Annotated in this window: 201 protein-coding genes, 5 tRNA genes and 2 riboswitches (1 of these 208 cut by a window edge); of the genes, 151 read left to right on the top strand and 55 right to left on the bottom strand. The window is 71.9% G+C overall.

Annotated elements, in window-relative coordinates:
- Together PV364_RS12190 and glgX are read right to left on the bottom strand one after the other, a co-directional pair.
- Positions 1-613, bottom strand: the 5' portion of a protein-coding gene (locus PV364_RS12190) for an MFS transporter (protein WP_401978949.1). The gene continues 659 nt to the left of window position 1, outside the view; only the first 613 of its 1,272 coding nucleotides appear in the window; its start codon is at positions 611-613; its stop codon lies off the left edge, out of view.
- Between the two features lie 63 nt (positions 614-676).
- Positions 677-2,953 carry a glycogen debranching protein GlgX gene (glgX, locus tag PV364_RS12185; protein ID WP_319659893.1) on the bottom strand — a complete coding sequence of 759 codons (2,277 nt, stop codon included), beginning with the start codon at positions 2,951-2,953 and terminating at the stop codon, positions 677-679.
- A 251-nt stretch (positions 2,954-3,204) separates the two neighbouring features.
- Here glgX and PV364_RS12180 point away from each other — a divergent pair, with 251 nt between their 5' ends.
- The 5 genes from PV364_RS12180 (at position 3,205) to PV364_RS12160 (ending at position 8,316) form a co-directional block, all read left to right on the top strand.
- Positions 3,205-4,350 (top strand): Ig-like domain-containing protein, encoded by a 1,146-nt coding sequence (locus PV364_RS12180; RefSeq protein WP_401978968.1) that lies wholly within the window; start codon positions 3,205-3,207, stop codon positions 4,348-4,350.
- Positions 4,351-4,551: 201 nt separating this feature from the next.
- Positions 4,552-5,736 (top strand): Ig-like domain-containing protein, encoded by a 1,185-nt coding sequence (locus tag PV364_RS12175; protein ID WP_401978966.1) that lies wholly within the window; start codon positions 4,552-4,554, stop codon positions 5,734-5,736.
- A gap of 67 nt (positions 5,737-5,803) precedes the next feature.
- Positions 5,804-6,571 carry an enoyl-CoA hydratase/isomerase family protein gene (locus PV364_RS12170; protein ID WP_319659890.1) on the top strand — a complete coding sequence of 256 codons (768 nt, stop codon included), beginning with the start codon at positions 5,804-5,806 and terminating at the stop codon, positions 6,569-6,571.
- A gap of 254 nt (positions 6,572-6,825) precedes the next feature.
- On the top strand, positions 6,826-7,320 hold the full coding sequence (locus tag PV364_RS12165; RefSeq protein WP_401978946.1) for an ATP-binding protein: 495 nt from the start codon (positions 6,826-6,828) through the stop codon (positions 7,318-7,320).
- A 312-nt stretch (positions 7,321-7,632) separates the two neighbouring features.
- The gene (locus PV364_RS12160; RefSeq protein ID WP_319659889.1) at positions 7,633-8,316 is read left to right on the top strand and encodes a hypothetical protein; all 684 of its coding nucleotides are present in this window, start codon (positions 7,633-7,635) and stop codon (positions 8,314-8,316) included.
- 116 nt (positions 8,317-8,432) lie between these two features.
- Here the strand turns inward: PV364_RS12160 and PV364_RS12155 are convergent, their stop codons facing one another.
- The gene (locus PV364_RS12155) at positions 8,433-10,076 is read right to left on the bottom strand and encodes an FAD-dependent monooxygenase (RefSeq protein ID WP_319659888.1); all 1,644 of its coding nucleotides are present in this window, start codon (positions 10,074-10,076) and stop codon (positions 8,433-8,435) included.
- A gap of 139 nt (positions 10,077-10,215) precedes the next feature.
- Here PV364_RS12155 and PV364_RS12150 point away from each other — a divergent pair, with 139 nt between their 5' ends.
- The 10 genes from PV364_RS12150 (at position 10,216) to PV364_RS12105 (ending at position 19,106) form a co-directional block, all read left to right on the top strand.
- Positions 10,216-11,328 (top strand): SchA/CurD-like domain-containing protein, encoded by a 1,113-nt coding sequence (locus PV364_RS12150; RefSeq protein WP_319659887.1) that lies wholly within the window; start codon positions 10,216-10,218, stop codon positions 11,326-11,328.
- 85 nt (positions 11,329-11,413) lie between these two features.
- On the top strand, positions 11,414-11,896 hold the full coding sequence (locus PV364_RS12145) for a cupin domain-containing protein (protein ID WP_319659886.1): 483 nt from the start codon (positions 11,414-11,416) through the stop codon (positions 11,894-11,896).
- A complete protein-coding gene (locus tag PV364_RS12140; protein ID WP_319659885.1) occupies positions 11,893-13,161 on the top strand; it encodes a beta-ketoacyl-[acyl-carrier-protein] synthase family protein in 1,269 nt (422 codons plus the stop codon). The genes PV364_RS12145 and PV364_RS12140 overlap by 4 nt, the downstream gene beginning before the upstream one ends.
- Positions 13,158-14,378 (top strand): ketosynthase chain-length factor, encoded by a 1,221-nt coding sequence (locus PV364_RS12135; protein ID WP_319659884.1) that lies wholly within the window; start codon positions 13,158-13,160, stop codon positions 14,376-14,378. The genes PV364_RS12140 and PV364_RS12135 overlap by 4 nt, the downstream gene beginning before the upstream one ends.
- 32 nt (positions 14,379-14,410) lie before the next feature.
- On the top strand, positions 14,411-14,668 hold the full coding sequence (locus PV364_RS12130) for an acyl carrier protein (RefSeq protein ID WP_319659883.1): 258 nt from the start codon (positions 14,411-14,413) through the stop codon (positions 14,666-14,668).
- Positions 14,669-14,671: 3 nt separating this feature from the next.
- Positions 14,672-15,139: an SRPBCC family protein gene (locus tag PV364_RS12125; protein WP_319659882.1), complete on the top strand. Its 468-nt coding sequence runs from the start codon at positions 14,672-14,674 to the stop codon at positions 15,137-15,139.
- Positions 15,136-15,468, top strand: coding sequence for a TcmI family type II polyketide cyclase (locus tag PV364_RS12120; protein ID WP_319659881.1), 333 nt, complete (start codon positions 15,136-15,138; stop codon positions 15,466-15,468). The genes PV364_RS12125 and PV364_RS12120 overlap by 4 nt, the downstream gene beginning before the upstream one ends.
- Position 15,469: 1 nt before the next feature.
- Entirely contained in the window at positions 15,470-17,167 is a 1,698-nt protein-coding gene (locus PV364_RS12115; protein ID WP_319659880.1) for an acetyl-CoA carboxylase carboxyltransferase subunit alpha/beta, read from the top strand.
- Entirely contained in the window at positions 17,164-17,754 is a 591-nt protein-coding gene (locus PV364_RS12110) for an acetyl-CoA carboxylase biotin carboxyl carrier protein (RefSeq protein ID WP_319659878.1), read from the top strand. Before PV364_RS12115 ends, PV364_RS12110 begins: the two co-directional genes overlap by 4 nt.
- A 5-nt stretch (positions 17,755-17,759) precedes the next feature.
- A complete protein-coding gene (locus PV364_RS12105) occupies positions 17,760-19,106 on the top strand; it encodes an acetyl-CoA carboxylase biotin carboxylase subunit (protein ID WP_319659877.1) in 1,347 nt (448 codons plus the stop codon).
- A gap of 7 nt (positions 19,107-19,113) precedes the next feature.
- Here the strand turns inward: PV364_RS12105 and PV364_RS12100 are convergent, their stop codons facing one another.
- On the bottom strand, positions 19,114-20,172 hold the full coding sequence (locus PV364_RS12100; RefSeq protein ID WP_319659876.1) for a methyltransferase: 1,059 nt from the start codon (positions 20,170-20,172) through the stop codon (positions 19,114-19,116).
- Between the two features lie 2 nt (positions 20,173-20,174).
- Complete coding sequence (locus PV364_RS12095) at positions 20,175-21,242, bottom strand: nitrous oxide reductase family maturation protein NosD (RefSeq protein ID WP_319659875.1); 1,068 nt, start codon at positions 21,240-21,242, stop codon at positions 20,175-20,177.
- A gap of 606 nt (positions 21,243-21,848) precedes the next feature.
- On the opposite strand from PV364_RS12095, the gene PV364_RS12090 reads away from it, so the two are divergent.
- Complete coding sequence (locus PV364_RS12090) at positions 21,849-22,406, top strand: sigma-70 family RNA polymerase sigma factor (RefSeq protein WP_319659874.1); 558 nt, start codon at positions 21,849-21,851, stop codon at positions 22,404-22,406.
- A complete protein-coding gene (locus PV364_RS12085; protein WP_319659873.1) occupies positions 22,403-23,101 on the top strand; it encodes a zf-HC2 domain-containing protein in 699 nt (232 codons plus the stop codon). Before PV364_RS12090 ends, PV364_RS12085 begins: the two co-directional genes overlap by 4 nt.
- A 263-nt stretch (positions 23,102-23,364) precedes the next feature.
- Here PV364_RS12085 and PV364_RS12080 read toward each other — a convergent pair whose 3' ends face one another.
- On the bottom strand, positions 23,365-23,814 hold the full coding sequence (locus tag PV364_RS12080) for a MarR family winged helix-turn-helix transcriptional regulator (RefSeq protein ID WP_319659872.1): 450 nt from the start codon (positions 23,812-23,814) through the stop codon (positions 23,365-23,367).
- Positions 23,815-23,882: 68 nt separating this feature from the next.
- Here PV364_RS12080 and PV364_RS12075 point away from each other — a divergent pair, with 68 nt between their 5' ends.
- On the top strand, positions 23,883-24,977 hold the full coding sequence (locus PV364_RS12075; RefSeq protein WP_319659871.1) for an ABC transporter permease: 1,095 nt from the start codon (positions 23,883-23,885) through the stop codon (positions 24,975-24,977).
- A gap of 97 nt (positions 24,978-25,074) precedes the next feature.
- Positions 25,075-25,845, top strand: coding sequence for a hypothetical protein (locus PV364_RS12070; protein ID WP_319659870.1), 771 nt, complete (start codon positions 25,075-25,077; stop codon positions 25,843-25,845).
- Positions 25,846-25,855: 10 nt separating this feature from the next.
- Here the strand turns inward: PV364_RS12070 and PV364_RS12065 are convergent, their stop codons facing one another.
- The 3 genes from PV364_RS12065 to PV364_RS12055 all read right to left on the bottom strand — a co-directional run bounded on the left by PV364_RS12065 (position 25,856) and on the right by PV364_RS12055 (position 29,796).
- A complete protein-coding gene (locus PV364_RS12065) occupies positions 25,856-26,860 on the bottom strand; it encodes a LacI family DNA-binding transcriptional regulator (protein ID WP_319659869.1) in 1,005 nt (334 codons plus the stop codon).
- Positions 26,861-26,969: 109 nt separating this feature from the next.
- Positions 26,970-28,070, bottom strand: coding sequence for a hypothetical protein (locus PV364_RS12060; protein WP_319659868.1), 1,101 nt, complete (start codon positions 28,068-28,070; stop codon positions 26,970-26,972).
- A gap of 76 nt (positions 28,071-28,146) precedes the next feature.
- Positions 28,147-29,796, bottom strand: coding sequence for a M48 family metallopeptidase (locus PV364_RS12055; protein ID WP_319659867.1), 1,650 nt, complete (start codon positions 29,794-29,796; stop codon positions 28,147-28,149).
- A 566-nt stretch (positions 29,797-30,362) separates the two neighbouring features.
- Between PV364_RS12055 and PV364_RS12050 the strand changes: the two genes are divergently transcribed.
- Positions 30,363-37,337, top strand: coding sequence for a glycoside hydrolase domain-containing protein (locus PV364_RS12050; RefSeq protein WP_319659866.1), 6,975 nt, complete (start codon positions 30,363-30,365; stop codon positions 37,335-37,337).
- Between the two features lie 827 nt (positions 37,338-38,164).
- Here PV364_RS12050 and PV364_RS12045 read toward each other — a convergent pair.
- The 4 genes from PV364_RS12045 to gcvT all read right to left on the bottom strand — a co-directional run bounded on the left by PV364_RS12045 (position 38,165) and on the right by gcvT (position 42,622).
- Positions 38,165-39,547: an L-serine ammonia-lyase gene (locus PV364_RS12045; protein ID WP_319659865.1), complete on the bottom strand. Its 1,383-nt coding sequence runs from the start codon at positions 39,545-39,547 to the stop codon at positions 38,165-38,167.
- Positions 39,548-39,702: 155 nt separating this feature from the next.
- Positions 39,703-40,974, bottom strand: a complete 1,272-nt coding sequence (glyA, locus tag PV364_RS12040) for a serine hydroxymethyltransferase (protein WP_319659864.1) — start codon at positions 40,972-40,974, stop codon at positions 39,703-39,705.
- Positions 40,975-41,041: 67 nt separating this feature from the next.
- Positions 41,042-41,422: a glycine cleavage system protein GcvH gene (gene gcvH / locus PV364_RS12035; RefSeq protein ID WP_319659863.1), complete on the bottom strand. Its 381-nt coding sequence runs from the start codon at positions 41,420-41,422 to the stop codon at positions 41,042-41,044.
- Between the two features lie 87 nt (positions 41,423-41,509).
- Complete coding sequence (gene gcvT / locus PV364_RS12030; RefSeq protein WP_319659861.1) at positions 41,510-42,622, bottom strand: glycine cleavage system aminomethyltransferase GcvT; 1,113 nt, start codon at positions 42,620-42,622, stop codon at positions 41,510-41,512.
- Positions 42,623-42,806: 184 nt separating this feature from the next.
- Positions 42,807-42,909: riboswitch (glycine riboswitch) on the bottom strand.
- Between the two features lie 172 nt (positions 42,910-43,081).
- Between gcvT and PV364_RS12025 the strand changes: the two genes are divergently transcribed.
- Positions 43,082-43,774: an AAA family ATPase gene (locus tag PV364_RS12025; RefSeq protein WP_319659859.1), complete on the top strand. Its 693-nt coding sequence runs from the start codon at positions 43,082-43,084 to the stop codon at positions 43,772-43,774.
- A 48-nt stretch (positions 43,775-43,822) separates the two neighbouring features.
- On the opposite strand, the gene PV364_RS12020 is transcribed toward PV364_RS12025, so the two are convergent.
- Positions 43,823-44,554, bottom strand: a complete 732-nt coding sequence (locus tag PV364_RS12020; protein WP_319659857.1) for a hypothetical protein — start codon at positions 44,552-44,554, stop codon at positions 43,823-43,825.
- A gap of 184 nt (positions 44,555-44,738) precedes the next feature.
- On the opposite strand from PV364_RS12020, the gene PV364_RS12015 reads away from it, so the two are divergent.
- Positions 44,739-45,530, top strand: a complete 792-nt coding sequence (locus tag PV364_RS12015; RefSeq protein ID WP_401978919.1) for an enhanced serine sensitivity protein SseB — start codon at positions 44,739-44,741, stop codon at positions 45,528-45,530.
- 54 nt (positions 45,531-45,584) lie between these two features.
- A complete protein-coding gene (locus tag PV364_RS12010; RefSeq protein ID WP_319659855.1) occupies positions 45,585-46,364 on the top strand; it encodes an enhanced serine sensitivity protein SseB C-terminal domain-containing protein in 780 nt (259 codons plus the stop codon).
- A 45-nt stretch (positions 46,365-46,409) separates the two neighbouring features.
- On the opposite strand, the gene PV364_RS12005 is transcribed toward PV364_RS12010, so the two are convergent.
- The gene (locus PV364_RS12005; RefSeq protein WP_319659853.1) at positions 46,410-47,921 is read right to left on the bottom strand and encodes a DUF885 family protein; all 1,512 of its coding nucleotides are present in this window, start codon (positions 47,919-47,921) and stop codon (positions 46,410-46,412) included.
- Positions 47,922-48,245: 324 nt separating this feature from the next.
- Between PV364_RS12005 and PV364_RS12000 the strand changes: the two genes are divergently transcribed.
- The 21 genes from PV364_RS12000 to PV364_RS11900 all read left to right on the top strand — a co-directional run bounded on the left by PV364_RS12000 (position 48,246) and on the right by PV364_RS11900 (position 74,999).
- A complete protein-coding gene (locus PV364_RS12000; RefSeq protein ID WP_319659851.1) occupies positions 48,246-49,238 on the top strand; it encodes an ABC transporter permease in 993 nt (330 codons plus the stop codon).
- Positions 49,239-49,343: 105 nt separating this feature from the next.
- Positions 49,344-51,116, top strand: coding sequence for an ABC transporter substrate-binding protein (locus PV364_RS11995; RefSeq protein ID WP_319659849.1), 1,773 nt, complete (start codon positions 49,344-49,346; stop codon positions 51,114-51,116).
- Between the two features lie 107 nt (positions 51,117-51,223).
- Positions 51,224-52,222: an ABC transporter permease gene (locus PV364_RS11990; protein WP_319659847.1), complete on the top strand. Its 999-nt coding sequence runs from the start codon at positions 51,224-51,226 to the stop codon at positions 52,220-52,222.
- Positions 52,219-53,334, top strand: a complete 1,116-nt coding sequence (locus tag PV364_RS11985) for an ABC transporter ATP-binding protein (RefSeq protein WP_319659845.1) — start codon at positions 52,219-52,221, stop codon at positions 53,332-53,334. The genes PV364_RS11990 and PV364_RS11985 overlap by 4 nt, the downstream gene beginning before the upstream one ends.
- Before the next feature lie 11 nt (positions 53,335-53,345).
- Complete coding sequence (locus PV364_RS11980; protein ID WP_319659843.1) at positions 53,346-54,407, top strand: dipeptide ABC transporter ATP-binding protein; 1,062 nt, start codon at positions 53,346-53,348, stop codon at positions 54,405-54,407.
- A gap of 26 nt (positions 54,408-54,433) precedes the next feature.
- Positions 54,434-55,102 (top strand): trimeric intracellular cation channel family protein, encoded by a 669-nt coding sequence (locus PV364_RS11975; protein ID WP_319659841.1) that lies wholly within the window; start codon positions 54,434-54,436, stop codon positions 55,100-55,102.
- A gap of 110 nt (positions 55,103-55,212) precedes the next feature.
- Positions 55,213-56,382 (top strand): cysteine desulfurase family protein, encoded by a 1,170-nt coding sequence (locus PV364_RS11970; protein ID WP_319659839.1) that lies wholly within the window; start codon positions 55,213-55,215, stop codon positions 56,380-56,382.
- A 24-nt stretch (positions 56,383-56,406) separates the two neighbouring features.
- The gene (gene mnmA, locus PV364_RS11965; RefSeq protein WP_319659837.1) at positions 56,407-57,570 is read left to right on the top strand and encodes a tRNA 2-thiouridine(34) synthase MnmA; all 1,164 of its coding nucleotides are present in this window, start codon (positions 56,407-56,409) and stop codon (positions 57,568-57,570) included.
- Positions 57,571-57,686: 116 nt separating this feature from the next.
- Positions 57,687-58,226, top strand: coding sequence for a TIGR00730 family Rossman fold protein (locus tag PV364_RS11960; RefSeq protein WP_319659835.1), 540 nt, complete (start codon positions 57,687-57,689; stop codon positions 58,224-58,226).
- A 25-nt stretch (positions 58,227-58,251) separates the two neighbouring features.
- Positions 58,252-58,941 (top strand): SDR family oxidoreductase, encoded by a 690-nt coding sequence (locus PV364_RS11955; RefSeq protein WP_319659833.1) that lies wholly within the window; start codon positions 58,252-58,254, stop codon positions 58,939-58,941.
- A 3-nt stretch (positions 58,942-58,944) separates the two neighbouring features.
- On the top strand, positions 58,945-59,973 hold the full coding sequence (locus PV364_RS11950; RefSeq protein WP_319659831.1) for a methionine synthase: 1,029 nt from the start codon (positions 58,945-58,947) through the stop codon (positions 59,971-59,973).
- A gap of 7 nt (positions 59,974-59,980) precedes the next feature.
- On the top strand, positions 59,981-62,209 hold the full coding sequence (gene ligA, locus PV364_RS11945) for an NAD-dependent DNA ligase LigA (RefSeq protein WP_319659829.1): 2,229 nt from the start codon (positions 59,981-59,983) through the stop codon (positions 62,207-62,209).
- Between the two features lie 213 nt (positions 62,210-62,422).
- Complete coding sequence (locus tag PV364_RS11940) at positions 62,423-64,531, top strand: bifunctional diguanylate cyclase/phosphodiesterase (protein WP_319659827.1); 2,109 nt, start codon at positions 62,423-62,425, stop codon at positions 64,529-64,531.
- A 205-nt stretch (positions 64,532-64,736) separates the two neighbouring features.
- Positions 64,737-65,033 (top strand): Asp-tRNA(Asn)/Glu-tRNA(Gln) amidotransferase subunit GatC, encoded by a 297-nt coding sequence (gatC, locus tag PV364_RS11935; RefSeq protein ID WP_319659825.1) that lies wholly within the window; start codon positions 64,737-64,739, stop codon positions 65,031-65,033.
- A gap of 5 nt (positions 65,034-65,038) precedes the next feature.
- Positions 65,039-66,532, top strand: coding sequence for an Asp-tRNA(Asn)/Glu-tRNA(Gln) amidotransferase subunit GatA (gene gatA / locus PV364_RS11930; RefSeq protein ID WP_319659823.1), 1,494 nt, complete (start codon positions 65,039-65,041; stop codon positions 66,530-66,532).
- Between the two features lie 88 nt (positions 66,533-66,620).
- Positions 66,621-66,860 (top strand): hypothetical protein, encoded by a 240-nt coding sequence (locus PV364_RS11925; protein WP_319659821.1) that lies wholly within the window; start codon positions 66,621-66,623, stop codon positions 66,858-66,860.
- A 24-nt stretch (positions 66,861-66,884) separates the two neighbouring features.
- Complete coding sequence (gene gatB, locus PV364_RS11920; RefSeq protein ID WP_319659819.1) at positions 66,885-68,393, top strand: Asp-tRNA(Asn)/Glu-tRNA(Gln) amidotransferase subunit GatB; 1,509 nt, start codon at positions 66,885-66,887, stop codon at positions 68,391-68,393.
- A gap of 255 nt (positions 68,394-68,648) precedes the next feature.
- Positions 68,649-70,853: an MMPL family transporter gene (locus PV364_RS11915; protein ID WP_319659816.1), complete on the top strand. Its 2,205-nt coding sequence runs from the start codon at positions 68,649-68,651 to the stop codon at positions 70,851-70,853.
- 17 nt (positions 70,854-70,870) lie between these two features.
- Positions 70,871-71,533 (top strand): hypothetical protein, encoded by a 663-nt coding sequence (locus PV364_RS11910; protein WP_319659814.1) that lies wholly within the window; start codon positions 70,871-70,873, stop codon positions 71,531-71,533.
- A gap of 116 nt (positions 71,534-71,649) precedes the next feature.
- Positions 71,650-71,901 carry a hypothetical protein gene (locus PV364_RS11905; protein WP_319659813.1) on the top strand — a complete coding sequence of 84 codons (252 nt, stop codon included), beginning with the start codon at positions 71,650-71,652 and terminating at the stop codon, positions 71,899-71,901.
- A 50-nt stretch (positions 71,902-71,951) separates the two neighbouring features.
- On the top strand, positions 71,952-74,999 hold the full coding sequence (locus tag PV364_RS11900) for an AAA family ATPase (protein ID WP_401978965.1): 3,048 nt from the start codon (positions 71,952-71,954) through the stop codon (positions 74,997-74,999).
- 159 nt (positions 75,000-75,158) lie between these two features.
- Here the strand turns inward: PV364_RS11900 and PV364_RS11895 are convergent, their stop codons facing one another.
- Both PV364_RS11895 and PV364_RS11890 read right to left on the bottom strand, forming a co-directional pair.
- Positions 75,159-76,367: a PQQ-dependent sugar dehydrogenase gene (locus PV364_RS11895; RefSeq protein WP_415924546.1), complete on the bottom strand. Its 1,209-nt coding sequence runs from the start codon at positions 76,365-76,367 to the stop codon at positions 75,159-75,161.
- Between the two features lie 70 nt (positions 76,368-76,437).
- Positions 76,438-77,430, bottom strand: a complete 993-nt coding sequence (locus tag PV364_RS11890; RefSeq protein ID WP_319659810.1) for an aldo/keto reductase — start codon at positions 77,428-77,430, stop codon at positions 76,438-76,440.
- Between the two features lie 56 nt (positions 77,431-77,486).
- On the opposite strand from PV364_RS11890, the gene PV364_RS11885 reads away from it, so the two are divergent.
- From PV364_RS11885 to serA, 6 genes are all read left to right on the top strand, one after another.
- Positions 77,487-78,440: a 2-hydroxyacid dehydrogenase gene (locus PV364_RS11885; protein ID WP_319659809.1), complete on the top strand. Its 954-nt coding sequence runs from the start codon at positions 77,487-77,489 to the stop codon at positions 78,438-78,440.
- A 282-nt stretch (positions 78,441-78,722) separates the two neighbouring features.
- Positions 78,723-81,545: an EAL domain-containing protein gene (locus PV364_RS11880; RefSeq protein ID WP_319659808.1), complete on the top strand. Its 2,823-nt coding sequence runs from the start codon at positions 78,723-78,725 to the stop codon at positions 81,543-81,545.
- A gap of 212 nt (positions 81,546-81,757) precedes the next feature.
- On the top strand, positions 81,758-83,635 hold the full coding sequence (locus PV364_RS11875; protein ID WP_319659807.1) for an acetolactate synthase large subunit: 1,878 nt from the start codon (positions 81,758-81,760) through the stop codon (positions 83,633-83,635).
- Positions 83,636-83,667: 32 nt separating this feature from the next.
- The gene (gene ilvN / locus PV364_RS11870; RefSeq protein ID WP_319659806.1) at positions 83,668-84,195 is read left to right on the top strand and encodes an acetolactate synthase small subunit; all 528 of its coding nucleotides are present in this window, start codon (positions 83,668-83,670) and stop codon (positions 84,193-84,195) included.
- 76 nt (positions 84,196-84,271) lie between these two features.
- Positions 84,272-85,270 (top strand): ketol-acid reductoisomerase, encoded by a 999-nt coding sequence (gene ilvC, locus PV364_RS11865; protein WP_319659805.1) that lies wholly within the window; start codon positions 84,272-84,274, stop codon positions 85,268-85,270.
- Between the two features lie 249 nt (positions 85,271-85,519).
- Positions 85,520-87,109, top strand: coding sequence for a phosphoglycerate dehydrogenase (gene serA / locus PV364_RS11860; RefSeq protein WP_319659803.1), 1,590 nt, complete (start codon positions 85,520-85,522; stop codon positions 87,107-87,109).
- On the opposite strand, the gene PV364_RS11855 is transcribed toward serA, so the two are convergent.
- Together PV364_RS11855 and PV364_RS11850 are read right to left on the bottom strand one after the other, a co-directional pair.
- Positions 87,093-88,403 (bottom strand): glycosyltransferase 87 family protein, encoded by a 1,311-nt coding sequence (locus PV364_RS11855; RefSeq protein WP_319659801.1) that lies wholly within the window; start codon positions 88,401-88,403, stop codon positions 87,093-87,095. The two genes, serA and PV364_RS11855, sit on opposite strands and share 17 nt — an antisense overlap.
- A 130-nt stretch (positions 88,404-88,533) precedes the next feature.
- A complete protein-coding gene (locus tag PV364_RS11850) occupies positions 88,534-89,733 on the bottom strand; it encodes a PucR family transcriptional regulator (RefSeq protein WP_319659800.1) in 1,200 nt (399 codons plus the stop codon).
- Between the two features lie 125 nt (positions 89,734-89,858).
- Between PV364_RS11850 and PV364_RS11845 the strand changes: the two genes are divergently transcribed.
- The 11 genes from PV364_RS11845 to PV364_RS11795 all read left to right on the top strand — a co-directional run bounded on the left by PV364_RS11845 (position 89,859) and on the right by PV364_RS11795 (position 103,072).
- A complete protein-coding gene (locus tag PV364_RS11845; RefSeq protein ID WP_319659799.1) occupies positions 89,859-90,788 on the top strand; it encodes a proline dehydrogenase family protein in 930 nt (309 codons plus the stop codon).
- A 38-nt stretch (positions 90,789-90,826) separates the two neighbouring features.
- Positions 90,827-92,467 carry an L-glutamate gamma-semialdehyde dehydrogenase gene (pruA, locus tag PV364_RS11840; protein WP_319659798.1) on the top strand — a complete coding sequence of 547 codons (1,641 nt, stop codon included), beginning with the start codon at positions 90,827-90,829 and terminating at the stop codon, positions 92,465-92,467.
- Positions 92,468-93,068: 601 nt separating this feature from the next.
- Complete coding sequence (locus tag PV364_RS11835; protein WP_319659797.1) at positions 93,069-94,106, top strand: 3-isopropylmalate dehydrogenase; 1,038 nt, start codon at positions 93,069-93,071, stop codon at positions 94,104-94,106.
- A gap of 206 nt (positions 94,107-94,312) precedes the next feature.
- Positions 94,313-95,404, top strand: coding sequence for a branched-chain amino acid aminotransferase (locus tag PV364_RS11830; RefSeq protein ID WP_319659796.1), 1,092 nt, complete (start codon positions 94,313-94,315; stop codon positions 95,402-95,404).
- Positions 95,405-95,683: 279 nt separating this feature from the next.
- On the top strand, positions 95,684-96,367 hold the full coding sequence (gene ureA, locus PV364_RS11825; RefSeq protein ID WP_319659795.1) for an urease subunit gamma: 684 nt from the start codon (positions 95,684-95,686) through the stop codon (positions 96,365-96,367).
- Positions 96,364-98,052 carry an urease subunit alpha gene (locus PV364_RS11820; protein WP_319659794.1) on the top strand — a complete coding sequence of 563 codons (1,689 nt, stop codon included), beginning with the start codon at positions 96,364-96,366 and terminating at the stop codon, positions 98,050-98,052. The genes ureA and PV364_RS11820 overlap by 4 nt, the downstream gene beginning before the upstream one ends.
- A gap of 14 nt (positions 98,053-98,066) precedes the next feature.
- Complete coding sequence (locus tag PV364_RS11815) at positions 98,067-99,101, top strand: agmatine deiminase family protein (RefSeq protein ID WP_319659793.1); 1,035 nt, start codon at positions 98,067-98,069, stop codon at positions 99,099-99,101.
- 25 nt (positions 99,102-99,126) lie between these two features.
- Positions 99,127-99,732, top strand: coding sequence for a TetR/AcrR family transcriptional regulator (locus PV364_RS11810; protein ID WP_319659792.1), 606 nt, complete (start codon positions 99,127-99,129; stop codon positions 99,730-99,732).
- A 285-nt stretch (positions 99,733-100,017) separates the two neighbouring features.
- A complete protein-coding gene (gene cimA, locus PV364_RS11805; protein WP_319659791.1) occupies positions 100,018-101,619 on the top strand; it encodes a citramalate synthase in 1,602 nt (533 codons plus the stop codon).
- A gap of 429 nt (positions 101,620-102,048) precedes the next feature.
- On the top strand, positions 102,049-102,384 hold the full coding sequence (locus PV364_RS11800; protein ID WP_319659790.1) for a hypothetical protein: 336 nt from the start codon (positions 102,049-102,051) through the stop codon (positions 102,382-102,384).
- A 181-nt stretch (positions 102,385-102,565) separates the two neighbouring features.
- Complete coding sequence (locus PV364_RS11795) at positions 102,566-103,072, top strand: hypothetical protein (protein ID WP_319659789.1); 507 nt, start codon at positions 102,566-102,568, stop codon at positions 103,070-103,072.
- 37 nt (positions 103,073-103,109) lie between these two features.
- Here the strand turns inward: PV364_RS11795 and PV364_RS11790 are convergent, their stop codons facing one another.
- Positions 103,110-103,943, bottom strand: a complete 834-nt coding sequence (locus PV364_RS11790) for an MOSC domain-containing protein (RefSeq protein WP_319659788.1) — start codon at positions 103,941-103,943, stop codon at positions 103,110-103,112.
- A 261-nt stretch (positions 103,944-104,204) separates the two neighbouring features.
- Here PV364_RS11790 and PV364_RS11785 point away from each other — a divergent pair, with 261 nt between their 5' ends.
- From PV364_RS11785 to PV364_RS11770, 4 genes are all read left to right on the top strand, one after another.
- The gene (locus PV364_RS11785; protein ID WP_319659787.1) at positions 104,205-105,275 is read left to right on the top strand and encodes a CoA ester lyase; all 1,071 of its coding nucleotides are present in this window, start codon (positions 104,205-104,207) and stop codon (positions 105,273-105,275) included.
- Positions 105,272-106,144, top strand: a complete 873-nt coding sequence (locus PV364_RS11780; protein ID WP_319659786.1) for a CoA ester lyase — start codon at positions 105,272-105,274, stop codon at positions 106,142-106,144. The genes PV364_RS11785 and PV364_RS11780 overlap by 4 nt, the downstream gene beginning before the upstream one ends.
- A 167-nt stretch (positions 106,145-106,311) precedes the next feature.
- On the top strand, positions 106,312-107,934 hold the full coding sequence (locus tag PV364_RS11775) for an acyl-CoA carboxylase subunit beta (RefSeq protein WP_319659785.1): 1,623 nt from the start codon (positions 106,312-106,314) through the stop codon (positions 107,932-107,934).
- Between the two features lie 14 nt (positions 107,935-107,948).
- On the top strand, positions 107,949-108,167 hold the full coding sequence (locus PV364_RS11770; RefSeq protein WP_319659784.1) for an acyl-CoA carboxylase epsilon subunit: 219 nt from the start codon (positions 107,949-107,951) through the stop codon (positions 108,165-108,167).
- A gap of 80 nt (positions 108,168-108,247) precedes the next feature.
- Here the strand turns inward: PV364_RS11770 and PV364_RS11765 are convergent, their stop codons facing one another.
- From PV364_RS11765 to PV364_RS11710, 12 genes are all read right to left on the bottom strand, one after another.
- A complete protein-coding gene (locus tag PV364_RS11765; protein WP_319659783.1) occupies positions 108,248-109,906 on the bottom strand; it encodes a hypothetical protein in 1,659 nt (552 codons plus the stop codon).
- Positions 109,903-110,700 carry a nucleic acid/nucleotide deaminase domain-containing protein gene (locus PV364_RS11760; protein WP_319659782.1) on the bottom strand — a complete coding sequence of 266 codons (798 nt, stop codon included), beginning with the start codon at positions 110,698-110,700 and terminating at the stop codon, positions 109,903-109,905. The genes PV364_RS11765 and PV364_RS11760 overlap by 4 nt, the downstream gene beginning before the upstream one ends.
- Positions 110,697-111,275 carry an SUKH-4 family immunity protein gene (locus PV364_RS11755; RefSeq protein WP_319659781.1) on the bottom strand — a complete coding sequence of 193 codons (579 nt, stop codon included), beginning with the start codon at positions 111,273-111,275 and terminating at the stop codon, positions 110,697-110,699. Before PV364_RS11755 ends, PV364_RS11760 begins: the two co-directional genes overlap by 4 nt.
- Positions 111,276-111,323: 48 nt before the next feature.
- Positions 111,324-113,048, bottom strand: a complete 1,725-nt coding sequence (locus PV364_RS11750) for a nucleic acid/nucleotide deaminase domain-containing protein (RefSeq protein ID WP_319659780.1) — start codon at positions 113,046-113,048, stop codon at positions 111,324-111,326.
- 156 nt (positions 113,049-113,204) lie between these two features.
- Positions 113,205-113,783, bottom strand: coding sequence for an ATP/GTP-binding protein (locus PV364_RS11745; protein WP_319659779.1), 579 nt, complete (start codon positions 113,781-113,783; stop codon positions 113,205-113,207).
- Positions 113,764-114,327: a DUF742 domain-containing protein gene (locus PV364_RS11740; RefSeq protein ID WP_319659778.1), complete on the bottom strand. Its 564-nt coding sequence runs from the start codon at positions 114,325-114,327 to the stop codon at positions 113,764-113,766. The genes PV364_RS11745 and PV364_RS11740 overlap by 20 nt, the downstream gene beginning before the upstream one ends.
- A 71-nt stretch (positions 114,328-114,398) precedes the next feature.
- A complete protein-coding gene (locus PV364_RS11735; protein ID WP_018562059.1) occupies positions 114,399-114,812 on the bottom strand; it encodes a roadblock/LC7 domain-containing protein in 414 nt (137 codons plus the stop codon).
- 9 nt (positions 114,813-114,821) lie between these two features.
- A complete protein-coding gene (locus PV364_RS11730) occupies positions 114,822-117,923 on the bottom strand; it encodes a nitrate- and nitrite sensing domain-containing protein (RefSeq protein WP_401977812.1) in 3,102 nt (1,033 codons plus the stop codon).
- Between the two features lie 456 nt (positions 117,924-118,379).
- Positions 118,380-118,988: a GTP-binding protein gene (locus PV364_RS11725; protein WP_319659776.1), complete on the bottom strand. Its 609-nt coding sequence runs from the start codon at positions 118,986-118,988 to the stop codon at positions 118,380-118,382.
- The gene (locus PV364_RS11720) at positions 118,969-119,376 is read right to left on the bottom strand and encodes a DUF742 domain-containing protein (RefSeq protein WP_319659775.1); all 408 of its coding nucleotides are present in this window, start codon (positions 119,374-119,376) and stop codon (positions 118,969-118,971) included. The genes PV364_RS11725 and PV364_RS11720 overlap by 20 nt, the downstream gene beginning before the upstream one ends.
- 70 nt (positions 119,377-119,446) lie before the next feature.
- Positions 119,447-119,860 (bottom strand): roadblock/LC7 domain-containing protein, encoded by a 414-nt coding sequence (locus tag PV364_RS11715; protein WP_319660047.1) that lies wholly within the window; start codon positions 119,858-119,860, stop codon positions 119,447-119,449.
- Between the two features lie 9 nt (positions 119,861-119,869).
- Positions 119,870-123,403, bottom strand: a complete 3,534-nt coding sequence (locus tag PV364_RS11710; protein WP_319659774.1) for a nitrate- and nitrite sensing domain-containing protein — start codon at positions 123,401-123,403, stop codon at positions 119,870-119,872.
- A 562-nt stretch (positions 123,404-123,965) separates the two neighbouring features.
- Here PV364_RS11710 and PV364_RS11705 point away from each other — a divergent pair.
- From PV364_RS11705 to PV364_RS11660, 10 genes are all read left to right on the top strand, one after another.
- Positions 123,966-124,166, top strand: coding sequence for a hypothetical protein (locus PV364_RS11705; RefSeq protein ID WP_319659773.1), 201 nt, complete (start codon positions 123,966-123,968; stop codon positions 124,164-124,166).
- A gap of 85 nt (positions 124,167-124,251) precedes the next feature.
- On the top strand, positions 124,252-125,043 hold the full coding sequence (locus PV364_RS11700; RefSeq protein WP_319659772.1) for a fumarylacetoacetate hydrolase family protein: 792 nt from the start codon (positions 124,252-124,254) through the stop codon (positions 125,041-125,043).
- Positions 125,036-126,520: a glutamate--tRNA ligase gene (gene gltX, locus PV364_RS11695; RefSeq protein ID WP_319659771.1), complete on the top strand. Its 1,485-nt coding sequence runs from the start codon at positions 125,036-125,038 to the stop codon at positions 126,518-126,520. The genes PV364_RS11700 and gltX overlap by 8 nt, the downstream gene beginning before the upstream one ends.
- Positions 126,521-126,585: 65 nt before the next feature.
- Positions 126,586-127,515, top strand: coding sequence for a pseudouridine synthase (locus tag PV364_RS11690; protein WP_319659770.1), 930 nt, complete (start codon positions 126,586-126,588; stop codon positions 127,513-127,515).
- Between the two features lie 23 nt (positions 127,516-127,538).
- Positions 127,539-128,261 carry an HAD family hydrolase gene (locus tag PV364_RS11685; protein WP_319659769.1) on the top strand — a complete coding sequence of 241 codons (723 nt, stop codon included), beginning with the start codon at positions 127,539-127,541 and terminating at the stop codon, positions 128,259-128,261.
- Between the two features lie 85 nt (positions 128,262-128,346).
- A tRNA-Gln gene (locus tag PV364_RS11680) sits at positions 128,347-128,418 on the top strand.
- A 17-nt stretch (positions 128,419-128,435) separates the two neighbouring features.
- A tRNA-Glu gene (locus PV364_RS11675) sits at positions 128,436-128,508 on the top strand.
- A 27-nt stretch (positions 128,509-128,535) separates the two neighbouring features.
- Positions 128,536-128,608: transfer RNA gene (locus PV364_RS11670), tRNA-Glu, on the top strand.
- A gap of 12 nt (positions 128,609-128,620) precedes the next feature.
- Positions 128,621-128,692 (top strand) — tRNA-Gln (locus PV364_RS11665).
- Between the two features lie 16 nt (positions 128,693-128,708).
- Positions 128,709-128,781, top strand: a tRNA-Glu gene (locus PV364_RS11660).
- Positions 128,782-128,881: 100 nt separating this feature from the next.
- On the opposite strand, the gene PV364_RS11655 is transcribed toward PV364_RS11660, so the two are convergent.
- On the bottom strand, positions 128,882-129,526 hold the full coding sequence (locus tag PV364_RS11655) for a MerR family transcriptional regulator (protein ID WP_319659768.1): 645 nt from the start codon (positions 129,524-129,526) through the stop codon (positions 128,882-128,884).
- A gap of 132 nt (positions 129,527-129,658) precedes the next feature.
- Here PV364_RS11655 and PV364_RS11650 point away from each other — a divergent pair, with 132 nt between their 5' ends.
- On the top strand, positions 129,659-130,150 hold the full coding sequence (locus PV364_RS11650) for a DUF4188 domain-containing protein (RefSeq protein ID WP_319659767.1): 492 nt from the start codon (positions 129,659-129,661) through the stop codon (positions 130,148-130,150).
- Positions 130,151-130,175: 25 nt separating this feature from the next.
- Here the strand turns inward: PV364_RS11650 and ndgR are convergent, their stop codons facing one another.
- Complete coding sequence (gene ndgR, locus PV364_RS11645) at positions 130,176-130,892, bottom strand: IclR family transcriptional regulator NdgR (protein ID WP_319659766.1); 717 nt, start codon at positions 130,890-130,892, stop codon at positions 130,176-130,178.
- 160 nt (positions 130,893-131,052) lie between these two features.
- On the opposite strand from ndgR, the gene leuC reads away from it, so the two are divergent.
- From leuC to PV364_RS11625, 4 genes are all read left to right on the top strand, one after another.
- Entirely contained in the window at positions 131,053-132,474 is a 1,422-nt protein-coding gene (leuC, locus tag PV364_RS11640) for a 3-isopropylmalate dehydratase large subunit (RefSeq protein WP_319659765.1), read from the top strand.
- A 5-nt stretch (positions 132,475-132,479) separates the two neighbouring features.
- The gene (gene leuD, locus PV364_RS11635) at positions 132,480-133,073 is read left to right on the top strand and encodes a 3-isopropylmalate dehydratase small subunit (protein WP_319659764.1); all 594 of its coding nucleotides are present in this window, start codon (positions 132,480-132,482) and stop codon (positions 133,071-133,073) included.
- A 110-nt stretch (positions 133,074-133,183) separates the two neighbouring features.
- Complete coding sequence (locus tag PV364_RS11630; protein WP_319659763.1) at positions 133,184-133,417, top strand: hypothetical protein; 234 nt, start codon at positions 133,184-133,186, stop codon at positions 133,415-133,417.
- A 123-nt stretch (positions 133,418-133,540) separates the two neighbouring features.
- Complete coding sequence (locus PV364_RS11625) at positions 133,541-134,146, top strand: HU family DNA-binding protein (protein ID WP_319659762.1); 606 nt, start codon at positions 133,541-133,543, stop codon at positions 134,144-134,146.
- Positions 134,147-134,249: 103 nt separating this feature from the next.
- Here PV364_RS11625 and PV364_RS11620 read toward each other — a convergent pair whose 3' ends face one another.
- Together PV364_RS11620 and cofC are read right to left on the bottom strand one after the other, a co-directional pair.
- Positions 134,250-134,468 carry a hypothetical protein gene (locus PV364_RS11620; RefSeq protein WP_319659761.1) on the bottom strand — a complete coding sequence of 73 codons (219 nt, stop codon included), beginning with the start codon at positions 134,466-134,468 and terminating at the stop codon, positions 134,250-134,252.
- A 48-nt stretch (positions 134,469-134,516) separates the two neighbouring features.
- Positions 134,517-135,179, bottom strand: coding sequence for a 2-phospho-L-lactate guanylyltransferase (gene cofC, locus PV364_RS11615; RefSeq protein WP_319659760.1), 663 nt, complete (start codon positions 135,177-135,179; stop codon positions 134,517-134,519).
- Positions 135,180-135,355: 176 nt separating this feature from the next.
- Between cofC and PV364_RS11610 the strand changes: the two genes are divergently transcribed.
- The 3 genes from PV364_RS11610 to PV364_RS11600 are packed head-to-tail and all read left to right on the top strand — an operon-like array spanning position 135,356 to position 138,243.
- Positions 135,356-136,081, top strand: coding sequence for a lysophospholipid acyltransferase family protein (locus PV364_RS11610; protein WP_319659759.1), 726 nt, complete (start codon positions 135,356-135,358; stop codon positions 136,079-136,081).
- A complete protein-coding gene (locus PV364_RS11605) occupies positions 136,078-137,079 on the top strand; it encodes an NAD(P)H-dependent glycerol-3-phosphate dehydrogenase (RefSeq protein ID WP_319659758.1) in 1,002 nt (333 codons plus the stop codon). Before PV364_RS11610 ends, PV364_RS11605 begins: the two co-directional genes overlap by 4 nt.
- 27 nt (positions 137,080-137,106) lie before the next feature.
- A complete protein-coding gene (locus tag PV364_RS11600) occupies positions 137,107-138,243 on the top strand; it encodes a D-alanine--D-alanine ligase family protein (protein ID WP_319659757.1) in 1,137 nt (378 codons plus the stop codon).
- A 19-nt stretch (positions 138,244-138,262) separates the two neighbouring features.
- Here the strand turns inward: PV364_RS11600 and PV364_RS11595 are convergent, their stop codons facing one another.
- Together PV364_RS11595 and PV364_RS11590 are read right to left on the bottom strand one after the other, a co-directional pair.
- The gene (locus PV364_RS11595) at positions 138,263-138,727 is read right to left on the bottom strand and encodes a DUF3515 domain-containing protein (RefSeq protein ID WP_319659756.1); all 465 of its coding nucleotides are present in this window, start codon (positions 138,725-138,727) and stop codon (positions 138,263-138,265) included.
- A gap of 53 nt (positions 138,728-138,780) precedes the next feature.
- Positions 138,781-139,014, bottom strand: a complete 234-nt coding sequence (locus PV364_RS11590; RefSeq protein ID WP_319659755.1) for an Lrp/AsnC family transcriptional regulator — start codon at positions 139,012-139,014, stop codon at positions 138,781-138,783.
- Between the two features lie 161 nt (positions 139,015-139,175).
- On the opposite strand from PV364_RS11590, the gene PV364_RS11585 reads away from it, so the two are divergent.
- Both PV364_RS11585 and thiD read left to right on the top strand, forming a co-directional pair.
- Positions 139,176-140,135, top strand: coding sequence for a thiamine-phosphate kinase (locus PV364_RS11585; protein ID WP_319659754.1), 960 nt, complete (start codon positions 139,176-139,178; stop codon positions 140,133-140,135).
- A gap of 22 nt (positions 140,136-140,157) precedes the next feature.
- Positions 140,158-140,949, top strand: a complete 792-nt coding sequence (gene thiD / locus PV364_RS11580; RefSeq protein WP_319659753.1) for a bifunctional hydroxymethylpyrimidine kinase/phosphomethylpyrimidine kinase — start codon at positions 140,158-140,160, stop codon at positions 140,947-140,949.
- Positions 140,950-141,047: 98 nt separating this feature from the next.
- Here the strand turns inward: thiD and rpmB are convergent, their stop codons facing one another.
- Positions 141,048-141,233 (bottom strand): 50S ribosomal protein L28, encoded by a 186-nt coding sequence (rpmB, locus tag PV364_RS11575; RefSeq protein ID WP_014628431.1) that lies wholly within the window; start codon positions 141,231-141,233, stop codon positions 141,048-141,050.
- A gap of 279 nt (positions 141,234-141,512) precedes the next feature.
- Between rpmB and PV364_RS11570 the strand changes: the two genes are divergently transcribed.
- The 11 genes from PV364_RS11570 to PV364_RS11520 all read left to right on the top strand — a co-directional run bounded on the left by PV364_RS11570 (position 141,513) and on the right by PV364_RS11520 (position 153,092).
- The gene (locus PV364_RS11570) at positions 141,513-143,168 is read left to right on the top strand and encodes a DAK2 domain-containing protein (RefSeq protein WP_319659752.1); all 1,656 of its coding nucleotides are present in this window, start codon (positions 141,513-141,515) and stop codon (positions 143,166-143,168) included.
- Between the two features lie 538 nt (positions 143,169-143,706).
- The gene (gene recG / locus PV364_RS11565; protein ID WP_319659751.1) at positions 143,707-145,896 is read left to right on the top strand and encodes an ATP-dependent DNA helicase RecG; all 2,190 of its coding nucleotides are present in this window, start codon (positions 143,707-143,709) and stop codon (positions 145,894-145,896) included.
- A 95-nt stretch (positions 145,897-145,991) separates the two neighbouring features.
- Positions 145,992-146,525, top strand: a complete 534-nt coding sequence (locus PV364_RS11560) for a hypothetical protein (RefSeq protein WP_319659750.1) — start codon at positions 145,992-145,994, stop codon at positions 146,523-146,525.
- Between the two features lie 69 nt (positions 146,526-146,594).
- Complete coding sequence (gene rsmD, locus PV364_RS11555; protein WP_319659749.1) at positions 146,595-147,176, top strand: 16S rRNA (guanine(966)-N(2))-methyltransferase RsmD; 582 nt, start codon at positions 146,595-146,597, stop codon at positions 147,174-147,176.
- A gap of 35 nt (positions 147,177-147,211) precedes the next feature.
- Positions 147,212-147,691: a pantetheine-phosphate adenylyltransferase gene (coaD, locus tag PV364_RS11550; RefSeq protein ID WP_319660046.1), complete on the top strand. Its 480-nt coding sequence runs from the start codon at positions 147,212-147,214 to the stop codon at positions 147,689-147,691.
- Positions 147,692-147,701: 10 nt separating this feature from the next.
- Positions 147,702-148,784, top strand: a complete 1,083-nt coding sequence (locus PV364_RS11545) for an ATP synthase F0 subunit B (protein WP_319659748.1) — start codon at positions 147,702-147,704, stop codon at positions 148,782-148,784.
- Between the two features lie 92 nt (positions 148,785-148,876).
- Positions 148,877-149,503: a DUF177 domain-containing protein gene (locus PV364_RS11540; RefSeq protein WP_319659747.1), complete on the top strand. Its 627-nt coding sequence runs from the start codon at positions 148,877-148,879 to the stop codon at positions 149,501-149,503.
- 2 nt (positions 149,504-149,505) lie between these two features.
- A complete protein-coding gene (rpmF, locus tag PV364_RS11535; RefSeq protein WP_026251550.1) occupies positions 149,506-149,679 on the top strand; it encodes a 50S ribosomal protein L32 in 174 nt (57 codons plus the stop codon).
- 19 nt (positions 149,680-149,698) lie between these two features.
- Entirely contained in the window at positions 149,699-150,445 is a 747-nt protein-coding gene (gene rnc, locus PV364_RS11530; protein ID WP_319659746.1) for a ribonuclease III, read from the top strand.
- Between the two features lie 86 nt (positions 150,446-150,531).
- Positions 150,532-151,413: a bifunctional DNA-formamidopyrimidine glycosylase/DNA-(apurinic or apyrimidinic site) lyase gene (gene mutM / locus PV364_RS11525; RefSeq protein WP_319659745.1), complete on the top strand. Its 882-nt coding sequence runs from the start codon at positions 150,532-150,534 to the stop codon at positions 151,411-151,413.
- Positions 151,414-152,279: 866 nt separating this feature from the next.
- Complete coding sequence (locus PV364_RS11520) at positions 152,280-153,092, top strand: hypothetical protein (RefSeq protein WP_319659744.1); 813 nt, start codon at positions 152,280-152,282, stop codon at positions 153,090-153,092.
- 390 nt (positions 153,093-153,482) lie between these two features.
- On the opposite strand, the gene PV364_RS11515 is transcribed toward PV364_RS11520, so the two are convergent.
- Positions 153,483-154,376 carry a CAP domain-containing protein gene (locus PV364_RS11515; protein WP_319659743.1) on the bottom strand — a complete coding sequence of 298 codons (894 nt, stop codon included), beginning with the start codon at positions 154,374-154,376 and terminating at the stop codon, positions 153,483-153,485.
- A gap of 127 nt (positions 154,377-154,503) precedes the next feature.
- Between PV364_RS11515 and PV364_RS11510 the strand changes: the two genes are divergently transcribed.
- The 6 genes from PV364_RS11510 to ftsY all read left to right on the top strand — a co-directional run bounded on the left by PV364_RS11510 (position 154,504) and on the right by ftsY (position 162,148).
- The gene (locus PV364_RS11510; RefSeq protein ID WP_319659742.1) at positions 154,504-154,785 is read left to right on the top strand and encodes an acylphosphatase; all 282 of its coding nucleotides are present in this window, start codon (positions 154,504-154,506) and stop codon (positions 154,783-154,785) included.
- A 66-nt stretch (positions 154,786-154,851) separates the two neighbouring features.
- The gene (locus PV364_RS11505) at positions 154,852-155,040 is read left to right on the top strand and encodes a hypothetical protein (protein WP_319659741.1); all 189 of its coding nucleotides are present in this window, start codon (positions 154,852-154,854) and stop codon (positions 155,038-155,040) included.
- Positions 155,041-155,207: 167 nt separating this feature from the next.
- On the top strand, positions 155,208-155,396 hold the full coding sequence (locus PV364_RS11500; protein ID WP_319659739.1) for a hypothetical protein: 189 nt from the start codon (positions 155,208-155,210) through the stop codon (positions 155,394-155,396).
- Between the two features lie 175 nt (positions 155,397-155,571).
- Positions 155,572-159,129 carry a chromosome segregation protein SMC gene (gene smc / locus PV364_RS11495; protein ID WP_319659738.1) on the top strand — a complete coding sequence of 1,186 codons (3,558 nt, stop codon included), beginning with the start codon at positions 155,572-155,574 and terminating at the stop codon, positions 159,127-159,129.
- Between the two features lie 170 nt (positions 159,130-159,299).
- Positions 159,300-160,760: a sugar porter family MFS transporter gene (locus tag PV364_RS11490; protein ID WP_401977743.1), complete on the top strand. Its 1,461-nt coding sequence runs from the start codon at positions 159,300-159,302 to the stop codon at positions 160,758-160,760.
- Positions 160,761-160,921: 161 nt separating this feature from the next.
- Entirely contained in the window at positions 160,922-162,148 is a 1,227-nt protein-coding gene (gene ftsY, locus PV364_RS11485) for a signal recognition particle-docking protein FtsY (RefSeq protein WP_319659736.1), read from the top strand.
- A 97-nt stretch (positions 162,149-162,245) separates the two neighbouring features.
- Here the strand turns inward: ftsY and PV364_RS11480 are convergent, their stop codons facing one another.
- Positions 162,246-162,920 carry a bifunctional DNA primase/polymerase gene (locus tag PV364_RS11480; protein ID WP_319659735.1) on the bottom strand — a complete coding sequence of 225 codons (675 nt, stop codon included), beginning with the start codon at positions 162,918-162,920 and terminating at the stop codon, positions 162,246-162,248.
- Between the two features lie 293 nt (positions 162,921-163,213).
- Here PV364_RS11480 and PV364_RS11475 point away from each other — a divergent pair, with 293 nt between their 5' ends.
- The 7 genes from PV364_RS11475 (at position 163,214) to ftsH (ending at position 173,424) form a co-directional block, all read left to right on the top strand.
- On the top strand, positions 163,214-164,677 hold the full coding sequence (locus tag PV364_RS11475) for a hypothetical protein (RefSeq protein ID WP_319659733.1): 1,464 nt from the start codon (positions 163,214-163,216) through the stop codon (positions 164,675-164,677).
- 319 nt (positions 164,678-164,996) lie between these two features.
- Entirely contained in the window at positions 164,997-166,358 is a 1,362-nt protein-coding gene (locus tag PV364_RS11470; RefSeq protein WP_319659732.1) for an ammonium transporter, read from the top strand.
- Positions 166,355-166,693, top strand: coding sequence for a P-II family nitrogen regulator (locus tag PV364_RS11465; protein WP_319659731.1), 339 nt, complete (start codon positions 166,355-166,357; stop codon positions 166,691-166,693). Before PV364_RS11470 ends, PV364_RS11465 begins: the two co-directional genes overlap by 4 nt.
- Positions 166,694-166,754: 61 nt before the next feature.
- Positions 166,755-169,232: a [protein-PII] uridylyltransferase gene (locus tag PV364_RS11460; protein WP_319659730.1), complete on the top strand. Its 2,478-nt coding sequence runs from the start codon at positions 166,755-166,757 to the stop codon at positions 169,230-169,232.
- A gap of 84 nt (positions 169,233-169,316) precedes the next feature.
- On the top strand, positions 169,317-170,849 hold the full coding sequence (ffh, locus tag PV364_RS11455; protein WP_319659729.1) for a signal recognition particle protein: 1,533 nt from the start codon (positions 169,317-169,319) through the stop codon (positions 170,847-170,849).
- Positions 170,850-170,922: 73 nt separating this feature from the next.
- Positions 170,923-171,438, top strand: coding sequence for a GNAT family protein (locus PV364_RS11450; protein ID WP_319659728.1), 516 nt, complete (start codon positions 170,923-170,925; stop codon positions 171,436-171,438).
- A gap of 36 nt (positions 171,439-171,474) precedes the next feature.
- A complete protein-coding gene (ftsH, locus tag PV364_RS11445; RefSeq protein ID WP_319659727.1) occupies positions 171,475-173,424 on the top strand; it encodes an ATP-dependent zinc metalloprotease FtsH in 1,950 nt (649 codons plus the stop codon).
- 122 nt (positions 173,425-173,546) lie between these two features.
- Here ftsH and PV364_RS11440 read toward each other — a convergent pair whose 3' ends face one another.
- On the bottom strand, positions 173,547-174,377 hold the full coding sequence (locus PV364_RS11440; RefSeq protein ID WP_319659726.1) for a methyltransferase domain-containing protein: 831 nt from the start codon (positions 174,375-174,377) through the stop codon (positions 173,547-173,549).
- 226 nt (positions 174,378-174,603) lie between these two features.
- Here PV364_RS11440 and proS point away from each other — a divergent pair, with 226 nt between their 5' ends.
- The 18 genes from proS (at position 174,604) to PV364_RS11350 (ending at position 188,887) form a co-directional block, all read left to right on the top strand.
- Complete coding sequence (gene proS / locus PV364_RS11435) at positions 174,604-176,016, top strand: proline--tRNA ligase (protein WP_319659725.1); 1,413 nt, start codon at positions 174,604-174,606, stop codon at positions 176,014-176,016.
- Between the two features lie 190 nt (positions 176,017-176,206).
- Positions 176,207-176,797 (top strand): hypothetical protein, encoded by a 591-nt coding sequence (locus PV364_RS11430; protein WP_319659724.1) that lies wholly within the window; start codon positions 176,207-176,209, stop codon positions 176,795-176,797.
- A 220-nt stretch (positions 176,798-177,017) separates the two neighbouring features.
- Positions 177,018-177,449 carry a 30S ribosomal protein S16 gene (gene rpsP / locus PV364_RS11425; RefSeq protein WP_319659723.1) on the top strand — a complete coding sequence of 144 codons (432 nt, stop codon included), beginning with the start codon at positions 177,018-177,020 and terminating at the stop codon, positions 177,447-177,449.
- Positions 177,450-177,451: 2 nt separating this feature from the next.
- The gene (locus PV364_RS11420; RefSeq protein ID WP_319659722.1) at positions 177,452-177,691 is read left to right on the top strand and encodes an RNA-binding protein; all 240 of its coding nucleotides are present in this window, start codon (positions 177,452-177,454) and stop codon (positions 177,689-177,691) included.
- Between the two features lie 91 nt (positions 177,692-177,782).
- Positions 177,783-178,355, top strand: a complete 573-nt coding sequence (gene rimM / locus PV364_RS11415; protein ID WP_319659721.1) for a ribosome maturation factor RimM — start codon at positions 177,783-177,785, stop codon at positions 178,353-178,355.
- On the top strand, positions 178,355-179,164 hold the full coding sequence (gene trmD, locus PV364_RS11410; RefSeq protein WP_319659720.1) for a tRNA (guanosine(37)-N1)-methyltransferase TrmD: 810 nt from the start codon (positions 178,355-178,357) through the stop codon (positions 179,162-179,164). Before rimM ends, trmD begins: the two co-directional genes overlap by 1 nt.
- Before the next feature lie 133 nt (positions 179,165-179,297).
- Complete coding sequence (rplS, locus tag PV364_RS11405; RefSeq protein ID WP_319659719.1) at positions 179,298-179,648, top strand: 50S ribosomal protein L19; 351 nt, start codon at positions 179,298-179,300, stop codon at positions 179,646-179,648.
- A gap of 42 nt (positions 179,649-179,690) precedes the next feature.
- Positions 179,691-180,329, top strand: coding sequence for a signal peptidase I (gene lepB / locus PV364_RS11400; RefSeq protein WP_319659718.1), 639 nt, complete (start codon positions 179,691-179,693; stop codon positions 180,327-180,329).
- Positions 180,322-181,458, top strand: coding sequence for a signal peptidase I (gene lepB / locus PV364_RS11395; protein WP_319659717.1), 1,137 nt, complete (start codon positions 180,322-180,324; stop codon positions 181,456-181,458). Before lepB (PV364_RS11400) ends, lepB (PV364_RS11395) begins: the two co-directional genes overlap by 8 nt.
- A complete protein-coding gene (lepB, locus tag PV364_RS11390) occupies positions 181,385-182,254 on the top strand; it encodes a signal peptidase I (RefSeq protein ID WP_319659716.1) in 870 nt (289 codons plus the stop codon). Before lepB (PV364_RS11395) ends, lepB (PV364_RS11390) begins: the two co-directional genes overlap by 74 nt.
- A gap of 43 nt (positions 182,255-182,297) precedes the next feature.
- The gene (lepB, locus tag PV364_RS11385) at positions 182,298-183,071 is read left to right on the top strand and encodes a signal peptidase I (protein WP_319659715.1); all 774 of its coding nucleotides are present in this window, start codon (positions 182,298-182,300) and stop codon (positions 183,069-183,071) included.
- Between the two features lie 2 nt (positions 183,072-183,073).
- Positions 183,074-183,556, top strand: coding sequence for an NUDIX hydrolase (locus tag PV364_RS11380; RefSeq protein WP_319659714.1), 483 nt, complete (start codon positions 183,074-183,076; stop codon positions 183,554-183,556).
- Positions 183,557-183,595: 39 nt separating this feature from the next.
- The gene (locus PV364_RS11375) at positions 183,596-183,922 is read left to right on the top strand and encodes a DUF2469 domain-containing protein (protein ID WP_018562949.1); all 327 of its coding nucleotides are present in this window, start codon (positions 183,596-183,598) and stop codon (positions 183,920-183,922) included.
- Positions 183,923-184,031: 109 nt separating this feature from the next.
- A complete protein-coding gene (locus tag PV364_RS11370) occupies positions 184,032-184,406 on the top strand; it encodes a YraN family protein (RefSeq protein ID WP_319659712.1) in 375 nt (124 codons plus the stop codon).
- Positions 184,406-186,031 (top strand): YifB family Mg chelatase-like AAA ATPase, encoded by a 1,626-nt coding sequence (locus PV364_RS11365; protein ID WP_319659711.1) that lies wholly within the window; start codon positions 184,406-184,408, stop codon positions 186,029-186,031. Before PV364_RS11370 ends, PV364_RS11365 begins: the two co-directional genes overlap by 1 nt.
- Positions 186,031-187,263, top strand: coding sequence for a DNA-processing protein DprA (gene dprA, locus PV364_RS11360; protein ID WP_319659710.1), 1,233 nt, complete (start codon positions 186,031-186,033; stop codon positions 187,261-187,263). The genes PV364_RS11365 and dprA overlap by 1 nt, the downstream gene beginning before the upstream one ends.
- A gap of 150 nt (positions 187,264-187,413) precedes the next feature.
- Complete coding sequence (gene whiG / locus PV364_RS11355; RefSeq protein ID WP_319659709.1) at positions 187,414-188,250, top strand: RNA polymerase sigma factor WhiG; 837 nt, start codon at positions 187,414-187,416, stop codon at positions 188,248-188,250.
- A gap of 79 nt (positions 188,251-188,329) precedes the next feature.
- Positions 188,330-188,887: a helix-turn-helix domain-containing protein gene (locus PV364_RS11350; protein WP_319660045.1), complete on the top strand. Its 558-nt coding sequence runs from the start codon at positions 188,330-188,332 to the stop codon at positions 188,885-188,887.
- Here the strand turns inward: PV364_RS11350 and PV364_RS11345 are convergent.
- Positions 188,856-189,521, bottom strand: coding sequence for a M23 family metallopeptidase (locus PV364_RS11345; RefSeq protein WP_319659708.1), 666 nt, complete (start codon positions 189,519-189,521; stop codon positions 188,856-188,858). The two genes, PV364_RS11350 and PV364_RS11345, sit on opposite strands and share 32 nt — an antisense overlap.
- A gap of 288 nt (positions 189,522-189,809) precedes the next feature.
- Between PV364_RS11345 and rpsB the strand changes: the two genes are divergently transcribed.
- The 7 genes from rpsB to PV364_RS11310 all read left to right on the top strand — a co-directional run bounded on the left by rpsB (position 189,810) and on the right by PV364_RS11310 (position 195,439).
- Complete coding sequence (gene rpsB, locus PV364_RS11340) at positions 189,810-190,736, top strand: 30S ribosomal protein S2 (protein WP_319659707.1); 927 nt, start codon at positions 189,810-189,812, stop codon at positions 190,734-190,736.
- Between the two features lie 115 nt (positions 190,737-190,851).
- Complete coding sequence (gene tsf / locus PV364_RS11335) at positions 190,852-191,688, top strand: translation elongation factor Ts (RefSeq protein WP_319659706.1); 837 nt, start codon at positions 190,852-190,854, stop codon at positions 191,686-191,688.
- A 164-nt stretch (positions 191,689-191,852) separates the two neighbouring features.
- Positions 191,853-192,623: a UMP kinase gene (pyrH, locus tag PV364_RS11330; protein ID WP_319659705.1), complete on the top strand. Its 771-nt coding sequence runs from the start codon at positions 191,853-191,855 to the stop codon at positions 192,621-192,623.
- 142 nt (positions 192,624-192,765) lie between these two features.
- The gene (frr, locus tag PV364_RS11325; protein WP_319660044.1) at positions 192,766-193,323 is read left to right on the top strand and encodes a ribosome recycling factor; all 558 of its coding nucleotides are present in this window, start codon (positions 192,766-192,768) and stop codon (positions 193,321-193,323) included.
- 233 nt (positions 193,324-193,556) lie between these two features.
- Positions 193,557-194,477: a phosphatidate cytidylyltransferase gene (locus tag PV364_RS11320; RefSeq protein ID WP_415924543.1), complete on the top strand. Its 921-nt coding sequence runs from the start codon at positions 193,557-193,559 to the stop codon at positions 194,475-194,477.
- Between the two features lie 83 nt (positions 194,478-194,560).
- On the top strand, positions 194,561-195,028 hold the full coding sequence (locus tag PV364_RS11315; protein WP_319659703.1) for a nuclear transport factor 2 family protein: 468 nt from the start codon (positions 194,561-194,563) through the stop codon (positions 195,026-195,028).
- Between the two features lie 87 nt (positions 195,029-195,115).
- Entirely contained in the window at positions 195,116-195,439 is a 324-nt protein-coding gene (locus PV364_RS11310) for a DUF6233 domain-containing protein (protein ID WP_319659702.1), read from the top strand.
- A gap of 492 nt (positions 195,440-195,931) precedes the next feature.
- Here the strand turns inward: PV364_RS11310 and PV364_RS11305 are convergent, their stop codons facing one another.
- Both PV364_RS11305 and PV364_RS11300 read right to left on the bottom strand, forming a co-directional pair.
- Positions 195,932-197,197: an APC family permease gene (locus PV364_RS11305; protein WP_319659701.1), complete on the bottom strand. Its 1,266-nt coding sequence runs from the start codon at positions 197,195-197,197 to the stop codon at positions 195,932-195,934.
- 146 nt (positions 197,198-197,343) lie between these two features.
- Entirely contained in the window at positions 197,344-197,997 is a 654-nt protein-coding gene (locus PV364_RS11300) for an HAD family hydrolase (protein ID WP_319659700.1), read from the bottom strand.
- 331 nt (positions 197,998-198,328) lie between these two features.
- Here PV364_RS11300 and PV364_RS11295 point away from each other — a divergent pair, with 331 nt between their 5' ends.
- The 5 genes from PV364_RS11295 to PV364_RS11275 all read left to right on the top strand — a co-directional run bounded on the left by PV364_RS11295 (position 198,329) and on the right by PV364_RS11275 (position 204,594).
- The gene (locus PV364_RS11295) at positions 198,329-199,306 is read left to right on the top strand and encodes a GNAT family N-acetyltransferase (RefSeq protein WP_319659699.1); all 978 of its coding nucleotides are present in this window, start codon (positions 198,329-198,331) and stop codon (positions 199,304-199,306) included.
- A 213-nt stretch (positions 199,307-199,519) separates the two neighbouring features.
- A complete protein-coding gene (gene rlmN, locus PV364_RS11290; protein WP_319659698.1) occupies positions 199,520-200,626 on the top strand; it encodes a 23S rRNA (adenine(2503)-C(2))-methyltransferase RlmN in 1,107 nt (368 codons plus the stop codon).
- A 73-nt stretch (positions 200,627-200,699) separates the two neighbouring features.
- Positions 200,700-200,804, top strand: a riboswitch (TPP riboswitch).
- The gene (locus PV364_RS11285) at positions 200,796-201,875 is read left to right on the top strand and encodes a thiamine ABC transporter substrate-binding protein (RefSeq protein WP_319659697.1); all 1,080 of its coding nucleotides are present in this window, start codon (positions 200,796-200,798) and stop codon (positions 201,873-201,875) included. (Overlaps the previous riboswitch by 9 nt.)
- 59 nt (positions 201,876-201,934) lie before the next feature.
- Complete coding sequence (locus PV364_RS11280; RefSeq protein WP_319660043.1) at positions 201,935-203,566, top strand: iron ABC transporter permease; 1,632 nt, start codon at positions 201,935-201,937, stop codon at positions 203,564-203,566.
- Entirely contained in the window at positions 203,566-204,594 is a 1,029-nt protein-coding gene (locus tag PV364_RS11275; RefSeq protein ID WP_319659696.1) for an ABC transporter ATP-binding protein, read from the top strand. The genes PV364_RS11280 and PV364_RS11275 overlap by 1 nt, the downstream gene beginning before the upstream one ends.
- A gap of 178 nt (positions 204,595-204,772) precedes the next feature.
- Here the strand turns inward: PV364_RS11275 and PV364_RS11270 are convergent, their stop codons facing one another.
- The 5 genes from PV364_RS11270 to PV364_RS11250 all read right to left on the bottom strand — a co-directional run bounded on the left by PV364_RS11270 (position 204,773) and on the right by PV364_RS11250 (position 209,966).
- On the bottom strand, positions 204,773-205,900 hold the full coding sequence (locus PV364_RS11270; RefSeq protein WP_415924542.1) for an LOG family protein: 1,128 nt from the start codon (positions 205,898-205,900) through the stop codon (positions 204,773-204,775).
- Between the two features lie 130 nt (positions 205,901-206,030).
- A complete protein-coding gene (locus PV364_RS11265; protein ID WP_319659694.1) occupies positions 206,031-207,185 on the bottom strand; it encodes a hypothetical protein in 1,155 nt (384 codons plus the stop codon).
- Positions 207,167-207,892 carry an ABC transporter ATP-binding protein gene (locus tag PV364_RS11260; RefSeq protein WP_319659693.1) on the bottom strand — a complete coding sequence of 242 codons (726 nt, stop codon included), beginning with the start codon at positions 207,890-207,892 and terminating at the stop codon, positions 207,167-207,169. Before PV364_RS11260 ends, PV364_RS11265 begins: the two co-directional genes overlap by 19 nt.
- Before the next feature lie 221 nt (positions 207,893-208,113).
- Entirely contained in the window at positions 208,114-209,475 is a 1,362-nt protein-coding gene (locus PV364_RS11255) for an aspartate aminotransferase family protein (protein ID WP_319659692.1), read from the bottom strand.
- Positions 209,476-209,477: 2 nt separating this feature from the next.
- Positions 209,478-209,966: an Lrp/AsnC family transcriptional regulator gene (locus PV364_RS11250; RefSeq protein WP_319659691.1), complete on the bottom strand. Its 489-nt coding sequence runs from the start codon at positions 209,964-209,966 to the stop codon at positions 209,478-209,480.
- A gap of 178 nt (positions 209,967-210,144) precedes the next feature.
- Between PV364_RS11250 and PV364_RS11245 the strand changes: the two genes are divergently transcribed.
- Together PV364_RS11245 and PV364_RS11240 are read left to right on the top strand one after the other, a co-directional pair.
- The gene (locus PV364_RS11245; protein ID WP_319659690.1) at positions 210,145-211,596 is read left to right on the top strand and encodes a gamma-aminobutyraldehyde dehydrogenase; all 1,452 of its coding nucleotides are present in this window, start codon (positions 210,145-210,147) and stop codon (positions 211,594-211,596) included.
- A gap of 84 nt (positions 211,597-211,680) precedes the next feature.
- Positions 211,681-212,205, top strand: coding sequence for a hypothetical protein (locus PV364_RS11240; RefSeq protein WP_319659689.1), 525 nt, complete (start codon positions 211,681-211,683; stop codon positions 212,203-212,205).
- A gap of 28 nt (positions 212,206-212,233) precedes the next feature.
- On the opposite strand, the gene PV364_RS11235 is transcribed toward PV364_RS11240, so the two are convergent.
- Both PV364_RS11235 and PV364_RS11230 read right to left on the bottom strand, forming a co-directional pair.
- Positions 212,234-212,917, bottom strand: a complete 684-nt coding sequence (locus tag PV364_RS11235; protein ID WP_319659688.1) for a glycerophosphodiester phosphodiesterase — start codon at positions 212,915-212,917, stop codon at positions 212,234-212,236.
- Positions 212,905-213,939, bottom strand: a complete 1,035-nt coding sequence (locus PV364_RS11230; RefSeq protein WP_319659687.1) for an adenosine deaminase — start codon at positions 213,937-213,939, stop codon at positions 212,905-212,907. Before PV364_RS11230 ends, PV364_RS11235 begins: the two co-directional genes overlap by 13 nt.
- Positions 213,940-214,052: 113 nt before the next feature.
- Here PV364_RS11230 and PV364_RS11225 point away from each other — a divergent pair, with 113 nt between their 5' ends.
- Positions 214,053-215,648: a hypothetical protein gene (locus PV364_RS11225; protein ID WP_319659686.1), complete on the top strand. Its 1,596-nt coding sequence runs from the start codon at positions 214,053-214,055 to the stop codon at positions 215,646-215,648.
- Position 215,649: 1 nt separating this feature from the next.
- On the opposite strand, the gene PV364_RS11220 is transcribed toward PV364_RS11225, so the two are convergent.
- Complete coding sequence (locus PV364_RS11220) at positions 215,650-217,347, bottom strand: PucR family transcriptional regulator (protein ID WP_319659685.1); 1,698 nt, start codon at positions 217,345-217,347, stop codon at positions 215,650-215,652.
- Positions 217,348-217,659: 312 nt separating this feature from the next.
- On the opposite strand from PV364_RS11220, the gene PV364_RS11215 reads away from it, so the two are divergent.
- From PV364_RS11215 to PV364_RS11175, 9 genes are all read left to right on the top strand, one after another.
- Complete coding sequence (locus PV364_RS11215) at positions 217,660-219,177, top strand: gamma-aminobutyraldehyde dehydrogenase (protein WP_319659684.1); 1,518 nt, start codon at positions 217,660-217,662, stop codon at positions 219,175-219,177.
- A gap of 81 nt (positions 219,178-219,258) precedes the next feature.
- Entirely contained in the window at positions 219,259-220,488 is a 1,230-nt protein-coding gene (locus PV364_RS11210; RefSeq protein WP_319659683.1) for a spermidine/putrescine ABC transporter substrate-binding protein, read from the top strand.
- Positions 220,489-220,516: 28 nt separating this feature from the next.
- The gene (locus PV364_RS11205; protein WP_319659682.1) at positions 220,517-221,698 is read left to right on the top strand and encodes an ABC transporter ATP-binding protein; all 1,182 of its coding nucleotides are present in this window, start codon (positions 220,517-220,519) and stop codon (positions 221,696-221,698) included.
- Positions 221,698-222,633 carry an ABC transporter permease gene (locus tag PV364_RS11200; protein ID WP_319659681.1) on the top strand — a complete coding sequence of 312 codons (936 nt, stop codon included), beginning with the start codon at positions 221,698-221,700 and terminating at the stop codon, positions 222,631-222,633. Before PV364_RS11205 ends, PV364_RS11200 begins: the two co-directional genes overlap by 1 nt.
- Complete coding sequence (locus PV364_RS11195; protein WP_319659680.1) at positions 222,633-223,433, top strand: ABC transporter permease; 801 nt, start codon at positions 222,633-222,635, stop codon at positions 223,431-223,433. The genes PV364_RS11200 and PV364_RS11195 overlap by 1 nt, the downstream gene beginning before the upstream one ends.
- Positions 223,434-223,488: 55 nt before the next feature.
- Positions 223,489-224,883 (top strand): FAD-dependent oxidoreductase, encoded by a 1,395-nt coding sequence (locus PV364_RS11190; protein WP_319659679.1) that lies wholly within the window; start codon positions 223,489-223,491, stop codon positions 224,881-224,883.
- 158 nt (positions 224,884-225,041) lie between these two features.
- The gene (locus PV364_RS11185; protein WP_319659678.1) at positions 225,042-225,512 is read left to right on the top strand and encodes a hypothetical protein; all 471 of its coding nucleotides are present in this window, start codon (positions 225,042-225,044) and stop codon (positions 225,510-225,512) included.
- Positions 225,513-225,615: 103 nt separating this feature from the next.
- Positions 225,616-226,308 carry a hypothetical protein gene (locus PV364_RS11180; RefSeq protein ID WP_319659677.1) on the top strand — a complete coding sequence of 231 codons (693 nt, stop codon included), beginning with the start codon at positions 225,616-225,618 and terminating at the stop codon, positions 226,306-226,308.
- Between the two features lie 101 nt (positions 226,309-226,409).
- Positions 226,410-227,915, top strand: coding sequence for a CoA-acylating methylmalonate-semialdehyde dehydrogenase (locus PV364_RS11175; RefSeq protein WP_319659676.1), 1,506 nt, complete (start codon positions 226,410-226,412; stop codon positions 227,913-227,915).
- On the opposite strand, the gene PV364_RS11170 is transcribed toward PV364_RS11175, so the two are convergent.
- Entirely contained in the window at positions 227,887-228,507 is a 621-nt protein-coding gene (locus PV364_RS11170) for a phosphatase PAP2 family protein (RefSeq protein WP_319659675.1), read from the bottom strand. The genes PV364_RS11175 and PV364_RS11170 overlap by 29 nt on opposite strands.
- 355 nt (positions 228,508-228,862) lie before the next feature.
- Positions 228,863-230,194, bottom strand: a complete 1,332-nt coding sequence (gene gabT, locus PV364_RS11165; RefSeq protein ID WP_319659674.1) for a 4-aminobutyrate--2-oxoglutarate transaminase — start codon at positions 230,192-230,194, stop codon at positions 228,863-228,865.
- Positions 230,195-230,686 lie beyond the last annotated feature (492 nt).

Here is a 230,686-nt window from a genome sequence, read left to right as displayed (position 1 = left end):
GCAGCAGCAGGCAGACCGCGCTCACCGCGTACGTGCCGGCGTGCACGGCGAACACCCCGCCGGAGGAGGCGAACGCCACCAGCACACCGGCCAGCGCCGGGCCCGCCAGCGCCATCAGCGACTCGGCCGTGCGGACGACGCCGTTGGCCTCCTGGACGTCCCGCGCCACCTGCGGGACCGTACTGGCCACCCCTGGCTGGAACATCGCGCCCGCCGCGCCGTTGACCGCGCCGATCAGGCAGATCTGCCACAGCACGACGTGCCCCGAGAAGAACAGGGCCGCCGCCAGGGTCTGCGTGCCCACCCGCACCAGATCCGCGCCGATCATGAGGCCGCGGGCGCTGAAGCGGTCGGCGAGCACCCCGCCGAACACCACCAGCCCCGCGAAGCAGGCGGTGAACGAGGCCATGGCGAAGCCGATGTCGCCCGCGCCGTAGCCGTGCTGGAGGAGTCCGGCCGACAGGGCGACGGGCAGCATCGAGTCGCCGAGCATGGCGACGCTGCGGGCGGTGAAGTAGAGCGCGAACCCCCGTGACCACAGCCGGTCCCGGGGGGTGGCTCCCGCGGTGCGGTCGGAGGCGTGCGGCGGGGAGGGCGGAGATGCGGAGGTCACGGACGACCAGTGTGGACTGGACCAATTGGTCGAGTCCACACCTTCGCCGCGCTGTCTCGCGCCTCAGACCACCCGCAGCAGCAGCACCGTCCGCCCCGGTACCGTCAGGACGTCGCCGGCCCGGTGGCGGGTGCCCGGCGCCTCCGCCTGCTCCTCCAGCGAGGTGTCCAGCAGCAGTTCGTACTCCGCCGCCCACGGCGCGCCCGGCAGCGTGAAGCGGACCGGGCGGTGCGAGGCGTGCAGCACGGCGAGGAAGCTGTCGTCGCGCACCGGCAGCCCCTGCTGGTCGCGGTGCGGGATGTCCGCGCCGGACAGGTACATCCCCAGCGTCGAGTTGGCCCCGTGCCAGTCCGCCTCGGTCATCTCCCGCCCCCGCGCGGTGAACCAGGCCAGGTCCCGCAGCCCGCCGTCGGACTGCGGGCGCCCGGAGAAGAAGGCCCTACGGCGCAGCACCGGATGGCGGCGGCGCAACCGCACCAGCCGCGTGGTCAGGTCGCGCAGCGCGGCCCAGGCCGGGTCCTGCAGCAGCGACCAGTCCATCCAGCCGATCGCGTTGTCCTGGCAGTAGGCGTTGTTGTTGCCGCCCTGGGTGCGCCCCGCCTCGTCCCCGGAGGTCAGCATCGGCACCCCGGTGGACAGCAGCAGGGTGGAGAGCATGTTGCGCAGCTGCCGCCGGCGCAGCGCCGTCACCTGCGGGTCGTCGGTCTCGCCCTCGTGCCCGCAGTTCCAGGAGCGGTTGTCGTTGGTGCCGTCCCGGTTGTCCTCGCCGTTGGCCTCGTTGTGCTTCCTCTCGTAGCTCACCAGGTCGCGCAGGGTGAAGCCGTCGTGCGCGGTGATGAAGTTGACCGAGGCGTACGGCCGGCGGCCGCCCCACGCGTACAGGTCGCTGGAGCCCGACAGCCGGTAGCCGAGGTCGCGCACGTCGTGGTGGGTGCCGCGCCAGAAGTCGCGCACGGTGTCGCGGTAGCGGTCGTTCCACTCCGTCCACAACGGCGGGAAGGCGCCCACCTGGTAGCCGCCGGAGCCGACGTCCCACGGCTCGGCGATCAGCTTGACCCGGCGCAGCACCGGGTCCTGGGCGATGACGGCGAGGAAGGGGGAGAGCATGTCGACGTCGTGCATGGAGCGGGCCAGCGCCGCCGCCAGGTCGAAGCGGAAGCCGTCGACGCCCATCTCGGTGACCCAGTAGCGCAGCGAGTCCGTGATCAGCCGCAGCACCTGGGGCTGCACCACGTGCAGGGTGTTGCCGCAGCCGGTGTAGTCGGCGTAGCGGCGGGGGTCCGCCTGCAGGCGGTAGTAGCCGCGGTTGTCGATGCCGCGCAGGGACAGGGTCGGGCCCAGCTCGCTGCCCTCGGCGGTGTGGTTGTAGACCACGTCGAGGATCACCTCGATGCCCGCGTCGTGCAGCGCGCGCACCATCCGCTTGAACTCGCCGACCTGCTGGCCGCGGCTGCCGGTGGCGGCGTAGCCGGCGTGCGGGGCGAAGTAGCCGACGGAGTTGTAGCCCCAGTAGTTGCGCAGGCCCCGGCGCAGCAGGTGGTCCTCGTGCGCGAACTGGTGCACCGGCAGCAGTTCCACCGCCGTCACGCCGAGTCCCGCCAGGTACTCCACCGCCGCGGGGTGCGCGAGCCCCGCGTAGGTGCCGCGCAGCTCGGGCGGGACGCCCGGGTGGCGCATGGTGAAACCGCGCACGTGCAGCTCGTAGATGACGGAGTCGGCCCACGGCGTCTTGGGGCGCCGGTCGTCCACCCAGGAGTCGTCGTCGTCCACCACCACGCCCTTGGGCACGTGCGGGGCCGAGTCGCGGTTGTCGCGCACGGTGTCGGCGACCGCGCGCTCCGGCCAGTCCCGGACGTGGCCGTACACCTCGGGCGGGAGCGCGAAGTCGCCGTCCACCGCCCGCGCGTACGGGTCGAGCAGCAGCTTGGCCGGATTCCAGCGGGCGCCGGTCCACGGGTCCCAGCGGCCGCCCACCCGGTAGCCGTAGCGGTGCCCCGGCAGGACGCCGGGGACGAAGCCGTGCCAGATCTCATGGGTCAGTTCGGTCAGCGGGATCCTGCTCTCGGCGCCGTCGTCGTCGAACAGGCAGAGTTCGACGGACTCCGCACCGCCCGCCCACAGCGCGAAATTGGTGCCCGGCCGCCCGTCCGGGCCGAGGTGGAAACGGGCCCCCAGCGGCTGCGGGCTGCCCGGCCAGACCTCCCGCGCCGGCTCCGGCTCGGCGGCCGCCGGATCGGAGTGCGGGCGGGGGAGGGGCACGGACAGGGGAGCGATCGGGGGGCCGACCGGGCGCAGCATGCCGGCCCGCTCGGCCGTATCGTCCTGGCGCGTCTCTGACACGTGCTCGCCTCCTGCGGCTCGGGGGACGCCGGTCCTGGCCGCGCCGGCCAGGTCCGTCGCGGCACGGTGTCCCTCCCGTGCCCGCGTCGCGCCCTCCCGCTTTACTTTCCCGTTCCCCGCGGGACGTCACACGTGTGATCGATCGCCAGCGTCGGCACGTTTCCCCGCGGCCCCCCGGTCGTTGACCCTGCGTGACGACTGCGGTGCGGCGCGCTGTGCGCGCGGGGGTGGGATCGACCGCCGCCATATGGATGGGTCTGGTGCTGACGGCGTGCGGGCTCGGCTTCGCGCCGGGGGAGGGCGGTACCGCCGCGGACCGCGCTCCGAAGCTGTCGCAGGCTCAGATCCGGATCACGCCGGGTGACGGGGCCCGCGACGTGCGACCCGACGATCCGTTCACCGTCGAGGCGGAGCACGGCCGGCTCAGCTCCGTGCGGGTGGCCGACGGCGAGGGGACCGGGATCGACGGCGTGCTCAGCGCCGACCGCACCCGCTGGCAGCCCCGCGACCGGCTGGCGCTGTCGGCGAAGTACACCGTGGACGCGGTCGCGGTGGACGGAGACGGCCGCCGCGCGGCCAAACACGCGGTCTTCACCACCCTCGTCCCGCAGAACACCCTGGTCGGCTACTTCACGCCGGAGGACGGCCAGACAGTGGGCACCGGCATGATCGTGTCCCTGGACTTCAACCGGCCGGTGGCCGACCGCGCGGCCGTCGAGCGGGCGATCTCCGTGACCTCGGAGCCGGCCGTCGACGTCGCGCCGCACTGGTTCGGCGACCAGCGTCTGGACTTCCGGCCCCGCTACCGCTGGCAGCCCGGCACCGAGGTCACCCTCGCGCTGCGGCTGCGCGACGTGGAGGCCGCGCCCGAGGTGTACGGGGTGCAGCACAAGGACGTGCGCTTCACCGTCGGCCGGGACCAGACCAGCGTCGTCGACGCGGCGACCCACACCATGACGGTGCGCCGGGCCGGGCAGGTGTTCCGCGTCCTGCCGATCTCGGCCGGCGCGCCCGACAACCCCACGTACAACGGCGCCATGGTGGTCTCCGAGAAGCTGCGGCTGACCCGGATGAACGGCGACACCGTCGGTTTCGGCGGCGAGTACGACATCCCGGACGTCCCGCACGCCCTGCGCCTGACCCGCTCCGGCACCTTCGTGCACGGCAGTTACTGGGCGGCCCCCGGCACCTTCGGCTCCGCCAACACCAGCCACGGCTGCGTCGGCCTGTACGACGTGAAGGGCGGCGGGGACGCCACTCCGGCGGGCTGGTTCTTCGACCACACGCTCGTCGGGGACATGGTCACGGTGGTCAACTCCCACGACCGCACCGTCGCCCCGGACAACGGGCTGGGCGGCTGGAACCTGTCCTGGCAGCAGTGGCGGTCCGGCGGCTGAACACCCGCTGCGGCAGGGCCCGGTGATCGGGACGGAACGGTGACATTACCGGGACCTGCCGGACCTCCTTCCTGTGGTTGGCTGATCCGAGAGTGAGGGGGACTCACACGGGCACGGCCGGGCATGGGGAGAGAAGAGTTGAAGGCGATACAGGGAGCGCCGGGCGCCAAGCGCACCACCTTGGCCCTGGCGACGGGGGCGATGCTGCTGCTGGTGACCGCCTGCGGTGGCAGCGCGAGCGGGAACAGCAAGGACGGCGGCGACCAGGCCAAGCCGGGGGCGTCGGCGTCGGCGAGCGGCGGCACCGGTGACACCACCGAGTCGCAGGCCGTCGTGACGATCGCGCCGGAGGACGGCGCGGACGACGTGGCCACCACGGGGGCGCTGAAGATCACCGCGGGCAAGGGCAAGTTGACCTCGGTGGTGGTGAAGACGGCCAAGGGCGAACCGGTCGACGGGGAGATATCCGCCGACGGCACCGGATGGGAGCCGTCCGAGACGCTGGGCGCGTCGACCAAGTACACGGTGGACGCCATAGCCAAGGACAGCGCGGGACGCGAGTCCGCCAAGCACGCGAGCTTCACCACGGTCACCCCGAAGGACACCTTCATCGGCTTCTTCACCCCGGAGGACGGTCAGACGATCGGCACGGGGATGGAGGTCTCCCTCAACTTCAACCGCCCCATCAAGGACAAGAAGGCCGTCGAGAAGGCCATCGCGGTCACCGCGAGCCCGTCCGTCCCGGTCGCCGGCCACTGGTACGGCAACCAGCGCATCGACTTCCGCCCGGAGAAGTACTGGGCGAAGGGCACCAAGATCACGCTGTCCCTGCGGCTGAACGGCGTCGAGGGCGCGGACGGCGTCTACGGCACCCAGTCCAAGGACGTCCACTACACCGTGGGCCGCAGCCAGGTCAGCATCGTCGACGCGGCGAAGCACACCATGAAGGTCTACCGCGACGGCAGGCTGCTGCGGACCATACCGATCACCTCCGGTGGTCCGGGAACGACCACGTACAACGGCAAGATGGTCATCACCGAGCGCTACCCGGTCACCCGTATGAACGGCGACACGGTGGGCTTCGGCGGCGAGTACGACATCAAGGACGTGCCGCACGCGCAGCGCCTGACCACCTCGGGCACCTTCGTCCACGGCAACTACTGGGCGAGCCCCTCCACCTTCGGCAACGCCAACGTCAGCCACGGCTGCGTCGGTCTGCAGGACGTGCGCGGCGGCAGCAGCAGCAGTCCGTCGGGCTGGTTCTACGACAACTCGATGATCGGGGACGTCGTCGAGGTGAAGAACTCCAAGGACAAGACGGTGCAGTGGTGGAACGGGCTCAACGGCTGGAACATGCCGTGGAGCGAGTGGACCGCCGCCTCCTGACAGCGGGCGCCGTGCCCGTGAGGCACGTCGCAGCGTAAACGGGCGTTCACGGATACCCTCGTCGGCCATGACAGTCAATCTTGAGGTCGACGAGGGTGTCGGCACCATTCGCCTGGACCGCCCCCCGATGAACGCGCTGGACGTCGCGACACAGGACCGGCTCCGCGAGGTCGCGGAGGAGGCGGCCCGGCGCGACGACGTCCGGGCCGTGGTGGTCTGGGGCGGCGAGAAGGTGTTCGCGGCGGGCGCGGACATCAAGGAGATGCAGGCCATGGACTACGAGGCCATGGCCGTCCGGGCCCGCGCGCTGCAGGACTCCTTCACGGCGGTGGCCCGGATCCCCAAGCCGGTGGTCGCCGCCGTGACGGGTTACGCGCTGGGCGGCGGCTGTGAACTCGCCCTGTGCGCCGACATCCGGATCGCCGGGGAGAACGCGAAGCTCGGCCAGCCGGAGATCCTGCTCGGCCTGATCCCGGGCGCCGGCGGCACCCAGCGGCTGTCCCGGCTGGTCGGGCCGTCCAAGGCCAAGGACCTCATCTTCACCGGCCGCATGGTGCCGGCGGACGAGGCGCTGACGATCGGTCTGGTGGACAAGGTGGTCCCCGCCGAGCAGGTGTACGCCGAGGCGCGCGCCTGGGCGGAGCGCCTGGCCCGCGGCCCGGCGCTGGCGCTGCGCGCCGCGAAGGAGGCGGTCGACGCCGGCCTGGAGACCGATCTGGAGACCGGCCTGACGATCGAACGCAACCTCTTCGCGGGGCTGTTCGCCACCGAGGACCGCACGACGGGCATGCGCAGCTTCGTCGAGGAGGGGCCCGGCAAGGCGAAGTTCCTTTAGCCCCCACCCGGTTGAGTGACCTTCGGAACCGGCCCGGTCGCCTTAAGGGAACCTTAAGCAGACCTTAAGGCGACCCGCGCCGGATGGGTTGACAGGCCGCCGTCAGGACGCGGTCGTCGCAGGTGAAGGGCATGGTGGGAGATCCATTTTTGCCCTTGACATATGTCAAAACGACTACTCGGAACATCCCATTCCGCCCGGCCAATTCCCCCGATCCGCCCCGAACCGCCGCTCGGGGCGGTCATCATGAGGGCATGGCGGGGCAGCAGGGAGCATCGGAACAGCCGCAGCGGGTGACGATCCCGGCTGCGGGGCGGCCGCCCGCGGCGGCCGACGAACTGGCGGCATCCCTCGATCTGGTGGGGAACCCGTCCGAGGGCGAGGTGCCGCTCACCTCGCGCCCGGAGTCCGCGGCCACCGCACGCCGGCTGGCGCTGTCGGTGCTGCGGCTGTGGGGCCTGCCGCAGTTCAACGACGTGGTCGAGTTACTCGTCTCCGAGCTCGTCGGCAATGCCGTCCGGCACACCGGAGCCCGCACCTTCGGCCTGCGCATGCTGCGCCGCCGCGGCTGGATCCGGGTCGAGGTGCGCGACCCGTCCCGGGCGCTGCCCTGTCTCATGCCGGTGCGGGAGATGGACATCAGCGGCCGCGGGCTGTTCCTGGTGGACAAGCTCGCCGACCGCTGGGGCGTGGATCTGCTGCCGCGCGGAAAGACCACCTGGTTCGAAATGCGCGTCATGGACCGTTGAACACAAAGTGAACTTCACGCCTGCGTTTACAAGGTCAGTGGCCCACCTCACGCACACATCGTGAGGTCTGGGGTGGGGAATGACGTATAGTTGTGCGTAACGACCCCATCGACCCGGCTCGGTCGTTCCAGGACGTCATGGATCACACCCCCTGGTTCCATGACGAATGAGAGGCCCCCACTCCGCCGAACAACGGCGCGCAGGGGGCCTCTTTCGCACGGGGGTCCCGCGTGGCCGGCCGTGCCGCGCGGACACGCCGACGAACGGGTGAGCATCCCCGGCGCCGGGCCGGACCGGGGTGATCGTGATCGTATGACCACACTGCGTATGCTGCGCCGGCTGAGCGCCGCCGCGCTTCCGCTGGGCGCCCTCGCCCTCCCGCTGTGCGCCACCGCCGACGCCGTCGCCCCCGGGCTTGCCGACGCCGCCGAGTGGTGCCCCCTCGTTCCCGACCGGCTCTACGCTGCGGCGGAGACCGATGTGGACCTCGCCAGGATGCGCCCGGACGCGCCCGCCTGGCGCGCCAACTGCCGTGCCCTGTACCGGTCCGACGACCGGTCGCCCGCGGTGGTCTTCAAGGAGGGCCTGCGCCCGGCCGACACCCACGGCCAGTACGACCTGAGGTCCTACGCCCAGCGCGACCAGCCGGCGCCCTACGTGGCCGCCACCTACGACCGGGAGGCCTACCGCCGGCAGGGCGCGGCCTACCACTACTGGATCGACGCCCCCGGCGGCATCGACGTCAACGCCACCCTCGGCACCCGTACGGTGCGCGCGCCGCAGACGGGCATCGCCTTTCCCGGAGGCATCGCGCGGCAGTTCGTCGTCAAGGGCTGCCCGGTGGACCCCGCGACCCGGACCGAGATCACCGCCCGGTGCGTGACCAATCCCGACTACGCCCCCTGGCGCGGCTGGCCCGCCCCGGCCTGGACCGGCGTGCCGGAACCGGGCGTCCCGGCCGGGGCCACGACGTCGACGCCCGCCTCGACGGGCTGACGCGCGGGTGCGGTGACCGGCCGCGGCCGGCCACCGCACCCGGGAAGAACGCGGGCCCCGTGGGGGGCCGGAACCACGGGTTCCGGCCCCCCACGGGGCCCTTGTCCGGCGGACGGTCAGCCGCGCCGCAGCACCGTCGTCAGCACCCCGGCCACGGTGGCCTCGGGGTCGTCCACGGCGTCCTCGGCGCGCCACGCGACGAAGCCGTCCGGGCGGACCATGATCGCGCCGCGCGGCGACACACCGTGCAGGGCGGCCCAGTCCGTGTCGCCCTCCGGGGTCAGGTCGGCCTCGGCGGAGCCGCCGAGACGGTACGCGGCCAGCGGCACACCGAGGCGCGCGCCGGCCGTGCGGGCGGCGTCGTGCCACGCCCGGCCCTCGGCGCCGTCACCGCAGAGCAGCACCATGGAGCGCTCGTAGAGGTCCAGCGTGGAGCGGCGCTCGCCGTCCGGCGCCGTCGCCCACAGGTGCGGGGCGCGCCCGCCGGGCTCGGCGACCGGGCGGAAGTCCTCCGGGACGACCGACCGGCCGGGGTCGCCGCCGAGGAAGGCGCCCTCGGGGTAGCGGTAGCCGAGGGCGACCACGAGCACGCCCTTCTGCGGGCCGCCGCCCGCCGGCGGGGCGTACCCGGGGTGGGCGTGCTCGGCGGAACGGGCCGAGGCCCGCTCGCTGGTCGCCACCGCGACCGGGCGGCGCTCCGCCTCGTAGGTCTCCAGCAGCCCGGGCCCGGCCCAGCCGCCGACGACCGCCGCGAGCTTCCAGGCCAGGTTGTGGGCGTCCTGGATGCCGGTGTTGGAGCCGAACGCGCCGGTCGGGGACATCTCGTGGGCGGAGTCGCCGGCGAGCAGCACCCGGCCGCGGCCGTAGGAGTCGGCGACGCGCTCGGCGGCCCGCCAGGGGGCGCGGCCGGTGATCTCGATCTCCAGGTCGGGCACGCCCACCGCGGTGCGGATGTGGGCGATGAGCCGCTGGTCGGTGAAGTCCTCGATCTTCTCGCCCTGTTCGGGGTGCCAAGGGGCGTGGAAGACCCAGTTCTCCTGGTTGTCGACGGGCAGCAGCACCCCGTCGGCCTCGGGGTTGGTCAGGTAGCAGGCGATGAAGTGCCGGTCGCCGACGGCCTCGGCCAGGCGCTTGGCCCGGAACGTGGCGCTGATGTTGGCGAACAGGTCGCCCCGGCCGCTGTGGCCGATCCCCAGCCGCTCGCGCACGGGACTGCGCGGGCCGTCGGCGGCGACCAGGTAGTCCGCGCGCACCGTGCGGCGCGCGCCGGTCTCCCGGTCCAGCAGTTCGGCCGTGACGCCGGCACCGTCGGCGGACTGCTCGAAGGAGAGCATCTCGGTGCTGAAGGCCAGGTCGCCGCCCAGGTCGCGGGCGTACTTCAGCAGCACCGGCTCCAGGTCGTTCTGGCTGCACAGGCACCAGCCGCTGGGGCTGATCCCGGCGAGCCGGCCGCCCGGGTCGATGTTCCGGAAGAGCCACTCGGCGTTGGCCGAGGTCAGCGACTCGGCCTGGAGGATGCCGTGGTTGTCGGCGAGTACGGAGGCGGCCTGCCGGATCAACTGCTCGGCGCCCGCCGTGCGGAACACCTCCATGGTCCGCAGGTTGTTGCCGCGGCCGCGGGGGTGGATGGACGTTCCCGGGTGCTTCTCGACGAGGAGGTGCCGGACGCCGAGCCGGCCCAGGAAGACTGAGGTGGAGAGCCCGACGAGGGAGCCCCCCACGATGAGGACCGGGACCCGGTCTTCGGCCTGTGGAGTCATAGCTCCCTTGATGCCCGATAACGGAGCGTATTTGCGCCCATCACCCAATCGGATCACATATCTCGCACCGGTTGGGCCACCACAGCACGATCAATGGACGACGGACCTCGGGGTTGCTCGCTCTCGAAAGAGGTGGAATATGACACCCCTGGCCGAAAAGGTCTCGCAGTCCGCGCTCGATGGCACTCGCCTGCGCGTCGTCCTCATGCTGGATGTCGAGGACGGTGCCGAGCAGCGGTTTCTTGACGCGTATGACCAAATGTGCCGCCATGTCGCTGCCGTGCCCGGGCACGTCAGCGACCAGCTTTGCCAGTCGATCGAGAATCCCTCGCAATGGCTGATCACCAGTGAGTGGGACAGTGCGCTGCACTTCCTGGCCTGGGTGGACAGCCCGACCCATCTGGAGATGGTGCAGCCGATGCACGGCTGCGTGAAGGACACCCGCTCGCTGCGCTTCGGCGTGCTGCGGGAGACCCGTACCTCGTACGAGCCGGGTCTCCTGCAGTCCGTGCCGAGGGTCGGCGACGGGCTGAACCGCCACGCCATCACCTTCACCGTGAAGCCCGGCAGCGAGGCGGCGGTCGCCGACATCCTGTCCGGCTACACCTCACCGCAGGCGCAGGTCGACGAGACCACGCGGCTGCACCGCACCTCGCTGTTCATGCACGGCAACCGTGTCGTGCGAGCGGTGGAGGTGGAGGGCGACCTGATCCGGGCGCTGCGCCACGTGGCGCGGCAGCCGGAGGTGCAGGAGGTCGAGGAGGCCATCAACCCCTACCTCGAGGCACACCGCGACCTCAGCGACCCCAGTTCCGCACGGGAGTTCTTCGCCCGCGCGGCACTGCCGGCCGTGCACCACGTCGCCAAGGGCGCCGACCGGCCGGAGACCCTGCGCCGGCACGCCCTGTTCTACCCCGCCAAGGACGGCTGCGGGCCCTCCGTCGCCAAGATGCTGGCGGCGCAGGACGAACAGGCGGTGGAGGACCCGAAGGGCCCGCTCGCGCGCAGCACGGTCTACCTGCGCGAGGACATCGTCGTCCGACTCATCGACCTGCGGATGCCGGTCGAGGAGGCGCCCCTGATCGCGGTCGGGGCCGCCGGCCGGCACAAGGCGAGCGTGCTCGCCAGACTGCTGGACGTCGGCCCGGACCTGGACGTCTCGAGCGACCTGGGCCTCAAGCGGTTCCTCAACGAGTGCGACATGCGGATGCTCACCGACCGGCGAGCCCCCGTGAACGCGCCCGCGTCCTGACCCACCCCCACACCCGCCATCGCAACCGGCAGGTACCGGCCGGCCCCGGGTACGCCCGGGGCCGGCCCGGCCGGAGGAGAGAAGCATGGATGACCTGCTGACGAACGACCGGAGCAACCGGGACGTTCCGTTCACCCCGACGATCGTGAATCTCGGCGACACCGCGCCCAACCGCCGCCGCGGCGGTGACCTGCGGGCGATGCTCACCCCGACCGCGGTCGGCGCCACGAGCGGTTTCATGGGCGTGGCGCTCGTGCAGCCCGGCGAGCGGATCGGCGAGCACTACCACCCGTACTCCGAGGAGTTCGTGTACGTGGAGTGCGGCTCCCTGGAGGTCGACCTCGACGGGGTGCCGTGCCCGCTCCGGCCCGAGCAGGGCCTGATGATCCCCCCGTACGTCCGGCACCGGTTCCGCAACGTCGGCAGCACCGAGGCCCGGCTCGTCTTCCACCTCGGCCCGCTCGCCCCGCGGCCCGAACTCGGCCACGTGGACACCGAGGTCACGGAGGCCACCGGGTCCACCGCGGCCACTCACGGGTCCGATACACACCAGGGCCCGGCGTCATGACCCGCCGGGTGGCGGTCACCGGGGCAGGTGTCGTCGCCCCCGGCGGTGTCGGGGTCCCCGCGTTCTGGGAGCTTCTCACCGCCGGCCGTACGGCGACCCGCGGGATCACGCTCTTCGACGCGACGGGTTTCCGGTCCCGCATAGCCGCCGAGGTCGACTTCGACCCTGCGGCCTGCGGCCTGAGCCCCAAGGACACCGAACGCGCCGACCGGTACGTCCAGTTCGCGCTCGTCGCGGCCGCCGAGGCGCTGCGCGACGCCGGACTGGACCTGGACGACGAGGACCCGTGGCGGGTCGGGGTGTCGCTCGGCACCGCCGTCGGCGGCACCACCCGGCTCGAACACGACTACATACGCGTCAGCGCGTCCGGTGCCCGCTGGGACGTCGACCACACCAAGGCCGGCGCCCATCTCCACCGGGCGTTCGCACCCAGCGCGCTCGCCTCCGAGATAGCCGAGCGGCACGGCGCCCGCGGGCCCGTGCAGACCGTCTCCACCGGCTGCACCTCGGGCCTGGACGCGGTGGGCTACGCCTTCCACACCATCGAGGAGGGACGCGCCGACATCGTCATCGCCGGCGCCTCGGACTCCCCGATATCCCCGATCACGGTGGCCTGCTTCGACGCCATCAAGGCCACCTCGCCCAACAACGACGACCCGGCCCACGCCTCCCGGCCCTTCGACGCCCGCCGCGACGGCTTCGTCATGGGCGAGGGCGGCGCCGTCCTCATCCTGGAGGACCTGGAGCACGCCCGGGCCCGCGGGGCCCGCATCTACTGCGAGATCGGCGGCTACGCCACCTACGGCAACGCCTACCACATGACCGGTCTCACCACCGAGGGCCTGGAGATGTCCGAGGCCATCGACCGCGCCCTGGACCACGCGCGGCTCGACCCCCGGGACGTGGACTACGTCAACGCCCACGGCTCCGGCACCAAGCAGAACGACCGCCACGAGACCGCCGCGGTCAAGCGCTCCCTCGGCGAGCACGCCTACTCCACGCCCATGAGCTCCATCAAGTCCATGGTGGGCCACTCCCTCGGTGCCATCGGCGCGATCGAACTCGCCGCCTGCACCCTCGCCCTCGCCCACGGCGTGGTCCCGCCGACCGCCAACTACGAGACCCCGGACCCCGAGTGCGACCTGGACTACGTCCCGCGCACCGCCCGCGAACTCAAGCTGCGCACCGTGCTGTCCGTCGGCAGCGGGTTCGGCGGCTTCCAGTCCGCGGTGGTCCTCAACCGACCGGAGGGTAGCCAGCGATGAGAAGCCGAGCGGTGGTCACCGGCATAGGCGTGGTCGCGCCCAACGGCATCGGTGCGGACGCCTTCTGGAAGGCGACCCGGGAGGGCGTCGCCGTTCTCGACTCGGTCAGCCGCGAGGGCTGCCAGGACCTTCCGCTGCGCGTCGCCGGAGAGGTGCGCGGCTTCGACGTCTCCGCGGTCGTCGAGGAGCGCTACACCGTCCAGACCGACCGGTTCACCCACTTCGCGATGGCGGCGGCGGACCAGGCGGTGGCCGACTCCGGCCTGCGCCCGGACGAGAACGCCCCCTTCGACATCGGTGTGGTGACCGCGGCCTGCTCCGGCGGCGGCGAGTTCGGCCAGCGCGAACTGCAGCACCTGTGGGGACAGGGACCGAACTTCGTCGGCCCCTACCAGTCCATCGCGTGGTTCTACGCGGCGAGCACCGGCCAGATCTCCATCCGCGGCGGATTCAAGGGTCCCTGCGGCGTCGTCGCCAGCGACGAGGCCGGCGGCCTGGACGCCATCGCGCACGCCTGCCGCAACATCACCCGTGGCACCGGCACCCGGGCCGTCGTCGTCGGCGCCGCCGAGGCGCCGCTGGCGCCGTACTCGGGCGTGTGCCAGCTCGGCTACCGGGAACTGAGCCTGGAGACCGAACCCGACCGGGCCTACCTGCCCTTCACCGACCGGGCCCGCGGCTTCGCCCCCGCCGAGGGCGGCGCCATGCTCGTCGTCGAGGACGCCGAGCACGCCGCCCGCCGCGGAGCCGAGGCCCGGGCCGTCATCGCCGGGCACGGTGCCACCTTCACCGGGGCCTCCCAGTGGGACAGGTCCCGCGAAGGCCTGGCCAGGGCGATCCGCGACGCCCTCGCCGAAGCGCAGTGCGCGCCCGAGGACATCGACGTCGTCTTCGCCGACGCGCTCGGCACCGTCGAGGCCGACCGGGCCGAGGTGCTGGCGCTCGGCGACGCCCTGGGACCGTGGGCCGCCCGCGTCCCCGTCACCGCCCCCAAGACCGGCACCGGCCGCGCCTACTGCGGCGCCCCGGTGCTCGACGTGGCCGCCGCCGTGCTCGCCCTGCGGGACCAGGTGGTCCCCCCGACCCCCAACGTCACCGACATCTGCCACGACCTCGATCTGGTCACCGGCCGGCCCCGCCCGGCGGACCTGCGCACCGCGCTGGTCCTCAGCCGCGGCCTCATGGGCTCCAACTCGGCCCTCGTGGTCCGGGCTTGAGGCCCGTCCCGTCCATCCAAGGAGAGAGCTCCATGTCCAAGGAACTCACGTACGGCGAACTCGCCGCTCTGATGAAGTCCAGTGCGGGCATCACCGTGGAACCGACCATGCTGGCCGGTCACCCCGACACGCCCTTCGCCGAGTACGGCCTGGACTCGCTCGGCCTGCTGGGAATCGTCGGCGCCCTGGAGAACGACCGGGGCGCGTCGATCGCCGGCGACGCCGATTCGTGCAAGACCCCCGGCGCCTTCATGGACGTCGTCAACAACTCACTCAAGGCAGGAGTCTGATTCATGCCCGGGCACACCGAGAACGAGATCACCATCCCCGCCCCGCTCGACCTCGTCTGGGACATCACCAACGACGTGGAGAACTGGCCCCAGCTGTTCAGCGAGTACGCCTCCGCGGAGATCGTCGAGCGCGACGGCGACCGGGTCGTCTTCCGTCTGACGATGCACCCCGACGAGAACGGGCAGGTCTGGAGCTGGGTCTCCGAGCGCACCGCGGACCGCGCCTCGCGCACGGTCCGCGCGCACCGGGTCGAGACCGGACCGTTCCAGTACATGGACATCCACTGGTCGTACCAGGACACCCCCGGGGGCGTCCGGATGCGCTGGGTCCAGGACTTCGCCATGAAGCCCGGCGCGCCGCTGGACGACGAGGCGATGACCAACCGCATCAACGAGAACTCCAAGGTGCAGCTGGAGCTGATCCGCGAGCGCGTCGTCAAGCGCCACAAGGACGGCGAGGGGCGCGCATGAGCACCTACCGCACGCTCATCGTGGCCCGGATCAAGCCGGGCGCCGAGGACCAGGTGGCCGGGGTCTTCGCCGACTCGGACCGGGGCGAGCTGCCCGGTCTGATCGGGGTCACCGGCCGCAGCCTCTTCCAGTTCGGCGACGTCTACCTGCACCTGGTCGAGGCCGACCGGCCGCCCGGCCCGGAGGTCGCCCGGCACAAGGACCACCCCGCCTTCCGCGACATCAGCGAGCGGCTGTCGTCCTTCGTGCTGCCGTACAACCCCGAGACCTGGCGTGAGCCCAAGGACGCCATGGCCCGGGAGTTCTACCGCTGGGAGCGGAGCGGCTGACATGGCCACCACCGAGCCGGAGTGGGTGCGCTGCGAACGCTGCGAGGCGCTCGTGTACGCCAAGCGTTACGCCCGCACCCTGCGCGTCTGCCCCGAATGCGGCGCGCACGGCCGGCTCACCGCCCGGCAGCGGCTGGACCAGCTGCTGGACCCGGGCTCGCAGGCGCCGCTCGTCCCCGAGGGTGGCGAGCGGCCGCCTGCGCACGACCCCCTGGACTTCACCGACACCCGGCCCTACGCGCAGCGGCTGCGGGACGCCCGGGAGACCACCGGCCTGGACGAGGCCGTGGTGTGCGTGCGCGGCACCATCGGGGGCCGGCCCGTGGTCGCCGCCGTCATGGACTTCCGCTTCCTGGGCGGCAGTCTGGGTCCCGGCGTGGGTGCCCGGATCACCCTGGCGGCCCGTACCAGCCTGCGCCATCGCGTCCCCCTGCTGCTGGTCACCGCCTCGGGCGGGGCCCGGATGCAGGAGGGCGCGCTGTCCTTGATGCAGATGGCGGCGACCGCGCAGGTGCTCGCCGAACTCGACGAGGCCGGTGTCCTGGTGCTGTCCGTGGTCACCGATCCGACCTACGGCGGCGTCGCCGCCTCGTACGCCACGCTTGCCGACGTCATCCTCGCCGAACCCGGTGCCCGCCTGGGTTTCGCCGGACCGCGGGTCGTGCAGCAGACGACCGGCCGGGAGCTGCCCGAGGGCTTCCAGACCGCCGAGTTCCTGCTCGCGCACGGTCTCGTCGACGACGTCGTACCGCGCGCCGCACTGCGCGGTGCGCTGTCCCGGCTGCTCGGCCCGCGGCCCGGTGCCCGGCGGCCCCCCGCGGCCCCCCGGGCACCCGCCCCCGTCGTCCGCGACGTGGACGCCCTGCCCGAGCCCGACGCCTGGGAGGCCGTACGACTGGCCCGCCACCCGCGTCGGCCGACCGCCGCCGACTACGCGGCGCACCTGCTGGAGGACTTCCACGAACTGCACGGTGACCGGCTCGGCGCCGACTGCCCGGCCGTGATCGGCGGGCCCGGCCTGCTCGACGGACACCGGGTCATGCTGATCGGCCACCACAAGGGCGGGCCCACCCTCGATGGCCGCCGCCGGCGGCACTTCGGCATGGCCGGCCCGGCCGGCCACCGCAAGGCCGCCCGCCTCATGCGCACCGCCGCGAAGCTCGGACTGCCCGTGATCACCCTGATCGACACCCCGGGCGCCGACCCCGGGCCGGAGGCCGAGAGCGGCGGCCAGGCGCTCGCCATCGCCGAGAACCTGCGGCTGATGTCCCGGCTGCCGGTACCCGTGGTCGCGGTCATCACCGGCGAGGGCGGCAGCGGCGGCGCCCTCGCGCTGGCCGTCGCCGACCGGGTGCTGGTCAGCGCCAACGGCATCTACTCCGTCATCAGCCCCGAGGGCTGTGCGGCGATCCTGTGGAAGGACCCGCAGGCCGCGCCCCTCGCCGCGGCCGCGCTGCGGCTGCACGCCCGCGACCTGCTGCGGCTCGGCATCGTCGACGGCGTTGTCCCCGAGCCGCCGGACGGCGCCCATCGCGACCACGCGGCGGCGGCCGCCTATGTCGGCGGCGCGCTCTCGGCCGCCCTGGACGAACTGCGCACGCGGGAGCCCGAGCGGCTGCTGGCCGAACGCCGCGATCGTTTCCACCAGTTCCACCGGTTCCACCGTTTCGGACGACTGGAGGAGGAGGCAGCACCATGACGCTCCACGGCGACAACAAGTTGCCCGGCCACGCCGCCGGCGTGGGCAGGAATCTGAACGGATCGGCCCCCACCGCGCAACCGGCGCACCCGGTGCTCGACGCCGTGTGCCGCAGCGCGACCGAACTGGCCGGCTCGGTGCCCACCCCGCCACGGCGCATCCGGCTGCGGCACGGCCAGACCTCGGTCGAGATCGAGTGGGCGGAACCCCGGGAGCACCAAGGGACCGAGGCGGCCGGCACGGCGCCGCGGATCACATCGCGGACCGCCGGGGCCCGGCCGGGCGATGAGCCCGGCGAGCCGCCGGCCGAGACCCCCCACTATGTCCGCGCCCCCACCGTGGGCACCTTCTACCGCGCCCAGGAACCGGGGGCCGCGCCCTACGTCCGCGTCGGCGACCTCGTCGTCCCCGGTCAGCCGGTGGGCGTCCTGGAGGTCATGAAGATGATGAGCACGATCGGGTCTGACGTCGCCGGGCGGGTCGTGGAGATCGTCGTGGGGGACGCGCAGCCCGTGGAGTTCGACCAGCGGCTGATCGCCGTGGAGCCGGCAGCCGCCGCGCCCGCACCGGACGCCGGAGGGGAGTGAACGCCGTGTTCTCCACCGTACTGGTGGCCAACCGCGGCGAGGTCGCGCTGCGCGTCGCCCGCGCCTGCCGCGAACTCGGCCTGCGCACCGTCGCGGTGTACTCCACCGCCGACCGGGACTCGGCCGTCGTCCGGTTCGCCGACGAGGCCGTGCACATCGGGCCGCCCCCCGCGCGGGCGAGCTACCTCAACATCCCCGCCGTCATCGAGGCGGCCCGCCGCACCGGCGCGCAGGCCGTCCACCCCGGCTACGGCTTCCTGTCCGAGGACCCGGACTTCGCGGAGATCTGCGAGACCAACGGGCTGACGTTCATCGGCCCCTCACCGCGGGTGCTCGCCCGGCTCGGCGACAAGGCGGCCTGCCGCGCCCTGATGGCGGAGGCGGGACTGCCCGTACTGCCCGGCAGCCCCGGGCCGCTGGACGGTCCCGCCGAGGCGAAGGAGGCCGCGCAGCAGGCCGGCTACCCCGTGATCCTCAAGGCCGTCGCGGGCGGCGGCGGCCGGGGCATGGCCGTCGTCACCGAACCGGACCGGCTGCTGGACGCCTTCCGCGAGACCCGGGCGCACGCCCGCGCGGTCTTCGGCGACGACCGGCTCTACCTGGAGCGCTACATCGCCGGGGCCCGCCATGTCGAGGTGCAGGTCGTGTGCGACCGGCACGGCGCGGTGGTGCACCTGGGCGAGCGCGACTGCTCCGTCCAGCGCCACCACCAAAAGCTCGTCGAGGAGACCCCCGCCCCCGACCTCCCGGCCCGGCTGCGCGGCGCCATGTGCGACGCCGCCGTGCGCGGCGCCGTGGCGGTCGGCTACGAGGGCGTCGGCACCTTCGAGTTCGTCCTCACCCCGGAGCGCGACTTCTACCTGATGGAGGTCAACTGCCGGCTCCAGGTGGAGCACCCGGTCACCGAGATGGTCACCGGCGTCGACCTGGTGCGCGAGCAACTGCTGATCGCCGCGGGCCACCCGCTGACGCTGCGCCAGGAGGACATCGTGGCGCGCGGGGTGGCCGTGGAGTGCCGCGTCAACGCCGAGGACCCGGCCCGCGACTTCGCCCCCACCCCCGGGCTGCTCACCGAGTTCGTGCCGCCCGGCGGCCCCTTCGTCCGGGTGGACACCCACGCCTACCCGGGCTGGCGCATCGGCCCGGACTACGACTCCCTGCTGGCCAAGGCCGTGGTCTGGGCACCGGACCGGGAGCGGGCGCTGGCCCGGATGGACCGCGTCCTGGAGGAGCTGCGAGTGCGCGGCGAGGGCGTGTGCACCACGGCGGACTTCCTGCGCACGGTGCTGGCCCGCCCGGAGTTCCGGGCGGGCCGTCACACCACGTCGCTGGTACGGGAGATGACCGGCTGACCCGGACTCACACCCGCCCGATCGTGCTGTGGATCGCGTGCAGGAAGGGGTTGACCGGGGTGACCTCGCCGACGGCGAGGCCCGCCTCGGTCATCAGCCCGGTCAGGCTGTCCCGGGTGTGCTTCTGACCGCCGACGTTCATCAGCAGCATCAGGTCCATCGCGGTGGTGAACCGCATCGACGTGGTGTCGTCCACCAGGTTCTCGATGACGACCACCCGGGCGCCGGGGTGGCCCGCCGCCACGACGTTGCGCAGCGTACGGCGGGTGCTCTCGTCGTCCCACTCCAGGATGTTCTTGATGATGTACATGTCGGCGGTGACCGGGATCTCCACCCGGCAGTCGCCCGGCAGCAGCCGTGCGCGGGGGGCCAGTTCGCCCCCCTCCCGCAGCCTCGGGTCGGCGCCGGCGACGACCTTCGGCAGGTCGAGCAGCGAACCGTGCACCTCGGGGTGCTTCTCCAGCAGCGCGGCCAGCACGTGGCCCTGGCCGCCGCCGATGTCGGCGACCGAGGAGATGCCGGTCAGGTCCAGCAGATCGGCGATGTCCTGCGCGGACTGGCGGCTGGAGTGCGTCATGGCCCGGTCGAAGACCTTGGCGCTGTCCTGCGCGTCGTCGTGCAGGTAGTCGAAGAACTCCTTGCCGTAGATGTCCGGGAAGATGTTGCGGCCGTGCCGTACCGCCTCGTCCAGCCGCGGCCAGGCCTCCCACGTCCACGGCTCGGTGCACCACAGGGCGATGTAGTGCAGGCTGTTGGGGGTGTCCTTGCGCAGCATCCGCGACATGTCGGTGTGCGCGAAGCGGCCGTCCGGCTGCTCCAGGAAGACCCCGTAGGAGGACAGCGCGCGCAGCAGCCGGCGCAGCGGGCGCGGCTCCGCGCCCACGACCGCCGCGAGCTCGTCGCAGGTCGCCGGCTGGTCGCCGAGCGCGTCGGCGACACCGAGCCGGGCCGCGGCCCGGACGGCGGCGGCGCAGGCCGCGCCGAAGACGAGTTCGCGCAGGCGCATCGCGCCCTGCGCGGAGGCGGCGCCGGTGGTGTCGGAGGGGGTGGTCTCGGTCAGGCTCATCGTCAGCACAGGCCCTTCGGCTGGGAGACGCGGCAGGTGCTGCCGCTGAACACGTTGTCCTTGCTCTGGTCGTCGGCGGACAGGTCGGCGGGGCTGTTGCCCATGGCGGTGTTGTCACGGACGGAGTTGCCGGTGTTGGGGGCGCCCACCACGCTGCGGAAGAGCACGATGCCGCCGGACATCGGCGAGGTGCCGATGTTCTCCACGACCCGGTTGTCGGTCACCTGGGTCTTCTCGGCGCCGGTCAGCACGATGCCGGCGCCCTGGATGAACGGCAGGCGGGCGTTGGCCGGGCAGAACTTGTTGTTGGCCGCCACCAGGTTGCGGGAGACGGTGAGCGACCCGGCCCGCGGCACGCCCTCGTCGCCGACGACGAAGACGCCGCCGCAGTTGGCGGTGATGTCGTTGTACTCGACGTCCACCGTCCGCACCCGGCGCAGCACGAGGCCGATCCGGTTGCCGGACAGCTCGTTGTCGGCGATCAGGGTGTGCTTGGTGTCCAGCGCCCCGCCCTCGGCGTCCACCGCGTTGGCCAGGAAGATCCCCGACTCGCCGTTGTTCTCCGCGACGTTGTCGCGGAACACGGCGCGCACCGACCGCTGCTGGCTGATGCCCTGCTGGCCGTTGGCACGCGCGGTGACCCGGTTCACCTCCATGCGGTCGGTCCAGGTGGCGTCGACGCCGTTCTTCCTGAAACCGGAGACGGTCAGCGACCGCAGCCGCACATAGGTGAGCGGGCTCTGCTCCGTACCGGTGACGCAGACGCCGTGACCGGCCGCGGCGCAGGCGTTCTCGGTGCCCTTCTCGCTGGGCGTGATCACGGTCTCGCGCCCGGCGCCCAGCAGGGTCAGCCGGGGCTTGGTGATGCTGACGCTCCCCGGGTAGGTCCCGGGCGCGATCTCGATGATGTCGCCCGGCTTCGCGCGGTCGACCGCCGCCTGGATCGACTCCCCGGGACGCACCAGGAGCGGGGCGTCCGCGGCCTCGACCCCGGGTGCGCCGCACAGCCCCACGACGACGGCGGCCGTGGCGACCGCGGCCGCGGCCGCGGGGGCCCGACGAAGTGTCATGACTGCCGCACCTGCCTTCCTGGCGGCCTGCGCAGCCACCCGGAAAAGTACGTTATGAGTTGTTATGACCTCCTGCCACTCCGTCAGGCCATCAGGGGACGCGGCGCGCGGTCCGACCAGGTTTCCCCGACGGCCGCGCACTTGGACGGCGCCGCGCCAACGGTGGCCCGAGCACGGTCCGCCTCCATACCCCCCACCGGGGATCAGGCGCATGACGAAACCGAGGGGGCGGGGGAGTTGGGGGCACCCCCGGCCGGAGGCTGGGGGAGGGTGGGTGTTCTGGACTGTGGAGCATATGTGGGTGCATGACCCGGGGTGATCAACAGATCGTGCCCGAGGCACCGAAATGTGCTGTCCAGAATGGCCGGCCCCGGAGGCCCCGCACCCGGCCCACCCCGCAACGCGCGCCGGGGCACCTGACTTCACAGGGCTGGGGGCACCCCCGGCCGAAGGTTGGGGGAGAGCGGGCGGGCGGGGAAAAGCAACCCGGTACAAGGGCGCGCCCCGCGCCCGATGTGGTGCGGGTCACGTGAACCCGTTCCCGCCCCGTCCCGTGTCCGCCGTGAGGGATCTGCGACACGGATCGGGAGAGGACGGAGTGAGTGGATGGCGGCATTGTGGTCGCGCACTCGTCAGAGCCAGGGCACGAGTGACGAGGCGCTCATACGGGCGCTCTACGAGGAACACGGCAAAGCCCTGCTCGCGTACGCGACCCGGCTCACCGGCGATCGCGCCGCGGCCGAGGACGTCGTCCAGGAGACCCTGATCCGCGCGTGGCGGCACCCGGACGCGCTGGTCAACGGCAAGGGCTCGGTGCGTGGTTGGCTGCTGACGGTGGCCCGCAACATCATCACGGACCGGTTCCGCGCGAAGGCCGCCCGCCCGCAGGAGGTGGCCGAGTCCCCGGCCACACCGCCGGTCGAGCGCGACCACGCCGAGGCCGTGGTCGACTCCATGGTCGTGATGGAGGCCCTCGACCGGCTCTCGCCCGACCACCGGGACGTGCTCTACCAGATCTACTTCCGGGGGCAGACCGTCGCCGAGGCGGCGGAGATCCTCGGGATACCGCCGGGAACGGTCAAGTCCCGGTCCCACTACGCCCTCAAGGCGCTGCGGGAGTTCTACACCAAGAAGCCGGTCGCGCTGCGGGAGGTGGCGGCATGAGCACGGAACACGAGCACGACAGCGGGACGCTCACCGCTTACGTCCTCGGTGCGCTCGACGACGAGGAGGTGCGTGCCGTAGAGGAGCACATCGCCGCCTGTGACCGCTGCCAGGCCGAAGTCGACGAGCTCCGCGAGATGGAGCGGGCGCTCGGTGAAGTCCCACCGGAGGCCTTCCTCGACGGTCCGCCGGACGACGGTGACCTGCTGCTGCAGCGGACGTTGCGGCAGCTGCGCTCCGAGCGCACGGGGGTGCAGCGCCGACGATGGACGGCCGCCGGTGCGGCGGCGGCGGCCGCCGCGGCGGTCCTGATCCTCGGCGGTGTGGTGATCGGGCAGAACACCGGGACGTCGGAGGTGGCGAGCCCCCCGGTGGCCACCGGGCAGCCCGGCGTCAAGGTCGCCTCGGTCACCGACCCGGCCACCGACGCCCGGATGACCGTGAAGGTGACCCCGGCCAGTGCGTGGGTCCGGCTCAACGCGTCGGTCAGCGGCATCCCCGCGGGGGAGCGCTGCCGGCTGGTGGTGGTCGACAAGGCCGGTCACCGGGAGATCGCCGGCAGCTGGGTGGTCCCCGAGGCCGGTGAGAAGCGCGGTGTGAGCCTGGACGGTTCGGCGGCGGTGGCGCCGGACGACATCTCCGAGGTGGTCGTCGAGAACGCCGCCGGCAAGGAGTACGTGACCGCCAGGGTCTGACCCCCGGTGCGGGAGCGCGGTACCGCCGTGGCGGCCGGTGCCGCGCTCCCGAGGTGTACGCCGGGGGGAGGTCCCGCACCCCGATGCGCCCTGCCCGTACGCCGACGCCGACGAGCAGCCGGTCGCGCACGCCCGTACCGAGCCCGCACTCAGGGTCGCCACGTCCCGGCGTGGCCGAGGCCGCGCCCCGGTCGGTCGCGGCGCGTTCCTCCGCGCCGACGCGGCCGGAAGCGCACCCCGCTCCCGCGGCGCGGAAAGCGCCGTCACTCGGGCGGCAGTGCGTGCGGGCTCAGTGTCCTCAGCATGCGGCGCAGATCGGCCTTGAGCCGCGCCTTCTCGCGGTCCTCGAAGGGGGCCAGCGCCTCCTCCTCGCACGGCAGGAGCGCCTGCTCGCCCTGCTCGGCGAGCAACGCGCCGGACGGTGTGACCCGGATCTCGATGATCCGGCCGTGCGTGGGATGCGCGTGCCGCTCGACCAGTCCGCGATCGGCCAGCCCCTGCAGTGCGCTGCCCATGGACTGGGCGGTGACCCCGCAGCGGCGTGCGAGCTCGGCGCCCGACAGAGCACCGTCCAGCGTCAGCCGCATCAGGGCGCTGTACTGCGTCTGGGTCAGCCCAAGGGGACGCAGCGCCTGCTCCAGCCGCTGGATGTACGCCTGGGAGAGCTGCCAGATGAGATAGCCCAAGCGGTCGCCCGGGTTGCCGACGGCCATGACGGTCGCCCCTCCGTATTGTCTGTTAGCTTATATAAGTCAGCTTATATTGCAGGAGGGCGGCCACCGTGTCCGACACCGTATCCATACGCGATGCCCACCCCCTGGAGGGGGAGCATCCCCTGCCGGAGCGCCATCGGCACCGTCATGTGCCCGGACCGCAGACCGACGCCCCGCCGTCCCGGCCGGGGATGACCGGAGCGCAGGCGGTGGTCAAGCCCGTCTTCACGGTGCTGATCATCGGCCTCGCCTTCGTCAGCGTCTTCCTCGCCGCCTTCCACACCCCCACGGCGCACAGGCTGCCCGTCGCGGTCGCCGCATCCGACAGCTCGGCGGCCCTGTTCGACGTGCGGCTCCAGCGTCTCGCGCCCGAAGCGTTCCAGATCGACCGGTACCCGGACGAGGCCTCCGCCCGGCAGGCCGTCGAACACCGCCAGGCCTACGCGGCCTACCTCTCCCACGGCGGCAAGCCCAGGATCGTCTACGCCGGCGCCAACGGCCCGGCGGTCTCCGCCCTGGTCGCGCCGCTGGCGGCGGTGCCGCACGGCGACGGGCACAAGATCCCGGTGGTCGACATCCTCCCCCTGTCGGACGGGGACAGCAGGGGGCTGTCGGTCTTCTACGCCTCGTTCGGCCTGGTCCTGGCCGGTTTCCTGTTCGGGCAGGTGACCTACCAGGTGGCGCCGAGACTCTCGTTCGGCCAGCGCATGCTCAGCCTCACGCTCTTCGCCGTCGTCGGCGGCGTGGCGACCGCGCTGATCGCCTGCACCGCCTTCGGCGCGATTCCGGGCTCCTTCCTCGGCATCATGGGCGTGGTCACGCTCATGGCCGGCGCCGTGGCCGCGGCCACCATCATGCTGATCAGAACCTTCGGCCCGATCGGCGTCCTCCTCGGTTCGATCTTCATGCTCGTGATGGGCAACGCCACCAGCGGCGGCGTCCTCCCGCCGGACTTCCTCCCGGGCTGGCTGGAGCCCCTCGCCTCGGTCATGCCGGCGGGTGTCGGCGTCCGCGCGCTCGACGGGCTCGCCTACTTCCACCACGACGGCCTCACCCGCGGTGTCGTCATCCTCTCGGTGTGGATCGCCGTCTGCGTCGGGGCGGTGTACCTGCTCGACCGCGTGGCGGCCTCCACGGGAATCGCGCACGCGGCACACCGCTGACCTCCGCGGCACTGCCGTCCGGCTGCTCCCGGGGGCGTACGCGGCCGGCCTCCGGGCGGAGGACGACCGGCCGCGGCGCCCCCGGCAGGCTGGGGCCATGGCCACCACCACCCTCAGTCCGCGGCAGGCGTCGCGCACTCCCCGCGCGGCCGAGCGCGGCGCGTACGCGACCGGCGCGCTCCTGGTCGCGTCGGGCATGTTCCACCTGGCGGTTCTCGCCGTCGACGGGGGCCCCTGGGACGGCCCGGTGTCCTGGCGCAAGCCCGTCACCTTCGGGGTCTCCTTCGGGCTGACCCTGATCGCCGTCGCCTGGGTCACCTCGTACCTGCGCGTCGCGGAGCGCCAGCGGACCGTTCTGCTCACGGTGTTCGCGGCCGACTGCGTCGTCGAGACCGGAGGCATCACGCTGCAGGCGTGGCGGCGGGTGCCCTCGCACCTCGACATGGAGACCGGCTTCGACACCGCGGTCTCCATGACGCTGGCGGTGGGCGGCGGTGTCCTGGTCGTCGTGCTGGGCGCCTTCGCCGCGGCGGCCTTCCGCCACCGTCCCGCCGGGCCCGCGGGCATGGCCCCGGCCCTGCGTTCCGGCTTCGCGATCCTGCTGGTCGGCCTGGCCTCCGGCGCCGCCATGATCGCCCGCGGTGTGTACCTCACCCGTACCGGCCACCAGGAGGCCGCCTACCACTCCACGGCCCCGCTCAAGCCCCTGCACGCGGTGAGCCTGCACGCCGTGCTCGTCCTGCCCGTGCTGGCCCGGCTGCTGTCGAGGACGCGATGGAGCGAGCCGACGCGGACCCGGCTGGTCCTGCTGGCGACCGCCGTCTACGTCGCGGCGGTCATCGGCGCCGGGGTGTGGGCGGTGGTCTGAGCGTTTCCCGTCACGCGGAGTCGCGCAGCAGCAACTCCGCCCGGACGACCAGTTCCTCGGCGGCCAGCGGCTCGCTTCCGGACAGCAGCCGGGCCGCCTGGTCGATGGCGAGCGAGCCCAGCCGCCGGGTGTCCAGGGCGACGCTGGACAGCGCGGGTTCGACGAGCGTGCCGAGCTGCAGGCCGTCGAAGCCGATCACGGCGAAGTCGCCCGGGACCTGGCGGCCCGAGCGGCGCGCCTCGCGCAGGGCGCCCATGGCGATGATGTCGTTGAAGGTGAGGACCGCCGTGACATCGGGATGGCGGCCGAGCAGGGTCCGCAGCGCCGCGGCGCCGCCCTCGGCGGACTGGGCGGAGCCGATGACCGCGTCCGTGCCGAGCCCGTGGGCCACGGCGGCCGCCGCGAACCATGCCCTGCGGACACTGGGTTCGGCGCGGCCGTCGTGGTCGAGCATGCCGATGCGGCGGTGCCCCCGGCCCACCAGGTGCGCGACCGCCGCGTGGAAGCCGGCCTCGCCGTCGACCCGGATCGAGCTGAACCGCGCGGTGTGGTGCTCACGGCCGATGAGTACCACCGGCATGCCCCGGGTGAAGTGCTCGAGTTCGCTCTCCGGGCTGTTGAAGTACCCCACGACCGCGTCCACTTGCGAGCAGATCACCTGCAGCGTGCCCGCTTCCTCGGTGGCGCGGTCGCCGGTGTCGTACACGACGACGTGCCAGCCGCGGGCGCGTGCCGCCTCCAGCGCCGCGGCGGCGACCTCGGTGAAGAACGGGTTGAGCAGGTCCGGGATCACCAGGCCGATGGTCGTGGTGTCCTGCCGGACCAGCCCCCGGGCGAACCGGCTGGGCCGGTAGCCCAGTTCGCGGGCGGCGTCCAGCACCCGCTGCTTGGTCAGCCCGTCGATCTCGTCCTTGTCGTTCAGCGCCCGCGACACGGTCTGCCGCGACACCCCGGCGGACCGGGCGACGTCATGGATCGTGATCCTCCGGGGCTCCGTCCCCGACGACGACACCATCGCGTACCTCCCGCTGCCCACGGGCGCCGATGCCCGAGGGGCCGAGTATGCCCCCGCGGGGCGCGACGGCGTCAAGAAGGTCCCCGGCGCCGTCCCGCTCCGGGCCCCGTCAGGCCGCGTCCGCCACCGCCTGGGCCGTCGCGTCGCGGAACGCGCAGTAGTAGGCCGCGGAGCCCGCGCGGTAGCGCCAGGGCAGGGCGCCGATGTATCCGTCGACCAGCTTGAACTGCTCCAGGGCCGCCTCGTCGCGGTCCTGGAGGCGCAGATAGAACGCGAGCAGATGGCGCAGCTCGACCAGACGCGGGTGCGTCGGGTCGGCGGCGGCCACATCCGCGAGGGCCGCATCGACCCGGGCCCGCATCTCGGGCGTGTTGTCGGCGGCGGTGTCGTCCGACTCGTCGTGCTCGAAGTGCGCGATGAGCGGCATCGCCGTCAGCAGACTGCCCAAGGGGGCCCGGCTCGCCGCCCGTTCGGCGAACTCGGACGCCAGCCGCTGCGAACCCCGCCACTTCGCGCACCAGTACTGAAGGGCCGAGAAGTGCGCCTCGTAGTGGTGCGGGGCCCGGGCGGTGATCTCGTCCCACAGCCTGTCCATCTCGGCATGGGGGTAGCCGAGGCCCAGCGCGACCCAGATCTCCGTGATGTACGGCGTCGGGTCGTCGGGGTTGAGGGCGGCGGCCCGCTCGATGTCCGCGCGAGCCTCCTTCAGCGTCTGGTGGAAGCCGTCGAACTGCTCCCGCGTCGTGTATTGGGCCCTCTTTCCGCCCCGAAGTTCCCAGGCGAGCACGACCGTGCTGCGCGCCCGGACCACGGCCGCGTCCTGGTCGCCGGCCCGCGCGGACTCCCATGCCAGCAGCCATTCGTCGTCCTCGGCGGCCTTCTCGGCAAGCAGGTACGCGACCGCGGACCTGCGCTCCCAGTCCCGGCCGACGCTCCGGAGCAATGCCGCGGCGGGCTCCCAGTCACCGCCGCTGACGGCGGTGAGGGCGGCGGCCCAGTCCTCGGGCAGGGCGGAGGCGTGCTCGACGTCCTGCCGCTCGGCGGGCAGCAGCCCGAGCCCGTGCGCCGTCCGCGCGGCCTCCTCGGCCCGGGTGTCCTCCTCGTCCGGGGTCGACGAGAAGAACGTCTTGAGGAACACGACGGCCAGCCATCCGCCGAAGAGCAGGGTGGGGACGGCCAGCGCGGCGAGGATCCAGAACAGGACGGTCATGAAAGCTGTGGTTCCGTTCGTGGGTGGGGTGACGTGGAAAGGAGGGGAGCCCGGTGCCCGGCCGGGCGGATGCCGCTCACGCGGGCGTGGGCAGATCCTCGGCCAGCAGTGCCCGCAGGGGACCGGTGTCGGGACGGTCGGCGAGCGCCGCGGCGACGGCGGCGGCCAGCGCCGGCTCGGACCCGACCTCCGACGGGATCCCCGAGGCGTCCCAGGCAAGGGAGTCGGGCAGCCGGACGGCGGCGGGGCGGGACCAGGAGAACTCCCATCCGAGCAGCGAGCGGGCACTGAACTCGGTCAGCACCATCGCCCTCAGTCCGTCGGTCAGCATCGGCCGGGCGAACGCGCGGAACGCGCGGCCCTTCGCCGCCGCCGCCTCCTCGGACAAGGGCAGCCGTTCGGCGAGCCGCCACAGCCTGCCGTCGTCGATCACGTCGAGCAGCGCGGGCAGTGTCGCGGGCCGCCCGGTGTACTGGGCCAGCACCTGGTGCAGCGGCGTGTGCGCGGACGACAGTGCGCCGGCCATCGCGGCGTTCAGCAGTTCCGGCCACCCGGTGGCGTGTTCGAAGGCCAGGATCTCGGCCTCCAGTACCGCCTCCTCCAACGCCGCCCACGTGCGCGCGGCGTCGGTGAGCAGCGCCGATGCCGCGCCCTCAGCCGCCGCGACGCGGCCGTCCGCGGGCAGTGACTCGATCCGGAGCACCCGCTCGGCGATCGGCGGGTGCGAGTCGTACGGCGAGACGGGCGCCGGTCGGAGCCAGGCGCGCGACGGCGCCGCATCGCCCTCGCGGGCCGCGAGCAGCCGGCTGAAGCCGCCGAAGAACTCGCCGTGTGGCGGCAGCAGCCGTACGGACAGGCCCAACGTGGCGTAGGAGTCGAGGTAGACGTCGTAGGCGGCGGCGAGGGCCGGGATGTCGCGCAGCGACGAGGCGGTCGCCTCGCGGCCGGCGACGCGGGCGGCGGCGAGGTCCGCCGCGAACTCCTGGGCGCGGGCGGTGGACATCGACGCCCGCAGGTAGAGCCTGCCGTACCAGGTGAAGACGGCGGCCATCGAGCGGTACAGCGCGCCGGTGCGGCGGGTGTCCACCGCCTCGGGCTTCCTGCCCTTCGCGATGCGCCCGGCCGCGGCCCTCTCCTGGCGGGCGCGTTCGGCGGCGACCTTGCCGTCGGCGCGGGCGTGGAAGCCCTCCACGACGCGGCCGATCTGCCTCCGGCCGCGCACCACGAGCGCCGACAACCGGGTGTCGCCGCCGGTGAAGTGGCCGTACTCGTGGACGAGCACGGCCCGCAACTGCGCCTCGGTCAGACCGGCCAGCAGCGGCACGCCGAGGTGGAGCCGGCGGGGACCGGGGAGCAGCCCGAGCAGGCGGGGCCGCTCGCTCACCGCCGCCTCGACGTCAGCGGTGAGCAGGATCCGGTCCGGGGCACGGGTGCCCATCGTCCGTGCGAGTTCCCGTACCAGCGCCCACAGCCGGGGTTCGTCCTCTTCGGCCGCCTCGATGCCGGGCGGATCCTCGTCCCTGGGCGTGCGCAGCACGAACACGCCGCGTACCAGGGGGACGGCGAGCAGCACCGAGACCGCCACGATCTTCACGGCGAGCAGGCCGTGGACCTCGGTGAGCAGCGCGGCGTCGAGGCCGATCAGCGCCGCGAGAAGGACGACGCTCAGCAGATAGAACCCGCAGAGCAGGATGAGGGCGCGCAGCGCGCGCAGAATCACACCCATCGGCACAATCCCTACCGGGCACGGGGACAGGACACGGCGAACACCCCCGGGAGCGGCACCGCCGGGTGGGTGCAGGTGGGGGGACTCGGAGCGGCCTTCGGCAAAGCGGAGGCAAAGCCGGGCGCACGGAGTATGCCCCACGGCAGGTCAGCAGGGCAATCCCGGTACCCAGGAGGGCAATCGGGCACATGGGCGCTTATCGGGAGATCCCGTCCGCTGGTCTCTGACACCTCGTCGGCCGGGGTCGGGCCGTCGGGCCGGGACCCTCACCGCAGGGAACGGGCCCGGCGTTTGCTCGGCGGCTCCGGAGGCGGCGCCGCGTCGCCCCCGCGGCACCCGGCACGCACACGATGTACGCATTCTCTTTCCCCGCTGTACGCATTTGCCGTGTGTGATGGCGGACGGTCGTGAACGCGGCGGGTGCGATCCCCTGTGTCCACGCTCCTATGGCACTGGGTCGCACGCCCGGCGTTTCGGGCTGACAACGTTGTCTACTGAAGAGGGCCGGACCGAGCGTGCGCATCGCGACGCTGGAGAGGTACGTGCCCATCAGATCCCATCCCCCCTTGCCCCGTGCGGTCCCTCGGGGAACCGCCCGCGGGCGCCGCTCGCCTCTGCGGGCGACGGTCGCCGCGGTCCTCACCGGAGCGCTCGGCCTCGCCGCGCTGGCCGGTGGCGGCGCGGCCGTGGCAGCGCCCGGCACGACCTCGTCCGCGGGGACGTCCGGCGGCACTGACTGGACGCAACTCGTCGACCCGTTCGTGTCGACCGCCGGCGACGACGGCAACGACATGCCCGGCGCGCAGGCGCCCCACGGTCTGGCCAAGGTCAACCCGCTGACCACGCCGAACCGCAACCACACCGGGTACGACTACAACGAGGACCACATCGCCGGTTTCACCGCGACGAACCTCGACGGCGTCGGCGGCTCGGGAGGCGGTGGCGACCTGCTCGTCGTCCCGACCTCCGTGCAGTACGACAGCCGCCCGGCCGGCGGCACGTACGCCCACCCGTACAGCCACGACGACGAGACCGCGACGCCCGGCTACTACCAGGTGGGCCTCGGGGCCGTCTCGGGAACCGCGTCGTCGGTGAAGCAGGACTCCGGCACCGTCAAGGCCGAGGTGACCGCGACCACGCGCACGGCGTTGCAGCGGTACAGCTTCCCCGCCGGGTCGAACCCCGAGCTCGTCCTCGACCTGGCGAACAACTACACCAGCCGCACCCGTTCGACGATGAAGGCGACGACGCTCCCGAACGGGACCACGTCGATCAGCGGTCTCATCGCCGGGTCGTTCAACGGCGCCTCGTACAAGCTGTACTACGACGCCACCACCAACGTCCCCGTCACCTCCCTGAAGAGCTGGGGCAACGACGGCAAGCTGAGCGGCGCGACCACGCAGGACGGGACCGACACCGGTGCCGTCCTCGGGTTCGACCAGTCCGCCGGCAACGACATCGAACTGCGCATCACGCTGTCGCCGATCAGCGCCGAACAGGCCGCGACGGACCAGCAGAACGAGGTGGGCGGCCTCACCTTCGACCAGGCGCGCGCGCGGACCAAGGCGGAGTGGAACAGCGCACTCGGCGCCGTCGCCGTGCGCTCCTCGGCGAAGTCCGACCCCGGGTCGACGCTCACCAAGGAGTTCTACACGCACCTGTACCGCATGTACGCGCTGCCGGTGAACGCCACCAGCACCAGCGGCACGTACCGCGGCGCGGACGGAGCGGTGCACCAGGCGAACGGCTTCACGTACTACGACGGATGGTCCACCTGGGACGACTTCCGCAAGTACTCCGTCGAGGCCTACATCGACCCGGCCACCTACCGGGACATGATCCAGTCGCTGATCGAGCTCTTCGCCGACACGCGCACCACCGGCAAGAGCCTCGGCAGCCTCACCCACTCGGTGCCGACCGTGCGCTGGGAGCGCTCGGCCGTGCTGGTCGCCGACGCGCTGTCGAAGGGCTTCAAGAACTTCGACCGGCTCGACGAGGCCTACCCGGCGCTGCTGTCGTACAGCGGCTACTACACGGGCGCGCAGTTGCGGCAGGGCTACGTCACCGGTGACCCCGGCACGACCGTGCAGCGCGGCTACGACCAGTGGGCGCTGTCCGTCATCGCCGACGCGCTCGGCAAGAAGGACGACGCGAAGAAGCTGCGCACCCAGTCGACGATGGCGATCGACAACCTGGTGAAGTCCGGCGCCTGGACGGCGGCCGACGGCACCAAGGTCGGCCTGCTCACCCCGCGCGCCGCGAACGGCGACTGGCAGAGCGCCGACTACGAGAGGTTCGAGGCGGCCGGTCTCTACCAGGGCACGCTCTGGCAGTACCACTGGTACGACGCCTACGACATGGGCGGCCTCATCGACGCCATGGGCGGCCCGAAGGCCGGCAAGGCCGCGGTCGAGCACATGTTCGGCGAGGACTCCACCGTCGACGACGGCTCGACCATGCTGCACTCCAACGCGAACGAGATCGACCTCCAGGCCCCGTACCTCTTCAACTACGTCGGCGAGCCGAGCCTGACGCAGAAGTGGGTGCGCTCCATCTACACCGGCAGCACCTGGAACCGATACATCGCGACGGGCTCCACGAACGAGGCCCCCAGCTCCGGCGGCCAGTTCACCCCGCCGGTCAGGACCCAGGTCTACAAGCTCTCCCCGAACGGCTTCCTGCCGACCATGGACAACGACGCGGGCACCATGTCGACCATGTTCGTCGGCGCGGCGCTCGGCCTGTTCCCGGTGACCGCCGGCTCCAGCCAGTTCCAGATCGGCAGCCCGTTCTTCGACTCCACGACGATCACCTACGCCAACGGCTCCACGTTCACGGTGAACGCCGACGGCGTCTCGCCGAGCACCTACTACGTGCAGAGCGCGAAGCTGAACGGCAAGCGGTTCGACAACACGTGGCTCGACTACTCGCAGATCATCTCCGGCGGAACGCTCGACTTCACGATGGGCTCCAAGCCCTCCCAGTGGGGTGCCAAGACCCAGCCCGCGTACTCGCTGAACACCGACTCCGGCGACACGGGTGACGGCGACACGGGAACGGACAAGGGCGACACCGTCGTCTCCGCCCGCCCGGGCACCGTCGACACCGCCGCGGACGGCCGCGTGGACGACAGCGTGCAGCTCACCCTGGACGGACCGGCGTCGTTCGACGCCCGCAAGGGGACCAGCCTCACCAAGAGCGGTGCCGCGAGCGTGACCGGCCTGCCGGACGGCGTCACGGCCGACCTGCGCGTCGGCGACAAGCGGACGGCGACGCTGTCGCTCACCGGCACCACGCGGACCGACGTGCGCTTCGGCATCACGTTCCGCGACGCGGCCTTCGCCCACGGAGTGCGGGCCTCGACGGTGACGGGCACCGGGATCTCCCCGACCGACCCGCTCCTGATCTCCGCCGCCGCGGTGCACCGCAAGGTGCTCGGCGCGCTCGTCGACCAGGCGTCCCTGGTGCGCAGCGCCAACTACTCCTACGGCTCCTGGAACCTGTTCCAGTCCGCCCTGGAGCGTGCGCGGACCGTCCTCGCGGACACCTCCTCCGTGACGGGCACGATCATGGCCACGCAGGACGCGCTGCAGACTGCCATCGACGCCCTGACCATCGACGAAGGCGGCTACGCCGTCCTGCAGGCCGAGAGCCCCGACCAGAAGGAGGGCCCCAGCCTCATCAGCGAGCGGAACAATTCCGACGGCAACCTCGGTGGCGTCACCGAGGGATCGTGGGAGCGGTTCACCAAGCTGGACTTCGGCGGGGTCGCCCCGCGGACCGTCTCGGTCCGCTACGCGAACTCGCAGGCGACGAACGCGAAGCCGAGCAGCGTGGACATCCACGCAGGTGCCGCCGACGGCCCGGTCGTGGCCACCGTCTCGCTCCCCGGCACCGGCGGCTGGCAGTACTACTCGACGGTGCAGGCGGCCGTCACCGACGCCGACGCCCTGCTGGACGCGAAGAGCGCGACGTTCGTGTTCCATGCCCCGTCGGGCCAGCAGTGGGTGTCGAACTTCGACTGGTACCAGTTCTCGCCGTACGAGGTCTCGACGTCCCCCACCACCACGCTCGCCACGCTGACCGCGGTCAACAGCGCCGCGACCGGCAACGGTTCGCTGCCGCTCAACCTCGGCAACGGCATCTTCGAGAACGTGACGAACGGCGCGTGGGCGCAGTGGAAGGACACGAACCTCCGCAACGGCGCCGACACCGTCACCGTCCGCTATGACAAGCCCCAGTCGCGGGCCGCGTCGGACTCGCACATCGAGTTGCACCTCGGCTCGAAGGACGGCGCGAAGAACGTCGACATCCCGCTCGACTACAGCGGATCGGGCTGGGGAACCATCGCCACCACGAGTGTGCACCTCGACCCGAGCGTCTTCACCGGCGTCCAGGACGTGTACGCGGCGTTCGTCTCCAGCACGCAGACGGCCTCCCAGCCCTACGTGGGCAACGTCTACTCGCTGGCCCTGACGCAGACCGCCGACGCCCCGGTGGGCTTCGACGCCACCGCGTGGCGCTCCAACAGCGGCGGCGGCCTCAAGAGCGAGCCCGTCGGCTGGACGGGTTCGGGTTCCACGACCGACCTCGGCGGTACCTACAACGGCGCCTGGCTCGACTACGGGGACATCGACTTCGGCGCTTCTCCGAAGAGCACCGTCACGATCACCTACGTCAACAACTCCGCCCGCTGCGGCACCGGCTCCGCCGTCCAGCTCTACCTGGACTCCTTCGACACGGCCAACCCCGGCACGCCGTACGCGACCGTGCCGCTGCCGGTCACGGGATCCGCGTGGTCCTCCGGAGGGACGACGAGCGTGACGCTGCCCAAGGCGGTCACCGGCACGCACACCGTCTACCTGCGGCTGACGACGAACCCGGACTCCTCGCACCCGTACGTCGCGAACCTGGGCCGGATCACCTTCACCCACGTCGAGACGCCCGCCGTCACGGACAAGTCCGCCCTGCGGAAGGCGATCGAGCAGTACGAGGGGCTCTCCGCCGACGCGGAGCGCTACGACGCGATCGACTTCGGTGTGTACGGGCGTGAACTCGCGGCCGCACGCACCCTGGTCACCGCCGATGACGCGACCCAGCTCGAGGTCGACACCCAGACCCGCAGCCTCACCCTGGCCGCGGGCCAGCTGATCCCGCTTCCGCGGCTGAAGCTGGAGGACCTGGTCGCCACCGCGTCCGCCCTCGACAACGACCGCTACACGGACGCGTCGTGGAAGGCCTTCACCGCGGCGCTCGCCGCGGCGAAGACCGCCGTCGCGGACGGCACGGCCACGGACGGCACGCTCACCGCACGCTACGACGCCCTCCGCCACGCCATGTCCGCCCTCGCCACGAAGCCCGGGACGGTGCCGGCCGCGCCCGACGCGGTCTCCGCCACGTCGTCCGGCACCAGCGTGACGGTCGCCTGGTCCGCGCCCGCGGACGACGGCGGCTCGCCGGTCACCGGCTACCGGATCGCCCTCAGCGACGGCCACCAGATCGAGATCGGCGATCCGGCGAGCCGGAGCACCACGTTCACCTGGCTGCGGGCCGGCAGGTCGTACACCGCGCGCGTCCAGGCGGTGAACACGTTCGGCGCCTCGCGCCAGAGCGCCGCGACGGCACCCGTGGTGACCGGCGGCGGCAAGCCGCAGAAGCCCGGCGTGACGGGTGTGGTCACCGACGGCAGGCAGGTCCGCGTGACCTGGCGGCCGGCCGGCGACGGCGGGTTCCCGGTCATCGGCTACACCGTGGCCCTGAACGACGGGACCACCGCGCACGTCTCCGGCACGACGGGCACCGCGCTGCTCAGCACCGCGGGCAAGGCGGGGGCGCACACGGCCACCGTCACCGCGGTCACCCTGGCCGGTACCTCGGACGACGCGCCCGCGACCACCTCGGCGACCACCTCGGTGACCGCCGCGGCGGACGCCTCCGACCCGGCGTACGAGCCGTCCCCCTTCCCGGACGAGACGCTCAAGGCGAACTACGCCTCGGACACGTGGCCGGGGACCGGTGACGGGACCGACTACTTCTACGGCCTGCTCAACGGCTTCCGCGACCTCGGCCCCGGCATCCTCGCCGCCAACACCAAGGTGCCGTCCGGTACCGCGCTCACCGCGGAGAACGACCGGATCGCCGTGCGCATCAACAACGCGGCGACGCAGAAGGAGGTGGACCGGGCGGAGGTCGACGCGACGAACAGCTCCACCGTCACCATGGCCGACGGCCTCGGCTCCCGCCTCGGCCAGATCTACCTCGACGCCCTGAACGGCGGCCGGCTGCCCAAGACCGGCGCGCTGTTCGGCCGCGTCACGCAGGGGCTCGACAAGGGCGGGGCGGCCAAGGACCACTTCGGCTACCAGCGTCCGTACGTGCGGCTCGGGTTCGTCGGCGACGGCGGGGACATCTACGAGTCGCAGGACGGCTCGTACGGCAGCCTCACCACCAGCGGCTCGTACCCCAGCGGCCACACGTACGGCGGCTACGAGGCCGGGACGATCCTGGCCACGCTGCTGCCGGAGCTGGCGCCGTCGATCCTCGCGCGTACCTCGGAGTACGGGGACAACCGCATCGTCCTCGGGTTCCACTACCCGCTCGACGTCATGGGCGGTCGCATCGCCGGTCAGGCCACGGTCGCGCACCGGTGGGCCGACCCCGACTTCGAGAACCTGCTGATGCAGGCCCACACCGAGATGGAGAACGTGCTGCTGGCGCAGTGCGAGAAGGAGGGGTACGGCGACACGCTCGCGGCCTGTGCGGGCGACCCCTACGCGGGCCTGAGCCCGGCGCAGGACGTCGACCTGTACACGCAGCGCCTGACCTACGGGTTCTCCCAGGTGGGCAAGGCCGGGCAGGCCCTCAAGACGCCGTCCGACGCGGCGGCCCTGCTGGTGACGGCCTTCCCGGACCTCACCGAGGAGCAGCGCACGCAGATCCTGGAGCAGACCGCGACGGACTCGGGCTACCCGCTCGACCTCACCGCGGACGGCGGCGAGAGCTGGCAGCGGATCAACCTGGCGGCGGCGATGGCGGCCAAGGTGGTCGTCCACGCCGACGGCTCGGTCACGGTGACGAACCACTCGGACGCCACCCAGGCCAGCGTCGCCGACGCCAAGGCCATCACCGTCGGGGGCGTGGCGATCGACGGGTTCGACCCGCAGGTGTCCACCTACGTCGTCGACTGGCCGAAGGACAGGAAGATCCCGTCCGTCTCCGCCGTGCCGGCCCAGTCCGGCGCGCGGGTGAAGGTCACCGACGGCAGCGCGGTCCTCACGGGCGGGCACCGGTTCACCACCCGCACCATCAAGGTGACCTCGGCCAACGGCGCGGTCACCCGGACCTACACGGTCGGGTTCCAGCCCACCGACCGCGACCACCGGCCCGTCGCGGCCGGCGGCCACGGCGACGACGGCGGTGTTGGCGGTGACCACGGGCACGGAGGATCCGGGCAGTGGCCCTTCGGCGGCGCCGGCTCCTGGGCGCCGGCCACCGAGTGGGCCGAGCCGATGTGGATCCCCGGGGCGCGGGACACGATGTGACCGCCGGTCCGGCCGCGCCCCTCGGGGAACGGCCGGACCCGCCGGCCCCCGGCAGGCGCACCACCGCCTGCGAACGGCCCCTCCGGGCAGGATGCCACGGGACCTGCCCGCGATATTCCCGCTCTGCTGTCAAAGATCGCGTGGGCTGATGAGGCAACTGCCCGTGCGGTCTTGGACGAACTCGGGGACAGGGTTTGTGCGCTCGGGTCCGTGGTCTCGGAGGCCACTTCACATGTGGTGCCCTTCCTTCTTGAGTTGGCGGAAGAAGGCCGAGTGGAGTGCAGGGCCGAATTGGTGGACCTTGTTTCAAGGATCTGCACTGCGCGACAGTGGAGTGAGGCATCGGCGGGAGTGTCCCGCCAGGGGGCCGATGTCTACAGGGAGCAGGTTTCCTGGGAAAAGGAAACAAGAGCTGCTGTTGTTTCCGGGAGGCGCGTGTTGCGCTCGTTGAGCTGTGACAATGATCCGGCCGTAGCCGACTCGGCCAGACGTCTCCTCGAATTGTTCGAGTAATTCAGGCCTTGGACGCAATCGCGAAGCCCCGTCAAGTGTCTTGACGGGGCTTCTGCGTGGGGTGAGGGTGCGGTCGGCGGCAAGGTCTGATGGCCGAAATCGATGCGCAACGATGCACGTGTCTCGCGTCAAGCGGGCGGCTCACCGATGGTGTGCGGCCCGTGCTGATGTGTTGGCCGCGTGCGGACCGAGCCGATGCCCGTCCGAGGGCCGTGGCTCTCCGCGCCACTGCGCAGGAGAAAACGAGCAGGTTGCCGCCCGCCCCGTTCTCCGCGCCAGGCATGACCCTGCGGGGACCCCGCCCCGCGGTCCCGCTAGCACTCGATGACGTTCACCGCGAGGCCGCCGCGCGCGGTCTCCTTGTACTTGACCTTCATGTCGGCCCCCGTCTCCTTCATGGTCTTGATGACCTTGTCGAGGGAGACGTGGTGCCGCCCGTCCCCGCGCATCGCCATGCGCGCGGCGGTGACGGCCTTGACCGCGGCCATGCCGTTGCGCTCGATGCAGGGGATCTGGACGAGGCCGCCGACGGGGTCGCAGGTGAGGCCGAGGTTGTGCTCCATGCCGATCTCGGCGGCGTTCTCGACCTTCTCGGGGCCGCCGCCCAGGACCTCGGCGAGGCCGCCCGCGGCCATGGAGCAGGCGGAACCGACCTCGCCCTGGCAGCCGACCTCGGCGCCGGAGATGGAGGCGTTCTCCTTGAAGAGCATGCCGATCGCGCCGGCGGCGAGCAGGAAGCGGACGACGCCGTCCTCCCGTTCGGCCTCCGTCGACGCCTGGGCGACGAAGTTGACGTAGTAGTGGAGGACGGCCGGGATGATGCCCGCGGCGCCGTTCGTGGGGGCGGTGACGACGCGGCCGCCGGCGGCGTTCTCCTCGTTGACGGCCATGGCGTAGAGGGTGACCCACTCCATCGCGTGCGCGGCGGTGCTGCCCTCGGCCCGCAGCTGACGGGCGGTGGCGGAGGCCCGCCGGCGCACCTTCAGGCCGCCGGGGAGGATGCCCTCGCGGGTGAGGCCGGCGTTCACGCAGTCCTGCATGACGCCCCAGATCTCCAGCAGGCCCGCGCGGATCTCGGCCTCGGAGCGCCAGGCCTTCTCGTTCTCCAGCATCAGGCCGGAGATGGACAGGCCGGTCTCGCGAGTGAGGCGCAGCAGCTCGTCGCCGGTGCGGAAGGGGTACTTCAGCACGGTGTCGTCGAGCTTGATGCGGTCCTCGCCGACCGCGTCCTCGTCGACGACGAAGCCGCCGCCCACCGAGTAGTACGTCTTCTCCAGCACGGGCGCGCCGGACTCGTCGTAGGCGAAGAGCGTCATGCCGTTGGCGTGGTAGGGCAGCGAGCGGCGCCGGTGCAGGACCAGGTCGTTGTCGGCGGAGAAGGGGATCTCGTGCGCGCCGAGCAGGTTGATGCGGCCGGTGCTGCGGATGAGGTCCACGCGGGCGTCCGCGGTGTCCACGTCGACCGTGCGGGGGGACTCGCCCTCCAGGCCCAGCAGGACCGCCTTGGGGGTGCCGTGGCCGTGGCCGGTCGCGCCGAGGGACCCGAAGAGCTCGGCGCGCACGGAGGCGACGCCGACCAGCAGTCCGTCGTTCTTCAGGCGCTGGGCGAACATCCGGGCGGCGCGCATCGGGCCCACGGTGTGCGAGCTGGACGGGCCTATGCCGATCGAGAAGAGGTCGAAGACGGAGATGGCCACGGTGAAGGACTCCTCGGGTTCACGGACCCCGTTGTCCGTGGGTGGCCGGCGGGATCGCCGCCGGGTGGTACGGATGGCGCGCACGGGTGTCGCGCGCAAGGTCCAGTGTGCGGGACCGCCCGCCCGGGGCGGTCCCGCACACTGGGTGACGATCGCTACTTCAGGCCGGGGTACAGCGGGTGCCGCTCCGCGAGCGCGGCGACCCGGGCGCCGAGCGCCTTGGCCCTCTCCGCGTCGAAGCCCGGCTTGAGCGCCTCGGCGATGACGTCGGAGACCTCGCGGAAGTCGTCGGTGCCGAAGCCGCGGGTGGCCAGCGCGGGCGTGCCGATCCGCAGGCCCGAGGTGACCATCGGCGGGCGCGGGTCGTTCGGGACGGCGTTGCGGTTGACCGTGATGCCGATCTCGTGGAGCCGGTCCTCGGCCTGCTGCCCGTCCAGGTCGCTGTCGCGCAGGTCGACCAGGACCAGGTGCACGTCCGTGCCGCCGGACAGCACCGAGACGCCCGCCGCCGTGACGTCGGCCTGCGTCAGCCGCTCGGCGAGGATCTTCGCGCCCTCCAGGGTGCGGACCTGGCGGTCCTTGAACTCCTCGCTCGCCGCGACCTTGAAGGCGACCGCCTTCGCCGCGATGACGTGCTCCAGCGGGCCGCCCTGCTGGCCGGGGAAGACCGCCGAGTTGATCTTCTTGGCGAGTTCGGCCGTGGACAGGATGACGCCGCCGCGCGGGCCGCCCAGCGTCTTGTGCGTGGTCGTGGTGACGACGTCCGCGTGCGGCACGGGGGAGGGGTGGAGCCCCGCCGCGACCAGTCCGGCGAAGTGCGCCATGTCGACCATCAGGTAGGCGCCGACCTCGTCGGCGATCCGCCGGAAGGCCGCGAAGTCCAGCTGCCGCGGGTAGGCGGACCAGCCGGCGATGATCAGCTTCGGCCGGGACTCCTTGGCGAGGCGCTCGACCTCGGCCATGTCGACCTGGCCGGTCTCGGCGTCCACGTGGTAGGCGACCACGTTGTAGAGCTTGCCGGAGAAGTTGATCTTCATACCGTGGGTCAGGTGCCCGCCGTGGGCGAGGTTCAGGCCCAGGATCGTGTCGCCGGGGTTCAGCAGCGCGAACATCGCGGCCGCGTTGGCCTGCGCGCCCGAGTGCGGCTGGACGTTGGCGTGCTCGGCGCCGAACAGCGCCTTGACCCGGTCGATGGCGAGCTGCTCGACGACGTCGACGTGCTCGCAGCCGCCGTAGTAGCGGCGGCCGGGGTAGCCCTCGGCGTACTTGTTGGTCAGCACCGAGCCCTGGGCCTGGAGGACCGCGACCGGAGCGAAGTTCTCCGAGGCGATCATCTCCAGGGTGGACTGCTGGCGGTGCAGTTCGGCGTCGACGGCGGCGGCGACGTCGGGGTCGAGCTCGTGCAGGGAGCTGTTGAGAAGCGACATCTGGGGGGTCATCCGTCCGGAGGTCGGGGTGGGCAGGTCGGGGCGGCCTGACGCCGCCGCGGCGGCGTCAGCTGCCGGTGAAGGCGGTGTACTCGTCGGCCGAGAGCAGGTCGGCGGGCTCCTCGGACACCTTCACCTTGAACAGCCAGCCGCCCTCGAAGGAGGCCGAGTTCACCAGGGAGGGGTCGTTGACGACGTCCTCGTTGACCTCGGTGACCTCACCGGAGACGGGGGAGTACAGGTCGCTGACCGACTTGGTGGACTCCAGCTCGCCGCAGGTCTCGCCCGCGGACACCGAGTCGCCGACCGTCGGGAGCTGGACGTAGACGACGTCGCCGAGGGCGTTCGCCGCGTGCTCGGTGATGCCCACCGAGGACACGCCGTCCGCGTCCGCGGCCGACAGCCACTCGTGCTCCTTGCTGTAGCGCAGCTGCTGGGGGTTGCTCATGGCGTGAATTCTCCTGGATGACGGGATGTGCTGGTGAACGGCTGTCTTGACAGGTGGGACGGCGGTACCCGGTGTGCGGGCGCCGCCTCAGCGCTGCCGCTTGTAGAACGGCAGGGCCACCACCTCGTACGGCTCATGGGTACCGCGGATGTCCACGCCCACACCGGAGATGCCCGGCGCGGCGTGCGCGGCGTCCACGTACGCCATGGCGATCGGCTTGCCCAGGGTCGGGGACGGGGCGCCCGAGGTGACCTCGCCGATCACGGCGCCGCCGGCCACCACCGGGTAGCCCGCCCGCGGGACCCGGCGGCCCTCGGCGACCAGACCGACCAGCTTGCGCGGCGGCTCGGCCGCGGCGCGCTCCGCGGCGGCGGCCAGCGCCTGCCGGCCCACGAAGTCACCGGGCTTGTCGAACTTCACGACGCGGCCGAGACCGGCGTCGAACGGGGTGAGGGCGGTGGTCAGTTCGTTCCCGTACAGCGGCATGCCCGCCTCCAGGCGCAGCGTGTCCCGGCAGGACAGGCCGCAGGGCACCAGGCCGGCGTCCGCACCCGCCTCGGTCAGCGCCTGCCACAGCTTCTCGGCGTCGGCGGGTGCGACGAACAGCTCGAATCCGTCCTCGCCGGTGTACCCCGTGCGGGCGATCAGCGCGGAGACGCCGGCGACCGTGCCGGGCAGTCCGGCGTAGTACTTCAGGCCGTCGAGGTCGGCGTCGGTCAGCGACGCCAGGATGCCGGGGGACTCCGGGCCCTGCACGGCGATCAGCGCGTACGCGTCCCGGTCGTCGCGCACGGCGGCCTCGAAGCCGGCCGCGCGCTCGGTCACGGCGTCCAGGACGACCTGCGCGTTGGAGGCGTTGGCGACGACCATGTACTCCTGCTCGCCCAGGCGGTAGACGATCAGGTCGTCCAGGATGCCGCCGTCGGGGGCACAGATCATCGTGTAGCGCGCGCGGCCGACGGCCAGCGCGGAGATGTGGCCGACCAGTGCGTGGTCGAGCGCCTCGCCCGCGGCGGGGCCGGTGACCGTGATCTCGCCCATGTGGGAGAGGTCGAAGAGACCGGCCCGGGTCCGGACGGCGGTGTGCTCGTCGCGCTCGCTGGCGTACCGCAGCGGCATGTCCCAGCCCGCGAAGTCGGTCATGGTGGCACCGAGGGAACGGTGCAGGGCGTCCAGCGCGGTACGGCGGGGTTCACTCATCGGGCGGGCTCCCAAGGACATGGAAAAACAGGTCGGGCGATGACAGGAAGGGGGCTTGCCCTCCCCATCTGTCATCGGAACCTGAGAGGTTCACCTGGACCCTCCGTGCGGAGGAGCCCGGGTTTGCACCTTGGGTGGGGCGGCCGCCCCGGACCGGGAGGGCTCGCCCGCTTTTCAGATGTGCCTCGGACGCGCGGTATCTGTGCCTGAGAGATTCAAGGGAGGACTTGCTCCTTCGGCGCCCCGCCCGCCACGGCGGGAGCGGGGAACTCTCCCGCGCGGCCTCGAACGGCCGATATGTGATTGAGGCCGCCATCATTGCACGGCCGCTCGGCCTTGTCGCGGCCGTGTCCCCGATGTCCCGGTCGGGTCCCGATCGTGTCGTCACCGCGTTGCTTCCCTGGGTAGACGCATACCGAGGATTTACCATTTCTTGAAAGTCTCACCGGGAGGGCGACTGTGCGGTGGCAGAGTGCGTATGCGACGGCCGGGGCACCGGCCGCTCCCCGTCCGGCGGCCGTGCGCCGGCCGCCGGTCCGTCCCCGCAGCGCGGCCCGCGACGGGCGCTCGGTGCGCCCGGGCCGGCTGGTCGACCTGCGCGCGGGCCGCACCCGGGTGCGGCGGTTGCGCTACCCGGCCGGCGACGTCCTGATCGTCTCCGGACTCCCCGGCGGCGGCAAGAGCACGCTCATGCGCCGCGTGTCGGGCGACGCCTGGCTGATCGACTCCCAGGACGTGCGTGAGCGCTGGCAGGCCCGGATGCCCCGGCTGCTGCCCTACGCCGTCTACCGTCCGCTGGTGCGGCTGGCGCACTACACGGGGCTGTGGCGGGCCCTGCGTTCCGGGGCCGGTGTCGCCCTGCACGACTGCGGCACCCTGCCGTGGGTACGGGCCTGGGTCGGCCGGGAGGCCCGGCGCCGCGGCCGGGGGATGCACCTGGTGCTGCTCGACGTGCCCGTGGCGGCCGCCCTCGACGGGCAGCGTTCGCGGGGGCGGGCGGTCTCGGCGTACGCGATGGCCCGGCACCAGCGGGCCTCGCGGCTGCTGCTGCGCGCCGCCGAGGAGGGCCGGCTGCCGGCCGCGTGCACCTCGGCGGTGCTGCTGGACCGCGAAGCGGCCCGGCGGCTCGAGGCCATCGACTTCGACGGCTGAGCGGCCGGGCCACCACGTGACGCGGTGAGGGAGCGGTGAGTTCGCCGACTACTGGACCTGTGAGGCAGGGGCCATCGGCACCGCAGGCATCTCGGGAGCCTGGGGAACCGCGGCCGGGTCCTGCGCCGACTGGTCGTCCAGCGGCAGGGGGATGGGAAGGGGAAGCGCACCGGTCAGGAGCTTCGGCACGGACAGCAGAAGCGCCTGCAGGTCGGCGACGACGGTGGTCACACCGGCGGTCACCGCCGCGAGGTCCTTGGCCAGGACCGCCTTCACCAGCGCGGCGACGTCGTCCACCAGCTTGTTGAGCTGGTTCTGGACGTCGGTCACGGGGTCCGCCGCGCGCTCGCTGCCGTCGGCGGGCACAGCGGCACCCGCGGGCTGCGGGTCGGCGGCGGGATCGGCCGGGACCTGGACGGACGGGTCGGCCTGCGAGGGGTCGGCGGCCGACGGGTCGGCCGACGCGGCCGACTGGTCGACGACCGTGGACAGCTGCTGCGTCGCCTCCTCCAGGCCCTGGCGGAGCTCCTCGAGCTTCGCCGAGTCGGGAGCCTGGGCCTGGGCCTCCTGAGTGAGCTTCGCGCCGATCGACAGCGTGTCACCCAGCTTGGCGATGAGGTCGGCACGGCCGGTCTCCGCCGCATCGGCGGCACGCGCCAGGTGAACGGCCGTGATCCGGACCGGGGCGTGGGCACTCGCGACACCGCCGGTGAGGCCCATCGTCAGCGAACCGCAGACGGCGGCCGCTATGAGGGCGGAGGTGGTCCTGGTGATGCGCATATTGAGGAATCTCCCAAGTGAGGGTTTTGTCCTTGCCTGCCCCACCTTGTGAGAAGTCGTGACCCCTCGCAACCGGACGATCGCGTGGTGTGACGGTTCCCGGTCCGGAGGGGCCCGACGGGCCCGCCTGCGGATAGGGTTTTGGGAGAGGGCACCACGACCGGATTTTGCGAGGCGAGACGCAGTGAACATCCCTGGGCAGCGGATACCCGACGGATTCGCCCCGGCGTTCGCCGGCGCACAGCCCGCCGGCACCTGGCCCGCCAACGAACTCGAGGAAGTCCTCACCGCGGCCCTCGGCGATCCCGGTGCGACCGCGCGGGTCCTGGAGGTGCTGGGGCGCTCGCAGTTGTGGATCCCGCTGCCGGCCGGCGGCAACCAGAGCAGCCCCGACCTGGACCTGCCCACCATCGAACTCGGCGGCGGCGCCTATGTGCCGGTGTTCAGTTCCGAGCAGCAGTTCCTGCACGCCGCGCGGGGCATGGACTTCGCCGTCGCCCCGGCCCGCGAGTTCGCCCGCGGACTGCCGCCGCAGGTCGGCATCGCCGTCAACCCCGGTGGCGCGGTGGGCATTCCGCTGCCGCCGCCCGCCGTCATGGAACTGTGCCGCACCGACCGCGAGCCCGGCACGCCGACCGGGGCCCGGGTCCGGCTGTGGGAGCCCTCGCCGGACGAGGAGCCGGTGGACTTCCTGGCCGCCGCCGCGGGCGAGTTCGCGGTCACCCCGGTCGTCCTCACCGCGCGTCGGGCCCTGGCCAGCGTCGAGGGGGACCCGGCCGCGCTCTTCATCGGCGTCGAACTCGACCGCTGGCAGGAGGAGGACCGGGGCGCCGCGATGACCGCGCTGGGCCGCGCGCTCGGTGCCGTCCCGGTGCCGTGGCAGGTCAATCTCGTCCTCCTCGACGTCGCGCAGGACCCCGTGGGGGACTGGATGATCGAGCGCGTGCGACCCTTCTTTGTCGGCACCGGCGCATAACCTGGGTCCGGCAGGCGAAGCAGCAGACGACGCAGCGACGGAAGGGCGGGTCACGTGGGCGCGGGCGCGGGAGGGGACGGTGGGCTGGAGCATGCGCTGCGGCAGGTGACGCCCGGCAGGTTCGACGCGTACGAGACACTGCTGCGCACCCTGGCCGACAGCGAGGTGTGGATGCTGCTGTGGCAGGGCACGCCCGGCGGCGCGGACGCGCAGTACGGCAACATCGAGGTGGGCGGCTACGGTTACGCCCCCTGCGTGACCTCCTCGCGCGAACTGGCCGCCAGCGGCTGGACCCGGGCGCACGAGGTCGTGTCCGGCCGCGAGATCGCCGCCTCCCTCTTCCCGGACCGCTGGGGCCTGTGGCTCAACCCGCACGCCCCCGGCGGCGGGGTCGGCGTCCCGTGGCTCGACCTGCGGCGGATCGGTCTCGGGCTGGACCAGGCCCCCGCGGGGCCGCTGCGGATAGCCGAGCCCGCGCTCCAGATCCCGCAGTACTACGCCCTGTTGTCCCAGCAGGCCCACCGCACCCCCGCGGTGCGCTCCCTGCGCCGCGCCTGGGTCCAGCCGGCCGTCGGCGAGCCGTACCTCGCGATCGGCGTCGACCTCTACGACGCCGGCCCCCAGTCCGCCGAGACGGTGCGTCTGATGATGCAGTCCGCCCTCGCCGCGGTGCCCCAGGGACTGCCCGTCGCCGCGGTCGCCCTCGCCGACGAGTACGACCCCGTCGGCATGTGGATGCGGGCGGCCGCGCAGCCCTTCTACGACCGAGACGCCCATGCGGGCGGCGGCGGTGGCGCGAGTGCCGTCCAGGGGTGGGCGCCGCAGCGCTACTGAGCCGGGGCGGCTCGCGGGCCCTGCCCGCGGCCGCCCCGTGGACCGTCAGAGCGCCGCCGAGATCAGCCCGAGCGGAGGGCTGCCGAGCTCCAGCAGGGACGTGTGGAACCGCTGCAGCGTGAAGTCCTGCCCCCACTGCTGCCGGGCCCGTTCCCGCAACCGCATGATCTCCAACTTTCCCCAGGTGTACCGCCCGTAGGCCGCGTCGAAGGTGCCCCTGCGGGCCTCGGAGGCGGCGCCCGCGCGCGCGAGGTGGGCGTCGCGCATGAACCGCGCGGTGGCCTCCTCCGGCGTCATCGCCCCCGTGTGCAGCCCGATGGCACAGGCGAGCCGCGTGACGCGGACGAGCGCCTCCAGGGCGACGCCGATGGCGAAGCGGGGGTCGCGGGAGCGGAAGCCCTCCTCCAGGCAGACCTCCTCCACGTAGTGGGCCCAGCCCTCGCAGAAGGAGAGCGAGTGCAGCACCCGCCGGACCTGGGTGGGCGCGTGCCGCAGTGCCCGGCCGTGGGCGAAGTGGCCGGGCGCGACCTCGTGCACGGTGATCGCGGGCAGGCTGGTGCGGCTGAAGACCGACAGCCACTCCTCGCGCTCGTCCTCGGGCCAGTCCGGTTCCGGCGGGGTGACGTGGTACCAGGAGGCGGTGTCGGCCTCCTCGGGGGCGGCCCAGGTCATCATCGCCATGGACCAGCGCCGCGACGGCGGCGCGGGGCCCACGAGGCAGTCCCCGTCCAGCCACGGCACGAGCCCCCGGCGCCGGGTGAACTCGATGACCTCCTCGGTGAGCCGGGCGGCCTCGGGGATCACCCCCTCCGCGGCGGGGTGGTCCGCGAGCAGCCGCGGGATCAGCTCGTCCACGGTGTGCTCCGGGTCGAGCCGCCGGCAGGACTCCGTCAGCAGCTCGGTGAGCCGGTCGCGTTCGCGTTCCGCCTCCTCCGCGAGCGCCGACAGATCCACCGGCAGCCCTTCCTGACTGCCCATCAGTGCGGCGAGCGCGTCCCCGCCGAGCCGCGGGTCGGGGTCGCCGGTCTCGGCGGCCCGGGCGATGTGGTCCACCAGCCGGCGGTGCGCGGCGAGCGCCGGGCCGGCCTCCGGCTCCTGCTCCGGGTCGAGGTCGGCGGCCAGGCCGCGGACCGCCCCCAGGAGTGCCCCGGCGACGGGCGCGCTCACCCGGTCGAGGGACGCCACGGCCGCGTCCACGGCGTCCGGCCACTGCAGCAGATGCCGCCTGCGCGCCTCCGCGAGCTCCTCGCGGGGGGCGTACTCCCGGTCGTAGGCGGTCAGTTCGAGGTTGGACAGATGGGGATAGGGGTCCCGCCGGTGCAGTTCCAGCTCGCCGTACTGGACCCTGAGGGTGTCCTCGAAGACCGAAAGGTGCCGTTCGTCGTGTGTGTCCGTCAGCGGCGCTTCGCGGCGTCGCGCGTGGGCCAGCGCGGACAGCCCGCGGCGTACGCCGTCCGGCGACAGATCCTGGACCTGGCCGTCGTACTCGTGCAGTCCTGCCATCTCCCTGACCACGGGGACCATGAGGTCGCACACCGCGCGAAGCCGATCATTCATGGATCCGACGGTAGCGAGTACGGGCCTCTCCCGGCGATCTGTCAACGCGCGTAACACTGCGGTAATAACGGACGAAGGGTCATCGCATCACGGTTGCGCATCGCTTCCCTGCCAGGTCTGGCGCCTGATCGATGCCGCATTGAAGACTCACGCCTCAAGGCCGCCTCTCACGAGCCTTAACGATCCATCACACGACCGACACACAGCCCAGCGCCACCGCACCACCATCAAGAGCTGCGCCCGACATGGTCGGTCCGCTCCGTCGACCCGGGCGGACGGCCAGGCGAAGCCGGCCACCGCCGGCAGGGGGATGCACGAGGAGACATGACAGCACCGCTGCACGACACCGCTGAAACGGCCGTGGCCGACGTCGCCGCCGACATACCCGCGAAGGCGATCGAGGGCCGTTCGCCCGGTCGTATCGCATGGATGCGCCTCAAGCGCGACAAAGTGGCGCTGGCGGGTGGCGTCATCGTCGTCCTCCTTGTCCTTGTCGCGATCTTCGCGCCCCTGATCGTCAGCGCATTCGGCCACCCGCCGAACGACTTCCACGAGGACAAGATCGACCCGCTGTTCGGCACCCCCACCGGCAAATGGGGCGGCATCAGCGGCGATTACCTCTTCGGGGTGGAGCCGGTCAACGGCCGCGACGTCTTCAGCCGCATCGTCTACGGAACGCAGATCTCCCTGCTGGTGGCGTTCCTGTCCGCCGTCGTCGCGGTGGTCCTCGGCACCTTCTTCGGCATCGTGGCCGGCTATTTCGGCGGCTGGGTCGACGCCGCCATCGGCCGCGTGATGGACGTCCTGCTGGCTTTCCCGCAACTCCTCTTCATCATTTCCCTGGTCTCGGTCATGCCGAACTCGCTGCTCGGTTTCAGCGGCACCGGCGTTCGCATGGGCGTCCTGGTCGTGGTCATCGGCTTCTTCGGATGGCCGTACGTCGGGCGCATCGTCCGCGGTCAGACCCTGAGCCTGCGTGAACGCGAGTATGTCGACGCCGCGCGCAGCCTCGGTGCCGGCCGCGGGTACATCCTCTTCCGCGAGTTGCTGCCGAACCTGGTCGCGCCGATCACCGTCTACGCGACGTTGATGATCCCGACCAACATCCTCACCGAGGCCGCCCTGAGCTTCCTCGGGGTCGGCGTGAAGCCGCCCACCTCCTCGTGGGGCCAGATGCTCTACAAAGCACTGTCGTTCTACGAGACGGACCCGCTCTTCATGCTGATCCCGGGTCTGGCGATCTTCATTACCGTGCTCGCCTTCAACCTCTTCGGTGACGGCGTACGGGACGCGCTGGACCCGAAGGGCTCCCGCTAGCCCTTTGCACACCCGCCCCCTGCCGCTCTCGTCAGGTGGCTTTTCACCGATAGGAACGCAGGTCCGCGGATGTCGCGGACCGCGAATCACGGAGGTTGCGAAAAAGTGACATCCCCACGCTCATCGAGGCGCCTGGCCGCAGGAACGGCCGTCGTGGTCGCCGCCCTGCTGTCCACCGCTGCTTGCGGCGGCGGCGACGGCGGTGACAAGTCCGAGGGCAAGGCCAAGGCTCCGGGCTTCAACGCGGCCGTCAACAAGGTTGCCAACCCGTCCGAGAAGAAGGGCGGCACGCTCAAGTTCGTCGGCACGCAGGATGCCGACTCCTGGGACCCGCAGCGTGGTTACTACGGCTTCATGTGGGACTTCTCCCGCTACTACACCCGCCAGCTGGTGTCCTTCACGCCCCAGCCCGGCCCGGCCAGCACCACGCTGAAGCCGGACCTGGCCACCTCGCTGGCCAAGGTCGCGGACGGCGGCAAGACCTACACCTACACGCTCAAGGATGGCCTGAAGTGGGAGGACGGCTCCGCGCTGACCTCCAAGGACATCAAGTACGGCATCGAGCGCATCTGGGCCCAGGACGTCATCTCCGGTGGCCCGATCTACCTGCAGCAGGTGCTGGACCCCAAGGGTGAGTACAAGGGTCCCTACAAGGACACGTCGGCCGACAAGCTCGGTCTGAAGGCCATCGAGACCCCGGACGACAAGACGATCGTCTTCCACCTGGCCACGCCCAACAGCGACTTCGAGCAGATGCTGGCGATGCCGTCCGGCTCCCCGGTCCCGCAGTCCAAGGACACCGGCGCCAAGTACGGCCTCAAGCCGTTCTCCAGCGGCCCGTACAAGTTCCAGTCGTACACGCCGAACAAGTCGATGGTGCTGGTCCGCAACACCAACTGGAGCGCGTCCACCGACGACCTCCGCAAGGCGCTGCCGGACAAGATCACGGTCACCCTGACCACCAACGCCGACGACATGGACAAGCGCCTGATCAACGGCGACTACGACCTGGACCTGAACGCCACCGGCGTCGGCCAGGCCGCGCGCGCCGAGGTGCTCGGCAAGAACAAGGGCAACGCCGACAACCCGGACACCGGCTTCATCCGCTACGCGGTCTTCCCGACCACGGTCAAGCCGATGGACAACATCCACTGCCGCAAGGCGGTCATCCTCGCGGCCGACCACAAGTCGCTGCAGACCGCCCGCGGTGGCCCGCAGGCCGGTGGCGCGATCGCCCCGAACATGCTCCCGCTGGGCATCAAGGGCTCCGACGGCAGCTACGACCCGTACAACGTCCTCAAGGACACCACGGGCAACGTCGCGGAGGCCAAGAAGGAGCTCGCCGCCTGCGGCCAGCCCAACGGCTTCAAGACCACGATCGCGGTCCGCAACAACAAGCCGATCGAGATCGCCACGGCCGAGTCGCTGCAGGAGTCGCTGAAGAAGGTCGGCATCACCACCGAACTCGACGAGTTCGACGGCGCCCAGACCTCCGGCATCATCGGTGCCCCGAAGACCGTCAAGTCCAAGGGCTACGGCATCATCATCATGGGCTGGGGCGCCGACTTCCCGTCCGGGCAGGGCTTCCTCCAGCCGCTGGTCGACAGCCGGTTCATCCTGGAGAGCGGCAACAACAACTTCGCCGAGATCAAGGACAAGTCGATCGACGGCCTGTTCGACCAGGCGCTGCAGGCGCCCGACGCCAACGCGGCCGGCGAGCTGTACAAGCAGATCAACCAGAAGGTCTCCGAGGGCGCGTACTACCTGCCCTTCACCTTCGAGAAGAACATCATCTGGCGCAGCTCGCGCCTGACCAACGTCTACACGGCCGACACGTACAACGGCCGCTACGACTACGCCTCGCTGGGCGTGCAGTAAAACACCCTCGAATCGATCGAGTGCCACACCCGCTAGGCACGAAGGGCAGGTGATGGCCGCGTGCGGCGGCCCGGGGAACCCCCCGGGCCGCCGCCGGGCCGAGCACAGTGCTTGCATACCTCATTCGACGACTGTTCGCTGTCGTCGTCATGCTGTTGGTCATCATCCTGGTGACCTTCGGGATCTTCTTCCTGATCCCCAAATGGGTCGGTGTCGACCCCGCGACCTACTTCATCGGGAAGCAGGCGGACCCGGCCTCTCTTGAGGGCATCCGGAAGAAGATGGGCCTCGACGATCCCGTCCTCATCCAGTTCGGCAAGTTCCTGTGGGGGCTTGTGGCGGGGCGCGACTACGCCAACGGCGTCGACGTGACCCACTGCGCGGCGCCGTGCTTCGGCTACTCGTTCCGCAGCGAGCAGGCGGTCTGGCCGATTCTGACGGACCGGCTGCCGGTCACCCTGGGCCTCGCCGCCGGCGCGGTCGTCATCTGGGTGCTGGTCGGCGTCGGCACCGGCGTGGTCTCCGCCCTCAAGCGGGGCTCCGCGCTCGACCGCGGCCTCATGACCGTCGCCCTCGCGGGCGTCTCGCTACCGATCTACTTCACCGGCATGCTCGCCGCGGCGCTCGTCGTCTTCAAATTCCATTGGATCGACGGGCAGTACGTGGAACTGAGCGAAAGTCCATCGGGGTGGTTCGGCGGCATGCTGCTGCCCTGGATCACCCTGGCCTTCCTCTACGCGGCCATGTACGCCCGGATGACCCGCGCGACCATGCTGGAAATCCTCGGTGAGGACTACATACGCACCGCGCGGGCCAAGGGCCTGCGCGAACCGGTGGTCATCGGCAAGCACGCCATGCGGTCCACGATGACCCCGATCCTCACCATCCTCGGCATGGACCTCGGCGCCCTGGTCGGCGGCGCGATCCTCACCGAGACCACGTTCAGCCTGCCCGGCCTCGGCCAGGCCGCGGTGAAGGCCATCTCCGACAAGGACTTCCCGGTGATCCTCGGCATCACCCTGATCGCCGCGATGGCGGTCGTCCTTGCCAACCTGGTGGTGGACCTGCTGTACGCCGTGATCGACCCGCGAGTGAGGCTCTCATGACGGACCTCCCCATCCAGAAGACCGGCGCCGAGGCGCAGTCCGCGCCGAACGAGCCGGTTTCCGGGACGGCGTCCAGGCCCACGGCGTTCCTGGAGGTGCGCGACCTCAAGGTGCACTTCCCGACCGACGACGGCCTGGTCAAGTCCGTCGACGGCCTCTCCTTCCAACTGGAGAAGGGCAAGACTCTCGGCATCGTGGGTGAGTCCGGCTCCGGCAAGTCCGTCACGTCGCTGGCCATCATGGGCCTGCACCGGGCCGGGCAGTACGGGCGCAGCAAGGCCCGGATGTCCGGCGAGATCTGGCTGGACGGCAAGGAACTGATCACGGCCGACCCGGACGAGGTCCGGCGGTTGCGCGGCAAGGACGTCGCGATGATCTTCCAGGACCCGCTGTCCGCGATGCACCCCTACTTCACCGTCGGCGCCCAGATCGTCGAGGCGTACCGGGTGCACCACGGTGTGTCCAAGGCCGTGGCCCGCAGGCGCGCGGTCGAGATGCTGGACCGGGTCGGCATCCCGCAGCCCGACAAGCGTGTGGACGACTACCCGCACCAGTTCTCCGGCGGTATGCGGCAGCGCGCGATGATCGCGATGGCGCTGTCGAACAACCCCGAGCTGCTGATCGCGGACGAGCCGACCACGGCGCTCGACGTCACCGTGCAGGCGCAGATCCTCGACCTGATCCGGGACCTGCAGAAGGAGTTCGGCTCGGCCGTCATCATCATCACCCACGACCTCGGCGTGGTCGCCGAGCTCGCGGACGACATCCTGGTGATGTACGGCGGCCGCTGCGTGGAGCGCGGGCCGGCCGACAAGGTGTTCTACGAGCCGCAGCACCCCTACACCTGGGGCCTGCTGGGCTCGATGCCCCGTCTGGACCGTGAGCGCACCGACCGGCTCAATCCGGTCAAGGGCTCTCCGCCGAGCCTCATCAACGTGCCGTCGGGCTGCGCCTTCCACCCGCGCTGCCCGTACGCGGAGCTCACCGGCGGGGCCAGCACCACCGTCGTACCGGAGCTGCGCGAGGTGGGCAGCCGGCACCACGCCGCCTGCCACCTGGCCGCGGCGGACCGGGAGCGCATCTGGACCGAAGAGATTGCGCCGAAGCTGTGAAAGGCCAGGAGATGACGATCCCCCAGCAGTCGACCGCCGACGGGTCGGATGCCCTGCTCAAGGTGAGCGGCCTGGTCAAGCACTTCCCGATCACCAAGGGTCTGCTGCGGCGCCAGGTCGGCGCGGTCAAGGCCGTCGACGGCATCGACTTCCACGTCAACGCGGGGGAGACCCTGGGCGTGGTGGGCGAGTCCGGCTGCGGCAAGTCCACCATGGGCCGGCTGATCACCCGGCTGCTCGAACCGACCGGCGGGAAGATCGAGTTCGAGGGTCAGGACATCACGCACCTGGGCACCGCGGGTATGCGCCCGCTCCGCCGCGACGTGCAGATGATCTTCCAGGACCCGTACTCCTCCCTCAACCCGCGGCACACCGTCGGCACGATCGTCGGCGCGCCGTTCCGGCTGCAGAAGGTACAGACGGAGAACGGGGTGAAGAAGGAGGTGCAGAACCTCCTGGAGCTGGTCGGCCTCAACCCTGAGCACTACAACCGCTACCCGCACGAGTTCTCCGGCGGCCAGCGGCAGCGCATCGGCATCGCCCGGGCGCTGGCGCTCAAGCCGAAGCTCGTGGTGGCGGACGAGCCGGTCTCCGCGCTGGACGTCTCCATCCAGGCCCAGGTGGTCAACCTCCTGGACGACCTCCAGTCCGAGCTCGGCCTGACGTACGTGATCATCGCGCACGACCTGTCGGTCATCCGGCACGTGTCGGACCGTATCGCGGTCATGTACCTGGGCAAGGTCGTCGAGGTCGCCGACCGCGAGGACCTCTACACCAAGCCGATGCACCCGTACACCAACGCGCTGCTGTCCGCGGTGCCGGTGCCGGACCCCAGGCGGCGCACCGCGCGCGAGCGCATCCTGCTCACCGGTGACGTCCCGTCGCCGATCGCGCCGCCGCCGGGCTGCCGTTTCCACACCCGGTGCTGGAAGGCGACCGAGGTGTGCAAGACCACCGAGCCGCCGCTGGTCGCACTGGCCACCGGCCACCAGGTGGCCTGCCACCACCCCGAGAACACCGGCGGGGACTCGGACGGGGCCGGCCCGGCGGAGAAGGCGGCCGAAAAGGCCTGACCGGCCCCCCCGGCACAATGGGACCGGTGCACACCGAACTGTTCAGCCACTCCGTCCAGCACCTGCTCGACCTCGCCGGAATCTTCGTCTTCGCGATCTCCGGCGCACTGCTCGCCGTGCGCAAGAACTACGACGTCTTCGGCATGGCGGTGCTCGCCGAGGTCACGGCGCTGGGCGGAGGGCTGATCAGGGACCTGATCATCGGGGCGGTCCCGCCGGCCGCCTTCACCGACCTCGGGTACTTCCTGACCCCGCTCATCGCGACCGCGGTGGTCTTCTTCCTCCATCCGCACGTGGAGCGGATCAACACCACCATCAGCGTCTTCGACGCCGCCGGGCTCGGCCTGTTCTGCGTCACCGGCACCACCAAGGCCTACGACCACGGGCTGAACCTGACCGCCTCCGCCACGCTGGGCCTGGCCACCGCGGTCGGCGGTGGTGTCCTGCGCGACCTGCTCGGCAACGAGGTTCCGTCCCTGCTGCGCTGGGACCGCGACCTGTACGCCGTGCCGGCCATCGTGGGGGCCACCGTCGTGGCGCTGCTCATCCACTTCCGGGCGCTGACCCCGGGCACCGGCGTGGTCGCCGTCGTGAGCGCCTTCGGGCTGCGGCTGCTGGCCATGCGCTTCCACTGGCGGGCCCCGCGCGCCTGGCACCGGCGCAGCCGGGCCGAGGAGGACGCCGCCACCGTGTGAGACGTGCCACGGCGCGCGCCGGGCGGCGCCTGTGCGGCCCGGGGCCGGGGCCCTGACGGGTCGCCGGGGCGGGTTCGCGGGGCCGGTGGACCCGTAGAATCGAGGTCACCATGGCCTACTTCGACCACGCCGCCACGACACCGATGCTGCCGGAAGCCGTGGCGGCGCTGACCGCTCAGCTCGCCGTCACGGGCAACGCCTCGTCCCTCCACGCGGCCGGCCGAAAGGCCCGGCGCACGGTGGAGGAGTCCCGCGAAGCACTGGCCGCCGCGCTCGGCGCCCGGCCCAGTGAGATCGTCTTCACCGGGGGCGGCACCGAGGCCGACAACCTCGCCGTCAAGGGCCTGTACTGGGCCCGCCGGGCGGCCGACCCGCGGCGCACGCGCGTGCTGGCCAGCCCCGTCGAGCACCACGCGGTGCTGGACGCCGTCGACTGGCTGGCCGAGCACGAGGGCGCGCGCGTGGAGTGGCTGCCCGTCGACGGTCACGGGCGCGTGCACGCCGAGGCACTGCGCGAGGCCATCGCCCGCGACCCGCACGACGTCGCCCTGGCCACCGTGATGTGGGCCAACAACGAGGTCGGCACGATCATGCCGATCAAGGAACTCAGCGCGGTCGCGCGGGAGTTCGACGTACCCCTGCACTCGGACGCGGTCCAGGCGCTGGGCCAGGCCGAGGTGGACTTCGCGGCCTCGGGACTCGACGCGATGACCGTCACCGGCCACAAGGTCGGCGGCCCCTACGGCGTCGGCGCCCTGGTGCTGCGCCGCGAGGTCGGGCCCGTCCCCCTGCTGCACGGCGGCGGCCAGGAGCGCGGCGTGCGCTCGGGCACCCTCGACGTTCCCGCGGTCGCCTCCTTCGCCGTCGCGGGCACCCTCGCGGCCGAGCGCCGCCAGGAGTTCGCCCGGGACGTCGGAGCCCTGCGCGACGACCTGGTCACCCGGGTCCGCGCCGCCGTCCCGGACGCCATCCTCAACGGCGACCCCGCCCCGGAGGGCCGCCTGCCGTCCAGCGCCCACTTCTCCTTCCCCGGCTGCGAGGGCGACTCCCTGCTGCTCCTCCTGGACGCCCAGGGCATCGAGTGCTCCACGGGCTCCGCCTGCACCGCCGGCGTCCCCCAGCCCAGCCACGTCCTGCTCGCCACCGGCGCCGACCCCGACCTCGCGCGCGGCTCCCTGCGCTTCTCCCTCGGCCACACCTCCACCGCGGCCGACGTCGACGCCCTCGTGACCGCCATCACCCCCGTCGTCGCCCGCGCCCGCAGCGCCGGACTGTCCTGACGCGCGCGTATTCTTGACAGCGCTATGACTGACTTCCCCGGTGCACCCACAGGTCCTGGCGACGGCCGTCGCCTCCGCGTGCTCGCCGCGATGAGCGGTGGCGTCGACTCGGCCGTCGCGGCCGCCCGTGCCGCCGAAGCGGGGCACGACGTGACCGGCGTGCACCTGGCACTGTCCGCGAACCCCCAGTCGTTCCGCACCGGCGCGCGCGGCTGCTGTACCATCGAGGACAGCAACGACGCGCGCCGCGCGGCGGATGTGATCGGCATCCCCTTCTACATCTGGGACCTCGCCGAGCGTTTCCGCGCCGACGTGGTCGACGACTTCGTCGCCGAGTACGCCGCGGGCCGCACCCCCAACCCGTGCCTGCGCTGCAACGAGAAGATCAAGTTCGCGGCGCTGCTGGACAAGGCGATCGCGCTGGGCTTCGACGCCGTGTGCACCGGCCACTACGCCACCGTCGTGGTCAACCCCGACGGCGGCCGCGAACTGCACCGCGCGTCCGACGCCGCCAAGGACCAGTCGTACGTCCTCGGCGTACTGGACGAGCGGCAGCTGGCGCACGCCATGTTCCCGCTCGGCGACACCCTCACCACCAAGGACGAGATCCGGGCGGAGGCGGCCCGCCGGGGTCTGTCGGTGGCGAAGAAGCCGGACAGCCACGACATCTGCTTCATCGCCGACGGCGACACGCAGGGCTTCCTCGCCCGCCGGCTCGGCACCGCCGAGGGCGACATCCTCGACGAGGACGGCAACCGCCTCGGCACCCACGACGGCGCCTACGGCTTCACCGTCGGCCAGCGCAAGGGCCTGCGGCTCGGCGTCCCGGCTGACGACGGCAAGCCCCGCTACGTCCTGGACATCTCGCCGGTGGACAACACCGTCACGGTCGGCCCCGCCGATGCGCTGGACGTCGTCGCGCTCACCGCCATCCGGCCGCGCTGGTGCGGTACCGCGCCCGCCGCGGACGGCCCGCGGGCGTACACCGCGCAGCTGCGCGCGCACGGCGAGGACGTGCCGGTCGTGGCGGAGCTGGCCGGGGAGGAACTGCGCGTGCGCTTCACCGGCGACCCCGTCCGCGGTGTCGCGCCGGGCCAGGCGGTCGTGCTGTACGAGGGCACCCGCGTCGTCGGCTCGGCCACCATCGCCGGCACCGAGCGCCGCGCCCGCGCCGCCGCAACGGCCTGACGGTCCGTACCAGCCGCGTCGCCCGCCTCGCCCCCGCCGGCCGCTCGCGGTGCGGCGGCACCGGGATGCTGTGAAACGGCGACACGGCGAAACGGCGATACGGAAGACTGGACCGCATGAACATCTGCGTCTTCCTCTCCGCCGCCGACCTGGACGCCCGCTACACCGAACCGGCGCGCCGGTTCGCCGAGTTGATCGGCAAGGGCGGCCACACGCTGGTATGGGGCGGCTCGGACGTGGGCCTGATGAAGGTGCTGGCCGACGGGGTCCAGGAGCACGGCGGCCGGCTGGTCGGGGTCTCCGTGGGGTTCCTGGCGGCCAAGGCCCGCAAGAACGCCGACGAGATGGTGATCGCCGCGGACCTCGCCGAGCGCAAGGCGGAGCTGCTGGCCCGCGCCGACGCCGTGGTGATCATGGTGGGCGGCACCGGAACGCTGGACGAGGCCACCGAGATCCTGGAGCTGAAGAAGCACGGCCTGCACACCAAGCCCGTCGTGCTGCTCAACACCGCGGGCTTCTACGACGGGCTGAAGGAGCAGTTCCAGCGCATGGACGCGGAGGGCTTCCTGCCGATGCCCCTGACCGACCTGGTGCTCTTCGCGGAGGACGAGGTCTCGGCGCTCGCCTGTCTGGAGGAGACCGCGGGCATCGTGTGAGCCCGGGTGATGCGAGCATGGGGCCATGTCGATTCACCTGATCACCGGAGCCGGTTCCGGCATCGGCGCCGCCGTGGCGCGGCGCCTGCTCGACCGCGGCGACGAGCTGTGGCTGCTGGCCCGCGACGCCGGACGCGCCAAGGAACTCGCCGGCCGCTTCCCCGGGGCCCGTACGCTCGTCGGCGACCTGGCCGAGCCCGAGCGGCTGTCGTGGGCCCTGGGCCACCAGGAGCCACCGGACCGGCTGGACACCCTCCTGCACGTGGCGGGCGTCGTGGACCTGGCTCCGATCGGCGACCTGACCCCGAAGATCTGGAACCAGACGCTGGCGGCCAACCTCGTCGGCCCCGCCGAGCTGACCCGGCTCCTCCTGCCCCAACTGCGGCTGTCCCGCGGCCATGTGGTCTTCGTCAACTCCGGCGCCGGCCTCAACGCGCACGCCGGGTGGGGCGCCTACGCGGCCAGCAAGCACGGCCTCAAGGCGCTCGCCGACTCGCTCCGCGAGGAGGAGCACGCCGCCGGGGTGCGGGTCACCTCCGTCTACCCGGGTCGCACCGCGACGCCCATGCAGGCCAAGGTGCACCAGCAGGAGGGCAAGCCGTACGACCCCTCGCGCTGGATCGACCCGGAGTCGGTGGCGACGACGATCCTGACGGCCGTCGACCTGCCGAGGGACGCCGAGATCAACGACCTCACGGTCCGGCCGGGGGCCTGACCGGTGGCGACGGGCGAGGAAGAGCGGTTCGTACTGGCCGAGGGCACCGCCACCGGCGTCGGCTCCCTGCCGGGCGGCGACGCGCGCGAGGCGGCGCGCACGGCGACGGGGGCGGTGGAGGCGCTGCCGTTCCTGCCGGAGCTGCCCGCGCGCGGCCCCGGCGCCGACATGATCGGGCGCAGTCTCGGCCTGCTGGTCGAGCTGTACGCACGGGTGGAGCCCAGCGGCTGGCGGTTCGGGGACCGTCCGGGCCGGGACACCCGGCGCGCCAGGGCGTGGCTGGGGGAGGACCTGGACGCGCTGGAGGAGTTCACCCAGGGCTACCAGGGTCCGCTGAAGATCCAGGCGGTCGGTCCGTGGACGCTGGCGGCGGCGGTCGAGCTGCGGAACGGCGAGGCCGCCCTGTCCGACCCGGGGGCCTGCCGCGACCTGGCGGAGTCGCTCGGCGAGGGGCTGCGGCTGCACCTGGAGGACGTGCGCCGCCGGATCCCGGGTGCCCGTCCCGTGCTGCAGCTGGACGAGCCGTCGTTGACCGCCGTGCTGCGCGGGCAGGTCAGGACGGCCAGCGGGTACCGGACGCACCGCGCGGTCGACCGCGCGGTGGTCGAGGGCGGGCTGCGGGACGTCATGGCCGCGGCGGGCGGTGTCGGCGGTGTATCGGTGATCGTGCACTCGTGCGCGCCGGACGTGCCGTTCGCACTGCTGCGGCGCGCCGGGGTGGCCGGGGTGTCGTTCGATTTCTCGCTGCTCACGGAGCGTGACTGGGACGCGTTCGGTGAGGCGGCCGAGGCGGGGACCGCCCTCTTCACCGGTGTCGTGCCCGGCACCGACGCCCCATTGTCGGACCCTGCCGGTAGCGTCAGTGGTGTTCGGGCGCTGTGGCGCAGGCTGGGGCTGTCCCCGGAGGCTCTGGGCACCTCCGTGGCGGTGACCCCGTCCTGCGGTCTGGCAGGGGCCTCCCCGGCCTATGCCCGTGCCGCGCTCGCGCACTGCGCGAAGGCGGCACGCTCGCTCGTCGACAACCCTGAGTGAGCCCTGAGTGAGGAAGGACGTGTACGTGGAGAACTCCGAGATCCCCGAGGGCGCCAGGAACGAGGACGTGCCGGCGGGCGCGCGCGAGCTGCACGCCTCACTGGCCGAGCAGGTCGAGGAGCACCGCTTCCGCTACTACGTCAAGGACCAGCCGGTCGTCAGCGACGCCGACTTCGACAAGCTGCTGCGGCAGTTGGAGGCGCTGGAGGACGAGCACCCCTCGCTGCGCACCCCGGACTCGCCCACCCAGAAGGTCGCCGGCGCCTATGAGACCGAGTTCACCTCGGTCGAGCACCGCGAGCGGATGCTCTCCCTCGACAACGCCTTCACCGAGGAGGAGCTCGACGCCTGGGCGGACCGGCTCGCCGGCGAGCTCGGCCCCCCGGCCGGCGACGGCGGCACCTACCACTTCCTGTGCGAGCTCAAGGTCGACGGCCTCGCCGTCAACATCACGTACGAGAACGGGCGTCTGGTGCGCGCCGCCACCCGCGGTGACGGCCGCTCCGGCGAGGACATCACGCCCAATGTGCGCACGATCGCCGAGATCCCCGACCGGCTGGCGGGGGAGCGGGTGCCCGCCCTGGTCGAGATCCGCGGCGAGGTCTTCTTCCCCATGGAGAAGTTCCAGGAGCTCAACGCCCGTCTGGTCGAGGGGGGCGACAAGCCCTTCGCCAACCCGCGCAACGCCGCCGCCGGTTCCCTGCGCCAGAAGGACCCGCGGGTCACCGCGAGCCGGCCGCTGCACATGGTGGTGCACGGCATCGGCGCCCGCGAGGGGTTCACGATCGACTGCCAGTCGCACGCCTACGAACTGCTGCACGAGTGGGGCCTGCCCACCACCAAGTACGCCCGCGTCGTCGGCACGATGGCCGGGGTCAAGGAGGCCATCGCCTACTACGGCGAGCACCGCCACGACGTCGAGCACGAGATCGACGGCATCGTCGTCAAGGTGGACGAGATCCCCCTGCAGGGGCGGCTCGGCTCCACCGCCCGTGCGCCGCGCTGGGCCATCGCCTGGAAGTACGCCCCGGAGGAGGTCAACACCAAGCTGGTCGACATCCGGGTCGGTGTCGGCCGCACCGGCCGGGTGACGCCGTACGCCGTGGTCGAGCCGGTCACGGTGGCCGGCTCCGAGGTCGAGTTCGCCACCCTGCACAACCAGGACGTGGTCAAGGCCAAAGGTGTGCTCATCGGCGACACCGTCGTGCTGCGGAAGGCAGGCGACGTCATCCCGGAGATCCTCGGCCCGGTCGTCGACCTGCGCGACGGCAGCGAGCGCGCGTTCGTCATGCCCGCGCAGTGCCCCGAGTGCGGCACCCCGCTGCGGCCGATGAAGGAGGGCGACATCGACCTCCGCTGCCCCAACGCGCGCGGCTGCCCGGCGCAGATCCGGGAACGGGTCTTCTACCTGGCCGGACGCAAGTGCCTGGACATCGAGAACTTCGGCTATGTCGCCGCGGCCGCGCTCACCGGCCCGCTGGAGCCCTCCGACCCGCCGCTGCGGGACGAGGGCGACCTGTTCGACCTCACCCCCGAACAACTGCTGCCCATCCGCGCCCATGTGCTGGACCAGAACAGCGGTCTGCCCAAGCGCGACCCGGAGACCGGCGAGGAGAAGGTCGTAGCGGTCTTCGCCAACCAGCAGGGCGAGCTGAAGAAGAACGCCGTGGCCATGCTGGAGAACATCCAGAAGGCCAAGGAGCAGCCGCTCGCCAGGATCATCACCGGGTTGTCGATCCGTCACGTCGGCCCTGTCGCCGCCGAGGCGCTCGCCCGCGAGTTCCGCGACCTGGACGCCGTCTTCGCCGCGGACGAGGAGCGGCTGGCCGGTGTGGACGGGGTCGGCGGGATCATCGCGGCCTCCCTCAAGCAGTGGTACGAGGAGGAGTGGCACCGCGAGATCCTGCGCAAGTGGAAGGCGGCCGGTGTCCGCTTCACCGAGGAGGGCTCGGAGGAAGGGCCGCGTCCCCTGGAGGGTCTGACCGTGGTCGTCACCGGCACCCTCGCCACGCACACCCGCGACGGCGCGAAGGACCAACTGACCGGCCGCGGCGCCAAGGTCACCGGGTCGGTGTCCAAGAAGACCGACTTCGTGGTGGTGGGCGACAACCCCGGCTCCAAGTACGACAAGGCGGTGCAGCTCAAGGTGCCGATCCTGGACGAGGCCGGGTTCGCCGTGCTGCTGGAGCAGGGCGCGGACGCCGCCCGGGAGGCCACCGTCAACCCCGCCGAGTGACGGCCCATCACCACCCGTTCGGCCCATACCAGAACGATCCGGGTGGCTGGGATCCATTCGGGCAACCCCCGCCGATCGGTGCCCGTGACAGCCTTCAGCGGCCTACTGTTGAGAGGCGCGCCTTCCGGGCATCAGCCCTGCAGCGGTTCCGCGGCTCCACGCCGCGGGCAGGCGTGTGGTTCGACGGCACACGCGGCTGCGAGAGGGACGGGCATGGAACCGACGGACAGCGCCGGACCGGCGCCACGGCTGCGCCGGCAGACCGTGCCGGTGCTGCCTGCCGCGGCACTGCGCTACGCGGTCCTGGGCGCGGCCACGGCGGCCCTTGCCGTGGGTGTCGTCCGGATGGTGCTGGACGGTGCCGCGTTCTTCCCCGGCGGTGACGTGGGCTGGGCGTTCGCCGTGCTCACCGGCATCATCGTCGGCCACCTCGTCGCGATGGGCCGCGACCGCTGGTGGGGCGGGACCGGCTCCGGCGCCGCCCTGACCCTGGCGATGCTGCTGCTGTACGGCTGGGTGCCCGCGGTCCTGGTGAGCCTGTCCGTCGTGGTGCTGGTCGGCACGGCCCGCCGGCACCGCTGGCGGCAGGCCATGATGCACGGCGCCGTGGACATCCTCGGCATCGGCGCGGCCTCGCTCGCACTGTCCGGGTTCGGCATCCACCCGACCGTCGAACAGCCCTGGCAACCCGCCACTTGGGGGATGGGAGCGATCCCGTCGGTGTTCGGCGCCGCGCTGGCCTACCTGGCTGCGACCCGGACCCTCCTGTGGTATGCGATCGTGCCGCGCGCCGGCGCCCTGCCGACGGTGGCCAGGACCGCCCTGATACGCCAGGGCTTCGTCGGTGTGGCGCTGCTCGGGATCTCCCCGCTGATCATCATCGTGGCGGCCGACCTGCCGCTGCTGCTCCCGCTGTTCGCCGTGCCGCTCATCGCACTGGACTCCACCTTGTGGATCGCCCACGCGCGTGCCGAGGAGCAGTTGCGCGATCCGCTGACCGGCCTGCCGAATCGTCAGTGGCTGCTGGAACGCACCTGGGCCGCGCTCGAGGAAGCCGACCGCGAGGGCGCACGGACCGCGCTCGTCCTGATCGACCTCGACAAGTTCCGCTCCGTCAACGACACCCTCGGCCACATGGCCGGCGACCGCCTGCTGCTGCAGATAGCCGACCGGCTGCGGCTGGCCCTGCCGCGCGGCGCCGAGGCCGCCCGGCTCGGCGGCGACGAGTTCGCCGTGCTCCTCCCCACCTGCGACTCGCCCACCCGGGCCCAGCGCATCGCCCGGGCCCTGGTCGCGGCGCTCGGCTCACCGCTCAGTCTCGACGGCCTGACCCTGGTGCTGGAAGCCAGCGCCGGGGTCGCCGTCTTCCCCGACCACGCCTCCGACGCCGAGGGTCTGCTGCGCCGCGCCGACGTCGCGATGTACCAGGCGAAACGTGACCGCAGCGGGGTCGAGGTCTACGAGTCCTCCCGCGACGGCAACACGCCCGACCGGCTCGGCCTCCTCGGCGACCTGCGCCGCGCCCTGGACCGGGGCGAGGTCGAGCTCCACTACCAGCCCAAGGTGCGCTTCGACGGCCATGTCGCCGGCCTGGAGGCGCTGGTGCGCTGGGTCCATCCGGAGCGGGGGCGGGTGAGCCCCGAGGAGTTCATCGCCATCGCCGAGACCTCCGGGCTGATGCCGCAGCTGACCGAGTACGTCCTGGAGACCGCGCTCGGCCAGGTGGCCCGCTGGCGGGCGATGGGCCTCGACGTGCCCGTCGCGGTCAACGTCTCCCCGCGCGACGTCCACTCGCCGGGCTTCGCCGGGGCCGTCGCGGCGCGGCTGGCCCGGCACGGTGTCCCGCCGGGGGCGCTGCAGCTGGAGATCACCGAGCACGTGCTGCTGGACGACCCGCAGCGCGCCGCGGACACGATGGCCGGGCTCACCGGTCACGGCGTGAAGATGTCCCTGGACGACTTCGGCACCGGCTACTCCTCCCTGGTCCACCTCCGGCGCCTGCCAGTGAGCGAACTCAAGATCGACCGCTCGTTCGTCGCCCGCCTCGTGGTCGACGCCGAGGACGCGGAGATCGTGCGCTGCACGATCGATCTCGCGCACTCCCTCGGCCTCCTCGTCGTGGCGGAGGGCGTCGAGGACGACCTGACCTGGGAGCGCCTGCGCGACCTCGGCTGCGACGCCATCCAGGGGTGGCTGGTCGCCGCCGCCATGCCCCCGGACGAGGCCACCGCCTGGCTCCGGCTGCGCAGCCACGTCGGCTGGCACCGGCCCGCCGAGCTGGAAGCCGCCAAGGAGCGCGCCGCCGTCCCCGACGCCCAGTGACCGGGCCGCGGGCGCCCGGGCGGCCTACCGCCGCGCCCCGGGAATCCGGCGCCGCGGCCCCGTCCGCCACAGGGGTACCACGGGTCCCAGGAGCGGCCTGACGGCCCCGCGGACGGCGGGAAGCGCAAACCGTTTCGCCCCCGGGGCGCCCGCGCCCATAGGATTGGGCGCGAAAAGACCGAACTCACCCCCAGAGGATCGCTGCATGCCAGGCATCACGCGCGAGGAGGTCGCCCACCTCGGACGGCTGTCGCGTCTTGAGCTGAAGGACGAAGAGCTCGACCACTTCGCCGGACAGCTCGACGCCATCATCGGCGCGGTCGCCCGCGTCGCCGAGGTGGCCGGCGAGGACGTACCGCCGACCTCCCACCCGCTGCCGCTGACGAATGTCATGCGCCCTGACGAGGTCCGGCCCAGCCTGACCCCGGCGGAGGCGCTGTCCGGCGCCCCCGCACAGGAGCAGCAGCGCTTCAAGGTGCCGCAGATCCTGGGGGAGGACTGATCACGATGAGCGAACTGACCAGGCTCACCGCCGCGCAGACCGCGGCCGCCGTCGCCTCCGGCGAGACCTCCGCCGTCGAGGTCGCCAAGGCCCACCTGGACCGCATCGCCGCGGTCGACGAGAAGGTGCACGCCTTCCTGCACGTGGACACCGAGGGCGCCCTGAAGGCGGCCAAGGCCGTCGACGACAAGCGTGCCGCAGGCGAGAAGCTGGGCCCCCTCGCGGGCGTCCCGCTGGCCCTGAAGGACATCTTCACCACCAAGGGCATCCCGACGACCGTCGGCTCCAAGATCCTCGAGGGCTGGATCCCGCCGTACGACGCGACGCTGACCGCCCGCCTCAGGCAGGCCGGCATCGTCATCCTCGGCAAGACCAACATGGACGAGTTCGCCATGGGGTCGTCCACCGAGAACAGCGCCTACGGCCCGACCGGCAACCCGTGGGACCTCACCCGGATCCCCGGCGGCTCCGGCGGCGGCTCCTCCGCCGCCCTCGCCTCCTTCCAGGCCCCGCTGGCCATCGGCACCGACACCGGCGGCTCCATCCGCCAGCCGGCCGCCGTCACCGGCACGGTCGGCGTCAAGCCGACCTACGGCGGTGTCTCCCGCTACGGCATGGTGGCGTTCAGCTCCTCCCTGGACCAGGGCGGACCCTGCGCCCGCACGGTCCTGGACGCCGCGCTGCTGCACGAGGTCATCGCGGGCTACGACCCGATGGACTCGACCTCCATCGACGCGCCGGTCCCGCCGGTCGTGGAGGCCGCGCGCAACGGCGACGTCAGGGGCCTGCGGGTCGGCGTCGTCAAGGAGTTCGCGGGCGAGGGCTACCAGGCCGGCGTCATGGAGCGGTTCAACGACTCCGTGGAGCTGCTGCGCGAGCTCGGCGCCGAGGTCGTGGAGCTGTCCTGCCCGTCGTTCCAGTACGCGCTCGCCGCGTACTACCTGATCGCGCCGTCCGAGGCCTCGTCCAACCTGGCCCGCTTCGACGGCCTGCGCTACGGCCTGCGGGTCGGCGACGACGGCACCCGCAGCGCCGAGGACGTCACCGCCCTCACCCGCGAGGCCGGCTTCGGCCCCGAGGTCAAGCGCCGCATCATGCTCGGCACGTACGCGCTCAGCTCCGGCTACTACGACGCGTACTACGGCAGCGCCCAGAAGGTCCGCACCCTGATCTCGCGGGACTTCGAGCGTGCCTTCGGGCAGGTCGACGTGGTGATCTCGCCGACCACCCCGACCACCGCCTTCCCGATCGGGGAGCGCGTGGACGACCCCATGGCGATGTACCTCGCCGACCTGTGCACCATCCCGGCCAACCTGGCGGGCAACTCCGCCATGTCGGTGCCCTGCGGCCTCGCGTCCGAGGACGGTCTCCCGGTCGGGCTGCAGATCATCGCCCCGGCCATGGCCGACGACCGGCTCTACCGTGTCGGTGCGGCCGTCGAGGCGGCCTTCACCGCACGCTGGGGGCACCCGCTGCTGGAGGAGGCACCGATCCTGTGAGCGTCGCACGCACGGCCGCCGGCCCGCAGACGACCACGAAAGCCGCACCTCTTCGCCGTGCGGGCGGAGAAGCGAGCGAGGAGGCGCAGTGAGCAAGCTCGAGAAGGCCAAGGGCTTCAAGAAGAGCAAGTCCGGCACGTACCTGTCGATCGGTACCACGCTCTTCGGCGCGGTGAGCGTGGCGCGGCAGGTGAAGAAGGGCCGGGCCGAGAGCGACACGCTGCTGCTGATCGACGCGGTCGTCAGCGCCGCGGCGATCGCGACCGGCGTCGCCCTGCTGGTCCGCCAGCTGCGGCGGCTCGGCGACGACGACGTCTTGTCATCCTGACGGGGAACTGAGAGGTATCGAACTGTGACCGTCACGGACCTGGTGTCCTACGAGGACGCGCTCGCGTCCTACGACCCGGTGATGGGCCTTGAGGTCCACGTCGAGCTCGGCACCAAGACGAAGATGTTCTGCGGCTGCTCCACCACCCTGGGCGCCGAGCCGAACAGCCAGGTGTGCCCGGTGTGCCTGGGCATGCCCGGCGCGCTCCCGGCCGTCAACGCGACGGGCGTCGAGTCCGCCATCAAGATCGGCCTCGCGCTCAACTGCGAGATCGCCGAGTGGTGCCGCTTCGCCCGGAAGAACTACTTCTACCCGGACATGCCCAAGAACTTCCAGACCTCCCAGTACGACGAGCCGATCGCCTTCAACGGCTACCTCGACGTGCAGCTGGAGGACGGCGAGGTCTTCCGCGTGGAGATCGAGCGCGCCCACATGGAGGAGGACACCGGCAAGTCCACCCACGTGGGCGGCGCCACCGGCCGGATCCACGGCGCCTCGCACTCGCTGCTGGACTACAACCGCGCCGGCATCCCGCTGATCGAGATCGTCACCAAGCCGATCGAGGGCGCCGGTGAGCGCGCGCCCGAGGTCGCGAAGGCGTATGTCACCGAGCTGCGCGAGCTGATCAAGGCGCTGGGCGTGTCCGAGGCACGCATGGAGATGGGCCAGATGCGCTGCGACGTGAACCTGTCGCTGCGCCCCATCGGCCGGGAGAAGTTCGGCACCCGCAGCGAGACCAAGAACGTGAACTCGCTGCGCAGCGTCGAGCGGGCCGTCCGCTTCGAGGTCCAGCGCCACGCCGCGGTGCTCTCCTCGGGCGGCACGATCGTGCAGGAGACCCGGCACTTCCACGAGGACACCGGCTCCACCACCTCCGGCCGCATCAAGGAGGAGGCGGAGGACTACCGGTACTTCCCGGAGCCCGACCTCGTCCCGGTGGCCCCGGCCCGGGAGTGGGTCGAGGAACTGCGGGCGGGCCTCCCCGAGCTGCCGCGCGTGCGCCGCAAGCGCCTCCAGGAGGACTGGGGCATCTCGGACCACGAGATGCAGTCGGTGCTCAACGCGGGCGCGATCGACCCGATCGTCGCCACCATCGAGGCGGGCGCCGACGCGGCCTCCGCCCGCAAGTGGTGGATGGGCGAGCTGGCCCGCCGCTCCAACGAGGACGGCGTGGAGCTGACCGCGCTGCCGATCACGCCGGCCCAGGTGGCCCGGGTGTCGGCGCTGGTGGCCGAGGGCTCGCTCAACGACAAGCTGGCCCGCCAGGTCATCGAGGGCGTGCTGGACGGCGAGGGCGGCCCGGACGAGGTCGTCGACAAGCGGGGCCTGAAGGTCGTCTCGGACGAGGGTGCGCTCGGCGCGGCCGTCGACGAGGCCATCGCGGCCAACGCGGCGGTCGCCGACAAGATCCGCGGCGGCAACCTGGCCGCGGCCGGCGCCCTCATCGGCGCCGTCATGAAGATCACCCGCGGCCAGGCGGACGCCAAGCGTGTCCGCGAACTGGTGCTGGAGAAGCTCGGCGTGCAGGGCTGATCCCGGCGCGGCCGAAATGGCCGGCACGGCATCGCAGGAAGGGGCGGGCTCCCGTGGGCGGGGGTCCGCCCCTTCGGCGTCGTCGCAGGTCCGCGGCGTGTAGGGCCGAGTTAAATTCCCATCAAGAGGTGTGATTAGGCGCACGAAAGCGGCAAACGATCACTTCTTCCTGGTTCAGTCGAGGGCGAACGTGGTGTTCTTCGTGGGGCCTTCTGCTCCCGGAAAGATCCGCGCAACCTCCAGGGAAGAGCAGATATGGCTGCACTGGCCCGATGGTGCCTCGACCGCCGTCTCCTCGTCGTCGTCCTGTGGCTGGCCGCCCTCGTCGGCCTGTCCGGGGCGGCACTCGTTGCCGGCTCCGCGTACTCCAACGACTACGACATCAAGGGCACGGACTCCAGCAGGGCGACCGCCCTGCTCAAGGAGGCGTTCCCCGGGTCCTCGGGCGACAGCGACACCATCGTCTGGCACACCGTCCGGGGCACCGTCAGCGCGGCGCCCGTCAAGGAACGGCTGACCGGAGCCCTGGAGGAGGTCGCGGCGCTCCCCGGGGTCGCCTCGGTCACCGGCCCGTACGGCGCCCAGGGCGCCGAGCAGATCAGCCGGGACGGCCGTACCGCGTACGCCACGGTGATGTTCGACCAGCCGTCGGAGGAACTGCACGCGGACGAGGTGCGGAAGGTCGTCGACACCGCGAAGGCGGCCGCCGACGCGGACACCACGGTCGCGCTGGGCGGCAGCGCCATCGCGCTCACCGAGGGCGGCGGCGGACACATCAGCGAGGTCGTGGGCGTCGCCGTCGCGGCCGTGGTGCTGCTGCTGGCGTTCGGTTCGCTCTTCGCGATGTTCCTGCCGATCATCACCGCGCTGGTCAGCGTGGGCACCGCGTACATGGCCATCGAACTGCTCGGCCACCTGATGCGGGTGGCCGATTTCGCGCCGATGCTCGGCATGCTGGTGGGACTGGGTGTCGGCATCGACTACGCCCTGTTCATCGTCACCCGGCACCGCCGGGGGCTGAAACAGGGCCTGGCGGTGCGCGAGGCCGCGGAGAAGGCGGTCGCCACGACCGGGCGGGCGGTGGTCTTCGCGGGCGGCACGGTGTGCGTGGCGCTGCTCGGCATGCTGATCCTGCGGCTGTCCTTCCTCAACGGCGTCGCCGTCGCCGCCTCGCTGACCGTGATCCTCACCGTGGCCGCCTCGGTGACGCTGCTTCCCTCCCTGCTCGGCGTGATCGGCACGAGGGCGCTCAGTCGCCGGGAACGGCGCCGGCTCGCCGAACACGGCGCCTCGCCGGAGCTGCCCACCGGCTTCGCCGCCCGCTGGTCCGCCTTCGTCGAGCGGCACCCCCGGATCCTCGGGGCGGTCGCCGCCGCCGTGATGCTGCTCCTGGCCGTGCCCACCATGTCCCTGCACCTGGGCGCCTCGGACCAGGGCAACAACGCCGCGGGGACCTCCACCCGGCAGGCGTACGACATGCTGTCGGACGGCTTCGGGCCCGGCTTCAACGGGCCGCTGCAACTGGTCGCCACGTCCGGCGACGCGGCCGACCGGGCGGCCCTGGAACGGCTCACCGACGTGCTGCGGCGCACCGAGGGCGTCGCCGCGGTCCACCCGGAGTCCGCGCAGCACGGCAACGGGCTCAACGTCGTGGACGTCGTCCCGACCACCGCCCCGCAGGACCAGGCCACCGACCGGCTCGTCGCCCACCTGCGCCAGGACGTCATCCCCGAGGCCACCGAGGGCAGCTCGCTGCAGGTCTACGTCGGCGGTGTCACCGCGGGCTACGCGGACTTCGCCTCGGTGATCGTCGGCAAACTCCCGCTGTTCGTCGGCTCGGTCGTCGGACTCGGCTGCGTGCTCCTGCTGCTGGCGTTCCGCAGCATCGGCATCCCGCTGAAGGCGGCGGTCATGAACATCGCCGCGGTCGCCTCCTCCTTCGGCATCGTGGTGGCGGTCTTCCAGTGGGGCTGGGGCAGCGAGTTGCTGGGGCTCGGGGCCGCGGGGCCGATCGAGCCCTTCCTGCCGGTGATCATGATCTCGGTGCTCTTCGGGCTCTCGATGGACTATCAGGTCTTCCTGGTGAGCCGCATGTACGAGGAGTGGCGGGAGACGCACGACAACCGCCGTGCCGTCCGGGTCGGACTGGCCGAGACCAGCCGCGTGATCAACTCCGCCGCGGTCATCATGGTCTCCGTCTTCCTGGCCTTCGTCCTCAGCGGTGACCGGGTCATCGCGATGTTCGGCATCGGCCTGGCCGCCGCCGTCGCCCTGGACGCCTTCGTCCTGCGGACGCTGCTGGTCCCGGCGCTGATGCACATGACGGGGCGGTGGAACTGGTGGCTGCCGGAATGGCTGGACCGGCGCCTGCCGCGGATCTGCATCGAGGGCCCGCAAGGCACTTGCTCCGGTGCCGATGGGCCCGAAAGCGCTGATTCTCAGGAAGTTCTCAGAATTTGACCCTACGGTTGCCGCTCATGGAGACCATCAAGACCGCGGACGCGGCAACAGACACGACCACCGACGCCGTGGAGACCGTGTCAGACGACGCCGCCGAGAAGAACGCGCGCATCGAGAACAGCACGAGCACCGAGAGCACCAAGGCCACCGGGAACGCGGCGCCCGTCGAGGATGCCGAGGATGCCGAGGACGCCGCCGACGCCGACGACGAGGACACCGACGAGGACGACGGGCTCGCCGCGGACGAGGGGAACGGGGACGCCCCCGCCGCCCGTTCCTCCGCCGTCCTGCCGGGCGCCGCGGCCGTCGTGGGCGCCGCCCTCGGCCTGGTCTCCCTGACCGGCACCTGGATGGGCACCGTCCTGTCCGCCCGCCGTGAGCTCGTCGGGCAGATCGGCGCCTCCTCCGCGAGCCCCGCCGAGCAGATCAACCAGATATACGCCGCGCCGTGGCACACCGTGGCCGCGGTCAACGGCGGCTTCGCGCTGGTGGCCCTCATCGTCGCCGGGGTCGTGCTGCTCGCCGTGCGCGACTCCGCGCCGTGGACGCGCGCCCTCGCCTGGGGCGGTCTGGTGCTGGGCGTCCTGGGCCTGCTCATAGCGGTCGGCATGTACTTCGACCTGTTCGCCTCACTGCCCACCGTGCCCGCCGCGACCGCCCCCGCCGGCAGCGGCGGCTGAACCTGGGCACCTGCCGGAGCCGCCTAAGGCATCCCGGCCGCCGAAGCCTGGGAGGTTGCCCGATGCGGCGCCCCCGCCTTGGGGACGAGGCTGAAGTCACCGGAGAAGGAAGCCGGTTGACCATCCGCCCCGTCCCCAAGGAGTCGGCGATGTACCTGCACGAGATGCTCGGCCGGGCCCGCAGCGAGGAACTGCTGCGCGAGGCCGAGGAGTTCCGCCTGGCACGCGCGGCGCGCCGGGCCACGCGCGAGGCCCGCCGGACCGCGCGCCGCGGCGGCACCGAGGCCGCCCCCCACGAAGCGGGGCCCCGGCCCGACGGGCCGGCCCGGCGCGGGAGGCGGCTGCGCGGACTGGGGGCGGCCGGATGACCGTCGTGGTGCCGGCGCAATCCGGTACCGCTCTGTCGGACCCCCGTGCGATGCTCGGGACCGTGCAGAACCAGTCCGTCAGCCCGGTGTTCGTGGGTCGTGACCGCGAACTGACCCGGCTCGCCTCCGCGCTCGCCCGCGCTCACGCGGGCGAGCCGCAGGCGCTGGTCATCGGCGGCGAGGCGGGGGTCGGCAAGACCCGGCTGGTGGAGGAGTTCCTCGCGGCGGCCTGTGGTCCCGGCACGGTCACCGCCGTCGGCGGCTGCGTGGAGATCGGCGCGGACGGACTGCCGTTCGCCCCCGTCGCCACGATCCTGCGGGCCCTGCACCGGCAGCTGGGCGCCGAGCTGATCGCCGCCGCGGCGGGCCGCGAGGGCGAACTGGCGCGCCTGCTCCCCGGGATCGGACGGGCCGACGGCCCCGACGCACCGCGGGAGCGGCACGACGAGGACGGCCGCGCCCGGCTGTTCGACCTCACCGCGCGCCTGCTGGAGCGGCTGTCCGAGGACCGCACCCTCGTCATCGCCCTGGAGGACCTGCACTGGGCGGACCGCTCCACCCGCGAACTCCTCGCCTACCTCCTGCGATCGGCGTCCCGCGGACGGCTGGTCGTCCTGGCCACGTACCGCTCCGACGACATCCATCGCCGCCACCCGCTGCGGCCCTTCCTCGCCGAACTCGACCGCATGCGCACCGTCGAGCGCATCGAGCTGTCCCGCTTCAGCCGGGCCGAGGTGCGGGCCCAGGTCGCCGGCATCCTCGCCGCCGAGCCCACGCCGTCGCTGGTCGAGCGGGTCTTCGCACGCTCCGACGGCAACCCCTTCTTCGTCGAGGAACTGGCCTGCAGCATCACCCAGGGCTGCCGCACCGGACTCAGCGACAGCCTGCGCGACCTGCTGCTGGTGCGCGTGGAGACGCTGCCCGAGACCGCGCAGCGGGTCGCCCGCGTCGTCGCCGAGGGCGGCTCCACCGTCGAGCACTCACTGCTCGCCGCCGTGGCCGGGCTCGGCGAGGACGAACTCCTGGAGGCGCTGCGGTCCGCCGTCGGCGCCAAGATCCTCATACCGACCGAGGACGGCGACGGCTACCGCTTCCGGCACTCGCTGGTCCGCGAGGCGGTCGGCGACGACCTGCTGCCCGGCGAGCGCAGCCGCCTCAACCGCCGGTACGCCGAGGCGCTGGAGGCCGAGCCGGCCCTCGTACCGGCCGACGAGCTGCCCGCCCGGCTCGCGAGCTACTGGTACCACGCCCACGACCCGACCCGCGCGCTGCCCGCCGTGCTGCGCGCCTCGGTCGAGGCGCGGCGCCGGCACGCCTACGCCGAGCAGCACGGCCTGCTCGAACGCGCCCTGGAACTGTGGGACGACGCCCCGCGGGAGGTCCGCGCGGCACTGCGGCCGATGGACTACGTCGAGGTCTACCCCCCGTGCGGCTGCGACCCCGCCGGCACGCCCCTGCGCTACCTCGACCTGCTCGCCGAGACCGCCGTCGCCGCCCGTCTCAGTGCCGACCGCGAAGGCGCGTACGACGTCACCAAGCGCGCCCTGCGCCTGCTGGAGCGGGACGACGACCCGCTGCGCGCGGCCTGGTTCTGGATCCAGCGGTCGCGGCTGATGGCGGCGATGGGGCGCGGTGACGGATGGGCGGAGATCTCCCGCGCCGAGGAACTGGTCGAGGGGCTGCCGCCGTCACCCGTCCACGCAGAGGTGCTGGAGACCGCCGCGGGCTGGGGCATGCTGCACGACCCGGGGCCGGAGAGCATCAGCACCGCGGAGCGCGCCGCCGAACTGGCCCGGCTCGTCGGGGCGGAGGAGACCGAGCTGCGCGCCCGCATCACCCTGGGCGTCCTGCGCGGCGCCTGCGGCGACGCGGACGGCGGCCTGGCCGAGCTCACCGCGGCACGTGAGCAGGCGGCGGCCTCAGGACGCCACGCCGGCCTCGTGGTCAACGCGGACGCCAACCTGGCGGCCGCGCTGGAGACGGTGGGCCGCTCCGAGGAGGCCGTGGCCGTCGCACGCCGGGGCGTCGAGAACGCCAGGTGCCACGGACTGCGCGACGGTGCCGCCTTCGCCGCGGCCAACGAGGCCGAGTCCCTGCTCGCCCTCGGCCGCTGGGACGAGGCGGCAGCCCTGGCCACCCACGGCCGCGACACCTCCGAGCACGCGCTCTATCTCGGCTGGGCGGCGATGCTCCTGGCCCACGTCGCCGTCCTGCGCGGCGACCACGCGGCGGCCGAGGCCCGGATCGCCGCTGCCCGGGAGCACCTGGGCGCCCAGGACCACCAGCCGCAGAACACCGTGCCGCTGCGCCACTTGACGGTGGCCGTGGCGGCCGGACGCGGGCGCTTCCTCGAAGCCCGTGCCGAGGTGCGCGCCGCGCTGGCCGCCGGTTTCCCGGCCGCCGTCCACCGGTACGCCTGGCCCCTGCTGCACACCGCCGCCGCCGTGGAGGCCGACGCGCTGGGCCTGCCGGGCGCCGACGCCGACCGGGCCGCGACGCTCGCGCTCATCCGCGGCGCCGCGTCCCGGCTGCCCCGCCTCGCCCCGGTGTGGGCGGCGTACGCCCAGCTGGTCGACGCCGAACTGACGCGCGCCGAGGGCGGCACCGACCCCGCGCCCTGGGCGGCCGCCGAGGAGGCGTTCGGCGCGCTGGACCGTCCCCATCCGCTCGCCCAGGTACGGCTGCGGCACGCCGAGGCGCTGCTCGCCGAGGGCGGTCCCGAGGCCCGCGACCACGCGGCCGTACTGCTCCGTCAGGCCCGTGAGGCGGCCGCGGCCCTGGGTGCGGCGCCGCTGACCGAGGCCGTGGAACTCCTCGCCCGGCGCGGACGCCTCGCGCTGGACGATCCGGGGACCCACTCCGCCGAGCCGCCCGGGGAGGAGCCGGAGCCCTTCGGCCTCACGACGCGGGAACGCGAGGTGCTGCGCAGGGTCGCCGCGGGCTGGACCAACCGCCGTATCGCCGAGGAGCTGTTCATCTCGCCGAAGACGGCGAGCGTGCACGTCTCCAACATCCTGGCCAAGCTCGGCGTCTCCGGCCGCGGTGAGGCCGCCGCCCTCGCCCACCGCCTGCGCCTCTTCCCCGACGTACGGGCTTGACCCGCCCCGGCTTCCGCCCCCGGCTTCCGCGGCCCGGATCGGCGTCGCCGGCCTCGTCCCGTGCCGGCTCCAGCCGCTGCGCCCGTCCTCGGTGTGCCGTCGTCACGGCACGAACAGCTCCTGCGGCGCGCCGAACACGGCACCGCCGGGGTGGCGCCGTCAGCCGACCTTCAGCCGCAGTATGCGGTCGTCGCCCTTGCGGGGCTCACCCCTGCCGTCGGTGTTGCTCGTCGTCAGCAGCAGATCGCCGTCGGGGTCGGCCACGACCGTGCGCAGCCGCCCGTACGTGCCGACGAGGAAGGCCTGCGGCTTCGCCGCCGCCTTGGTGCCCGCCAGCGGGATGCGCCACAGCCGGGCGCCGCGCAGCGAGGCCATCCACAAGGAACCCTTGGCCCAGACGATGCCGCTGGGCGAGGCCTCGTCGGTGTGCCACGTGGCGATCGGGTCGGCGTAGCCCGCGCGGTGGGCGAGGCCCTCGACGACGGGCCAGCCGTAGTTCTTTCCCGGCTCGATGAGGTTGACCTCGTCCCAGGTGTCCTGGCCGAACTCCGAGGCCCACAACCTCCCCTGGGCGTCCCAGGTCAGGCCCTGCACATTGCGGTGGCCGTAGGAGTAGACGAGCGAGTCCGCCTCGGGATTGCCGTGCACCGGCTCGCCGTCCGGGGTCATGCGCAGGATCTTGCCGCCGAGGGACTTCCTGTCCTGGGCCAGGCCCCGGTCGCCGCTCTCGCCGGTGCCCGCGTACAGCATGCCGTCCGGGCCGAAGGCGATCCGGCCGCCGTTGTGGATGGCGCCGTGCGGAATGCCGCGCACGATGGTGTCGGGGGCGCCGAGCTGCTCACCGGCGGGCTTCGCCGGGTCGTACAGCATGCGGGCGATGCGGTTGTCGGAGTCGGTGGTGAAGTACGCGTACACCAGGTGGTCGGTCGCGAAGCCGGGGGAGACCGCCAGCCCGAGGAGGCCGCCCTCGCCGCCCGAGGACACCCCGGGCACGGTGCCCGCCAGGGTCGTGCGGCCGGTGTCCGGGTCCACCCGGGCGATCCTGCCGGTGTCGCGCGAGGCGACCAGCAGCCCGCCGTCCCGCAGGACGGCCACGCCCCACGGGGTGTTCAGCCCGGTCGCGACGGTGCCGACGACCTCTGCCGAGCCCTTGGCGGGCGCGGCGGGCGCCTCCGCGCCGCCGGGCGGCGGGGCCGGGGCGGCCGAGGAGGAGGCAGGGGCGGAGGTCGCCGGGGGCGTCAACGGGTCCCCGGCGGACGAGCATCCCGTCGTCAGCAGCGCGGCACTGGCCAGCGCGGCGGTGACGACGGCGGCACGGCGTCCCACGCTTCCCTCCCGGTGGTCCTGCGGCACGGACTTCCAGCACATCACATCTGTCACTACACCGCCCGGCCGTTGCGGGTTCCCGCCGTGGCGGGAAAGCGGGAGGGCCGCGCGTTCAGTCCCAGGAGCCGCGCGCCGGCGGCAGGCCGGCTATCTCGTTGAAGTCCTCCGTGGTCAGGGTGAGTTCGGCCGCCCCGGCGTTCTCTGCCGCCCACCGTTCCCGCTTGGCCCCCGGCACCGGCACCACCTGCGGCCCCTGCGCGAGCACCCAGGCCAGCGCCACCTGCGCCGGCGTCGCGCCGTGCGCCTCGGCGACCCGGCGCAGCCCCGCCACGATCGGCTGGTTCGCGGCCATCATCTCGGCGGTGAACCGCGGATGCCGGGCCCGTGAGTCGTCCCGCTCGAAGCCCTGGCCCGGGGTGAGGGTGCCGGTCAGGAAGCCGTTGCCCAGCGGCATCGCCGCCATGAAGCCGATCCCGCGCTGCGTGCACCAGGGCAGCAGCTCGGCCAGCGCCTCGGGCGACCAGACCGACAGCTCGGCCTGCACACAGCTGACCGGGAACACCTGCTGCACCCGGCGCAGATGGGCGAGCGTCTCGTCGTACGTCCGGGACCCGGCGCGGCGAGCCGCCCGCGCGCCCACCGCGCACCAGCCCAGCGCGCGCACCTTGCCGGCCGCGACCAGCTCCGCCATCGCGCCCCAGGTCTCCTCGACCGGCACCTCCGGATCGGCCCGGTGCAGTTGGTAGAGGTCGATCACGTCCGTCTGCAGCCGCCGCAGCGACGCGTCGCAGGCCCGCCGCACATAGGAGGGCCGCCCATTGGCCACCAGGTGCTGTTCGCCCACCAGCAGCCCGCCCTTGGTGGAGACGAACACCTCGTCCCGGCGCTGCTTCAGCACCCGCCCCAGCAGCAGCTCATTGGTGAACGGACCGTAGATGTCCGCGGTGTCCAGCAGGGTCGTCCCCCGGTCGAGCGCCGCGTGCACGGTCCGCAAGGACGCTTCCCCGTCCTGCTGCGAGGTGGTGTACGCCCAGCTCATCGGCATGCACCCCAGTCCCACGGCGCCCACCTCGAGAGCCGCCGCCCCGACCGTCCTGCGCTCCACTTGGATGACCTCCGCTGACCTCTCGCGCCGCCCCACTGTGTCATAGCCTCCTGACCATGGCTGACATCACCCGGAACCACCGACCCACCGCATGGCTGCCGATCCCCGCCGAGGGCATCGAGGGGCTCCCCGACACCGTGGACTACCTCTTCTGGGACGGCGCCGAGGACTACCCCGGCGACCCGGCGGAGGCGGACTTCTACGTCGTGCCGTACATGAAGGGCGCGGAGGTCGTCGGCCGCCCGCTCCCGCGGATGACGGGTCTTCAGGTGGTGCAGACGCTCAGCGCGGGCGTGGACCACGTGCTGCCGCACCTGCCCGCGCTCCCGTCCGGCGTGCGCCTGTGCAACGCCCGCGGTGTGCACGAGGCGAGCACCGCGGAGCTGGCCCTGACGCTCACCCTGGCGTCCTTGCGGGGTGTCCCGCGCTTCGTGCGCGGGCAGGACGCCGAGGAGTGGCACGACGGCTTCTACCCGGCCCTGGCCGACAGGACCGTCCTGATCGTCGGCTACGGCTCCATCGGCGCCGCCATCGAGGACCGGCTCACCCCCTTCGAGTGCGACGTGGTCCGCGTCGCCCGTCTGGCCCGCCGCTCCCCGCGCGGCCCGGTGCACGCCCTGGGGGACCTGCCCGCGCTGCTGCCCGCGGCCGACGTGGTCGTCCTGTCCACCCCGCTGACCGAGGCCACCCGGGGGCTGGTGGACGCCGCGTTCCTGGCCCGGATGAAGGACGGCGCCCTCCTGGTGAACGTCGCCCGCGGGCCCGTGGTGGACACAGCCGCCCTGGTCGCCGAGCTGACGACCGGCAGGCTGCGGGCGGCACTCGATGTCACCGACCCCGAGCCGCTGCCCGCCGGGCATCCGCTCTGGCACGCCCCCGGCGTCCTCATCAGCCCGCACGTCGGCGGCAGTACGTCCGCCTTCCTTCCCCGGGCCAAGCTGCTGCTGCGCGAGCAGCTGCGCCGGTTCGCGGCGGGCGAGAACCTGGCCAACATCGTGACCACGACCTGACGGGCCCTTAACTCCCTTGTGGCACCCGGTGACTGAAAGCCCCTCCGGATCCTCTTGCCGGTCACGCTGTGTAGAGGAACTATGTCCCTGAGTGACCGCTCTGGTGTATCGTCCCGGATTGGGGGAACGCGACCGGCGTGGCATGGAATGCCGCGAACGGGCGCGGGACGGCTCAGGACTTGATGGGGGGCGACGGGCGATGTGCGGCCAATGGAGAGAGCACCGGAAGCGGGACCACGGCACACCACGCCGGGAGCGCTCACGGCATTCCCGGACGACGCCGTGAGTGCCCAAGGGGCGGTTCTCGCGGGGGCGGCGGTCCCGGACGGCCGGGCGGCGCTCCTGCCGCAGCTCGTCGTGGCCGTGCTCTGCGGCGGCTACGCGACCGGTGCCGCCCTCGGATGGGGCTCCGCGGAGCTGGCCGTGGTGATGGGGGACTTCGGGCTCTCCGGCGCCGCCCTGGCGGCCACCGTCTCGTGCCTGGCGTACGTCCGCACCGTGGCCCGCCGGCAGCGGCCCGCCTGGGTGCTGTTCGCCGTCTCCTCCGCCATGGTCGCGCTCGGCAACGGCATCTGGGGCTGGTACGAGGTCGTGCTGCGCGAGGACGTGCCGCGCACCTCGCTCGCCGACTTCTGCTTCCTGCTCTTCGCCCCGCCCGCGATCATCGGCCTGCTCGTGCTCGCCAAGCGCCCGGTCACCCGGGCCGGCTGGGTCTGCTTGGGGCTGGACGCCTGGCTCATCGCCGGGTCGCTGCTCACCTTGTCCTGGACTCTGGCCCTGGCCCAGGCCGCGCTGTGGGAAGGGCGCAGCACCGCGCGCATCGCCCTGTCGCTGGCGTACCCGCTGCTCGACATCCTGCTGGTCAGCATGGTGCTGGCGCTCCACTTCCGGCGCTCCTCGGCCAACCGCGCGGCGGTCAACACGGCCATCGCCTCGCTCGCCCTGACCGTGCTGTGCGACGCCCTGTTCACCTCGCCCCTGCTGCGCGAGCACTACCGCTCCGGCCAGATCCTCGACGCGGGCTGGTTCGCGGGCAGCATGCTGCTGGCGTACGCGCCCTGGGTGGGCAGCCGGGAGAAGACCGTCGAGCGGCGCCCCGCGCCCCAGCCGCGCCGCGCGAGCGGCTCCCTGGCCGCGCTGACGCCGTACCTCGCCGCCGCGGTCTGCGTGCTCGGCATCCTCTACAACGCCATCGACGGCCGGAAGATCGACCGCGTGGTGCTCTTCGCCGGCTGCACCGTGGTCCTCGCCCTGGTGGTGCGCCAGGGCATCATGCTGCTCGACAACATCTCCCTCGCCCAGGAGCTCGCCCAGAAGGAGAACCACTTCCGGTCCCTGGTGCAGGGCTCCAGCGACGTCATCATGATCGCCTCGCCCACCGGCGTGCTGCGCTACGTCAGCCCCGCCGCCACGGGTGTGTACGGGCGGGAGGCGGAGGAGATGGTCGGCACGGAGTTCGCCTCCCACATCCATCCCGACGACCTCGGGCGCGTACTGCACGAGGTGCGCCGCTTCCTGGCCGCGCATCCCGCGCAGGAGCCCGCCACCCGCATCGAGTGCCGCATCCACCACGGCGACGGCAGCTGGCTCAACGTCGAGTCCAGCGTCAACCGCTACCAGGGCGGCCTGATCTTCAACAGCCGCGATGTCACCGAGCGCGTCCGGCTGCAGGCGCAACTGCAGCACAACGCCTCGCACGACCCGCTCACCGACCTGCCCAACCGCGCCCTGTTCACCGAGCGCATCCGGCAGGCGCTCGGCGGCCGCCGCTCGGGCGACGGCGAGCCCGGCACCACCGCGGTGCTCTTCATCGACCTCGACGGCTTCAAGGCGGTCAACGACACCGTGGGCCACCAGGCCGGCGACGAGCTGCTCGTCCAGGCCGCCCGCCGGCTCCAGGAATCGGTGCGCGCCGGCGACACCGCGGCCCGTCTCGGCGGCGACGAGTTCGCGGCCCTCATCTGCGGCACCAGCGCCGACCGCCATCTGCGCGAGTACCAGGTGCACGAGGTGGCCGACCGGCTGCGGGCCGCGCTGTCCGAGCCGTACCGCGTGGACGGCACGGAGGTGCGGGTGGCCGCCAGCATCGGGGTCGCCTTCGCCGACGCCGGCGTCAGCCCGGGCGAGCTGCTGCGCAACGCCGACCTGGCGATGTACCGGGCCAAGCAGGCCGGCAAGGGCCGGGTGGAGATGTACGCACCGGCCATGCAGGCCGAGGTCGTGCGCCGCGCCGAGCTGGCCGGACGCCTGCGCTCGGCGCTGCGCGACGGCGAGTTCGCGCTGCTCCACCAGCCGGTGGTCGACCTGTGCAGCGGCGAGGTCACCGCAGTCGAGGCACAGGCCCGCTGGCGCTCCGCCCAGGGCATCCTCTTCACCCCCGCGGAGTTCCTCCGGGTCGCCGAGGACACCGACCGCACCTCCCAGCTGGCCCGCTGGCTGCTGGAGGAGGCCGTGCGCCAGGCCGCCCAGCGGCACACGGCGGGCCTCCCGGTCCCCGTCGCCGTCCGGCTCTCCACCCGCCGGCTGATGCACCGCGAGCTGCCCACCAAGGACATCGAGGCGCTGCTCCACCAGTACGAGCTGCCGCCGGGCGCCCTGGTGCTGCAGCTCGCCGACCAGGACCCGCGCATCTCCTTCGACGAGCTGGAGCGCCGGCTGACCGCGCTGCGCCGTCTCGGCGTACGTATCGCCCTGGAGGGCTTCGGCACCGGCTACGCGCCGATGAACGCCCTGCGACGGCTGCCGCTGGACGTCCTCAAGCTGGACCGGAGCCTCACCGAGGGAGTCGCGGAGTCCGCCCGGCTGCGCAAGATCACCGCAGGTCTGCTGGGCATCGCGGAGGATCTCGGCATCCGGTCGGTGGCCGAGGGGGTGGACCGCCCCGAGCAAGTGCTCGCGTTGCGCGAGATGCGCTGCACGCACGGGCAGGGCATGGCATTCTCGGGACCCCTGGACGAGCACCGGCTGCGCTCCTCGCTGACCCGCGGCGGCTACCCCGTCCCCGGCGAGACGGCGCTCCTGGCCGGCGGCAGGACCCCCGCACACGGCACACGCGTCCCGGACGAGGTTCTCTCGAATGCTGAGACGCCCGTCCCACCCGCTTGACACCCCGCAGGCCCGAGGAGGAAGGTCAGTGCCATGCGCACCCGAATTCTCGTACTTGGAAAGCGCGTCGGCTGACCCGGGGCCCCATCCCGCCTCGTGGAATGCACCGACGCGCTCCCCTCGCTTGCCCCTGGGCACGAGGGGTTTTTTGTTGCCTGGGATCCAGACATACCACCCTCTCCACCCTCAAACTTCTGAGAGATGAGAAGCAGATGACCGAGCAGGCCACCGGGGCCCACCACCCGCAGCCGCGGGCCCGCGGCGCCGCGCCGCAGCCCGTCACCGCCGAGCGCGTCACGGGCGCCCAGTCCCTCATCCGCTCGCTGGAGGCGGTCGGCGCCGACACGGTGTTCGGCATCCCGGGTGGCGCGATCCTTCCGGCGTACGACCCGCTGATGGACTCGACCAAGGTGCGCCACGTCCTGGTCCGTCACGAGCAGGGCGCCGGACACGCCGCCACCGGGTACGCGCAGGCCACCGGCAGGGTCGGTGTCTGCATGGCCACCTCCGGTCCCGGTGCCACCAACCTCGTCACCCCGATCGCCGACGCCCACATGGACTCCGTCGCCATGGTCGCGATCACCGGCCAGGTGGCGTCCAAGGCGATCGGCACCGACGCCTTCCAGGAGGCGGACATCTGCGGCATCACCATGCCGATCACGAAGCACAACTTCCTGGTCACCGATGCCGCCGACATCCCGCGGACCATCGCCGAGGCCTTCCACATCGCCTCCACCGGCCGCCCCGGACCGGTCCTGGTCGACATCGCCAAGGACGCCCTGCAGGCGCAGACGACGTTCTCCTGGCCGCCGGTCACCGACCTGCCCGGCTACCGCCCGGTGACCAAGCCGCACGCCAAGCAGATCCGTGAGGCCGCCCGGCTGATCAACGAGGCCAAGCGCCCGGTGCTGTACGTCGGCGGCGGCGTCCTGAAGGCCCGCGCCACGGCCGAGCTGCGCATCCTCGCCGAACTGACCGGCGCCCCGGTGACCACCACGCTGATGGCGCTGGGCGCCTTCCCCGACAGCCACACCCAGCACGTCGGCATGCCCGGCATGCACGGCTCGGTCTCCGCCGTCGCGGCGCTGCAGAAGGCCGACCTGATCATCGCCCTCGGCGCCCGCTTCGACGACCGGGTCACCGGCAAGCTGGACTCCTTCGCCCCGTACGCCAAGATCGTCCACGCCGACATCGACCCGGCCGAGATCTCCAAGAACCGGGTCGCCGACGTGCCGATCGTGGGTGACGCCCGCGAGGTCCTCGCCGACCTGATCGTCGCCGTCCAGGCCGACCACGACGCCGGCCACCGCGGCGACTACACCGAGTGGTGGAAGCTGCTCAACGGCCTGCGCGACACCTACCCGCTCGGCTACGACCTGCCCGCCGACGGCAGCCTGTCCCCGCAGCAGGTCATCCAGCGCATCGGCGAGCTGGCCCCGGAGGGCACCCTCTTCGCCGCCGGCGTCGGCCAGCACCAGATGTGGTCCTCGCAGTTCATCTCCTTCGAGCGCCCCAACACCTGGTTCAACTCCGGCGGCGCCGGGACCATGGGCTACGCCGTGCCCGCCGCGATGGGCGCCAAGGCCGGTATGCCCGGCTCCACCGTGTGGGCGATCGACGGCGACGGCTGCTTCCAGATGACCAATCAGGAACTGGTCACCTGCGCGCTGAACAACATCCCCATCAAGGTCGCCATCATCAACAACGGCGCCCTCGGCATGGTCCGCCAGTGGCAGTCGCTGTTCTACAGCGAGCGCTACTCCAACACCGTCCTGCACGGCGGCGAGACCAACGCGGGCAGCGGCTCCCACACGGGGGCGAGCGAGAGCCCGCGGGGCGGCACCCGTGTGCCGGACTTCGTGAAGCTCGCCGAGGCCATGGGCTGCGTGGGCCTGCGCTGCGAGGACCCCGCCGACCTCGACGAGGTCATCGAGAAGGCCAACGCGATCAACGACCGCCCCGTGGTCGTCGACTTCATCGTGCACGAGGACGCCATGGTGTGGCCGATGGTCGCCGCCGGCACCTCCAACGACGAGATCATGGCCGCCCGCGACGTCCGTCCGGACTTCGGCGACGCGGCGGACGACTGAGGACCGAGAGAGAAGCAGAGGAACGACGCGACATGTCCAAGCACACGCTCTCCGTCCTGGTGGAGAACAAGCCCGGTGTCCTCGCCCGGATCACCGCCCTGTTCTCCCGCCGCGGCTTCAACATCGACTCCCTCGCCGTCGGCACCACCGAGCACCCCGACATCTCCCGTATCACCATCGTGGTGAACGTGATCGAGGACCTCCCTCTGGAGCAGGTCACCAAGCAGCTCAACAAGCTCGTCAACGTGCTGAAGATCGTCGAGCTGGAGCCCGGTTCCGCCGTCCAGCGCGAGCTCGTCCTGGTGAAGGTGCGCGCCGACAACGAGTCGCGCTCCCAGATCGTCGAGATCGTGCAGCTGTTCCGGGCCAAGACCGTCGACGTCTCCCCGGAGGCGGTCACCATCGAGGCCACCGGCGGCGCCGACAAGCTGGAGGCCATGCTGAAGATGCTGGAGCCCTTCGGCATCAAGGAGCTCGTCCAGTCCGGCACGATCGCGATCGGCCGCGGCGCCCGCTCGATCACCGACCGCTCCCTGCGTGCCCTCGACCGGACCGCATAGCGAGACCGCAAGACTAGTTCCGCGCCCACGGACGTACTGTGTGGGCACCCCGCGAGATCCCAAGGAGAGACCCCAAGTGGCCGAGCTGTTCTACGACGACGACGCCGACCTGTCCATCATCCAGGGCCGCAAGGTCGCGGTCATCGGCTACGGGAGCCAGGGCCACGCCCACGCGCTGTCCCTGCGTGACTCGGGGGTCGACGTGCGCGTCGGTCTGCACGAGGGCTCGAAGTCGAAGGCCAAGGCCGAGGAGCAGGGCCTGCGTGTGGTCACCCCGGCCGAGGCCGCGGCCGAGGCCGACGTCATCATGATCCTGGTCCCGGACCCGATCCAGGCCAAGGTGTACGAGGAGTCCGTCAAGGACAACCTGAAGGACGGCGACGCGCTGTTCTTCGGCCACGGCCTGAACATCCGCTACGGCTTCATCAAGCCGCCGGCCGGTGTCGACGTGTGCATGGTCGCCCCCAAGGGGCCCGGCCACCTGGTGCGCCGCCAGTACGAGGAGGGCCGCGGCGTCCCGTGCATCGCGGCCGTCGAGCAGGACGCGACCGGGAACGGCTTCGCGCTCACGCTGTCCTACGCCAAGGCCATCGGCGGCACCCGTGCGGGCGTCATCAAGACGACCTTCACCGAGGAGACCGAGACCGACCTGTTCGGCGAGCAGGCGGTGCTCTGCGGCGGCACCACCGCCCTGGTCAAGGCCGGTTTCGAGACCCTGACCGAGGCCGGCTACCAGCCGGAGATCGCGTACTTCGAGTGCCTGCACGAGCTCAAGCTCATCGTGGACCTGATGTACGAGGGCGGCCTGGAGAAGATGCGCTGGTCCATCTCCGAGACCGCCGAGTGGGGCGACTACATCACCGGCCCCCGGATCATCACCGACGCCACCAAGGCCGAGATGAAGAAGATCCTCGGCGAGATCCAGGACGGCTCCTTCGCCAACAACTGGATCGCCGAGTACAACGCCGGCCTGCCGAAGTACAACGAGTACAAGAAGGCCGACGAGAACCACCTGCTGGAGACCACCGGCAAGAAGCTGCGCAAGCTGATGAGCTGGGTGGACGAAGAGGCGTAATGCCTTCAGCGGTTTGTACGGTCCCGGAGGCTCCGCGCCCCCGGGACCGTCCGCTTTGGCCACCTCGTACACCCTCGTGCGGGTGATCCTTCCGCGATGGCGCAGGATGCGGCGCCCGCCGCCGATACACTCCCTTAACAAGCGCGTCAGGCTCACAGCGTCGTGCGTCTCCACGCGGCATGCCATCTCCCCTCCACCGCCTTCGGCCGTCGGGACGCGGCCGCCGGCCAGGGACTAGTGAGGACTCACGTGAGCAACCCCGTCGTACTCATCGCCGAAGAGCTCTCTCCCGCCACCGTCGAGGCCCTGGGGCCGGACTTCGAGATCCGGCACTGCAACGGCGCGGACCGAGCCGAGTTGTTGAGCGCGATCGCCGATGCCGACGCCATCCTGATCCGCAGTGCCACGAAGGTCGACGCCGAGGCCGTCGCCGCCGCCCCCAAGCTCAAGGTCGTGGCCCGCGCGGGCGTGGGCCTCGACAACGTCGACGTCTCCGCCGCGACCAAGGCCGGCGTCATGGTCGTCAACGCGCCCACCTCCAACATCGTCACCGCCGCCGAGCTCGCCTGCGGCCTGCTCATCTCCGTCGCGCGCAACATCGCCCCGGCCAACGCCGCGCTCAAGCAGGGCGAGTGGAAGCGCAACAAGTACACCGGCGTCGAGCTGGCCGAGAAGACCCTCGGCGTGGTCGGCCTCGGCCGCATCGGCGCGCTGGTCGCGCAGCGCATGTCGGCCTTCGGCATGAAGATCGTCGCCTACGACCCCTACATCCAGCCCGCGCGCGCCGCCCAGATGGGCGTGAAGATCCTCAGCCTCGACGAGCTGCTGGAGGTCTCCGACTTCATCACCGTGCACCTGCCCAAGACCCCCGAGACGGTCGGCCTGATCGGGGACGAGGCGCTGCGCAAGGTCAAGCCGCACGTCCGCATCGTCAACGCCGCGCGCGGCGGGATCGTGGACGAGGAGGCGCTGTTCGCGGCGCTCAAGGAGGGCCGGGTCGGCGGCGCGGGCCTGGACGTGTACGCCAAGGAGCCGTGCACCGACTCGCCGCTCTTCCAGTTCGACAACGTGGTGGCCACCCCCCACCTGGGCGCCTCGACCGACGAGGCCCAGGAGAAGGCGGGCATCTCCGTCGCCCGCTCGGTGCGCCTCGCGCTGGCCGGCGAGCTCGTGCCGGACGCGGTCAACGTCCAGGGCGGCGTCATCGCCGAGGACGTGCGCCCGGGCCTGCCGCTCGCCGAGAAGCTGGGCCGCATCTTCACCGCCCTGGCCGGGGAGGTCGCGGTGCGACTGGACGTCGAGGTGCGCGGCGAGATCACCCAGCACGACGTGAAGGTGCTGGAGCTGTCCGCGCTCAAGGGCGTCTTCGAGGACGTCGTCGACGAGACGGTGTCCTACGTCAACGCCCCGCTCTTCGCGCAGGAGCGCGGTGTCGAGGTGCGCCTGACCACCAGCAGCGAGTCCCCGGACCACCGCAACCTGGTCACCGTCCGCGGCACCCTGTCGGACGGCACCGAGGTCGCGGTGTCGGGCACGCTGGCCGGCCCCAAGCACATCCAGAAGATCGTGGCCGTCGGCGACGACGACGTGGACCTGGTCCTCGCCGACCACATGGCCTTCCTCCGCTACACCGACCGGCCCGGTGTCGTCGGCACCATCGGCCGCGTCCTGGGCGACGCGGGCGTCAACATCGCCGGCATGCAGGTGGCCCGTCACGAGGCCGGTGGCGAGGCCCTGGTGGCGCTGACGGTCGACACGGCCATCCCGGCGCCGGTGCTGGGCGACATCGCCGCGGAGATCGGCGCCACGTCGGCGCGCGCGGTCAATCTCGAGAACTGATCGCGGCTTCGTTCCGCGAGGGGCGGCCGGCCTGGGAGATCCGGGACGGCCGCCCCTGCCGCGTCGCGGCCGCGACGTCGGGGGAGGAGGGCCGGAAGCGGACGGCCACCGCCACCAGGAACAGCAGCCCCAGCACCGGGTACGGGGACGCGAACGGCTGCAGCCACCAGGCCAGGTGAAGGTCGAGGTCGCCGGCCTTCGGCACGATCCACAGGCTGCGGGCGAGGAACACCACGGCGGTCACCCGCAGCACCCAGCGCGGGGCGTCCGCGGCCAGCAGGATCAGCAGCGGCACGCACCACACCCAGTGGTGGGACCAGCTGATCGGCGTGATCAGCAGGGCCGTCACGGCGCAGCACACCACGCCCCAGTCCTCGCGGCCCAGCCGCCCCAGCCACACCGACAGCGCCGTCCCCGCGCAGGCCACGGCGAACGCCGACGCCGCCCAGACCATCCCCGGGTGCGGGGTGTGCAGGGCACGCGCCACCAGCCCCTGCAGCGACTGGTTGTCGACGATCCAGACCTTGCCGATCCGGCTGGTGTCGAAGATGGCGCGGGTCCAGTAGTCGACGGTCGCGCCGGGCAGGGCCAGCGCGCCCAGCAGCGCCGTACCGGCGAAGCTCGCCCCCGCCACGGCGGCCTCCTTGCGGCGGCCGGTCAGCAGCAGGTAGACGGCGAAGATCGCCGGGGTGAGCTTGATGCCGGCCGCGATGCCGATGGCGACGCCCTTGCCCCGGGCGCCGGCCGGCCGGCTGAGGTCCCACAGCACCAGGACCGCGAGCAGCAGGTTGATCTGGCCGTACAGCATGGTCTGGAACACCGGCTCCAGCCACAGTCCGAGGGCCATCGCCAGCACCACCACGGTCCAGCGCGAGCCGCGCGCCCGCGGCCAGTTGGCGGACCGGCACGACAGGTGGGCGAGCAGGCCGAGCAGCGCCAGGTTGCCGGCCATGAAGGCGAGCTTGAGCAGGAGGACCGGCAGCCAGGTCGTCGGGACGAACAGCATCGCGGCGAAGGGCGGGTAGGTCGCCGGCAGGTTCCACTCGGTGACCGTGAAGCCGTACAGGTCCGTGCCGTTCACGACGGCCGCGCCTTCGGCCCGGTACACCTGCATGTCGGCCATCGGCACGGACATCGACAGGCACAGGGCGGTGAAGGCCGCCAGGGACAGCGCCAGGAGCAGGAGGGAGAGCACCAGCCGGCGGTCCGGTCGTGACCAGGGGGCGGAGTCCTTCGCGGATGTGCCCGGCAGGGCCGTGTGCTCGCGCCCGAACGCCTCCGTGGAATGAGTCACCGGTTCCCGATCCCCTTGTCCCGCTGTCCGCCGCGCCTGGCGCCGGTTCCCCCCGCGTCCGCCGCGCGTTGATCGAACGTCCCTGGCCGCGCCACGTTACTTGTGCCCCCTTCGGTCGGCAACAGTCGGGTCAGTCGCCGAGGCGTGCCGTCTTGAGGGCCATGTGGAGCAGCAGGCGGTCCTCGCCGTCGTCCAGGTCCAGCCCGGTGAGCCGCTCGACGCGCGACAGCCGGTAGTACAGGGTCTGCCGGTGGATCCGCAGCTCAGCGGCGGCGCGCCCGGCCTGCCCCGCGCAGTCGAGGAACACCTCGGCGGTGCGCGCGAGTTCGGCGTGCGAGGGTTCCAGCAGCGGCCGTACGGCCGGGTCGAGGGCGCCGGCCGGCAGCGCGGCGAGCGTGCGGTACGGGCCGATCGCGCCCCATTCGGCGACCGGGCCGAGCCGCGGCTGGGCCCGGGCGGCCCGGGCCGCGGCCACCGCCTCGTGCCAGGCGCCGGGCAGCGCGTCCAGCCCCTGGCGCGGTGCGCTGACCCCGGCCCGGGCGGCCGTCGGCGCCTGTCCGGTGCCGTTTCCCTCCAGCAGCCGGCCGGCGGCGCTCACGGCGGGGGCCGGGACGGACGCCGACCGCAGCCGCACGAGCGCCGCGAGCCCGGGCAGCGGCAGGCCCTCGATGTCGCCCGGAGGCAGTACGCACAAGGCCGCCGCGCCCGGCACCGTCCGCGGTCCCGGCGCCCCGGCCCCGTCCGCGTCGCCGGATCGCCACGGCAGCACGCACACCAGTGCGTGCACCTCCTCCGCGTCGGGGCCGAGAGCCGCCCGCAACTCCTCGCGGGCGCCGTCCCGTCCGCGGCCGGGACGGGCGGTGAGCAGGGCGGCCAGGGCGCGTCCCGCGTCGGCGCCGGCCCGGGACTCGGCGGCCAGCAGCGCGCCGATCCTGGCGGCCACCTCCATGGCCGCGGCGAGTTGCGCGGCGGTGTGCCCGGCACTGTCCAGCAGCCACACGTAGCCGTGCACGACACCGCCGTGCCGGGCCGGCAGGCAGAGCCGGGGCCGGAAGACCCCGGCGTCGGTCTCGGCGGGGATGTGTACGGGGCCGGTGGCGCGCGCGATGCCGAACCGCTCGAACCAGGCGCGGACCTCGGCGGTGGAGCGCCGGGTCAGGATGGAACGGGTGCGGACCGGGTCCATCACCGCGTCGTCCTCGCTGTCGTGCGCGCCGAAGGCGATCAGCCGGAAGTCCCGGTCCTCCAGGGTCGCGGGGGCGCCGAGGAGCGCCGACACCTCGTCGACCAGCTCCTGGTAGTCACCGCGCACGCCGTCATTCTCCCTCATACATCTGTATGAGGGACGCCGTTCCGACGCGTGACAGGTGTCGATGGCCGACGGGGTAGGCGAACCCTAGATTTCACGGACGACGCTGCCTGTCCCCTGGGCAGCCCTTGCTCCAGGAGGAGACCGTGCTGGGTCCCGTACTGCTCGCCGCCTCGCGCAGCGACCGTATGCGCCGCGTCGTCGCGGGCGCGCCGATCACCCGTCCGGTCGTCAACCGCTTCATCGCGGGCGACGAACTGGCGCCCGCCATGGAGACCGTGCGGTCGCTGACCTCGTCCGGCCTGGAGGTCACCCTCGACCACCTGGGCGAGGACGTCACCGACAAGGCGACGGCCGTGGCGACCCGGGACGCGTACCTGCGGCTGCTGGAGGCGCTGCGCGAGGAGGGCGCCGGCACCCGGGCCGAGGTCTCCGTGAAGCTCTCTGCCTTCGGCCAGGCGCTGCCGGTGGGCGGTCACGAGATCGCCCTGGAGAACGTCCGTCCGGTCGCCGAGCTGGCGAGCGAGATCGGCACCACCGTCACGCTCGACATGGAGGACCACACCACGGTCGACTCCACGCTGGCGATCCTCGCCGAGCTGCGCGAGCGCCACCCGGGCACGGGCGCGGTGCTGCAGTCCTACCTCTTCCGCACCGAGGACGACGCCCGCCGCCTCGCCGTCGCCGGCTCCCGGGTCCGCCTGGTCAAGGGAGCGTACAAGGAGCCTGCCTCCGTCGCCCTCCAGGACAAGACCGAGGTCGACCGGGCCTACGTGCGCTGCCTGAAGATCCTCATGGCGGGCGACGGCTACCCGATGGTCGGCTCCCACGACCCGCGGCTGATCGCGATCGCCCAGGAACTGGCCCACCGCAACGGCCGCAAGCAGGGCTCCTACGAGTTCCAGATGCTCTACGGCATCCGCACCGCCGAGCAGCGGCGGCTGGCGGAGGACGGCGAGCGCATGCGCATTTACGTCCCGTACGGCGCAGACTGGTACGGGTACTTCATGCGCCGGCTCGCGGAGCGGCCGGCGAACCTGGCCTTCTTCCTGCGGTCCTTCCTCCCCACCCGCTGACTTCCCGCCACCCCCAAGGACACAAGGAGATGTCTTCCATGGACGCCGTGACCCAGGTCCCCGCCCCGGTGAACGAGCCGGTGCACTCCTACGCCCCGGGGAGCCCGGAGCGGGCCCGCCTGGAGGCGAAGCTGAAGGAGCTGGCCGGGAACCCGGTCGAGCTGCCCATGACGATCGGCGGCGTGAAGCGGATGGGCGGCGGCGAGCGCTTCGACGTCGTGCAGCCGCACAACCACGGTGCCCGCCTGGGCACGTACGCCAACGCCACCCAGGACGACGCCCGCGACGCGGTCGAGACCGCCCTCGCCGCCGCCCCGGCCTGGCGCGCGATGTCCTTCGACGACCGCGCCGCGATCATCCTGCGCGCGGCCGACCTGCTGGCCGGCCCCTGGCGGGAGACGATCGCCGCCTCGACGATGCTCGGCCAGTCCAAGACCGCGCAGCAGGCCGAGATCGACAGCCCCTGCGAGCTCGTCGACTTCTGGCGCTTCAACGTGCACTTCGCCCGGCAGATCCTGGCCGAGCAGCCGATCGCCAACTCGCCCGGCGTGTGGAACCGCCTCGACCACCGCCCGCTCGAGGGCTTCGTCTACGCGATCACCCCGTTCAACTTCACCGCCATCGCCGGCAACCTGCCGACCGCGCCCGCGCTCATGGGCAACGTCGTGGTGTGGAAGCCCTCCCCGACCCAGACGCACTCCGCCGTGCTGCTGATGGAGCTGCTGGAGGAGGCCGGGCTGCCCAAGGGCGTGATCAACCTGGTCACCGGCGACGGCATCGCCGTCTCCGAGGTGGTCCTCGAGCACCCGGACCTGGCCGGCATCCACTTCACCGGTTCCACCCGGACCTTCCAGCACCTGTGGAGGACGGTCGGCGGCAACATCGAGAAGTACCGCAGCTACCCGCGGATCGTCGGCGAGACCGGCGGCAAGGACTTCGTCGTCGCCCACCCGTCCGCCGACCCGGCCGTGCTGAAGACCGCGCTCACCCGCGGCGCCTTCGAGTACCAGGGCCAGAAGTGCTCGGCCACCTCCCGCGCCTACATCCCGCGCTCGCTGTGGGAGAACGGCTTCAAGGAGGAGTTCGCGGCCGAGGTCGACGGCCTCACCATGGGTGACGTCACCGACCTGTCGAACTTCATCGGCGCGGTGATCGACGACCGGGCCTTCGCCAAGAACAAGGCGGCCATCGACCGCGCCAAGGCCGACCCGTCGGTCGAGGTCGTCGCCGGCGGCAGCTACGACGACAGCGTCGGCTGGTTCGTCCGGCCCACCGTGCTGGTCTCGTCCGACCCCGAAAACGAGATCTTCCGCGAGGAGTACTTCGGCCCCGTCCTCGGCATCCACGTCTACGACGACGCCGAGGAGGGCGCTTTCGAGGCGATGCTCGCCCAGATGGAGTCCGTCGCCGCCTACGCGCTGACCGGCTCGGTCGTCGCCCGCGACCGGGCGGCCGTCGCCCACGTCATGGCCAAGCTGCGCTTCGCGGCCGGCAACTTCTACATCAACGACAAGTCCACTGGTGCCGTCGTCGGCCAGCAGCCCTTCGGCGGCGGCCGCGCGTCCGGCACCAACGACAAGGCGGGCGCCGCGCAGAACCTGATGCGCTGGACGTCGACCCGGTCGATCAAGGAGGCCCTGGTGCCGCCGACCGACTACCGCTACCCGCACATGGGCTGAGCTCCGGCCGTCCGGTAGAGCCCGCAAGGGGCAGGGCCCGGCATCCCCCGATCGGGGGAAGCCGGGCCTTCGCCGTCTCAGATAGTAGGAAGTCCGAGTAATTGTGGAGACAGAAGAGCCGTGCTGTCCTAGCTTGGTAGAAGCCGAACGTCTCGCTCCACCAGCGACCGGCGGACGAGAGCCGCGCACCCGAAGCAGGTCACCCCCTGCAGCGCCCGCTCCCCGCCCCGTTCTATGGCGACGCAACCCTCCTCTTTCTCCTAGGGAGCTGTTCACCATGGACGAGACCGCCCGCAAGAACGCCGCCGAAGCCCTCCAGCGCGCACTCGACCGCCGCGACAACGGCGGCTCGACGGGACACGAGCAGCGATGACCGCCCTTGTGCCCCGCCCCATCCGGCGCTTGCGCCGCCTCGCCTACCTGGCCGTGTGCGCGATGGTGAAGTGATCCACTCGCGCACCGTCCGCGGCGGCCGCCGAGACCGCCGCGGCGTCGTGTGCCGACGCCCTCCGGGCCGGGGTGGGCGCCCCCCGACCCGGGGGGGCGTCCGCCATACGGACAGGATGTGTCATCCAGTGGACGGCCGAGTAAGGTGTCCGGCATGTCTCGCAGCATCAGCCTCGCAGTGATCCCCGGTGACGGCATCGGCCAGGAAGTCGTGGCCGAGGGCCTCAAGGTCCTCTCCGCCGTCCTTCCGCAGGACGTGAAGCTGGAGACGAAGGAGTACCTCCTCGGCGCCAAGCGCTGGCACGAGACGGGCGAGACCCTGCCCGACGCGGAGCTGGAGCAGCTGAAGGCGCACGACGCGATCCTGCTGGGCGCGGTCGGCGACCCCTCCGTCCCCTCCGGCGTGCTGGAGCGCGGGCTGCTGCTGAAGCTGCGCTTCGCCTTCGACCACCACGTCAACCTCCGTCCCTCCAAGCTCTACCCGGGCGTCAAGGGACCGCTGGCGGGCGACCCGCTGATCGACTTCGTCGTGGTCCGCGAGGGAACCGAGGGCCCGTACGTCGGGAACGGCGGCTCCCTGCGGACCGGAACGCCGCACGAGGTGGCCACCGAGGTCAGCCTCAACACCGCGTTCGGCATCGAGCGGGTGGTCCGCGACGCCTATGCCCGTGCCCAGGCCCGTCCGCGCAGGAAGCTGACGCTGGTGCACAAGAACAACGTCCTCGTGCACGCCGGCCACCTGTGGAAGAACATCTTCGACAAGGTCGGCGAGGAGTACCCCGAGGTCACCACCGACTACCTGCACGTGGACGCGGCGACGATCTTCTTTGTCACCCAGCCCGAGCGCTTCGACGTGATCGTCACCGACAACCTCTTCGGTGACATCCTCACCGACCTCGCCGCCGCCGTGACCGGTGGCATCGGCCTCGCCGCCAGCGGGAACATCAACCCGTCCGGCGACTTCCCGTCGATGTTCGAGCCGGTGCACGGTTCCGCCCCGGACATCGCCGGCCAGGGCAAGGCCGACCCGACCGCGACGGTGCTCTCCGTCGCCCTGCTGCTGCAGCACCTGGGCTACGAGGCCGAGGCCGAGCGCATCGAGGCCGCGGTCGCCGCGGACCTCGCGGAGCGCTCCGGTACGCGCGGCACCAGTGAGATCGGCGACACGCTCGCCGCACGAGTAGCCGGCTGACCGCCGGGTCAGCCCCCTCAGTCGGCCCGGACGGTCAGCGCGCGATCACGACTGACCCAGACCTCTCGGGCCGCACATGTATGTCCACGGCCCCGGCGCTGCGATAATCGGCGGTGGGGCCGCTGTGCGAGGGGAAACTCGGATGTCCTGGCACCTGGAGGACTGCGGGTGCGGTCCGCCATGACCAGACGCGAAGGACATCATTGATGACGACGACGCCCACGATCGAGCTCAAGCCCTCCTCGCATCCGCTGCCGCACGCGCAGCGCGAGGCGATCCTCGCCGACCCCGGGTTCGGCCGCCACTTCACCGACCACATGGTGACGATCCGGTGGACCGAGGGCCGGGGCTGGCACGACGCGGAGCTCGTGCCGTACGCGCCCCTGTCCATCGACCCGGCGAACATGACGCTGCACTACGCGCAGACGATCTTCGAGGGGCTGAAGGCCTACCGTCAGCCGGACGGCTCGGTCGCCACCTTCCGGCCCGAGGCCAACGCCGAGCGCTTCCAGGCCTCGGCCCGCCGCCTGGCCATGCCGGAACTCCCGGTCGAGACCTTCCTGGCCGCCTGCGACGCCCTGGTCGCCCAGGACCGGGCGTGGGTGCCCAGCACCGGCGAGCAGTCGCTGTACCTGCGGCCCTTCATGTTCGCGACCGAGGTGGGCCTCGGCGTGCGGCCCGCCAACGAGTACCTGTTCATGGTCATCGCCTCCCCGGCCGGCGCCTACTTCCCCGGCGGCGTCAAGCCGGTCTCGGTCTGGCTCTCCGAGGAGTACGTGCGCGCCGCACCCGGCGGCACCGGCGCGGCCAAGGCCGGCGGCAACTACGCGGCGTCCCTCGTCGCCCAGGCGCAGGCCATCGAGCACGGCTGCGACCAGGTCGTCTGGCTGGACGCGATCGAGCGCCGCTGGATCGAGGAGATGGGCGGCATGAACCTGTACTTCGTCTACGGGGACAGGATCGTCACCCCCGAGCTGACCGGCTCCCTGCTGCCCGGCATCACCCGCGCCTCGCTGCTGCGCATCGCGGAGGACCTCGGCTACGAGGTCTCCGAGGGCCGCGTCTCCGTCGACGACTGGAAGAACGGCAACGCGGACGGCTCCCTGACCGAGGTCTTCGCCTGCGGCACCGCCGCGGTCATCACGCCGGTCGGCTCCGTGAAGTCCACCCGGGCGAACTGGAGCGTCGCCGACGGGAAGTCCGGCGAGGTGACGATGAAGCTGCGCAAGGCCCTGCTGGACATCCAGACCGGGCAGGCCCCCGACCTGCACGGCTGGATGCACCCGCTCGGGGTCTGACCCCCTCGGTCGCGCGACGTCCGACGGCGGCCGCGTCCGGTCCCGGAGATCTCTCCGGGGCCTGACGCGGCCGCTTCGCGTTTCCCGGCGCGCATCCACGTACCCGTGCCCCCGTGCCCCCGCGCCACGGCACCCACGCGCCGGTCTGTTAGAGCGTCGTTCCATCGTGTCAGCGGTCTTTGTCCGCAGGGTATGGTCCGCCCCTTCCCCTAAGACTCGTTCGGATTTAGAGTGGCGTTCTAAAAGATGCCCCGGTGATCTCGTGGGAGGTGCGGAAGCGTGCGGCTGACCCCGACCGAACGTGACCGGCTGCTGCTCTTCGGCGCGGCCGAACTGGCGCGGGCGCGCCGCGCCCGCGGGCTGCGGCTCAATGTGCCGGAAGCCACCGCGCTGATCGCCGACGCGGTGTGCGAGGCCGCGCGCGACGGCGCGCGCCTCTCGGAGGCCGTCGAGGCCGGCCGCGGAGTGCTCGGCCCGGACGACGTGCTGCCCGGCGTGGCGGACATCGTGACCGAGGTCCATGTCGAGGCCGTCTTCGACGACGGCTCGCGGCTGGCCGTGGTCGGCGACCCGATCGGCGGGGGCTCTCTGCGCGAACTGGCCCCCGGCGCGGTGCTGCCCGGCCCCGCTGTGCCCGAGCGGCCGTCCGAGGCCTTCGTGACGGTGCGCAACACCGCGTCGGTACCGGTCAGCGTCACCTCGCACTTCCACCTCTTCGAGGCCAACCCCCGGCTGGACTTCGACCGTGCGGCGGCCTACGGCATGCGGCTGAACGTGCCGGCCGGGTCCTCGGTGCGCTTCGGCCCGGGGGAGGAGCGGGAGGTGGGTCTCGTCCCGATCGGCGGCGACCGGATCGCGATCGGCTTCGCGGGGCTCGTCGACGGGCCGCTCGACGCGCCCGGCGCCAAGGAGGAGGCACTGCGGCGCGCCGCCGCGTGCGGGTACCTGGGGGCGCGGCGATGAGCATCGATCCGCAGGAGTACGCCGCCGTGCACGGGCCGCGCGCCGGTGACCGGGTCCGGCTGGGCGACACCGGCCTGGTGGTCCGCGTCGAGTCGGACTCCCAGCGTCCCGGGGACGAGTTCCTCGCCGGCTTCGGCAAGACCGCACGCGACGGGCTCGCGCTCAAGGCCGCCGCCGTACGGGAGACCTGCGACGTGGTGATCAGCAATGTGCTGGTCATCGACGCGGTCCTGGGCATCCGGAAAGTCTCCGTCGGTATCCGTGAGGGCCGCATCCACGCCATCGGACGGGCCGGCAACCCCGACACCCTCGACGGGGTGGACGTCGTGGTCGGCACCGGCACGTCCATCGTCTCCGGCGAGGGGCTGATCGCCACTGCCGGCGCCGTCGACCCGCACGTCCACCTGCTGTCCCCGCGCATCATGGAGGCCTCGCTCGCCTCCGGCGTGACCACGATCATCGGCCAGGAGTTCGGCCCCGTGTGGGGCGTCGGCGTCAACTCGCCCTGGGCGCTGCGGCACGCCTTCAACGCCTTCGACGCCTGGCCGGTCAACATCGGCTTCCTGGGCCGCGGTTCGTCCTCCGACGCGGCACCGCTGGTGGAGGCACTGGCCGAGGGCGGCGCGTGCGGCTTCAAGGTCCACGAGGACATGGGCGCCCACACCCGCGCCCTGGACACCGCGCTGCGGGTCGCCGAGGAATACGACGTCCAGGTGGCACTGCACAGCGACGGCCTGAACGAGTGCCTGTCGGTGGAGGACACCCTGCGGGTGCTGGAAGGGCGTACGGTCCACGCCTTCCACATCGAGGGCTGCGGCGGCGGCCACGTCCCCAACGTGCTGAAGATGGCCGGAGTGCCGAACGTCATCGGCTCGTCCACCAACCCCACGCTGCCCTTCGGCCGCGACGCGGTCGCCGAGCACTACGGCATGATCGTCTCCGTCCACGACCTCAAACCGGATCTGCCGGGCGACGCCGCGATGGCCCGCGACCGCATCCGGGCGGGGACGATGGGCGCCGAGGACGTGCTGCACGACCTGGGCGCCATCGGCATCACCTCCTCCGACGCCCAGGGCATGGGCCGCGCCGGGGAGACCGTGCGCCGCACCTTCGCCATGGCCGGGAAGATGAAGGCCGAGGCCGGCCCCCTGGAGGGCGACGGCCCGGACGACGACAACGCCCGCGTGCTGCGCTACATCGCCAAGCTGACCGTCAACCCGGCCATCGCCCACGGACTGGCCCACGAGATCGGCTCGATCGAGGTCGGCAAGCTCGCCGACATCGTGCTGTGGCGGCCGGAGTACTTCGGGGCCAAGCCGCAGATGGTGCTCAAGTCCGGTTTCCCCGCCTACGGCGTGACCGGAGACCCGGGCGCCGCCACCGACACCTGCGAACCCCTGGTGCTCGGTCCGCTGTTCGGGGCCCACGGCGCCACCGCCGCCGACCTGTCGGTGGCCTTCGTCGCCCGGCCCGCCCTGGACCTGGACCGCGACCGCATGCCCACCCGGCGCCGACGGGTCGCCGTGCGCGGCACCCGCGGCATAGGCCCGGCCGACCTCGTGCTCAACTCCCGTACGGGACGGGTGGACGTCGACGCGCGCACGGGCCTGGTGACGCTCGACGGCGACCCGCTGCGCTCCGAGCCCGCGGAACAGGTGTCGCTCAGCCGTCTCTACTTCTTCTGACAAGGACCGGTCCGATGCCCAACAGCCCCGCCGCCGACGGCTACGCGATGCCCGCCGAGTGGGAACCGCACGCGCGCACCTGGATGGCGTGGCCGTCCCCCAGCGTGACCTTCGACGGTGCGGAGGACCTGGCGGCGTCGCGTGCCGCATGGGCCGCCGTGGCGAGGGCGATCGCCCGCTTCGAGCCGGTGACCGTCGTGGCCCGGCCCGAGGACGCCGCCGGGGCCAGGGAAGTGCTGGGCGCCGCCGTCACGGTCGCCGAGGCGCCGCTGGACGACGCCTGGATGCGCGACATCGGGCCCACCTTCCTCACCGGCGAACGCGGACTGGCCGCCGCCGACTGGACGTTCAACGGCTGGGGCGCCCAGGACTGGGCGTCCTGGGAGCACGACGCCAGGATCGGCGCCCTCGTCGCCGGCAAGGCCGCCGCCCGCCGCTACCCCACCTCCTTCGTCAATGAGGGCGGCGGGGTCCACGTGGACGGCGAGGGCACCGTGCTGCTCACCGAGACCGTGCAGCTCGACCCGGGCCGCAATCCCGGCTGGACCCGGGAGCGGGCCGAGGCCGAGATCCACGCCTTCCTCGGCACCCGCAAGGCGATCTGGCTGCCCCGCGGGCTCACCGCCGACTACGGCCGCTTCGGTACCCGCGGGCACGTCGACATCGTCGCGGCCTTCGTCCGTCCCGGCGTCGTCGTCGTCCACGACCAGCGCGACCCGTCCCACCCCGACCACGCCGTGTCGCGGGAGGCCGCCGCCCTGCTGCGGGCCGCCACCGACGCCCAAGGGCGGCGGCTGGAGGTCGTGGAACTTCCGGCGCCGCGGGTGCGGGAGGCGGACGGCGAGCCGGTGGACCACAGTTACGTCAACCACTACCTGTGCAACGGCGCGGTGATCCTGTGCGCCTTCGACGATCCGGCCGACGAGGTGAACAAGGCGATCTTCGGGCGCCTCTTCCCGGAGCGGGAGGTCGTGCTCGTCGACGCCCGGACGATCTTCGCCCATGGGGGTGGTATTCATTGCGTCACCCAGCAGCAGCCGCAGGTGTGACCCGACCGCCCCGGGAGGAGACAAGGTGACCGGAACCGCCCGACCCAGGCGGCGGCTCAAGCAACCGCGTGAGGACGTGATGGCCGCCGCCATGGCGACGATCGCCGAACGCGGTCTGGCCGAGCTCACGATGGCCGGCCTCGGCCGCCAGGTGGGCATGAGCAGCGGCCACATCCTCTACTACTTCGGCAGCAAGGACGAGCTGCTGCTGCAGACCCTGGAATGGAGCGAGGAGCAACTCGCGGCCGAACGCCGCCGCGTCCTGGGCCGCCCCGTGCCCACCCGCGAGCGGCTGGACGCGGTGATCGACCTCTATCTCCCCGACGGCCGCCGCGATCCCCGCTGGACCCTGTGGTCGGAGATCTGGAACCGGACCACGGCCGCCGAGGAGGTGCTGCGCCGCCAGCTCGCACTGGAGCTGGTCTGGCACCGTGACCTGGTCGCCCTACTCGCCGAGGGCGTCTCCCGCGGCGACTTCCGGCCGGTGGACCCCGAGCGGACGACCGTGCGGCTGCGCGCGCTGCTCGACGGTTTCGGGGTGCCGCTGGTCATCGGGCTGCCGGGCATGGACCGCGAACAGGCGCTCGGGCACGTCAAGGAGTTCCTGGACGAGGCCCTCGCGCCCGCATAGTGAGACCGTGTCCCACCCGTCGGCGGGGTGTGGCAGACTGCGAGCGTGCCCTCGTTCGCCATGATTATTGGCAGCAGGCGCGCCGGTCCTCAGTGACCGCTCACCGCAGACCTCGGCGGAAGCGATCACCGTGTCCCAGACCCGCGCGCAGACCTCTCGCACCCGCGAGAGGTTTTTTCGTTTCCCGGCCCACCCGTGCCGGGCGCGGACCAGCGCGAGGGAAAATGGGGGCAAGTGGAACCCGGTCTTCCGGAACCACTCACCCGACAGGAGTTGGATCAGACCATGACGGCCGTACTGGACGACAGCTTCCACGTCTTCGACACCACGCTGCGCGACGGCGCGCAGCGCGAGGGCATCAACCTCACCGTCGCCGACAAGCTGACGATCGCCCGGCACCTGGACGACTTCGGGGTGGGATTCATCGAGGGCGGCTGGCCCGGCGCCAACCCGCGCGACACCGAGTTCTTCGCCCGGGCCGCCACCGAGCTCGACCTGCACCACGCGCAACTGGTCGCCTTCGGCGCCACCCGCCGCCCCGGAGGCAGCGCAGCCGAGGACCCGCAGGTCAAGGCGCTGCTGGAGTCCGGTGCGCCGGTCATCACCCTGGTCGCGAAGTCCCACGACCGCCATGTCGAGCTGGCGCTGCGCACCACGCTCGAGGAGAACCTGGAGATGGTCCGCGACACCGTCTCCCACCTGCGCTCCCAGGGCCGCCGGGTCTTCGTCGACTGCGAGCACTTCTTCGACGGCTACAAGGCCAACCCGGTCTACGCCAAGCAGGTCGTCCGTGCGGCGCACGAGGCCGGCGCCGACGTCGTCGTCCTGTGCGACACCAACGGCGGGATGCTCCCCGCCCAGGTGACCGCCGTGGTCCGCACCGTCCTCGCCGACACCGGCGCCCGGCTGGGCATCCACGCCCAGGACGACACGGGGTGCGCGGTCGCCAACAGCCTCGCCGCGGTCGACGCGGGCGCCACGCACGTGCAGTGCACCGCCAACGGCTACGGCGAACGCGTCGGCAACGCCAACCTCTTCCCCGTCGTCGCGGCGCTGGAGCTCAAGTACGGCCGCACCGTGCTGCCCGAGGGCGCGCTCGCCGACATGACCCGGATCTCGCACGCGATCGCCGAGGTCGTCAACCTCACGCCCTCCACGCACCAGCCGTACGTGGGGGTGTCGGCGTTCGCCCACAAGGCGGGACTGCACGCCTCCGCCATCAAGGTCGACCCCGACCTCTACCAGCACATCGACCCCGAACTGGTCGGCAACACCATGCGCATGCTGGTGTCCGACATGGCGGGCCGGGCCTCCGTCGAGCTCAAGGGCAAGGAGCTCGGCGTCGACCTGGGCGGCGACCGCGAGTTGATCGGCCGGGTCGTCGAACGGGTCAAGGAACGCGAACTCGCGGGCTACACCTACGAAGCGGCCGACGCCTCCTTCGAACTCCTGCTGCGCGAGGAGATCGTGGGCCGGCCCATCCGCTACTTCCGCGTCGAGTCCTGGCGCGCGATCGTCGAGGACCGGCCCGACGGCATCCACGCCAACGAGGCGACCGTCAAGGTCTGGGCCGACGGCCAGCGCATCGTCGGCACCGCGGAGGGCAACGGGCCGGTCAACGCCCTGGACCGGGCGCTGCGCGTCGCACTGGAGCGCACGTACCCGCAGCTGGCCAAGCTGGAACTGGTCGACTACAAGGTCCGCATCCTGGAGGGCAAGCACGGCACCGAGTCCACGACCCGGGTGCTCATCGCCACCTCCGACGGCACGTCCGAGTGGTCCACGGTCGGCGTCGGCGAGAACGTCATCGCGGCCTCCTGGCAGGCGCTGGACGACGCCTACGCGTTCGGGCTGCTGCGCGCCGGGGTCGAGCCGCGGCAGGACTGAGGGCCGCGGCGGTGCGTAAGGAAAACCGTGTGGACGCGGGCCCCGGCCCGCGTCCACACGGTTTCCGTGCCTTCCCATGGGCCGTCAGAAATGGCCCTCGCACCACAAGTCGCGCTTTGATTGCCGCAGGCATCCACCTTTTACGGGAGGGCATGTTGGGGCGGTTGACGAATCAATCGGGTGCGTTAGCCCATAGGTGGACAATTCACTCAGGGGTGGCTACGGTCGAAATACGGATGCCGCCGTTGCGGAGAGTGCAAGCCGCAGCCACACGGAGGCGAAAGCCGGAATCCGCCGGCTGGACGGTGCCCAGCGCATCGCAGTGCAGTTTCCGCTCCCTGGCTCATCACGGCACGTCTCGTGCGCCTGGTCAGGTCGAGGCACCGTCTGCGCGTTCCCGGTCTCGAAGGAAGAAGATACGAAATGCGCGTGAAGCGAACCATCGCACTTCTGGCCACCCCGCTCGCCGCGTCCGCGGCTCTCGCGTTCTCGCCGGCCGTGATGTCACAGGCCGCGGCCGCCCCCACGCAACGGGACGCGGCGGCGACCGCCTCGCACGACAGGGTCGTCCCCTCGCTGACCGCCACTCAGCGCGGCTTCCAGCAGGGCAACCGGGACGGGCTCTCGGATGCCCAGCAGGGCGCCCCCGGATCCTGCAACGCGTTCGGGTTCAGTTTCAGCCCGAGGGAGGCCGGACAGGACTACCGGGTGGGCTACCGCAACGGATACAACAACGGATGGACGCAGATCTGCGACCTCCCGTAACGGGCGGATGCCCGGCCGACCGGCCCGCGAAGGCCCCGCCGCACGCTCTGCGGGGCCTTCCGCGTGAGGCCTATGGGGCCCAACTCCCGCGCATACGCGCGTAGAACGCGGGAACACTCCTCCTGCTCCACCTGCACAGCCGCCCCACAGGATGCACGGTCATCAGCAGGAGGGTTCCCCCATGAAGTTCCGCTCCGCCCTGAGCGCGCTCGTCCTCGCGCTCGGCGTCCTCTTCGCACCCGGCGTCGGGCTCACCGCCTCGCACGACGCGTACGCCGTCACGAAGTTGACGCATGCCCAGGCCACGGCCATGTTCCGGTCCGCGGGGATCACATGGTCGTCGTCCGGCGGCTGCTCCGACCGCAACAACTCCACGTGCACGTCGTTCGACCAGCTGAACCAGGCCAGCGCGCAGGGCGCGGTGACGCTCAAGCACGCGAGCGGCTGCGCCCTGAACATCACCGGCGGTACCGAGACCGGGCACGCGAGCGGCACCTACTCGCACTGGAACGGCTACAAGCTCGACTACGGCAAGAACACCTGCATCACCAACTACATCCACGGCTCGTTCGGTTACATCGGTCTGCGCGGTGACGGCGCGCCCCAGTACCAGTCGGGCTCGGGCAACATCTACGCCGACGAGGGCAACCACTGGGACGTCCTCTACTACAACTGCGGAGGCTGCTGACCTCCCCGGGAGCGCGGTCCACGGACCGGGTCGGCGGTCACTCCCAGACCTGGACCTCGACCCGGTCGCCGACCGCCACGACGCCCGGCCGCAGCACGGCCGCCTTCATCGCGAAGCTCACCTTGTTCCCGTACTCCGGCTCCCGCCGGTAGTCCGCCAGCGTGCGCACCGGCTCCGGTCCGGCCGTGCGCCCGGTGGCCTGGTCGACCATCGGGACCGAGCAGCGCACCGCGCGGGCGGAGTAGCCCAGCACCGTGGTGCCGGCGGTCATGCGGCGGACCCGGTCCTCGGTGTGCGGCTCGGTCCAGCCCGCGACCACGATGTTGGCGCGGAAGCGGTCGACGGGCACCGGCTCCGCGCCGCGCTCCCGGATGCGCCGGTTGAGGTCGTCCAGCGAGGCCAGCGAGGCGACCGAGAGGGCGTGCGCGTCGGCGAAGTTGACCTTGCCCGGGTGCTCGCCCCAGCCGTCCCGGTCGAAGCCCGGCCGCACCCGCACCAGCCGCGAGGGCTGCCCCAGCGCCTCGGAGAGCCAGCGGGCGGCCTCCTCGCCCTGATCGACAGCCGCGCCGAGCGGCCGGTCGAACATGCTCACCTGGCGCAGCGCTCCCTCGTGCGCGACCTCGACCCGCACCTCCCCGGCGCCGGGCGCCGACAGGACCAGGTGCTTGCCGTCGTCGGTCAGCCCGGCCCGCACCACGGCCATCCGCGGCAGTCTGCGCTGGCTGCGGAAGGTGCCGTCGGCCGCGTCCACCACCATGAACACCCGGTCGTGGGCCAGGCCGGTCGCGGTCACCTCGGCGCGGCTCACGGGCACGCCCGCGCAGCCCTTCACGGGGTAGTGGGTGAGGCTGTGCACGGTCGCGGTGGCCATCGTTCGCGTTCCCTCCCGGATCGGCGGAAAACCCCATTCGATCACGTCCCCGGCCCCGGCGGGCGGCGTGTGTCATCACCCGGACGGGCCCACGAGGGGTACGGCGCCCCCGGCGACGGGGTCGGGCCGGATCCGACCCGCGGTCCGCCCGCCGTCGACGCTCGGTGACCAACGGCACACGTACCGACCAGTAACGCCGAACCCCCGCGGATCATAAAGTGAACGCCGTACGCTCCCCACCCTCGAACCCTGGGAGACCGCATGCGTTCCGCGAAGGACTTCTTCCGACCGCTGGCCGTGGGGGCCCCGGCCCCCGTACGGGAGGTACCGTTCCGGCCGTCGCGGATGATCCACTTCTTCGATCCGGGCAACGAGAAGATGGCGGCGAAGGTCCCCGCCATCGCGCCCACGGTGGACGTCCTGCTGGGCAACCTGGAGGACGCTGTCGCGGCCGACCGCAAGGAAGCCGCACGGGCGGGCCTGGTCGCCATCGGGAAGTCCACCGACTTCGGTGACACCCAGCTGTGGACCCGGGTCAACAGCCTCGACTCGCCGTGGGCCCTGGACGACCTGATCACGCTCGTCACCGAGATCGGCGACCGGCTCGACGTCGTCATGGTGCCCAAGGTCGAGGGCGCCGAGGACATCCACTACGTCGACCGGCTGCTCGCCCAGCTGGAGGCCCGGGCCGGTGTGCGGCGCCCGATCCTCGTGCACGCGATCCTGGAGACCGCGACCGGCGTCGCCAATGTCGAGGAGATCGCCGGGGCCAGCCCCCGGATGCAGGGCATCTCCCTCGGCCCGGCCGACCTCGCGGCGAGCCGCCGCATGAAGACCACCCGCGTCGGCGGAGGGCACCCGGGGTACCTCGTGCGGGAGGACCCCAAGGACCCCGATGTCGAGCTGCCGCGGCTGACCTACCAGCAGGACCTGTGGCACTACACGATCGCGCGCATGGTCGACGCCTGCGCCGCGCACGGCATCCTGCCGTACTACGGCCCCTTCGGTGACATCAAGGACACCACGGCCTGCGAGGACCAGTTCCGCAACGCCTTCCTGCTGGGCTGCGTCGGGGCGTGGAGCCTGCACCCGGTGCAGATCGACATCGCCCGGCGGGTCTTCTCCCCGGCCCCGGCCGACGTGGCCTGGGCCCGCAGGGTCATCGAGGCCATGGGCGACGGCACCGGCGCGGTGATGATCGACGGCAAGATGCAGGACGACGCGACCGTGAAGCAGTGCAAGGTCGTCGTCGACCTGGCCGAGGCACTGGCCGCCCGGGACCCCGAACTGGCCGAGGCGTACGAGGCCGCCTGGAAGGAGCAGAACCGATGACCGACGCGACCCTGCGGCCGCGCCGCTCCGTGCTGTACATGCCCGGCGCCAACGAGCGCGCGCTGGAGAAGGCCAAGGACCTGCCCACGGACGCGCTCATCCTCGATCTGGAGGACTCCGTCGCGCCCGACGCCAAGGCCGATGCCCGCAAGCGGGTCGCGGCGGCGGCCGCCTCCGGCGAGTACGGCCGGCGGGAGCTGACCATCCGGGTGAACGCGCCCGGCACCCCCTGGCACGAGGACGATCTGCGCGCCGCCGCCGAGGCGGGACCCGACGCCGTGGTGGTCCCCAAGGTCGACTCCGCGGCCACCGTGCACGCCGTCGAGCGGGCCCTGGAGGCCGCGGGCGCCCCCGACCGCACCGCGATCTGGGCGATGGTCGAGACCCCGCGCGCCATGCTGGACGCCCGTGCCGTCGCGGCCGCCTCCGAGCGGCTCACGGTGCTGGTGATGGGCACCAACGACCTGGCGAAGGAACTGCACGCCGAGCACGTCCCCGGCCGGGCCCCGCTGCTGACCGGGCTGTCGCTGGCCCTGCTCGGCGCCCGCGAGGCGGGCAAGGCGATCCTGGACGGCGTCTACAACGACGTGCAGGACCTGGCGGGCTTCGAGGCGGAGTGCGTCCAGGGCCGGCAGTTCGGCTTCGACGGCAAGACGCTGATCCACCCGAAGCAGGTGGAGATCTGCAACAGGGTCTTCGCCCCCTCCCCGGAGGAAGCCGACAAGGCGCGGCGCATCATCGAGGCCTTCGAGGCCGCCACGGCCGAGGGCCGCGGGGTCGTCACGGTCGACGGGCGGATGATCGAGAACCTCCATGTGGATGACGCCCGGCGTGTCCTCGCCCTGGCCGCGGCGGTGGCCGGACACTAGCCATTCCCCGAAGTCCGGGTGGACGACCGCTACAAAGAAAGCGCCCCGCACGTGCCGTGCGGGGCCTTTCTTGTGTTGGTTCTGTCCAGATGCTCCATGAAGCGGGTCCGGACACTGTACGAAGTCGACGCCGTTTCCGAGGGCCCTGCGCTCGTATGGTCGATGTCATGAGCGTTTTGGACGAGGTGCCGACCCAGCCCGCCGAGGCCGCGGAGGGCGACGAAGCCGCCCAGCCGGCGAACGACGCCCGCGGGCGCGTCGCGGAGCTGCACGCCATCCGCGAGCAGGTCCGGCTCGGCCCCAGCGAGAAGGCCACCCAGGCCCAGAAGGCCAAGGGCAAGCTGACCGCCCGTGAGCGGATCGACCTGCTGCTCGACGAGGGGTCCTTCAGCGAGGTCGAGCCGCTGCGCCGGCACCGCGCCTCCGGCTTCGGCCTGGAGGCCAAGAAGCCGTACACCGACGGCGTCATCACCGGCTGGGGCACCGTCCACGGCCGCACCGTCTTCGTGTACGCGCACGACTTCCGGATCTTCGGCGGCGCGCTGGGCGAGGCCCACGCCTCCAAGATCCACAAGATCATGGACATGGCCATCGCGGCCGGCGCGCCGCTGGTCTCGCTGAACGACGGCGCCGGCGCCCGCATTCAGGAAGGCGTCTCCGCCCTCGCCGGCTATGGCGGCATCTTCCAGCGCAACACCCGCGCCTCCGGTGTCATCCCGCAGATCTCGGTGATGCTCGGCCCGTGCGCCGGCGGCGCCGCGTACTCCCCGGCCCTCACCGACTTCGTCTTCATGGTCCGTGAGACCTCGCAGATGTTCATCACCGGCCCGGACGTCGTCCAGGCCGTCACCGGCGAGAAGATCACGCAGAACGGGCTCGGCGGCGCCGACGTCCACTCCGAGATCTCCGGTGTCTCGCACTTCGCGTACGACGACGAGCAGACCTGCCTGGAGGAGGTCCGCTACCTGCTGTCGCTGCTGCCGCAGAACAACCGCGAGAACCCGCCGTCGGCCCCCACCAGCGACCCGGCCGACCGCCGCGGTGACGTCCTGCTGGACATCGTCCCGGCCGACGGCAACCGCTCGTACGACATGCACCAGGTGATCGAGGAGATCGTCGACGAGGGCGAGTACCTGGAGGTCCACGAGCGCTGGGCGACCAACATCATCGTCGCCCTGGCCCGTCTCGACGGCCAGGTGGTCGGCATCATCGCCAACCAGCCCGCCTCCCTGGCGGGTGTGCTCGACATCGAGGCCAGTGAGAAGTCGGCCCGGTTCGTGCAGATGTGCGACGCCTTCAACATCCCGCTCATCACTCTTCTGGACGTCCCCGGCTTCCTCCCGGGCGTCGACCAGGAGCACGGTGGCATCATCCGGCACGGCGCGAAGCTGCTGTACGCGTACTGCAACGCCACCGTGCCGCGGATCTCGCTGATCCTGCGCAAGGCGTACGGAGGTGCCTACATCGTCATGGACAGCCAGTCGATCGGCGCCGACCTGACCTACGCCTGGCCCACCAACGAGATCGCCGTGATGGGCGCCGAGGGTGCCGCCAACGTCATCTTCCGGCGGCAGATCGCCGACGCCGACGACCCCGAGGCCATGCGTGCCCGCATGGTCAAGGAGTACAAGTCCGAGCTGATGCACCCGTACTACGCGGCCGAACGCGGCCTGGTGGACGACGTGATCGACCCCGCCGAGACCCGCGAGGTCCTCATCCGCTCGCTCGCCATGCTGCGCACCAAGCACGCCGACCTGCCGTCGCGCAAGCACGGCAACCCGCCCCAGTAAGGGAGACCGACCCCGTGAGCACTCCTGCCGACAGCTCCGCCGCGGCGCTCGTTCGCGTCGAGCGCGGCCACGCCAGCGACGAGGAGCTGGCCGCCCTGACGGCCGTCCTCCTCGCCCGCGCCGCGGCCCAGGGCCAGGACACGACCGCCTACGTCAAGCCCCGCTCCACGGCCGGCTGGCGCCGCCTGGAGCGGCAGTCCGGCTTCAGCGCGCCGCACAGCTGGCGCAGCTGACCCTCCGGTCCCGTACGACGACGGTGGCGCCGCACCCTCTCAGGGGTGCGGCGCCACCGTCGTCGTACCCGGGGGAGCCGTCACGGCGCCGCCGGGCGCGTGTCCAGCGCGGCGACGCCTGTCGTGCCGCCCACGAACAGGGTGGCTCCTTCGGTGAGGGCCAGCGCTGTGGCGCGGAACGGGGGCGTGAGGTCGCGCCGGGTCGCCGCGAACAGGTCCCACAGGTGCAGCTCGCCGTCGGACCAGGCGGCGGCCACGACCGGCCCGGAAGGGGTGTCGGCGGCCGCGAGGGCGGTCACGACGGCCTCCCGCCGGTCGACGGGCTCCGGCATCGGGTCGCCGCCCGTCTCCCACAGGCGCAGCGTGCCGTCCGCCCCACCGCTCAGGCACAGGGCCGGACCGGACGCGGCGGCGTGGACGAGGGTGGTCGCCGTGAGGGGCGCGGGGTGCAGCCTGCGGGTGACCGGGCCGCGGTCATGGGCCGCGGCGTCCCACACGTGCACGCGGCCTTCCGCGTCCCCCACGGCGACGCGGCGACCGTGGGCGGCGACCGCCGTGGGCGGTGTCCCGGTGGTGTTGTGGAGGTCGGCCACGCGGGACAGGGCGTTGGACATGGGGCCCGCGGTGTGCAGGGTCTCGTCCGCGTCGAGGAGCAGCAGGCCGCCGCCTTCGGCCACGGCGACACCCGCGGGCCGCAGGGCCGCGTCGAGTGGGACACGGGAGCGGACGGCGCCGGCCGCGGGGTCCAGGACGGACAGCCGGCCCACCGGGTCGGCCAGGAGCAGCCCTCCCGCCCCCAGGGCCAGGGCGGCGGCCGGCTCGGCGGCGGCCCACAGGGCGGTCCAGGAGTGCCGGCGGGCCAGGGGTTCGAGGTACGCGGCCAGCTTCGGGTCCTCGGCCAGCGCGGCCGTGTGGAGGACGGCGGCGCGCTCGGGCCCGGTGAGGCCGAGCGCGGTCAGCGCGGGGGCCGCACGCCGCCACACCGCCCGCAGCCCGCGGGGCGCGGGCGTCCGGGGGTCGGCCAGCGCGGCGGTGATCGCGGGGGCGGGTCCGTGGACGAGGAACCCGGGGTCACCGGTGAGGCGTGCGGCCGTTCCGCCCGCCAGGGCGTACTCCAGTACGCGGGCCCGGACGGTGCCGGGGGCCCGCTCCCAGTCGGGCGTGCCCGCCGGGCCGAGCGGGACGGCCGCGAGCATGCGCTCCGACTCCGCGGCGGCGTCGACGGGTTCGGGTACGGCCCCGGAGCCCGTCAGCGCGACCTCGCGGCACGGCTGCGACCAGGCCGGCGCACCGCTGTCCGCGACCTCCGCCAGCAGCCGCACATGGGGGAGTGCGAGCAGCGGTTCCAGCAGGCCGCGGACGATCTCCTGTGGCGCCGTTCCGGCCGCCCGGTGCAGATCGGCGGCGGCCAGCAGGACCGGCCGGGGGTCGCGGGCCAGCCTGCGCAGGATCTGCGGGGCACCGAGCGCGCCGTATCCCAGCTGCCGGCCCAGCTCCCAGCAGAAGACCTCCGCCGTCAGGCCCGCCGCGGGGACCAGCGCGTGGACGCGCAGCGCGGGATCCGGGGCGGCCGCGGTGAAGTACCACGCCAGCAGGCGGCTCTTGCCCGACCCGCGGGCACCGGTGACCAGGCAGAGCCTCGGGGCGGTGGGATCGCCCGCCCAGCCGGTCAGTTCCCGACCGGACGGAGCGGAGCCGGCGTCCCGTGGTGGCCGGCCGGCGCCGTCCGGCACGGTCATGCGTCCGCGCTCTCGCGCAGGCGGCGCAGACCCTCCGCGCGTGACGCCGCGGTCTCGCCGTAGGGGAAGGTGTGGGAGAGCCCCGAGTCCGGGAAGACCCGGCCCAGCCACATCGAGCAGTAGTGACCGGGCATGAAGCACGCCTCCAGGTCGGTGTGGATCCGCGTCACCTGCTCCGGCTGGACCCCCGCCGCCTGCAGCGACGACCACAGGCGCTCCTCCGGGTGCAGGCAGATGTCGCTCGCCTGAGTGAAGATCTTCTTCTCGCCGGCCGCGTCCACCACCTCCATCGCGGCGAACCACTGTGCGCTCGCGGTGTCCCGGATGTCGTCCAGCACGAGCGGCCACCAGTTCTCGCGGTCCGCGAACGCCTCGGGGTCCGCCGCGCGCAGCCGCTCCTCCAGCCGCCGGAAGACCGCCGAGGCCTCGGCCGGTTCGTCCGCCCCGGCCATCGCGCCCAGCGCGAGGTCGAGTTCGAGCAGGCCCTCCGCGAAGGTCTCCGGCGAGGAGGAGACGAACCGCGACGGTTCGCCGTACCCGAGCAGCACCGCGCGGACGACGCCCTCGGCGTCGGCGCAGAGCTCGAACCCCCGGTCGTCCCCGAGCCGCGTCCAGCTCCCGTCGGCGGCCCCGGGGACGGTGACGCCCAGGGAGTCCGCGTACGCGCCGAGGGTGGCCTGATCCGTGGGATCGGTCCGGAAGTAGGGCCCCACCTGGAGCGGCAGGAGGAACTCGTCGGCCCGGCGCAGCCCGGCCTCGCCGAACCGCGCGTGGAGCCGTTCGGAGAGCGTCACCACATCCCTCCGGAGACCTCGTCGTGGACGGTCTCCCAGACTCCGTCACCGTCCGCGTAGGGCACCGGGTCGACCTGCGACAGCGCTTCCCTGATCTCCTCCGCCACGGCGATCAGGTCGTCGATCTCCGGAAACTCGTCCGGGGGGTCGTAGTCCGGCCGGCGGCGTTCCAGGAGGTACATGCCGTAGGCCATGCCGGAGACGTCGGTGTGGACCTTCTCGATCCGGCGGGTGTCGGGGTTGATCGCGTGGACCGACCCGGTCGTCCCGTCGAGCACCACGTCGCTGGAGAACGCCCGGCCCAGGTGCGGCCAGCGGTCCATGCCGGGGGTGAAGCCCTCGAAGTCCGCCAGTGCGCCGACGTCCCGGTGCGCGGACAGCGGGGTCAGTCCGTCCGCGAGGTCGTCGCGGAGTTCGAAGAGCACACCCTCGGCCCGGGGCAGGCCCACGTCGGCCAGGAAGCGGGCCGTGTCCTCGTGGACGAGCAGATCCCCCTGCAGGTCGAGGGGGATGCGCACGATCCGCTCCGGAGCGAAGACCTCGGCGAGGAGGGCGGGGGTCACGGGGGCGATCACGGTGATTCCTGTTCGACGGATCCGGGAGGTCGGTGCTGCGGGCTCATGCTAGCGGCCGGCCCTCTGGAGCAGACTCAGATAACGTCTCATCTCCTTGTTGCCCTCCGACTGGGAGGCGCGCAGCGCCGCGTTGCGGGCTTCGTTGTCCTTCGCCTTGTCGCCGGTCGTCTCCCATGTGGCGTGTTCCCCGTACTCGAAGCTGTGCGACATGTCCGTGTCCGGGTAGTACTTGTGCAGCCATTCACCGCAATAGCGGTTCAGCGTCCGGCAGGGGGCGCGTTCGCTGTAGCCGTCCACCACCTGGTGCTGCACACCGCTGTTGATGAGGGGCACGCCGAGTACTCGCTCGGAGTGGGGACCCCCGCTCCGGCCGACCAGGATGAACTCGTTGTCGCCGTCGCTGTAGCGGAACGCCGCGTAGTTCTTGCCCTTGTAGTCGTTCTGGATGTGCCGGGCCAACTGGGTCGCCCGGGACAGTTCGTCGTTCCCCGAGACGACCGCGGTGGAGTGCTTGCGCGGCCCCTCCTGGTCGGGGACGGCACGGTCGAGCGGTGCGTCCGTGTTCCTGTCCGTGGGAAGGCTGTCGACGTGGATCTTCTTCCCGTCGGGGGATATCTGGTGGATCTTCCCGGCGTCGTCCACCAGGAAGACCGGTGTCTTGTCCCCCGTGTTCCGCAACTGCTCCATGGAGTGGGCCTTGTGCAGGCCCTCGAGCTCGGACGCGGTGCGGTCGTCGTTGTCCTTGTGGTTCCTGTGCATCCGCCGGACGCCGTCCCGCATGTCGCCGGTGATGTGCTTGGTGGCCTTGTCCAGACCGTCCTGCACGCCGTTGACCAGGGTCTCGATGAACTCCTCCGCCGCGCGGGTGAGTTCGCCGCCCTTGCCCTTCACGCGCGCGTGCCGCTCGTGGGCCCGGCGGACGCGTTCGCCGCCACGGGACCTCATGTCCTGGCCGTGGCTGTCGACCTGGGTGTCGAAGTCGGCGTAGGCGCCCTCGTCGTGCCGGATCTGGCCGCCGCCCCCACCGGAGCCGCCGGCGTTCCCGCCACCGCCACCGCCACCGCCACCGCCGCCCGCGCTGGCCAGTACGAAGCTGCCGTCCTTGCCACCGGTGACCTGGTGCTTGGAGTCTTGTACGCCCTGCTGGAAGCCGTCCTTGCCCGCGTCGGCCGCGCGGCCGAGGTCCACACCGTGCTGGATGCCGAGCGCGTTGGCGCCGAGCTGGATGGCCAGGTCGCCGGCCATGTTGCCGAGCGCGGCGTACACCGGGCCCGTCGCGAGACCGATGACCTGGTCGAGGGCCTGCTGGGCGGCCTCCTTGAAGAGGCGTTTGACGATGAGCCGGGTGGCCTGGGTGGCTCCGGCGGCGCCGAGTTCGGACAGGCCCAGGGTGAAGGGCGCCGCGGCCTGGGCGGCGATGACCTCGGCCGCCAGGATGCCGAGCTGGACCACGGCCGCGATCTTGGCGCCCTCGACGACGACGGCGACCCCGTCGAGCGCGGTGGCGCCGAGCCGTCCGGCGTCCGCCAGATTGCCCAGGTGGGAACCGACCTTGTTCCAATGGGCGTTGAAGGCTTCCACGGCGGGACCCTCGGTCGCCCCGAGCAGACCCGCCACCGCCTCGTGCAGACCGTTGCCGCCGTGGTCCACGTCCTCGGCGAACTCCCGCAGGGCCGTGGCCATTTCACGGTAGTCGTCCTCGTCGACGTTCGGCCACATGATGCCGATCAGGTCGAGGAGCCAGGCCAGTTCGTCCGGCAGTACGACACCCATGGGCCACCCCCGTCGGCTCGGGCGCGCAGAAGCGCTTCTTCCGTCCCCCTTCTATCAAACGCCGTACGGGGTTCGGCAGTTGCATGACAGGAGTGAGGAAAACGCGAAGGCCCCGCACTCGTCGTGCGGGGCCTTTCGCGTCGTGCGGATCCGCTGTTACCGCAGCCGCGCCATCAGTGCGTGCTCCACCAGCGTGATGAGCGCGCTCTTCGCCTCGCCGCGGTGCCGGGCGTCGGTGGTGATGATGGGTGCCTCGGGGCCGATCTGCAGCGCCTCCCGGACTTCCTCCGGGTTGTACGGCTGGTGTCCGTCGAAGCCGTTGAGGGCGATGACGAAGGGCAGGCCGCTGTTCTCGAAGTAGTCCACGGCCGGGAAGCAGTCGGCCAGCCGGCGGGTGTCCACCAGGACGACCGCGCCGATGGCGCCGCGCACCAGGTCGTCCCACATGAACCAGAAGCGGTCCTGACCCGGCGTACCGAACAGGTACAGGATCAGGTCCTCGTCCAGCGTGATACGGCCGAAGTCCATCGCCACGGTGGTCGTGGTCTTGTCCGGCGCGTGGGTCAGGTCGTCGATGCCCGCCGAGGCGGAGGTCATCACGGCTTCGGTACGCAGCGGGTTGATCTCCGATACGGCACCGACGAACGTGGTCTTGCCCACGCCGAAGCCGCCCGCCACCACGATCTTCGCCGAGGTGGTTGAGCGAGTTGGACCGCTAGAGCTTGCGAAGTCCACTGAGCACCCTTTCGAGCAGTGTCACGTCTGGCTGTCCGCCCGAGGCATCGTCGCCACCGGGCTGGTGAATGGCGACGAGACCGGCCTCCGCCAGGTCGGCGACGAGGATTCGGGCGACGCCGAGGGGGATGGAGAGAAGCGCGGAGATTTCCGCGACCGACTTGATCTCCCGGCAGAGGATGCAGATCCGCTGGTGCTCCGGCAACTGCCCCCGCAGCTGTGACGGGTCCGCGGTCGTGCTGACCAGTGCCTCGAGGGCGAGCTGGTAGCGCGGCCGGGTCCGGCCACCCGTCATCGCGTACGGCCGGACCAGTCCGGACGGGGACCTGCGTCCGGCCGGTGGCGTGCGTGGCGACGGTGCCTGCGGGGGTTCGTACGGCTGGATCCTCGGCTGCCGATGCGACGGCCTGCCGCCCGGGTCCTGGGTCCCACCGCCGAAGGCGGGAGGTGGCTCCGGGGTTGGCGCCGAGGGAAAATCGAACCGCTTGTAGGGCGGCTGCTGTTGGTGATTGCCGTACTGATCTCCGCCTGGGGGCGTTGCCACGGTTCCTCCTCCAGCTGGGTAGCGCGTCCGAGAACCCTACGGGGCCTCAGACGCGCTCGCATGCCTGTCCGTTAGTTGAGCAGGCTGCCCTGCAGTTCCGCGCGCAGATCGGGGGTGAGCACATTGCCCGCCCGGTCCACCAGCAGGGCCATCTCGTAGCCGACGAGGCCGATGTCGCACTCGGGGTGCGCCAGCACGGCCAGCGACGAGCCGTCCGAGACGGACATGATGAAGAGGAAGCCGCGCTCCATCTCCACGACGGTCTGGTTCACGTGCCCGCCCTCGAAGATCCGCGAGGCACCCGCGGTCAGCGAGGTCAGACCCGAGGCCACCGCGGCCAGCTGGTCCGCACGGTCCCGCGGGAATCCCTCGGACATCGCCAGCAGCAGGCCGTCGGCAGAGACCACAACCGTATGGGAGACCCCTGGGGTCTGGTCCACGAAACTGGTGATCAACCAGTTCAGGTTCTGTGCCGCCTGGCTCATCGGACTCAACTAACGCTCCTGGTGCTTGGGGCCGAAGCCCTGGCCGTTCGTGTCAGTTCCCGCAGTACGCCCCTGCTGGACGCCGCGCCGCAGATTGCTCAGTCGGCCGCGGACGTCCTCGGGTGCTCGGGAGACCATGGGGCCGCCCTGCGGAGTCTGCTGTGCGGTGCCCGGGACCAGGTTGGCCTTGGGGACCCGCCGGGGCAGGCCGGAGGGGGTGACCCCGCCGGCCTTGGGCTTGCGGGCCTGCTCGGCCCGCTGCCAGTTGTCGTCGTTCGTGGAACGCCAGTCGGGGGACTCCGCCGACGCATCCGGCGTCCCGGCCGGCGCCGCGGGCGCCGGCTGCGAGAGGAAGCCGTTCGCCGGCTGGGGCTCCGACCGGTCCGGGGCCGACGGTCCGGACTGCTGCCGGCCGCGGTCGCGACGCGGCAGGCCCGCGTCCGTCACGGACGTGTGCAGCGGGCCTGAGGACGGTCCCGGTCCGTCGAAGCCTACGCGCTCCGGGGCTCCGAAGGGGGCGGCAGTGCCGGAATCGGCCGCCGGCGCCTCCGGGTAGACCGCGGCCTGCGGTATCTCCTGCTGCGGCGCGCTCCACCCGTCCTGGGCGTAGCCGTTCTGCTGCTGCCAGCCGTCCTGGGCGTAGCCGCCCTGGGTGCCGTCGTACTCCGGTGCCGGGGACGGGAAGCCGCCGTCGGTGTACGCGGACTCCGGGAAGGCCGCGGGCTGCGTGTCGTAGCCGTGCTGCTCCGGGAAGCCCTGCTGCTCCTGGAGGTTCTGCTCCGGGAACGCCTGGGTGTCGTAACCGGTCGCCGGGAAGGCCTCCTGCTGGAGGGAGTTCGCGGCGGCCGGGGTCTCGAAGCCGTCGAAGGAGTCCTGCTGCTCGCCGACCTCGTCGCGGAACATCGGCCGCTCGCCGCGGTCGTTGGCCGCGGCCTCCAGCTGCGCACGGCGCTCGCCGCGCTTCAGGGAGCGGCCCACCGGGTCCAGCGCACGGGCGTCGTCCGGGACCTCCACGCGGTCGTAGCGGGAGTCGTCGAAGCCGAGCTCGGCGGCGGTCGGCCCGTACGCGGCGAAGGACTCGGTCTCGGTCTCCGGCATCATCCGGGACACCGTGAAGTCGTCCTCCAGCGGGACCTCCTCGCCACCGCCACCGTGGGTGATGGGCTCCGGGAGCATGACCAGCGACGTGGTGCCCGCCTGCTCGCCCGAGGGGCGCAGCTGCACGCGGATGCCGTGCCGGTCGGCGAGGCGGCCGACCACGAACAGGCCCATGCGCTTGGAGATCGACGCGTCGACCGTGGGCGGGTCGGCCAGCTTGTGGTTGATGTCCGCGAAGTCCTCGGCCGTGAGGCCGATGCCCTTGTCGTGGATCTCGACCATCACCCGGCCGTCGGGCAGCCGGGTCGCGGTGACCCGGACCCTGGTCTGCGGCGAGGAGAACGTGGTGGCGTTCTCCAGCAGCTCGGCCAGCAGGTGCACGAGGTCGGTCACGGCGGTGCCGTGGATGTCCGTCTCCGGGATGCCGACCAGCTCGATGCGCTCGTACGCCTCCACCTCGGAGGCCGCGGCGCGCAGCACGTCGACCAGCGGCACCGGCTGGTTCCAGCGGCGGCCGGGCTCCTCGCCTGCGAGGACCAGGAGGTTCTCGCCGTTGCGGCGCATACGGGTCGCGAGGTGGTCCAGCTTGAAGAGGCTCTCCAGCTGCTCCGGCTCCGCCTCGTTGTTCTCCAGGTCCGTGATCAGCGTCAGCTGGCGCTGGATGAGGCCCTGGTTGCGGCGGGAGAGGTTGGTGAAGATCGCGTTGACGTTGCCGCGGAGCAGGGCCTGCTCGGCGGCGAGCCGCACGGCCTCGCGGTGGATCTGGTCGAAGGCGCGGGCGACCTCGCCGATCTCGTCGTTGGAGTTGATCGGGATGGGCTCGACCCGGGTGTCGATCTTGCCCGGGTCGGTCCGGGACAGCTGGTCGACCAGGGCCGGCAGCCGCTGCTCGGCGACCTCGAAGGCCGAGGTGCGCAGGCGGCGCATGCTGTTGCTCATGGAGCGGGCCATCATCGCGGCCACGATGAAGGCGATGATCAGCGCGACCAGCACGATGGCCGAGTTGACGATGGCCTCGATGCGGGCGCTGTCCGCGATGTCGCTGGAGTCCTGGAACGCCTGGTCCGACAGGTGCTTCTCGACGCTCTGGTAGGCGTCGAAGCCGAGCGTCGTGGCGCCGAACCAGCTCTGCGGCGTGATGCCCTGCGCCTTCAGGCTCGTGGGGTCCTGACCGGAGGCGATCTTCTTGATCATCGTGAGCAGGTCCGGCGGGGGGACGAAGGGCTGGCCGGCCTGCTTGGCCGCCTGCGCGGCGGCCGTGACCTGCTCCTTGCCCTTCTGCAGCGCCGCGGCCTGCTCGTCCTGGAGCCGCTGGTAGTCGGCCGCGGTGCCGCCGCCCTTGTACTCCTCCTCGGCGACCTGCTGGAGGTACGCGTACGAGGCGAAGGAGGTGAGCTGCGTCTTCAGCTCGTCGGGGGCCAGCTTGGAGCGGTCCTCTACCAGCAGGTGGGTGCCGATGGAACGGGTCAGCGACTCGGCGGCCTTGGCGAGCTCGATGGCGTACAGCGTGCGCCCGTAGGAGGCGACGCTGCTCGTGCCGAAGCCGAGTTCGTTCGCCAGCTCCATCAGCGGGTGCTGGACCTCGACGTACTTCTCCTCGGTCTGCACGCCGGGCAGCTGCCGGGTGAAGGCGGTCTCGCGCAGCTTCGCCAGGACCTTCTCGCCCTCGCGGATGTTCGCCACACGGCGTTCGAGGCGCTCGTCCGCGGGCAGTTCGCGCACCGTGGCGTCGAAGGCCGCGGCGGCCGCGTCGGTGGCGCCGCGCGCCGCCACCACGGTCTTGTTGTCCTTGTCGCCCTGGAGCAGGGGAACCACGCTGACGTCACGCTCGTTCAGCACGGCGTTGGCGTAGTCCACCGCGGCCCGGACGGCCCGCGCGGTCCGCACCGCGTCGTCCGCGTCCTGCCAGGTCTGTACGGCCGTCTGCACCCGGAAGCCGCCGAAGACCAGGGCGACGAGCACCGGGATGAGGAGGATGACGTTCAGACGGGTGGCCACCCGCCAGTTGCGCATGGCGAAGCGGCTGCCCGGCGCGGCGGCCGGTTCAGCGACCTCGGGGGCGGCCGCGGCCTGCGCCGTGCCGTATCGCGCGGGCGGGGTGAAATTGCCACGCGGGTGGTCCGCGGGACCCGGCTCTGCGCGCCTCGTGTTCCTCACTCGACCAACAACCTCTCGGCGACGACGCCGGCGGCGTCGTTCCTACTCTCGGGTTTCGATGAATTCCAGCACGTCATGGGGGTGCTCCACAAACCTCCGGCGGCGATGCCGAACTCTTCGTCACGCGCTTGTTAAAAGGGGCATAAGCGTAAAGCGGTGGCAATTCAGCAGGGCGATGTATGCGCAGTGAAGCCGGTCGGGCGCAGGCGGTGTTCGAGATGTTCCGATTCGCGGTCGAAACGTTATGAACAGAAGGACCGGCCATGTCAAAAGACACAGCCGGTCCGTACCCGAAGTGGCAAGCTGGAGTGCTTACTTGAGGCGAGCGAGCAATGCGTGTTCGACGAGCGTGATGAGCGCGCTCTTCGCCTCCGCGCGGTGCCGCGCGTCGGTGGTGATGATGGGTGCCTCGGGGCCGATCTGCAGGGCCTCGCGCACCTCGTCGGGCGTGTACGGCTGGTGTCCGTCGAAGCCGTTGAGGGCGATGACGAAGGGCAGGCCGCTGTTCTCGAAGTAGTCCACGGCCGGGAAGCAGTCCGCGAGCCGGCGGGTGTCGACCAGCACGACCGCGCCGATGGCGCCGCGCACCAGGTCGTCCCACATGAACCAGAAACGGTCCTGGCCCGGCGTACCGAACAGGTACAGGATCAGGTCGTCGTCGAGCGTGATGCGGCCGAAGTCCATCGCCACGGTCGTGGTGGTCTTGTCGGCCACGTGGGTCAGGTCGTCGACGCCCGCGGACGCGGAGGTCATCACGGCCTCCGTGCGGAGCGGGTTGATCTCCGAGACCGCTCCGACGAACGTGGTCTTGCCCACGCCGAAGCCACCGGCCACCACGATCTTCGCCGAGGTGGTGGCACGGGCCGCGGGCGGCGCACCGTACGCCGCCTGCTGCCCCGGCCTAGAGCTTGCGAAGTCCACTGAGCACCCTTTCGAGCAGTGTCACATCAGGCTGTCCGCCGGCCTCGCCGCTGCTCGGCTGGTGGATGGCGACCATCCCGGCCTCAGCCAGGTCGGCCACCAGGATCCGGGCCACCCCCAGCGGAATCGCCAGCAGTGCGGAGATCTCGGCGACCGACTTGATCTCCAGGCACAGGTGGCAGATGCGCTGGTGTTCGGGGAGCATCCCCTGGTAGGCACCCGGCTCGGCAGTGGTGCTCACCAGCGCCTCGATGGCGAGCTGGTAACGCGGCCGGGTGCGACCACCGGTCATGGCGTACGGCCGCACCAGCGGCTGGTCGCCTTCGCCCCCGTACGGCGCATGGTGGGGCGCGCCGTACGGGCCGGGCGAGGCAGGCGGCGGTGTCATGAAGGTCCTCCGGATAAGAGCGGACGCGGTTCTCTTGTCATGGGGCGGTGTCGGCCGGGCTCACACGAGCTCAGCCCATCAGACTGCCTTGGAGTTCTGCGCGCAGGTCGGGCGTCAGGACGGCGCCGGCTCGGTCGACGAGCAGCGCCATCTCGTAGCCCACGAGGCCGATGTCGCACTCGGGGTGCGCCAGAACGCACAGCGAGGACCCGTCCGAGATCGTCATCAGGAGGAGGAAGCCGCGCTCCATCTCCACCACCGTCTGATTGACGTTGCCGCCCTCGAAGATGCGGGACGCACCCGCGGTCAGCGAGGTCAGACCGGAGGCCACGGCCGCCAGCTGATCGGCGCGGTCACGGGGGAAACCCTCGGACATCGCCAGCAGCAGGCCGTCGGCGGAGACCACCACCGTGTGGGACACCCCGGGGGTGTTGTCCACGAAGTTGGTGATCAACCAGTTCAGATTCTGTGCCGCCTGGCTCATCTGGCTCAACTAACGCTCCTGCTGGTGAGTGGTGCCAAAGCCGCGACCGTCGGTCGTGCCCGTACCGGCCTGGCGGCCTTGCTGAATACCGCGCCGGAGGTTGGTCAGGCGTCCGCGCACGTCGTCAGGGGCCCGGGAAACCTGCGGACCACCTTGGGGGGCTTGCTGGGTCGTGCCGGAACCGGGCACGAGGTTCGCGCGCGGCACCCGGCGGGGGAGGCCGGAGGGGGTGACCCCGCCGGCGGAGGGCTCACGGACCTGGCCGGCCCGCTGCCAGACCTCGTCGTTGGGCGAGCTGCGCCAGGCGGCGGGCTCACGACGGGGCGGCGGCGGGGCCTGCTGGGCCTGGGGCTGCTCGGCGCGGACCCGCTGCGGCGGTTGCTGCGGCTGCTGGGGGTGCTGCTGCGGTGCGGGCTGGTGCGGGCGCTGCGGCGGACGGCTCGGGGCGCCGCCGGAGAGCGGACCGCTGCCGGAGAGCGGACCGTTGCCGTTCTGCTGCGGGGCCACCGGGCCGCGCTCGACGTGCACCTGCTGCATGCGCTCGGCACGGCCGGTACGGAACCAGTCCGACTCGAGGGAGTCGAAGATCGGGCTGGTCTCGTCCGGGCGGGCCGGGGCCGGCGGCAGGGCCATCGGCTCGGACGCGGCCGGCAGCGGATGCCGCTGCTCGCCGGGCCGCTGCTGCTGACCGGCGGCCGGTCCGCGGTGACGCTGGGTCTGCGGGGCCGGAGGCATGGGCGCCTGCGCCATCGGCGCCTGGGGCATCTGGGCCTGCGGTCCCGTCGGACGCTGGAAGACGTCACTGCGGGTGTAGGTGCCGGTCTGCTGCTGGGGCGGCTGCTCCTGCTGGTACTGCGGCTGCTGTTCGTGCTGGTACTGCTGCTGGTGTTGCGGCAGCTGCGGTTCCTGCTGGTACTGGGGCGGCTGCTCCTGCTGGTACTGCTGCTGCGGTTGCTGCGGTTGCTGCTGCCGGCCGAAGGCGGAACCCATGGTGCCGCGCTGCGGCGACGTGTGCGGGATCGTGTTGAAGTCCGGGCGCTCGAACTGCGCCGTGGTCTCCAGGTCCTCGTGGCCGCGCGGCATGTCCGCCGCCGCGCCGACCGGCTGCGGTGCCGCGGGCTGCTGCGGGTACTGCGGAGCCTGCGGGGCCTGCGGCTGCTGCTGCGGACCGGCGTGGCGCTGCGGACGGCTCTGGCCGCCCTGGCCCTGCTGTTCGTTCGCCCAGCTCGGGCCGGAACGCTGCGGGGCCGCGGGAGCACCGGGCCGACCGCCCTGCGGAGCCTGACCCGGGCCCGCCGGGCCCGAGTTGAGGGCCGGACGCGGAGCGGAACCGGGCACCTGGCCGCGCTGCGGCGCGCGACCGACACCACCGGCCGGCGCACCGGCGGGCACCGCCCCGCCCGGACCGCCCGCACCGGGACCACCCGGCTGCTGACCGCGGTTGCCGGCGGCACCGGGCTGCGGCTTGGCGCCGCCCTGGGTGACGTCGACCGGGAGCATGACGAGCGCGGTGGTGCCGCCCGAGTCGGACGGACGCAGCTGGATGCGGATGCCGTGTCGCAGGGACAGGCGGCCGACCACGAACAGACCCATGCGGCGGGAGACGGAGACGTCCACCGTGGGCGGGTTCGCGAGCCGCTCGTTGATGTCGGCCAGGTCCTCCGGGGAGAGGCCGATGCCGGTGTCGTGGATCTCGATCAGCACGCGCCCGTCGGGCAGCGCGTGACCGGTGACCCGGACCTTGGTCTGCGGGGAGGAGAACGAGGTCGCGTTCTCCAGCAGCTCTGCGAGCAGGTGGACGAGGTCGTTGACGACGCGGCCGGTGACCTCCACCGCCGGCACCGAGGTGAGCTCGATGCGCTCGTACTGCTCCACCTCGGAGGCCGCGGCGCGCAGGACGTCGACCAGCGGGACCGGACGGGTCCAGCGGCGGCCGGGCTCCTCGCCCGCGAGGACGAGGAGGTTTTCGCCGTTCCGGCGCATACGGGTCGCGAGGTGGTCGAGCTTGAAGAGGCTGGACAGCTGGTCCGGGTCGGCCTCGCGGGACTCCAGTTCGGAGATCAGGCTCAGCTGACGCTGGATCAGGCCCTGGCTGCGGCGCGAGAGGTTGGTGAACATCGCGTTGACGTTCCCTCGCAGCAGCGCCTGTTCGGCGGCGAGACGGACCGCCTCGCGGTGGACCTCGTCGAACGCGCGGGCCACCTGGCCGATTTCGTCGCGGGTGTGGATGCCGATCGACTCGACCGAGGTGTCCACGTCCTGCGGGTCGGACTCGGAGAGCTGCTTGACCAGCTCGGGCAGCCGCTTCTGGGCGACTTCCTGCGCGGTGTCCTGCAGGCGGCGCAGCGAGCGGACCATGGAGCGGGCGACGACGAAGGCGCCGACGACCGAGATGCCGAGCACGAGGAGGATCAGCGCACCGCTGATGATCGCCTCTTGCTGTGCCTCGTCGCGCAGTGTCAGGGCCTGCTGCTGCATCTCCTCGAGCAGGTGCTGCTCGATGGCCTTCATCGTGTCGAGCTTGGTCTTCGCGGCGTCGTCCCAGTCGAGGTAGGAGCCGTCGAAGTTCTGGATGCCCTCTTCGGAGGCCGCGATACGGGCGGCCTGCTCGTCGTGCTGGGTGATCGCGGCGTTGCCGTGCTCGAGACCGCCGAGCAGGTCCTCTGACTTCTGCCGGCCGTAGATCTGGCGGAACTGCTCCAGCGCGGTGCGCTCCGAACGGAGGGCACCCCCCATGAAGCGGAAGTCGTTGGAGCTCAGCTTCTTGTCGTCGGCGAGCGCGGCACTGACCACGGCGCGCTGGATGGACTCGTACTCCTTGGCCGCGGAGAACGCGGCCAGCGCGCGGGTACTGGCGATCATCTCGGTGTTACCCGTCGCCTCGGCCATCTCCTGGGAGAGGTCGATCAGCGACTGGATGAGCCCGTCGTACTCGCTGACCGTCGAGGAGACGAAACCGCTCTGGTCGTACGCGCGCTCGCGGATCGCCTGCAGGGTGCCGAGCTGACGGTGGATCGCCTGCAGCGAGGCGTTGACACCCGTGAGGTCGGGGTCGATGCCCTCCTCCGCCTGGCTGAACGCCTGGCGGGCCAGCTTGGTGTTCTGCTGCGCGGCGACGATGTCGTCGTCGTTCTCGTCCCGGGGGGTGCTGGACAGCGGACCGGCGGAGACGTCCCGTTCGTTCTGGAGCGCGGCGGCGAGCTTGGTCGCCTGCTCCGTCAGATCGGTCAGGGACGTCATCGCGTCCAGCTGCTTCACGTTCTCCAGCGAGCTCTGGATGCGCAGGGCACCCAGGGTGGTCGCGGCGACCACCGGCAGCGCGAGCAGCGACACCAGACGAGTGCTGATGCGCCAGTTGCGCATGGCTATTCGGGAGCCGTGTTTGGGGCCTGAGCGCACACCGCTCTCCGGCGTGGCGCCGCTCTCCGCGCCCGCGGTTCCGACGTCTGCGGTGTCCTCCCGGCGGATGGGGCCGGTGTCGGCCCCACCACGCTGTTCCGGGTCGCCCGCAGCGCCGCCATCCCTCTTGAAACGTCCCTGCACTAGCGTCGCAACCTCTGGACCAGGCGTCCCCCGCGCGGGCGGATGGACGGTGTCGAGTTTGTGGAGTCCCGCCCCCCGGCAGGTACCCGTTGGCCGCCGCCGCCCGGCGGTCGCACGCTCCCCCTTGCGCGCCGGCATCTGTTGATACGGCGGTCCGGGGAATTCCAGCACAGTGCCGGACCTCCAACAAGGCCCGTCGGGTATCGAGTGGAATACGTGACTCAGCGCACCGGGCGCGTCACACGGTGTCCGGCCGCATTCGGGCGGGGACGGTCAATTCGGGCGCCTTCAGGGGCTCATGGGGCTCTGCCTGCACAAGCCCGCCGCCGGCGGCCGGGTGCAAATGGCGTGGATCATCCGTGATGTCGGGTTCGCAGGCATCGGCGGAGCGCCCGATTCGCCCTTCTTGTCGACCACTTGGTGAGCAAAATCACAGGGGAGTGCCCGTGTCGCTCACCCGGAAAGGGGAATGCCCGCCAGATAGATTGACGTTTGACACCACGGTGTACTACGTCAACCTGCGCCCCAGGGCGCCCGGACTCCACGAGGTTCTGACCGCCCCATGAAGACGACCATGATCATGCGACCCATAGCCAACCCGCGTCGCACCACCCTCGCGCACCTCACGGACGCCGAGGACACGCGGACCACGGAGGTCGCACCGGCCGTCGAGGGCGAGGCCCCCGTCGTCATCCTGCCGCGGCAGACCGCCAACCCGCGCCGCACCGTGCTGAAGAACCTGGAGAACCAGCCCGCCGACTGAGCCCCGGCTCGCCGGACGGGAGCGCGCAGCACCCCCGGGATAACCTGGAGCGTCAGTCTCCGGCCAGTGAGGTGAGCTGCTTCCCGTGCGCATCGCCAGGTTCTCCATCGACGGCAATGTCGCCTTCGGCGTCGTCGAGGGCGACGAGTCCGTCCCGGACGGACTCGTCCTCGACATCATCAAGGGCATCCCGTTCGCCGAGTACGAGCGCTCCGGCACCAAGGTGCCGCTGAGCAAGGTGCGGCTGCTGCCGCCCGTGCTGCCCAGCAAGGTCGTCGGCATCGGCCGCAACTACGCCGAGCACGCCGCGGAACTGGGCAACGAGGTCCCGGAGGTGCCGGTCGCCTTCTTCAAGCCGTCCACCTCGGTGATCGGCCCCGGCGACCCGATCGCCTACCCCTCCTTCTCGCAGGAGGTGCACTACGAGGCCGAGCTCGCCGTCGTGATCGGCCGGCTGTGCCGCGAGGTCCCCCGCGAACGCGTCCAGGACGTGATCCTCGGCTACACCTGCGCCAACGACGTCACCGCCCGCGACGCCCAGAAGGCCGAGAAGCAGTGGGCCCGCGCCAAGGGCTTCGACTCCTCGTGCCCCATCGGCCCCTGGATCGAGACCGGTCTCGACCTCGCGGCCGCCGGCGACCTGGCGGTGACCGCGACCGTCAACGGCGAGCTGCGCCAGGCCGGGCGCACCAGCCAGATGATCCGCTCCATCGAGGACCTGATCGTCCACATCTCCGAGGCGATGACCCTGCTCCCCGGCGACGTCGTCCTGACCGGCACCCCGGCCGGGGTCGGACCGCTCCATGTCGGCGACGAGGTCGCCGTCACCATCGAAGGCATCGGCACTCTCACCAACAAGGTGATCAAGCGTGACTAGCGCAGCACCCGTACGCGTACGTTTCTGCCCGTCGCCGACCGGCAACCCCCACGTGGGCCTGGTCCGCACCGCCCTGTTCAACTGGGCGTTCGCCCGCCACCACCAGGGCACCCTGGTCTTCCGCATCGAGGACACCGACGCCGCCCGCGACTCCGAGGAGTCGTACCAGCAGCTGCTGGAGGCCATGCGCTGGCTCGGCTTCGACTGGGACGAGGGCCCCGAGGTCGGCGGCCCGCACGCGCCGTACCGCCAGTCGCAGCGCATGGACGTGTACAAGGACGTCGCCGCCAGGCTCCTGGAGTCCGGCCACGCCTACAAGTGCTACTGCACCACGGAGGAGCTCGACGAGCGCCGCGACGCCGCCCGCGCCGCCGGCCGCCCCTCCGGCTACGACGGCCACTGCCGCGATCTGTCCGCCGGGCAGATCGACGCGTACGAGCGCGAGGGCCGGGAGCCGATCGTCCGCTTCCGCATGCCCGACGAGCCGATCACCTTCACCGACCTGGTGCGCGGCGAACTCACCTTCACCCCGGAGAACGTGCCCGACTACGGCATCGTCCGGGCCAACGGCGCCCCGCTCTACACCCTGGTCAACCCGGTCGACGACGCGCTGATGGAGATCACCCACGTGCTGCGCGGCGAGGACCTGCTGTCCTCCACCCCGCGGCAGATCGCGCTGTACAAGGCGCTGGCCGAACTCGGCGTCGGCAACGGCACGACCCCGCAGTTCGGTCACCTGCCGTACGTCATGGGCGAGGGCAACAAGAAGCTCTCCAAGCGTGACCCGCAGTCCTCCCTCAACCTCTACCGGGAGCGCGGCTTCCTGCCCGAGGGCCTGCTGAACTACCTGTCGCTGCTCGGCTGGTCGCTCTCCGCCGACCGCGACGTCTTCTCCGTCGAGGAGATGGTGGCCGCCTTCGACATCGACGCCGTCAACGCCAACCCGGCCCGCTTCGACCTGAAGAAGGCCGAGGCGATCAACGCCGACCACATCCGCATGCTGGACGTGAAGACGTTCGCCGAGGCCTGCGGCCCGTGGCTGAGGGCCCCGCATGCCCCCTGGGCGCCCGAGGCGTTCGACCAGGCGGCCTTCGAGGCGGTCGCGCCGCACGCCCAGACCCGTCTGACCGTGCTCTCCGAGATCACCGAGAACGTCGACTTCCTCTTCCTCGACGCACCGGTGACGGACGAGGCGTCCTGGGACAAGGCGATGAAGGACCCCGCGGCCGCCGCCGCGCTCCTCGCCACCGCCCGGGAGAACCTCGCAGCCGCCGACTGGAACGCCGAGGCCCTCAAGGCCGCCGTCCTCGCCGCCGGTGAGACGCACGGCCTCAAGCTCGGCAAGGCCCAGGCGCCGGTCCGGGTCGCCGTCACCGGCCGCACCGTCGGCCTGCCGCTCTTCGAGTCCCTCGAAGTGCTCGGCCGCGAGCGCACCCTGGCCCGCGTCGACGCCGCGCTGGCGAAGCTCGCCGGCTGACGCACGGCACGCGCGACCGCCCCGGTTCCCAGCGGACCCGGGGCGGCGCGCTTCCCGGAGCACCGATGCGACGCAGGCCCAAGCCCCCGCCCTCCCCGCTGCCCCAGCGCCACGGGGTCGACGCGGTGCGCCTGCGGCTGCCGGAGGCCGGGCCGTGGACGTCGGTACGCGACCACCTGGTGGAGCGGCTGACGGCCGTACCTGCGGCGCGCGTCGAGGCGATGCTGGCGGCCGGGGAGATCCACGCGGCCGACGGGCCGCTGGCCCCCGACGCGCCCTACCGGCCGGGCGCCTTCCTCTGGTTCCACCGTGACTTCGCGCCGGAGGTTCCCGTCCCGTTCGCCGTCGAGGTGCTGCACCGGGACGACGCGCTGCTGGTCGTGGACAAGCCGCACTTCCTCGCCACCACCCCGCGCGGCAGCCATGTCACCGAGACCGCCCTCACCCGCCTGCGCCACGACCTCGGCCTGCCCGCGCTCAGCCCGGCCCACCGCCTCGACCGGCTGACCGCCGGAGTGGTGATGTTCGTGATCCGCCCCGAACTGCGCGGCGCCTACCAGACCGTCTTCCGCGACCGCCGGGTGCGCAAGGAGTACGAGGCCCTGGCCGGGTACGACCCCTCGCTGGAGCTGCCGCGCACCGTGGAGAGCCGGATGGAGAAGGAACGCGGGGTCATCGCCGCGCGGGAGGTCCCCGGCCCGCCCAACGCCCGCACCCGGGTGGAACTCCTGTCCCGCCACGGCGCGCTGGCCCGGTACCGGCTGTACCCGCACACCGGCCGCACCCACCAGCTGCGCGTCCACATGAACAGCCTCGGCCTGCCCATCCTCGGCGACCCCGTCTACCCCGTCGTCCTGCCCGAGCCCGCCCCGGGCGATTTCGGCCGCCCGCTCCGGCTGCTCGCCCGGCTGCTGGAATTCGACGACCCGGTGACCGGCGAGCACCGCCGCTTCGTCAGCCGCCGGACGCTGTGCCTCCCCCCGGAACCCGGGTAGACCCGCACGGATAGAGTCCGGGCATGCCGATCCGCGCCGTGCTGTGGGACATCGACGACACGATCTTCGACTACTCGGCGGCCGAACGCGCCGGCGTGATCGGCCGACTGCGCAGCGAGGGCCTGCTCCCCGCCTCCGACGACGACCGGGACCGGGCCGCCGCCCGCTGGCGCGAGGTGATGGACCTGCACTACGGGCGCTTCCTCGCCGGTGAGATCACCTGGGCGGAGCAGCGCCGGGAGCGGGTCCGCGCCTTCGTGGGCCAGGCCGTGACGGACGAGGCGGCCGACGCGTGGTTCGAGGCGTACTACGTCCACTTCGAGGCCGCCTGGAGCGCCTTCCCCGACGTCGTCCCCGCCCTCGACGCGCTCACGCCCGGCTACCGGCACGCGCTGCTCTCCAACTCCGCCGCCGCCCATCAGGAACGCAAGCTCGCCCGGCTGGGCCTGCGGGACCGCTTCGAGTTCCTGCTCTGTTCGCAGGAACTGGGGTACGCCAAGCCGGCGCCGCAGGCTTTCCTGGCCGCGTGCGAGGAGCTGGGGCTGCCACCGTCCGAGGTGGCCTACGTGGGGGACAAGGCGGACACCGACGCGCGCGGGGCGAACGCCGCAGGTCTTCACGGTGTGTGGCTGGACCGAACGGGTACTGTCACCGCCTCCGACCTGCGGCGGATCACCGGACTCGACCAGCTGCCGGCCCTCCTGGCGGCGGATACCCGTTTTGGAGCCCCGTCTTCGATCGGGTAATGTTCTTCCTGCGCCGCCGGGCGGGCCGAAAAGCCGGTCCGGAGCGCACGCCAGACAACACCCCCTGCGGGGGGTTGTGTTTTGGTGGGGTATGGTGTAATTGGCAGCACGACTGATTCTGGTTCAGTTAGTCTAGGTTCGAGTCCTGGTACCCCAGCGCAGTATTTCTGCAGAGCCCCCGTTGTGTAGCGGCCTAGCACGCTGCCCTCTCAAGGCAGTAGCGCCGGTTCGAATCCGGTCGGGGGTACTGATCTCTCTCGCAGGGATCGCTAGGGCCCCCGTTGTGTAGCGGCCTAGCACGCCGCCCTCTCAAGGCGGTAGCGCCGGTTCGAATCCGGTCGGGGGTACTTGACACACCATGGGGTATGGTGTAATTGGCAGCACGAGTGATTCTGGTTCATTTAGTCTAGGTTCGAGTCCTGGTACCCCAGCGTAGTTCTCTGACTTGCCCCCGTTGTGTAGCGGCCTAGCACGCCGCCCTCTCAAGGCGGTAGCGCCGGTTCGAATCCGGTCGGGGGTACATCGGGAAGAGGCCCCCCGCTCCGGCGGGGGGCCTCTTTCGTTCTTCCCCGCCGTTGCTCCGCGTCGCCCTCCGCCCGGGCGCTTCGCGGCCTGTCGCGTCACTCAACTCCGAAGCGCCGCAAGGACTCCTCGGCCTCGGCGAGCCGGCGCAGGCTCAGCAGCACCGGCTCGTAGAGCACGGTCAGCGTCACGGCGGCGGCGGCCTGTTCGAGCGGGGTGTCGTAGAGCTCGACCAGATCCAGGTCGTGGACGGCCTGTTGGGCGGCGAGGCGGGCGTAGGGCTCCAAGTGCCGTGCCCCGCTGGGGTATCCGAGGCGGGTGAGGGTGGCGACCGCGGCGACGAGCATCCGGTACGCGGGGGAGGGGCCGCGCCTCTCGCTTCCGTGACTCCACCCGAGCCCGGACATCAACAGGTCCACTTCGCGACGGGCGGTGGCGGTCGCCGGGTCGTCCTCGTCGGGCTCCGGGCCGTGCGGCAGCGCGAACGTGGCGGCGCCCAGACGCATGTGCTGGTTGAGCGACTCGTCCTCGACCGCGGCGAGCACCTCGCGGGCGGTGGCGACGGGGACCCTGCCGACCTGGATCAGGGCCCGCACGAAGCGGAGCCGGCGCAGATGCTCCTCGCCGTACTCGGCCTGGGTGGCCGTGACGCGACGGCCGGGTGGCAGCAGGTTCTCGCGCAGGTAGTACTTGATCGTTGCCGTCGGCACGCCGCTGCGCTCGCTCAGTTCCGCCAGTCGCATTCCTCTTGCGCCCTCCACTGGATAGTGGCACTATCCAATCATGGATAGCGGCACTATCCAATGCTGTCCATGTCGAGCAGGGAGCCCGGCCGGCGCGTGCCGGGTGTCCGTCATGGGTGATGGGGGAGCGTCATGTCCGTACAGCTGATTCCGGGCCGCAACACCGCGGCCGCCGAGGGTGAGATCGTCGTCTTCCACATCGGGATGCGGATCAACCGCCTGCGGGCGCTGCGCGAGTGGCTGCCGGCCTTCATGGCGATGCCGCGCATGCTGCGCGAGCTGTCGCAGGACAAGGGCGGCGGATTCCTCGGCTACCGCCTGCTGCTCGGCTCGCCCCGGTTGTTCTACGTCGTGCAGTACTGGTCGACCAAGGAGCAGCTCATCGCCTACGCCTCGCAGCAGGACAAGCAGCACCGGCCCGCGTGGGCGGAGTTCAACCGCCGCGCGCGGGCCGGCAAGGGGCGAGTGGGCATATGGCACGAGACGTACGCCGTACCCGCGGGTTCCTACGAGTCGGTGTACGTCGACATGCCCGCCTTCGGGCTCGGCGCCGCGACCGGTGTCGTCCCGGTGGGCCGCCGTGGCGAGTCGGCGGCCGAGCGGCTGGCGGCCGCCGAGGGGTAGCGGTCGCTCGGGGCGCCCCCGCGCTTCAGCTGCTGCGGCGCAGCGCCTCGGACAGCCGGCCCGCGGCGTCCACGACGGCCTGCGCGTGCATGCGGCCGGGGTGCCGGGTCAGCCGCTCGATCGGGCCGGAGACGGAGACCGCCGCCACGACGCGGTTCGACGGACCGCGCACCGGGGCGGAGACGGAGGCCACACCCGGTTCGCGTTCGCCGATCGACTGCGCCCAGCCCCTGCGGCGCACGCCGGAGAGCGCGGTGGCGGTGAATCGGGCTCCCTGCAGGCCCCGGTGCAGCCGTTCCGGCTCCTCCCAGGCCATGAGGATCTGGGCGGCGGAGCCCGCCTTCATCGGCAGCGTCGAGCCGACGGGCACGGTGTCTCGCAGTCCGGACAGCCGCTCCGCGGCGGCGACGCAGATGCGCATGTCGCCCTGGCGCCGGTAGAGCTGCGCGCTCTCGCCGGTCACGTCCCGCAGGTGCGTGAGCACCGGGCCGGCGGTGGCCAGCAGGCGGTCCTCGCCCGCCGCGGCGGCGAGTTCGGAGAGACGGGGGCCCAGGATGAAGCGTCCCTGCATGTCGCGGGCGACCATGCGGTGGTGCTCCAGTGCGACGGCGAGACGGTGCGCGGTGGGGCGGGCGAGACCCGTGGCGCCCACGAGTCCGGCCAGGGTGGCCGGGCCGGACTCCAGCGCGCTGAGCACCAGAGCCGCCTTGTCGAGAACGCCGACGCCACTACTGTTGTCCATGCAACGATACTCCCGTCTCACTCTGTGAAACGCAAGTTCAATTTTCCCGTGAACGCGGCACGCTGGATGGACAGGCCGGAGCGCCGCATCCCTCACCTGGGGACGGAGGCGCACGGCAACGACGAACAGGCCGGCAGCGCGGCCGGTCGGAGGGAATGCGATGGCCAGGACACTCGCGGAAAAGGTCTGGGAGGATCACGTCGTACGGCGCGCCGAAGGCGAGCCCGACCTCCTCTTCATCGACCTGCATCTGCTCCACGAGGTCACCAGCCCGCAGGCATTCGACGGGCTGCGGATGAACGGGCGCCCGGTGCGCCGGCTGGACCTCACCATCGCCACCGAGGACCACAACACCCCGACCCTCGACATCGACAAGCCGATCGCCGATCCGGTCTCGCGCACGCAGCTGGAGACGCTGCGCAAGAACTGCGCGGAGTTCGGGGTGCGGCTGCACCCGCTGGGCGACGTCGAGCAGGGCGTGGTGCACGTGGTCGGCCCGCAGCTGGGCCTGACCCAGCCGGGCATGACCGTGGTCTGCGGCGACAGCCACACCTCCACCCACGGCGCTTTCGGCGCGCTGGCGTTCGGCATCGGCACCAGCCAGGTCGAACACGTACTGGCCACCCAGACGCTGCCGCTGGCCCCGTTCAAGACCATGGCGATCACCGTCGACGGCGAACTGCCCGAGGGCGTCACGGCCAAGGACCTGATCCTGGCGATCATCGCCAAGATCGGTACCGGCGGCGGCCAGGGCTATGTCATCGAGTACCGCGGCTCGGCCATCGAGAGGCTCTCGATGGAGGCCCGGATGACCATCTGCAACATGTCGATCGAGGCGGGCGCCCGGGCCGGCATGATCGCCCCGGACCGCACCACCTTCGACTACCTGCAGGGCCGTGCGCACGCGCCGCAGGGCGAGGACTGGGACGCCGCGGTCGCCTACTGGGAGACGCTGAGGACCGACGAGGACGCCGTCTTCGACCACGAGGTCGTCATCGACGCCGCCGCACTGTCCCCGTTCGTCACCTGGGGGACCAACCCCGGCCAGGGTGTCCCGCTGAGCGCCTCCGTGCCGGACCCGGCGTCCTTCGCCGATCCCAGCGACCGCCTGGCGGCCGAGAAGGCACTGGAGTACATGGGCCTGGAGGCCGGTACGCCGCTGCGCCAGGTCGAGGTCGACACCGTCTTCGTCGGCTCCTGCACCAACGGCCGCATCGAGGACCTGCGCTCGGCGGCATCGGTCGTCAAGGGCCGCAAGGTGGCCGACGGCGTGCGGATGCTGGTCGTCCCCGGCTCGGTCCGGGTCGCGCTGCAGGCCGTCGAGGAGGGCCTGGACAAGGTCTTCAAGGAGGCCGGCGCCGAATGGCGGCACGCGGGTTGCTCGATGTGCCTGGGTATGAACCCCGACCAACTCGCGCCCGGTGAGCGCTCCGCGTCCACCTCCAACCGCAACTTCGAGGGACGGCAGGGCAAGGGCGGCCGCACCCACCTGGTGTCCCCCCAGGTCGCCGCGGCCACCGCGGTCAACGGCCACCTCTCGTCCCCCGCCGACCTGCCCGGCGTCGCCGTCCTGGAGGCCTGAGAACCATGGAAGCTTTCACCACGCACACCGGCCGGGCGGTCCCGCTGCGCCGCAGCAACACCGATACCGACCAGATCATCCCGGCCCACTGGCTGAAGAAGGTCACCCGCAACGGCTTCGAGGACGGCCTGTTCGAGGCATGGCGCAAGGACCCCGAGTTCGTCCTCAACCGGCCCGAGCGCCGGGGCGCCAGCGTCCTGGTCGCCGGCCCCGACTTCGGCACCGGCTCCTCCCGTGAGCACGCCGTGTGGGCGCTGCAGAACTACGGCTTCAAGGCCGTGATCTCCTCCCGCTTCGCCGACATCTTCCGCGGCAACTCGCTGAAGAACGGCCTGCTCACCGTGATCCTGCCGCAGGAGACGGTCGAGCGCCTGTGGGAGCTCACCGAGGCCGACCCGACCGCCGAGATCACCGTGGACCTCGAGACCCGGGAGGTCCGCGCCGAGGGGATCACCGCGCCCTTCGAGTTGGACGACAACGCCCGCTGGCGGCTGCTGAACGGCCTGGACGACATCAGCCTCACCCTGCAGAACGAGGCCGACATCGCCGCCTACGAGGCCAGGCGTCCGTCCTTCAAGCCGCAGACCCTGCAGGTCTGAGCCCTCTCCGCCCGTCCCGCAGCGCCCCCCGCCCCCACCGGGCGGGGGGCGCTGCGGCGTGTTCGGCTCCACACCTCGTGACAACTCACCGCAGATGACACAATCGGCACATGGAACACGATGGCCAACTCGAGCTGTACGCGTTCCTCGCTGCCAGGTTGAAGCAGGCCCACACCCGTGTGGCGGGTCTGCAAGTGCCGGAGGAAGTCCGGGTGCAGTTGACCCGGAAACTCCTCGTCATCACCGCCGCCTCGAAGCACGATCTCGCAGGTGCGGCAAGGCGTCTGGAGGATCTGATGAAGGACCTCGACGAAGGCCGATTCCCCGATCAAGAGCCTTCCTGAGCCCGGAGTTCGTTGCGGCACAAGGGTGATTCGCCCGTTTCGTATTTGATTTGCGGTATATATCCGCCTAGCGTGCGAAAAAGGCCCGAACTCATCGCCGGGCAAGTTTCCGAAGGGGAAGACGTGAACAAGGCGCAGCTCGTTGAAGCGATTGCCGACAAGCTCGGCGGCCGTCAGCAGGCCGCTGAGGCGGTCGACGCGGTCCTGGACGCCATCGTCCGCGCGACCGTCAACGGCGACCGGGTATCGGTGACCGGCTTCGGTTCGTTCGAGAGGGTGGAGCGTCCCGCCCGCTACGCCCGCAACCCGCAGACCGGGGAGCGGGTCCGGGTCAAGAAGACCTCCGTGCCGCGCTTCCGCGCCGGCCAGGGCTTCAAGGACCTGGTGAGCGGGACGAAGAAGCTCCCCAAGGCCGGCGAGGTCTCCGTCAAGAAGGCGCCCAAGGGCAGCCTGACCGGCGGCGTCACCGCGAAGGCCACCACGAAGAAGGCCGCCGCCAAGAAGACCACGGCGAAGAAGGCGGCCACCACCAAGGCGGCCGCCAAGAAGACCACGGCGGCCAAGACCACCGCGAAGAAGACCACGGCCGCCAAGACGACGGCCAAGAAGACGGCGACCAAGAAGACCACCGCCAAGAAGGCCACCGCCAAGAAGACGGCGCCGGCGAAGAAGGCCCCCGCCAAGTCGGCGGCCCGCAAGACGGCCACCAAGCGCACCGCGAAGCGGTAGCCGTCACCGACCCGACACAGCGACGGGCCGGGCACCCCCTCGGGGGCGCCCGGCCCGCTGCGTTGTCCCGGGGCGCTCCGGTCCCTCCCCGTCGCCCGGTGTCTCAGGCCCCGGGGTCGGCGAAGGTCTGCAGCGTCACGAAGACCACCCGGCGCGCCTCGCCGCTGCCCTCCGTGCGGATGCGGACCCGCTGACCGGGCCGCAGCAGCCGCAACCCCCCGGCGTCGAACGCCGCCGCGTCGAAGGGCAGCGGCGTCCCGTCGTCCAGCAGCACGCTGCCGGCGCGGGTCTCGGGGTCGTAGGTGTACGCGGTCGCCTGCATGGGTCGCAGCCTATCCGGCCGCTCGCCGCCGGCCCGTCCGCCGCCGGTTCAGCCCGGTGCGGCCACCGGTTGGGCCCGCAGCAGTTCACGGGTGCGCGGTCCGACGCCCAGGACCAGGGCGGCCCTCAGGTCCTCGCCCGTATCCACGTCCTGGCGCACGGAGTCCACGCCCGGCAGCCTGATCTCGCGTGCGCCGGACGCCCGGTGACGAGCCCTGGAGGCGCCGCCGAAGGCCGGATCGAGCGGCGTCCCGGCCGTGGCCGCGAGCAGCGTGGTGCCGATTCCGGCCGCGTCGGCCAGAAATGCCCGTCCAGGGCGCCGAGCGGCCGTGTCGAGCACCAGCGCCAGCTCCGGGGGCCGCAAGGCCGGGAGATCGGCGTTGAGGGCCGCCACGGCGGCTTCCGGGCGCAGCCGGCGGACCTGTTCCGCGCCGTACGCCAGCGCGGCGTTGAGTCCCGCCGCGGGGGAGTCCGGTACCACCCGGGCACCGAGCGCCGTCAGCGCGGTCCCGGCGAGGGGATCGTCCGTGACGACCGTCACGTCCAGCACCACGGGGCAGGCCAGCACCGCGGCCACGGTGTCCTGGGCGAAAGCCAGTGCCAGCCCGGGCCGCACGGGCCCGGCGGCCGTCGCGAGCCGGCTCTTGGCCTCGGCCAGGGGCTTCAGCGGAACGACGAGCGACCATTTCGACGAGTTCACTGCTACCGACACCGAACTATTGTGCTCGGGGTTTCCCGAGGCCACCGCCACCGCTGCTCCACCCTGGCGTTACGGTGGCTTACCGGCGACACTTGTGCGGCTGCACCGGCCGTACGACGGTGCGCCGTCCCACAGCACGGCCGCGATCCGGTGATCCCGGGTCGGCGGCGGAACGAGGAGGAGTTCTGGTGTCCCGCCGCAGAATCGGCTTCTGGTACCGGCTCGCAGCAGTCATCGCGAAACCGCCGCTCGTCGTCCTCTTCAAGCGGGACTGGCAGGGAATGGAGCACATTCCGGCCGACGGCGGATTCATCACCGCGGTCAACCACAACTCGTACCTCGACCCGCTGTCGTACGCGCATTTCCAGTACAACACCGGGCGGGTCCCACGCTTCCTGGCGAAGGCGCCGCTGTTCAAGCCGGCGTTCGTCGGGGCGATACTGCGCGGCACCGGCCAGATCCCCGTGTACCGGGAGAGCACCGACGCCGCCAACGCCTTCCGGTCCGCGGTGGACGCCATCAACTCCGGCGAGTGCGTCGCCTTCTACCCCGAGGGCACGCTGACCCGCGACCCCGAGATGTGGCCGATGGTCGGCAAGACCGGCGTCGCCCGCGTCGCGCTGATGACCAAGGCGCCCGTCATCCCGGTCGCGCAGTGGGGCGCCAACGAGGCCGTTCCCCCCTACGCCAAGGAGAACAAGGTCCGCCTGTTCCCGCGCAAGACGCTCAAGGTGCTGGCCGGCCCGCCGGTGGACCTGTCCGCGTACTACGGGCAGGAGCTGACCGCCGAGGTGCTCAAGGAGGCCACGGACGTCATCATGGCCTCGATCAGCGAGCTGCTCGGAGAACTGCGCGGCGCGACCCCGCCGTCCGAGCGCTTCGACCCGCGCAAGCAGAGGGGAACCAGCAAGTGACGACGCGCTGCGCGGTCTACGGCACCGGCTCCTGGGGCACCGCCTTCGCGATGGTGCTCGCCGACGCCGGTGCCCGGGTGACCATGTGGGGGCGCAGCCCCGAGGTGGTCAAGGCCGTCAACAGCACCCACGCCAACCCGGGCTATCTGCCCGGGGTCGAGCTGCCGGCGTCGATCACGGCGACCACCGACCCCGCGGAGGCCGCCCAGGACGCCGAGTTCGTCGTGCTCGCCGTACCGTCGCAGACGCTGCGCGGCAACCTGGCCGCGTGGCAGTCGCTGCTGCCGTCCGACTCGGTGCTGGTCAGCCTGATGAAGGGCGTCGAACTCGGCACCGCCAAGCGGATGAGCGAGGTCATCTCGGAGGTCGCCGAGGCCGGCCCGGAACGCGTCGCCGTGCTGTCCGGCCCCAACCTGGCCAAGGAGATCGCCGCCCGGCAGCCCGCCGCCTCGGTGGTCGCCTGCCGCGACGAGGCCGTCGCCAAGCGGCTGCAGGCCGCCAGCCACACCACGTACTTCCGCCCGTACACCAACACCGACGTGGTCGGCTGCGAACTGGGCGGCGCCGTCAAGAACGTCATCGGCCTCGCGGTCGGCATCGCCGACGGCATGGGGCTGGGGGACAACACCAAGGGTTCGCTGATCACCCGCGGTCTGGCCGAGACGACCCGGCTCGGCATCGCGCTCGGCGCCGACCCGCTGACCTTCTCGGGCCTGGCGGGCCTCGGAGACCTGGTCGCCACCTGCTCCTCCCCGCTGTCCCGCAACCACACCTTCGGCTTCAACCTCGGCAGGGGCATGACGCTGGAGGAGACGATCGCGGTCACCCGGCAGACCGCCGAGGGCGTCAAGTCCTGCGAGTCGGTGCTCGACCTGGCACGCCGGCACGGTGTGGACATGCCCATCACCGAGACCGTGGTCGACATCGTCCACAACGGCAAGCAGCCGGTCGTCGCGGTCAAGGAGCTGATGTCGCGTTCCGCCAAGTCGGAACGCTGACGTCCGGAACGGTAAGGTCAACGCGACATGAGCATTCAGCCTTCTTCACGCAAGCCGCGCGTCGCGGTCGTCTTCGGTGGACGCAGTTCCGAGCACGCCATCTCGGTCCTCACCGCGGGCGCCGTGCTGAGCGCCGTCGACCGCGACAAGTACGACGTGCTGCCGATCGGCATCACCAGCGACGGACGTTGGGCGCTGACCGCCGACGACCCCTCCCGGATGGCGATCTCCGACCGCACGCTGCCGAGCGTCGCGCAGCTCGCCGAGTCCGAGGAGGGCTCGGTGGTCCTGCCGGTCGACCCGGCCAGCCGCGAGGTCGTCTACAGCGAACCCGGCTCGGTGCCCAAGGCGCTCGGCGACGTCGACGTCGTCTTCCCCGTGCTGCACGGCCCGTACGGCGAGGACGGCACCCTCCAGGGGCTGCTGGAACTGTCGGGTGTGCCCTACGTCGGCTCGGGTGTGCTGGCCTCGGCCGTCGGCATGGACAAGGAGTACATGAAGCGCGTCTTCACCTCCTTCGGCCTGCCGGTCGGTCCGTACGCCGTGATCCGGCCGCGCGAGTGGGAGAACGACCCCGCGGCCGCCCGCCGCAAGGTCGTGGAGTTCGCCGCCGACCACGGGTGGCCGGTCTTCGTGAAGCCCGCCCGCGCCGGCTCCTCCATGGGCATCAGCAAGGTCGACGACCTCGCGGGCCTGGACGAGGCGATCGAGGAGGCCCGCCGCCACGACCCCAAGGTGCTCGTGGAGTCGCTGCTGCGGGGCCGTGAGATCGAATGCGGGGTCCTGGAGTTCGAGGACGGCCCGCGCGCCTCGGTGCCGGCCGAGATCCCGCCGGTCACCGCGCACGACTTCTACGACTTCGAGGCGAAGTACATCGACTCCGCCGAGGGTCTGGTGCCCGCGCCGCTCACCGCCGAGCAGACCGCCGAGGTCCAGCGGCTCGCCGTGGCCGCGTTCGAGGCGGCGTCGTGCGAGGGCCTGGTCCGCGCGGACTTCTTCCTGCTGGACAGCGGCGAGTTCGTGATCAACGAGATCAACACCATGCCGGGCTTCACGCCGATCTCCATGTACCCGCGTATGTGGCGGGAGAGCGGGGTCGACTACCCGGAGCTCGTGGACCGGCTCATCCAGGCGGCCCTGCGCCGTCCTACCGGACTGCGCTGACCCGGAAAGCCCCGGGACCTCAGAGTTCGGAGGGGATGGACGTCTCGACGGCGTTCCCGAGGTCGGCCAGCGGGTTGACCTCGGGTGCGTACTTCGCCGGGACGCTCACCTCGACGAACGCCGCGCGCCCGGTGGTCGTGAAGCGGTAGCCGTCGCCGGTCTGCTCCATGAGCCAGCTGACGCCGTTGACGTCCACCGCGTCCGCGGTGGGGTTGTACGTCGTGCTGCCCGGCGTGAGTGTCGCGGGCCGGGGCACACCGCAGCGCAGTACCACCGTAGGATCCCCCCAACCGGCGGTGAGGGTGGAGACGGGGGACAGGGACCGCTCGGACAGCCCGTCCACCCGGTCCGGCAACGCGTCGTGGAGGCGGCCGCACAGCGTGGCGGCCTCGGCGGAGGGTGACGGGACCGCGATCCCGCTCGCCGGCCCCCCGTCGGCGGACACGTAGACCGCCGCCGCGGAAAAGCACGCGACGGCGGACACGGAGACAAGCGCGACTCGGCGGCGAATCATCACCCGCCGAGCCTACAGGGGGGTCAGAGGTGGACGACCGGGCAGGTCAGTGTGCGGGTGATGCCCTCCACCTGCTGCACTCTCGCCACCACGAGACGACCGAGGTCGTCGACCGTCTCCGCCTGGGCGCGCACGATCACGTCGTACGGCCCGGTGACGTCCTCGGCCTGGATCACCCCGGAAATCTTGGAGATCACCTCCGCTACTGCCGAGGCCTTCCCGACCTCGGTCTGGATCAGAATGTACGCCTGTACCACGGAACCTCCAGGGCGGCTACGAGGATCATGTGGGAGGGAACGTCACGGTACCGCGTCGCCGCACACCGCGGGGAGACCCGCGCGGTACCGGACGCCCGAAAGCCGCCACGGAAGCGATGACGGAACAGAGACAGGACCGGCCAGGTGAAGGGGACAGTGGGATGAAGGGCACCGTGGGCGAGCTGGGGGAGTTCGGGCTCATCAGGGAGTTGACCTCGCGGCTCACCTCCAGTCCCGCCGTACGACTCGGACCGGGTGACGACGCCGCCGTCGTCACCGCGCCGGACCGGCGCGTCGTGGCCACCACCGACGCGCTCGTGGAGGGGCGGCACTTCCGCCGTGACTGGTCCACCGCCTACGACGTCGGCCGCAAGGCCGCCGCGCAGAACCTCGCCGACATCGCCGCCATGGGCGCCGTGCCGACCGCCGTGCTGCTCGCCCTCGTCGTCCCGGCGGACCTCGCGGTCACCTGGCCGCTGGAGCTGATGGACGGCATCCGCGACGAGTGCCAGGTGGCGGGCGCCGCCGTGGTCGGCGGCGACGTCGTGCGCGGCGACACGATCATGGTCTCCATCACCGCGCTCGGCGACTTGCGCAACCGCGAACCGGTCACCCGGTCCGGCGCCCGGCCCGGCGACATCGTGGCCGTCACCGGCTGGCTCGGCTGGTCCGCGGCCGGACTCGCCGTGCTCGCCCGCGGCTTCCGCTCCCCGCGCGCCTTCGTCGAGGCCCACCGCCGGCCCGAACCGCCGTACCACGCCGGGCCGGCCGCCTCCGAACTCGGCGCGACCGCGATGACCGACGTCAGCGACGGACTGGTCGCCGACCTCGGGCACATCGCCGCGGCCAGCGGCGTCACCATCGACCTGACCTCCGCCGATGTCGACGTCCCGGCCCAGATGGCCGACATCGGGCAGGCCGTCGGCATCGACCCGCTGCACTGGGTGCTCACCGGCGGCGAGGACCACGCCCTCGTCGCCGCCTTCCCGCCGGACGCCAAGCTGCCCGCCCGCTGGCGGGTGATCGGACGCGTGGTGAAGGCCACCACCTCCCCGCAGGTCACCGTCGACGGCGCGCCCTGGGAGTCGGCGGGCGGATGGGACCACTTCGGCGACGAGTGAGGGCGGCGACTAGATTCGCCGTATGACGATCCCACCGCGTGTGCTCACCGTCGCCGGCTCCGACTCCGGCGGTGGCGCGGGCATCCAGGCCGACCTCAAGACGATGCTGGCCCTCGGGACGCACGGCATGAGCGTGATCACGGCCGTCACGGCGCAGAACTCGCTCGGTGTGCAGGGCGCCTGGGAACTGCCGGTGGACGCGGTGCGCGCCCAGTTCCGCAGCGTCGTCGACGACATCGGCGTGCAGGCCGTCAAGACCGGCATGCTCTCCTCGCCCGCGCTGGTCGCGACCGTCGCCGAACTGCTGGCCCCGCTCGGGGTTCCCGTGGTCGTCGACCCGGTCGGCGTCTCCAAGCACGGTGATCCGCTGCTGGCCGCCGACGCCGTCGACGTCGTCCGCACCCGGCTGCTGCCCCTGGCCACCGTCGCCACCCCGAACCTGGACGAGGTGCGGCAACTCACCGGCGTCGTGGTGGACGGCGAGTCCGCGCTGCGCGAGGCCGCCGCCGCGGTCCTCGCCCTCGGCCCGCGCTGGGCGCTGATCAAGGGCGGCCACCTGGACGGCGATGCCGTGGACCTGCTCACCGACGGCACCGATGAGCACTGGCTGCGCGCCCCCCGCCATGACAACCGTCACACCCACGGCACCGGATGCACGCTGGCCGCCGCGGTGGCCTCCTACCTCGCCCGCGGCCTCGACGTCCCGGACGCGGTTGGCGCCGCCAAGGAGTACGTCACCGGCGCCATCGCCGCCGGCTTCCCCCTGGGCACGGGCATCGGGCCGGTCGACCACGCGTGGCGGCAGCGCGGCTGAACCGCCCCGCGGGGTACCGGGACACAGCAGAAAGCCGGTCCACCCTGAGGTGGACCGGCTTCGAGTAGCCGCAAGGCTGCGCTACGACGTCGAATGCGTCAGCGCGCGACCTTGCCGGCCTTGATGCACGAGGTGCAGACGTTGAGGCGCTTCGGCGTCCGCCCGACCACAGCACGCACCGTCTGGATGTTGGGGTTCCAACGACGGCGAGTACGGCGGTGCGAGTGCGAAATGTTGTTGCCGAAGCCCGGCCCCTTGCCGCAGACGTCGCAGTTGGCAGCCACGGGTCACTCCAAAGACTTCAGATGCACTAACGGATAGATCCCACCGGTGTCGGACGTCCGTTCAAAAGCATTTGAAGGAAAACCGGTGGTACCGAGGGACGGCCCGGGACAGCCCCGGGCAACCGGAGCAGCATACTACGTCCGCTCCTGTCCCTCGAAACTACCATGGTCAGCGGGACGGCCCGATCCCCCGCCGGGTCCCGCGCCTCAGTACGCTGCGTGCGGAACCCTGCCTCTGCCCCAGGTCCCTGGCCGCCCCCCCCCCCGCAGGAGGAACACGTGCCGCCGACGCTCGACGCCCCCGCGGTGCGCGCATGGTGCCGGCTCGCCCTCCAGGCACTCGGCCGGGCGCGCGAGGAGATCGACGCGATCAACGTCTACCCCGTCGCCGACGGGGACACCGGCACCAACATGTACCTCACCGTCGAATCCGCCGCCCAGGCCGTCGACGCGGTCTTCGACGGGCACGCCGCCTCCGGCACCGAGCCCGACCTCTCCTCGTGCCTGCGCTCCATGGCGCACGGCGCCCTCATCGGGGCCCGCGGCAACTCCGGCACGATCCTCGCCCAACTGCTGCGCGGCATGACCGAAGTGCTGGCGTCCGGCTCCGGGGACCTGCGGCCCGCGCTGCGCCGTGCCGCGGAGTCCGCGTACCAGGCGGTCGCCCATCCCGTCGAGGGCACGATGCTCACCGTGGCGACCGCCGCGGCCGAGGCCGCAGCTGCCACGGCGGACGCCGCCGCCGACGCCTGGGCGGTGGCACGGGCCGCGTACGAGGGCGCGCGCCGCGCGCTCGCCGCCACCCCGGCGCAGTTGGACGTCCTCGGGAACGCCGGCGTGGTCGACGCCGGCGGCCGGGGACTGGTGGCCGTCCTGGGAGCCCTCGCCGACGCGGTCTCCGGACAGGCCCCCATGGGCCCGCTGGTCGACGCCCTCCCCAAGGGCCCCGCCCTGCCCTTCGGCTGCGCGCCCGGCGGCGACACGGGCGACCCGCACGTCGTGCCCGGCGGCCCCGGCTTCGAGGTGGTCTACCTCCTGGACGCGCCGGACACGGCCGTCGACGGTCTGCGCCGCAGGCTCGACGGGCTCGGCGACTCCCTGGTGGTCGTCGGCGGCGACGGCCTGTGGAACGTCCATGTGCACGTCGACGACGTCGGCGCCGCCATCGAGGCCGGGATCGAGGCCGGACGGCCGCACCGCATCAAGGTCACCCACTTCGGCGACCAGGCCCGGGCCCACGAGCGCGGCCGCCGCGGGCAGCGCGGGGAACCCGCCCTGCGCGCCGTCGTCGCCGTCGTGCGCGGCGACGGCCTCGCCGCGCTGTGCGCCGAGGCGGGCGCCGTGGTCATCGCCGTCCGGCCCGGGGAGCCGCCCGCCAGCGGCGAGATCGCGGAGGCCATCCGCCGCGCGTACGCCCGCGAGGTCGTGCTCCTGCCCAACGACGTCGAACTGCGGCACGCGGCCGGGGCCGCGGCCGAACAGGCCCGCACCGAGGGGGTGCGGGTCGCCCTCATCCCCACGCGGTCCGCGGTCCAGGGCATCGCCGCCCTCGCCGTCCACGAGCCGTCGCGGCGGTTCGACGAGGACGTCGTGGCGATGACGTCCGCGGCCGGCGCCACGCGCTACGCCGAACTCGCCGTCGCGGAGACGCGGTCCTGGACGATGGCGGGCGTCTGCCAGGCCGGGGACGTCCTCGGCCTCATCGACGGCGACGTCGCCATCATCGGCGGGAACCTCGTGGAGACCGGGATCACCGTGCTCGACCGGATGCTGGCGGCGGGTGGGGAGATGGTCACCCTCGTGCTGGGGGCCGGCGCGCCGGCCGGTCTCGCGGGGCGGCTCGAGGCGCATGTCCGGGAGAGTCACCTGGCGGTGGACACGGTGGTGTATGCCGGGGGGCAGGAGCGGTGCCCGCTCCTGATCGGCGTCGAGTAGTTCCCCCGCCCTCCCGCCCGTGTGCCCTGTGAAGTCACGCGCCCCGACGCGCGTTGTTGGGGGGTCGGGTGCGGGGCCTCCGGGGTTGGCCATTCTGGACAGCACATCTCGGTGCCTTAAGGACCCTGAAATTGCGCACCGGGGTGGTGCACCCAAATATGCTCCAGTGTCCAGAACGCCCACCCCTACGACCCCGCCCCCTCAGGTCTCGTTCACGAAGGGCGTAGCCGTCACGGCCAACAGCACTCCCACCGGCCGTGAGTCGCCCATCCGACCCGGGAGGGGGTGTGGCGGGGTTCGCCCGCAGGGGACGAGCGGAGACCGCGTGGCCCGATGCCGGACAATGTTGGGCCAAACCGCGAGCCCCGTGGGGGTACCTCCCAGCGGTAGCTGGGGGAGGACCCCGGCGCGGCACCGACCCCCACCACGCACAAAGCGGAGCCCGCACTTACCGCGCCGGGTAATCGGGAGGGTGGGCGGGGGAAAAACCCGGCCCGGACGGCAGGCGCGGCGCGCGCCGTGCGCAAAGATGGACGCGATGTCTGCTCCCCTTGACGAACCGCTCACCAAATCCGTCGGCGGCCGCACCGCGAAGGTCTTCGCCGACCACCTCGACCTGCACACCGTCGGAGACCTGCTGCACCACTACCCCCGCCGCTACGCCGAGCGCGGTGAGCTGACGCGCCTGTCGGACCTTCCGCTCGACGAGCACGTGACGGTCGTCGCGCGCGTGGCGAAGGCGACGAAGAAGACCTACGGCCCGGGCAAGGCCCGGCTGGAGGTGGTCGTCACCGACGGCAGTGGCTCGTTGACGCTGGTGTTCTTCGGCCGGGGGGTGTTCAAGCCGGAGCAGGACCTGCTCCCGGGCCGGCGCGGCATGTTCGCCGGCAAGGTGTCGGTCTTCAACCGGGCGCTGCAGTTGGCGCACCCGGAGTACCAGTTGCTGGACGCCGAGGAGGGCAAGGAGGCCGTGGACGCGTTCGCGGGCCGGCTGATGCCGATCTATCCGGCGTGCAAGCAGGTCAACTCGTGGACGATCGCGAAGACCGTGGACACGGTGCTGACCTCGCTGGGGGCGACGCGGTGGGCCGGGACGGGGGAGCCGCTGCCGGAGGCGCTGCGCGGGTCGCGCGGGCTGGTGGGGTTGCCCGAGGCGCTGGAGAAGATCCACCGGCCGCGGACGAAGGCCGACATCGCCGTCGCCAAGGACCGCCTGAAGTGGGACGAGGCGTTCGTGCTGCAGGTGGCGCTCGCGCGGCGCCGGGCCGCGGAGTCGGCGTTGCCGGCCGTGCCGCGCGTGCCGGCGCAGGACGGGCTGCTGAAGGCGTTCGACGCGCGGCTGCCGTTCACGCTCACCGAGGGCCAGGAGTCCGTCTCGGCCGAGATCTTCGCGGATCTGGCGACGGACCACCCGATGCACCGGCTGCTGCAGGGCGAGGTCGGCTCGGGCAAGACGATGGTGGCGTTGCGCGCGATGCTCGGGGTGGTGGACGCGGGCGGTCAGGCCGCGATGCTGGCGCCGACGGAGGTGCTGGCCCAGCAGCACCACAGGTCGATCACGGAGATGATGGGCGACCTCGCCGAGGCCGGTCTGCTGGGCGGTTCCGAGCTGGGCACGAAGGTGGTGCTGCTGACCGGTTCCATGGGGGCCGCCGCGCGCCGTCAGGCGCTGCTGGACCTGGTGACCGGAGAGGCCGGCGTCGTCGTGGGTACGCACGCGCTGATCGAGGACAAGGTGCAGTTCCACGACCTGGGCCTGGTCGTCGTCGACGAGCAGCACCGCTTCGGGGTCGAGCAGCGCGACGCGCTGCGGGGCAAGGCGAAGCAGCCGCCGCATCTGCTCGTGATGACGGCGACGCCGATCCCGCGCACGGTCGCGATGACGGTCTTCGGCGATCTGGAGACCTCCGTGCTGGACCAGTTGCCGGCCGGCCGTTCGCCGATCGCCACGCACGTCGTGCCGGCGAAGGACAAGCCGCACTTCCTGTCGCGCGCCTGGGAGCGGGTCCGCGAGGAGGTCGAGAACGGGCACCAGGGGTATGTGGTGTGCCCGCGGATCGGCGACGAGGAGCCCGATCCCAAGAAGAAGTCCGCGGAGGACGAGGCGGAGCGGCGGCCGCCGCTGGCGGTACTGGAGATCGCCGAGCAGTTGGTGAAGGGTCCGCTGGCGGGCCTGCGGGTGGAGGTGCTGCACGGCAGGATGCATCCCGACGCCAAGGACGACGTGATGCGCCGCTTCGCCGCGGGGGAGGTGGACGTGCTCGTCGCGACCACCGTCATCGAGGTCGGCGTCAACGTCCCCAACGCCACCGCCATGGTGATCATGGACGCGGACCGCTTCGGCGTCTCGCAGCTGCACCAGTTGCGCGGCCGGGTCGGCCGCGGTTCGGCGCCGGGGCTGTGCCTGCTGGTGAGCGAGATGCCGGAGGCGAGTCCGGCCCGGGCCCGGCTGGACGCCGTGGCCGGGACGCTGGACGGGTTCGAACTGTCCCGGATCGACCTGGAGCAGCGCCGGGAGGGCGACGTGCTCGGGCAGGCGCAGTCCGGGACCCGGTCCTCGCTGCGGATGCTCACCGTCATCGACGACGAGGACGTGATCGAGGCCGCCCGCGAGGAGGCCGTCGCGCTGGTCGCCGAGGACCCCGAGCTGACCGGGCAACCGGATCTGCGCAGCGCCCTGGAGAGCCTCGTCGACGCGGACCGGGAGCAGTACCTCGACAAGGGCTGACGGGCCGTCAGTGTCAGACCCTCCTGGGAGAATGGACACAGTCCGCGCCGATCCGCTCGGGAATCGGCGTAGTTGGACCTTTGGGGGCTGATTTCATGTCGTTCCGTCATCTCAACGAACTGCCGCTCGGTGAGAAGGTCTTCCGGATCGAGCTCTCCAGCGACGACGACAGCACCGTGACCCTCTCCCTGGCCGGCTGGTCCGAGGACGATCCGGACACCCTCCTCGCCTCCGGCACGCTCGCCCTGCCGCTGGCCGACGTCCCGTCCCTGCGCATCGCTCTCAACCGCGCGCTGCGCGCGCTCGCCCTCGTGGCCGACGTGGCCGAGCCCATCCCGGACCGCGACGTGCTGCGGGAGCTGTTCCCGGGGCACGGCGCGCCCTGGGTGCCGCAGCACGAGGAGGAACTGCTCCGCCGGTTCCACGACGGCGATTCCGTCGCCCGGATAGCCGCCCGCTTCGGCCGCACCCCCGACTCCCTGCGGACGAAGCTGCGCGAACTCGGTCACGACCCGCGCCGCCCCGAGTACTGCCCGCCCGACGGCTGCCTGTCCTGGTCGCGCTACGCCTCGCCGGCACTGGTGGGTTCGCCCGCGCCGGACGCCGGGGGCGAGCAGGGCCGGCTCTGACCTACGTATCGTGGGGGAGCGGCGCCCCAGGGTGCCGCTCCGCCCGCCCACGAGACGAATGAGCCGCTGATGACCCGCGTGATCGCCGGAGCCGCCGGTGGCCGCCGCCTGGCCGTACCGCCGGGCAACGGCACCCGCCCCACCTCGGACCGGGCCAAGGAGGGGCTGTTCTCCACCTGGGAGTCGCTGCGCGGCACCCTGGCGGGCGCGCGGGTGATCGACCTCTACGGCGGTTCGGGCGCCGTCGGTCTGGAGGCGCTGTCCCGCGGGGCCGAGCACGTCCTGCTGGTCGAGGCCGACCCGCGGGCCGCCCGCGTCATCCGGGACAACGTGCGCACCCTCGGCCTGCCCGGTGCCGAGGTGCGGGCCGGCAAGGCCGAGAAGGTGATCGCAGGACCCGCCCCCCAGGACCCGTACGACGTGGTCTTCCTGGACCCGCCGTACGCCGTCACCGACGACGAGCTGCGAGAGATTCTGCTCACACTCCGTACGCAGGGGTGGCTCGGGGCAGACGCGATCGCCACCGTGGAACGGAGCACCCGAGGCGGGGAATTCCGCTGGCCCGAGGGCTTCGGAGGGCTGCGGGCCCGCCGCTACGGCGAAGGGACGCTTTGGTACGGTCGCGCCGCCGACGTCACTGACGCGTCATGAACCCACCGCAGAAGCCTCAGAGCGAGGAGTCACCGTTGCGCCGCGCCGTCTGTCCGGGGTCCTTCGACCCCGTCACCAATGGACACCTCGACATCATCGCCCGTGCCTCCCGTCTCTATGACGAGGTCTATGTGGCCGTGATGATCAACAAGTCCAAGCAGGGCCTGTTCTCGATCGAGGAGCGCATCGCCCTCATCGAGGAGGTCACCGCCGACTACGGGAACGTCCGGGTCGAGGCCTTCCACGGACTGCTCGTCGACTTCTGCAAGCAGCGTGACATCCCCGCCATCGTCAAGGGGCTGCGCGCGGTCAGCGACTTCGACTACGAGCTGCAGATGGCCCAGATGAACAACGGGCTGTCCGGCGTGGAGACGCTCTTCGTCCCCACCAACCCCACCTACAGCTTCCTGTCCTCCAGCCTCGTCAAGGAGGTGGCGCAATGGGGCGGTGACGTCGCCCACTTGCTGCCCCCCGTCGTGCTGGAGGCCCTCAAGAAGAAGCTCGCGCGGCAGTAGAGTCTGTGACGTGGACGTCCAGATGAAGCTCGATGAGATCGTGGCCGCCGTCGAGGCCGCCCGGTCCATGCCGATGTCGGCCTCCTGCGTGGTCAACCGTGCCGAGCTGCTCGCCATGCTCGAAGACGTGCGGGCCGCGCTGCCGGACTCGCTCTCCCAGGCCCAGCAGCTGCTGGGCGGCCGGGAGCAGATGGTCGAGGAGGCCCGCGCCGAGGCCGGCCGGATCCTCCAGGCCGCGCACGCCGAACGCGGCTCGCTGATCTCCGACACCGAGATCGCCCGCCGGTCCCAGCAGGAGGCCGAGCGCATCGTCACCGAGGCGCAGCGCGAGGCCGCCGAGATCCGGGCCGAGGCCGACGACTACGTGGACAGCAAGCTGGCCAACTTCGAGGTCGTCCTCACCAAGACCATCGGCTCCGTCGACCGCGGACGCGAGAAGCTGCTCGGCCACGGCCACGGCCCCGAGCTGGACGAGAACGGCTACCCGTACGAGGACGACGCGCCCGAGCGCAGCGCCGACCCCGAGACGCTGCGCCGCCGCGCCGACGACTACGTGGACGCCAAGCTGGGCGCCTTCGAGGCGGTGCTGAGCAAGACCCTGGAGGCGGTCGGCCGCGGCCGTCTGAAGCTCACCGGCCACCGCCCGATCGACGAACTGGGCGCCCACATGGCGTCCCAGGACGCCGGCGACTCCGAGGGTCACGACCCCGGCCAGTCCGACGCCGAGTACCTGGCGGGCCTGGCCGCCCCCGCGGTCCCCGGGGAGTACCAGTACGACGCGAACACAGGCCAGCAGCCCGCCTACGGCTACCAGCAGCCCGATCCGTACCAGCAGCAACAGCAGCCGGACCCGTACCAGCAGCAGACCCAGTACGCCGACCCCTACGCCGCCCAGCCGCAGCAGCAGGCGTACTACGACCCGAACTACGGCTGGCAGCAGCCGCAGCAGCCCCAGGGCGACTACGAGCAGCAGCAGCAGTACATCCCGCAGCAGCCCCAGGGCGCGGCGCTGGACGAGACCAGCTTCTTCGACACCAGCATGATCGACCTGAACCGCCTGCGGGAGCTGGAGCAGGAGCGCGGTTTGGGCTGAGCCCGGGGGACCGGTATCCTGATCCCTCAGCCGTGTGATCCCCGGCGCTTTGGCGTGCCCGCCCGTCCTCCGGACGAACGTGCACCGAACCGATGAAAGCAGGAGCTCTGAACACCCGCCTCGACCACCGCAACCCGCTCGTGTTCGACACGCATGAGCTGGGCCGTCGTCCTGGTGCGATGAAGAAGGTCTCCCGCACGGTTCCGGCACCGAAGGATCTCGGCATCGAGGTCATCGGCGTCCGCGAGGGCGCAGAGATCACGCTGGACCTCCGCCTGGAGTCGGTGATGGAGGGGGTGCTCGTCACGGGCACCGCCCGCGCACCGCTCTCGGGGGAGTGCGTAAGGTGTCTGGAGCCGGTCGAGCGTGAGCTCGACACGGAATTCCAGGAGCTGTACTCCTACCCCGACGCCGACACCCGGACCGGTGGGCACCACGGTGCCGCCGACGCCGGTGACGACGCGGAGGAGGAGGACACTCACCTCCTCGAGGGCGACCTGTTCGACCTCGAGCCCGTGCTGCGGGACGCGGTGGTTCTCGAACTGCCGCTGCAGCCGGTGTGCCAGGACGACTGTCCCGGTCTGTGCTCCGAGTGCGGGGCACGGCTGGCGGACGACCCGGACCACCGTCACGAGGCCACCGACATCCGTTGGGCGGCCCTGCAGAACATTCAGCTGAGCGGTGCCGACGAGGGCGCCGACGAGAACCAGGAGAAGTAGCCGTGGCTGTTCCGAAGCGGAAGATGTCGCGCAGCAACACGCGCCACCGCCGTTCGCAGTGGAAGGCTGCGCCCGTGAGCCTGGTGGCGTGCGAGCGTTGCCACGAGCCGAAGCAGCAGCACATCGCGTGCCCGAGCTGCGGCACCTACAACCGTCGTCAGGTCCTCGAGGTCTGATCGGCGGGTGAGGGGCCTCATGTCGGACGGAACAACGTCGACAGACGCCGGTAAGGCAGCCTCGTCCCCCGCGGTTCTGGAAGGGCGGCTCGGGTACACACTCGAACCCGCCCTTCTGGTACGTGCGCTGACCCACCGCTCGTACGCGTACGAGAACGGCGGTCTGCCCACCAACGAGCGGCTGGAGTTCCTCGGGGACTCGGTGCTCGGCCTGGTGGTCACCGACACCCTCTACCGCGGCCACCCGGATCTCCCGGAGGGCACGCTCGCGAAGCTGCGGGCCGCGGTGGTCAACTCGCGCGCGCTCGCCGATGTGAGCCGCGGTCTGGACCTGGGCAGCTTCATCCGCCTGGGCCGGGGCGAGGAGGGCACGGGCGGCAGGGACAAGGCATCGATTCTGGCGGACACACTGGAGGCGGTGATCGGGGCGGTCTATCTGGACCAGGGTCTGGACGCCGCGTCCGAGCTGGTGCACCGGCTCTTCGATCCACTGATCGAGAAGTCCTCCAACCTCGGTGCGGGCCTGGACTGGAAGACCAGCCTCCAGGAACTGACCGCGGGCGAGGGCCTCGGCGTCCCCGAGTACGTGGTCACCGAGACCGGACCCGACCACGAGAAGACCTTCACGGCTGCCGCCCGCGTCGGTGGTGTCGAGTACGGCACCGGCACCGGCCGCAGCAAGAAGGAAGCCGAGCAGCAGGCCGCCGAGGCCGCGTGGCGTGCGATCCGCGCCAAGCGGGACGGCGACACGGCTGCCGTGAACTGAACACCGTCGGGCCCGCCCGGCCGGCCCCAGGCCGTCCGGGCGGGCCCTCACGGTTTTCCGCCGAACCCGCGAGAGGAGCACCCACCGTGCCCGAGCTGCCCGAGGTCGAGGTGGTGCGGCGCGGTATGGAGCGCTGGGTCAGCGGCCGCACCGTCGCCGACGCGGAGGTCCTGCATCCGCGCGCCGTCCGCCGGCACCTCGCCGGGGCCGAGGACTTCGCGGCCCGGCTGAAGGGTGCGACCCTCGGCCCGGCGCGGCGCCGCGGCAAGTACCTCTGGCTGCCGCTGGAGGACTCCTCGCTCACGCTCCTCGGCCACCTCGGCATGAGCGGGCAGCTGCTCGTCCGGCCGGAGGACGCGCCGGCCGAGACGCACCTGCGCATCCGCGTGGGCTTCGACGACGCCCTGGGCACCGAACTGCGCTTCGTCGACCAGCGCACCTTCGGCGGCCTGTCCCTGCACGAAGCGGTCCCCGGCGACCCGGACGGGCTGCCCGTACCGCTGTCGCACATCGCCCGCGACCCGCTCGACCCCGCCTTCGACGACGCCGCCTTCCACGCCGCGCTGCGCCGTCGCCGCACCACGATCAAGCGCGCGCTGCTGGACCAGTCCCTGATCAGCGGCGTCGGCAACATCTATGCCGACGAGGCGCTGTGGCGCACGAAGCTGCACTACGAGCGCCCCACCGCCACCCTCACCCGGCCGCTGACCGACGAGCTGCTCACCCACATCCGCGAGGTGATGAGCGACGCCCTGGCGGCCGGCGGCACGAGTTTCGACAGCCTGTACGTCAACGTCAACGGGGAGTCCGGCTACTTCGACCGCTCCCTGGACGCGTACGGCCGCGAGGACGAGCCCTGCCGCCGCTGCGGCACGCCGATCCGCCGCCGGCCGTGGATGAACCGTTCGAGCTACTTCTGCCCGCGCTGCCAGCGGCCACCGCGCCCCGCGACCGCCCGCGCGTCCTAGCCGCGCCGCGCCACGCGCTGAGCCCCTGGTTCGCGCTTCCCGGGGTCAGCGCGAACGCCGGGCGGCCCGGACGCGACTCCTGACGGCGAGCGGCGCCCAGTAGCCGAAGAAGTGTCCCGGGGGTCTGCTGGCCTGGTGCCGCCCAGACGATCAACGCTGTGACCTGCGATCGAGTGCAACGGTTGTCGGCGCTGGTCGTCGTCGTGCGCCCTCGGACGGCCCAGAGACGGGCCAACGCCGAAGCCGTCCTCGCCTCGGACCGTCGCACGAGAACACCTCGCTACTCCGGGCCCATGGCGCACCCGGCAGGCTGCATTGCGGCTGATCGGCCCTGATCTTCTTGGGCTGGCCGTGGAGCCTCGGCAGGGTGAGGTCGTCATCCACGCTGCAGTACGCAGAGAGACACCCGAAGTACTTGAGGATCTGGACGACATAGCCGGCGACCTCGACGGCTTCCTGCAAGGTGGCCCCGAAGCCCGGTCGGCCATCACGCGGCGTGTGCACATCGGTCCGCCCGACGCGACCACCTGGCCGGGCTTCGCCCACGCGCTTGTCTACATCGCCAAGTCATAGCGAAGCAGGTGGCCCCAGTCTCGAAGACCGAGGCTGCTGACCCTGCCTCACCTGGGCTGACGCTGACCTGCAGCAACGCGGCCTGGTCACCGCCGTTCCCCGTGGGTCCCCGTTCGGCACCGCCTCACGGGGCACGGCTGCGGCACGCTCGATCCCCTCGATTCGGCAAGGCGCCGTGGCACTGTCACCACCCGTGTCCTTGGCGACTTCCTCCTGCGTGCAGGGGTTGTCTGTGGCGGGTACTAGCGTGCCCGCCGAGTCCCGTCGATGTCTGTACGCCATGAGGAGCCACGATGCCCGGCGATACACCCGAGTTGCCCGCGAAGGATCTGCGCACCCTGATACCGGAGTACGCGGACCTCGCCAGGGAGACCGTCCTCCTCAACCCCGAGCCCGGCGACCCAGGCGTGCGGGAGAGTTCGCTGGGAGGCGAGTTGCTGTGGCCCGCGGACGAGCCGTGGCCGTACTGCGCACAGGAAGGCCACTGGACGCCCGGGTCCGGCTGGGGCAACAGCCCTACCGTCCCGGGCGCGGTGCCGATGGTGCCGATGGTGCCGATCCTCCAGCTGTTCGCCCGTGATGTCCCGGGGTTGGAGTTCCCGGAGGGGAAGGATCTGCTCCAGCTGGTGTGGTGCGCGCTCATACACGAGCGGGATCCCGGGCCGGTGATGCCGCAGCTGTACTGGCGCAACGAGGCGGAGGTCGTGGCCGGAGGGCTGCTGTCCGAGCCCCCCGAGGTGAGCGAGGGGGAGTACGACGAGGACAACATGCCGGAACCGTCCACGCTGTCCCCGATGGTCGCGGAGGACTTTCCGAGGTGGCTCGATCTGCCCAAGGACATGGAGGAGACCTGGGAACGTCGTCTCCGGTTGCCGACGGGCGACGCCGAGTGGCCACCCGACTCCAACCTCATCGGAACGAAGGTCGGTGGCTGGCCCGCCTGGACGCAGCCTGCCGACTGGCCGGACTGCGAGAGCGGACACCGCATGGAGCACCTTCTGACCATCACCGACGACATACCGTTGGGCGACTGCGGCGGCGTCTACTTCTTCCATTGCCGCCAGTGCCCCGGTTTCCCCTGGGACTGGCGCTTCGACTGCCACTGACAGCTGAGGTCGGTGGAGCGGTTTGGCCGGTGGCCTGCCCGGGCTGGGGTCGAGCATGATCACGGGGCCGTGAGCCTGCCGGCTACTCGGGCAGGCTTGTCCCCTGCTAGCAATGTGGTCCGAGTGGCCACCCGGTCTTGCTCGACGCGGGTCCCGGACCGGGGACCGGGGGAGGTGGGTGAGGCCGCGGAGCCGTCCGCCCCCCCGCCGGCCAGCGGCCTTCCTCGGGGTACTCGACCTCGGTCCCGCCGGTGAGTCGAGCGGTTCGTAGGAGATGGACGGCTGGATCGACGCGGGCCGCTGTCGATCGCGTATTCGGCTACAAGCCTGCGACCGACGACGGCCGGAGACGGCCCGTGCCGTCTGACAGGTCTGTGACCCGCGGCTTTCTCAGTAGCCGAAGTCCTGGGTCCACCAGGGGCCGCCGTCGCCGAAGACCGCGCCGACGCCGAGAGTCTTGAAGTCGCAGTTGAGGATGTTGGCGCGGTGGCCGTCGCTGTTCATCCAGGCGGTCATGACCTCCTCCGCGGTGGCCTGGCCGCGGGCGATGTTCTCGCCGCCGAGGTCCTTCACGCCGGCCTGCGCGGCGCGGTCCCAGGGGTCGTCGCCGTCGGGGTCGGTGTGGTCGAAGAAGGCGCGGGCGGCCATGTCGGCGCTGAAGTCCGAGGCGAGTGCGTCGAGCTGCTCGTCGTCGGTGACCGGCTGGCAGCCCGCGGTGGCGCGCTGCTGGTTGACCAGGGCCAGGACGGCGGCCTCGGCCGCGCTCTCGGAGCCGTTCTCCACGGGAAGGGCGGTGGCCACCGGCGGCGTGGTCGGCACGACCGTCGCGGGGGCCGAGGTCTGCGGCGCCGTGGGGGCGGTGGTCGGGGGCCCGGCCGTGCGGCTGGGCGTGGGGGTCGGCGTGGGCGACGCGCTGGTCGCGGGGGCGGAGGGCGGCGTCGATCTGGGCGGGGTCGCGCGCGCGTCGCCGCGGCTGGCCGGCTGGGAGGGACGGTCCGCGGGGACGGTCCCCAGATCCTGCGGACTGCTGGAGTTCGGTATCCCGGCGGCCTGGATCTGCCCCGGCCCGTTGTCGTGGTATGAGATGCCGCCCGAGCCGTCGGGCGACGGCAGCAGGCCGCTGGAGACGCCGATCGCGCCCACGGCGAGCGCCGCGGAAGAGGCCAGGAGGCCGGTGCGTACGGGGTTGCTCTTGCGTCGCCGGGCGTTGCTGCGGTGGCCGCGGGGGCGCGGCGCCTCTGCGACTGGCGCCGGCTCAAAGGCATTACGGCTGTGGCGGCCCATCCGGTGCAGTCCTTCACATCGACGACGGTGTTCACCCGTTCGGGTGAGTCCTGTTGCGGCGTGACTGTACCGAAACACAGGCGGGGCAGGTGTGAAGCCTGCGCAACTGGCGGGTTAGCGTGCTTCCGTGAACGAGACTGTCCGCCTCACCGCATGGGTCCGCGGCCGTGTTCACCAGGTGGGTTTCCGCTGGTGGACACGGGCCAGCGCGCTGGAGATCGGAAACCTGGCCGGCTATGTGAGCAATCTCTCGGACGGCCGGGTCCAGGTCGTGGCCGAGGGTGACCGTATTCTGTGCGACCGATTGCTGCACTCGCTGCGCACCGGCGACACGCCCGGACGCGTCGACGGCGTCACCGAGATCTGGGGAGAGCCGCGCGGCGGCTACGAGGGCTTCGCGATCCGCTGACACCCCGCGGTCCGCGCCCCGCCCGTTCCGCTGTGTCCTCGCAGGTGGGACGGACAGCGAAGATCAATGGCAATCGCACTTGGCAAGGGCGTCAAGGAGGTTGCCATTTTCCACACCGCGTGGAAGGCTGCCGACATCGAGGATTCGGTGATCTTCCGGATGCATTGTCCGGGCCTTTCCTCCACCCCAGGCGGGTCGCCCCCGGTGCCGGTACGCACCGTGAATTCCCAGGCGTACCCGACGGCCGGGCTGTGATCGTGTTGACCGTCAAACTATTTGGTGAGACGCTGGAAGCCCCGCGCACCGCGGCTGTATGCATGGCGAAGGGCAGTCTCGGCGCACACGGCGCGGGTGTCTCCAACCCCTCACTCACGACCCACACCGCACAACGGTCGGTCACTCAGCGTGGAGGACCATCCATCATGGCAAAGGCGCTTCTCGGTTACGTCGGCGGACCCGACCCGCGACTTCTCTCCGAGATGCGAAGGCTGCAGCAGCGCGTCCAGGACCTGGAAACCGAGCTCGTTCGGATTCAGGCCGAGAACGACGCGCTTGCCAACGCTTCGCGCGAGCTCGTCGACGTACCTCACCCGGAGCCTGTTCTCGCTTGATGCGGCCTTTCGGCCGGTCAGTGGAAACGACCCCGTTTGGGAATGTGCAAGGGACGCCCCGGCGTCCCTTCGTCGTTTTGCCTCCCCCTCACCCGCCCATGATCTCCGCCCTCACGTTCCATGTGCCCCCGGCATTCCTCGGTGAAACCGGGACCGGGAGGTAGAGTCCCACGGCGTGCATCTCAAGAGCCTGACCCTGCGCGGGTTCAAGTCATTCGCCTCGGCGACGACCCTGCGGTTCGAACCCGGAATCACCTGTGTCGTCGGTCCGAACGGTTCCGGCAAGTCCAATGTCGTGGACGCGCTGTCCTGGGTCATGGGCGAACAGGGCGCGAAGTCACTGCGCGGCGGCAAGATGGAGGACGTCATCTTCGCCGGCACCACCGGCCGTCCGCCGCTCGGCCGCGCCGAGGTGTCGCTGACCATCGACAACAGCGACGGCGCCCTGCCGATCGACTATGCCGAGGTCACCATCACGCGGATCATGTTCCGCAACGGTGGCAGCGAATACCAGATCAACGGCGACACGTGCCGGCTGCTCGACATCCAGGAACTCCTCTCGGACTCCGGTATCGGCCGCGAAATGCACGTCATCGTCGGGCAGGGGCAGCTGGATTCCGTGCTGCACGCCGATCCGATGGGCCGCCGCGCCTTCATCGAGGAGGCCGCCGGAGTTCTGAAGCACCGTAAGCGCAAGGAAAAGGCGCTGCGCAAGCTCGACGCGATGCAGGCCAACCTCGCCCGTGTGCAGGACCTCACCGGGGAGCTGCGCCGCCAGCTGAAGCCGCTGGGGCGGCAGGCCCAGGTCGCCCGGCGGGCGGCGGTGATCCAGGCCGACCTGCGCGACGCGCGGCTGCGCCTGCTCGCCGACGACCTCGTCACCCTGCGGGAGGCGCTGCGCACCGAGGTCGCCGACGAGGCCGCCCTCAAGGAGCGCCGCGACACCGTCGAGGCCGAACTGGCCGCCGCGATCCAGCGCGAGACCCGGCTGGAGGAGCAGGTGCGGGCACTGGCGCCGCGCCTGGCCGACGCCCAGGCCACCTGGTACGGGCTGTCGCAGCTGGCCGAGCGGGTCCGCGGCACCATCGGCCTGGCCGAGCAGCGGGTGCGGCACGCCACCGCGCAGCAGCCAGAGGAGCGCCGCGGCCGCGACCCGGAGGACATGGAGCGCGAGGCCGCCCGCATCCGCGAGCAGGAGGCCGAACTCACCGAGGCCCTGGACGCCGCGCAGCGCGCCCTGGACGACACGGTCCACCACCGGGCCGAACTCGAACGCCGTCTCGCCGATGAGGACAAGGCCCTCAAGGCCGCCGCCCGGGCGATCGCCGACCGCCGCGAGGGGCTGGCCCGGCTGCAGGGTCAGGTCAACGCCGCCCGCTCCAAGGCCGGCTCGGCCGAGGCGGAGATCGGCCGCCTCGCCGCCGCCCGCGACGAGGCCCGAGAGCGCGCGGAGTCCGCCCAGGAGGAGTACGAGGAACTCCGCGCCCGGGTCGAGGACCTGGATGCCGACGACACCGAGCTGGACGAGCGCCTGGACGCCGCGAAGGCCGAGCAGGCCGCCGCCGACGAGGCGCACTCCGCCGCCCGTGAGGCCGCGACCGCGGCGGAACGTCAGCGGGCGGCCCTGGCGGCCCGTCATGACGCCCTGGCCATGGGGCTGCGCCGCAAGGACGGCACCGGCGCGCTGCTCGCCGCCGGCGACCGGCTGGCCGGTCTGCTCGGCCCCGCCGCCGAACTGCTCACCGTCGCGCCCGGGCACGAGGTCGCGGTCGCCGCGGCGCTGGGCGCGGCGGCCGACGCCGTCGCCGTCTCCGGCCCCTCGGCCGCCGCGGAGGCGCTGCGCCTGCTGCGCAAGGACGACGCCGGACGGGCGGCGCTGCTGGTGGCGGGCGACACCGGGTCCGGGGAGGGCGCCGCCGTTCCCCCAGGGAGCCGTTCGGCGGCCTCGCTGGTCGCGGGGCCCGACTCGCTGCTGCCCTCGGTGCGCCGGCTGCTGCGGGACTACGTCGTGGTGGACACCCTCGCCGACGCCGAGACCCTGGTGTCCGGCCACCCCGCGCTGACCGCCGTGACCGCAGAAGGCGACGTTCTCGGCGCGCACTTCGCGCACGGCGGTTCGGCCGGCGCGCCCAGTCTGCTGGAGGTCCAGGCCGCCGTGGACGAGGCGGCGGCGGAGCTGGAGTCGCTCGCCGTGCGCTGCGCGGAGCTCGCGGAGGCGCAGGGCCTGGCGAAGGAGCGCAGGACCGCGGCCGCCCGGCAGGTCGACGAGCTCACGCAGCGGCGCCGCGCGGCCGAGAAGGAGAAGTCCGCCGTCGCCCAGCAGTTGGGCCGGCTGGGTGGCCAGGCCAGAGCCGCGGCCGGGGAGGCCGAGCGTTCGGCCGCCGCGGTGGGACGCGCCGAGGAGTCGATGGCCGCCGCCATAGAGGAGTTCGAGGAGCTGTCGTTCCGTCTCAGCGAGGCGGAGGCCGCGCCCGCCGAGGAGGAGCCCGACACCTCCGTGCGCGACCGGCTCGCCGCGGACGGTGCCAACGCCCGCCAGACGGAGATGGAGGCACGGCTCCAGGTGCGTACGCACGAGGAGCGCGTCAAGGGCCTCGCCGGCCGCGCCGACGGACTCGACCGGGCGGCCCGCGCCGAGCGGGAGGCGCGGGCGCGCGCGGAGCGGCGCAAGGCGCGTCTGGCGTACGAGGCGCAGGTCGCGTCCGCCGTACTGAAGGGCGCGCAGGGCCTGCTCGCGTACGTACAGGTGTCGCTCGCCCGTGCCGAGGCGGAGCGGGCGGCGGCCGAGCGGGCCAAGGCGGAGCGCGAGGCGGAGCTGGACACCGAGCGCCGCCAGGGGCGGGAGCTGAAGTCGGAACTGGACCGGCTGACCGACTCCGTGCACAAGGGCGAGGTGCTGGGCGCAGAGAAGCGGATGCGCATCGAGCAGATGGAGGCCAAGGCGCTGGAGGAGCACGGTGTCGAGCCGGCCGGTCTGATCGCCGAGTACGGCCCCGACCAGCTCGTGCCGCCGTCGCCGCCCGCCGAGGGCGAGGAGCTGCCGGAGGACCCGGAGCACCCGCGCAACCGGCCCCGCCCCTACCACCGCGGCGAGCAGGAGAAGCGCCTGAAGGCGGCGGAGCGCGCGTACCAGCAGCTGGGCAAGGTCAACCCGCTGGCGCTGGAGGAGTTCGCGGCGCTGGAGGAGCGGCACAAGTTCCTGTCCGAGCAGCTGGAGGACCTCCGCAAGACCCGCGCGGACCTGCTGCAGGTCGTCAAGGAGGTCGACGAGCGCGTCGAGCAGGTCTTCACCTCCGCCTACCAGGACACGGCGCGCGAGTTCGAGGGCGTCTTCTCGCGGCTCTTCCCGGGGGGCGAGGGCCGGCTGATCCTCACCGATCCGGAGAACATGCTGACCACGGGTGTGGACGTGGAGGCGCGACCGCCGGGCAAGAAGGTCAAGCGCCTGTCGCTGCTGTCCGGCGGCGAGCGCTCGCTGACCGCCGTGGCGCTCCTGGTGTCGATCTTCAAGGCCCGGCCCAGCCCGTTCTACGTGATGGACGAGGTCGAGGCGGCGCTCGACGACACCAACCTGCAGCGGCTGATCCGCATCATGCGCGAACTCCAGGAGAGCTCGCAGCTGATCGTGATCACCCACCAGAAGCGCACCATGGAAGTGGCGGACGCGCTGTACGGCGTCTCCATGCAGGGCGACGGCGTCTCGAAGGTGATCAGCCAGCGCTTGAAGGCATGACGGCCTCTTGAGTTCAACCTGTGAACAATCGGAGGGGAGCGGGGGTGGATCACCTTCCCTTGTGAGGCAAAAGTACGCGTTTTGACTTTGAAGCTTGAATGATTAGGGTCAGCGATGTTCTCTTAGTGTTCGAGTGATGGTGACTTGGGGAGTCCCGGCACTCGTAGCTCATGCCCCCACCTGTGGGCTCAACGCAGAGTCCGGGAGATTCACCAGTGACCACCACCACACACAAGGCCGGCACGGCGGGCCACGCCGATCTCGGCCACGTCATCTTCATCACCGCGGCCGCCGCCATGGGCGGCTTCCTCTTCGGCTACGACAGCTCCGTCATCAACGGCGCCGTCGAGGGCATCCGGGGGAAGTACGACATCGGCTCCGCCGCACTCGCCCAGGTCGTCGCCATCGCGCTGATCGGCTGCGCCATCGGCGCCGCCACCGCCGGCCGGATCGCCGACCGCATCGGCCGCATCCGGGTGATGCGGATCGCCGCGGCGCTCTTCACCGTCAGCGCCGTCGGCTCCGCACTGCCCTTCGCCCTGTGGGACCTGGCCGCCTGGCGGATCATCGGGGGCTTCGCCATCGGCATGGCGTCGGTCATCGGCCCCGCCTACATCGCGGAGGTCGCCCCCGCCGCCTACCGCGGCCGGCTCGGCTCGTTCCAGCAGGCCGCGATCGTGATCGGCATCGCGGTCTCCCAGCTCGTCAACTGGGGCATCCTGCAGGCCGCCGGCGGCGACCAGCGCGGCCACGTGCTGGGCGTCGAGGCCTGGCAGCTCATGCTCGGCGTGATGGTCGTGCCCGCCGTCCTGTACGGCGTGCTGTCCTTCGCGATCCCCGAGTCGCCCCGCTACCTGATCTCCGCTGGCCGTCTCACGGACGCCAAGAAGGTGCTGCGCGACGTCGAGGGTGAGGGTGTCGACGCCGACGCGCGCGTCGCCGAGATCCGCTCCCACCTGAGCAGCGAGCACCGGTCCACGTTCAAGGACCTGCTGGGCGGGCGCTTCGGCTTCGCCCCGATCGTGTGGATCGGCATCGGGCTGTCGGTGTTCCAGCAGCTCGTCGGCATCAACGTGATCTTCTACTACTCGGCCACCCTGTGGCAGTCCGTCGGCATCGACCCGAGCAGCTCGTTCCTGTACTCGTTCACCACGTCGATCATCAACATCATCGGCACCGTGATCGCGATGGTCTTCGTCGACCGGATCGGCCGCAGGCCGCTGGCGCTCATCGGCTCCGCGGGCATGGCGATCTCCCTGGGCCTGGTCGCCTGGGCCTTCTCCCACAAGACCGGCAGCGGCGGCCACATCACCCTGCCGGGTGCCGAGGGCGCCGTGGCGCTGGTCGGCGCGCATGCCTTCGTGCTGTTCTTCGCCCTGTCATGGGGTGTCGTGGTGTGGGTCTTCCTGGGCGAGATGTTCCCGAACCGCATCCGGGCCGCGGCCCTCGGCGTCGCCGCGTCGGCGCAGTGGATCGCCAACTGGGTGATCACCGCCAGCTTCCCGAGCCTGTCCGACTGGAACCTGTCGCTGACGTACGTGATCTACACGGCCTTCGCGCTCCTGTCGATCCCCTTCGTGCTCAAGTTCGTGCCCGAGACGAAGGGCAAGACCCTGGAGGAGATGGGCTAGGCCCCCAGCCCGCGCGCCCGAGGGAGGGCCGCCCCCGGTCCGGTCGGGACCGGGGGCGGCGCCGGTACACGCACTGACGGGCAGTCAGTTGAGCGGACTTGGGAACCCGTGCCCGGGTGGCTCCCTGGGGAGGGCGCCGCGTGACCGATACTGGACGGGTTATGGAAACCGTCATTCTTGCCGTAGTCATCGCCCTGGTCGTGATCCTCGCGGCCGGCGGGCTGGTGGTGGGCAGCCGCCGCAGGAAGCAGCTGCCCCCGAAACCGCCCACCGAGACCCCGACGATCACCGCGCCTCCAGCCGAACCCCATGTCGGCGACGAGGCCGAGGAACCGCGGGACGAACCCCGCCGGACCATCGAAGAGGTCGAGCTCCCCGACTCGGACGAGGCCGCGGGCCCGGGCGTCCTCGTCGAGGAACCCCCTGCCGCCGTCGAGATCGAGCTTCCCGAGCCGACCGCGGGCCGCCTGGTGCGCCTGCGCTCCCGGCTCTCCCGCTCGCAGAACGCGCTCGGCAAGGGGCTGCTCACGCTGCTCTCCCGTGAGCACCTGGACGAGGACACGTGGGAGGAGGTCGAGGACACTCTGCTCACCGCGGACGTCGGTGTCGCCCCCACCCAGGAGCTGGTCGAGCGGCTGCGCACCCGTGTACGGGTGATCGGCACCCGGACCCCCGCGGAGCTGCGCACCCTGCTGCGCGAGGAGTTGCTCAACCTCGTCGGCACGGACTTCGACCGCGCTCTGCGCACCGAGGGCAAGCCCAATGCGGACGGTGCGGACCAGCCGGCCGTGCTGATGGTCGTCGGGGTCAACGGCACCGGCAAGACCACGACCACCGGCAAGCTCGCCCGTGTGCTGGTCGCCGACGGCCGCAGCGTCGTCCTCGGCGCCGCCGACACCTTCCGTGCCGCCGCCGCCGACCAGTTGCAGACCTGGGGCGAGCGGGTCGGCGCCCGCACGGTGCGCGGGCCCGAGGGGGGCGACCCCGCGTCGGTCGCCTTCGACGCGGTCAAGGAAGGCATCGCCGAGGGCGCGGACGTCGTCCTCATCGACACCGCCGGCCGCCTGCACACCAAGACCGGCCTCATGGACGAGCTCGGCAAGGTCAAGCGCGTCGTGGAGAAGCACGGCCCGGTGGACGAGGTCCTGCTCGTGCTCGACGCCACCACCGGCCAGAACGGCCTGGTGCAGGCCCGCGTCTTCGCCGAGGTCGTCGACATCACCGGCATCGTGCTGACCAAGCTCGACGGCACCGCCAAGGGCGGCATCGTCGTGGCGGTCCAGCGCGAGCTGGGCGTGCCCGTTAAGCTCATCGGCCTGGGCGAGGGTGCGGACGACCTGGCCCCCTTCGAGCCCGAGGCGTTCGTGGACGCGCTGATCGGTTCCTAGTGCCGGTACGCACGCACACAGGTGCATGAGTAAGGGGCGCACTCCCAAGGAGTGCGCCCCTTACTCATGCGGTGTCCCGGCTGCTCGGGCGGCCCGCTCAGGCGTAGGCGCGGTCGCGGTGGCAGACGTACGCCAGGGTGCCGAGCAGCAGGCGCGCCTCGGGGGGCTGCTGGGCGGCGTCCAGGGCAGGCGGCCGCAGCCACCGGACGGGACCGAGGCCGCCGAGGTCGGAGGGCGGCGCGGTGATGTCGTCGCCGAGGCCGAGGCAGCGCAGATCGAGGTCCGCGTCGTCCCAGCCCATGCGGTAGAGCAGGTGCGGCAGCTCCGCGGCGGCGCCCGGCGCGACGAAGAACTGCGCCCGCCCGTCCGGGGTGGCGACGACCGGCCCGAGGCGCAGTCCCATGCGCTCCAGGCGCACCAGGGCGCGTACGCCGGATCGTTCCGCCACTTCGATCACGTCGAAGGTGCGTCCCACGGGCAGCATGAGCGCCGCGCCCGGCACGCGCTCCCACGCGGCCACGGCCTCCTCCAGCGTCGCGCCGGCCGGTACCTCGCCCGCGAAGTCCAGCCGGTGCGCCCCCGGGGCCTTGCAGCCGGGGTCCCCGCAGGAGCACTGCCCGCCCCCGCGTGTGGCGCGCGCACCCGGCGCCACCGCCCAGCCGCACAACCCCGTGTACTCCGCCACGGTGGTGCACGCCGAGGCGTGCGTGCGGCGGCGCGCGCCGGAGCGGATGTGTCGCATCTCCCGCATGCTGCCGATCGTGAAGCCCATGACACCCCCAACGGGTCGCAGTTGCCGATGGTTACGCCCGTGCCTGATCGGCATGTGTCAAGTGAAGCGCGCCGGGTGCGGATGTAGTTCATTCGAAGGGGTGGCGAATGGTGGCGTTTCCGCAAGGGGGTCGCCGGATGGGTGATCGTAGGATTACTTTCGGTTGGGAAGCCCCGGAGAGTGTGCGGGCCGGTGGGTATGCCGGAGGCAAGGCTCGTAGCACACTGAGCACTTGGGGGCCGAGCCGGGCAACGGGTCCACGCCTCCGAGGTGTTGGGCGACGGAATGGGGGCATGACGGTGGGCGGCACACAGGACAAGCAGCCCAACGCGCAGTTGACCTCATGGTTCGTGCGCAGCGGCTGGTCCAAGGGCGAACTCGCGCGTCAGGTGAACCGCAGGGCGCGGCAGATGGGCGCGCTGCACGTCAGCACGGACACCTCCCGGGTACGCCGCTGGCTCGACGGCGAGCAGCCGCGGGAGCCCATTCCGCGCATCCTGTCGGAGCTGTTCTCCGAGCGCTTCGGCTGTGTGGTCCCGGTGGAGGACCTGGGGCTGCGCCCCGCCCACCAGCCGCCCGCCGCCACCGGGGTGGACCTGCCGTGGGCGGGCCCGCAGACGGTCCAGCTGATCAACGAGTTCTCGCGCAGCGACCTCATGCTGGGCCGCCGCGGATTCCTCGGCACCTCCCTGATGCTCTCCGCGGGCCCGTCCCTCGTGGAACCGATGCAGCGCTGGCTGGTGCCCGTCCCCGCGCACGGCGGCGACGGCGGGGCGCCGCCGCCCCGGGAGACCGGCGACCGCCGGCCGAAGCTCTCCGGCCCCGAGCTGGAGCTGCTGGAGGCCACCACGGTGATGTTCCGTCAGTGGGACAACCAGTGCGGTGGCGGCCTGCGCCGCAAGGCCGTCGTCGGCCAGCTGCACGAGGTCACCGACCTGCTCCAGGAGCCGCACCCGCAGGTCGTGGCCCGCCGGCTCTACCGGGTCACCGCGGAGCTCGCCGCACTCGCCGGCTGGATGTCCTACGACGTGGGCCTGCACCCCACCGCCCAGAAGTACCTGGTCCTCGCGCTGCACGCCGCCAAGGAGGCCGACGACCAGCCGCTGGGCGCGTTCATCCTGTCCAGCATGAGCCGTCAGATGATCCACCTGGACCGGCCCGAGGACGCGCTGGAACTCATCCATCTGGCGCAGTACGGCAGCCGCGGCACCGCGAGCGCCACCACGCAGGCGATGCTGCACGCGGTGGAGGCCCGCGCGTACGCCACCATGGGCCAGGTCAACAAGTGCCACCGGGCCGTGCGCATGGCCGAGGACGCCTTCTCGGACTCCACCGCCTCCGAGGACCCCGACTGGATCAGCTTCTTCAACGAGGCCGAGCTCAATGCCGAGAACGCCCACTCCTACCGCGACCTGGCCTACGTGGCCGGCCGCAGCCCCGCTTACGCGTCGCTGGCCCGCCCGGTGATGCAGAGGGCCGTGGACCTGTTCGCCGACGACAGCGTCCACCAGCGCGCCTACGCCCTCAACCTGGTCGGCATGGCCACGGTGCACCTGCTGGAGAAGGAACCCGAGCAGGCGGCACGCCTCACCGAGCAGGCCATCGACGTCGCCCGGCACGTGCGCTCCGAACGGGTCAACACCCGCATCCGGAAGACCGCCGACTCCGCCCTGCGCCAATACGCCCACGTGGCCGAGGTCGCCCAGCTCACCGAGCGGCTCGCCAGCGTCCTCCCCGAGGCCGCCGAAACGGCCTGATCCAGCCACCGCCCCAGTACTCCGGCCGCGGCCGGCCATCCCGACAGCCCGACTCGGCTCCCCCATGCCAGGTCAACCGGGTGGCCGTCCGCGGCCGGTCCCGTATACAGCGTGTCGGCCCCGCTCATGGTCACGGAGTAGTCACGGCGGCTTACGCTGGGGTTGCGGTTCACCGTGACGTAACACAGCCGACTTCTTCGTCACGGCCTCGAAACACCGGGTGGCGCCCACGGAAACCCGCCTGGGACAACCTCATGGCGAAAACCGGCCCACAGAGCCCACTTCCCGCACGGGCCGTCCGGATGACGAGGAGACGCCGATGGCAGCAGGCATCTTGACGCTTGCCGCAGATACGCCCAAGTTGGACAGCGGTAGCACGGCGTTCATGCTGCTGAGCGCCGCACTCGTGCTCGTGATGACCCCCGGCCTCGCCTTCTTCTACGGCGGCATGGTGCGGGTCAAGAGCGTCCTGAACATGCTGATGATGAGCTTCATCGCCATCGGCATCGTCACGGTGCTCTGGACGCTCTACGGCTTCACCCTCGCCTTCGACTCCGGCAACGCCTTCATCGGTGGCTTCGACTGGGCCGGCATGCGGAACATCGGGATCTCCCAGCTGTGGGACGGCTACACCATCCCGATCTACGTCTTCGCCGTCTTCCAGCTGATGTTCGCGGTGATCACCCCCGCCCTGATCAGCGGCGCGCTCGCGGACCGGGTGAAGTTCGTCGCCTGGGCGCTGTTCGTCGCGCTGTGGGTCACGATCGTGTACTTCCCGGTCGCCCACATGGTCTGGGCGTCCGACGGCTTCCTCTTCACCCGCGGCGTGATCGACTTCGCCGGTGGTACGGCGGTGCACATCAACGCCGGTGCGGCGGCGCTCGGCGTGATCCTCGTCATCCGCAAGCGCGTGGGCTTCAAGAAGGACCCGTTCCGGCCGCACAACCTGCCGCTGGTCATGCTCGGCGCCGGTCTGCTGTGGTTCGGCTGGTTCGGCTTCAACGCCGGCTCCTGGCTCGCCTCGGACGGCGTCGCCGCCGTGGCCTTCACCAACACGCAGGTCGCCACCGCCGCCGCCATGCTGGGCTGGCTCGCCTACGAGCGGATCAAGCACGGCTCCTTCACCACCCTGGGCGCGGCCTCCGGCGCTGTCTCCGGCCTGGTCGCCATCACCCCGGCCTGCGGCTCGGTCAGCCCGCTCGGCGCCATCGCGGTCGGTGTCATCGCGGGTGTGGCCTGTGCCGCCGCGGTGGGCCTGAAGTACAGGTTCGGGTTCGACGACTCGCTCGACGTGGTCGGCGTCCACATGGTCGGCGGCATCGTCGGCTCCCTGCTCATCGGCTTCCTGGCCACCGGCGGCGTCGGCCAGACCGCCAAGGGCGTCTTCTACGGCGGCGGCTTCGACCAGCTGTGGAAGCAGTTCCTCGGCGTCGGCGTGGTCCTGTTCTACTCCCTGATCGCGTCGGCGATCCTTGCCAAGCTCATCGACCTGGTGATCGGATTCACGGTGAGCGAGGACACCGAGGTCGCGGGCATCGACCAGGCCGAGCACGCGGAGACCGGTTACGACTTCGCCGGTGTGGCCGGCGCCGCGCGCGCCCTGGTCTCCTCCCTGGACAACAGCAGTGGCAAGGGCGGCACCGAGGTGGCCGACAGCCCGTCGAAGAAGGTGGACGCGTGAAGCTCATCACCGCAGTGGTCAAGCCGCACCGGCTGGACGAGATCAAGGAGGCGCTGCAGGCCTTCGGCGTGCAGGGCCTGACGGTCACCGAGGCCAGCGGCTACGGCCGTCAGCGGGGCCACACCGAGGTCTACCGGGGCGCCGAGTACACCGTCGACCTCGTGCCGAAGATCCGCATCGAGGTGCTCGTCGAGGACAGCGACGCCGACCAGCTGATCGACGTCATCGTCAAGGCGGCCCGCACCGGCAAGATCGGTGACGGCAAGGTCTGGAGCCTGCCGGTCGACACGGCGGTCCGGGTCCGCACCGGCGAGCGCGGGCCGGACGCACTCTGAGACAGCGCGGGGCGCGGCCGGATTCCGGCCGCGCCCCTTTCGCACGGCGACGGGAGACAGTGTGACGGAGAGCGTCGAGGCCAAGGCCGGCGACAACACCCCGGAGGGCTATGCCGCCGCCCGGCTGGCGCTGCTGAACGACGACGGTCCCTCAGGACCGTCGCGCCGCAGGGCGCTGGCCGACATCACTGACCGCTGGCTGGCGGCGCTCGCCCACGGCGCGGCCGCCCGGGCCGGTGCCGGCACCTGGGCCCTGGTCGCCGTCGGCGGCTACGGCCGGGCCGAGCTCTCCCCGCGCAGCGACCTCGACCTGCTGCTCCTGCACGACGGCACCGGCAAGGCCGCGACCGTCGCCTCCCTCGCGGACGGCGTCTGGTACCCCGTGTGGGACCTGGGCGTCGCCCTCGACCACTCCGTCCGCACCCCGGCCGAGGCCCGCAAGACCGCGGCCGAGGACCTGAAGGTCCAGCTCGGCCTCCTCGACGCCCGCCACATCGCGGGCGACGCCGCCCTCACCGCGTCCCTGCGCACCGCCGTCCTCGCCGACTGGCGCAACCAGGCCCCCAAGCGGCTGCCCGCGCTCCACGAGCTCTGCCTGGAGCGCGCCGAACGCCAGGGCGAACTGTCCTACCTCCTCGAACCCGATCTCAAGGAGGCCCGCGGCGGCCTGCGCGACGCCACCGCGCTGCGCGCCGTGGCCGCCTCCTGGCTGGCCGACGCGCCGCGCGAGGGCCTGGAGGACGCGCGTACCCGCCTGCTCGACGCCCGTGACGCCCTCCACCTCGTCACCGGCCGCGCCACCGACCGCCTCGCCCTGCAGGAGCAGGACCAGGTCGCCGCCGCGCTCGGCCTGCTGGACGCCGACACCCTGCTCCGCCAGGTGTACGAGTCCGGCCGCACGGTCTCCTACGCCTTCGACGTCACCTGGCGCGAGGTCGGCCGCGTCCTGCGGTCGCGGCAGATGCGCCCTCGCCGGCGCGGTCTGCTCGGCCTCGGCCGCCCCGAGCAGAGCGCGGCCGCGGCCGAGCGCACCCCGCTCGCCGAGGGCGTCGTGGAGCACGAGGGCGAGGCCGTCCTCGCCCGTACGGTCCGGCCGGAACGCGATCCTGTGCTGCCGCTGCGCGCCGCCGCGGCCGCCGCGCAGAACGGCCTGCCCCTGTCCCTGCACGCGGTCCGCCGGCTCGGCGTCGCCCAGGCCACCCGCCCGCTGCCGGTGCCGTGGCCCGCCGAGGCCCGCGAGCAGCTGGTGACGCTGCTGGGGGCGGGGGAGTCCACCGTCCCGGTGTGGGAGGCGCTGGAGGCCGAGGGCATGGTCACCCGGCTGATCCCGGACTGGGAGCGGGTGCGCTGCCGCCCGCAGCGCAACGCCGTGCACGTGTGGACCGTCGACCGGCACCTGATCGAGTGCGCCGTACGGGCCTCCCGGCTGACCCGCCGGGTCGGCCGCCCCGACCTGCTGCTCATCGCGGCCCTGCTGCACGACATCGGCAAGGGCTGGCCCGGCGACCACTCCGAGGCGGGCGAGGTCATCGCGCGCGACGTCGCGGCCCGCTTCGGCTTCGGCCGCGCCGACGTCGCGACGCTGGCCCTGCTGGTCCGCCACCACCTGCTGCTGATCGAGACCGCGACCCGCCGCGACCTGGACGACCCCGTCACCGTCCAGGGCGTCGCCGAGGCCGTGCGCGACACCGAGACCCTGGAGCTGCTGCACGCGCTGACGGAGGCGGACGCGCTGGCTACCGGCCCCGCCGCCTGGAGCGCCTGGCGGGCCTCCCTGGTCGCCGACCTGGTCAAACGGGTCGCCGCCGTCCTGGCGACCGGCGAGGTGCCCGAACCCGCGGCGCCCGAGACCACCGCCGAGGAGGAGCGCCTGGCGGTGGAGGCCGCCCGTACCCGCGGGCCGGTGATCGCGCTGCACGCCCATGCCGAGCCGGACCCCGAGGACGCGCCTCGTGCCGCGGCGGACGACGAGCCGGAGCAGGTCGGCGTCGAGCTGCTGCTCGCCGTGCCGGACCGCCCCGGACTGCTGGCCGCCGCCGCCGGCGTCCTGGCCCTGCACCGGCTCACCGTCCGGGCCGCCGACCTGCGCGCCGTCGACCCGATCGGCGACGGCCCGGTCACCCTGCTGCGCTGGCGGGTGGCCGCCGAGTACGGGTCCCTGCCCGAGGCGGCCCGGCTGCGCAACGACTTCGCCCGCGCCTTCGGGGGCTCGCTGGACATCGGGGCCCGGCTCGCCGAACGCGAGTCGGCGTATCCCCGGCGGCGCGGGGTGACGCCGCCCCCGCCGCGGGTCACCGTCGCCCCCGGCACCTCCAAGGCCGCGACCGTCATCGAGGTCCGCGCCCACGACGCCCCGGGCCTGCTGCACCGGATCGGTACCGCACTGGAGAAGGCGGGCGTCAACGTCCGCTCCGCCCGGATCAGCACGCTCGGCGCCAACGCGGTGGACGCGTTCTACGTCACCGACGGCAACGGCGATCCGCTTCCCGACGTACGCGCGGCCGAGATCGCCGACCAGGTCGAGCGGGCACTGCGCTGACGCCATGGAGACCTTTCCCGGGCCGGGCGGATACCCTGGAGGGCGACCTACCTCCCGCCCCCGACCTGAGGATCCGCGACCGACGTGTTCGACACCCTTTCCGACCGCCTCGCAGCGACATTCAAGAACCTCCGGGGCAAGGGCCGCCTCTCCGAGGCCGACATCGACGCCACAGCGCGCGAGATCCGCATCGCGCTCCTGGAGGCGGACGTCGCCCTGCCGGTGGTCCGAGCGTTCATCAAGCAGGTCAAGGAGAGGGCCGCCGGCGCCGAGGTCTCACAGGCGCTGAACCCGGCCCAGCAGGTCATCAAGATCGTCAACGAGGAGCTTGTCGGCATCCTCGGTGGCGAGACCCGCCGCCTGCGTTTCGCCAAGCAGCCGCCGACCGTGATCATGCTCGCGGGTCTGCAGGGTGCCGGTAAGACCACGCTGGCCGGCAAGCTCGGCCTCTGGCTGAAGACCCAGGGCCACGCCCCGCTGCTCGTCGCGGCCGACCTCCAGCGTCCCAACGCCGTCAACCAGCTCCAGGTCGTCGGCGAGCGGGCCGGCGTCGCCGTCTTCGCCCCGGAGCCGGGCAACGGTGTGGGCGACCCGGTGCAGGTGGCCAAGGACTCCATCGAGCACGCGCGGGGCAAGCAGTACGACGTCGTGGTCGTCGACACCGCCGGCCGACTCGGCATCGACGCCGAGATGATGCAGCAGGCCGCGGACATCCGCGACGCCGTGCAGCCCGACGAGATCCTCTTCGTCGTCGACGCCATGATCGGCCAGGACGCGGTCAACACCGCCGAGGCCTTCCGCGACGGCGTCGGCTTCGACGGTGTGGTGCTGTCCAAGCTCGACGGCGACGCGCGCGGTGGTGCCGCGCTGTCCATCGCGCACGTCACCGGCCGCCAGATCATGTTCGCCTCCAACGGCGAGAAGCTGGACGAGTTCGACGCCTTCCACCCCGACCGGATGGCCTCGCGCATCCTCGGCATGGGTGACGTCCTCAGCCTGATCGAGAAGGCCGAGCAGACCTTCAGCCAGGCCGAGGCCCAGAAGATGGCCGAGAAGCTGGCCAAGGGCCCCAAGGAGTTCACCCTCGACGACTTCCTCCAGCAGATGGAGCAGGTCCGCAAGATGGGGTCGATCTCCAAACTGCTCGGCATGCTCCCGGGCATGGCCCAGATCAAGGACCAGATCAACAACCTCGACGAGCGCGACGTGGACCGCACCGCCGCGATCATCAAGTCGATGACCCCGGGCGAGCGCCAGGACCCGATGATCATCAACGGCTCCCGCAGGGCCCGCATCGCCCGCGGTTCCGGTGTCGACGTCAGCGCGGTGAAGGGCCTGGTCGAGCGGTTCTTCGAGGCCCGCAAGATGATGTCCCGGATGGCCCAGGGCGGCATCCCGGGGATGCCGGGGATGCCGGGCCTGGGTGGCGGCCGCCAGAAGAAGCAGCAGAAGAAGGCCAAGGGCAAGCGCCAGAGCGGCAACCCGCTGAAGCGCGCCGAGGAGGAGAAGGCCGCGGCCGCTCGCCGGGAGCAGCAGGCGGGCAACGCCTTCGGGGTCCCGCAGGACCAGGGCAACCAGTTCGAACTGCCCGACGAGTTCAAGAAGTTCATGGGCTGAGCCCCTCGACCCGTGCCGTGCCGGAGGCGCCCCCGAGACGGGGGCGCCTTCGTCGTACGGGCATCATGGACGCATGCGCGTTCACATCCGCCCGCCGGAATTCGCCGACGCTCCCGCGTACCGCGAGGCCGTCCTCCGCTCGGCCGAGCACGTGGGCCAGTGGAATCCCGTCGAGCCGGACGGGCTGCCGGAACTGCTGCGCCGCCAGGGTCCGGTCCTGCGGACCTTCCTGATCATCGACGAGGAGACCGGCGACATCGCCGGGAAGTGCAACGTGGCCAACATTTCCATGGGCCGCTTCCGCAACGCCTCGCTCGGCTACGACAGCTACATGCCCTTCGTCGGCACGGGCCGGATGACCGAGGGACTGCGCCTGGTGGTGGACCGCTGCTTCACCGCGGAGCCGCGCGGGCTGGGCCTGCACCGGCTGGAGATCAACGTCCAGCCGGAGAACGAGCGCTCGGTCGCCATGGCCAAGCGGCTGGGCTTCCGCCACGAGGGCTTCTCACCCCGGATGCTCTACCTGAACGACGCCTGGCGGGACCACGAGCGCTTCGCGCTCACCGCCGAGGAGTGGCCCGGAGCCTGAGGGGCGCACTCGGGCGGCTGTCCGTATGGTGCCAATATGGCCAATTCGGTACCGCCTCGGAAGAACCCGGGCGACCCGTGGCGGGCGGAGGGAGCTCCGTCGTCGCCGCCCACCAGGCGACGGCGCAGGCTGGGCGGCTGGGGCGGGATGATCCTGGCCGCGGTCGCCGTGTTCCTGATCACCGACCTGGTGCTGTCGCTGGTCGCCGGATCACGCCCGACCACGATCTCGTACTCCGAGTTCGGCCGGCAGCTCGCCGCGAACAACATCTCGAAGATCTACTCCAAGGGCGACGCCATCGAGGGCCAGCTCAGGGAGGCCGCCCCCGCGCCCAAGGGCTCGGGGGACAAGACGTACACCCAGTTCAAGACCCAGCGGCCGGTCTTCGCCAAGGACGACCTGTGGGGCGCGCTGACGAAGAACAAGGTCACCGTCACCGCGCAGCCCGTCGTCCAGCAGCGCGGCATCCTCTACAACATCGCGCTGTCACTGGCGCCGGTGCTGCTCCTGGTCCTGCTGTGGCTCTTCGTCGCACGCCGGATGAGCCGGCTGACCGGCGGGGGAGGCCTCGGCGGGCTGGGCGGCTTCGGCCGCAGGACACCCGTGCCGATCCGGCCCGACGAGGGCCGGCGCACCACCTTCGAGGACGTCGCCGGCATCGACGAGGTCGAGGCCGAGCTCAACGAGGTCGTCGACTTCCTCAAGCGGCCCGACGCCTACCGGGCGCTCGGCGCGCGCATGCCGCGCGGCGTGCTGCTCGCGGGACCGCCCGGCACCGGCAAGACGCTCCTGGCACGGGCCGTCGCCGGTGAGGCGGACGTGCCGTTCTTCTCCGCCTCCGCGTCGGAGTTCATCGAGATGATCGTCGGCGTGGGCGCCGGCCGGGTGCGCGAGCTGTTCGCCGAGGCCCGCAAGGTCGCCCCCGCGATCATCTTCATCGACGAGATCGACACCATCGGCCGCGCCCGCGGCGCCGCCGGCGGACTCGGCGGCCACGACGAGCGCGAGCAGACGCTGAACCAGATCCTCACCGAGATGGACGGCTTCTCCGGCTCCGAGGGCGTCGTCGTCATCGCCGCCACCAACCGCCCCGACGTCCTCGACCCCGCCCTCACCCGGCCCGGCCGCTTCGACCGCACCGTGCACGTCAGCCCGCCCGACCGGACCGGCCGCGAGGCGATCCTCCGCATCCACCTGCGCGACGTCCCGCTCCAGGCCGACATCGACCTCACGCGGGTCGCCCGCGCGACCCCCGGCATGACGGGCGCGGAACTCGCCAACCTCGCCAACGAGGCCGCCCTGCTCGCCGTCAAGCGCGGCAGGAAGACCGTCGGGCAGAGCGAGCTCTCCGACGCCCTGGAGAAGGTGCAGCTCGGCGCCGCGCGGCCGCTGGTGCTCTCACCCGAGGAGCGGCGCCGCACGGCGTACCACGAGTCCGGCCACGCGCTGCTCGGCATGCTCCAGCCCGGCGCCGACCCGGTACGCAAGATCACCATCGTGCCGCGCGGCCGCGCCCTGGGCGTCACCCTCTCCACGCCCGACTCCGACCGCTACGCCTACAGCGAGGAGTACCTGCGCGGCCGCATCATCGGCGCCCTCGGCGGCATGGCCGCCGAGCACGTCGTCTTCGGGGTGATCACCACCGGCGCCGAGAACGACCTGGAGCAGGTCACCAACCTCGTGCGCGGCATGGTCGGCCGATGGGGGATGAGCGACCGGGTCGGGCCGCTGTCGGCGATCCCGGCCGACGCCCAGCAGCCGTACGGGCTGTCCGCCGCCCCGTCCACCCTCGACGTGGTCGACGCGGAGATGCGCCGCATCGTCGACGAGTGCTACGGCACCGCCTGCCGCCTCCTGGACCAGCACCGCGAGCAGCTGGACTCGCTGGCCGAGCGGCTCCTGGAGGCGGAGACGCTGGAGGAGGGCGAGGCGTACGCGGCCGCCGGCATCCCCCGGCTGGAGAAGCCGTCCGGAAGTCTCGGCTAGGGCCCGGTCTGCCGCTGTGCGCCCCGCGCGCTCCGGGCCCGGGGTCTTTCGGGCAGGCCGTGTGGCGAGTGGGCCGAAGGGCCGCTGCGGGTACCCCGGAGGTGAACCGGGCCCGACGCGGGTCAGACCCGCGCGACCAGGTAGCGGAAGACGTTCTCCATCCGCACGGTGCCGTCCGCGCGCCGGTAGGGGTGCAGTGCCTCGCGCAGTTCCTTGCGGACCTGGTCCACGTCCGTGGCGGCCGCCGCCGCGTCGAAGAGCCCGGTGGAGACCAGGCCACGGACCGCGCTGTCCATGTCGGGGTAGCCGAACGGGCAGGACACCCGGCCGGAGCCGTCCGGGCGCAGACCCGCACCGCGGGCCATGTCCTCGAGGTCGTCCCGGCCGCTGAGCCGGGTCTCCACGGCGGCGCCGCGCGGCTCGGCCAGGCGTGCGGCGACCCGCAGCACCCGTCCCGTCGCGCACCGTTCGGGCGGTCCCCAGCCGGCCAGGACGACGGGGCTGCCGCGCTCGGCGAGGCCGGACGCCGCACGCAGCGCCGGTACCAGTGCCGACGGCGGCGCCGCCGGGTCGAACGCGGTGATCACCGTGAACAGTGGCGCGTCGTTCGTGGCCGCGGCCGCGGCCTCCGGGCCGCCGGGGACGAGCCGGGTACGGCCGCGGGAGGGTGCGGGGATGCCCCATTGCGGGGCCGGGAGCAGTCGTTGCCGTGCGAGTGCCAGCCGCTGGTCGTCGGGGTCGCAGCCGGTGACGGTGGCCCCGCGGGCGGCGGCCATGAGCAGCGCGAGCCCCGAACCGCAGCCGACGCCCAGCAGGCGTGTGGCGGTGCCGACGCCCAGGCGCTCGTACACGGCTTCGTAGAGCGGCACGAGCATCCGCTCCTGGATCTCGGCCCAGTCCCGCGCCCTGCCGTCGGCCCGGTGGATGCGTGGGTGTGCGAGCGTAGGTGTCATAGATCGCCCCTTCAGCCGCGTCGCGGTCTCGCTGAAAGCTTTCCTCGTACGCTCCCCCGTTACGCCGCGCATGTTCACGGTTACGCGGCGCATGCCCCCTAGGTCAGCCAACTCCCCTTCCGGGCCGTAGTCCAGAGGTTTGAAGGCGGGGATTGAGCCGAACCCGAGGCCGGAGTGCGCCCCGTCGATTCACGTCCGGCGGCGGCGGACCCGTACCATCTGCGGCATGGCAAAGGCTCCCGTACTCACCCCCCAGGCTGACGACTTCCCGCGCTGGTACCAGGACCTGATCAACAAGGCCGAACTGGCCGACAACGGCCCGGTGCGCGGCACCATGGTCATCCGGCCGTACGGGTACTCGCTGTGGGAGCGGATGCAGCAGGAGATGGACGCACGGATCAAGGAAGCGGGCGCGCAGAACGCGTACTTCCCGCTCTTCATCCCGCAGTCCTACCTGACCCGGGAGGCCGAGCACGTCGAGGGCTTCGCCCCGGAGCTGGCCGTGGTCACCCACGGCGGCGGCAAGGAGCTGGAGGAGCCGGTCGTCGTCCGGCCCACCTCCGAGACCATCATCAACGAGTACTTCTCCAAGTGGGTGCAGAGCTACCGCGACCTGCCCCTGCTCATCAACCAGTGGGCCAACGTGGTCCGTTGGGAGATGCGCTCGCGGCTGTTCCTCCGCACGAGCGAATTCCTCTGGCAGGAGGGCCACACCGCGCACGCCACCTTCGAGGACGCGCGGGACTACGCCGCGATGATCCACCGCGACGTCTACGGCGACTTCATGACCGGCGTCCTCGGCATCGACGTCCTGCTGGGCCGCAAGACCGCCCGCGAGCGCTTCGCCGGCGCCATCAACACCCTCACCCTCGAAGGCATGATGGGCGACGGCAAGGCGCTGCAGCTGGGCACCAGCCACGAGCTGGGCACCAACTTCGCCAAGGCCTTCAACACCTCCTACCTGTCCAAGGAAGGACAGCAGGAGCTGGTCTGGCAGACCTCCTGGGGCACGTCGACCCGCATGGTCGGCGGCCTGATCATGTCCCACGGCGACGACAACGGACTGCGCGTGCCGCCGCGGCTGGCGCCCGTGCAGGCCGTCGTGCTGGCGATCAAGGGTGACGACGAGGTCGTGGCCAAGGTCCGCGAGATCGGCGACCGGCTCAAGGCCGCGGGCATCCGTGTGCAGGTGGACGTGCGCACCGACACCCCCTTCGGCCGCCGCGCCGTCGACTGGGAGCTCAAGGGCGTGCCCGTCCGCGTCGAGGTCGGCCCGCGCGACCTGGAGAACGGCACCGCGATGCTGGCCCGCCGCATCCCCGGCGGCAAGGAGCCGGTGGCCATCGACGAGCTGACCGCGCTGATCCCCAGGGCCCTTGAGGAAGACCAGGCCACGCTGCTGCGCCAGTCCCGCGAGCGCCGCGAGGCGCGCACCGTGGACGTCGCGACGATCGGCGAGGCCGCCGAGGCCGCGGCCACCGGCTGGGCCCGCATTCCGTGGGCGGACCTGGGCCCGGAGGGCGAGGCCAAGCTCGCCGAGCAGGGCGTGTCCGTGCGCTGCCTGCTCACCGAGGACGGGGCTGTGCCGGAAACGGACGACGCGCCGGGTACCGTGGCGGTCGTCGCGCGGGCATACTGACCGTCAGATGACTGAAAAGCGACGTACGTAATCGGCAGTACGTCCTTGCTTGAGGCGGGTGCGTGGCTTCTCCGCTGTTCTCCGCACCCGCCCTCAGGCGTACTCATCATCCTGAACTGACTAGTACGTGCAAAATATTTGGGATGGCCCGGTATCGGAACACCGGGCGCCCCCGGCTCGTTGTCACGACGTGAGCACGACACCACCAGTCCTCGCCGCCGAGCTGGCAGTCGCATGGGCCGACATTCAACGGCACCACCCCGAGCTGCCCGATCTGGCCGCCCCCGAGTCCCTGATCGGAGAGTCCTCGTCCGCTTGCGGCACGGAGCTCTCCTTCGAGCGCCTGCTGCACGAGGCCGTCCACGGAGTCGCCGCCGCGCGCGGCGTCCGGGACACCTCGCGGGCGGGCCGCTACCACAACCGTCGGTTCCTGGCCATCGCCGATGAGCTCGGCCTGGACCACTCGGAGGAGCCGCATCCCAGCAGCGGCTTCTCCCTGGTCCAGATGCGCCCCGACACCAAGAAGCGCTACCGGGCCACGATCGACCGGCTGCAGCGCGCCCTCAGAGCGCACACCGCGGCGACCACCGCCGACACCGCCCGCAGCTTCCGCGGGCCGGCCGCCCGGCACGGGTCCTCGGGTGGCGGCGTTCGGGTGAAGGCGGTCTGCGACTGCGGGCGCAATGTCCGGGTCGTGCCGTCCGTGCTCGCGCAGGCCCCGATCGTCTGCGGGGCGTGCGGAACACCCTTCCGGATCCCGGAGACCGCGGCGGTCGCCTGAGGCGGCCGCCCGCGGCGGCGGGTGCGCGGAGCGCCGCCGGGGACGTTCCCGGCGTGCGGCGGCGTGCCTGCCGTATGGCACAATGGTCAGCTGAGCACTCGGCAGCCGTGCAGGACCCCTCTCTCCTTCGGCTGACGCGTCCGTCGGGCATCCGGCTCCACAACCCCACGTGGCGGTCAGGTGTGCCCAACCCACGTCAACACCAGGAGAACCCACTCCCGTGGCAGTCAAGATCAAGCTGAAGCGTCTGGGCAAGATCCGTTCGCCTCACTACCGCATCGTCGTCGCCGACTCCCGGACCCGCCGTGACGGCCGGGCCATTGAGGAGATCGGCCTGTACCACCCGGTCCAGAACCCGTCGCGCATCGAGGTCGACGCGGAGCGCGTGGCGTACTGGCTGGGTGTCGGCGCGCAGCCGACCGAGCCCGTGCTCGCGATCCTCAAGAAGACCGGCGACTGGCAGAAGTACAAGGGCGAGCCGGCTCCGGCCCCGCTCCTGGTCGCCGAGCCCAAGGCCGACAAGCGCGCCCTCTTCGAGGCTGCCGCCAAGGACGCCGGGGACGAGCCCAAGGGTGAGGCCATCACCCAGAAGGCCAAGAAGTCCGACAAGAAGGACGAGGCCGCCGAGGCGGCCGAGTCGACCGAGGCCTGATCGTGCTCGAGGAGGCCCTCGAACACCTGGTCAAGGGCATCGTCGACAATCCCGATGACGTGCAGGTCGCCGAGCGCACCCTGCGTCGCGGGAAGGTCCTGGAGGTCCGGGTGCACCCCGATGACCTCGGCAAGGTGATCGGCCGCAACGGCCGTACCGCCCGTGCCCTGCGTACCGTCGTGGGCGCGATCGGCGGACGTGGTGTCCGCGTCGACCTCGTCGACGTCGACCAGGTTCGCTGAGAAACGAAGCACCGGCACGGGCCGGGGGAGGCGTCACCGCCGCCCCCGGCCCGAGCCGTATCCGACACGCAACGCACAGGAGCGCGAACAAGTGCAGCTGGTAGTGGGACGCATCGGCCGCGCCCATGGCATCAAGGGCGAGGTCTCGGTGGAGGTGCGCACCGACGAGCCGGAGTTGCGGCTCGCGCCGGGCGCGGTGCTGGCCACGGACCCGGCCTCGGCCGGACCGCTCACGATCGAGACCGGCCGCGTGCACAGCGGCCGGCTGATGCTGCGCTTCGCGGGCGTCAAGGACCGCACCGGCGCCGAGGCCCTGCGCAACATCCTGCTGATCGCCGAGGTCGACCCGGACGAGCGTCCGGAGGACCCCGAGGAGTTCTACGACCACCAGCTGATCGACCTCGACGTGGTCACCGTCGACGGGACCGAGGTCGGCCGCATCACCGAGATCTCCCACCTGCCCTACCACGACCTGCTCGTCGTGGAACGGCCGGACGGCAGCGAGGTCATGGTGCCCTTCGTCGGGGAGATCGTGCCCGAGATCGACCTGGAGCGGCAGCGGGCCGTCATCGACCCGCCGCCGGGCCTGCTCGACGAGGCCGAGGCCGAGACCGCCGGCAGCCGCGGCGAGGGTGACGGCGAGGGCGGGGCGGAGCCGGCGTAATGCGCATCGACGTCGTCACGATCTTCCCGGAGTACCTGGAGCCGCTGAACGTCTCCCTGGTCGGCAAGGCCAGGACGCGCGGACGGCTGGACGTACGCGTCCACGACCTGCGCGAGTACACCCACGACCGGCACAACACGGTCGACGACACCCCCTACGGCGGCGGCCCGGGGATGGTCATGAAGCCCGAGCCGTGGGGCGAGGCGCTGGACGCCGTCCTGGCGTCGGGCGAGGGCACGCCCGTGATCGTCGTACCGACCCCCAGCGGCCGCCCCTTCACCCAGGAGCTCGCGGTCGAGCTGTCGGAGAAGCCCTGGCTGGTGTTCACCCCGGCGCGTTACGAGGGCATCGACCGGCGCGTCATCGACGAGTACGGTGACCGGCTCGACGTGCGCGAGGTCTCCATCGGCGACTACGTGCTGGCCGGCGGCGAGGCCCCGGTGCTGGTCATGGTCGAGGCGATCGCCCGGCTGCTGCCGGGCGTGCTGGGCAACGCCGAGTCCCACCGCGACGACTCCTTCGCCCCCGGCGCCATGGCCGACCTGCTGGAAGGCCCCGTCTACACCAAGCCGCCGGTCTGGCGGGACCGCGGTGTGCCGGACCTGCTGCTCAGCGGCCATCACGGCAAGGTCGCTCGCTGGCGCCGCGACGAGGCCTTCCGGCGCACCGCCGCGCACCGCCCCGATCTGATCGAACGCTGCGACCCGGCGACGCTGGACAAGCACGACCGCGCGATCCTCGCGGCCCTCGGCTGGGCGCCGCGCGAGGACGGCCGATTTTGGCGAGCCCCCGAGGCCGTGGAAGAATAGGCGGCTGCCGCTCTGCGCCCGCCGCGCGCCCCTGCCACAGGGGGACACGACGCCCGTCCGACGCGGTGGCAGCCGTATCACCATCACTATGTCCGCCGATGACCTGTGGCATGGGCGAAGAAAGCAGACAGACATGTCCCACGTGCTCGACACCGTCGACGCCGCGTCGCTGCGCAGCGACATCCCGGGCTTCCGTCCGGGCGACACCGTCAACGTCCACGTCCGCGTGATCGAGGGCAACCGCTCCCGTATCCAGCAGTTCAAGGGCGTTGTCATCCGCCGCCAGGGTTCCGGCGTCCGTGAGACCTTCACGGTCCGCAAGGTCTCCTTCAGCGTCGGCGTCGAGCGTACCTTCCCGGTGCACAGCCCGATCTTCGAGAAGATCGAGCTCGTGACCCGCGGTGACGTCCGTCGCGCGAAGCTGTACTACCTCCGTGAGCTGCGCGGCAAGGCCGCGAAGATCAAGGAGAAGCGCGACAACTGAGTCCGCCCGGGCATATGCGGGGCCGTATAGGCTCTGCGCTCGATGGACACCGAGGTACCTCTTCCGGAGCGCGACCGCGCCGAGCCGGCCCCAGGGCCGGATGAGCGGTCGCGCTTCGGCGTACGTACACAGCGGTATGCGCTTCTCGTCGTGGCGTGCGCCGCCGTGATCGCCGCGGTCAACGTCTTCGTGGCGCAACCCTTCGAGATCCCCAGCGGGTCGATGGAGAACACCCTGCGATCCGGGGACCGGGTGCTGGTCAACAAACTGGCGTACCGTTTCGGCGGCGCCCCGGCCCGGGGGGACGTCGTGGTGTTCGACGGCGAGGGATCCTTCGTGCAGGAGTCCGGCAGGACCGACTACATCAAGCGGGTGATCGGTGTCGGCGGGGACCGGGTGACCTGCTGCGACCGGCGGGGCAGGATCACCGTCAACGGCCGCCCGCTGGACGAGACCTATCTTTATCCCGGCGACACACCGTCGCGGGTAGCGTTCGACATCGAGGTACCTGAGGGGAGGCTGTGGGTGATGGGCGACCACCGTGCCGACAGCCGCGATTCCCGCGATCACCTCGGTGACCCCGGAGGGGGCACGGTCCCGGTGGACAAGGTGATCGGCAGGGCCGAGGCCACCATCTGGCCGCTGGGCCGGCGCCGGTCGCTGGACGGCGCCCATGGGTAGCCGGGGACGGTCGGGAGAGGACCGGCCGGTCCGCGCGGCGTACCTGGGCGACGAGGCGGAGGCCGCGGGCCCGCGCAGGAGCGGCGGCCGCGCCGAGCGCCGCAGGCTGGCCCGGAAGGTCAAGCGCAAACGCCGGCGCTCCGCCGCCAGGGAGATACCGCTGCTCATCGGCGTCGCCCTGCTGATCGCACTGGTCCTGAAGACCTTCCTGCTCCAGGCGTTCGTCATCCCGTCCGGCTCCATGGAGCAGACGATCCGCATCGGTGACCGCGTGGTCGTCGACAAGTTCACCCCGTGGTTCGGCGCCAAGCCGCACCGCGGTGACGTGGTCGTCTTCAAGGACCCCGGCAACTGGCTGGAGGGCGAGCAGGCCTCCGGCGGCCAGGACCCCGTGGGGGTCAGGCAGGTCAAGGAGTTCTTCACCTTCATCGGCCTGCTGCCGTCCGCCGACGAGCAGGACCTGATCAAGCGGGTGGTCGCGGTCGGCGGCGACACGGTGAAGTGCTGCGACAAGGACGGCCGGGTCACCGTCAACGGCACCCCGCTCGACGAGCCGTACATCTACCCGGGCAATCCGCCCTCGGACATTAAATTCACGGTCAAGGTTCCGCCGGGCCGGCTGTTCGTCATGGGTGACCACCGCTCCAACTCCGCGGACTCCCGGTTCCACCTGAAGGACCCCGGTGACGGCACCGTGCCCGAGAGCCTGGTCGTCGGCCGTGCCTTCGCCGTGGCCTGGCCCCTTGGCCACTGGTCCGGACTGAAGGAGCCGACCACCTTCTCCACCGTCGCCGCACCGGCTCTCTCTGGCGCGTCTGCCGCCACCGCGAGCCATAGGGTGGCAACATCCAACAATCGGCAAGGAATGATTGCGCTCCCGCCTCCTGCGGAACTCCCGCTCGTTATGGGAGTCGTGGGCCTGCGCCGCATCTGGCGGCGCGGGCGGCAGCGTGGAGTGAGGAGTGGATGTGGGGGACCTGGTGGTCGGCGCAAGGTCCGGACGCGAGGAGCCGGAGGACCATGGGTCCTCGGCGGGCGCGACCGGCGAGGACGGGGTGAAGCCCGGCGACGGCGCGCGCGCGGACTCCGGCTCGGGCGGCTCGGGCGGCTCCTCCGACGAGGCGGATGAGACGACGGACGGCGACGGCGGCCCGCCGCAGAAGCAGCGCTCGTTCTGGAAGGAACTTCCGCTGCTCATCGTGATCGCCCTCGTGCTCGCGCTGCTGATCAAGACGTTTCTGGTGCAGGCGTTCTCCATTCCGTCCGCGTCGATGGAGAACACGCTGCAGGAGGGCGACCGGGTCCTCGTCGACAAACTGACGCCCTGGTTCGGCTCGGAGCCCGAGCGCGGCGAGGTCGTCGTCTTCCACGACCCGGGCGGCTGGCTCGGCGAGACCGCGCCGGTCGACACCAACCCGGTCACCTCGGCGATCCAGAAGGTCCTCAGCTTCGTCGGCCTCATGCCCTCCGCCGAGGAGAAGGACCTGATCAAGCGGGTCATCGCGGTCGGCGGTGACACCGTGGAGTGCCAGGGCACCGGCCCGGTCAAGGTGAACGGCAAGGCGCTGGACGAGCCGTACATCTACCCGGGGAACACCCCTTGCGGCGACCGTCCCTTCGGTCCGATCAGGGTCCCCAAGGACCGGATCTGGGTGATGGGCGACCACCGCCAGGACTCCCTGGACTCGCGGTACCACCAGGACCTGCCGGGCAACGGCACCGTCTCCAACGACGAGGTCGTCGGCCGCGCGATCGTGGTGGCCTGGCCGATCGGGCGCTGGTCGACCCTGCCGATTCCCAGCACCTTCGACCAGCCGGGCATCAGCGCGGCCGCCGCCGCGGGGCTGCCCGCCGCGGCGGGTGTCGCGGGCGCGGTGCCGCTGGTGCTGCTCCGGCGGCGCCGGCTGATCAACCAGGCGAAGTGACGGGGCTGCCCCGGATCCATACCGCCGGGTAGGGTGCCGTCGCATGAGCACAGGCACACGCACGGGCACGCGTACGACGACGGGCGGCACGCGCGGGACGGGCGGTAAGGGCGGCGGACGGGCCGGAGCGATACTCTCCGGCCTGGCCGTGGCCCTTGGTTCCGTTCTCTTCCTCGGCGGTTTCGTCTGGGGCGCGATCCTCTACCGGCCCTACACCGTTCCGACGGGGTCGATGACCCCGACCGTGGACACCGGGGACCATATCCTCGCCCAGCGCATCGACGGCTCCGAGGTCCGCCGCGGCGACATCGTGGTCTTCGACGACGCGCTGTGGGGGGACGTCCCGATGGTCAAGCGGGTCGTGGCGGTCGGCGGCGACAAGGTCGCCTGCTGCGACAAGCAGGGGCGGCTGACCGTCAACGGCAAGCCGATCGACGAGCCGTACCTGCTCGACCCCAGGGCTCCGGCCTCGCCGACCGGCTTCTCGGCCACCGTGCCGAAGGACAATCTCTTCATGATGGGCGACAACCGCGCCACGTCGGAGGACTCCCGCGTCCGGCTCACCGACGCCGACGACGGCTCCGTGCCGCGCAGCGCGGTGAACGCCCGCGCCGACGCCATCGCCTGGCCCAGTGGCCGCATGGGCATGCTGCAGCGGTCCTCGGCCTTCGCCGGTCTGTCCGGGGACGGGCCGTCCGCCCCCGGTCCGCTGAAGGCGGTCGTGGCGGCGGCGGTGGGCGGTGCCGCGCTCATCTTCTGCGGGGCCGCGTACGGGCCGCTCGCGCGTGTGGCGGGCCGTCGGCGGACGGCGCGCTGACCATGGCGCGGCGGCGCGCGGCGCGGGTCATCCTCCTCGACCCCTTGGACCGGATCCTCCTGCTGCACGGCTACGAGCCGGACGACCCCTCGGTGACCTGGTGGTTCACCCCGGGCGGCGGGGTCGAGGAGGGCGAGAGCCTGGAGGACGCGGCACGGCGTGAGCTCGCCGAGGAGACCGGCATCACGGGTGCGAAGCTCGGGCCGGTGCTCTGGGAGCGCTCGTGCGCGTTCGACTTCGACGGGCGGCGCTGGGAGCAGGACGAGTGGTATTTCCTGGCCCGGACCGACGACACCCGATTCCATACCGCCGGATTGACGGAATTGGAGCAGCGCAGCGTCACGGGCCTGCGATGGTGGACCTGTGAAGAACTTCTCGGCACGCGTGAGACGGTGTACCCGACCAGACTCGCCGGACTGCTGGGCGCGCTGCTGGACGAAGGACCCCCTCTGTCCCCGATCCACCTGGGGACAGAGCGTGACTGACGCACAATGGGGGGACGTACGGCTGAAGGGGAACATGCCATGAGTGCCGAGGACCTCGAGAAGTACGAGACCGAGATGGAGCTCAAGCTCTACCGGGAGTACCGGGACGTCGTCGGCCTGTTCAAGTACGTGATCGAGACCGAGCGTCGCTTCTACCTCACCAACGACTACGAGATGCAGGTGCACTCGGTGCAGGGTGAGGTCTTCTTCGAAGTGTCGATGGCCGATGCGTGGGTCTGGGACATGTACCGACCGGCGCGTTTCGTGAAGCAGGTGCGGGTGCTCACGTTCAAGGATGTGAACATCGAGGAGCTCAACAAGGCCGATCTCGACCTTCCGTCGGACGACTCCGGCTTCAACGGCTGAGCCGCGCCGGCTCGGGGCGGTCCGCTCGAGGGAAGTTATCCACAGGGCTCCGGCAAGATCATCTTTCGGGCACCACCTCCGTCACAGTGAGTGACGGAGGTGGTGTGACATGAACGCCCGAGGAGCATTCGGACGGTACGGCGAGGAACTGGCGGCGCGGTCCCTGACGGCGGCCGGGATGACCGTGCTGGAGCGCAACTGGCGCTGCCGGCACCGTGAGCGCCACGGCGAGATCGACATCGTGGCGGCCGACGGCGACGCCGTGGTCGTGTGCGAGGTCAAGGCGCGGACGGAGGGCGGCCCCGAGCATCCGATGGCCGCGGTCACCGCGCGCAAGGCCGAACGGCTGCGGCGGCTCGCCGAGTGCTGGCTGGCCGACCACGGCGGGCCACCGCCGCCGGGCGGGGTCCGCATCGACGTGGTCGGCGTGACCCTGCCCGAGCGGGGCGCCGCCCGGGTCGAGCACGTACGGGGGGCCGCCTGATGGGATTCGCCCGTACGTGTTCGGTGGCGTTGCTCGGCGTGGAGGGCGTCGTCGTCGAGGTGCAGGCCGATTTGGAACCCGGCGTGGCGGCGTTCACGCTGGTGGGACTGCCCGACAAGAGCCTGAGCGAGAGCCGTGACCGGGTCCGCGCGGCACTCGTCAACAGCGGCGAGACCTGGCCGCAGAAGAAGCTCACCGTCGGTCTGAGCCCCGCGTCCGTCCCCAAGGGCGGCAGCGGCTTCGATCTCGCCGTCGCCTGCGCCGTGCTCGCCGCCAATGAGCGGGTCGCCCCCGAGGACATCGCCGATCTGATGATGATCGGCGAGCTGGGCCTCGACGGCCGGGTCCGGCCCGTGCGCGGGGTGCTGCCGGCCGTCCTGGCCGCCGCGGAAGCCGGTTACCGGCACGTGGTGGTCCCCGAGCGGACGGTGGCGGAGGCCTCGCTCGTGCCGGGCGTCTCGGTGCTCGGGGTACGCAGCCTGCGGCAGCTGATCGCGCTCCTCAACGACGAACTGGCTCCCGAGGAGCCCGAGGACCCGGGCGAGGGGCGCCCCGACCCGATGCTGGCCGGACTCGCGCTGCTCGGCGCGGGACACGGCACGGGGCTGTCCGACGCCGGGACACCCGACCTCGCCGACGTCGCCGGGCAGGGCACGGCCCGCACGGCCCTGGAGGTGGCGGCGGCCGGCGGCCACCACCTGTACCTCAAGGGCCCGCCCGGCGCCGGCAAGACCATGCTCGCGGAACGCCTGCCCGGACTCCTGCCGCCGCTGACGCGGCAGGAGTCGGTCGAGGTCTCGGCCGTCCACTCGGTCGCCGGCATCCTGCCCGCGGGCAAGCCCCTGGTCGACGAGCCGCCCTACTGCGCCCCGCACCACTCGGCGACGATGCAGTCCCTCGTCGGCGGCGGCAACGCCCTGCCGCGCCCCGGCGCGGTATCGCTGTCCCACAAAGGCGTGCTCTTTCTGGACGAGGCACCCGAGTTCAGCGGTCAGGCGCTCGACGCGCTGCGGCAGCCGCTGGAGTCCGGTCATGTCGTCATCGCCCGCGCCGCCGGCGTCGTACGTCTTCCGGCGCGCTTCTTGCTGGTCCTGGCCGCGAATCCCTGCCCCTGCGGGCGGTACGGCTCGCCCGGCGGCATGTGCGACTGCACGCCCAGCATGGTCCGCCGCTACCAGGGGCGGTTGTCCGGGCCGCTGCTGGACCGGGTCGACCTGCGTGTGGACGTCGAGGCGGTCAGCCGCGGTGAGCTGATGGGCAGCACCGCCGGAGCCGAGAGGACGCACACGGTCGCGGCACGGGTGCGCGAGGCACGGGAACGGGCCGCCGCGCGGTACGCGGGCACCCCCTGGCGGATCAACAGCGAGGTCCCCGGCCACGAGCTGCGGACCCGCTGGTCCGTCGCCCCGGGCGCCCTGCGCGCCGCCGAACGGGACATGGAGCGCGGCCTGCTCACCGCCCGCGGCCTCGACCGTGTGCTGCGGGTCGCCTGGACCGTCGCCGACCTGGCCGGCCGGGACCGGCCCGGCGGCGCCGACATGGAACGTGCCCTGGAACTGCGCACCGGGGTCCGCCGCGGCCTCGCGACAACGACGGCGACTGCGACCGCGACGGGAGGCCGTTGATGGCCGGCACGCTCTTCGGCACCGACGACACGCTCGACGAACCCGTCCCCGGGGACGAACCGCCCCCGACCGACGAGGAACGCCTTGCCCGGGCGGCTCTCACGGGCGTCGCGGACCCCGGCGACGAGATCGCCGGGCGCTGGCTGCGCGAGCTCGGCCCCGTGGAGACGCTCAGGGCCCTCGCGGCCGGCGACGCGCTGCCCGGGGCGAGCGAGCGGCGGAGGGCGGGCTACGCCCTGCGGGCGGCCCGCGTCGACCCGGTGCGGGACCTGGCCGCGGTCCGGGCCATGGGCGGGCGCTTCGTCTGCCCGGGAGACACGGACTGGCCGAGTCAACTGGACGACCTCGCGGACGAGCGGCCGTTCGGGCTGTGGACGCGGGGGCGGCCCTCCCTGCGGATGTGGGCGCTGCGCTCGGTCGCCGTCGTCGGCGCCCGCGCGTGCACGTCGTACGGCTCGCACATGGCGTCCACCCTCGGTGCGGAGCTCGCCGAGGCGGGCTGGGTCGTCGTGTCCGGCGCCGCGTACGGCATCGACGGTGCGGCGCACCGCGGGGCGCTGTCCGCCGGTGGCGCGACCGTCGGGGTCGTCGCGTGCGGGGTGGACGTGGCCTATCCGCCCGGTCATGCCGAGTTGATCGGACGCATCGCCGAACAAGGTCTGCTCATCAGTGAATTGCCGCCCGCATCGCATCCGACGCGGTCGCGGTTCGTGCTCCGCAATCGCGTGATCGCGGCGCTGACCCGCGGCACGGTCGTGGTCGAGGCCCAGTACCGCAGCGGATCGCTGATCACCGCCCGCCGCTCCCGTGAGCTGGGACGCTTCGTCATGGGCGTGCCCGGACCCTGCACGTCGGCACTGTCGCAGGGGGTGCACGAACTGCTGCGCGCGGACGCCGTGCTGGTGACCGGCGCCGCCGATGTGGCCGATCTCGTCGGCCGGATCGGACAGGATCTCGCGCCCGAGCGCCGTGGGCCCCTGCTGCCGCACGACCTGCTGCCGGCGGAGACCGCGCGGATCCTGGAGGCGCTGCCGGGAGGCAGAGCCGGCGCCGAGTGCGCGGCGATCGCGGCGGCCGCCGCGAGCACCCCCGACGAGACTCTCGGCCGGCTCCTGGAGCTGCACGTTCTCGGCTTTGTGGAACGTGACGGCCCGCGCTGGAAGTTGGCGGAAAACCATCTGAAGGAGGGGTCCGCGCCGACACGCTCTGCCGGTGAACACACCATCAGGTGACAGGACGGTTCTTGACCTGGGACCTCCGGGATGGCGAGGTTATGGGGACGCCGCATCGTCGCGGTCTGCGACCTCGTCGTCACGCTACGCTCAAGGAGGTCCGAGTCCCGTCCGCCCCGCAGGTCACAGCAGAACGGCTCAAATCCACGCATGCACCCGCACACCCCCGGGTCAGACCGCGCGACGGCGGCGACCACCGTCACCGGTTCCCCCCGGCCTCCCGGCCCCACCACGCTCGACGCGCTGTGGCGGACCTACAAGTCCACGGGGGACACACGCCTGCGTGAGCAGTTGATCCTGCACTACTCGCCCCTGGTGAAGTACGTGGCCGGGCGCGTCAGCGTGGGTCTGCCAGCCAACGTCGAGCAGGCGGACTTCGTCTCCTCCGGGGTCTTCGGGCTCATCGACGCCATCGAGAAGTTCGATCCCGAGCGCGCGATCAAGTTCGAGACCTACGCGATCACCCGCATCCGCGGCGCCATGATCGATGAACTGCGTGCCCTGGACTGGATCCCCCGCTCGGTGCGCCAGAAGGCCCGCGCCGTGGAGCGCGCCTACGCCACGCTGGAGGCCTCGCTGCGGCGTACCCCCAGCGAGCCGGAGGTCGCCGCGGAGATGGGCATCGCGCTGGAGGAACTGCACGCGGTGTTCAGCCAGCTCTCGCTCGCCAATGTCGTCGCCCTGGAGGACCTGCTGCACGGCGGCGTCGAGGGCGGCGACCGGCTGAGCCTCGTCGACACCCTGGAGGACACCGGCGCCGACAACCCCGTCGAGGTCGCCGAGGACCGCGAGCTGCGCCGGCTGCTGGCCCGGGCGATCAACACCCTGCCCGAGCGCGAGAAGACGGTGGTCACTCTCTACTACTACGAGGGGCTCACACTCGCCGAGATCGGACAGGTGCTCGGGGTGACCGAGAGCAGGGTCAGCCAGATCCACACCAAGTCCGTGCTCCAATTGCGCGCGAAACTGGCCGACGTCGGCCGATGACGCGCGTTGCCGACGGGAGGGCACGGCCGCCGCGCGGCTTCCGTACAGTGGTGCCGTGCCCAAGATTCGAGCGGCCTCGGTGGCCGAGCACAGGTCGATGCAGCGCGACGCCCTGCTGGACGCCGCACGAACCCTGCTCTCCGAGGGCGGTACGGAAGCGCTGACCTTCCCCGCCCTCGCCGAGCGCACCGGACTGGCCAGGTCCTCGGTCTACGAGTACTTCCGCTCGCGCGCGGCCGTCGTCGAGGAGCTGTGCCGGGTCGACTTCCCCGTGTGGGCGGCCGAGGTCGAGGCGGCGATGGCGGCGGCCGACAGCCCCGAGGGCAAGATCGAGGCCTATGTGCGCAGCCAGCTCGCCCTCGTCGGGGACCGCAGGCACCGCGCGGTGGTCGCCATCTCCGCCGGTGAGCTCGACGCGGGCGCCCGTGAGAGGATCCGCGCCGCCCACGGCGGCCTGATCGCCATGGTCGTCGACGCCCTGGGCGCCCTGGGCCACCGCGAACCCCGGCTCATCGCCATGCTGCTGCAGGGCGTCGTCGACGCCGCCGTGCGCCGCATCGAACTGGGCGCCGCCGAGGAGCCGGACGCCATCGCCGACGCCGCGGTCACCACGGCCCTGCGCGGGGTCCTCGGCTGACAGCGGGCGCCGCGGTGCCCTCCGGCATCCGCCCTCCCTCCGTCCCCTCGGGAAGCGGTACACCGAACACCGGCAGCAGCCGGGACGGTCCGCCGCGCAGCATCGCGTCCGGCAGCAGCGACAGCGGATCGAGATAGAACTCCCCGCGCAGCAGCCCCCAGTGCAGGCAGCCGCCCGGGCAGTGCCACGGTCCGTCCGCGAGCACCCCGACCACCTGGCCCGCGCGGACCTCCTCGCCCACCGCGACCGTCGCCCGAACCGGCTGGTACGTGATCCGCAGGCCCTCCGCGAGCCGGATCACCACAATGCCGCGCCCCGCGACCGACCCGGCGTACGCCACGCGCCCGGGCGCCGCCGCGCGCACCGGTGCGCCAGGGCCGGCCCGCAGATCCACCCCGCGGTGCCCCGCCGCCCACCGCACCGGCGGGGGGTCGAAGCCCCGCTCCACCACCGGCCGGCGCGCCCCGTCCGCCGCCGCCACCGGCCACGCACGGTCAGCCGGGACGCCGCCCCGGTCAGCCTGGTCACCCCGGTCACCCTCGCGCACGACGGCGCTCACCGGCCCCGTGAGCCCACCGAGCCACGTCGTCACCGCGAGGTACACCGTCACCACGAACACCGTCGATCTCGTCATGCCCCCACGGTGACGGACCCCGCCGCAAAGAGATGATCATGGCCGCGGCCTGTGGACAACCAGCCCCGGCCCGCACCCCGCAGGCACGATGTCGCCCGCGGCTCCGGCGGTCCCGTACACTTTCCATGGCGATCCGGGTCACCGGGTCGACTTCGCACGCCCCGCCACCGTCCTCCCCGTGAGCGGTGGACGCGCTCCTCGGTCCCTTGTGGCATGGCGCGTTCGGGGCGTCAGGCGCGGCCGCCGTCCGGCGGCCGCTCAGAACCGAGTACATCTAGGAGTACGGCCATGGCCGTCGTCACGATGCGGGAGCTGCTGGAGAGCGGCGTCCACTTCGGGCACCAGACCCGCCGCTGGAACCCGAAGATGAAGCGTTTCATCTTCACCGAGCGCAACGGCATCTACATCATCGACCTGCTCCAGTCGCTGTCGTACATCGACCGCGCCTACGAGTTCGTCAAGGAGACCGTCGCGCACGGCGGCTCCATCATGTTCGTCGGCACCAAGAAGCAGGCGCAGGAGGCCATCGCCGAGCAGGCGTCCCGCGTCGGCATGCCCTACGTCAACCAGCGCTGGCTGGGCGGCATGCTCACCAACTTCTCCACGGTCTACAAGCGCCTGCAGCGCCTGAAGGAGCTCGAGGAGATCGACTTCGAGGACGTGGCCGCCTCCGGCCTCACCAAGAAGGAGCTCCTGGTTCTCTCCCGTGAGAAGGAGAAGCTGGAGAAGACTCTCGGCGGTATCCGCGAGATGCAGAAGGTGCCCAGCGCCGTCTGGATCGTGGACACCAAGAAGGAGCACATTGCCGTCGGTGAGGCGCGCAAGCTCCGTATCCCGGTCGTCGCGATCCTCGACACCAACTGCGACCCCGACGAGGTCGACTACAAGATCCCGGGCAACGACGACGCGATCCGCTCCGTCACCCTGCTCACCCGCGTGATCGCCGACGCCGTCGCCGAGGGCCTCATCGCCCGCTCCGGCGCCGGTGCCGCCACCGGTGACAAGGCCGAGGGCGAGCCGCTCGCCGCCTGGGAGCGCGAGCTCCTCGAGGGCGACAAGGCCAAGTCCGACGAGTCCGCCGCCGAGCCGGCCGCCGCTGAGGCCGCTCCGGCCGAGGCCGCCACCGAGGCGCCGGCTGCCGAGGCCGCCCCGGCCGAGGCCGCTGCCGAGACCGTCGAGGCGCCGGCCGCCGACGCGGACGCCGAGCAGGCCTGAGCCTCGCCCGCCTTCCGATGCGTGTGAGGACGGCGGGGGCTCCGGCCCCCGCCGTCCGTCCGTAGAACCGCCGGACTCACCGGATTCACCGACTTCCGAGAAGAGACTGACAGACATGGCGAACTTCACCGCCGCCGACGTCAAGAAGCTCCGCGAGCTCACCGCCGCGGGCATGATGGACTGCAAGAAGGCGCTCGAGGAGGCCGAGGGCGACCTGGACAAGGCCGTCGAGATCCTCCGGGTCAAGGGCCAGAAGGGCGTCACCAAGCGCGAGGGCCGCTCGGCCTCCAACGGCGCTGTGGTGTCCCTGATCGCCGGTGACAACAGCGAGGGTGTCCTCGTCGAGCTCAAGTGCGAGACCGACTTCGTCGCCAAGGGTGACAAGTTCGTGGCCGCCGCCGACGCCATCGCCGCGCACGTCGCCGCCACCAAGCCGGCCGACCTGGAGACCCTGCTCTCCTCCGAGATCAAGGACGGCCAGTCCGTCCAGGCCTTCGTCGACGAGGCGAACGCCACCCTCGGCGAGAAGATCGTCCTGGACCGCTTCGCGCAGTTCACCGACGGTTTCGTCGCCTCCTACCTGCACCGCACCAGCCCGGACCTGCCCCCGCAGGTCGGCGTCCTGGTCGAGCTGGACAAGGCGAACGCCGAGGTCGCCAAGGACGTCGCGCAGCACATCGCCGCCTTCGCCCCGACCTTCCTCTCCCGCGAGGACGTGCCGGCCGATACGGTCGAGAACGAGCGTCGCGTCGCCGAGGCCACCGCCCGCGAGGAGGGCAAGCCCGAGGCCGCCCTGTCGAAGATCGTCGAGGGTCGCGTCAACGGCTTCTTCAAGGAGAACGTCGTTCTCGAGCAGGCCTTCGCCAAGGACAACAAGAAGACCGTTCAGAAGGTCCTCGACGAGGCCGGGGTCACGCTGAAGCGCTTCGCCCGCTTCCGCGTCGGCGTCTGAGCGTCCGAACCGCGCAAGCGATTGACCGGCGACCCCGCTAGGGTCGTACGCAGCCTGCCGTTCACCGGCGGCCGGCCGCAGTTGTGACGAGGAGGCCATTGCTACAGGGAACGATCACGAACCCTCGGCAATGGCCTTCTTCGTACGTGCACGAGGAGATCTCCATGGATCAGGGTGCCGACAAGGCCCACAACACCAACGGCGACGGCTCCAACACCCAGCGCCGGTACCTGCTCAAGCTCTCCGGCGAGGCTTTCGCCGGCGGCGGGGGACTGGGTGTCGACCCCGACGTCGTGCACAAGATGGCCCGCGAGATCGCGGCCGTCGTCCGCGAGGGCTACGAGATCGCGGTCGTCATCGGCGGCGGCAACTTCTTCCGCGGCGCCGAACTCCAGCAGCGCGGTATGGACCGGGCACGTTCCGACTACATGGGCATGCTCGGCACCGTCATGAACTGCCTCGCCCTCCAGGACTTCCTGGAGAAGGAGGGCATCCAGTCGCGCGTGCAGACCGCGATCACCATGGGGCAGGTCGCCGAGCCCTACATCCCGCTGCGAGCCGTGCGCCACCTGGAGAAGGGCCGCGTCGTCATCTTCGGCGCCGGTATGGGCATGCCCTACTTCTCCACCGACACCACCGCCGCGCAGCGCGCCCTGGAGATCGACGCCCAGGCGCTGCTGATGGGCAAGAACGGGGTCGACGGGGTCTACGACTCCGACCCCCGCAAGAACCCCGACGCCGTCATGTTCGACGCGCTGGAGTACGGCGACGTCATCGCCCGCGACCTGCGCGTCGCGGACCTGACGGCGATCACGCTCTGCCAGGACAACAGGCTTCCGATCCTCGTCTTCGAGCTGCTCGCGGAGGGCAACATCGCGCGGGCCGTGAAGGGTGAGAAGATCGGCACGCTCGTCAACGACACGGGCACCCGCTGACGGACGACGCCGGCCGCAACCCGGCCGGCGATCCGCCCGGAACGGGGATGGACAACAGGCTGCCGGTCGGACACCGTGCAGGGAAGACGCGCGCAGGGGCCCCTACTAGATGGCTCCGCCTTCTGAAGACCAGGAGCACATGGTGATTGAAGAGACCCTCCTCGAGGCCGAGGAGAAGATGGAGAAGGCCGTCGTGGTCGCCAAGGAGGACTTCGCCGCGATCCGTACCGGCCGTGCCCACCCGGCGATGTTCAACAAGATCGTGGCGGACTACTACGGTGCCGCGACCCCGATCAACCAGCTGGCCTCCTTCGCGGTACCCGAGGCGCGGATGGCCGTGATCACCCCCTTCGACAACTCGGCGCTGCGCAACATCGAGCAGGCCATCCGGGACTCCGACCTCGGTGTCAACCCGACCAACGACGGCCGGATCATCCGGGTGGTCTTCCCGCAGCTGACCGAGGAACGCCGCAAGGAGTACATCAAGGTCGCCCGCGGCAAGGCGGAGGACGCGCGGATCTCCGTGCGCAGCGTGCGCCGCAAGGCCAAGGAGACCCTCGACAAGCTCGTCAAGGACGGCGAGACGGGCGAGGACGAGGTGCGCCGGGCGGAGAAGGAGCTCGACGACACCACGCACAAGTACGTGGCGCAGATCGACGAGCTGCTCAAGCACAAGGAATCCGAGCTGCTCGAGGTCTGAGCCCCGACGTCTGACTCCGGCCCCGGGGCCGGAACCGGCCGCACCGGGCCCGCGGGCCCGGGCGCCGCACCTCGGCCGCTCCGTGCGCCGACCCAGCTCCTCCACCCACCCACCCCACCTCCGACCGACCCGGACCGGACGAAAACGCGAGGCGAATCTCCGTGAACGACTCTTCCTGGGGGGCTTCGCCACGCGCCGGCTCCTGGGGAGGCGAGGACGAAGGGGCCACTCGTATGAGCGGCCCCTTGTTCCGCGACGACGCCTCCGAACCGGCGGATCACTCCGCGCGGCCCGACCGCTCCGCGCCGCAGCCGGCGGCTCCGGGCGGACCCGCGAAGAAGAGCGCCGGGCGGAACCTGCGCGCCGCGATAGGGGTCGGCGTCGGTCTCGGCGTCGTCATCCTTGCCTCGCTCTTCATCGTCAAGGCCATCTTCGTCGGTGTCGTCGCGGCGGCTGTCGTGGTGGGGCTGTGGGAACTGACCTCCCGGCTCGCGGAGCGCAAGGGGATCAGGGCTCCGCTGATCCCGCTCGCCGTGGGCGGCGCCGCCATGGTCGTCGCCGGCTACACCCGCGGTGCGGAGGGCGCGTGGGTGGCGATGGCCCTCACGGCGCTCGCCGTCCTGGTCTGGCGGATGACCGAGCCCCCGGAGGACTACCTCCGGGACGTCACGGCCGGCGTCTTCGCCGCCTTCTACGTACCGTTCCTGGCCACCTTCGTGGTGATGATGCTCGCCGCGCACGACGGTCCGTGGCGGGTCTTCGTCTTCCTGCTGCTGACCGTCGTCAGCGACACCGGTGCGTACGCGGTGGGATGGCGCTTCGGCACGCACAAGCTGGCCCCGCGCATCAGCCCCGGCAAGACCCGGGAGGGACTGGTCGGGGCCGTCGCCTTCGCGATGGCCGCCGGTGCGCTGTCCATGGAGTACCTGATCGACGGGGGCCACTGGTGGCAGGGCCTGCTGCTGGGCCTCGCGGTCGCGGCGAGCGCCACCCTCGGCGACCTCGGCGAGTCGATGATCAAGCGTGATCTCGGCATCAAGGACATGGGCAAGCTGCTGCCGGGCCACGGCGGCATCATGGACCGCCTCGACTCCCTCCTGCCGACCGCTCCGGTGGTCTGGCTGCTCCTGGTGGCGTTCGTCGGCTCCGGCTGACGCCCCGCTCCGCGCGGATGCGATCAACAGCGTCCTGGGGTGGACTTGATCGATCCCCTGGACGTCGATCCGTAGGAGCGAGCATGGCCGCCAAGCCCCTGGTACCGCCCTTCACGCGGGAGAGCGCCATCGCGAAGGTGCGCATGGCCGAGGACTCCTGGAACTCGCGCGACCCCGCGAAGGTGGCGCTCGGCTACTCGCCGGACAGCCGCTGGCGCAACCGCGCGGAGTTCGTCAACGGGCGGGACGAGATCGTCGCGTTCCTGACCCGGAAGTGGAACCGCGAGCTCGACTACCGCCTGATCAAGGAACTGTGGGCCTTCGACGGCAACCGCATCGCCGTACGCTTCGCCTACGAGTGCCACGACGACTCCGGCAACTGGTACCGCTCCTACGGCAACGAGAACTGGGAGTTCGACGACCAGGGCCTGATGCGCGTCCGCCATGCGTGCATCAACGACCTGCGCATCGACGAGTCGGACCGGGCCTACCACTGGTCGCTCGGACGCCGCCCCGACGATCACCCGAGCCTGTCCGACCTGGGATTCTGAGTCGCGCGGGACCCGCCGCCCCGAGGGCGCGCCGGCGCGGCGGACCCGCGCTGGCCGGGCGGTCCCCGTGCGGCTAATCTCGAACGTGTGTACGAACTGCCATCGGATCCGGAACGTCTGCGGGTGATCCGCCTGTATCTCCAGTTGCAGATCGACGCCGTGGACGCCCGGATCCGGAAGGCGGAGGCGGGTATCCGCCCCCAGCGGCGCCCCGCGGCCGCCCGGGCCTGGCGCCTGCAGAGCGTCGCCGACCCCCGGGGCGGCCCCGGCCGCGGCGTCGTCCACCGCGACGACTGCCGCATTCGCGGTGGGGGCCGGCTCAGCGCCAGGGAATTCGAGATCGCCCTCGGCATGCCGGATGTCACCGCGTGCACGATCTGCCGGCCGGACCGCCACGCCGCCAGGCCCTGACGGGGTACTACGCGGCCGGTACCTCCCGGGCGCGGCGCTCCGACGCGACGGCCGCGGCGCCGGCGCACACGACCGCGCCCAGGGCGAAGCACGCGGCGGCCGGGTTGACGCGACGCGGCCGCGCAACTGCCGCCGTCCTCCGCGTCGATGACGTCTCCCGCGACGTGCAGCAGGCCGCAGGTGTACATCGCGACCGCGCAGGCGCCCAGCAGCGCCGCGCCGGACCTGAGCCGCACGTCGCGTCCCGCGCCGCGCACCCCCGACCGGCCGAGGGTGCCGAATCCGTAGCCGGCCAGGGCGAGGACGCATACGAGGCCGGCCGGGACGAGGAGCAGAAGGACCGTCGGGCGAGTCCATCAGTGCGGGATCCGGGCGGCTGTGGCGGAGCCCATAGTTCCGGCAACAGGACTGTCACGGTGTGCGGTCCTGAACGGGCGCCACACGGTGCGGTGTTGGGCGCGCCCCGGGACGCGGGGGTCGCGGGCGGTTCCGTCAGGCGCGACGGGTCGCCGCCTTGCGCAGCCCGTACACGGCAGCGCCGGCGGCGATCACCGCGGCGCCGGTCAGGACGGAGGCCGGGGGGAGCGCGAAGGCCAGCACGAGGCAGCCGGCCGTGCCCGCGATCGGGACAACGCGGGCGGGACGGCCCTCGGCGGCGGTCAGGGTCCAGGCGGAGGCGTTGGCGACGGCGTAGTAGGCCAGCACGCCGAAGGAGGAGAAGCCGATCGCGCCGCGCACGTCCGTCGTGGCGGCCAGGACGGCGACGACCGCGCCGACGGCGAGTTCGGCGCGGTGCGGGACGTGGAAGCGGGGGTGGACGGCGGCGAGGGCGTGCGGCAGGTGGCGGTCGCGGGCCATCGCCAGCGTGGTGCGCGAGACGCCCAGGATCAGGGCGAGCAGCGAGCCGAGCGCGGCCACCGCCGCGCCGGCCCGCACGACGGGCGCCAGCGCGGGCATCCCGGCCGATCGCACGGCCTCGACCAGAGGGGCGGCAGTGCGGGCGAGGCCGGCGGGGCCCAGGACGAGCAGGACGGACACGGCGACGGCCGCGTAGACGACCAGGGTGATGCCGAGCGCCAGCGGGATCGCGCGGGGGATGGTCCTCGCGGGGTCGCGGACCTCCTCGCCGAGGGTGGCGATGCGCGCGTACCCGGCGAAGGCGAAGAACAGCAGCCCGGCCGCTTGGAGGACGCCGCCGAGGCCGGCGTCGGCGCCGACGCCGAGGCGGGCCGCCTCGGTGGTGCCGGAGGTCAGGCAGGCGGTGATCACCGCGGCGAGCACCGCCAGGACCACCGCGACGATCGCCCGGGTCAGCAGCGCGGACTTCTGCACCCCGGCGTAGTTCACCGCGGTGAGCCCGACCACCGCGGCGACCGCGACCGCGTGGGCATGGTCCGGCCAGACGTAGGAGCCCACGGTCAGGGCCATCGCCGCGCAGGAGGCGGTCTTGCCGACGACGAAGCCCCATCCGGCCAGGTAGCCCCAGAAGTCCCCGAGCCTCTCCCGCCCGTACACATAGGTGCCGCCCGACTGCGGATAGCGGGCCGCCAGCCTGGCCGAGGAGGTGGCGTTGCAGTACGCCACCACCGCCGCGAGGGCGAGGCCGAGCAGCAGCCCGGACCCGGCCGCGGAGGCGGCCGGGGCGAGAGCCGCGAAGATCCCGGCACCGATCATCGATCCGAGCCCGATCAGCACGGCATCGGCCACGCCCAGGCGCCGCTTCAGCTCTCCGGTGCCGGTGGTGGCCGACGTGCTCATCACTCACTCCCAGTCCGCCGCTGCCCGAGCCGGCCCGTGTCGCAGTACCGGCGCACGATATCCGCAGAAGGTGGACGGCTCCTGACCACGGGATCGCGGTGGCGTGACGGTCGTCGCGTCCCGCCCCGGCCAGGGCGAACCTCCGCCTACGCCGGCCCCAGCAGGCGCCGTGCGGCGTCCGGCACATGTGTCAGGGCGTGCACGAGAACAGTGGGACCCGAGCTCTCCAGAGCGGGCCCGGTGTACCCCCACGCCGCACCGATCGACGGGACACCGGCGGCCGAGGCTGCCGCGATGTCACTGGGGCTGTCCCCCACGAAGCAGGCGCGGCCAGGCGGCACGCCCAAGCGGTCGAGAGCGAGCAGGATGCCTGCCCCCGAGGGCTTCGGCTCCGCGTCGCCCCAGCCGACCACCACGGAGAAGTACGACGAGATCTCCTGAGGGATCATCCATGCGACCCGGCTGCGGGGCTGCATGGTCACCACCCCGATCTCCGTGCCCGCGGCGGCGAGGTCACGCAGAACCTCGACCGCACCGGGGAAGGGCGACGCGTTCCGCATGGCCACGCCCAACGCCAATTCCCACGGTGTCCCGAACGCGATCTCCTGATCGACCACGCCGAGATGCGCCAGGAGTTCGTCATGGCGCAGGTGATCGAGATCCGCGGGCAGTTCGCCCTCGTCGAAGGGCTTGCCCAGTACGGCGCCGGCGACTCCGAGGACCGCCTGCCGCACGGCACGCCGGCTGTCCAGCAGGACGCCGTCAAGATCGAAGAGAACGGCCGTCGGGGAACTGCTCACTGTGTGAATCCGCCACTCGCAACAAGACCGCCCGGGCACCGGCCGTCCGAACAGGAACTCTCCGGGGACGGCGATGCGCGGGTCGGCAGCAATCGAAGTACATGCGAGCATATGGCGGGCCGCCCGGCGGGCCGCGACCGGGCCGTTACGGGTCCGAACGCCGCCCGGTCCTGGCATGCATCACGGCTCTGCCGTGCCCGGCCCGACGACGGCGGTGAGGGCCGTCGCGTCGCCGGCCGGAGCAGGGTCCCGGGAGTGTGCCACCGCGCCTCCGGTCCTCGTCACGAAAACCGAGCGACACCGTGCGGTGGGTGTCACTACCGTCGGCCGGATGGACGAGGAATCCACCAACCTGACGTGGCGACCGCTCACCATCGGGGACGCGAAGGCGTCGGCCGACCTCCTCAAGGCCATGGAGGCCGCAGACAGGACCGGCGAGCACTACGACGAGGAGGACACTCTCCAGGAACTGGTGGATCCCTACGCGGACCTGGAGCGCGCGAGCCTCGCCGCCTTCGACGGCGACGTGATGGTCGGCTACACGAAGGCCGTGTACAAGCCGACCGCCGAGGGGACACACCGGGTCATGGTCGACGGCGGGGTGCACCCGGACTACCGTCGCCAGGGCATCGGCACCGTGTTGCTGAAGGCCGGGACGGCGGGCGCGAAGGCGTTGCACGCGCTGCATCACCCGACGCTGAAGCTCGTGGTGGAGGCCCAGCAGTGCGAGCACATCCCCGGCGCGGCCGAGCTCTTCCGCTCCCAGGGGTTCGCGCCGGCCCGCTACTACCAGTCCATGGAGCACCCGCTGCGCGGCGAGATCCCGGACACGGCGATCCCCGACGGGCTGCGGGTCGAGCCGTGGTCGGAGCAGAACGACGAGGAGTTCCGGATGATCCGGAACGAGGCGTTCAAGGACCACTGGGGTACCGTCCCGGTGCCCGCGGACACCTGGAAAAACAAGATCACCAACCACAGCTTCCGGCCCGAGGTCAGCTTCCTGCTCCGGGACGTGGCGAACGGAGCCCCGGCGGGCATGCTGGTGACCATGTCGTGGGACGCCGACACGGCGGCCACCGGCGTGCGCGAGGCCTACTTCATGCTCATCGGGACGCTCCGGGAGTACCGCAGACGCGGCGTCGCCGGCGGGCTGATCGGTCACGCGCTGCGCCGCGCCGCCGACCAGGGCTACGGGAAGGCGAGCCTGAGCGTGGACTCGGCGAATCCCAGCGGGGCGTTCGGGATCTACGAGAAGGCCGGGTTCGAGCCCAAGGACCGGTACGTACGGTGGGCGCTCGACGTCCGGTGACCGGCAAGGCGCGGTGTCGCCGGGATCGTCGCCCGTCGGCCTCCGGCGACACGTCTTCCGGCACGCCGCACGCCGCACGCAGTCACCAGGTGAAGGCCGGACTCGACGTCCGGACGAGGCGCCGCCCCGGCGGAGGAGGGACGCCCGAGGGTGACGGGGGCCTCACCAGGCCGAACCGGGCGGCCCCAAACGATCTGCGACACTGGACGCACCATGCCTGCACCCGGAGAACTCACCTTCGTCGCGCCGCGCGCCGCCAAGAAGCCGCCGCGGCACCTTGCCGACCTCACGCCCGACGAGCGGCGGGAGGTGGTCGCGGAGCTGGGGGAGAAGCCGTTCCGGGCCAAGCAGCTGTCGCAGCACTACTTCGCGCGGTACACGGACGATCCGGCCGCGTGGACGGACATTCCGGCGGCGGCGCGCGGGAAGCTGGCGGAAGGGCTGCTGCCGGACCTGATGTCGGTCGTGCGGCACAGCAGCACGGACAACGACACGACGCGCAAGACGCTGTGGCGGCTGTTCGACGGGACGCTGGTCGAGTCGGTGCTGATGCGCTACCCGGACCGCGTGACGATGTGCATCAGCTCCCAGGCCGGTTGCGGCATGAACTGCCCGTTCTGCGCGACCGGGCAGGCCGGGCTGGACCGGAACCTGTCCACCGGCGAGATCGTGCACCAGATCGTGGCGGGCATGCGCGCGCTGCGCGACGGGGAGATCCCGGGCGGGCCGGCGCGGCTGTCGAACATCGTCTTCATGGGCATGGGCGAGCCGCTGGCGAACTACAAGCGGGTGGTGGGTGCCATCCGCCGGCTGACCGACCCCGAGCCGGACGGGCTGGGGCTGTCGCAGCGCGGCATCACCGTCTCCACGGTCGGCCTGGTGCCAGCGATGCTCCGGTTCGCGGACGAGGGCTTCAAGTGCCGTCTCGCGGTGTCGCTGCACGCGCCCGACGACGAGCTCCGCGACACTCTGGTGCCGGTGAACACGCGCTGGAAGGTGCGTGAGGTGCTGGACGCCGCGTGGCACTACGCGGACGTGTCCGGGCGCCGAGTCTCCATCGAGTACGCGCTGATCCGGGACATCAACGACCAGGCCTGGCGCGCCGATCTGCTGGGCCGGCTGCTCAAGGGCAAGCGCGTGCACGTCAACCTGATCCCGCTCAACCCGACGCCGGGCTCGAAGTGGACGGCGTCGCGGCCCGAGGACGAGCGGGCTTTCGTCGCGGCGCTGGAGGCGCACGGCGTGCCGGTGACCGTGCGGGACACCCGGGGTCAGGAGATCGACGGGGCCTGCGGGCAGCTGGCGGCTTCCGAGCGCTGAGAGGCGCTTGCTAGGGTGGCGGTCGATTGCGGCGGTTTGCCGTGAACGGCCGTGAACGGTCGGTCGACAAGAGAACATCCGACAGGGGAGCGCACACAGCGCTGAGAGTGCGGCACGGCCGCAGACCCTCGAACCTGATCCGGGTCATACCGGCGTAGGGAGTCACTTGATGAGCACCATCCGTCGGCGTGCCGCCGGCACCGCCCTCGTCGTCGCGCTGGGCGCGGCGTCCCTCGCGGCCTGCGGCGGAGGCGACGATGACGCCTCCCGCGGCGGTTCCAAGACCGTCACTCTGGTCAGCCACGACTCCTTCGCCGCCTCGAAGGCCGTGCTGAAGGCCTTCACCCAGCAGACCGGTTACACGGTGAAGGTCCTGCGCGGCGGCGACGCGGGCGCGGCGGTCAACCAGGCCGTCCTCTCCAAGGGCAACCCGCAGGGCGACGTCTTCTTCGGCGTCGACAACACCCTGCTCTCCCGCGCCCTGGACAACGGCCTGTTCACGCCGTATGAGGCGAAGGACCTGGACAAGGTCCCCGCCGCCCTCCAGCTCGACGCCGCCGAGCACCGGGTCACGCCCGTCGACTTCGGCGACGTGTGCGTCAACTACGACCGCGCCTGGTTCGCCGCGCACAAGGTGCCCGTCCCGCAGACCTTCGACGACCTGGTCAAGCCGGCGTACAAGGACCTGCTGGTCACGGAGAACGCCGCGACCTCCTCCCCGGGGCTGGCCTTCCTGCTGGCGACCACCGCGAAGTACGGCGACGGGGGCTGGCAGGACTACTGGACCAAGCTGAAGGCCAACGGCGTCCAGGTCGTCGACGGCTGGGAGCAGGCCTACTACGACGACTTCTCGGGCGCCGGCGGCGGCAAGGGCGACAAGCCGCTGGTCGTGTCGTACGCGTCCAGCCCGCCCGCCGAGGTGCTCGCGCTCAAGGAGCAGCCCAAGGAGAGCCCGACCGGCGTGGCGACGGCCACCTGCTTCCGGCAGATCGAGTTCGCCGGGCTGCTGGACGGCGCGAAGAACACCGAGGGCGGCAAGGCGCTCGTCGACTTCCTGCTGAGCCGCACCTTCCAGGAGGACATGCCGCTCAGCATGTTCGTCAACCCCGTCCGGGACGATGCGAAGCTGCCCGAGGTCTTCACCAAGTACGCGCCGGTGATCAGCGGTTCCGCCACCGTCGAGCCGAAGAAGATCGCGGCGAACCGTGAGCAGTGGGTCAAGACGTGGTCCTCGCTCGTGCTGAAGTGACCGGAACGAGCCAGAGGCGTACGGCCGCCCTGCGGCCGTACGCCGTGCGGCTCGGCCTGATGGCGCTGCCGGCCGCCTTCTTCGCGGTGTTCTTCGGCTATCCGGTCGCCGCCATCGTCACCCGCGGGCTCCGCGAGGGCGGCCGGTGGCGGCTCGGCCGGTTCGCCGACGTGCTGGGCGACCCCGACATCCTGCACGTGCTGTGGTTCACCTGTTGGCAGGCCGCGGCCTCGACCGCGCTCACCCTGGCGATCGCCCTGCCCGGCGCCTATGTGTTCGCGCGCTTCGACTTCCCAGGGCGGCAACTGCTGCGCGCGGTGGTGACCGTGCCCTTCGTACTGCCGACGGTGGTCGTCGGCTCGGCGTTCCTGGCGCTGCTGGGCCGGGGCGGGCTGCTGGACGAGCTGTGGGGGGTGCGCCTGGACACCACGGTGTGGGCGATCCTGCTGGCGCACGTCTTCTTCAACTACGCCGTGGTCGTACGGACCGTGGGCGGCCTGTGGTCGCAGCTCGACCCGCGGCAGGAGGAGGCCGCGCGGGTGCTGGGCGCCGGGCGGTCGGCGGCGTGGCGGCGCGTGACGCTGCCCGCGCTCGCGCCGTCCGTGGCGGCGGCCGCGGTCATGGTGTTCCTCTTCACCTTCACCTCCTTCGGGGTCGTGCAGATCCTCGGCGGGCCCACCTACTCCACCCTGGAGGTGGAGATCTACCGGGAGACCGCCCAGCTGCTGGACCTGCCGACGGCCGCCGTGCTGACGATCGTCCAATTCGCCGCCGTCGTCGGGATCCTGGCCGTGCACGCCCGGACCGTACGGCGCCGCGAGAGCGCGCTGCGCCTGGTCGACCCGGCCGGAACGGCGCGGCGGCCGCGCGGCGCGGGCGAGTGGGCGCTGCTGACCGGGACGCTCGCAGTGGCCGCGCTGCTGATCCTGGTGCCGCTCGGCGTGCTGGTCGAACGGTCGCTGGACGGCCCCGACGGCTACGGCCTGGACTTCTACCGCGCGCTCGGCTCGGCGGGCGCGGGCGGCGGCACCTTCGGGGTCGCGCCGGTGGGCGCGGTGTGGAACTCACTGGAGTACGCCGCCGCGGCGACCGGGATCGCCCTGGTCATCGGCGGTCTGGCGGCGGCCGCGCTCACCCGGCGCGCCGGCCGGCTCGTCCGCGGCTTCGACGCACTGCTCATGCTGCCGCTGGGCACCTCCGCCGTCACCATCGGCTTCGGTTTCCTGATCACCCTCGACGAGCCCCCGCTGGACCTGCGGTCCTCGTGGATCCTGGTACCGCTCGCCCAGGCGCTGGTCGGTGTGCCCTTCGTGGTGCGCACCATGCTGCCGGTACTGCGTGCCGTGGACGAGCGGCTGCGCGAGGCGGCCGCGGTGCTCGGCGCGTCGCCGCTGCGCGCGTGGCGCGAGGTGGACCTGCCGCTCGTGCGGCGGTCCCTGCTGGTGGCGGCGGGCTTCGCTTTCGCCGTCTCCCTGGGCGAGTTCGGGGCGACGGTCTTCATCGCGCGGCCCGACAACCCCACACTGCCGGTCGCGGTGGCCCGGCTGCTGGGCCGGGCCGGCGAGCTCAACCACGGGCAGGCGATGGCGCTGAGCACCGTGCTGATGCTGGTGTGCGCGGGCGCGCTGCTGGCGCTGGAACGTATCCGCATTCAGGGCGTGCACGGCGCCGACGGTTCGGGGGAGTTCTGATGGCCCTGCTGCAACTGGACGGCGCCACGGTGCGCTTCGGCGGACGGGCCGCCCTGGACGCCGTGGACCTGGAGGTGGCCGAGCACGAGACGGTGTGCGTGCTGGGGCCCAGCGGCGGCGGCAAATCCACGATGCTGCGCGCCGTGGCCGGCCTGCAGCCGCTCGACGCCGGGCGCGTACTGCTCGGCGGCCGCGACCAGACGGGCGTACCGGTGCACCGGCGCGGGGTCGGCCTGATGTTCCAGGACCACCAGCTCTTCCCGCAGCACGACGTCGCGGGCAACGTCGGCTTCGGCCTGCGCATGCGCGGCGCGCGACGGGCCGAACGAGAGCGCGCCGTGGGGGAGTTGCTGGAGTTGGTCGGGCTCCCCGGTGCGCAGCGGCGCGCCGTGGCGTCCCTGTCCGGCGGTGAGCAGCAGCGGGTCGCGCTGGCCCGCGCGCTCGCGCCCGAGCCGCGACTGCTCATGCTGGACGAGCCGCTCGGTCAGCTCGACCGCGGGCTGCGTGAACGCCTCGTGGTCGAACTGCGCGAACTCTTCCGCCGGCTGGGCACGACCGTGCTCGCCGTCACCCACGACCAGGGCGAGGCCTTCGCGCTCGCCGACCGCGTCGTCGTCATGCGCGACGGGCGTGTCGAACAGGCCGGCACGCCGCTGGAGGTCTGGCGGCGGCCCGCGTCGGAGTTCGTGGCCCGCTTCCTCGGGTTCGGCAACGTGCCGGCCGCGACCGTCACCGGCGACGCCGCCGCCACCCCCTGGGGCCAGATCCCCGTCCCGCCCGGGTCACCGCAGGGGCCCGGCCGGCTCCTGGTGCGCCCCGCCGCGGTGCGGCTCGTACCCGCCGAACAGGGGCTGCCCTGCACGGTGGTCGCCCGCACCTTCCGCGGCGACCAGGTCACCCTCGTGCTGGAGCCCGCCGGCGGGCCGCGCCTGGAGGCCTCGTGCGCCCTGCGCGACGCGCCCGCCGAAGGGGAGACGGTCGGCGTCGCCTTCGCCGCCGACGAGGTCGTGGTCCTCGGGGCCTCCTGAGGTCCGGGCGGCGCCTCCGGGAGCACGCCCCCGCGTTCGCGCACCGGCCTGGCGGACACCTCGGTCGGCGCACAGTGGTGGTCGTCTGCGGCGCCGTGAGCGCGTTCCGGCTGCCGACCCGGTCCACGTCCGACCGGGGAAGTCCCGGCCCCCGCACCGCGAGGGCCGGGACGCCGGTCTACTGGGCCGCGTCCGCCGACAGGCGTGCCAGCGCCCTGGGGGCGTCCTCGATGGAGTCCACCAGGGCGATGCGCGGCGCCATGCTGCGGCCCTCGGCGAGGGACTGGAGGAGGGGCCAGGCCGGGAGACGGGTCGTCCAGTGCTCCTCGTCGACCAGCACCATGGGGCGCGGGGTGCCGTTCGACTCGTAGTAGTTGGGCGTGGTGTTGTCGAAGATCTCCTGCACGGTGCCGGCCGCGCCCGGGAGGAAGACCACGCCCGCGGTGCAGCGGGCCAGCAGGCCGTCCTCGCGGGTGGCGTTGGCGAAGTACTTGGCGATGTGCGCGGCGAAGGCGTTCGGCGGCTCGTGACCGTAGAACCAGGTCGGCACGCCGACGGACGCGCCGCCACCGGGGTAGCGGTCGCGCACGGCGAAGACGGCGCGGGCCCAGTCGGTGATGGAGGGCCGGAAGGAGGGGACCTGCGCGAGCGTGTCCAGCGCGTCCTTGAGCATCGCGTCGTCGAAGGGAGCGGCGTACGCCCCGAGGTTGGCCGCCTCCATGGCGCCGGGGCCGCCGCCGGTGGCCACCGTCAGGCCCTCGCGGGCCAGCGCACGGCCGAGGCGGGCCGCGCCCGCGTAGGCGTCGGTGCCGCGGGCCATGGCGTGGCCGCCCATGACACCGACGACACGGGCCCCGGTGAGGAGTTCGTCGAAGGCGTCGGAGACGGCGTCGTCGTGGATGCTGCGGAGCATCGAACCGAAGATGTCGCCTGTGGCGCGGGTGCGCAGGAACCACTGGTACGCGTGCGCGTCGGGCGTCGCGTCGTACCCGTCCGGGCCGGTCAGGCCCTCGTACAGGGCGTCCGGGGTGTAGAGCGAGCCCCGGTACGGGTCGAAGGGCAGCTCAGGGACGGGCGGGAAGACCAGGGCGCCCGTGGCGCGGACGTGCGCGGCGGCCTCCGGCTCCATCGGGCACCCCAGGAACACGGCCTCGGCGGTGTCCGCGGAGAGCAGGGCGAAGGTACGGGTCGTCAGATCGACCGACTGCACGCGGTGTCCGCGCAGGGAGCCCGACGCGGCGACGCGGTCGAACTCGTCCAGGGTCTCGATCTCGATGTCGCGGGGCGGCTGTTGCACGCCCGCCACGATAGCGAGCGCCCGCGGGCGGGTCCGTCGCGGGTCGCACGATCGGGGGATGAGGGGCGCCCGGTTCGAGGAGGGGAATCGGGCGCCCCGGTCCATCGCGGGGCCCGGACGGTGCCGGGCCCGGGGCCCACTACGGCAGCGGGAGGGCGCCGAGGTGGGAGACCAGCCAGGTGACCGGGGCCACCAGGACGAGCGCGGTGGTCGTACGCAGGGTGGCGGCGGACCGCAGCAGGGAGGCGGGCGCGCCGAGGCGGGTGAGGGCCGACGTCGAGGGGCGCCGGGCCCGCTTGGCGTCGACGGTCGCGGTGAGCGCGGTGGCGGCGGCCGCGACCGCGACCAGCGTGGCGCCGAGGACGGTCAGCGGGCCGAGCGGCTCGGCGCCCGCGTCGAGCCGGGCCGTCGTGGCCAGCCCGGCGGCGCACACCGCGCAGAGCACACCGAGGGGCCGTCCGACGCGGGGGGCCTCCTCTTGCAGGGCGCGCCCGGCGAGCAGGCGCAGCGCGGTCGGACGGCAGGAGGCCAGGAGGCGGCCGCACTCGTGGAGCAGACCCGGCATGGCCAGGACCAGGCCGATGGCGATGAGGATCCAGCCGCCCGCGACGGCCGGGGCGACCCCGCCGAGGCCGCCGGGCAGCGGGAAGAGGGTGCCGGTCGCGGTCCGGCGCGCGTCGTGGGCGGCGGTGATCTCGATGGCCAGCCCGATCGTGGTGAGCGCCGCACCCCAGGGCAGTCCGGTGGGCGGCGTGTGGACGACCGTCTCGTCGGTGGCCGCCGCGCGCGCCGCCCGCAGGCAGTACGCGGTCGCCACGGCGGAGACCACCGGCACCAGGGCGAGCAGCGTGAGCGCGCCCACCACCGGCAGCGGGCGGTCCGCGCCGAGCGGTCCGGCGGCGGCGCCGCTCAGTGGCGAGCCGGGCAGGTCGCCGCGCAGGTGGAGGAAGGCCAGCAGCGCGAGCAGGACTCCGAGCCCGGTGCTGAGCGCCGTGCTCGCCGCCCCCAGGAGGGGCAGCCCGTGCCGCCCGAGCCCGGCCGCGGACAGGCCGGCGTGCAGGCGCCCGCTGGGCTCCGTCCGCGCCACGAACACCGACAGGTGGACGGTGGCGGCGAACGGCACGGCGCACCACGCGAGCCGGATCAGCCCGCGGGCGGTGTCCCCGGTGTGGGTCAGGGCGTGACCCAGGGTGGCGAGCAGCAGGAAACCGGTGCCCGCGGCCGCCGCCACGACCAGCAGCCGGCGTGCGAGGACGGCCGGCCGCGAGCCGAGCGCTACACGGAGGCTGAGCACGAGTCGGCGCCCTCCCGGTCCTGCTGCGGCATGCCCGCGACGGGGCGTCCGTCGATGAGGGTGACGACCCGGTCGGCGAGCGAGACGACCTCGGGTTCGTTGGACGCCAGGACGACCGTGATGCCGTGCGAGCGCGCGGCGCTGGTCAGCATGCGCAGCACCTGGGAGCGGTCGGCGCGGTGCAGCGGGGCGGTCGGTTCGTCCGCGAACACCACGGCGGGCCGGTTGACCAGGGCCCGGGCGATCGCCACGCGCTGGCGTTCGGCCTGGAGCAACTGGCCGGGGCGCTTGCGGGCGGCGCCGCCGATGTCGAGGCGGTCCAGCCAGTCCTGGGCGGCGGCGCGGGCGGTGCGGTAGGGGATGCCGGCCAGCAGCAGCGGCAGCGCGGCGTTCTCACGGACCGTCAGTTCGGGCAGCAGTTGCGGGGTGCTCTCGACCCAGCCGAACCGCTCGCGGCGCAGCCGTTCGCGCGCGGCGCTGCCGAGGGTGTGCACGGGTGCGCTGTTGAACCACACCTCGCCCTGCTCCGGCAGCAGTTCGCCGGACAGGCAGCGCAGCAGAGTCGTCTTCCCGGCGCCGTGCGGGCCGAGGATGCCGAGGATCTCGCCCTCCCGCACGCCCAGGGACACACCGAGCAGGGCGGGTGAGCGGTCGTGCGTGTGGCGCAGGCCGCGGGCCCACAGCACGTCGTTGTCGGGTGGGTTCACGTTGGCCTCTAACGAACGCGGGGAGTCCGGGTCACTGGGGCACGCTACGCGCCCGGGGCCCCCGCGCCGCGGTTGTCGTGGGGCATCCGGCGCGCGGCCACCCGTGCGGCCTAGCTGTTGTGACCCGGCGGGCTTGCGGCGAGAAGGCCGAAGAGCCCCCGGCTGGTGTCCGCACACCGGCCGGGGGCTCCTTCGGAGGCGAACCGGCCCCCGGCGCGACGTCAGAGCTTGGTCCAGGCCTCCGTCAGCACCGTGCGCAGAACGCCCTCGATCTCGTCGAAGGTCGACTGGTCGGCGATCAGCGGCGGGGCCAGCTGGACGACCGGGTCACCGCGGTCGTCGGCGCGGCAGTAGAGGCCGTTCTCGAAGAGCGCCTTGCTGAGGAAGCCGTACAGGACGCGCTCGGTCTCCTCGTCGGTGAAGGTCTCCTTGGTGGCCTTGTCCTTGACCAGTTCGATGCCGTAGAAGAAGCCGTTGCCGCGGACGTCGCCGACGATCGGCAGGTCGTGGAGCTTCTCCAGGGTGGCGCGGAAGGCGCCCTCGTTGTCGAGCACGTGCTGGTTGAGCTGCTCGCGCTCGAAGATGTCGAAGTTGGCCAGCGCGACCGCGGACGACACCGGGTGGCCGCCGAAGGTGTAGCCGTGCAGGAAGGTGTTCTCACCCTTGTAGAAGGGCTCGGCGATGCGGTCGGAGATGATGCACGCGCCGATGGGGGAGTAGCCCGACGTCATGCCCTTGGCGCAGGTGATCATGTCCGGGACGTAGCCGAACTTGTCGCACGCGAACATGGTGCCGAGCCGCCCGAAGGCGCAGATGACCTCGTCGGAGACGAGCAGCACGTCGTACTGGTCGCAGATCTCGCGGACCCGCTGGAAGTAGCCGGGCGGCGGCGGGAAGCAGCCGCCGGCGTTCTGCACGGGCTCCAGGAAGACGGCCGCGACGGTGTCGGGGCCCTCGAAGAGGATCTGCTGCTCGATCTGGTCGGCCGCCCAGCGGCCGAAGGCCTCGGGGTCGTCGCCGAAGATCGGGGCGCGGTAGATGTTGGTGTTGGGCACCTTGAACGCGCCGGGGACCAGCGGCTCGAAGGGGGCCTTCAGGCCCGGCAGGCCCGTGATGGACAGGGCGCCCTGCGGGGTGCCGTGGTAGGCGACGGCGCGCGAGATGACCTTGTACTTGGTCGGCTTGCCCTTGAGCTTGAAGTACTGCTTGGCCAGCTTCCAGGCGGTCTCGACCGCCTCACCGCCGCCGGTGGTGAAGAAGACCTTGTTCAGGTCGCCGGGGGCGTAGTTCGCCAGCCGCTCGGCCAGCTCCACGGCCTTGGGGTGGGCGTAGCTCCAGACCGGGAAGAAGGCCAGCTCCTGGGCCTGCTTGTAGGCGGTCTCGGCGAGTTCGACCCGGCCGTGACCGGCGTTGACCACGAACAGGCCCGCGAGCCCGTCGAGGTACCGCTTGCCCTTGTCGTCGTAGATGTACGTGCCCTCGCCGCGCACGATGGTCGGCACAGGGGCGTTCTCGTACGACGACATGCGGGTGAAGTGCATCCACAGGTGGTCGTACGCGGTCTTGGAAAGGTCCGCGCTCATGGCTATCTGGTTCCCCAGGTGTAGGTCTGCTTCCGGAGCTTGAGGTAGACGAAGCTCTCGGTGGACCGCACGCCGGGCAGCGTGCGGATCCGCTTGTTGATCATCTCCAGGAGATGGTCGTCGTCCTCGCAGACGATCTCGATCAGCAGATCGAAGGAGCCGGCGGTGACGACGACGTACTCGACCTCCGTCATCGAGGCGAGCGCGTCGGCGACGGGTTCGATGTCGCCGTCGACGTTGATGCCGACCATCGCCTGCCGCCGGAATCCCACGGTGAGCGGGTCGGTGACGGCGACGATCTGCATGACGCCCTGGTCGAGCAGCTTCTGGACGCGCTGCCGCACCGCCGCCTCGGACAGGCCAACGGCCTTGCCGATGGCGGCGTACGGACGCCTGCCGTCCTCCTGGAGCTGTTCGATGATCGCCTTGGAGACGGAGTCGATCACAAAGGCGCCGTTGGCGCCCCTGGGATCCGGAGTACGAGTGGCCACGGACCACACTGTGCATGAGAGGTCAGCAGTCGCGCAACCCCTGATCAATGAAATCCGCAGTTTTGGAGCTCTAAACGCGCGGAATCCATTGTCGCGGAGTTTCGGCTATGTCGAATACGGCAGTGGTGTGGGTACTCTGGGGGCGTCTCACACATCGGACAGGACAGGGAGAGGTGCAGTGAGCGAGCTCCGTATCTTGCGCAACTACATCAACGGAGAATTCCGCGACGCCGCAGACGGGCGCACCACGGACGTGGTGAACCCGGTCACCGGCGAGGCCTATGCGACCGCCCCGCTGTCCGGTGCCGCCGACGTCGACGCCGCCATGGCGGCGGCCGCGGCCGCCTTCCCGGTCTGGCGCGACAAGACGCCCTCCGAGCGCCAGAAGGCGCTGCTGAAGATCGCCGACGCCTTCGAGGCGCGCGCCGACGAGCTGGTGGCCGTCGAGAGCGAGAACACCGGCAAGCCGATCGGGCTGACCGCGAGCGAGGAAATCCCGCCGATGGTCGACCAGATCCGCTTCTTCGCAGGCGCCGCCCGCATGCTGGAGGGCCGCTCCGCCGGCGAGTACATGGACGGGATGACCTCCATCGTCCGCCGTGAGCCGGTCGGCGTCTGCGCCCAGGTGGCGCCGTGGAACTACCCGATGATGATGGCCGTGTGGAAGTTCGCCCCGGCGATCGCCGCGGGCAACACCGTCGTCCTGAAGCCCTCGGACACCACCCCCGCCTCGACCGTGCTGATCGCCGAGATCATCGGCGGCGTCCTCGCCGAACTGGACCTGCCCAAGGGCATCTTCAACGTCGTCTGCGGCGACCGCGACACCGGCCGGCTGATGGTCGAGCACGCCACCCCCGCCATGGCCTCCATCACCGGCTCCGTACGGGCCGGCATGCAGGTCGCGGCCAGCGCCGCCAAGGACGTCAAGCGGGTCCACCTGGAGCTGGGCGGCAAGGCCCCGGTCGTGGTCTTCCAGGACACCGACATCGCCAAGGCCGTCGAGGACATCGCCGTCGCCGGCTACTTCAACGCCGGCCAGGACTGCACCGCCGCCACCCGCGTGCTCGTCCACGAGTCCATCCACGACGAGTTCGTCGCCCAGCTCGCCAAGGCCGCCGCCGACACCAAGACCGGCGCCCCGGACGACGAGGACGTGCTCTACGGCCCGCTCAACAACGCCAACCAGCTCGCCCAGGTCACCGGCTTCATCGAGCGCCTGCCCGCGCACGCCAAGGTCGAGACCGGCGGCCACCGGGTCGGCGACAAGGGCTACTTCTACGCCCCGACCGTGGTGTCCGGCCTCAAGCAGGACGACGAGATCATCCAGAACGAGGTCTTCGGCCCGGTCATCACCGTCCAGTCCTTCACCGACGAGGACCAGGCCGTCAGCTGGGCCAACGGCGTCGACTACGCGCTGGCGTCCTCGGTGTGGACCAAGGACCACGCACGCGCGATGCGCATGTCCAAGCGCCTCGACTTCGGCTGCGTGTGGATCAACACGCACATCCCGCTGGTCGCCGAGATGCCGCACGGCGGCTTCAAGAAGTCCGGCTACGGCAAGGACCTGTCGGGCTACGGCTTCGAGGACTACACCCGCGTCAAGCACGTCATGACCTCGCTGGACGGCTGACCCCGCCGCCCCCCGCGGGCACAGCGCCGGCCCCGGGCACCCCCTGTGCCCGGGGCCGTGGCATGTCCGCGTACGCTCCGGATCATGGAGGAACGAAGAGCGCTCGAACAGCGCATCCGCGGGTGGCTGGTCGTCTTTGTGGTGTGCCTGGTGCTGAGCGGTGTGACGGCGTTCCCGCTGGTCCACGAGGTGCGCTGGGTGGACGGATGGGGTCTGCCCGGGTTCGTGGGCGACTGGATCTCCCACGTGCGGGAAGGGGCGGACGCCACCGACGCCCAGTACCCGTTCCTGTTCTACGGAACGGACTGGCTCGCCTTCGCCCACCTGGTGATCGCCGTCGCCTTCTACGGTGTCTGGCGCGACGCGGTGCGCAACATCTGGATCGTGGAGTGGGCCATGATCGCGTGCGCCGGGGTCATCCCGCTCGCCGCGATCTGCATCCCGATCCGGGGCCTGCCGCTGTGGTGGATGCCGGTCGACATGGCGTTCGGCGTGTTCGGTGTCGTCCCGCTGCTGATCCTGCGCCGGATGATCAAGCGGCTGGAGGCGATGCCGGCGGCGACCGCCGCCCCGGCTGAGCCGGTGTCAGGCGCGGGCGCCGCGGCCTGAAGCGGCCGTGCCGGGCGCGCGCCCGCCGTCAGGGCCGGGCGGGAGGGGCCGGCCGGCCCCCGAGCTCGCCGAGCAGTACCTCGATGCGGTTGGAGGTGATGGCGTCCACGCCCAGCCGCTCCAGCCGGCGCATCCTACGCCGCAGGTCCGCCGTCCACGCCCCCACCAGCAGGCCCTCGCCGCGCGCCCAGGCCACCAGGGGGCTGCGCACCAGGCCGAAGCGCAGATTGATCCACCGCGGCCGCAACTCCGTGAGCAGCAGCGGGGGTACCGGTGCCGCGGTCTTCCAGGTCAGCGCGATCTCCGCGGCCGGGTCGCGGTCCCGGACCGCGAGCATCGCCGCGGCCTCGCCGCAGTAGTACGTCCGGTCCTCCGCCCCCGCGTCCCGCACCGCGGCCAGCACCGCGGGCGCCGACTCGGGCACGGTCATGTCGACCAGCGCCCGGCAGCCCTCCACGGCGCCCAGTGCCTCGTACAGGGTCGGGACCCCCGGCGGCAGGGCGGCCGACGGCAGCTCCGCGAGGGCGGCGTCCAGGCCCCACAGCCGCGTCAGGGTGGGATCGTGCAGCAGCACCGGCACGCCGTCACGGGTCACCCGCACGTCCACCTCCACCGCGTCCGCCCCCGCGCGCAGCGCGCTGCGCAGCGAGGGCAGGGTGTTCTCGCGGTGGCGGTACGGGTCGCCGCGATGGGCGACGGCTAGCGCTGCCATCCGGCCAGGTGTGCGTCGATCTCGGCGGACAGCCGGGCCTTGCCGTCGGTGTCGAGGAAGGACGCCTCGACGGCGTTCCTGGCCAGCGCGGCCACGCCCGCCTCGTCCAGCTCCAGCAGACGGGCGGCGACCGCGTACTCGGAGTTCAGGTCGGTGCCGAACATCGGCGGGTCGTCGCTGTTGATCGTGACCAGCACGCCCGCGGCGGCCATCTGCTTGATCGGGTGCTCGTCGAGCGTGGCCACCGCGCGGGTGGCGATGTTGGAGGTCGGGCAGACCTCCAGCGGGATGCGGTGCTCGGCCAAGTGCTCCAGCAGCCGCGGGTCCTGAGTGGCGCTGGTGCCGTGGCCGATCCGCTCGGCGCCCAGCTCGTTCAGCGCGTCCCAGATGGTCTGCGGGCCGGTGGTCTCGCCCGCGTGCGGCACGCTGTGCAGGCCGGCCGCGCGGGCACGGTCGAAGTACGGCTTGAACTGCGGGCGGGGCACGCCGATCTCCGGGCCGCCGAGGCCGAAGCTCACCAGGCCCTCCGGGCGCAGTTCGGTGGCGATGCGCGCGGTCTCCTCCGCGGAGGCCAGGCCGGCCTCGCCGGGGATGTCGAAGCACCAGCGCAGCACGATGCCGAGCTCCTTCTCGGCCGCCGTGCGCGCGTCCTCGATGGCCTCCACGAACGCCCGGTCCGGGATGCCGCGCCGCACCGAGCTGTACGGGGTCACGGTCAGCTCGGCGTAGCGGATGTTCTGCCGTGCCATGTCCCGGGCGACCTCGTACGTGAGCAGGCGCACGTCCTCCGCGTCGCGGATCAGGTCGACGACGGACAGGTAGACCTCGATGAAGTGCGCGAAGTCCCGGAAGCTGAAGTACTCGGCGAGTGCGGCGGGGTCGGAGGGCACCTTCGAATCCGGGTGCCGCGCTGCCAGCTCGGCGACGATGCGGGGCGAGGCGGAACCCACGTGGTGGACGTGGAGTTCGGCCTTCGGCAGCCCCGCGATGAAGGCGTCGAGGGCGGGCGCGGTGTCGGACATGCGGTGATCCTCCTGAGGCTCGGCGGCAACGGCCATGGTAGACGCGAAATTGTTGCGGTCCGCAGTCTTCGCAGGCCATAGCATTGCCCGACGTAGCCAGGAGGAAGCCAGCGATGTCCGACGACCGCGACACCCCGGGGCCCCACGACGCCTCCCCCGCCAGACCCCCCGTCCCGCCGCCGGACGACACCCCCGACGACCGCACCCGCGCCTTCCGCCGGTCCCCGGCGGACGCGCCCGAGGACGCGGCGGCCGCCGCTGCGGCTCCGGAAGGTGACGACGCGGTGGAGACCGTCCCCGCGGCCGCCGAACCGGTCGAGGACACGGCACCGGCCGACGCCGCCCCGGACGAGGACGTCCGTACCCGGACGTTCGGCACGGTGAAGCCCGACGCGCCGGTGGCGCCCGTACCGCCGCCCGCGCCGGAGCCGGTGACGGTGCCGGCGGACGGGGCCGGGTCCGTGGCGACGTCGGACGGGGACGTCCCTGTGCGGGAGTTCGGGGCGGTGCCGCCGCGGGCGCCGGAACCGGAGCGACCGGCGGACCACCGGGCCGCCGAGGTGGCGCGGGATCCGTGGGCGGCGCCGGTGTCCGGGTCCGGATACGGTGCCGCACCGCAGCCGCAGCCGCAGGGGAATCCGTGGGCGCCGCCGCAGCCGGCCCCGTGGGGGTATCCCGCGGCCGCCGTGCCGCCTCAGGCGCAGGCGGACTCCCCGGCGCCGGGGGACCCGTGGGTCCCGCCGCCCATACCGCAGGCGCCCGGTGTGGAGATGACGAAGCGGCCGGTGCCCGCCGACGCTCCGGCGCCGCAGCCGCAGACCCAGGCACCGACCCAGCCGTACCCGTACAGCCCGTGGGGTGCCGTTCCCCCGCAGGGGCAGCATCCGGGGTACCCCGGTTACCCGGGCTACCCCGGCTACCCCGGCTACCCCGGATACCCCGAGAACCCGGGCTACCCGGGACTCCCCCATTACCCCGGGGGCCCGTACGGGGCCTGGGGGCAGCCCGCGCCGCGCAACGGGTTCGGGGTCACCGCGATGGTGCTCGGCATCATCGGCACCATCCTCGGCATCGCGTGCTTCGGGGCGTTCCTCGGCCTTCCGATGGGGCTGGCCGCGCTCGCCTTCGGCATCGTGGGGCTGCGCATCGCGGGCCGCGGCGAGGCGACCAACCGCGGCCAGGCGCTCACCGGCCTGATCCTCGGCATCCTGTCCGTGGTGGTCTCCGGCGCGATGATCGCGCTGGTGGTCGGCGGGATCAACGGCGGCTGGTTCGACCCGGCGGACGACGAGCTCATCAGTGCGGACGGCGCCGAGTACGGCATGCCGGCGGACGCCGGGAGCCCCGTGACCTACGACGACGGCGTGGTGGTGACCGTCTCCGCCGCGCGGGTGGCCGACGACGTGCCCGCGGGGGCGGCCTCCGACGGCACCGCGGTGACGTTCACCGTGACCGTGGAGAACACCGGCGACGGGACCGCCGACACATCCGAATCCGAGGCCAACGCCTATGCCGAGGAGGAGGACGAGGACACCCTGGAGGACGTCTCACAGAGCGGCCTGCTGCCAGGGGAGCTGCGCTCCGGTGCGACGTCGTCGTCCGAGGTCACCGTGATCGTGCCGGACGACGACCCGGACGGCAGGTTCCAGGTCGAGATCGCCCCGGGCTTCGCCTACGACTACACCTACTGGGAGTTGTCGCTGCCGTGACCTACCGCCGCACCGCCTCCAGCGCGAGCAGCGCCACGTGCAGCGACAGGCAGGACTCCACCTGGTCCAGGTCGACGCCGAGGACGCGCTCGACGCGGTGCAGCCGGTCGTAGAAGGACGGCCGTGACAGGTGCGCGGCGTCCGCAGCCGCGGACTTGTTGCGGCCGCTCTCCAGGTAGACGGCGAGGATGCGCACCAGGTCCGTGCCGTGCTCGGCGTCGTGTGCCAGCAACGGGCCGAGTTCGCGCTCGACATAGGTCTGCAGGCGGGCGTCGTCGCGCAGCAGGTGCAGGAGCCCGCGCAGCCGCACGTCCGGCAGCCGGTAGTAGGCCCGCCCGCCGCCCGCCGCCGCCCGTGTGTCGGAGGGCTGCGCCCTGCCCCCCTCCTTCCGGGCCCCGTGCAGCGCGGCGTCCGCGACCTGGGCGGCCTCCAGCAGGGTCCGGCGGGCGTCGCGCAGCGATCCGACGGACGAGCCGGCGGCCATGACGAAGGCGGGGCCGCCGTCCGGGGCGGTCTCGGTGAGCCGGGTGAGCGCCGCGGCGAAGCCCTCCAGCGCGGTGTGCTCGTCGTCGGCGGGGCCGAGGGAGACCAGGACGCCGACCGCGCCGTCGTCGAGGGCGCCGGTGAGCGCGGTGAGTCCGCGGTCGCGCACGGCCTGGGCGGCGGTCTCGGTGAAGTCCCGCAGCCTGGCCTGCGCCTCCAGTGCCGCGGCGACGCCCGCGCCGCGCAGCCGCAGCATGACGCCCACGAGCCGGCGCCCTTCCAGGGGCACGCCGATCGCCCGGGCGCGCAGGGCGACGTCGGAGACGGTGAGGGCGTGGGTGAGGACTCCGGACAGCAGTGTGCGGTGGGTCTGTCGCTCCAGCGATTCGCGGTCGCGTTCCAGCAGGCGGTTCAGGGCCAGGGTGGCGGCGCCGCGTTCCAGGAGGACGGTGTGCGGGTGCGGGCGTGCGTCGGGCGCGGCCGCGGAGTCCGGCACGGGTTCGCCGACGACGACCAACCGCCCCCAGTCGCGGCCGCGGGCGCCGACGCCGGTGACCAGCCAGCCGGTGCGGGGGTCGTGGCCGGTGCGGCCGGCCGGGGCGACGCCGCGGCTGCGGCGTTCCCAGCCGTCGAGCAGCGCCTGCGGGTCGTGCCCGGCCGGGTCGAAGGCGAGCACTTGGTGGGAGAGGTTCTCCAGGACGACGGGCGCGCCCGCGATGCGCGCGACCTCGCGGACGATCTCGTCGGCCTCGGCGCCCTCGACGGACAGCTCGTTGAAGGTCTGGTGGACTGCCTCGGAGGCCCGCAACTCGCTGAGCTGGGCGTCCACGACGTGCGCGTGCACGGCCTCGGTGACGGCGACGAACCGCACCTCGTTGCGGAGCGCGACGAGCGTCAGCCCGCGCCGTTCGGCGGCCCGCACCAGGGGCCGCGGCAGGGTGTCGGCGTACCGGCGGCCGAGTTCGACGACCAGACCCGCGGCGCCGACGTTGGCGAGGTCGTCGATGTACCGGGCCAGCGGCTCCTTGTCGTCGGGGAGCATGACACCCGTGGTCAGCACCAGTTCGCCGCCGTGCAGCATGCCGGCGATGTCGGCGAGCTCGCTGACGTGCACCCAGCGCACCGGCCGGTTGAGCCCCTCCGCGCCGGCGACGACCTGCGGCGACCCGCGCCGGAGCGCGTCGAGCTGCAGGACCTCGGCGACGGTGGGGAACACGGTGCGACCTCCGGGGGAGGGACGGGCGGGTCGGACGGTCGGGCGGGCAAGGCCGCGGGCGGCACCGCCACCGTAGCCCGCAGGGTGTAAGGGCGGCCGGGGCACGGCATGCGATGTGTCGGTTGCCGGGCGCGGGCCGCTTTCGGCATTGTCCACCGTGGCGATCCGCTGATCGTCGCCGGTTAAGACAGATTTCGTCGCGTAACCAAAAGGCAACAACGGAATCACTTGTTGGGGCGAGCCTACTCTGTCAGGATCGTCCACCAATCCAGGCTTTGGCCACGCAGCCCGAGCGGATCCGAGGAGAAGACGATGGCCCTCAGTGCGCATGGCGCGTTCGATGTGCAGGAACGGTTCGCCGAGGGGGCCCAGTACATCGCCGGAGGACTCCGCCCCGGCACGTCGGGCCAGGACCACACCGTGACCGACCCCGCCACCGGCGAGGCCGTGCACCGGTACGCGCTGGCCGGCACCGCGGACGTGGACGCGGCCGTCGCCGCCGCCAAGGCCGCCCTCCCCGGCTGGGCGGGCGCCACCCCCGGCGCCCGCTCCGACGCCATGCACCGTTTCGCGGCCGTGCTGACCGAACGGGCGGCGGAGTTCGCCTGGGCCGAGTCCCTGCAGTGCGGCAAGCCGCTGAGGCTGACCACCGAGTTCGACGTCCCCGGCACGATCGACAACACCGCCTTCTTCGCCGGGGCCGCCCGCCACCTGGAGGGCAGGGCCGCGGGCGAGTACTCCGGCGACCACACGTCCTACGTGCGCCGCGAGCCGGTCGGTGTCGTCGGCTCCGTCGCGCCCTGGAACTACCCGCTGCAGATGGCCGCCTGGAAGATCCTGCCGGCCATCGCCGCGGGCAACACCATCGTGCTCAAGCCCGCCGAGCTGACGCCGCTGACCTCGCTGATGTTCGCCCAGGCGGCGGGCGAGGCCGGCATCCCGGACGGCGTGGTCAACATCGTCGCCGGTGCCGGCCGGCCCGCGGGGGAGCACCTGGTGGGCCACCCCGACGTCGCGATGACCTCCTTCACCGGCTCCACCGCCGTCGGCAGGCGCGTCGCCGAGATCGCGACCGCCACGGTCAAGCGCCTGCACCTGGAGCTCGGGGGCAAGGCGCCGTTCGTCGTCTTCGACGACGCCGACCTGGAGGCGGCCGTGCACGGCGCCGTCGCCGGTGCCCTGATCAACACCGGTCAGGACTGCACGGCGGCGACCCGCGCCTATGTGCAGCGCCCGCTGTACGACGCCTTCGTCACCTCGGTCGCCGACCTCTTCGCCGGCATCCGCGTGGGCGACCCCTTCGACGCCAAGACCGACCTCGGGCCGCTGATCTCGCACGCCCAGCGCGACCGTGTCGCCGGTTTCGTGGAGCGCGCCCGCTCCTACGCCACCGTCGTCACCGGCGGCGAGGCCCCCGCGGCCCCGGGCGCCTTCTACCGGCCGACGCTGATCACCGGCGCCGCCCAGGACAGCGAGATCGTCCAGTCCGAGATCTTCGGTCCGGTACTGGTCGTGCTGCCGTTCGACAGCGATGATGAGGGTCTGGACCTGGCCAACGACACGCCGTACGGCCTGGCGGCGTCCGCCTGGACCCGGGACGTCTTCCGCGCCGGCCGCGCCACCCGCGAGATCAAGGCGGGGTGCGTCTGGGTGAACGACCACATCCCGATCATCAGCGAGATGCCGCACGGCGGCGCCAAGGCCTCCGGCTACGGCAAGGACATGTCCGCGTACTCCTTCGACGAGTACACCCAGGTCAAGCACGTGATGTACGACAACACCGCGGTGGCCCGCAAGGAGTGGCACCGCACCGTCTTCGGCGACCGCTGACCCGGCCGCCCCCCGGACCGCCCCCACCGGCCCGTACGCCCGTCCGTCCCACGCAATACCGCCCCTGGAGGCAGCACCGCCATGGAGATGTTCGAGGGTCTGTCCGAGCCCGTGCGCAACGCGTGGGAACGCAGCCTGACCAGCGGGAGGGCCTCGCTCAGCCGGCGCCGGGTGCTCGGCGCCGGTCTCGGTGTCGCGGGCGCCGGGGCGCTGAGCGCGTGCGGCATCCCGGCCGCCACCAACAACCAGGGCGGGGTCAAGAGCGACGACCTGTCCGACAAGGACAAGTCGCTGGTCTTCTCCAACTGGCAGCTCTACATCGACATGAGCGACGACGAGAAGCACATGCCGACCCTGGAGGCCTTCGAGAAGAAGACCGGGATCAAGGTCAAGTACACCGACGACATCACCGACAACGTCGAGTTCTTCGCCAAGATCAAGCCGCAGCTCGCGGCCGGTCAGTCCACCGGCCGCGACCTGGTCGTCCTCACCGACTGGATGGCCGCCCGGATGATCCGCCTGGGCTGGGCCCAGCCGCTGGACCCCACCTACCTGCCGAACGCCTACACCAACCTGGAGCAGCGTTTCCGCAACCCCGACTGGGACCCCGGGCGCGCCCACTCCTACCCCTGGCAGGGCATCGCCACGGTCATCGCGTACAACGAGAAGGCCACCAAGGGGAAGAAGGTCGCCAGCGTCTCCCAGCTGCTGGACGACCCCGCGCTCAAGGGCCGGGTCGCGATGCTGAGCGAGATGCGCGACACCATCGGCATGACGCTGCTGGACCTCGGCAAGAAGCCGGAGTCCTTCACCGCCGACGACTTCGACGCCGCCGTGGCCAGGGTTCAGAAGGCCGTGGACAGCAAGCAGATCCGCCAGTTCACCGGCAACGAGTACACCGACGGCCTGGCCTCGGGGAACATCGCGGCGTGCGTGGCCTGGGCCGGTGACCTGGTCCAGCTGCAGGCCGACAACCCCGAGATCAAGTTCGTGATCCCCGACGTCGGCTACATCTACTCGACGGACAACATGCTGGTCCCGGCGGGCTCCAAGCACCGCAAGAACGCCGAGCGGCTCATGGACTGGTACTACCAGCCCGCGATCGCCGCCGAACTGTCGGCATGGGTCAACTACATCACGCCCTGCGCCGGCGTGTACGAGGAGCTGCTCAAGATCGACAAGGACGTGGCCGGCAACCCGCTGATCATCCCCAATGAGGAGATGAAGGCGAAGGCCCATCCCTTCCGGTCCCTCTCCGCCGACGAGGAGACCGCCTTCGAGGGCAAGTTCGCCAAGCTCATCGGCGCCTGACCGGCCACGCAGACAGGGATCTGACGACATGACCCAGCAGACCGCACCGCTCACCGACGGACCGGCCGGCCCCGGCGGCCCCGCCGGCGGCGCCGTGACACTGACCGGCCTCGGCAAGACCTACGGCGACTTCACCGCTGTGCACCCGCTCGACCTGACCATCCCGGAAGGCTCCTTCTTCGCCCTGCTCGGCGCCTCCGGCTGCGGCAAGACCACCACCTTGCGCATGGTCGCCGGACTGGAGGACCCGACTTCCGGCAGCGTCCGGATCGGTGACCAGGACGTCACCGGACTGCCGCCCTACAAGCGCCCGGTGAACACCGTCTTCCAGAACTACGCGCTCTTCCCGCACCTGGACATCTACGAGAACGTCGCCTTCGGCCTGCGCCGCCGCGGCATCAAGTCCGTCAAGGGCCAGGTCGGGGACATGCTCGACCTCGTCGAGCTGGGCCACCTCGCCCGCCGCAAGCCGCACCAGCTCTCCGGCGGCCAGCAGCAGCGCGTCGCCGTCGCCCGCGCCCTGATCAACCACCCCAAGGTGCTGCTGCTCGACGAGCCGCTGGGCGCCCTGGACCTGAAGCTGCGCCGCCAGATGCAACTGGAGCTCAAGCGCATCCAGACCGAGGTCGGCATCACCTTCGTGCACGTCACGCACGACCAGGAGGAGGCCATGACCATGGCCGACACCATCGCGGTGATGAACGCCGGCCGCATCGAGCAACTCGGCGCCCCCACCGACCTGTACGAGAACCCGCGCACCACCTTCGTCGCCAACTTCCTCGGCCAGTCCAACCTGATCGAGGCCCAGGTGTCCGGCACCAGCGGCGACGACCTGCTGCTCAGCGTCGGCGACCGGCGGCTGGTCATGCCCGCCGCGCGCTGCGCCGCCAAGAGCGCGCAGACCGGCGACAAGGTCCTCGCCGGGGTGCGGCCCGAGAAGATCACCATCGTGCACGCCGACGACGCCGGTGACATCCCCGGCGGCCGCAACTCGATGACCGGCCGGATCGTGGACGCCAGCTTCATCGGGGTCTCCACCCAGTACGTCGTCAACAGCCCCTGGTGCCCCGAACTCGCCGTCTTCGCGCAGAACGTGGAACGCGACGGCCGCCTGGTGCCCGGCGCCGACGTCGTCCTGCACTGGAGCCCGGCCCACACCTTCGGCCTCGACGCCGCCCAGGACATCGAGGCCGGGGAGGTCAGCGCGTAATGGCCGCCCTCTCCCCGGCGCCCGCGGGCGCGCCCGCGCAGACCACGCCGGCGCCGCCCGGCGCGGCCGCCAGACGCCGCAAACTCGTGCCGTACTGGCTGCTGCTGCCCGGCATCCTGTGGCTGCTGGTCTTCTTCGTCGCCCCGATGGTCTACCAGGCCTCGACCTCCGTGCAGACCGGCTCCCTGGAGACCGGCTACCGGGTCACCTGGCACTTCGCGACCTACTGGGACGCGTTCAAGGAATACGACGTCTTCTACCTGCGGTCGCTGATCTACGCGGGCATCGCCACCGTGCTGTGCCTGGCGATCGGCTACCCGCTCGCCTACACCATCGCCTTCAAGGCCGGCCGCTGGCGCAACGTGCTGCTGGTGATGGTCATCGCGCCCTTCTTCACCAGCTTCCTGATCCGCACCCTGGCGTGGAAGACGATCCTGGCCGACGACGGCGTCGTGGTCTCGGCGCTGGACAAGCTCCACATCCTGAACGTCACCGCCGCGCTCGGCCTGACCGCCGACGACCGCGTACTGGCCACCCCGCTGGCCGTGGTGTGCGGTCTGACGTACAACTTCCTGCCCTTCATGATCCTGCCGCTCTACACGTCGCTGGAGCGCATCGACCCGCGGCTGCACGAGGCGGCCGGCGACCTGTACGCCCGCCCCTTCACCACCTTCCGCAAGGTGACGTTCCCGATCTCGCTGCCCGGCGTCGTGGCCGGCACGCTCCTCACCTTCATCCCGGCCTCCGGCGACTACATCAACGCCGAACTGCTGGGCAGCCCGAGCGAGCAGATGATCGGCAACGTCATCCAGTCGAAGTTCCTGACGGTGCTCGACTACCCGACGGCCGCCGCGCTGTCGTTCATGCTCATGGCCGTGATCCTGGTGATCGTCTCGGTGTACATCCGCAAGGCGGGAACGGAGGAACTGGTCTGATGCCCGTTCTCACCTGGGTGCGCCGCCACCTGGTCGTCTTCGCGGGAGTCGCCGCCCTGGCGTACATGATCCTCCCCAACGTCGTCGTTCTGATCTTCTCCTTCAACCAGCCCAAGGGCCGCTTCAACTACTCCTGGAACCACTTCTCGCTCGACGCCTGGCAGAACCCCTGCGGCGTCGGCGACATGTGCGACTCGGTGTCGCTGTCCCTGGAGATCGCCGTCCTCGCCACGATCGGCGCCACGGTCCTCGGCACCATGGTCGCCTTCGCGCTCGCCCGCCACCGCTTCCGCGGCCGCGGACCGGTCACCGGGCTGATCTGGCTGCCGATGGCGATGCCCGAGATCGTCATGGGCGCCTCGCTCGGCACCCTCTTCCTCAACATGCGCATCCAGTTCGGCTTCTGGACCATCCTCATCGCGCACATCATGTTCTGCCTCAGCTTCGTGGTGACGGCGGTCAAGGCGCGCGTGATGAGCATGGACCCCCGGCTGGAGCAGGCCGCCCAGGACCTCTACGCCACACCGTGGTCCACGTTCTGGCGGATCACCTTCCCGATCGCCGCGCCCGGCATCGCGGCCGGCGCCCTGCTCAGCTTCGCCATCTCCATAGACGACTTCATCATCACGCAGTTCAACGCGGGACCCACCACGGTCACCTTCCCGATGTTCGTCTGGGGTGCCGCCCAGAAGGGACTGCCCGTCCAGGTCAACGTCATCGGCACGCTGATGTTCGTGGTGGCCGTGCTCTGCGTCGTCGTCGGACAGCTGCTCGGGCGCCGCAGGAAAGCCCATACGTAGACCGGACACGACACGTTCCGGTCCCGACCCCGCATCCCCAAAGGTGTGAGAACCCATGGATCCAGCCCGTTCGCTCGCCGACGCGCAGCCGACACCGTACTGGCTGGAGGACCCCGGCAGGCCGCGGGCCGGATCGGCGCTCGTCGGCGACGAGCACTGCGACCTGCTGGTGGTCGGCGGCGGGTACACGGGGCTGTGGACCGCGCTGCTGGCCAAGGAGCGCGACCCGAGGCGCGACGTCGTTCTCGTCGAGGGCAAGGAGGTGGGCTGGGCGGCGTCCGGCCGCAACGGCGGCTTCTGCGCCGCCAGCCTCACCCATGGCCCGGCCAACGGACTCGCCCGCTGGCCGGGCGAGTTCGCCGCCCTGGAGGAGCTCGGCAACCGCAACCTCGACGGCATCGAGGAGGCGGTCGCCCGCTACTCCATCGACTGCGACTTCGAGCGCACCGGCGAGATCGACGTCGCCACCGAGCCCTACCAGTTCGACGCCCTGCGCGCCGCGGCCGAGGAGGCCGCCCGGCACGGCGTCGAACTGGAGGTGCTCGACCGCGACCAGGTGCGCGCCGAGGTCGACTCGCCCACCTTCGTCGGCGGCCTGTGGGACCGCACCGGCGTCGCCATGCTCCATCCGGCCAAGCTGGCCTGGGGCCTCAAGCGCGCCTGCGAGGACCTGGGCGTACGGATCTACGAGCACACCCGCGCCACCGGGCTCGCCCGCAACGGCTCCGGCATGGCCGTCCGCACCCCGTACGGACGGATCTTCGCCCGGCACGTCGCGCTCGGCACCAACGTCTTCCCCTCACTGGTCAAACGCGTGCGCCACTACGTCGTCCCCGTGTACGACTACGCCCTGATGACCGAGCCGCTGACGGCCGGTCAGCTGGGCGCGATCGGCTGGAAGAGGCGCCAGGGCCTCGGCGACAGCGCCAACCAGTTCCACTACTTCCGGCTGACGGCGGACCACCGCATCCTGTGGGGCGGCTACGACGCCGTCTACCCCTACGGCGGGCGCCTGGACGCCGCGCGCGACGAGCGCCCGGAGACCTATCTCAAGCTCGCCCGGCACTTCTTCCGCTGCTTCCCGCAGTTGGAGGGTGTCCGCTTCACGCACGCCTGGGGCGGCGCGATCGACACCTGCTCGCGCTTCTCTGCCCTCTTCGGCACGGCCCACGACGGCCGGGTCTCCTACGCCGCCGGCTACACCGGCCTCGGCGTCGGCGCGACCCGCTTCGGCGCCGACGTGATGCTCGACCTGCTGGCCGGGGAGTCCACCGCGCGCACCGCGCTGGAGATGGTGCGCAGCAAGCCGATGCCCTTTCCGCCCGAGCCGCTGGCCTGGGCCGGGATCGGGCTGACCAAGTGGTCGCTGGGCCGAGCGGACCGCAACGCGGGCCGGCGCAACCTGTGGCTGAAGACGATGGACCGGCTCGGGCTCGGCTTCGACAGCTGAGGCCTGAGGGGCGAAGCCGCCCTTCCCGGGGCCCTTCCGGCCGCATGTGACGGCAATCACCGGCGAAAGATCGTGAAAACTCGCGTAATGATCGGCCCTCGCGCCCCTCTCACCGTGTGACAGGTATGAACGCACACACACGGAACGGAGGAACCGGCATGGTGGGCACCGGCGCGCGCGGCGCGGTCGAATGGCTGGTTTCCGTGGCACCCGATCCCGAGACCACCCGGTGGGAATGGGAGCGCAACCCCCTCGGGGTGACGCTCCTGCCCGCCGGGCGGCTGTGGGACGTCCTCATCCTCACCGGGGAACTCGGCTACCCCACCCTCGACGTGCTGACCCGGCTCGTCGACCGGCCGGGACCCGTCCTGGCCGACTTCGGCGACTCCCGCACGGGCTTCCTCGTGCCGCCCGGCACCGCCGCCCGCTGGATCGGCACGGGGGTGCGCACCGCCGGCAACGGCACGTGGATCGTCGTGCCCTACCCCGGCCGCGCCACCGGCGGCGTGCGCTGGCTCGTCCCGCCGGACGGCACCGGCCACCTCACCGACCCCGGCGTCCTCGAGCTCGCCATGCACGAGGCGGCCGCCCAGCTCGCGGTGCGCCGCCCCCGCGACACGGAAGAGTGAGGCGGCCGGCCGAGGGTGCCGGTGCGCGACACTGGTTCCATGATCCCGACGGAACGCGACCGGGCCACGACCCGTTCCGCATACCCGGCGGCGGCGGTCTGACGTGGGACTCCCGCCCGGCCACGCCGCGTTCGCCGAGACCGTGCTGCCCGTCTGCGAGCCGTACGGTCTGGTGTTCGCCGGCAGTCACGCGGTCCATGCCCACGGGCTGCGCGGCGCGCCCTCCCGCCACCTGGACCTGGTGACCTTCAGCTCCACTTCCGTCGGGCGGATCGCCGCGGCGCTGGAGGCCGCGTGCACCGCCGCCGGCTACGAGGTCGCCGACCTGCCCCGCACCCCGCTGTCCGCGCAGTTCACCGCAGCGCTCCCGGGCGCGCTCGCCTACACCGTCCATGTCGCCAAGGAACCGCTGTCCCACCCGCCGGTCCTGCTCGGCCTGGGCCTGTCCCGTCCGGTGCCCGTCGTCGCGCTGGAGGATTGCGCGGCGCTGAAGGTGGCGGCGCTCGTCGACCGCGCCCTGCCGGGCGACCTCGTCGACGTCCGGGCCATGTCTGCCTGGTTCGCCCCCGGCGAGCTGCTGTCCATGGCCGTGCGCCGCGACGAGGACTTCGAGCCCGCCGCGCTCGCCGACCGCCTGGACAAGCTGGTCGGGGCCGACGACCGCCTCTTCGCCGCCCGCGGACTGGAGCCCGGGGAGGTCGCCGAGCTCAAACGCTGGGCCTTCGCATGGGCCCAGGACATCCGTCTCGACCTCATGGAGGGGATGGAGCACCCCGACGATCTGTACGACATGTAAAGGCGACGCCCCGGTCGCCGACATGTTGGTGCTTGAGGCCCGCCGCCCGTCCTGGTGACACTGGCGGGAGAGGACGCGAGGGACCGACAGGGAGAGCAGCCGTGAGCGACAAGCACATCACGCACTGGATCGCCGGGCAGGCGTGGGCCGGTACCGCGGAGCGCCATGGCGAGGTGTACGACCCGGCGACCGGCGCTGTCACCGGGCGGGTGGACTTCGCGGCGATCGCCGAGGTCGACCAGGCCGTCGGCGCAGCCGCCGCGGCGTTCAAGGAGTGGCGCAACGCCTCGGTCGCCAAGCGCACGGCGGTGCTGTTCGCGTTCCGGGAGCTGCTGAACGCCCAGCGCGACGAGCTGGCCGCCGTCATCGTCTCCGAGCACGGCAAGGTGCACTCCGACGCCCTCGGCGAGATCGCCCGCGGCATCGAGGTCGTCGAGTACGCCTGCGGTATCCCGCAGTTGATCAAGGGCGGTTTCACCGAGCAGGCCTCGACCGGCATCGACGTCTACTCCATCCGCCAGCCGCTCGGCCCGGTCGCGATCATCTCGCCGTTCAACTTCCCGGCCATGGTGCCGATGTGGTTCTTCCCGATCGCCATCGCCGCGGGCAACACGGTCGTCGTCAAGCCCTCCGAGAAGGACCCGTCCGCCGCCAACTTCCTCGCGGAGCTGTGGAAGCGCGCCGGGCTGCCCGACGGCGTCTTCAACGTCGTGCACGGTGACAAGGTCGCCGTCGACCGCCTCCTGGAGCACCCGGACATCAAGTCGGTCTCCTTCGTCGGCTCCACCCCCATCGCCCGCTACGTCTACGAGACCGGCACCCGCTACGGCAAGCGCGTCCAGGCCCTCGGCGGTGCCAAGAACCACATGCTGGTGCTGCCCGACGCGGACCTGGACCTGGCCGCCGACGCGGCCGTCAACGCCGGCTTCGGCGCGGCCGGCGAGCGCTGCATGGCCGTCTCCGTCCTGGTCGCGGTCGACCCGATCGGCGACGAGCTGGTCGGGAAGATCAAGGAGCGGATGGCCACGCTCACCGTCGGCCCCGGCTGCAACGCCACGTCCGAGATGGGCCCCCTGGTCACCGGTGCCCACCGCGACAAGGTGACGTCCTACCTCGACGCGGGCCTCGCGGACGGCGCGACCCTCGCCGTCGACGGCCGCACGCACGCCGTCAGCGGCGACGACACCGAGAACGGCTTCTGGCTCGGCCCGACCCTCTTCGACGACGTGAAGCCCGGCATGTCCGTCTACAACGACGAGATCTTCGGCCCGGTCCTGTCCGTGGTCCGCGTGGGCTCGTACGACGAGGGCCTGGAGCTGATCAACTCCAACCCGTACGGCAACGGCACGGCCATCTTCACCAACGACGGCGGCGCCGCCCGCCGCTTCCAGCACGACGTCGAGGTCGGCATGGTCGGCATCAACGTGCCGATCCCGGTGCCGGTGGCCTACTACTCCTTCGGCGGCTGGAAGGCCTCGCTCTTCGGCGACACCCACGCCTACGGCCCCGACGGCGTCCACTTCTTCACCCGCGGCAAGGCGGTCACCCAGCGGTGGCTCGACCCGAGCCACGGCGGCATCAACCTCGGTTTCCCGACCAACAACTGACCGCGAGGGCGGCGCCCGCCAGCAGGGCGCCGCACAGCAGCCAGCTCCCCACGACGTCCAGCGGCCAGTGGTAGCCGCAGCGCACCAGGGAGACCCCCACCGCGACGTTCAGCAGCACGGCGGCCGTACCCAGCAGCCGCCGTGCCGCCGCGCGCAGCGAGAGGTGTGCCAGCAGCAGCGCGGCGCCCCCGTACGCCACGGCGGCGGTGGCGGCGTGGCCCGAGGGGTAGAGCCCCGGGTAGCCGGGGGAGAGGGTGAGCGAACCGGGACCCGCGCGGCCGATCAGCGGCTTGAGCAGACTCACCAGCCCGGGTACCGCGGCCATCGCCAGGGTGTACGCGAGCGCCGGCAGCCACCAGCGGGACCCCCCGGCCCGCCGGAGCCGCCACATGGTGTAGACCATTGCGGTCGCCAGTACCGGTACGGCGACAGGCGCGTCGCCCAGGTCGGCGAGCAGCTGCATGAAGAAGGAGCGCCCGGCCGGGCGTACGGAGGGACCCGCGATCGCGGAGCGCACCGGCCCGTCCAGCGCCAGCAGGCGCCCGCGAACCGCCTCCTGCCAGGTCAGCAGTCCGAAGAGCGCCGTGCACACGGCGATCAGCAGAGAAGTTGGCCGCCCCGGAACAGGGGGGAGAGTTCCGGGGCGGCCAGAACGATCGCCGTACCGCCGGCCCCGGGGGGTTTGGGGCAAGCGGCCGACCGATCGGCGAGGATTGCCGGAGCCTGCGGCTTCGGCGGTGTGCGCGAGGGCACTGCTGTACCGGTGATGGGGAGTCACCGGCAAAGTGTCGCCCGCGGACTTCCGCAGACGGGGTGTTTCTTCCATCTGCGGAAACCGTACGTCACCGGCGGGGCGTCAGACAGGGGTTGCACCCTCCCGCCATCAGGCCCGCACACCTTCTTCACCGTGTGTGCCGGGCGTTCGCCTGCACCGGAGAAATGCCTGGTCACAGGCGGGTGAACGCGCTCTCGATGATGTCCAGGCCCTCGTTCAGGAGGTCCTCGCCGATCACCAGCGGGGGCAGGAAGCGCAGCACGTTGCCGTAGGTGCCACAGGTCAGGACCACCAGGCCCTCGGCGTGGCACGCCTTGGCCAGGGCGGCGGTGGCGGCGGGGTTCGGGTTCTTGCTCCCGGGTTCCACCAGCTCCACCGCGATCATGGCGCCGCGGCCCCGGACCTCGCCGATGACCTCGAACTTCTCCTGCATGCCGCGCAGCCGCCCCAGCATGATCTCGCCGATGCGGCGTGCCCTGGCGTTGAGGTCCAGCTCCTTCATCGTCTCGATGGCGCCGAGCGCGGCCGCGCAGGCCACCGGGTTGCCGCCGTAGGTGCCGCCGAGGCCGCCCGAGTGCGCGGCGTCCATGATCTCCGCGCGGCCCGTCACGGCGGCCAGCGGCAGGCCGCCGGCGATGCCCTTGGCGGTGGTGATCAGGTCCGGGACGATGCCCTCGTCCTCGCAGGCGAACCACTGTCCGGTGCGGCAGAAGCCGGTCTGGATCTCGTCCGCGACGAAGACGATGCCGTTCTCGCGCGCGAACTCCACGATCTTCGGCAGGAAGCCCTTGGCGGGCTCGATGAAGCCGCCCTCGCCCTGGATCGGCTCGATCACGATCGCGGCGACGTTCTCCGGGCCGACCTGCTTGGTGATCATGTCGATCACCTGGGCGGCCGCCTCCTCCGCGCAGTTCTCCGGGCCGGTCAGCCAGCGGAACGGGTAGGCCAGCGGCACCCGGTAGACCTCGGGCGCGAAGGGGCCGAACGAGTGCTTGTACGGCATGTTCTTCGCCGTCAGCGCCATCGTCAGGTTGGTCCGCCCGTGATAGCCGTGGTCGAAGACGACGACGGCCTGGCGCTTGGTGTACGCGCGGGCGATCTTCACCGCGTTCTCGACGGCCTCGGCACCGGAGTTGAACAGCGCGGTGCGCTTCTCGTGGTCGCCCGGGGTCAGTTCGTTGAGGGCCTCGGCGACCTCCACGTAACCCTCGTACGGCGTGACCATGAAGCAGGTGTGGGTGAAGTCGGCGAGCTGCGCCGAGGCGCGGCGCACGACCGCCTCCGCACTGTTGCCGACCGAGGTCACCGCGATACCGGAACCGAAGTCGATCAGCGAGTTGCCGTCCACGTCCTCCAGCACGGCGCCGCCGGCCCGGGTGACGAAGACGGGCAGAGTCACACCGACGCCGTTCGCGACCGCAGCAGCCTTGCGCGCCAGCAGCTCCTGCGACTTGGGGCCGGGGATCGGGGTGACGAGGCGGCGCTCCTGGGCCAGATCGGTCATGGCGGGCGTACTCCTTCGAACCGGTGTCCTTTCCCGCAGGCTAAGCCCGTACGGCGGTACCCCGCACACTCCGCAGGGGCGCACTGTACGAGGACTCTTCGACGTGACGGACATGAGCGTGCCAAGATCCTTCGGACCCGGGTGGCCGCTCGACTACATTGAGTGCGGACCTGCGAGGGGTGGCACACGCGATGGACATCGACGGTACGCACGGGAGGCCTGCGGCGCCTCCGCCCGGCGGTACGGGCCCGGGCACACCGCCTGTTCCGGGCGCCCGGCCGGTGCCGGGCGTCCCACCCGTGCCCGCGGGACCGCCCCCGGTCCCCGGCGCGCGGCCCGGACTCGGTGCGACGGTCGGTCAACGGCTCGACCGTGGGCGCCACTTGCTTCACGAACTTGATCCGGGTGCCGACCGGGGTCCACAGCCGCAGCGCGACGTCCGCGACCTCCTTGCCCATGGCCGCCTCCATCATCTGCGTGAAGTCGGCGGAC

Source organism: Streptomyces sp. MI02-7b (genome assembly GCF_033793585.1).
Classification (GTDB): Bacteria; Actinomycetota; Actinomycetes; order Streptomycetales; family Streptomycetaceae; genus Actinacidiphila.
The sequence above is the reverse complement of the archived record's forward strand: the minus strand, read 5'-3'. Positions and strand labels throughout refer to the sequence as shown.

What these genes read in the sequence shown, in the direction of transcription:
- PV364_RS12180 (WP_401978968.1), top strand. Translation starts at nt 3,205, where the DNA reads ATGGGTCTGGTGCTGACGGCGTGCGGGCTCGGCTTCGCGCCGGGGGAG.
- PV364_RS12175 (WP_401978966.1), top strand. Translation starts at nt 4,552, where the DNA reads ATGCTGCTGCTGGTGACCGCCTGCGGTGGCAGCGCGAGCGGGAACAGC.
- PV364_RS12170 (WP_319659890.1), top strand. Translation starts at nt 5,804, where the DNA reads ATGACAGTCAATCTTGAGGTCGACGAGGGTGTCGGCACCATTCGCCTG.
- PV364_RS12165 (WP_401978946.1), top strand. Translation starts at nt 6,826, where the DNA reads ATGGCGGGGCAGCAGGGAGCATCGGAACAGCCGCAGCGGGTGACGATC.
- PV364_RS12160 (WP_319659889.1), top strand. Translation starts at nt 7,633, where the DNA reads ATGACCACACTGCGTATGCTGCGCCGGCTGAGCGCCGCCGCGCTTCCG.
- PV364_RS12155 (WP_319659888.1), bottom strand. Translation starts at nt 10,076, where the DNA reads ATGACTCCACAGGCCGAAGACCGGGTCCCGGTCCTCATCGTGGGGGGC.
- PV364_RS12150 (WP_319659887.1), top strand. Translation starts at nt 10,216, where the DNA reads ATGACACCCCTGGCCGAAAAGGTCTCGCAGTCCGCGCTCGATGGCACT.
- PV364_RS12145 (WP_319659886.1), top strand. Translation starts at nt 11,414, where the DNA reads ATGGATGACCTGCTGACGAACGACCGGAGCAACCGGGACGTTCCGTTC.
- PV364_RS12140 (WP_319659885.1), top strand. Translation starts at nt 11,893, where the DNA reads ATGACCCGCCGGGTGGCGGTCACCGGGGCAGGTGTCGTCGCCCCCGGC.
- PV364_RS12135 (WP_319659884.1), top strand. Translation starts at nt 13,158, where the DNA reads ATGAGAAGCCGAGCGGTGGTCACCGGCATAGGCGTGGTCGCGCCCAAC.
- PV364_RS12130 (WP_319659883.1), top strand. Translation starts at nt 14,411, where the DNA reads ATGTCCAAGGAACTCACGTACGGCGAACTCGCCGCTCTGATGAAGTCC.
- PV364_RS12125 (WP_319659882.1), top strand. Translation starts at nt 14,672, where the DNA reads ATGCCCGGGCACACCGAGAACGAGATCACCATCCCCGCCCCGCTCGAC.
- PV364_RS12120 (WP_319659881.1), top strand. Translation starts at nt 15,136, where the DNA reads ATGAGCACCTACCGCACGCTCATCGTGGCCCGGATCAAGCCGGGCGCC.
- PV364_RS12115 (WP_319659880.1), top strand. Translation starts at nt 15,470, where the DNA reads ATGGCCACCACCGAGCCGGAGTGGGTGCGCTGCGAACGCTGCGAGGCG.
- PV364_RS12110 (WP_319659878.1), top strand. Translation starts at nt 17,164, where the DNA reads ATGACGCTCCACGGCGACAACAAGTTGCCCGGCCACGCCGCCGGCGTG.
- PV364_RS12100 (WP_319659876.1), bottom strand. Translation starts at nt 20,172, where the DNA reads ATGAGCCTGACCGAGACCACCCCCTCCGACACCACCGGCGCCGCCTCC.
- PV364_RS12095 (WP_319659875.1), bottom strand. Translation starts at nt 21,242, where the DNA reads ATGACACTTCGTCGGGCCCCCGCGGCCGCGGCCGCGGTCGCCACGGCC.
- PV364_RS12090 (WP_319659874.1), top strand. Translation starts at nt 21,849, where the DNA reads ATGGCGGCATTGTGGTCGCGCACTCGTCAGAGCCAGGGCACGAGTGAC.
- PV364_RS12085 (WP_319659873.1), top strand. Translation starts at nt 22,403, where the DNA reads ATGAGCACGGAACACGAGCACGACAGCGGGACGCTCACCGCTTACGTC.
- PV364_RS12080 (WP_319659872.1), bottom strand. Translation starts at nt 23,814, where the DNA reads ATGGCCGTCGGCAACCCGGGCGACCGCTTGGGCTATCTCATCTGGCAG.
- PV364_RS12070 (WP_319659870.1), top strand. Translation starts at nt 25,075, where the DNA reads ATGGCCACCACCACCCTCAGTCCGCGGCAGGCGTCGCGCACTCCCCGC.
- PV364_RS12065 (WP_319659869.1), bottom strand. Translation starts at nt 26,860, where the DNA reads ATGGTGTCGTCGTCGGGGACGGAGCCCCGGAGGATCACGATCCATGAC.
- PV364_RS12060 (WP_319659868.1), bottom strand. Translation starts at nt 28,070, where the DNA reads ATGACCGTCCTGTTCTGGATCCTCGCCGCGCTGGCCGTCCCCACCCTG.
- PV364_RS12055 (WP_319659867.1), bottom strand. Translation starts at nt 29,796, where the DNA reads ATGGGTGTGATTCTGCGCGCGCTGCGCGCCCTCATCCTGCTCTGCGGG.
- glyA (WP_319659864.1), bottom strand. Translation starts at nt 40,974, where the DNA reads ATGTCGCTTCTCAACAGCTCCCTGCACGAGCTCGACCCCGACGTCGCC.
- gcvH (WP_319659863.1), bottom strand. Translation starts at nt 41,422, where the DNA reads ATGAGCAACCCCCAGCAGCTGCGCTACAGCAAGGAGCACGAGTGGCTG.
- gcvT (WP_319659861.1), bottom strand. Translation starts at nt 42,622, where the DNA reads ATGAGTGAACCCCGCCGTACCGCGCTGGACGCCCTGCACCGTTCCCTC.
- PV364_RS12020 (WP_319659857.1), bottom strand. Translation starts at nt 44,554, where the DNA reads ATGCGCATCACCAGGACCACCTCCGCCCTCATAGCGGCCGCCGTCTGC.
- PV364_RS12005 (WP_319659853.1), bottom strand. Translation starts at nt 47,921, where the DNA reads ATGAATGATCGGCTTCGCGCGGTGTGCGACCTCATGGTCCCCGTGGTC.
- PV364_RS12000 (WP_319659851.1), top strand. Translation starts at nt 48,246, where the DNA reads ATGACAGCACCGCTGCACGACACCGCTGAAACGGCCGTGGCCGACGTC.
- PV364_RS11985 (WP_319659845.1), top strand. Translation starts at nt 52,219, where the DNA reads ATGACGGACCTCCCCATCCAGAAGACCGGCGCCGAGGCGCAGTCCGCG.
- PV364_RS11980 (WP_319659843.1), top strand. Translation starts at nt 53,346, where the DNA reads ATGACGATCCCCCAGCAGTCGACCGCCGACGGGTCGGATGCCCTGCTC.
- PV364_RS11970 (WP_319659839.1), top strand. Translation starts at nt 55,213, where the DNA reads ATGGCCTACTTCGACCACGCCGCCACGACACCGATGCTGCCGGAAGCC.
- mnmA (WP_319659837.1), top strand. Translation starts at nt 56,407, where the DNA reads ATGACTGACTTCCCCGGTGCACCCACAGGTCCTGGCGACGGCCGTCGC.
- PV364_RS11960 (WP_319659835.1), top strand. Translation starts at nt 57,687, where the DNA reads ATGAACATCTGCGTCTTCCTCTCCGCCGCCGACCTGGACGCCCGCTAC.
- PV364_RS11955 (WP_319659833.1), top strand. Translation starts at nt 58,252, where the DNA reads ATGTCGATTCACCTGATCACCGGAGCCGGTTCCGGCATCGGCGCCGCC.
- PV364_RS11940 (WP_319659827.1), top strand. Translation starts at nt 62,423, where the DNA reads ATGGAACCGACGGACAGCGCCGGACCGGCGCCACGGCTGCGCCGGCAG.
- gatC (WP_319659825.1), top strand. Translation starts at nt 64,737, where the DNA reads ATGCCAGGCATCACGCGCGAGGAGGTCGCCCACCTCGGACGGCTGTCG.
- gatA (WP_319659823.1), top strand. Translation starts at nt 65,039, where the DNA reads ATGAGCGAACTGACCAGGCTCACCGCCGCGCAGACCGCGGCCGCCGTC.
- PV364_RS11915 (WP_319659816.1), top strand. Translation starts at nt 68,649, where the DNA reads ATGGCTGCACTGGCCCGATGGTGCCTCGACCGCCGTCTCCTCGTCGTC.
- PV364_RS11910 (WP_319659814.1), top strand. Translation starts at nt 70,871, where the DNA reads ATGGAGACCATCAAGACCGCGGACGCGGCAACAGACACGACCACCGAC.
- PV364_RS11900 (WP_401978965.1), top strand. Translation starts at nt 71,952, where the DNA reads ATGCTCGGGACCGTGCAGAACCAGTCCGTCAGCCCGGTGTTCGTGGGT.
- PV364_RS11895 (WP_415924546.1), bottom strand. Translation starts at nt 76,367, where the DNA reads ATGTGCTGGAAGTCCGTGCCGCAGGACCACCGGGAGGGAAGCGTGGGA.
- PV364_RS11885 (WP_319659809.1), top strand. Translation starts at nt 77,487, where the DNA reads ATGGCTGACATCACCCGGAACCACCGACCCACCGCATGGCTGCCGATC.
- PV364_RS11875 (WP_319659807.1), top strand. Translation starts at nt 81,758, where the DNA reads ATGACCGAGCAGGCCACCGGGGCCCACCACCCGCAGCCGCGGGCCCGC.
- ilvN (WP_319659806.1), top strand. Translation starts at nt 83,668, where the DNA reads ATGTCCAAGCACACGCTCTCCGTCCTGGTGGAGAACAAGCCCGGTGTC.
- PV364_RS11850 (WP_319659800.1), bottom strand. Translation starts at nt 89,733, where the DNA reads ATGAGGGAGAATGACGGCGTGCGCGGTGACTACCAGGAGCTGGTCGAC.
- pruA (WP_319659798.1), top strand. Translation starts at nt 90,827, where the DNA reads ATGGACGCCGTGACCCAGGTCCCCGCCCCGGTGAACGAGCCGGTGCAC.
- PV364_RS11835 (WP_319659797.1), top strand. Translation starts at nt 93,069, where the DNA reads ATGTCTCGCAGCATCAGCCTCGCAGTGATCCCCGGTGACGGCATCGGC.
- PV364_RS11830 (WP_319659796.1), top strand. Translation starts at nt 94,313, where the DNA reads ATGACGACGACGCCCACGATCGAGCTCAAGCCCTCCTCGCATCCGCTG.
- PV364_RS11820 (WP_319659794.1), top strand. Translation starts at nt 96,364, where the DNA reads ATGAGCATCGATCCGCAGGAGTACGCCGCCGTGCACGGGCCGCGCGCC.
- PV364_RS11815 (WP_319659793.1), top strand. Translation starts at nt 98,067, where the DNA reads ATGCCCAACAGCCCCGCCGCCGACGGCTACGCGATGCCCGCCGAGTGG.
- cimA (WP_319659791.1), top strand. Translation starts at nt 100,018, where the DNA reads ATGACGGCCGTACTGGACGACAGCTTCCACGTCTTCGACACCACGCTG.
- PV364_RS11795 (WP_319659789.1), top strand. Translation starts at nt 102,566, where the DNA reads ATGAAGTTCCGCTCCGCCCTGAGCGCGCTCGTCCTCGCGCTCGGCGTC.
- PV364_RS11790 (WP_319659788.1), bottom strand. Translation starts at nt 103,943, where the DNA reads ATGGCCACCGCGACCGTGCACAGCCTCACCCACTACCCCGTGAAGGGC.
- PV364_RS11785 (WP_319659787.1), top strand. Translation starts at nt 104,205, where the DNA reads ATGCGTTCCGCGAAGGACTTCTTCCGACCGCTGGCCGTGGGGGCCCCG.
- PV364_RS11780 (WP_319659786.1), top strand. Translation starts at nt 105,272, where the DNA reads ATGACCGACGCGACCCTGCGGCCGCGCCGCTCCGTGCTGTACATGCCC.
- PV364_RS11775 (WP_319659785.1), top strand. Translation starts at nt 106,312, where the DNA reads ATGAGCGTTTTGGACGAGGTGCCGACCCAGCCCGCCGAGGCCGCGGAG.
- PV364_RS11765 (WP_319659783.1), bottom strand. Translation starts at nt 109,906, where the DNA reads ATGACCGTGCCGGACGGCGCCGGCCGGCCACCACGGGACGCCGGCTCC.
- PV364_RS11750 (WP_319659780.1), bottom strand. Translation starts at nt 113,048, where the DNA reads ATGGGTGTCGTACTGCCGGACGAACTGGCCTGGCTCCTCGACCTGATC.
- PV364_RS11735 (WP_018562059.1), bottom strand. Translation starts at nt 114,812, where the DNA reads ATGAGCCAGGCGGCACAGAACCTGAACTGGTTGATCACCAGTTTCGTG.
- PV364_RS11730 (WP_401977812.1), bottom strand. Translation starts at nt 117,923, where the DNA reads ATGCGCAACTGGCGGGTGGCCACCCGTCTGAACGTCATCCTCCTCATC.
- PV364_RS11720 (WP_319659775.1), bottom strand. Translation starts at nt 119,376, where the DNA reads ATGACACCGCCGCCTGCCTCGCCCGGCCCGTACGGCGCGCCCCACCAT.
- PV364_RS11715 (WP_319660047.1), bottom strand. Translation starts at nt 119,860, where the DNA reads ATGAGCCAGGCGGCACAGAATCTGAACTGGTTGATCACCAACTTCGTG.
- PV364_RS11705 (WP_319659773.1), top strand. Translation starts at nt 123,966, where the DNA reads ATGAAGACGACCATGATCATGCGACCCATAGCCAACCCGCGTCGCACC.
- PV364_RS11690 (WP_319659770.1), top strand. Translation starts at nt 126,586, where the DNA reads ATGCGACGCAGGCCCAAGCCCCCGCCCTCCCCGCTGCCCCAGCGCCAC.
- PV364_RS11685 (WP_319659769.1), top strand. Translation starts at nt 127,539, where the DNA reads ATGCCGATCCGCGCCGTGCTGTGGGACATCGACGACACGATCTTCGAC.
- PV364_RS11655 (WP_319659768.1), bottom strand. Translation starts at nt 129,526, where the DNA reads ATGCGACTGGCGGAACTGAGCGAGCGCAGCGGCGTGCCGACGGCAACG.
- PV364_RS11650 (WP_319659767.1), top strand. Translation starts at nt 129,659, where the DNA reads ATGTCCGTACAGCTGATTCCGGGCCGCAACACCGCGGCCGCCGAGGGT.
- ndgR (WP_319659766.1), bottom strand. Translation starts at nt 130,892, where the DNA reads ATGGACAACAGTAGTGGCGTCGGCGTTCTCGACAAGGCGGCTCTGGTG.
- leuC (WP_319659765.1), top strand. Translation starts at nt 131,053, where the DNA reads ATGGCCAGGACACTCGCGGAAAAGGTCTGGGAGGATCACGTCGTACGG.
- leuD (WP_319659764.1), top strand. Translation starts at nt 132,480, where the DNA reads ATGGAAGCTTTCACCACGCACACCGGCCGGGCGGTCCCGCTGCGCCGC.
- PV364_RS11630 (WP_319659763.1), top strand. Translation starts at nt 133,184, where the DNA reads ATGGAACACGATGGCCAACTCGAGCTGTACGCGTTCCTCGCTGCCAGG.
- PV364_RS11620 (WP_319659761.1), bottom strand. Translation starts at nt 134,468, where the DNA reads ATGCAGGCGACCGCGTACACCTACGACCCCGAGACCCGCGCCGGCAGC.
- PV364_RS11600 (WP_319659757.1), top strand. Translation starts at nt 137,107, where the DNA reads ATGAGCATTCAGCCTTCTTCACGCAAGCCGCGCGTCGCGGTCGTCTTC.
- PV364_RS11585 (WP_319659754.1), top strand. Translation starts at nt 139,176, where the DNA reads ATGAAGGGCACCGTGGGCGAGCTGGGGGAGTTCGGGCTCATCAGGGAG.
- thiD (WP_319659753.1), top strand. Translation starts at nt 140,158, where the DNA reads ATGACGATCCCACCGCGTGTGCTCACCGTCGCCGGCTCCGACTCCGGC.
- recG (WP_319659751.1), top strand. Translation starts at nt 143,707, where the DNA reads ATGTCTGCTCCCCTTGACGAACCGCTCACCAAATCCGTCGGCGGCCGC.
- PV364_RS11560 (WP_319659750.1), top strand. Translation starts at nt 145,992, where the DNA reads ATGTCGTTCCGTCATCTCAACGAACTGCCGCTCGGTGAGAAGGTCTTC.
- rsmD (WP_319659749.1), top strand. Translation starts at nt 146,595, where the DNA reads ATGACCCGCGTGATCGCCGGAGCCGCCGGTGGCCGCCGCCTGGCCGTA.
- PV364_RS11540 (WP_319659747.1), top strand. Translation starts at nt 148,877, where the DNA reads ATGAAAGCAGGAGCTCTGAACACCCGCCTCGACCACCGCAACCCGCTC.
- rnc (WP_319659746.1), top strand. Translation starts at nt 149,699, where the DNA reads ATGTCGGACGGAACAACGTCGACAGACGCCGGTAAGGCAGCCTCGTCC.
- PV364_RS11520 (WP_319659744.1), top strand. Translation starts at nt 152,280, where the DNA reads ATGCCCGGCGATACACCCGAGTTGCCCGCGAAGGATCTGCGCACCCTG.
- PV364_RS11515 (WP_319659743.1), bottom strand. Translation starts at nt 154,376, where the DNA reads ATGGGCCGCCACAGCCGTAATGCCTTTGAGCCGGCGCCAGTCGCAGAG.
- PV364_RS11505 (WP_319659741.1), top strand. Translation starts at nt 154,852, where the DNA reads ATGGCAATCGCACTTGGCAAGGGCGTCAAGGAGGTTGCCATTTTCCAC.
- PV364_RS11500 (WP_319659739.1), top strand. Translation starts at nt 155,208, where the DNA reads ATGGCAAAGGCGCTTCTCGGTTACGTCGGCGGACCCGACCCGCGACTT.
- PV364_RS11490 (WP_401977743.1), top strand. Translation starts at nt 159,300, where the DNA reads ATGCCCCCACCTGTGGGCTCAACGCAGAGTCCGGGAGATTCACCAGTG.
- ftsY (WP_319659736.1), top strand. Translation starts at nt 160,922, where the DNA reads ATGGAAACCGTCATTCTTGCCGTAGTCATCGCCCTGGTCGTGATCCTC.
- PV364_RS11480 (WP_319659735.1), bottom strand. Translation starts at nt 162,920, where the DNA reads ATGGGCTTCACGATCGGCAGCATGCGGGAGATGCGACACATCCGCTCC.
- PV364_RS11475 (WP_319659733.1), top strand. Translation starts at nt 163,214, where the DNA reads ATGACGGTGGGCGGCACACAGGACAAGCAGCCCAACGCGCAGTTGACC.
- PV364_RS11470 (WP_319659732.1), top strand. Translation starts at nt 164,997, where the DNA reads ATGGCAGCAGGCATCTTGACGCTTGCCGCAGATACGCCCAAGTTGGAC.
- PV364_RS11450 (WP_319659728.1), top strand. Translation starts at nt 170,923, where the DNA reads ATGCGCGTTCACATCCGCCCGCCGGAATTCGCCGACGCTCCCGCGTAC.
- ftsH (WP_319659727.1), top strand. Translation starts at nt 171,475, where the DNA reads ATGGCCAATTCGGTACCGCCTCGGAAGAACCCGGGCGACCCGTGGCGG.
- PV364_RS11440 (WP_319659726.1), bottom strand. Translation starts at nt 174,377, where the DNA reads ATGACACCTACGCTCGCACACCCACGCATCCACCGGGCCGACGGCAGG.
- proS (WP_319659725.1), top strand. Translation starts at nt 174,604, where the DNA reads ATGGCAAAGGCTCCCGTACTCACCCCCCAGGCTGACGACTTCCCGCGC.
- trmD (WP_319659720.1), top strand. Translation starts at nt 178,355, where the DNA reads ATGCGCATCGACGTCGTCACGATCTTCCCGGAGTACCTGGAGCCGCTG.
- rplS (WP_319659719.1), top strand. Translation starts at nt 179,298, where the DNA reads ATGTCCCACGTGCTCGACACCGTCGACGCCGCGTCGCTGCGCAGCGAC.
- lepB (WP_319659718.1), top strand. Translation starts at nt 179,691, where the DNA reads ATGGACACCGAGGTACCTCTTCCGGAGCGCGACCGCGCCGAGCCGGCC.
- lepB (WP_319659717.1), top strand. Translation starts at nt 180,322, where the DNA reads ATGGGTAGCCGGGGACGGTCGGGAGAGGACCGGCCGGTCCGCGCGGCG.
- lepB (WP_319659715.1), top strand. Translation starts at nt 182,298, where the DNA reads ATGAGCACAGGCACACGCACGGGCACGCGTACGACGACGGGCGGCACG.
- PV364_RS11380 (WP_319659714.1), top strand. Translation starts at nt 183,074, where the DNA reads ATGGCGCGGCGGCGCGCGGCGCGGGTCATCCTCCTCGACCCCTTGGAC.
- PV364_RS11375 (WP_018562949.1), top strand. Translation starts at nt 183,596, where the DNA reads ATGAGTGCCGAGGACCTCGAGAAGTACGAGACCGAGATGGAGCTCAAG.
- PV364_RS11370 (WP_319659712.1), top strand. Translation starts at nt 184,032, where the DNA reads ATGAACGCCCGAGGAGCATTCGGACGGTACGGCGAGGAACTGGCGGCG.
- PV364_RS11365 (WP_319659711.1), top strand. Translation starts at nt 184,406, where the DNA reads ATGGGATTCGCCCGTACGTGTTCGGTGGCGTTGCTCGGCGTGGAGGGC.
- dprA (WP_319659710.1), top strand. Translation starts at nt 186,031, where the DNA reads ATGGCCGGCACGCTCTTCGGCACCGACGACACGCTCGACGAACCCGTC.
- whiG (WP_319659709.1), top strand. Translation starts at nt 187,414, where the DNA reads ATGCACCCGCACACCCCCGGGTCAGACCGCGCGACGGCGGCGACCACC.
- PV364_RS11345 (WP_319659708.1), bottom strand. Translation starts at nt 189,521, where the DNA reads ATGACGAGATCGACGGTGTTCGTGGTGACGGTGTACCTCGCGGTGACG.
- rpsB (WP_319659707.1), top strand. Translation starts at nt 189,810, where the DNA reads ATGGCCGTCGTCACGATGCGGGAGCTGCTGGAGAGCGGCGTCCACTTC.
- tsf (WP_319659706.1), top strand. Translation starts at nt 190,852, where the DNA reads ATGGCGAACTTCACCGCCGCCGACGTCAAGAAGCTCCGCGAGCTCACC.
- pyrH (WP_319659705.1), top strand. Translation starts at nt 191,853, where the DNA reads ATGGATCAGGGTGCCGACAAGGCCCACAACACCAACGGCGACGGCTCC.
- PV364_RS11320 (WP_415924543.1), top strand. Translation starts at nt 193,557, where the DNA reads ATGAGCGGCCCCTTGTTCCGCGACGACGCCTCCGAACCGGCGGATCAC.
- PV364_RS11315 (WP_319659703.1), top strand. Translation starts at nt 194,561, where the DNA reads ATGGCCGCCAAGCCCCTGGTACCGCCCTTCACGCGGGAGAGCGCCATC.
- PV364_RS11305 (WP_319659701.1), bottom strand. Translation starts at nt 197,197, where the DNA reads ATGAGCACGTCGGCCACCACCGGCACCGGAGAGCTGAAGCGGCGCCTG.
- PV364_RS11295 (WP_319659699.1), top strand. Translation starts at nt 198,329, where the DNA reads ATGGACGAGGAATCCACCAACCTGACGTGGCGACCGCTCACCATCGGG.
- rlmN (WP_319659698.1), top strand. Translation starts at nt 199,520, where the DNA reads ATGCCTGCACCCGGAGAACTCACCTTCGTCGCGCCGCGCGCCGCCAAG.
- PV364_RS11285 (WP_319659697.1), top strand. Translation starts at nt 200,796, where the DNA reads ATGAGCACCATCCGTCGGCGTGCCGCCGGCACCGCCCTCGTCGTCGCG.
- PV364_RS11280 (WP_319660043.1), top strand. Translation starts at nt 201,935, where the DNA reads ATGGCGCTGCCGGCCGCCTTCTTCGCGGTGTTCTTCGGCTATCCGGTC.
- PV364_RS11275 (WP_319659696.1), top strand. Translation starts at nt 203,566, where the DNA reads ATGGCCCTGCTGCAACTGGACGGCGCCACGGTGCGCTTCGGCGGACGG.
- PV364_RS11255 (WP_319659692.1), bottom strand. Translation starts at nt 209,475, where the DNA reads ATGAGCGCGGACCTTTCCAAGACCGCGTACGACCACCTGTGGATGCAC.
- PV364_RS11240 (WP_319659689.1), top strand. Translation starts at nt 211,681, where the DNA reads ATGGAGGAACGAAGAGCGCTCGAACAGCGCATCCGCGGGTGGCTGGTC.
- PV364_RS11235 (WP_319659688.1), bottom strand. Translation starts at nt 212,917, where the DNA reads ATGGCAGCGCTAGCCGTCGCCCATCGCGGCGACCCGTACCGCCACCGC.
- PV364_RS11230 (WP_319659687.1), bottom strand. Translation starts at nt 213,939, where the DNA reads ATGTCCGACACCGCGCCCGCCCTCGACGCCTTCATCGCGGGGCTGCCG.
- PV364_RS11225 (WP_319659686.1), top strand. Translation starts at nt 214,053, where the DNA reads ATGTCCGACGACCGCGACACCCCGGGGCCCCACGACGCCTCCCCCGCC.
- PV364_RS11215 (WP_319659684.1), top strand. Translation starts at nt 217,660, where the DNA reads ATGGCCCTCAGTGCGCATGGCGCGTTCGATGTGCAGGAACGGTTCGCC.
- PV364_RS11210 (WP_319659683.1), top strand. Translation starts at nt 219,259, where the DNA reads ATGGAGATGTTCGAGGGTCTGTCCGAGCCCGTGCGCAACGCGTGGGAA.
- PV364_RS11205 (WP_319659682.1), top strand. Translation starts at nt 220,517, where the DNA reads ATGACCCAGCAGACCGCACCGCTCACCGACGGACCGGCCGGCCCCGGC.
- PV364_RS11200 (WP_319659681.1), top strand. Translation starts at nt 221,698, where the DNA reads ATGGCCGCCCTCTCCCCGGCGCCCGCGGGCGCGCCCGCGCAGACCACG.
- PV364_RS11195 (WP_319659680.1), top strand. Translation starts at nt 222,633, where the DNA reads ATGCCCGTTCTCACCTGGGTGCGCCGCCACCTGGTCGTCTTCGCGGGA.
- PV364_RS11190 (WP_319659679.1), top strand. Translation starts at nt 223,489, where the DNA reads ATGGATCCAGCCCGTTCGCTCGCCGACGCGCAGCCGACACCGTACTGG.
- PV364_RS11185 (WP_319659678.1), top strand. Translation starts at nt 225,042, where the DNA reads ATGGTGGGCACCGGCGCGCGCGGCGCGGTCGAATGGCTGGTTTCCGTG.
- gabT (WP_319659674.1), bottom strand. Translation starts at nt 230,194, where the DNA reads ATGACCGATCTGGCCCAGGAGCGCCGCCTCGTCACCCCGATCCCCGGC.